Here is a 223,575-nt window from a genome sequence, read left to right as displayed (position 1 = left end):
CGGGCCATTCCGAATAGCGCAGGTTTTCGACCGTGCGGACGAAACAGGTCCAGTCCTCGCCGGTGCGCGCCGGCCCCGGCAGCCGGCCGAGCGCGGCAAGCGGGTCGGTGCTCTCCGCCATCTGTTCGAGCACGCGCTGTGCAGTCGCAGGCCCGATGCCCGGCAGCAGGTGCAGGATGCGAAAGCCGGCGACGCGGTCGCGCGGATTTTCGGCGAAGCGCAACAGGGCCAGCACGTCCTTGACATGCGCGGCATCGAGGAATTTCAGCCCGCCGAACTTGACGAAGGGGATGTTGCGGCGGGTCAGCTCGATCTCCAGCGGACCCGAATGCGAGGAGGTGCGGAACAGCACCGCCTGGTGCTTGAGCAGCGCGCCTTGCTCGCGGTTCGCCAGCACCGCCTCGACGATGTAGCGCGCCTGGTCGGCCTCGTCGTGCACGGTGACGAGCTGCGGCTTCTGACCTGAGGTGCGGTCGGTCCAGAGGTTCTTGGTGAAGCGCTCGCGGGCGAGGCCGATCACGCCGTTCGCCGCCGACAGCACCGCCTGCGTCGAGCGGTAATTGCGGTCGAGCGTGATCATCTCCGCGCGCGGCGAGAAGCTCTGCGGAAAGTCCAGGATGTTGCGCACGGTGGCGGCGCGAAACGAATAGATCGACTGCGCGTCGTCGCCGACCACGGTGAGGCCGCGGCCGTCGGGCTTGAGCGCCAAGAGGATCGAGGATTGCAGACGGTTGGTGTCCTGATATTCGTCGACCAGCACGTGGTCGAAGCGGCCGCCGATTTCTTCGGCGATCAGCGCATCGCTCATCATCTGCGACCAGTACAGCAGCAGATCGTCGTAATCGAGCACGTGCTGGGCCTGCTTGGCCTCGACATAGGCGGCGAACAGACCCTTCAGCTCGGCGGCCCAGCCCGCGCACCAGGGAAAATGCTGGGCGAGCACCTTCTCGATCTCCATCTCGGCATTGACGCAGCGGGAATAGATCGACAGGCAGGTGCCCTTGGCCGGAAAGCGGCTCTCGGTCTTCGACAGGCCGCGCTCGTGCCGGACCAGGTTCATCAGGTCGGCAGAATCCTCGCGGTCATGGATGGTGAAGGCGGGATCGACCCCGATCCGCTCGGCATATTCGCGCAACAGCCGCGCGCCGATGCCGTGGAAGGTGCCGGCCCAGGTCAGCGCATCGCGCATGATCGCGGCGTTGTTCTCGCCGAGCACCTTGCGCGCGATGCGCTCGACCCTTCCGGCCATCTCCGCCGCCGCGCGTCGGGAGAACGTCATCAGCAGGATGCGGCGGGGATCGGCGCCTGCGACGATCAGATGCGCGACGCGGTGGGCGAGCGTGTTGGTCTTGCCGGAGCCGGCACCGGCGATGACGAGCAGGGGACCGCCCACGATGGCCCCTTCGGCCACGCCATGCTCGACGGCGCGGCGCTGCTCCGCATTGAGCGTGTCCAGATATGTCGCCACGAATCGCCCCGGTGAAAGGATGAGACTCGGCGATCCCGGCGCGAATCGCAATGCGGCTGGACGGAACTGGAATTAGGATTTAGGGGAAGATGGCCCTTTGGTTCCAGCATCCCCATGGCGAGATGACCGAGCTCAAGCCCGAACAATTCGAGATGCGGCGGCTGGAATCGCTCAGCAACACCATTTTCGGCGTCGCCATGACGCTGCTGGCTTACGATCTGCCGAAGGCGGCAGTGTTCAGTGGCGCGCCCGACTGGAACGATCTCGCCCGGGTGTATTCCGGCAAGCTTGCCGGCTTCGCGCTCAGCTTCATCATCGCCGGGGTGTTCTGGATCAGCCATCACCGCCGGCTGGCACGTCAGCCCGTCGGCAGCCGTGGCATGGTGGTCCTCAACCTTTTCTTCCTGCTCTCGATCGTGCTGCTGCCGGTCACCAACGGGCTCTACACCAACTACGCCATGAGCAGCGCGGTGGCGGTGCTCTACGGCCTGCACCTGACCACGATCGGCGGCCTCAATGCCTTGCTGTGGTGGACCATCCTGCGCGGCTGGAGCCGCGAGATCATGGCTTCGCTGTTTCCGGTCGCCGTGTTCATCCCGGGCACCATCGTTGCGGCGTTTGCGCCGCATATCGCGCCCTACATCTGGTGTTTTGCCTTTGGCGGCCTACTGATCCAGCGCTTCTATGTCGCGCCGAACCCATCGGCGGGCACGTAAAGCTTGACCGGGCGGATCTCGTACACCGCCGTCGGATTGACCGCGCGCAGCTTCCGCGCCGCTTCGATCGCCTCCTCCTCGGTGGCGCATTGCATCAAGTGGAAGCCGAGAAGCTGCTCCTTGGTCTCGGCAAACGGCCCGTCCAGCACCATTCCCGCGCCGGGGCCGCGCAAGGTCCGGGCCTTGCGGGTCTCATCCAGCCGGGCCGCCGGACCAAACTGCCCGCTGGCCCGCAGCGGCGCCTGAACCTCGATGACCTTGGCGACGACCGCGGCGTCCTGCTCCGCCGTCCAGGACAGGACCTCGTCTTCCACGTGATAGGCCAGGATGGCGTACAGCATCGTCACCTCGTTCTTTTCTGCTTTTGTTTCTGCGCAAGTCCTGAGGACGTGGCACGGCGGCCCGTGCCGACACTTCCGAAGCAAAATATTGCGTGGCCCGCAAGCGGCGAAACCGTCCTGAAACCCGATTGCGTCCTCGCCCATGTGAACGCCGCCGGAACTGGTCGCGACTGATGGACCATAAACAACAAGTTCTTTGCTGGAGGCGGCAATGTCGGGTCATACCATCAAGATCATCTGCGACGCGCGGCGGGCAGGGCAGTCGGAGCCGGCCGATCTGCACGACCAGGCCGGCCATCACCGCTATTACGGCAGCTCGGCTGAGAACGGCGGTGAGCGGATCGTCGAGAGCCGGCGCGGCAAACTGCGGCGCGCGTTCAACTTCTTCGGCTTCTGAAGCCTTGCGGCGAGGCGGGCGTTCGAGATGGACGTTCCGCAGATATCGATCGCGGCGATGCCGTTCCTGCTCGCGCTGATGATCCGGACCTCCAAGGCCATCGTCCCGTGCCTTCTGACCAGAGGTTATGTTTGAGCATGATCTTTTCGGAAAACCGCTACACACTTTTCCGGATCATGCTCTGGTCACGGTGCTGCTCGGCGAGGAACCGCACCGCGCGGTCGTGGCCTGGTGCGTCGGCATGCTGATCGCCGCCGTCGCGCTGCGCGAGCGGCTTCGCGCCGGCTGACGCCGCATTCGTCATTGCCCGCTCAAGACCTGCTTGACCAGCGCCTCGCGCAGCGAGGCCAGCTCGCCGCTCGCCTGCATCTGGGCGATGACCTTGCCGACCTCAGGCACCAGATCGCGATGACGTTCATGCAGGTAGTGGTTGCAGGCGATGCGCGCCAGCCGGATCGTGTCCTGCGCCAACGCAGGGTCAGTGGCGAGCAGCGACAGGCAGGCGACGGCTAGCCGCCACATCAGGCGTCTCCCGTGATCTACCGCAAGTTGGCGCCTGCACACCCGGTCGCAACGATCATTGCGCGCTCGTCCCGCGAGCCATACCGGACTTTCACCGATGACATTTTAGCACGAGCAGTGATAATTTGCCCAGCAGTGCCGCTGCGGGGGCGGAAGACGTGACTTGCCGACTTCGAGCTCGCGGGCCGACGGGACGTCGCTTGCATCGGGTGACGAGACGGGCGCGTCTCAGCCCATGGATTGCTCGAGACTGCAACCGCTCGACCGCAGCAGCGAGCCGCCATTTCGGGAACATGGTGCATGGCCAACGCAGCTGACGAGGACGCCAAGCGCAGCCACGCCATCGCGCCGACGGCGGCGAAGCCTGGTCTGACCGACATCGAGACGCTTGCGGCCATCGCCGAGTACGTCAGCAAATACAGCCTGACCCGGCCCCCACCGCCGTTACGCCTGGAGCGCCGGCCGCCCTCCGATGCCGACGAGCTGGACAAGGTGATCGAGGCTTTCAACGCGATGTGCGCGAACCTCCAGCAGGCCTATGGCGAGCTGCGCGAGGCCAATGCCAATCTCGAGCGCGATTTGACCATCCGCCGGCGCGCCGAAGCGGAGGCGCGGGCGAGCGAAGAGCGTTTCCGCGACTATGCCGAAACCGCGTCCGACTGGTTCTGGGAAACCGGGCCGGACCACTGCTTCACCTATCTCTCTGACCGGGTGATTGCCTTCGGCATGGATCCCAAAGTGCGGATCGGCACGCGTCGCATCGATACTGCGCTCGATCGGGATACCGAGGCCGAGAAATGGCGCGCGCATCTGGCGACGCTGGACCGTCACGAGCCGTTCCGCAAATTCGAGTATCGCGGACGCGACACGCGCGGGCGGATGCATCATTTCAGCGTCAACGGCAAGCCGGTTTTCGACGACGATGGACGCTTCCTCGGCTACCGCGGCTCCGCGACCGACCTCACCGCGCAGCACGAGATCGAGGAGCGGCTGCGTCAGTCCCAGAAGATGGACGCGATCGGCCAGCTCACAGGCGGCGTGGCGCACGATTTCAACAACGTGCTCACGGTTATCACCGGTACGATCGAGATCATCCAGGAGGGGCTTGCGGACAAGCCCGAGCTGGCCGCGATCGCGCAATTGATCGATGATGCGGGCGCGCGCGGAGCGGAGATCACCTCGCAACTCCTGACCTTCGCGCGCCGCCAGCCGCTGGAGCCGCGCGAGATCGACGTCAACGCGCTCGTGGTCGAGACCGCGAAGCTGCTGAGGCCGATGCTCGGCGAGCAAATCGAGATCGAGACGCGGCTCGCCGACGAGGCCTGGTCCGCGATGGTGGATCCGTCGCAGCTGTCCTCCGCGATCGTCAACCTCGCCGTCAATGCGCGCGACGCGATGCCGGGCGGCGGCAAGCTCACCCTCGAAACCGCGAACCGCGAGCTCGACGGCACGGGGACCGCTGGTGAGGGCGTGCGCGGCGCCTTCGTGATGGTTGCAGTCGGCGACACCGGTCACGGCATTCCGGCCGATATCCGCGAGCGTGTTTTCGAGCCGTTCTTCACGACCAAGGGGGTCGGCCGCGGCACCGGTCTGGGGCTGAGCATGGTCTACGGCTTTGCCCGCCAGAGCGGCGGCACTGTTGCGATCGAAAGCGAGGAGGGGCGCGGCACCGTGATGCGGCTGTTCCTGCCGCGGGCAAAGGGCGAGGCGGTGGCCAGGACGGCGCCGGTTCAAGCGCCCGCCACGGCGCGCGGGCGGGAGACGATACTCGTGGTGGAGGACGATCCGCTGGTCCAGGGCTATGTCATCGCGCAACTCGGCGGCCTCGGCTACCGCACGCTCGCTGCGAGCGACGGCGCGTCCGCGCTGACGCTGGTCGACCAGGGTGCCCGATTCGATCTGCTGTTCACGGACATCATCATGCCCGGCGGCATGAACGGGCATGAATTGGCCGAAGCCGTCAGGCTCCGCCGGCCGGGCGTGAGGGTGCTCTACACCTCCGGCTATACCGACAACACCATCGTCCACGACGGACATCTCGATCCCGGCGTGGCGCTGCTGTTCAAGCCATACCGCAAGGCGGAGCTGTCGCAGAAGATTCGCGAGGTGCTTGCCGGCGAGCCGCCCGCCTGAGCCGCGGCGACAGACGAAAAAGGCGCGGCGGGGAAGCCCCGTCGCGCCCGATTTCTTGCTCGCTGGTCCAGGGCTGAGAGCGCCCCGATGCCAAGCCCTACTCGAAGCTTAGCGGGCGATCCCAGCGAGGTGACAGCGCTTGAGATAAGACACTGGATCACCTCCTTTCGTTGGTTTCGGAAGTCTTCAATATAGGCGGCGATCCCGCCGCTGTTAAGGGGCGGCGGGTCCGCAGGAACCCGGGTGGTTCGCAAGGCCGCCGAAGACGCCGGAAAGCGACCTCCTGGGCAGTTGAGACCGCAGCCCGGCCGTGTTAGGGAGCCCGTAACGCGGGTGTAGCTCAATGGTAGAGCAGCAGCCTTCCAAGCTGAATACGAGGGTTCGATTCCCTTCACCCGCTCCAGAACCTGTTGGACGCGATATCCCAGCAGGGCGTTTCCTCGATAGCCGCCCGTGGCTTGACGGCCGATCAGCTATTCCTCGTCCCGTCGCTCGCGTTCCTTCCGTGCGCGATCGACCGCGCCGCCTCGAGGTTGTCCGCTGACCTTCACGCCGGGGAGATGATCGACCTTGTCGGCCTCGTCGCCGCGCTGAAGTTCGCAATCAATGATGTCGCGTGATCCTTCGGCCGGTTCCTTGTCGAATGGGCTCTTGCTCTCGATGCTCAGTGACCGCGTTGATTGCTAAGGCAAACCCAGCTCGGCGCTATCGTTCCTGTCCAAAGCAGCCGCTTCGTGCAGGCTCTATCCCCTGTGGTTATCGATTTCGGCGGCGACCTGTCCGTAGTTCAGCAGCGCAACCAGGGTCGTTCCGCCGATAATATTGCCGAGTAGCGTGGGTATGAAGAAGTCGGAGGCATATTGGCTGAACGAGGCCAGGCCGCTCTGCACCAGAAAGGCGCACTCGATCGAACCCGCGACGATGTGCAAGAACTGGCCGAGTGCGACCACATAGGTCATCACTACGATGATGTGTGCGCGCGAGCCTTTGGCAGCCGGAAGAAGCCAGGCCATCGAGGCGATCAGCCAGCCGGCGAAGATGGCCCTGACGAAGGTGCTCGAGAACGTCCCCTCGATCGTCGGCCGGCTGAGATCGATGAAGGCGTCCACGATGCGAGGTTCGAAGATGCTGGTGCGAGCGAGCACGGAGGCGGCCGCCCAGGTCCCTGCGATATTCGAGGCGAGAACCAGGATCCAGAGCTTGAGCACGCTTGCCAAGGTGCCGAGATCCCTGTTGTGCAACAGCGGCAGGATCGGTGTCAGCGTGTTCTCGGTAAAGAGCTGTTGTCGTCCCAGCACGACGACCAGGAAGCCGACAGTGTAGCCGAGCGGAGCAACCAGGCGGCGGGTCGCCTCATCCGAGATCAGCGCATGCAACTCGCCCTGAACGATTAGCGACAGGCTTATCGAAAGGCCGGCAGCAAAACCGGACAGCACGATGGCCCACCATCGCCGCTCCAGCTCCTGCTCGCCTTCGGCGCGGATCGTCTCATGGATCAGCGCGGCGCTTGGCCTGCTCTGGGATTCGATCTGCCTGGTCTGGCGCCGCGACACGCCGTCGAGCTTGGATGCTGGGTTGAATGAGGCGCCGTCGCCAGACTGATCCACGCTGCGGTCTCCGAAAGGCTGATCCAGTCAAGACTTCCGGATGTCCCATTCAGTTCCCCTTGCGCGGTGCAGCCTCGCTCCAGGCGCGGTGCAGCACGCGGAGGAACCTTCGTCATGAGCAGGAGTTCGCCGCAGGGGCAGGCTGAAAGTCACGAGGTCAACCGTGCGAGACGACGAGCGCGTGCGCTCCACCGCGCAGATCGCGGGTCATCCGATTCATCCGATGCTGGTGCCGATCCCGATCACGTGTTTCGTCGGGGCGCTGCTGACCGACATCGCCTATGTCGCCAGTGCCGAGATCATGTGGGCGAATTTTTCGGCCTGGCTGCTGCTCGCCGGAATCGTCTTCGGCGTGCTGGCGGCGATCGTGGGCCTGATCGACTTCCTCGGCAATCGGCTGGTGCGGGCGCAGGCGCCGGCCTGGCCGCATCTGATCGGCAATGTCGTGGTGCTGATCCTTTCGATGGTCAATCTGATGATCCACATGCGCGATGGCTGGACTTCGGTGTGGCCGAGCGGGCTCGCCTTGTCCGCGCTCACAGTGCTGATCCTGCCGATCACGGGGTGGCTCGGCTGGGCTCTTGTCTATCGCCACGGCGTGGGAGTTGCACGATGATATCTGCGATGATCCGCGCGCTGTTGTGCGCGTCGGTGCTGGGTCTGGCCGGCTGCAATGACGGCAGCGGCGATCCCAACGCGCAGGTCGGCGCCAATCCGGCACTTCCTGAAATCCAGCAATATCTGCTGCCGCCGGTCCACATTGCCCGCATCGTCGGCTGGAAGAAGGACGAGACGCCGACGGTCGCGCAGGGCCTGCAGGCCAAGGCCTTCGCCACGGGCCTGCAGCACCCGCGCTCGCTCTACGTTCTCCCCAATGGCGACGTGCTGGTGGTGGAATCCAAGGCGCCGAAAGGCGCCCCGATCAAGCGGCCCAAGGAGATCGTGATGGGCTTCATCGAGTCCTGGGCGACCTCCGGCGGCGACAGCGGCGCGAGCAACCGCATCACGCTGCTGCGCGACAGCAATGGGGATGGCGTGCCGGAGACGCAAAGCGTCTTCCTCGACCATCTCAACTCGCCGTTCGGCGTCGCGCTGGTCGGCAACGATCTCTATGTCGCCAACACCGACGCCATCGTCAGATATCCCTACACCGAAGGGGACACGAAGATCACCGCGCCGGGCACGGTGCTGACGCCGCTGCCGGGCGGTCCGATCAACCATCACTGGACCAAGAGCCTGGTCGCCAGCCCCGACGGCTCGAAGCTTTACGCCGGCGTCGGCTCCAACAGCAACGCCGCCGAGAGGGGCATGGAGGCCGAGCACAATCGCGCCGCCATCCTCGAGGTCGATCGCGCCAGCGGCCGCTGGCGCGTGTTCGCAAGCGGCCTGCGCAATCCCAACGGCCTCAGCTTCGAGCCGCAGACCGGTGCACTCTGGGCGGTGGTCAACGAGCGCGACGAGCTCGGTCCTGATCTCGTGCCCGATTACATGACCTCGGTGAAGGACGGCGGCTTCTACGGCTGGCCCTACAGCTATTTCGGCCAGCACGTCGATCCCCGCGTCAAGCCGGAGCGGCCGGATCTCGTCGCCAGGGCGATCGTGCCTGACTACGCGCTGAGCTCGCATGTTGCCCCGCTCGGGCTCGCCTTCAACACCGGCACCAGCCTGCCGGCCGCCTATCGCGGCGGCGCCTTCGTTGGCGAGCACGGCAGTTGGAACAGGCAGGTGCTGAGCGGCTACAAGGTCGTGTTCGTGCCGTTCACGGACGGCAAGCCGAGCGGCCCGCCGCAGGACGTCGTCACCGGGTTCCTCAACAGCGACAATAAGGCGCGCGGCCGCCCCGTTGGTGTTGCCATCGACAAGACCGGCGCGCTTCTGGTTGCGGACGACAGCGGCAACACGGTCTGGCGAGTGAGCGCGACCCATCCGCAGCTGACGCAACGTTAAGCGCGCAGGCGCGTTGTCGTGCAGACCTTTTTTCTGAAATCTAGAGCCAGGAGTTTGGACAATGGGCCTTGCGCAATATGCCATCGTGCCGGTGCGGGACGAATGGGGCGTGCTGCACGACGGCGACGTCAAGAACACCTACGCCACCAAGGAAGCCGCGTTCGAGTCCGCAGTCGCCGCCGCATCCCTCGCGCTGCGTGAGGGACATGAAGTTCAGGTCAGCGTGCCCGGCCGCGAGGCGGGAGGCAACGCGCTCGGCGTCCGGGACAACGCTTGAGAAGGAAGACGCGATGACCAAGCCCCGTGAGCCCAACGGCGTCGAGCCATCCCGCTCCGAGGACGACATCCAGCGCGACCAGCTCGGCCCGCGCGGCGTGCCGGGCGCGCCCGATCCGGCCAAGATGACGCCGCAGCGCGAGAAGAAGACGCCGAAGCACGTGGATCCCGGCCACACCGCGTGAGGGGGCTCCGCTGCGGCCAACCGACCAGGCGATCAATCGCACGCGGCGGGCGGCACTCCTCCGTCATTTCCGTAGCGGCCTTTGAATCGAGGTAGTCGCCTCATCGAGGTAGTCGCCTCGAGGTCATCGCGCGCGCCGCCGCCAGCCGCACGGCTCCAGCAGGCCGGGCGACCGCACTTCCGACCTGATTTCGGACGAAAAGGCCCTGTCGCTGCGATCGACGAATGTTGCGGCGACAGGGTTTCACTTGTAGCAAGACTGGCCGAACGTTATGCGCGCGAGCGCAAAGATCATGAGGTCGCTGGATGAACCCCGCTGTCATTGCCGTCGCCATCACCGGCTCCGTTCCGCGCAAGAAGGACAATCCGGCGGTGCCGATCCTGCCCTCGGAGCAGATCGAATCGACGCACCAGGCCTTCGAGGCGGGCGCCACGCTTGCGCATATCCACGTCCGCAACGACGACGAGACGCCGTCCTCCGATCCCGAGCGTTTTGCCCAGGTGCAGGAGGGGATCAAAAAGCATTGTCCTGATATGATCGTCCAGTTCTCGACCGGCGGGCGTGGCCGTGATCCCTCGGCCCGCGGATCGGCGCTCTACCTCAAGCCCGACATGGCCTCGCTCTCCACGGGATCGGTGAACTTTCCGACCATCGTCTACGAGAACAGCGCCGCGCTGGTCGAGACGCTCGCCACTAGCATGAAGACGAACGGCATCCGGCCGGAAATCGAGATCTTCGATCTGTCGCATCTGCATGGCGCCCGCCGCCTGATCGATGCGGGCCTCATCGACGCGCGTCCGCACGTGCAGTTCGTCATGGGCGTCAAGAACGCGATGCCGGCGGACGAGCATGTGCTCGACATTCTCCTGGGCGAGCTCAGGCGGCTGATCCCGAAGGCAACCTGGACCGCAGCCGGAATCGGCCGCCATCAGGCCGAGGTCATGGGGTGGGCGCTCGCCCGAGGGGCGGACGCGGTCCGCACCGGGCTCGAGGACAATATCCGCATCGACAAGACGCGCCTTGCTGCCAGCAACGCCGAGCTCGTGACCTTGGCCTGCGAGGCGGTCGCGCGCCACGGCCGGCGCGTTGCGACCGCGGCTGAGGCGCGATCGCTGCTCGCCATGGCAGGGTAGGGCGACTTCCTCGTCCTCACATGCTCCCGGCTGCCGCCTGCCATTCGGCGGCCGGCGTTCCCGTGCGCCGTTTCTCCGAGTAGACAGGTGCTACAGGCGCAATCTGCGCCTGCCGGGCAGGCGACGTTTGGAATGCAGTTCTTGAAATATGACGGCAGGCTCATCGGGGTCCTGCTGATGCTCGCCACCACGCAGCTGGTCGGATGGGGCACGATCGGGCTTCCCGCCATCGTCGGGCGCGATCTCGCCGCCGATCTCGGCATGAGCCTGCCGGCGGTGTTCGCCGGCACGTCCGTTCTCTACGTCTCGATGGGGCTGTGCGGTCCGTTGCTCGCCAAGTCGTTTGCGCGGCATGGCGCGCGGACGGTAATGATGGTCGGCACGATCGTCACGGCGCCAGGCTTCGTGCTGCTGTCGCTCGCGCGCGAGCCAATGCTCTATTTCGCCGCGTGGATCGTCCTCGGCATCGCCGGCAGCGCCACGCTGTCGACCGGCGCCTATATCATGCTGAACGAGATCGCGGGGCGGCAGGCCAAGAACGCGATCGGCGCGCTGATGCTGGTGACGGGCCTGTCCAGCAGCATCTTCTGGCCGACGACCTCGTTCCTGAGCGGTCACCTCGGCTGGCGGGGGACGTGCCTGGTCTACGCCGCGATGATGCTCCTCGTCAGCCTCCCGCTCTATGCGTTCGGCGCGCCGCGCCGAAAGATCGCACAGGACGAGGGCACCGCGCCGGCGAAGCGGTCGCCGCCGCCCGCGATTGCACGGAGCACGTTCGGCCTCGTCGTCGCCGCGATCACGCTGAACGCCTTCGTCAATTTCGGCGTCAGTGCGATCCTGATCGAGCTGTTGCGGGCGGAGGGGCTGGCGCCGGCTCAGGCGCTGGTGTTCGGCTCGATGCTGGGCGTGATCCAGGTCAGCGCCCGCGGGCTGGATTTTCTCGGCGGCGGACGCTGGGACGGCATCACGACCGGGCTCGTCGCGGGCAGCGCATTGCCGGTCGCCATGCTGCTGCTGATGTCGAGCGAGGGCGCCACCTGGGCGGTCGCGGTCTTCATCCTGCTCTATGGCGCCGGCAGCGGCGCAATGGCGGTGGCGCGGGCGACCATCCCGCTGGTGTTCTACGACCAGGCCGAGTTCGCCAAGGCGATGTCGATGATCTCGCTGCCGCTCAACCTCGCCTCCGCGATCTCACCGCCGCTGCTCGCGGGCCTGCTGACGGAGTTCGGCAGCCGTGCTGCGCTCGGTCTCACGCTGGTGTTCTCCTGCGCGACGGTGCTGATCCTCGTTCTGCTCGCTCGCCGCCGGCCGCGACAGCCGGCGGTCGTGACCTGAGCCGATCACGCAATATTCGCGGCGCGGAAAGTTTGCGGACGGCGATCACCTCCGGCCCGGCAGGAGATAGCCGTATGCCGCCAGTGCAGTGCTCAGCGTGCGAAAATGGTGGTATCGGCAGGGAGCGCAGCCTCGCGATCCCGCCGCCGCGCCAAGGTTAGTTCCCCGGAGGAAATCGACATGTCGGCCCTGCCGCTCTCAGGCATCAAGATCCTTGACCTCACCCGCGTGCTGGCCGGGCCGCTGTCGGCCCAGATGCTGGGCGATCTCGGCGCGGAGGTGATCAAGATCGAGCGGCCGGGCACCGGCGACGACGCGCGCGCTTTCGGTCCGCCTTACCTCACCGACCCCGAGGGCAAGGCCAACAACAACAATTCGTTCTATCTCTGTGCCAACCGCAACAAGAAGTCGGTCACCGTCAACATCGCCAAGCCCGAAGGGCAGGCGATCGTCCGCGAGCTCGCCAAGGACGCCGACGTCTTCATGGAGAACTACAAGGTCGGCGATCTCAAGCGCTACGGTCTCGACTACGAGACCATCAAGGCGATCAATCCCCGCATCATCTATTGCTCGGTGACCGGCTTCGGCCAGACCGGACCTTACGCGCCGCGCGCCGGCTACGACGCCATCCTGCAGGCGATGGGCGGCCTGATGAGCGTCACCGGCCATATCGACGGCGAGCCCGGCGAGGGCCCGATGAAGGTCGGCCCCTCGATCGTCGACTACATGACCGGCATGAACGCCTCGATCGGCATTCTCTCGGCGCTCTACCATCGCGATGCCAATGGCGGGCGAGGACAGCACATCGACGTCTGTCTGTTCGATACCGTGATCGCATCGCTGTCGCACTGGCTCCAAATTTACCTTGTCAACGGCAAGACGCCGCCGCGCCGCGGCACCTGGGGCAATGGCGGCATGCCCGCCGGCGTGTTCCGCTGCGCCGACGGCGAGCTGATGCTGGTGGTCGGCAATGACGGCCAGTTTCAGCGCACCTGCGCCGTGCTCGGCGAGCCCGAGCTCGCGAACGATCCGCGCTTCGTCAAGAACAACGACCGCGTCGTGCACGGCAAGGAGATCATGGCGATCTTCGCCGGCCTGTTCCTGAAGCAAAAGGTAGCCTACTGGCTGGAGAAGCTGGAGGAGGCCGGTGTGCCCTCGGGGCCGATCAACAATTTCGAGCAGGTGTTCTCCGACCCGCACGTCCAGTCGCGCGGCATGCGCGTGAAGGTCAACCATCCCTTCGAGCCCGATCTGTCGCTGGTCCGCAACGCGCTCACCTTGTCGGAGACGCCGATCAAGGACTACCGCGCCCCGCCGCTGCTCGGGGAGCACACCCAGGAGGTGCTCGGCGGCAAGCTCGGCTATGATGCCGGCAAGATCGAGCAGCTGAAGGCGCAGGGCATCATCTAGATTCGACGAAGCGGCGCCGGCTTTCCCTCTCCCCTTGTGGGAGAGGGTGGCTCGCCGCAAAGCGGCGAGACGGGTGAGGGGTTCTCTCCGCGTGCAAAGCTGCAGTCGAGTTCGTCGAGAGAGCCCCTCATCCGGCGCTTCGCGCCACCTTCTCCCACAAGGGGAGAAGGGAAGAGGGCCGCGCTTGTGGAAACGGCGAGAAAAATCGGGGCGCCATGCCGGGGCTTGCGTGAAGCTTGCCCGCAATCCCCAAGTAATCCCGGTCCGTAGTCGCACAGGCTTCCGCTTTGCCTCCGACTCTGATTCGATCTCTCCACTTGAGTCCGGGGAGGGAAGTGAATGTCCTACACGATCGGGTTCCAGGCCAAGGACCAGAAAGCCATTCTGGCGACCGAGGCGGCCACCGCCAATCAGGCCGTCGCCATCATTGCCGCGCTGCGGCAGAGCGCCGACGAGATCAAGTTCATCCGCTCGCCGCAGGAAGGCGAAATGGGCATCGAGATGCTGCTGCTGCTCGCCAAGGAAGAGGCCGAGGAGATGCCGCAGCGGGCGTGATCCCCGCATCCACACTTCGGGCTTAAGCGAAGCGTGCTGGCTACGGAATGATGTAGTCAGCAGACAGTCTCGCTTGAACCGAAGGTGGCCGCCATGAAACGCGAAGCGCTCCGCGTCGAACCGATCTCGACCTTTCTCGACCGACGCAACGCACCGGTCTCGCCGGCGACGCGCGCCGGCAATATGATCTTCGTCTCCGGCCTGCCGCCGTTCGACCCCGCGACGGGCGAGATCGCCTCCGCCGCGATCGAGCGGCGGAGCGAGCTCATTATGGAGCAGATGAAGCTGTGCCTCGAGGCGGCCGGCGCCTCCCTCGACAACGTCATGAAGTGCAACGTCTACTGCACCCCGACCGCGCACTTCGCCGCATTCAACGCGGTCTATGCGCGTTATTTCCCGCATGATCCGCCGGCGCGGATCTTCGTCTGCACGCCGGAATGGTTCGGCTCCTTCGACGTCGAGATCGACTGCATCGCGATGACCTGCAATCTCGGCACGAGCTGATCTGAACCCGCCTTCCTATTTCAGCGCACGGAAGGTCCCATAGACTAATGCACCAAGAATAGGGATGACAACGTGCGGGTTAGGAAAATTCGCCCCCAATATTGTCGCGAGTATGAAGCCGCCGATCAAGAACGCGTATCGAAATATTGTATTGAGAGCCTTATTCGGTTTCTGCTCATTCCACGTAAATTTCTCCGAAAACACTGGACCTTCTTCTGCCGAGTTTACTAGCGGGACGGAGCCAAGGGACGCTCTCGGAAGCAACATGCCACGAAACATTTCGGTGAACAAAATGAAAAGGCCCATTAGGAAGCCGCAAAAGAAGTACCTTGAATCGGTCTCAGAGTCCTGGAGCGCCTTCCATTGGATGAAGGCCACCAGGGAGGCCAATCCGATATAGACGCGCCACCCAACTGCACGTCTCAATACTTGGAAATTGTTCTGTACCTCCGCGATGCGACGCCTCAGTGAGGGATGAAAATAGGATAGTCGACTTCGCTCGTGCTCGGATGCCTTAGCCAAGAGTCCAACATATTCGTCGACGTTGCGAGTAACGCTTAATGCTGTTGCGTCAGCATAGAATTCGCGATTTCGAGAGATCAGCGAGACAAGGCCGCCGAGAATTAGCACCTTGTACAATACCACCAGAAGAACTGACGGCGGAGTAACGTCGTTGGGGTGCGAAAGCGAGAGCAAAGATAGCTGGAAAGCCGTGCCCAGTATCTCGAATATCGCTAGGCCAACGAATCCCGGCAGGAAGAGATCAAAGTGCTTAATGTGGGCTAGTTCATGAGCGAGGATCGAATAAGCCTTTTGGTCCTTCCTGATCAGGCCGATTAGCAATCCAGCGCTCAGCGCAATTGAGGGGTGAAAAATACCTCGTACATGAGCGCCCATAATTAGATCCGTCTTGTTAACTCTGAAGCTGGAGACGCTCAGCAGTTGACGGATCGCGTGGTTCGAAGCCAGAGCGGCGCTGAGTTTCCATAACTGAAGTCGAGGAATTGTATCAGCCTTTACGCCAGACAACCTGGCTCTGAAAAGGTTTACCATTAAAGAAACGACAGTCGCGAGGGCGAAGTAGAGAGCAAGTAACGCAGCCAATTGCGCACCCATACTAATAAGTACCGGAATAAACAGGCCGGGTCTTTGAAATAGAACAACGAATGGTAGAATGATTTGGACCGGAAAGTTGAAGCAAATCGTTTGAAACCATTCTAAGCGCGCCAACCTTGAATAGTCGTCCATGGCTACCTCCTATGCTTCTTTAAGGAGGTAAGTATTGCTACAGTTGCTTTCTCGATGGCGTCGCTCGGAACGCCGCTTTCCTTCAGAGATTCGATGATGCTTACGCGTGCCGCGTCCTCTCCTTCCGATCCGCCAACGAACCAATTTGCTGCCGCCGCGTATGTGGATTTGCCGAGTTCGCTCGCTATTGTCTCGCCGAATTTTTTAAAGAAGTCGAAGATGAAAGGGAGCAAAATAACGATCGCATCCCCAGCGCCGAAGCCTTGCGGTCCCTTGGATGTGCTGCCGCCGCTTCCCTTCGAAGAATCTGGGTCATAGCTCTGGACTAAAAATGTTTCGTCCGGTGAAATCTCTTCGAGAACTTCGGTAGTCAATTCGCGGATTGGCAATGACGCCATGTAACCCTCCCTTGAAAAAATGCAACTTAAGAGAGAGTTGGGCAGAGCTGCAAGCTAATTATCGGCGAGGGTGCTCGTAGACATCGCCATTTTCAGGACATCAGCCCGCGCCACGGACTCGGGCACATCGTCAACCTCGCTGTTCTTGGCGAGCCGATAGTGCCGACGTTGAACGAAGCTTATTTCTTGAAGCGTAAGACTGAAGGGCGTCGGCCTTGGGGAACTGGAGCGCTAACGCGCCGCCACCTTCGACGGCGCCTTGCTCTCCATCCGTCCCGCCGTCAGCGCCATCGTCGCCACGCTGACGACGCGCGTGACCACATCCTCGACGTCGTCGAGGTCGCATTTGCCCTCCGAAAGCTTGGTCAGCCGCTCGCTCTCACGGATGGTGTGATGCGCCATGGCGAGCGCGAAGTTGAGGCCCCAATAGATATCGACGTCACTGCGGTCGGGCAGGGACCGCCGCATCGCGCCGACGAATTTGCGCAAATGGTCGATCTCGCGGTTCTTGATGCGCCGGATCGGCGGCACGGATTCGATCGAGGCGCGGATCATGAAGCGCGCGGCGGTCGAGCGCTGGTTCTCCGGCCCCAGGCAGCCGCGCAAGGTCGGCCCGACCAACGCGCGCAGGATGACCTCGATCGGCGCGCGGCCGCCGCCTTGCTCCTCCGCCGCCTTCAACTCGTGCAGGCGCTCGCGGTTGGTGGCGATCGACCGCGTGACAAACAGTTCCGCGATCAGCTCGTCCTTTGAGCCGAAATGATAGTTCACCGCGGCGAGGTTGACGCCCGCCTCCGCGACGATGTCGCGCAGCGTCACGTCGCCGAAGCCGCGATCGGCATAGAGCCGCTCGGCGGCGGCGAGAATGGCAGACCTCGTATGATCGCTGGCCATGGATGCCCTCGGGGAGGGGAGTTGCAATTCAAACAGTTGTATGAAACTATCGTTTGAAGGTCGGGAAAAGTCAATCCGCAATCGGGACTCGTTCGCAACTGCAGCCGGGTTTCGACAGGTCCGCAAGGACGCGCATTCGCGCTTGCGGGCCGCGCAAAGCGGGAGGACAGTCCGGCGCAAAAGGACCAGTGAGAGAGAGGAGCGTCGCATGGACTTCGATATGTCGCCCAAGCAAAAGGAATGGCTCGACCGCGTGCGGTCCTTCATGGCCAAGCACGTGCGCCCGGCGGTGCCGATCTACGATCAGCAGGACAAGAGCGGCGACCGCTGGAAGGTGATCCCTGTTCTCGAGGACCTCAAGAAGAAGGCGAAGGCCGAAGGCCTCTGGAACATGTTCATGCCGCCGTCCGAGCATGAGGACGATGAATTCCGCGGCGCGGGACTGACCAATCTCGAATACGCGCTTTTGTCGGAAGAAATGGGCCGCATCACCTGGGCCTCGGAAGTGTTCAATTGTTCCGCGCCCGACACCGGCAACATGGAAGTGTTCATCCGCTACGGCACCAAGGAGCAGAAGCGGAAATGGCTGCGGCCGCTGATGGACGGTGAGATCCGCTCCGCCTTCCTGATGACGGAGCCGGCGGTGGCCTCGTCCGACGCCACCAACATCGAGACCCGCATCGAGCGCGACGGCGACCATTACGTCATCAACGGCCGCAAATGGTGGTCGTCCGGCGTCGGCGATCCCCGCTGCAAGATCGCGATCCTGATGGGCAAGACCGATTTCAAGGCGGCCAAGCACCAGCAGCAGTCGCAGATCCTGGTTCCGCTCGACACGCCCGGCATCAAGGTCGAGAAGATGCTGCCGGTGTTCGGCTTCGACGACGCCCCGCACGGCCATGCCCAGGTGCTGCTCGAGAACGTGCGCGTGCCGAAGGAGAACATCCTGCTCGGCGAAGGCCGCGGCTTCGAGATCGCGCAGGGCCGCCTCGGCCCGGGCCGTATCCATCACTGCATGCGAACCATCGGCAAGGCTGAGGAGGCGCTGGAGAAAATGGTGAAGCGGCTTGCCTCGCGCACCGCGTTCGGCAAGAAAATCGTCGAGCACAGCGTGTGGGAGCAGCGCATCGGCGAGGCCCGCACCAACATCGAGATGACGCGTCTTCTGTGTCTCAAGGCGGCCGACATGATGGATAAGGTCGGCAACAAGACCGCGCAGGCCGAGATCGCCATGATCAAGGTCGCCGCGCCCAACATGGCGCTGAAGATCATCGACGAGGCGATCCAGGCCTTCGGCGGTGCGGGCGTCTCGGACGAAGCCGGCCTTGCCAAGGACTATGCGCACATCCGCACGCTCCGCCTCGCCGACGGCCCGGACGAGGTGCACAACCGCGCCATTGCCAGGCTCGAACTTCGGAAGTATGCAAACTCTCCCAATCACTAAGCGGGGGAGCCCTGCGGCGCTCCCGACTTGAAGAAACGACGGGACATGATCCAATTGCGGTAACCGCTTGACGCAAGTGCGTTAGCGGTTACCGATTAGGATCATGTTCGGACTGAAGAGGGAGCGTGACCGTGGCTGACGGCGTCAGGAAAGACGAGGAGTTTTCGGGCACCAAGCCGGTCGAGGAGCGGCATCGCTTCGACGAGATGCGGCTCGAGGCCTGGATGCGCGAGCACGTCGAAGGCTTCGAAGGCCCGCTTGTGGTGCTGCAGTTCAAGGGCGGGCAGTCCAACCCGACCTATCGCCTCAACACACCGAACCGCTCCTACGTGATGCGCCGCAAGCCATTCGGCAAGCTGCTGCCCTCGGCGCATGCAGTCGACCGCGAGTATCGCGTCATCGCCGCGCTTGGAAAGCAGGGCTTTCCGGTCGCACGCGCCTATGCGCTGTGCCAGGACGACGGCGTCATCGGAGCTGCCTTCTACATCATGTCGATGGAGGAGGGGCGCGTGTTCTGGGATCCGACGCTGCCGAGCCAGGACAACGATGCGCGCCGAAAGATCTTCACCAGCAAGATCGAGACGCTGGCCAAGCTGCATATGTTCGACCCTGTTACCATCGGGCTCAGCGACTTCGGCAAGCCTGGCAACTACTTTGCCCGCCAGATCGACCGCTGGACCAAGCAATATCGCGCCTCCGAGACCCAGCACATCCCCGAATTCGAGAAAGTCGCCGAATGGCTGCCGAAGACGGTGCCGGAGCAGGCGCGCGTCTCCATCGTCCATGGCGACTATCGCCTCGACAACATGATTTTCCACGCGACGGAACCGCGCGTGCAGGCGGTGCTGGACTGGGAGCTGTCGACGCTCGGCGATCCCATGGCCGATTTCACCTATCTCTTGATGCAATGGATCATGCCGGGCCTCGACGGTGCCGACCTCAAGGCGCTCAATATCCCGAGCCTCGAAGAGGCCGCGCAGATCTATTGCAACGTCACAGAGATGACGGTGCCCGATCTCAACTGGTACTTCGCCTACAATTTGTTCCGTCTCGCCGGCATCACCCAGGGCATCGCCGGCCGCGTTCGCGACGGCACCGCCGCCAACGCCAAGGCGCTCGAATCTGCCAAGCGCACCGTGCCGCTGTCGAAGGCGTCGTGGGAATACGCGCAGAAGGCAGGCGCGGCGTAGGAAGAACAAAGGCGCGGCTGATGGCCGCGCCCTTTTTTGTTTTGGTAAGGCGCTGCTCCACACGCGCCGTCATTGCGAGCGCAGCGAAGCAATCCAGATTCTTTCCGCGGTGGCCCCCTGGATTGCTTCGCTGCGCTCGCAATGACGAGGAGGCGGAATCCAAGACTCGCAATTCACACCGCGCAAGTGCCTTTCGCAGCGACCGAGTCCTTGTATCCCTTTGCCCAATCCGCCCCGGGAGACCCGCGCATGATCGACCACACTACCCTCATCACCTACGTCCTCATCGTGCTCGGTTTCGTCTTCATCCCGGGACCAGCGACGCTGCTCACGATGGCGCGGGCGGCAAGCTCGGGAACGAAGGTCGGCATCGCCACGGGTGCGGGAATCGCCGCTGGAGACCTGGTACATACGGGGATGGCGATTGTCGGACTCTCGGCGATCATCGCCACCTCGGCGCTGCTGTTCAGCATCGTCAAATATGCCGGCGCTGGCTTCCTGATCTATCTCGGCATTCGGGCCATGCTGGACAAGGCGCCGATCGCGCTGAACGGCGGTGCCCCTCCGATCGGCGCGGGCCGTGCCTTTCGCGAGGCCGTGCTGACCGAGGTGCTCAATCCCAAGACCGCACTGTTCTTCCTGGCGTTCCTGCCGCAATTCGTGAAGCGGGAGCACGGCGCGCCTGCACTTCAGCTTGCCATTCTCGGTGTTGTCTTCGTGCTGCTCGGTCTCGTCAGCACTGTCGTGTTCGCCGTCGGCGCCGGTCGTCTCGGCAACCTACTGCGCCGCCATCCGGCGGTGGTGAAGTGGCAGGGCAAAGTGGTCGGGACCATCTACTGTGCCGTCGGTTTGCGGCTGGCGCTGCAGGAACGCTGACGCGCGCGATGAGCCCGTAGCCACAATGAGTGCGACGATATCCGGATAGGTGATTCCCAGACGCTCGTCATTGCGAGCGAAGCGAAGCAATCCAGAAATCCTTCCGCGGTCGCAGTCTGGATTGCTTCGTCGCTTTGCTCCTCGCAATGACGAGCTACCCCTTCGCACAATGCGCGATCAGCCGCTCCACGAACCCCGCGCATTTCTCCAGCTCCGCCATCTCCACGAACTCATCCGGCGTATGCGCCTGCGCGATCGCGCCGGGGCCGATCACCACTGAGGGGATGTCGGCGATGCTGGTGAACAGGCTCGCTTCGGTGCCGAAGGCGACCTTGGCGTGGTCGTTGCGTCCTGCGAGGCTCTTGGCCAGCGTGACGATGGCGGCGTCGGCGGCGGTGTCGAGCGCGGGATAGTCGAGGATCTCCTCGAAATCGATGCCGCAATCGGGATGTCTCGCCTTCATCGCCGGCTCAATCTCGGCCTTGGCCCAGGCGACGATCGCATCGGTCACCTCCTTGGACTCGGTGATCCCGATGCCGCGGCATTCGAAATCCACGGTGCAGGTATCAGGCACGATGTTCAGCGCTGCGCCGCCGTGCACGATGCTGGTGAGCAGCGTCGAATGCGGGACGTCGTAGAGGCTGTCCGTCAACCGCACGGCCGCCAGCGCCACTGCGCGGCGGCGGATCTCGACGATCAGCTCGGCGGCATATTCGATCGCATTGACGCCGTCGGGCGCGATCGAGGAATGACGTGCAAGCCCGTGGAATGTGGCGCGCACGCCGTGCTTGCCCTTGTGGCCGATGATGACCTGCATCTGGGTGGGCTCGCCGATGAATGCGCCGAGCGGCCGGACCCTCTTCTTCGCGACCTCGTGCAGCATCGGCCGCACGCCGACGCAGCCGATCTCCTCGTCATAGGAGATCGCCAGATGAATCGGCGTCTTGAGTCTCGCCTCCACCATCTCCGGCACCATGGCGAGGCACACCGCCACATAGCCCTTCATGTCCGTGGTGCCGCGGCCGTACAGCTTGCCGTCACGCTCCACCAGCTTGAACGGATCATGGCTCCAGTCCTGGCCCACGACAGGCACCACATCGGTATGGCCCGACAGCACGAAGCCCGGCCGATCCTCCGGTCCGATCGTGACCCAGAGCGAAGCCTTCTCGCCGGTCTCGTCGACGATGCGCTCGCCCTTGATCCCGAACGCGGCGAGATAGCTCTCGATATGGGCAATCAGGGGCAGGTTAGTGCGGTCGCTGACGGTGTCGAACGAGACGAGGTCGGCGAGGAGTTTTCGGATACGGTCGGGTCTTGAGCTTGGCATTGTCTCGGTCTTGTCAGGGAATGGAGGCTGAGTTGCCTGCAGGAACCATACCAACGTGAGCCCCGGTCGAGCAAATCAACACAGCCCCGCAGCCCGGATGCTGCCCACCACACGACCGTCATTGCGAGCGCAGCGAAGCAATCCATAGTCTTTCCGCGGAGGGATTCTGGATTGCTTCGCTGCGCTCGCAATGACGGGTTGAGGCAGCTGTGTACCTGAAACTCACGTCTCGTGGCCCGGACGCTGCGCAGCGTCTCCCCGGCGATGCGAAGCATCGTCCGGTTCGACGATGCGCTGCAGAGCCGGGGCCCGTGCAGCAGCGAGCGACGTAGCCTGCTGGGTCCCGGCTCTGCGCCGCACCGCTTGCGCGCTGCGTCGCGTCCGGGACACGACCTGCGAACTAAACCGGCTTGCCCGTATACGGCATTGATGCCGTCAAGCCGCCGTCGACCGGGAACGCCTGGCCGTTCACATACGAAGCCTCGTCGCTCGCCAGGAACAGTCCCATCGCCGCGAGCTCGTGCGGCTGTCCCGGCCGCTTGAGCGGGTTGAGCTGGCCGATCTTGTCTTGGGTGCCGCGCTCCTTGGCGCGGTCGAAGATCGGCTTGGTCATGCCTGTTTCGATCAGGCCGGGGCAGACCGCATTGATGCGCACGCCGGTGCCGGTGAGCGAATACGCCGTGGTCTGCACCAGGCTGATCACGCCGGCCTTGCTCGCGGCATAGGGATGCCCGCTCGCGCCGGCCTTGAGGCCGGCGACAGAGGCGGTCAGCACGATCGCGCCGGACTGCTGCTTGACCATGTGCGGCATTGCGTACTTCACCGCGAGGAACGGCCCGATCAGGTTGACGCGCAGGATTTCCTGCCAATGCTCGACGGTCTGCTCGGCGAGCGGAACGAGTCCGCCGGAGACGCCGGCATTGGCCCAGATCACGTCGAGCCGGCCGTGCGTTTTCACCGCCTTGTCGATCACAGCGATGACGTCTTGTTCGGAGCCGGCATCCGCAACCATCGCTTCCGCGACGCCGCCGGCCTTCTTGATCTCCTCGACCGTCTCCTTCACCGCCTCGGTGCGATCGACCGCGATCAGTTTGCCGCCCTCCTTGGTGAACAGCAGCGCAGCCGCGCGACCGATGCCGCTGCCGGCGCCGGTGATGATGACGGATTTGCCTTGCAGGCGGCCCATGCGTTTTCTCCCTTTTGTTCGCGCACGACGCTTGCCGCGCGACGGAATTTCAAACAAGATTTCAAACGGCAAAGTGTCTTGAGACGCGTTCACTACTCACGTACAGCGACAATAGACGGGATGGAAGGGTTTCGATGGCAGGTGCAGACAAGCCGAACGTGGTCATCACGCGGTGGTGGTGGGTCCGTCACGCGCCGGTGCGCAACGACGGCGGCAACATCTACGGGCAGAGCGACATCGCCTGCGATACCAGCGATACCTACGTGTTCAACGCTGTTGCCAAGGTGCTGCCACGCCAGGCGGTCTGGTATTCGAGCAATCTGATGCGCACCCATCAAACTGCCGAGGCGATCTGGGCTGCGGGTTTTCCAAGGCCGGCAGCGCTGAAATGGGAGGCGGATCTCGCCGAGCAGAACCTCGGCCGCTGGCAGGGCATGAACCGCGCCCAGTTCATTGCCAGCCGCCCCGTCGGTGCGAGCTGGTTCGCCGACATCAACGAGCCCGCGCCCGGCGGTGAAAGCTTCATGGACCTGTACAACCGCACGCGCCGCACCATCGAGCGGATCAACGCCGAGGCGGCCGGGAAGGACATCATCGCAGTCGCGCATGGCGGCACTATCAGGGCGGCAGTGGGGTTCGCGCTCGGCGGGCAGCCGGAACGCGGGCTGTCGTTCGACATCGACAATTGCTCGGTGACGCGGCTGGATTATTTTGCGAGTCCCGATCGCACGGTCTGGCGGCTGCCGATGGTCAATCAGCAGCCTTGGATCGCCGATCCAGCGCACGCGGCGATGCATCAGCCGGCGGGACCGGAAGTCAAGAAGCTGGCCTGATACTGAATACGAAAATCAAATCTGGGAGAGAAACATGACCTTGTTCGACATGAAGGGGAAAGTCGCCGTCATCACGGGCTCGACGCGCGGCATCGGGCTCGCGATCGCCGAGCGCATGGCCGAGCACGGCGCCAAGGTGGTGATCTCCTCGCGCAAGGCCGACGTGTGCGAGCAGGTGGCGAAAGGCATCAACGACAGGTTCGGCAAGGGCACCGCGGTCGCGGTCGCCGCCAACATCTCCTCGAAAGAGAATCTGCAGAACCTCGTCGACGAGAGCAACCGCGCCTTCGGCAAGATCGACGTGCTGGTCTGCAACGCCGCATCGAATCCATATTACGGCCCGCTCGCCGGCATCTCCGACGATCAGTTCAGGAAGATCCTCGACAACAACATCGTCGCCAACAATTGGCTGATCTCGATGGTGGTGCCGCAGATGATCGAGCGCAAGGACGGATCGATCATCATCGTCTCCTCGATCGGCGGCCTCAAGGGCTCGACCATCCTCGGCGCTTACGCCATCTCGAAAGCCGCCGACATGCAGCTCGCGCGCAACCTCGCCTGCGAATACGGCCAGCACAACATTCGCGTGAACTGCATCGCGCCGGGCCTGATCAAGACCGATTTTGCCAAGGCGCTGTGGGACAATCCGGAGAACCTGAAAGCCTCGACCTCGCGCTCGCCGCTCTTGCGCATCGGCATCCCCGACGAGATCGCCGGCGCGGCGGTGTTCCTGGGCTCGAAGGCCGGCGACTTCATGACCGGCCAGACCATGGTGATCGACGGCGGCGCGACGATCAGTTGATGCGTTTGTCGGAAGGGAAAGGGCACGTAGTCCACCCATACACAGCGGTCATCGCCCGCGAAGGCGGACGATCCAGTACCCCGCAGCCGCAGTTGTGTGAACGAATGACCGCCGCGGCGTACTGGATGCCCCGCCTTCGCGGGGCATGACAGTGCGGATGATGATACGGCGTCGCGCGTAAGCGCAGGGCCTCACTCCACCGCCGCGTAAACCAGATCTCGCACCAGGGTCCGCGTGTGGTCGCGCTGTCCCGGCCCCTGGCTCATGAACACTGCGAACAGATCCTCCTTCGGATCGATCCAGAAGAACGTGCCGGCAATGCCGCTCCAGAAATACTGGCCGACGCTGCCTGGGAAGGGCGCGATGCCGGCCTCGCGGCGCACGGCAAAGCCGAGGCCGAAGCCATGACCCGGCGATAGCAGCGTGCCGTTGGTCGGCACGCCTGGCCCGAGGTGATCGGAGGCCATCAGCTCCAGGGTCTTGCGGCCGATGATCCTGTTGCCGTCGAGCGTGCCGCCATTGCGCAGCATCAGGCAGAAGCGGGCGTAGTCCATCGTGGTCGAGACCAGGCCGCCGCCGCCGGACTCCATCACGGGCTGCTCGAGCATGTTGAACAGCGCGACCTTGTCGCCGGTCCACGGGTCGGCCGCGAACGGCTCGGCAAGGCGGCCGGCATTGGCTTGGCTTGTCGAGAAGCCGGTTTCGGCCATCTGGAGCGGCGCAAGCACGCGCTCGGTGAGGAACGCGCCGAGCGATTTGCCGCTGACGACTTCGATGATGCGGCCCAAAATATCTGTGGAGCGGCTGTAGTTGAACTCCGCGCCGGGCTGGCAGACCAGCGGGAAGCTCGCCACCAGCGCGGCATGTTCGGCGTTGGTGATCTTGCGGCTGCGGACGCGGGACTCCTGGTAGAGCTTGTGCACGGGGCCGTCGCCCTGGTGCTCGTAAGTGAGGCCGGAGGTGTGGCGGAGCAGGTCCTGCACGGTCATGGGCCGCGCCGGCGGTACCAGCTCCAACCGGCCGTCGTTGACGACGCCGACCTGCTGGCTCGCGAACTCCGGGATGAACTTTGCGACGGCATCGCTGAGCAGGAGCTGTCCGTCCTCGACCAGCATCATGATGCCGACCGAGACGATCGGCTTGGTCATCGAGAAGATGCGGAAGATCGAATCGCGCGCCATGGGCGCCGCGCCTGCCGGGCTCTGCTTGCCGAGCGCCTCGAACCAGCCGATTTGGCCGCGCCTCGCCACCAGCACGGTGACCCCGGGAACGGTTCCCTTGTCGATTTCGCGCTTGAAGGCGTCCGACATGGCCTGGAGCCGCGGCCGCGACAGCCCGAGCGTCTCTGGGCGCGCTTCCGGCAAAGCTGGGGTGTGGGGCGCGTTTGCGGCCTGCGGGGCGGCAGTGGCGGTCGCTGTAGCGGTCATGGGCACTCCCGATTGTTTTTCGTTATGGCCGATGGACTGTGGCCCAGAACCCCCGGCACAAACAAGCGAAGCCGGCGCGGTTCACCCTTGCAAACCGGCCGCTCTCTGTGCTTGAAAGCGCCCCTGATCCGCGGCGACGCGGGTTCGTAGGAGTGTAGCTCAATTGGTAGAGCACCGGTCTCCAAAACCGGGGGTCGCAGGTTCGAGCCCTGCCACTCCTGCCAGCCAAATCAATCACTTAGACTAGATTGCGGCGGGAGGGCGTCCCGCGCGCGCCCGTGCTCTCGCAGCCGCTGTGCTGGAGGTGCCGTGTCGTGATCCGGCGAGGCCTAGCGCGCCGGGGTCCGTTCCGCGTCGGCGGGAATCTGCCTGAGGTTGACGTTCCGGATGGGAACGCGGCGCAGCAGGGAAAGGATGGTCCCGCCGAGCTCGAGATAGGTGCGCAGCCGCAGCGCGCGCGACGAGCCCTTCAGCTCCGCGTTCAGGCTCACCGGAACCTGGACGTAGGTGAGGCCGAGCTGGAGCAGGGAGATCAGCGCACAGATCTGGTAGCCGTAGCCGTCGGCCTTGACCGCGATCTGGCGCAGCCATTTCACGGGATAGACGATCATGCTGTGATAGTCGGACAGCCAGAAGCCGAACAGGCAGTTCAGGATGAACCGCAGCGAATGCGACTGCAACGAGCGGTTGACCGAGCGGTCCGACTGGTTGTCGCGATAGGTGATGACGAGGTCGGCGGCGCCCGCCGCTTTGAACATCCGGGCAACACCCTCGTTCTGGAAGGCGTGATCGCCGGGGATGAGCGTGATGGCATCGAATTTCGCGCGCGACAGCGCATATTCGAAGCCGGCACCGACACCTCGCGGTTCGGCATTGTGATGCACAATGATGCGCGGCTCGCCGGCTGCGAACTCTTCCATGATCGCGCCGGTGGCATCGGTGCTGCCGTCGTCGATCAGGAAGATCTCGAAATCGTCGAGCAGGTCGCGGGCGAGCGGCAGCACGCCGTCGATCGTGTCGGCGATCTTGTCCTGCTCGTTCAGTGCAGGAATGACGATCGTAAGCCTTTTTGCCGCCCTGGAAGGTGTCATTGTATGCGCCCGTTGGCGGGGCCACTCTGTCCCGGTGACCCCATGCAAGTTTAGGTCATCTGACCCGGGCGAACAATGCGGCTCGCCGGTATGCCCACAAGACCGGCGCGAAACCTATGATGTGTGTGTTCCGCGCAACTAATCGGAAAAATCATAGAGGCTGGTGTCGCCAATGCCGAAGGCGCGGCGCAGCCGTCCGACGTGGCCTGCCATATTCCGGCCCGCCGCCGTCGCCGCGAAGTGCGAATCGGACCGTTCCACCAGGCCGCCATCGACCAAGTTCCCAATTCGTCCGCGGAACAGATCTGGAACCTGCCCGTCAGCGATCTCCGATAGCGGTGCCCTGCGATCGGGGCGATCGACGAGGCTGAGCAGGATGCCCAGCGAAACCGATTTATACACGGCGCCAAAGGCGAACACGTAAGCCATGACGCAAAATCCGAAAATCGATGCGGCGTCCCAGTACTGAAGCTGCGGGACGAAGAGAATTCCGAGCATCACCCCGAGACCGTGCGAGACAACCGTGGCAATCGCCAGCAGGGTCACGGGTCCGAGCGGCCAAGCGCGTGCGCGGGCCATGAATTGCAGGGCAGGCGCCAGCAGGGCGAACACGGCGACGGCGGCAAGTCCGACAGCAAAGGACATCGACTCACCCAAGGCCTGTCGACAGACGAACGAGCTTGACGAGATGCGCTACCGCAACCCCCTTGGAGGTGGGGGCAAGCCGGCCGTCCGCCGTGATGACCATCCCGGCCCCGATCAGGAGCTTCAGGCGGTTGTGCGTGAAGGTGCCGAGATCTCCACCTTGCATGTAGGCTGTCGCCCATTGCTCCAGGGTGAGAGGATGTCCAGCCTGAACGAGTGCGGTGAGCAGCGTCAGCGTGAAGCCCCAGGCCAGCAGGCTGAACAGGATGTAGCAGAGCATCATTGCGGTCCCGAGCAGGAAGAGACCGCCAAGCACATCGCCGACGTGGCGCTGACCTGGAAGGGCGATACAGGCGACGGCGTAAAGGATGACGACGCTGATGCAGCCCAGCCGGAAGCGACGGCCGGCTCCGCCGGTGGCGGCGATGCGCGCGTAAAGCAGCAACAACAGTGGAAAGGCGAGGCTGACACCAATCGCAGCAGCTTGCGCCGGGCCCGGTAGCAGGTTCATTGCGGAAAATCGTCCCGGACGCCTCTCAGGCCAGTCAGAGCGAAAGTCTATAGGGGGTCGTATTTTTCAGGTCAAGGCAGCCCGGCGCCTTTGACTGGCGATTGTCACGCGGACTCGCGTGTGTCGCGATGGAAACGGCTGGCTGCGCAAACTTCCGCATCATGCGATGCCGTCAGCCCGCCGCTTGTAGACCATCTCCGCCAGTGAGATGTCGGTCACCGAGTCCGCGCCGGAGGCCAGGGGGGGGCGTCCCTCGGCGATATCGGAAACGAAGGCGTCGGCCTGGCGCCGAAATGCCCAGCTCTTTTCACCCGTCAGATGCGTGCTTTGACCATCGTGCTCGACGATGACCTCCGCCTCTTGCTCGGCAAAGGGCGGGGGCAGTTTCAAGGTCACCGCGCCGCGCTCGAAATCGATCGTCAGACCCTCGCGCCAGGCTCCCTCGGACCCGTTCACGAGATCCAGCGTACAAGCGATGCCGTCGAAGTCGAGGGTGATGCGCGCGGCTCCCGAAGTTTCGACGGAGCTGTCGGCGAGCGTTGGCGATGATCCAAGCAGGTAGCGCGTCAGATTGATGATATGGCTGAAGACGTTCAGAAAGCTGTCGTAGCCGGCCCGCATCGTGCTCGGCATCCAGTCGGGACCGTCCTTCCAGAGTTCGATCCCGTCCGGCCGTGTTTCGCCGGTCATCACGAAATTGTCGCGCGACCGGCCGGTGTCGCCGCCGAAGCACCAGCCCTTGGCGCGGACCACGCGTCCGAGCGATCGGTCGTTGCGCAAGCGCGTCAGCACCTCGAACGCGCGCGCCACACCGGCATCGTGACGCTTCATGTAGCCGATGCTGTAGACGAGGTTTTCCTGCCGCGCCGCTTCGACCAGCAAATTCGCCTGAGCCGTCGTATAGGCCATCGGTTTTTCCGACAGCACGTGGCGGCCGCTGTTCAGCGCGTCAAGGACGATTGGCCCGGTCGCGCGCCGCTTCGTCACGACGACCACGGCGGAGACCTCGCTGTCCGCAAGCAGCTCCCGATGCGTGCCATAGACCCGCGAGACACCGAACTTCTGCGCTGCAGCGGCAGCGAGATCCGGCCGGAGATCGGCGATGGCGACGACGCGGCAGGCGGGATTGGCGACGAAATTGGCGAGGTGGCACATCTGGCCGACCATCCCGGTTCCGATGATGCCAATGCCTGGCCTCACTGGCTATGATCCCTTGAACCGCTTCCGGATGACGAGGAAATGCGCCGGCTGTCCCCAGGTGCTGATGAACGCCGGATCTGTCTGGGTCAGGGCCGTGACCGCGGGCGCATCGCGTCGCCCGATTGCGCCAAAGATGCGGTGGAAACTGTCGAGCGTCGCAACGATGGTTTCGATGTCGGAAGCATCGTCCGCGAGAATGTCCGTCGTTCGGATCGCCTCGCGTAAGGACGCAAGGCTCGCGATCACGCGCGGCAGGCTCTCGCCGAAGGGGGCGTCGATCATCGCGTCGACGTCGAGAACCAGCGTTTCGATCGATGCCGAAATCGCCGCCACGGCATCGGCCTTGCCGACCAGGTAGAGCTTGCGTCCGCCGAGGAAGCTGAGGCGGCTGCGGTCGAGATGGCGCGCCGCACGCCGCAGCTTCTCGTCGGCGGAGAGAACCTTCTTGTGCCAGTAAACGTCCAGGCTGTCGCGATAGGCTGGCCACGCCGAATGGATGTCGAATCCCTGCTCATGCGCTGCCGTGCACAAGGCGGCTGCGTCGAGGAAGTACCGATGCCGGACGAACGGGTTCTCGAGCACGTCCATCAGCCAGGATTCGAAGCTGCGGGTGTGCGGAATGCTGTTCCATTTCGCGTCGAAAAGCGTCTTCGCGGTTGCGAGTGCAGGACGGCCCGACAAAGCCTTGCCGGCGGCATGGATTGCCTTGAGCGCGAGCTCGAAGAAGCCGCCATAGCGCTCGTAATAGGATACGACGGCGAAACCGTCCGGATGGAGCAGCCGGTCGAAGACGCCGAGCCAATTTTCGGTCGGCTGCACGGTGTAAATGAAACCTTCGGCATCGATGATGTCGTAGCGGCGCTCGCTGCGAAATCCCTCGACATCGGCCAACGCGAGTTCGCGCAGGCGCTCGGTCAGGCCAAAATGCGCGAAATAGGCCTCAATTTTCGGATGCGCATGCCGGTTCGGTTCGGCGAGCGTCATGTTTGCGCCCCAGCCGGCAAACACCAGCGCGTTCTCACCGGAATCAGGACCGAATTCGAGCACCTCCGCATCGCGGAACAGCCGCGGCGGCAGCACGAGCTTGTCTGAAAACAGCTCGCGCCGCTGGCTGGCATATGCATCGAGTTCGGCGGCCGATTTGAAATTCCCGAACGTCGGTAGGACGTCCTGACGTTCGTAGTAATTGAAGAGCTTCTCGTCAGCCATGCCGCGTCCCTAACCCAAGGCCGCCTCGAGCCGGTCGAGCTCGCTCCAGATGTCGGAGGGCGCGAAAATCGAAACGATGTGCAGCGGCCGCTTCACGTTCTCGCGCAGCCGGCTGCTGACCTTGGCTTCGTTTTCCTGGTTCACGGCGAGAAGGCAGACGAGCGGCTCCGACTTGCCTGCGAGCTCGTCCGGCGAACGGATCGGTATGCCGGTGCCGGGCAGGAACAGGCCCTGACGCTCCCTCTGGTCGTCGACCGACAGGTCGACGAGATCCGCCAGCTCATGCGCGTTGGTGAAGGTGCAGGCGCGGCAGCCCGCGCCGTAGATCGCGATCTCGGCGCCGTTCGCACGGGCCTTGGCGAGGATCGGCCGCAGGCGCGCGCCGTACTCCCTTGCGCGCTGGCCGAATTTCTCACCGACGCCGGAGGGCGCAGGCGGCGGCGTCACGTCACGGGTTGCACGACGAGCGGCGACCGCGAGGCTGCCGCCGCTGAAGTTGTATTTCTTCACCGAAACCGTCTCGAAGCCGTGCCGAGCCAAGAGCGCGAGCAGGGTCGGCTCGGTGAAGTAGCTGACGTGCTCCTCCCACAGGACGGAGAGGTCGCCCGCCGTTGAACCGGGATCAAAGTCGGGCACGTCGATGAACAGCAGCCCGTCGTCGCTGAGCGCGATCTTCACGCAGTCGAAGAAGTTCTCGAAATCGACGATGTGCTCCAGCACCTGACGCGAGACGACGAGGTCGAACTTGCCGGCCTGGGCGACCGCGTCGTGACACAGCGCCGGGCTGATCATGTCGGAATAGACCTTGATGCCGCGCTCGCGGGCGATCTTGCCCGACACCGGGTTGGGCTCCACGCCCACCAAGACCTTCGCGCCGCGTTCGCGCAACTTATCCATGAACAGGCCGTCGTTGCATCCAATCTCGAACACGGATTGGTGCTTCGAGAATTTCGCGATGGTGTCGAGCTCGTCGACCTGGTGCGGCTCCGGCTTCCAGCTGCTGAAATTGTAGTTGAACTGGCGATAGAGGATGTCTGGATCAATCGGCTTGACGATCTGCGGCAGGCCGCAGTCGCCGCAGGCGAGGACCTCGAACGGATACCGCTCCTCCTGCTCGTTCCGGCTGCGCCGAAGTCGATGCGCGATTGGCATTTGCCCGAGGTCGATGACCGGTCGCAGGTTGGTCGAATGGCAGAGGCGGCAATGATCGGTCACTGATTATTCTCGCATTTGAGCAGGTCTGACGAGGCGACCTTCAATGGAAACCGGCGTGGCCGGCAACGAGACGCTCCCGGATACATCATAACCGGGTTACGCGGGGCATTCCTCCGGCCTGTGCGTTCTCGGCCAAAGCAGGTAGCAGCCGTGGATAGGTCTTGCAAGACGTGCCGCCGTCCCTCAATTGGAGGTGGATGCGGCCGGCCATGTACGCGCGCGACGGCTGCGAGCACGGTCGACGTCAAGGCCGCCGCCGCTCGTAGAGTGTCAAATTACCCCGGGTCTCCACGGCCACGAAATCCCGCTTGATCCGCTTCATGACCTCTTGAACATGGTGGTACTCCGGCCTGCGCTCAACCATGCTGTCGTAGAACAGCCGGTCCGCCGGGTTCATCGAGCGATCCAGGAACCGCGCGTCAAAGGACACCAGGAACGGCATGAAATAGGCCATCGGCGCCCGATGGGCCTGGGCCAGATAGGCCCAATCCCTGAGGGCGATGACCAGAACCCTCTCGTCTGGCCTGGTTTTATCCTGGATGAACTTCGCATCGGCCTCTGTGATCTGATCCAGGTCCTCCTGCCACGTGACCGCCGGGCTCGAGACGAACGGCCACCGCAGAAGGCTGGGATAAGTTGCATACGATCTCAGGCCGTAGAGGTGGGGATTGTTCTTGTCCTGGACGAACAGCAGCGCAAGAACGGTCGCAGCGGCCGTTATGGCGCCGGCGGTTCTTCGGAACGACGGTTGCCACCCCGTTGAAAACTGGCGGATCCACCAGGCCGAGACCATCACCAGCGGCAACGCGTTCTGGTGCCAGACAGCGTCCAGCGTCCGGTTGACCCATTTGATCATCAGCGCCATGCCAATCATCGACAGCGTCAGCAGAATCCCGGTCACGAACCGGTCATGCCAAGAATCGGAGGGCCGTGACAGCCGGATCGCGGCCCAGCCGACGGTGATGCATCCGACGATCTGGAGCGGCAGATTGTAGATGATGCCCCAGCCCAAGTCCCATTTGATGGGCGTGCTTCCCCACCCGGTCCCGTAGAGTACGAGCGGGCGAAAGCATTCGATCAGAAACTCCAGGGAGAAGGCTCTCGTGCCGAACAGCACCAGGCACATCAGGATTGCGGCACCTATCGATGTGACTGCGAACACGAGGGCATTGCGATAGTTCGGAAACCCTCCGGCGATCGCCGCGACGAAGGTACCCGTCACAAGGAAGAACAGCCCGATCTCGGTCTGCCAGAGCAGCGAGACGGCGCACATGATGGCCGATAGGATTAGCCATGTCAGGCGCCCGGGAGCGGTGCAGTGCAGGCTGATCGCGAGCGCAAAGACGATCAAGAGCGGAAATCGCGTCGGGTAGGCAGATGGCGAGTAGAACTGGCCGGTCGTAGAGAAAGCCAGCACGGCGAGCGCCGTGATGACGGCGATCGCGGCAAGCTTCGAGCGGATCAAGTAATACAGAAGAAAGTAGGCCTGGACGTAGGTCGCGAGCGTGACCGCGATGTTCAATCCGACCGCTCGCATCGCCGCCGATTTCCAGCCATCTCCCATGATGAGATGAAAGAACCAGCCGAGCGCAGGGCCGTAATGCGAATGGAAGTCCAATCCGGGAACGAGCCCGGGGGCGTAGCCATAAAGCGCGGGACCGATGAAGTAACTTACCTTGTGCGCTTCGTCCCTCACGGCCGCGGTCAGGCCTTCGAGGTCGGAGGGGATCAGCAGCAGAGCGAGGAATATGATCGCGAGCAGATCGCCGGCCCCCACGCTGAACCGGGTGTCGGTCGAGGGTTTTGCAGCAGGAAGGTAATTGTTGGCGTCTCGATTGAGCGCGACGGTGATAGCGGCGACCGCCAGCAGGGCGATCGCGATCCCGGGGCTCCTCCAATCGTTGGCAGCGCCGAGGGCAAGATAGACGAAGCTCGCCGTGATGGCGCTCAGTGCGAGCGAGCCCGATGATCGATACGTCGCGTACAATGCCGCTGCTGCCGCAATCGGCCCGGACAGGAAGAACGAGCCGTAGAACGCCTTCTTGCAGAAATCGCAATTCCTGTCTGCCAAGGCCATGTCGAAGCCTTCGACGAAATTTGATTGAAATGACGGAAGGTGATTTTTCACCAGCAGCAGCACCACGTAGGCGACGGCGCATCCCAGCAGGGCGGCCACAACAGCTCTGGCGGCGATCGAGAATTCCCTTGTGTACTCCACTAGGAGGTCTCGAGGCTAGCTACGATCGAAGTCGGGGAGGAGGCTGCGTCGAACACAGCGGAAAATCTAACTTTCTCTGAAATCACGTCCAGTCCCCAATTGCCTGAACTTCCCGTTGCGAGGCGCTTCTACCACCACAGCGTTCCCTGAACAATCCCGCGAAGCCCGTGGTTGCCTCCGGCATGGCAATGTTTGTGTCTGGATGACGGGCGCTGGAACCCTCCATGGATGACGCATGCTCTAGCGAACTCCAGAGGCAGCACCTTCACATGCCGGGGCCGGCAGCGCCAGCAACCAGGCTGCGCCTCGGACGCCAGGCCGATTGCAAGGCGGCCGATACTCGGCTCTCGCCACAGGGGCCGGCTCTCCATCCTTCAACTGCATCAGTTCACCGCGGCCCTCCGTGGCCGAGGAGTTATTTCCGAGGGTCGCCGTCAGAAGCTCGATGAATCCAATGTCGTCGGGTCGTGGAATTCCCGGGGCGGCGCGATAGCGCCAGGTCTCGCGACGGGGTGGGCACGGAAAGGTCTCGAGGTAGGAAACCGGGCAGTTGCCGTTCACAACGAAATGAGGATCAGTAAAATCCCCGCAGTAGTCCGTGTAGATAAACGACCGCTCGCGATTTTCATCCCGCAGGATCGTCTGTGCCACGTTCATGTCATTGCCACCGAGGCATCGTGAGCGGAACGAGAAGACGTGCGAGTTCTCGAATTGGAGCTTAACGACCTTTGGCTCGGGGTCCGCGAGCAAGGCTGCTCGGACTTGCCGCAGCATGTCGCTGCTGAGCAACCCGTCGTAGAGCAGCCATTTGGAATCGTGAGCCGACGACAAGGCGAAGATCGCGACCAAGCCCCCCGCGACGGCTGCGCGGACGCGCGATCCCGGAATCGCCTGCACAACGGTCGCCATCAGGATCAAGACGCCGAACTGCGAGGGAAAGAGTAGCCTGGACTCGCCCCGCGTCACGTCGCCATAAATTCCGGTAAGAGCGTAGGGCAGCGCGCCGATGAGGGCAATCGCGGCTCCCAGCACCAGCAGCAGAAGCATCGCATTCGTGGTCGAGCGGCCGTTCAGCAGCCAGGGCGTCCACAATGCTGTCGATGAGAACCGGGCAAAGACGGCGATCGTGGCCAATGTCACTGCCGCGGAAACAGGAAGCCCCAGCAGCGCAACCCCGTGAGAATATGCGTAGCTCAGGCCGCTCGGGAAGGCCATGAGGTGCGCATAGAGCGCATTGGCTATGATCGAGAAATCGTTCGCGAAACTGTATTGTCCGGCGTAGTGGCCGCTCTTCCCCAGAATTGTCAGTCGCAGAACGATCATGGCTGCAACGGCCAGCCAGAACGGTACAAGACGCGCGAGTTTCTGCCTCCACCGCTCGGGACCAGACCAGGTGAGCACGACGCGAACCGGTTCGAGGGCGATCAGAGTCTCGAGCGACAACGCGAATAACAGACAAAAAGGTGCGCTCCATCGAAGCGCCCGCACCTTCGAATAGGACAGCTCGTAGGACAGCAGATAGAAGAGCAGGAAGAAGTCGTAGACCGCGTTGAGTGTCAGGCGAATTGCATAGAACGGGCTGAGCAGGAACAGAGCCGTGACAAGACCGGCGATCCGTCTCGTATAGGATGATCGCGACAGGACGGAGTGAAGCAACACGCCGTTGACCAGATGGCAGGCTAGTCCCGCGAGCCGCGCAGAGACATCGGGAGTATCGTTCAAAAGCGCCACAAACAGCGTCATCGGGATTGCGAAGCCGGCGTGTGCCGACTCCCACAGCACGCGAGCGACGCCAGCGGCACCTTGAGTCCAATAGATGTAGTACACAGTCCAATCGTCGCCGAAGACCTCACGCGCGAACAGCGCGGGCACGGCCGTAACAAAGGCGAGAACCAGAGCGACGTAGACGTATCCAATGCCCGCCCGCTCCCGTTGTCGGAGAGCCGCAGCTTTCGGATCTACATTCGTGCGAGCATCGTCGAAACCGACGGGGGTGACCATGGTCCTAGGCTTTGCCTCGTTTGTTCAGATGCTCCGCGGCGAGCCTACCAATTCTTGTGACGTAGTCCTGCACCGCGGCAGCGTCGCTGCCATCAGGCGCCCAGTCGGGAAATGCCGTGCGCGAAGGATCGAACGGGCCGGCGGTGGTTTCGTGAAATACCAGCCATTCCGAGGTGATCAGGATCGAGTGGAAGACCTGTTCCGGCATGCGATAATAGCAGCGTTTGCCCTGACCGTAGGGCGCCATCTCGAGCACCTCGCGAATGCCGCCGTCGTCCTCGAAGATCACGACCTGCGCGGTCCCCTCGATCACGTGGAACGATTCAGGTTTGCCAAGGTGCTTGTGCGGCCGCACATAGGCTTCGCGATGGTGCACGATCAGCATCTCGTGCAGTCCGGACGAAGGATCGGGATGCGTGCACAGCCGGCTGCGCAGGCGCGGGTTGCCGGCGGCGATGCGCTTCAGCTCCGCGATCGTGGCGTCATCCGCGGTGACGATGGCATCGTCCGAATAGTACACTTCCGGATTTTGCGCGCGCAACGAGGTCGGCCGGTGCAGGCCTGCCTCATTCGAAGAAGATGAACCCATGGTCGCCCCGATACCCGCATTTGTCGTAGATCCAGGCCCATGTGTGCGGGCCGTGGAAGCTCAGGCAGGTGAGCTGCCAGTAAAGCAGATTGGCCTTCTCGCGCTCGTTGCGGAAGGATTCGACCATCAGATATTTCGAGGTGCCGCGTCCGACGCGCTCGATCTCGGGCACCGCGCGGAACACGTCCTCGAGCGGAAGGTTGTGCAGCACGCCGAGCGAGACGACGAGGTCGAAGCTGTGGTCGGGGTAGGGGAGCTCGACGGCGCTGCCGACCTTCAAATGCGGCCGCACCTCCTCCTTGGCGTTGGCGATGCCATACTCGGAGATGTCGATGCCGGCGATCCTGAGATCGGGGACGAGCTGGGTGAACTCATAGAGCAGGTAGCCCTTGCCGCAGCCGACGTCGAGTACGCTCATGCCCGGTTTGATGCCGTAGCGATCGATCAGGGTCTGGGCGAGCGGGCGCCACCGTCCGTCATAGCGATAGCCGCCGTAGCCGTAGCGCCGGTCGCCGTCCCAATAGTCGCGTCCCCATTGCCGCGCCACAGTGGCGGATTCCGCCTTGTCGTGCTCGACCACGCGCTGGACGTAGTCCCGCCTCGTCGATGCGTGCATCGGCTGGAGCAGGTTGATCTCGGTCATGGGGGCCAACCGGTCCGCGGCATCATCACAGGATAGTCGCGAACCTGTTGACGAGCAGGATGTCCTCGATGGCCTGGATGTCCTTCTGAGACGCCAGCGTGATCTCCTCGACCGCTGCATGGAGATCGCAGCCCTCGCGCAGCACGCGGTCGTAGATCTGCCGCCGCCGACCCTCGTCGGGCGGCAGCATAAAAATGCTGTAGAGGATCAGCCCACGCAGCTGCGGCAGCTCGTCCAGAATGTCTTCCAGCACCATGTAGCTGCCGGGCATGGTGTGCTCGGCGGCGCTCAACAGATAGTGCAGGTTCTTGCGCCGCGCATAGTCGCGGATCACGATGTTCTGGACGTGCTGCGGGGTGCGGCTGCCGTTCAGCGGCCTGGCGCCGATATAGCCGCGGTGGCCGGCTCGCTCAGCCATGGAAGCCTCCCGGCAGCTTGTACTGCATCCCGACACGGGTTGCGGGGCGCAGCAGGATCGGCTCGAAGAACTCGCCGAAGCGCTTGTCCGCGTAGGGCGACATGATGCTCTTGAAGCGGCAGTTCATGCTCCAGCGCGTGCCGGCTTCCTCGTTGACGCGATTGCCGTGCATCAGGGTCTGGTTGAACAGCATGACGTGACCGTAGGGAATCTCGATGAAGGTCGCGTGCGGCTTGATGGTCTTGTAGAGCTCTTCGGCGCTGCGCAAGGCCGCCATCCGGTCCTGCATCTCGCCGTTCAGGGACGGCGGCAGCAGATACATCGACTTGGTGCGGTGGACATCGACCAGCGGCACCCACACCACGACCTCGAACGGCGAGTCGCCCGACCAGACGTCGGAATGGGTGGCGAGCAGCGAGGAGCTGTCGCCGGGAAGCTGGATGCTGAGATTGACGCGGCGCTGCATGCAGAGCTCGTTGCCGACGATGGTCTCGATCGTCGAGCGCGCCAGGCGGAAATAGGTCGGCCGGAACCAGGGCTCGGCGTTGAGGCCGTTGAAGACGTGCAGCCGCAGGCCGTTGAGATCATCCACGCTCACCCGCGTGTGGATGGTGTCGAGCATCGCGTAGGGATCGTTGCTGTGCGGCAGCTTCAGATAGTCCGCCGCGAGCTCGGCAGCACGGCGCTGGATCCGGTCGAGCCCGGCGCGATCGTCGGCCGGGGTGGTGACGAAGCCATCGTCGATGAAACGCTGCGCCAGCGCCTGCTCGTCGGCGTGCAGGAAGTCCGTGTCCGTCATGCAAAATACTCCCGGGCGGTCGCGCAAATATAGCTGATGTCGGCGGCCGACAGGAACTGGTTGATGGGAAGCGTGAGGATCTGGTCCGCCTGCCGTTCCGTCACCGGGAACGCGCCGCGGCCATGGCCGAGATGCGCTGCTGCCGGCTGCAGGTGGATCGGGACCGGATAATGGATCGCGGTCTCGATGCCTTTGTCGGCAAGATATTTCTGGAAGTCGTTGCGACGCTCGGTCTGCACCACGAAAGTGTGGAAGGTGTTGAACTCGATGTTCCGGCAGGGCGGAATGAACAGGGGCAGGCCGGCGAGCTCGGCGCGGTATTGCGCGGCGTTGCGCCGCCGGCGTTCGATCACGGAAGGAAGGTGGCGCAGGCGGATGCGCAGCACCTCGGCCTGGAGCGTGTCGAGCCGCGACACGATCCCCCATTCCTGGACGTCGCTGCGGTTGATCAGGCCGTGATTGCGCAGCCGTCGGATTCTTGCGGCAAGCTCGGCGTTGGCAGTGACGAGGAAGCCGGCATCTCCGGCGGCATTGAGATTCTTCAAGGGGTGGGCGGAGAAGCAGCCGAAGGTGCCGATCGTGCCGCTCATCCGGCCGTCATAGGTCGAGCCGACCGCCTGGGCGCTGTCCTCGATCACGGCGAGCGCGTGCTTCGCAGCGATCGCCATCAGCGGAGCCATGTCGGCCATGCGTCCGGTCAGATGCACCGGCATGATCGCCTTGGTCCGCGGCGTGACGGCGGCCTCGACCGCGGCCGGATCGATGTTCTGGTCCGGCAGCACGTCCGCAAACACCGGCGTGGCGCCGACCGCGATGATCGCGGCGGTCGATGCCACGAACGAATTCGGCGGCGTGATCACCTCGTCGCCGGGACCGATGTCGAGCGCCCGCATGGCGAGGATCAGCGCGTCGGTGCCCGAATTCAGCGTCACCACATGCGGCGAGCCGAGATAGGCGGATAATTCCTCCTCGAGCCTTCCGACCGCCGCCCCGCCGATGAAGTCGCCGCGCTGGAACACGCCCTCGACCGCCTGCATGATCTCGGCGCGCTCTTCCTCGAACTGCGCGGGAAGATTGACGTAGCCGATGCGCCGGCGGCCGGTGTCAGCGTCCATGGCAGAACTTCCTGACGGTCTCAATGACGCGGTCCTGCTGGGCGCGCGTCAGGTGCTGGTCGACCGGGAAGCTGATGACTTCCTTGGCATGGCGGTCGGTGACCGGGAACGTGCCCGGCGCGTAGCCGAGATGCTTCAGGCCTTCCTGCTGATACAGCGGGATGGGATAGTGGATCTTGGCCTCGATGCCGTTATCCAGGCAATATTTGTAGAGCTCGTCGCGACGTTCGGCGAACACCATGTAGAGATGGTAGACGTGCTTCACGTTGGGACGGCGCGGCGGGACGCGCAGGCCGGGCAGGCCGGCGAGACCCGCATCGTAATAGGCCGCATTTTCGATTCTGCGGCGCGTGATCTCGCTGGTCTGGCCGATCAGCCAGTTGCCGACCACGGCCTGCAGGGAATCGAGCCGCGAGTTGCAGCCGAGGATCGCGATCTCGTCGCGGGTCTTCATGCCGTGGTTGCGGATCAGGCGGAGCTTTTCGTTCATGCCGTCGTCATTGGTGACGACGACGCCGGCATCGCCCCAGACGTTGAGGTTCTTGAGCGGATGCAGCGAGAAGCCGGCCGCGATGCCGTGGGTGCCGGAGCGTTTTCCCGCGAACTCCGACAGGATGCCCTGGCAGGCGTCCTCGACCACAGGCAGGTTGTGGCGCTGCGCGATCGGCATCAGCTTGCCCATGTCGGTGACCTCGCCGGTCAACTGGACCGGCATGATCGCCTTGGTCTTCCCGGTGATGGCAGCCTCGACCTGGTCCACGTTCATGCAAAAGGAATCGTCGCAATCGACAAGAACCGGCGTCGCGCCGGTTTCCGCGATCGCGCCGACCGTGGCGATGAAGGTGTTCGCGGCGGTGATGACCTCGTCGCCATGACCGATGCCGAGCGCCTTGAGCGGCAGCTTGAGCGCGTCGGTGCCGGATCCGACGCCGATGGCGTGCCGGACGCCGATCAATTCGGCGAAGCGCTTCTCGAACTCGGCGACGGGCTTGCCAAGGGTGAAGTCACCGGTCGCAACCAGCCGGCCGATCTCGGCGAGGATCGGTGCGGGATCCGCGAATTGCTCGAGCAGATAGGAATATCGAACGTCGTACATGTGACCCGTCAGGTGGAATGAAGTTGAGGTGAGGGGGTGTGCGACGCCGCGAGCGCATGCTCGATCGAGGTCGCAATGGCGCCGGCGGAGAGCCCGTGCTTCTTCAGCAGCGAGTCCTGAGAGCCGTAATTGTGCATGAAGCGGTCGGGCAGCGACAGCCGCAGCATCGCAGGGAAACCGGAGCCGAGCTTGTCGATCAGCGCCTCCGCGACCGCGCTGCCGAGGCCGCCGGAGGGCACGTGCTCCTCCAGCGTTGCCACGAGCCGGGTGCCGCGGATCGCCTGCAGCAGCGCTGCGGTATCGAGCGGCTTCACGGTATGCATGTGCAGGATGCCGGCGCGAATGCCTTGCGCGGCCAGCAGGTCGGCTGCGGCGAGGGCGCGCTGGAGCATGATGCCGGTGGTCACCATGAGGACGTCGCCGGGCGGCCGCATCAGGATGGCTTTGCCGATCTCGAAGCCGTGCTCGGCCTTGGACACGATGGCATCGCCGCCCTTGCCGAGCCGGATGTAGATCGGGCCCTTCCAATCCAGCGTCTGCTCCATCATGCGCGCAGCCTCGTCGGCGTCGCACGGGCAGATCACCGTCATGTTGGGCAGCGCCCGCATGATGGCGATGTCCTCGATCGCCTGGTGCGTGGGACCGAGCGGCGCATAGACGAGGCCGCCGCCATTGGCGATCAGCCGTACCGGCAGATTGTGCAGGCAGAGATCGACCGCGACCTGCTCGTAGCAGCGGCGGGTGAGGAAGGTCGCGATGGTGTTGACGTAAGGCACGAAGCCCTCCATCGCGAGACCGGCCGACATGCCGATGATATGCGCTTCCGAGATGCCCTCGATCAGGTGGCGCTTGGGAAACTCCTTGCTCATCGCGCGCAGCGTGCCGGCACCCGGATCGGAGCCGATGTAAAGCACACGCTCGTCGCGCGCGGCGAGCTTGTGGACCATGTTCATCGCGGTGTTGCGCATGGGGAGCCGATCAAAAATCGCCGACGGCGACGCGAATGGCGTCGAGCTCGCTGTCGGTCAGCTTGTTCTTGTGATGCCAATCGGCATTGGATTCCGCAGCCGGAAGACCCTTGCCCTTGACGGTATGGCAGACGATGGCGGTGGGCTTGCCGGCAACGGCCGGGAGCTGCTTCAGGACCATGCGCAGTGCGCCGACGTCGTGGCCGTTGACCTCCTGCACCGCGAAGCCGAAGCTGCGCCACTTGTCCGCGAGCGGCTCCAGCGGCAGCACGTAGTCGGTGGGGCCGTAGCTCTGCAGCTTGTTGTAGTCGATCAGCGCGACGAGGTTGTCGAGGCCGTGCTTGGTCGCGCCCATCGCCGCTTCCCACACCGATCCCTCGTTGATCTCGCCGTCGCCGAGCAGCACGAAGGTGCGGTAGCTGCGCTCGCGCATGCGGGCGGCGAGCGCAAGGCCGACGCCGATCGAGAGGCCATGTCCGAGCGCGCCGGTCGAGGCCTCGACGCCGGGCACCATGCCGTATTCGGGATGTCCGCCCAGAATGCTGTCGGGACCGCAAAAGCCGTCCAGCTCCGACAGCGGGAAGAAGCCGCGATCGGCCAAAAGCGCATAGAGCGCCAGACATCCGTGTCCCTTGCTGAGGATGGCGCGGTCGCGATCGGGATCGCCCGGGTTCTTCGGGTCGATCCGCAGCACGTCGTCGTAAAGCACGCGGACCATCTCGATCAGCGACAGGGCAGGCCCGACATGGCCGCGTCCCGCGGAGCGGACAGAACCGAGGACCAGGCGGCGCAAATAGAGGCTCCGCTCGTCCAGCGTGCAGGTGAGAGCAGCTTCAGCGTGGGGTGAGATCTGGATCACGTTGGCAAATCGTTTGGTGGAGCCGACGGGCTTTGTCGAGCTGGCCGGCAAGGCGGACCGTCAGATCGCCACCTTGCGCAGCCAGGGCACGCCGGGAGCGGCTTTCCGGCAAATAGGCATTCAGGACAATCAGGCACCAAATCGCCCCGAACACAGGATACAGTACGTCAAGGCGGACCGCAAACGCGTCATCCCCAGCCGCGAAAGCGCGCGAGAGCCGCTCGATCAATCGGTTCGCATCCGCCACGGGCAGACCGCTGCCGGGGTGAATCGCGGTGTCGGACACGAGCTTGACCGGGTCGTCCCAGCCGAAATACTCGAAGTCGATGAAGCGCAATTTGCCGTCGTCGGTGCGCAGTGCGTTGTGTAGTCCGCAATCCGACGGGCTCAATGCACGTTGGGCGGGCGCAAGGTCCGCGGCGGGATCCAGGCCCCGTTCCGCATAGCGCCGACGGAGTTGCCGGATCGCGACGGCAGCGGTGGGAACCAGGCTGCCGTCCATGAACGCGCGCAGATCCGGATGATCATCCGAAGTCCGCCTCAGGTCGTCGAGGCGTTGCTCGTACTGGGCGATGGCCGCCTCGGCCGAGAAGATGCTGGCCGACGCATTCCGCAGAGTCTGCGCGCCTTCAGCGTCGTGCAGCTTTTGCAGCTCGATCAGGAAATCGGCCAACTGGTCGGCGTCGTCGGGCTGCGGATGCAGGACCGCGGGTTCACCGTCTAACCATTGATACAGCGCACAGAACGCGGCCGGATCCTTCGCGATCGGCCGCGGCGTCGCATTGATACCGTGGCGCGAGAGAAACGAGAGCGCGTCATATTCCTGTCCCAGCCGATCGCGCCCGTCGGACGGATAGTGCTTGAGGGCGAGCGGCGGGCCTTCCGCCATCTCCAGCCGAAACACCCGGTTGTTGCCGCCGGCCCGCGCCGGTTGCGCCGCCGCGACCCGCGCCCCGGAGAGGCGGCTGCCGATCGAGACCGCATCCTGTGCGCTGAGGTCCGACTGGCTCATGCTCCGAACACTCCGCGGTGGATATCGGCCCAGGTCGCGAGCGGCTCGCAATGCGCGGGATGCGGCGGCCGCGACTGCGTGAACAGGATCGATCGCGTCGCCTTCGGAAAATGCGGCTGCTCGAAGACGTCGACGAGATCGTCAATGAAGATGTCGAGCTGCAGGCTTGCCAACCGCTCGACCTTGGCCGCCAGCGTGTCCTCGAAATAGACATTGCCCGCCGAGATCGCCGCGTCGGCGGTGTCGATGAGACCCGCGCTCTTCAGCCAGCCACGCGCAGCCTCGCGCAAGTCGACCCGATCGGGATCCTGATGGCCGAACTGCGTCTTGTGGCTGACGATATGGACACTCGCGCCGGCCTTGCGGCACGCGGCAAGGAACTCGCGGACGCCAGGGTTGATCTCGGCGCCGCCGATTCCCTTGCCGTAGACGAAGCCCTGCAGCCCCTGCCAGGCAAGCTCGCCGCCGGCGCGGGATCGCAAGAAATCCCGCACGTCGGTCTTCAGCCCGTCCCAGCCCTCCGGCACCAGCCCGCGCTGGCGCGCGGCCGCGGCAAAGACCTTGTCGTAGCAGATGATCGTGTTGTCGAAATCGATGCCGATCCGCACGCCGCTCACTTCAGGCTGATGTTCTGCATCATCTTGATGTTGAAATACCTGGGATCGTTGAGTGAGTTCGGCAGGCGGCCCGCCCTGAAGGCGTCCACGAGCCCTGACACGGCCTGCTCGATCGTGTGCGTCGGCGCAAAGCCGAGCTCGCGGCGGATCTTCTCCGACGACACGTGGTAGGAACGGAGATCGTCGGTCGGCTCGACGGCCACGTCGACATTGTTGCCGACCACCGATTTGACGATGTCGGCGATCTTCATCAGCGAGTGGTTTTCGTAGCCGATGTTGTAGGTCTTGCCGTCGATCTTCGCATCATCCTGCCGCAGCAGGAACAGATAGGCCGCCGTCATGTCCTGGATGTGCAGATTGGGCCGCTTCTGCGTTCCGCCGAACACGCGGATGCGGCCGGTGTTGACGGCCAGATTGGTCAGGATGTTGACGACGACGTCGAGCCGCTGCCGCGGAGCGTAGCCGCAGACGGTGGCAGGGCGAACCGTGCAGGTGACGAAGCCGGACGCGGCCTCGTCGGCAAGATCGGTCTCGCACATCGCCTTGAACTTGGAGTAGTCGGTGAGCGGCTCGCAGGACAGCTCCTCGGTCACCTCGGCCTCGTCCTTGATGCCGTAGACGCTCGAGGAGGAGGCGTAGATGAAGCGCTTGATACCCGCCTTCTTCGCGGCGCGTACCATCGGACGGAAGCAGTCGTAGTTGATGGACTTGCCGAGTGCCGGGTCTAGCTCGAACGAGGGATCGTTGGAGATGCAGGCGAGGTGGATCACCGCGTTGTTGCCGCGCAGGGCCTCGTTGACCGCGGCCTCATCGCGGATGTCGCCCTTGATCAGGCGGAGGTTCGGATTGTCACGAACGGCGTCGAAGACGTCCTCGCCATACATGAACAAGTCGAGCACGGTGACCTTGTGGCCCGCGGCAAGCAATTGCGGAACCAGCACGCTGCCGACGTAGCCGGCGCCACCGGTGACCATCACATTCCATTTCCGATCAATCACTGTCGTTCTCCGGATTCTTCGATCGCGCTACTTCAACAACGCGGTGACGAACTTGACCAGCGGCGCCTTCTCGACCGAGTTGCGGTGACCGACGATGCCGACCTTGATCGCGCCCGCCGCATTGCCGATGAAGGCGACGTCCTCGATGTTGCCGCCGGCCGCCACCAGCGGCGCCGTGATTGTCAGGAAGGCATCGCCCGCACCGACGGTGTCGACGACGGTCTTGGTGAAAGCAGGGACGCGCGCAACGCCGGTCTTTGACGAGAAGGGGTAGCAGCCGAAGGAGCCGTGCGTGATGATCATGTTGTCACAATCGATCTTGCGATGCAGGCCGCCCTCGATCACCGATGCGATGTCGTTGAACTTGTCGGTGGCGGCCAGGCGCGCTTCCGGTGCGTCGATGCAGATGTAGTCGGCCCGCGGATACTTCGTGATCAGGTTGTAGCCGTGGTTGCCGCTGTTGCTCTGGGCGTTGACGGCCAGGAACTTGGAATTCGCGATCAAGGCGTCGATCGTGCTGGATGCGATCATGCCGTGACCGAAATCGGTGACGATGACGACGTCGGCCCCGCGGACGCGCTCGGCGGTGACGCGGTCGATCTCCGTGCGCGCGGCCTCATCGAGCGGCGTATCGTCCATCGTGTAGACTTCGAACAGCTTGTGCAGATAGCCCATCTCGACGTACCGCAGCTTGCGGGTGGTCGGGCGGCCCTGAACGCGGATCGGCGTGAGCTTTACGTTCGGGCGGACATGCGCCCGAATGAACTCTTCGGGGTAGTCGTTGCCACCCAGCGTCGTGACGATCTCGACCGACTTGCAGAAGCTCGCGACGTGATTGGCCGCGGCAATGACGCCGCCGGCAAACTGCTCGCCGTTCTTGAGCAGGGTCGCGACGATGTTCTCCTTGGAGGCCTTCCCGAGCGCCGTGACGTATTGGTATTCGTCGATGATGGTGTCGCCGACCAGCACGACGTGCATGTCCTGAATCTTGTCGATCAGCTTCAGCAGGCGTTCGGCGCCGCCGCCATCGCGCACCTTCTGGAGGTAGTCGCGCAGCGGCGGATCGTAGATGTCGAAATAACGGTTCAGCAGCGACGACGAGCTGAACGTCACGTCCCGCGTGAAGACGATGCGCCCGCCGTGACGCTCGACCGCCTCGCGCTCCACTGCGATCTTGCCGGTCACGTCATCCTCGGGATTCTCGTAGTCCGAGCCCTTCACGTAGATGTCGGGGCGCACGGTATCGAGGACCGGCTCGGCGCTGGAGGTCTGATTGATGCCGACCCAGTCGACCGTGCCGAGCGCGGCCAGCATCTCGGCGCGCATGTTCTCCGGAAAGATCGGCCGTCCCGGGCCCTTGTTGACGTAACGGTCCGCGGTGATGGTCACCACGACGACGTCGGCCTCGTTGCGGGCTGCCAGGATGTGCCGGACGTGACCGAGATGCACCAGATCGAACACGCCGTGGCAGAGCGCAACGGTCAGGCCCTCAGCCTGCGCGGCGCGCGCAATCTCGCCGAGCTCCTCGATCGTCTTGATCTTCTCGTGCGGTGCCGGATGGCCGGCCGGCCTGTCTGTCGCAGCATTACCCATGTGAATGACCCAAGGCGCCGGTCGGTCTCAGTTGGCCGGCCCGGACGTGATCGGCTGGCGGCAAAATTGGGGGGTGAACGAATCTGCTCAACGGCTTGCCTTCTGCGGGGTGACCTTGTCGTCACCGAGATATTTGAACCAGTCCTTGGTGGCGTCGGCGATCTTGTCCACCGTCCAGAGCGGAGCGTCCTTGTACTGGTCCATCGACCTCAACATCGTCGCAACGCCGTCCTCGAACTTCACCTTCGGCGCCCATTTCAGGACCCGCTTGATCTTGCTGATGTCGGCGTAGGTGCAGTCGGGCTCGCCCGGGCGCTTGGGAATGTGGACCTTGTCGCCGCCGAGGAGCTCGACCAGGCGGTTCACGCTGTAGGTGTTGTCCGAGCCGACATTGAAGATCTCGTGCGAGACGTCGGAGCGCGCGGCGGTCACGAAGGCATCGGCGACGTCGCTGACGAAGGTGAAGTCGCGCGTCTGCTCGCCGTCGCCGACCACCGTGAAGGGCTTGCCCGCCAGCTTCTGTGCCATGAACACGCCGAACACGGCGCCGTAGGTGCCGGTGGTGCGATGGCGCGGTCCGAACACGTTGAACAGGCGCAGCGCCACGGCGGGCAGCTTGTAGACCTGGCACCAGTGCATGACGCATTGCTCACCGAGATTCTTGGTGAGCGCGTAGGGATACATCGGCCGGATCTCGGAACTCTCCGGCGTGGGATAGACATCCGGAATGCCGTAGCAGGAGGAGGAAGCCGCATAGATGAAGCGGCTGGCGCCCGCGTGCCGCGCCGCTTCGAGAACGTTGACCGTGCCGTCGACATTGGCGCGATGATAGGGGATCGGCGATTCGATCGAGGGTACGATGTCCGCCAGCGCGGCGAGATGGAAGACCCAATCCACCCCGTGGAAATACGGTTTGATCGCGTCCAGATCGGTGACGTCCGCCCGCACGACCTTCAACTGGCTCGAACCGGCGCGTGCGGCGAGGTTTTCAGCGCGTCCGATCACGAAATTATCGAGCGCAATGACCTCATGGCCGTCATCGAGCAGGCGATCGACGAGGTGACTTCCAATGAACCCGGCGCCGCCAGTAACAATGCATTTCATAGGGAACATCCGTGACGCGAATGCCCAGCGAAATAGGCTCGCCAATGTTGAGTGAAACCCGAAAAGCCGACTATCAGCCGCCCGCAAACTTTGCAAGTATTATACCTTTGCAATCCTTGGTAATAGCCGGTATCACCCGGTAATGTTGCAATCGAGCCGTCAGCCCATGCCTGCCGAATCCGTCGATCCCGACCACAAGGCTTTCCTCGACGATTACGTGGGGCGCCTGCATCGCGCGACGGCGGTCGACGACGGTATTTTTGCGAGGATCTCCGCGACGCGCGCGTCCTGGTTACGCACGCGCGAGCAGGGCGGTCGCGTCATCTTCATCGGCAACGGCGGGTCGGCCGGCATCGCTTCGCATTTGGCGATCGATCTGGCGAAGAATGCGTCAGTGCCCGCTCTCTGCTTCAGCGATGCGAGCATGATGTCGTGCCTTGCCAACGATTACGGGTTCGAGGACTGGATCGCGCACGCCGTGCGGCTGAATGCGCGCGCCGGCGATTGCCTCGTCGCGATCAGCTCGTCGGGGCGTTCGAAGAACATCCTCAACGCGGTCACGCAGGCGCGCAAGATGAAGCTCGACGTGATCACGTTGTCGGGCATGAACGCGGACAATCCGCTGCGCAATCTCGGCGACGTCAATTTCTGGGTCGACAGCCGCAGCTACAACATTGTCGAGACCACGCACCAGTTCTGGATGATGGCCGCAATCGACCTCGTCATCGGTCGTGCGGAATATCCGGCGTCCTGAGGCGGCATCCGATGCAGTCGCGATTCAAGCATGCGGCCCTGTTTTCGGTGAAGCTGCTGCTGTCGATCGCCGTGCTGGTCTACATCGCGCGCGGTCTCGACCTGCGCCAGCTGCGCGACCATCTCGTCTCGGTCGATCCGGTCCTGTTCGTCGTCGCGCTTGCGCTGATCTTCGTCCAGACCTTCGTGCTCAACGGCCGGTGGGAGCTGATCATGCGCGCGTTCGGCGTGTCGCTGGATTGGCTCGCCGGCTGGCGGATACTGATGACCAGCCTCTGGTTCAATCAGGTGTTGCCGTCATCGGTCGGCGGTGACGCGGTGCGGATCTGGCTGCTGCGTCAACGCAGCGTGCAGTGGCCGGAGGCGGTCAAGGGCGTTGCAGCCGACCGCTTCACGGCATTGATCGGACTGGTCGTGCTGATGGTGGCCGGATTGCCGTTTCTGTTGTCGCGCGTGTCGAATCACGCTGCGATCCTGGCGATCGGCGGACTGACGGTGGCCGGCGTCGCCGGCACGCTGGTCCTGTTGACGCTCGACCGTCTGCCGAAACGCTTCACTGCGCTTCCCGCGATCGCGAGCTTCGTGCGGTTCGGAACGCTGGTCAGGTTTTTGCTCCTGCAGTCCGAGCGCCGTGCGCTGCTGTTCGGATCGGCGCTCCTCATCCATCTCGTCACCGCCGCGGCCTGCTACACCTTGGCGCGCGGCGTCGGAGCGCATCTCTCTGTCCTCGACGCCGGCATTCTGATTCCGCCGGTGGTGCTGTTGACGGCGGTCCCCATCTCGATCAGCGGCTGGGGCGTTCGCGAGGGAGCGATGGTCGCCTGCCTGGGTCTGGCGGGTGTGTCGTCCGAGCAGGCGCTGTCGGTATCGCTCCTGCTGGGCGCCATTAGCGTGATCATCGGGCTCGTCGGTGGCGTAATCTGGCTGGCAAGTCCGGAGCGCGGCTCGTATTCGGCCGACAAGGTGGCCAAGGCAGCGGAGGACGCGCCCGGCTACGGGCTGGGCAACGAGGCCTCGAGCCACCCATGACCCGCTTGAGCCCGTTGCCGATCTGGTCTTCACAGGGTGGGACTATCCCACTCGCGCGCGTATCTCATTCTTCGGTTGCACGATGAAAAACCTGTTCTACGTCCGCAATACTTGCCGCCTCTGTCATTCCGACAAGCAAGAGCTGGTCGTCCCGATGGCAGGCATGCCGATCGGCACGCCGAACTTCCAGGTGCCGAACGCCAGCGTCGACGATCCCGTGTTCCGCGCTGCGGTGCCGATGGCGCTGCATCTGTGCCGGGACTGCGGCCACCTCCAGATCCTCCATGTCGGCAATCCGGAGATCCAGTACCGAAACTATGTCTATACCACCTCGCTCTCACTCGGCCTGCGCGAGCATTTCGCTACCTATGCCGACGACGTCGTCAGCCGTTTCGGCATTGCGTCGGGTTCGCTGGTGGTCGAGCTCGGCAGCAATGACGGATCGCTGCTCGGCTTCTTCAAGGAGCGGGGGATGCGGGTGCTGGGTGTTGATCCCGCCGTCGACATCGCGCGGCGCGCCACGGAGGCGGGCATCGAGACCATCGGCGATTTCTTCACCGATGCCGTCGGTCGCCGCATCCTGCAGAGCCATGGCGCGGCGAGCGTCGTGATCGCCAACAACATGATCGCCAATGTCGACAATCTGGATCCGCTGGTGATCGGGGTTCGCGACGTGCTCGCGCCGGACGGATTGTTCGTCTTCGAAACGCAATACGGCGTCGACGTCACCGAGAAGAACCTGCTCGATACCGTCTATCACGAGCATCTGTCGTATTTTAACATCAAGCCGCTGATCCGTTTCTTCGCCCGGCTGGGCATGGAGCTGATCGACGTCCAGCACATCTGGACCAAGGGCGGTTCGATCCGCGTGACCGTGCAGCGCGCCGGCGGCGCCAAGAAACCGTCGGCCGAGGTCGCGCGTTTCGTTGCCGAGGAAGACCGGCTCGGCGTCGATCAGCCGGCCTATTATGTGCCGTACGTGAAGAGGATCGCCGCCATCCGTGACGAATTGGTCGCGATGGCAGATGCCGCCCATGCGCGCGGTGAGCTGGTCGCCGGCTATGGCGTCTCGGTGGGCACCACGACGCTGCTGCCGCAGTTCGGCCTGGAGAACAAGATCGACTTCCTGGTGGACGACGATCCCAACAAGGGGAAGGTGATGGCGGGCCCCGGCTATGACATCCCGATCCTGCCGCCTGCCGCTCTCTACGAGCGCAAACCCGCGTTCGTCGTGGTCTTCGCCTGGCGCTATGTCGACCCGATCCGGGCCAAGCACGCCCGCTATTTCGCCGAAGGCGGGAAGTTCGTGGTGCCGCTGCCGGGGATTTCCATGGTCGACCGGGCCGACTGACGGCTCCCGATAGCCTTGCCGGGGATGGGATGGCGCGTTCCGGGCGGTCGACAAGTCCTTGATCCACATGGCCTCTGCACGACCCTCGGGGGGAGGGCGGCCTGCCCGGGCGAACTCTCTCTACCTTGACCTTTGGCCGCATCCGCAGTAGATACCCGGCACTCGCAGCCGGCCCGTTAGACGCGGATTTCCGGCGCGGCCTTGAAATCCCCGAACAATCGAGCCCGGTTTCCGGCTCATCCTTCGAGACAGAGGGCTGGGCCAACGGCGGCTGTTCGGATCCCTGAAATTCATTTGCGTCTGTCGACGGACGCTGGACCTCAAGCGATGGCAGTCAGCCCGTTCAAGTTCTTGCAGGAAGTGCGCTCGGAGACTGCCAAGGTCACCTGGCCGACCCGCCGTGAGACCACGATCACCACCATCATGGTGTTCGTCATGGTCGCGGTGGCTTCGATCTTCTTCTTCGCCGCCGACCTGATCATTCGCTACCTCGTCACCTTCCTCCTGGGCATTCAATGATGGCAACAGCAACCGCTCAAGTGTCCGACAAGCGCTGGTACATCGTCCACGCCTATTCGAACTTCGAGAAGAAGGTCGCCGAATCGATCCGCGAGCAGGCCAAGCAGCGCGGGCTCGAGGAGCTGTTCGAGCTGGTGCTGGTTCCGACCGAGAAGGTCACGGAAGTGCGCCGCGGCCGCAAGATCGACGCCGAGCGCAAGTTCTTCCCCGGCTACGTGCTGGTGAAGATGAAGCTGACCGACGAGGCGTTCCATCTGATCAAGAACACGCCGAAGGTCACGGGCTTCCTCGGCGCCGAGAACAAGCCGATGCCGATCTCGGAAGCCGAGGCCATGCGCATCCTGCACCAGGTGCAGGAGGGCGTGGAACGACCGAAGGCGTCGGTGTCGTTCGAGATCGGCGAGAACGTGCGCGTGGCCGACGGCCCGTTCGCCTCGTTCTCGGGTGTGGTCGAGGAGATCGATGAGGCGCGCTCGCGCGTGAAGGTCGCCGTGTCGATCTTCGGCCGCGCGACGCCGGTCGAGCTGGAATTCGGTCAGGTCGAGAAGGTCTGATCGGGTAACGCGGGAGGCTTCGGTCTCGCGCAACAAGAGGCCGTGGGAGGGAGGGGCGGTTGCCAGCCGCATCCGACCCAGACCACGAACCTGAAACCGCCGGTCCTGCCGGCACAACAGGAGTGATACATGGCAAAGAAAGTGACCGGATACCTGAAGCTTCAGGTCCCGGCCGGCGCGGCGAATCCCTCGCCCCCGATCGGTCCCGCGCTCGGTCAGCGCGGTCTCAACATCATGGAGTTCTGCAAGGCGTTCAACGCCCAGACCCAGAAGGAAGAGAAGAACACCCCGATCCCGGTGATCATCACCATCTATGCGGACCGTTCCTTCACCTTCGAGATGAAGACGCCGCCGATGTCCTACTTCCTCAAGCAGGCTGCAAAAATCCAGTCCGGCTCGAAGGCGCCGGGCCGCGACAAGGCCGGCAAGGTGACCAAGGCGCAGGTGCGCGAGATCGCCGAGAAGAAGATGAAGGACTTGAATTGCGACACCATCGAATCGGCCATGAAGATGGTCGAGGGCTCGGCCCGTTCGATGGGTCTGGAAGTTGCGGGGTAAGCGGCCATGGCAATCGGAAAGCGTTTGAACAAAGCCCGCGAAGGCATTGACCGCGAAAAGCTTTACCCGCTCGCGGACGCCATCAAGATGGTCAAGGAACGCGCGAAAGCGAAGTTCGACGAGACCATCGAGGTCGCGATCAATCTCGGCGTCGATCCGCGCCACGCCGACCAGATGGTCCGCGGTGTCGTGACCCTGCCAAACGGCACCGGCCGTACGCTCCGCGTCGGCGTGTTCGCCCGCGGCGCCAAGGCCGATGAAGCCAAGGCCGCCGGTGCGGACGTCGTCGGCGCCGAGGACCTGGTCGAGAAGGTGCAGAACGGCACGATCGATTTCGACCGCTGTATCGCCACCCCCGACATGATGCCGCTGGTCGGCCGCCTCGGTAAGGTGCTCGGCCCGCGCGGCCTGATGCCGAACCCGAAGATCGGTACCGTGACCATGGACGTCACCGGTGCGGTGAAGGGCGCCAAGGGCGGCTCGGTCGAGTTCCGCGTCGAGAAGGCCGGCATCCTGCAGGCCGGCGTCGGCAAGGCCTCGTTCTCCGAGGAGAAGCTGGTCGAGAACATCAAGGCTCTGGCTGACGCGGTCTCCAAGGCGAAGCCGGCCGGTTCCAAGGGCACCTACATCCAGCGCGTTGCGGTGTCCTCGACGATGGGCCCCGGCGTGAAGGTCGAGCCGGGCACCATTCTCGGCTGAGGTTTGGAAATTGCATGAGGCGAGGGGCGGGATCGGGCGACCGATTCCGCCCCTCGTCGTTTGTGGCGGCGCTCTTCGGAAACAACAACAATGGCTGACAAGGTCCTGATCTACTCGCGCTTTCCCAAGTCGATGATGGCGCGCTTCGCCGAGCGGTTCGAGCTGCTCGACACCGGCGGCAAGCCCGTGCGGGAGGTGTTTCCGGCGGAGGAGCTGGGCGGCATCCGCGCACTGCTGACTGCTGGCGGCTCGCCACTCGGTGCGGAGGCGATGGACCTGTTTCCGAAGCTGGGCGCCATCGTCTGCTATGGGACTGGCTATGATGGCGTCGACTTGAAGGCGGCGGCCAGCCGGAACATCGCGGTCGGTCACAGCCCAGGTGCCAATGCGGCTTCTGTCGCCGACATCGCGATGACCTTGATGCTGGCGACGACGCGGCGGATTTTGGTGGCCGACCAATATGTCCGCAGCGGCGATTGGGCGGCCTCGAAACAGTCGCCGATGATGCGTCCCCAGGCCGGCATGCCCGGCCGCCGCATCGGCATCTACGGCATGGGTGAGATCGGCCGCAAAATCGCCGCGCGCTGTGCTGCTTTCGAGAGCGAGGTCGGCTATTTCAGCCGCACCCGGTATGATCTGCCCTATCAGTACTTTCAGACCCTGGAGGCGCTCGCCGATTGGTGCAGCGTCCTGATGATCGCGGTGCGGGCAGGGGCCGAGACCCAACATGCCGTCAACGCCGATATCCTCAGGCGCCTCGGGGCGGAGGGCTACGTCGTCAACATCTCCCGCGGCTCCGTCATCGACGAGAAGGCGCTGGTCGCGGCGCTCACCGACAAGACGATCGCGGGGGCGGGCCTCGACGTCTTCGAGAAGGAACCGCACGCGCCTGACGCCCTGACCGAACTCCCCAACGTGGTGTTCGCCCCGCATATCGGCGGCCACACCCTGGATTCGCACGTCGCGATGCAGAACTGCGTGCTGGCCAACCTGACCGCGTTCTTCGAGGGCAAACCGCTGCCGTATCGGGTCAAATCGGCCTGAATCGGCCCTTGTTGGGCCATCTCAAGCCCAACCGCCAATCGATTGGAACTGGTGTGAATTTTGCTCTTGGCAAGCAGGCTCCGAGCGGTTAAAGAACCGCCTCCGGACGTGCCGGCCTCGGCTGGCGCGTTCGTGCACGCATTCCGAAAACCCGACACGACAGGAGATCATTCCTTTTCAGGACGTCCGTGAGGATTTGCCCGAAAAGGAAGGAAGATCCGTCTTTTGGCAGGGATGCGGGCAGAGGTCGGGCGGTTCGCCGGCTGACCTCGTCCTGTCCAAGACTGCAGGCGCCCGCGGGGAATCTCGATTCCTCAACGGCTTAATCGCATGGCCTGCATAGACGGGTGAAGACCGGATTTCACTTCGCATCCAGCTTTAAGGGCTGGTTTTGCGAAACGGGTCTGGTTCGGACCTCGACACGCCGTGGGCCCTTGGGCTCCCGGAGGGCAGGCTTTGAATTGTCGTCTTGCCCGGCGTGTCCGATGGGTTTTTGACCCGGAGGTTCAGGTTTGGGCGGGACGATGGGTGCAACCCGGCGGTCCCGCTTCTCGCGATGACCGCCAACCGGAGAGAGCTTGCTGTGGAACGAGCGGCAAAAAAAGAAGCGGTCGAACAGCTCAACGAGGTCTTCAAGACCACGAGCGTCGCGATCGTTGCTCAATATTCCGGCCTCACCGTCGCCCAGATGCAGAAGCTGCGCCAGCAGATGAAGCAGGCGGGTGCCGCGGTGAAGGTCTCGAAGAACCGTCTCGCCAAAATTGCTCTTGAAGGCACTGACGTCGTTGCCATCGGCCCCATGCTGAAGGGGCCGACCGTGATCGCGACTTCGAACGATCCGGTAGCGGCGCCAAAGGTCGCCATCGAATTCGCCAAGGCGAACGAAAAGTTCGTCATCGTCGGCGGATCGATGGGGAAGACCGTCCTGAATGTCGACGGTGTGAAGGCGCTTGCCTCGCTGCCGTCGCTTGACGAACTGCGCGGCAAGATCGTCGGCCTCATCGTGGCCCCGGCGACCAAGCTGGCCCAGCTCGCCAACGCGCCCGCGGGCAAGCTCGCGCGCGTCATCCAGGCTCATGCCTCAAAGGGCGAAGCGGCCTGACGCCCTTCGCAAAACTCAAACCCGAACCAGACTTACAGTTAAGGAAACTGAACAATGGCTGACCTGCAGAAGATCGTTGACGACCTCTCGAGCCTGACCGTGCTCGAAGCTGCCGAACTCGCGAAGCTCCTCGAAGAGAAGTGGGGCGTTTCGGCTGCCGCGGCTGTCGCCGTGGCCGGCCCGGCCGCTGGCGGCGGCGGTGCTGCCGCTCCGGCGGAAGAGAAGACCGAGTTCACGGTCGTTCTCGCCAGCGCCGGCGACAAGAAGATCGAGGTCATCAAGGAAGTCCGCGCCATCACCGGTCTCGGCCTGAAGGAAGCAAAGGACCTCGTCGAGGGTGCTCCGAAGCCGCTGAAGGAAGGCGTGAACAAGGACGAAGCCGACAAGATCAAGGCCCAGCTCGAGAAGGCTGGCGCCAAGGTCGAGCTCAAGTAAGCACTGCTTACTGGCGGGATCCCGGGCGGGCAACGGCTCTGCCCGGGATCCTGGTCCCCCTTCGAGAGGGTGGACCGGAATGCAAAAGGCGTGCGACGGAACGATCCGACGCAGGCCAAACACGAAAAAGTGTGGGGATTTGAGGGTTTGACCCTCGAATCTGCACTATTGTCGCCCCATATCGGGTCGGCAGCACGAAAGCGCGGTGGGCAGGGATGCCGGATTTCCCTGTAAGCCGTTGGGAGAGCAGGCTATTTCGGGCTTTTGCAGTCCGTGAAGATGATCGTTGTGACGGGCGGGCGCGCATCTGCGCCCCGCGCGTCGTTTTGCGTTTTGAAGGTCTGAAGAACAGATTCAGGACATCGGCGCCTGAAACTGCGTCTCCGGCCCCCCAAGACGGGTTCGAAAATTCAACCCGGAAAGCGGTGGCAGCCGCGGTCCGGACGGTGCGCCCAGGGCGGGCGACGAAAATGAGAGGCCACGATGGCGCAGCAGACATTCACCGGTCGCAAACGCGTTCGCAAGTTCTTCGGACACATCAAGGAAGTCGCCGAGATGCCGAACCTCATCGAGGTTCAGAAGGCGTCCTATGACCAGTTCCTGATGGTGGACGAACCCCAGGGCGGACGTCTCGACGAGGGTCTGCAGGCGGTGTTCCGCTCGGTGTTTCCGATCTCCGACTTCTCCGGCACCTCGATGCTGGAATTCGTCCGCTACGAGTTCGAGCAGCCGAAATACGACGTCGACGAGTGCCGCCAGCGCGGCATGACCTTCGCTGCGCCCCTCAAGGTGACGCTGCGCCTCATCGTGTTCGATATCGACGAGGAAACCGGCGCGAAGTCGGTGAAGGACATCAAGGAGCAGGACGTCTACATGGGCGACATCCCGCTCATGACGATGAACGGCACCTTCATCGTCAACGGCACCGAGCGCGTCATCGTCTCGCAGATGCACCGTTCGCCCGGCGTGTTCTTCGACCACGACAAGGGCAAGACCCATTCCTCGGGCAAGCTGCTGTTCGCCGCCCGCGTCATCCCGTATCGCGGCTCCTGGCTCGACATCGAGTTCGACGCCAAGGACATCGTCTATGCGCGTATCGACCGTCGCCGCAAGATTCCGGTGACGTCGCTGATGTTCGCCCTCGGCCTCGACGGCGAGGCGATCCTCTCAACGTTCTACAAGAAGATTCTCTACAAGCGGACCAAGGAAGGCTGGCGCGTTCCGTTCGACGCCAACCGCTTCCGCGGCTACTCCACGGTCAACGACCTGATCGATGCCGACACCGGCAAGGTTGTGCTCGAGGCCGGCAAGAAGCTCACCGTCCGCGCCGCCCGCCAGCTCCAGGAGAAGGGGCTGAAGGCGCTGCGCATGGCCGACGAGGAGCTGGTCGGCAACTACGTCGCCGAGGATCTCGTCAACCCCAAGACCGGTGAGATCCACGCCGAGGCCGGTGAGGAGATCACCGACAAGCTGATGAAGGCGCTCAACGAGCAGGGCTACAAAGAGCTGCCGCTGCTCGACATCGACCACGTCAATGTCGGCCCCTACATCCGCAACACGCTCTCGGCCGACAAGAACATGACGCGCGAGGACGCGCTGTTCGACATCTACCGCGTGATGCGTCCGGGCGAGCCGCCGACGCTGGAATCGGCGCAGGCCATGTTCCAGTCGCTGTTCTTCGACGCCGAGCGCTACGACCTCTCCGCGGTCGGCCGCGTCAAGATGAACATGCGCCTCGACCTCGATGCGCCCGACACCCAGCGCACGCTGCGCAAGGAGGACATCCTCTCCGTCATCAAGACGCTGGTGGATCTGCGCGACGGCAAGGGCGAGATCGACGACATCGACCATCTCGGCAACCGCCGCGTGCGTTCGGTCGGCGAGCTCATGGAGAACCAGTACCGCATCGGCCTGTTGCGCATGGAGCGCGCGATCAAGGAGCGCATGTCCTCGGTCGACATCGACACGGTCATGCCGCAGGACCTGATCAACGCCAAGCCGGCCGCCGCCGCGGTGCGCGAGTTCTTCGGCTCCTCGCAGCTCTCGCAGTTCATGGACCAGACCAACCCGCTCAGCGAGATCACCCACAAGCGCCGTCTCTCGGCGCTCGGACCGGGCGGTCTCACCCGCGAGCGCGCTGGCTTCGAGGTGCGCGACGTGCACCCGACGCATTACGGCCGCATCTGCCCGATCGAGACGCCGGAAGGTCCGAACATCGGCCTGATCAACTCGCTCGCGACCTTCGCGCGCGTGAACAAGTACGGCTTCGTCGAGACGCCGTATCGCAAGGTCAAGGATGGCCGTGTCACCGACGAGGTCGTGTACCTGTCGGCGATGGAGGAAGGGCGCTATTCCGTGGCCCAGGCCAACGTGCCGGTCGACGCCAAGGGCCGCTTCACCGAAGACCTCGTGGTCTGCCGTTCGAGCGGCACCCGCGACGTCGTGCCGATGACGCCCGACAAGGTCGACTACATGGACGTGTCGCCGAAGCAGCTCGTTTCGGTCGCCGCGGCGCTGATCCCGTTCCTCGAGAACGACGACGCCAACCGCGCGCTGATGGGCTCGAACATGCAGCGCCAGGCGGTGCCGCTGGTTCGCGCCGAGGCGCCGTTCGTCGGCACCGGCATGGAGGGCGTGGTTGCCCGTGACTCGGGCGCTGCGATCGCGGCGCGCCGTTCGGGCGTGATCGACCAGATCGATGCGACCCGCGTCGTCATCCGCGCCACGGAAGATCTCGATCCGACCAAGTCGGGCGTCGATATCTACCGCCTGATGAAGTACCAGCGCTCGAACCAGTCGACCTGCATCAACCAGCGTCCGCTGGTGAAGGTCGGCGACGTCGTCAGGAAGGGCGACATCATCGCCGACGGTCCTTCGACCGATCTCGGCGAGCTCGCGCTCGGCCGCAACGTGCTGGTCGCGTTCATGCCGTGGAACGGCTACAACTTCGAAGACTCGATCCTGCTCTCCGAGCGGATCGTGAAGGAGGACGTCTTCACCTCGATCCACATCGAGGAGTTCGAGGTGATGGCCCGCGACACCAAGCTCGGACCCGAGGAAATCACCCGCGACATTCCGAACGTCTCGGAAGAAGCGCTGAAGAACCTCGACGAAGCCGGTATCGTCTACATCGGCGCGGAAGTGCGCGCCGGCGACATCCTGGTCGGCAAGATCACGCCGAAGGGCGAAAGCCCGATGACGCCGGAAGAGAAGCTGCTGCGCGCCATCTTCGGCGAGAAGGCCTCCGACGTCCGCGACACCTCGCTGCGCGTTCCCCCGGGCGTGCAGGGCACCATCGTCGAAGTGCGCGTGTTCAACCGCCACGGCGTCGACAAGGACGAGCGTGCGCTGGCGATCGAGCGGGAGGAGATCGAGCGCCTCGCCAAGGACCGCGACGACGAGCAGGCGATCCTGGACCGCAACGTCTACAACCGTCTTGCCGAGCTGCTCGAGGGACGGCAGGGCATTGCAGGTCCCAAGGGCTTCAAGAAGGACACCAAGATCACCCGTGCGGTGCTCGAGGAGTATCCGAAGTCGCAATGGTGGCTGTTCGCTTCGCCGAACGACAAGCTGATGGCCGAGATCGAGGCCATGCGGAAGCAGTACGACGAGTCGAAGAAGGGACTGGAACAGCGCTTCCTCGACAAGGTCGAGAAGCTTCAGCGCGGTGACGAATTGCCGCCCGGCGTGATGAAGATGGTCAAGGTCTTCGTCGCGGTGAAGCGCAAGATCCAGCCCGGCGACAAGATGGCCGGCCGCCACGGCAACAAGGGCGTGGTGTCGAAGATCGTGCCGATCGAGGACATGCCGTTCCTCGAAGACGGCACGCATGCCGACATCGTGCTCAATCCGCTCGGCGTGCCTTCGCGCATGAACGTCGGACAGATCCTCGAGACCCATCTCGGCTGGGCCTGCGCCGGCCTCGGCAAGCGTATCGGCCAGACCGTCGATGCGTACCTGTCGAAGCAGGACATCAAGCCGCTGAAGGAGACCTTGAAGAAGGTCTACGGCGAGGACGAGACGATCAAGTCGCTCAACGACAACGAGCTGCTCGAACTCGGCCATAACCTCAGCCGCGGCGTGCCGATCGCAACCCCGGTGTTCGACGGCGCCAAGGAAGCCGATATCGAGGAGATGCTGAAGCTTGCTGGTCTCGACGCTTCGGGTCAGTCGACCGTCTATGACGGCCGCACCGGCGATCCGTTCGATCGCAAGGTGACGGTGGGCTACATCTACATGCTCAAGCTGCACCATCTGGTCGACGACAAGATCCATGCGCGTTCGATCGGTCCGTACTCGCTCGTCACCCAGCAGCCGCTGGGCGGCAAGGCGCAGTTCGGCGGCCAGCGCTTCGGCGAAATGGAGGTGTGGGCGCTCGAGGCTTACGGCGCGGCGTACACGCTCCAGGAGATGCTGACGGTGAAGTCGGACGACGTCGCCGGCCGTACCAAGGTGTACGAGGCGATCGTGCGCGGCGACGACACGTTCGAGGCCGGTATTCCGGAATCGTTCAACGTGCTGGTCAAGGAAATGCGCTCGCTCGGCCTCAACGTCGACCTGCACAACTCCAAGATGGGACCGGCGCCGACGTCGGAAGCGGCCGAGTAATTCGACCTGTCATGCCCGGCCTTCGCGGCCGGGCATCGGCGCCCCGCCCGAGGCCTTGAGGGCAGGGCGCCATGCAGAAGTGATTTTCGAATTTGCGGCCGGAGGCGACCGGCACGCGAGGAGAAGACGATGAACCAAGAAATTATGAATCTCTTCAACCCGACGACGCCGGCTCAGGTCTTCGACCAGATCCGGATCTCGATCGCGTCTCCAGAGAAGATTCTGTCCTGGTCCTACGGCGAGATCAAGAAGCCGGAGACCATCAACTATCGTACCTTCAAGCCCGAGCGCGACGGCCTGTTCTGCGCCCGCATCTTCGGGCCGATCAAGGACTACGAGTGCTTGTGCGGCAAGTACAAGCGCATGAAGTACAAGGGCATCATCTGCGAGAAGTGCTCGGTCGAGGTCACGCTGTCGCGCGTCCGGCGCGAGCGCATGGGTCATATCGAGCTCGCAGCCCCCGTCGCGCACATCTGGTTCCTGAAGTCGCTGCCCTCGCGCATCGGCCTCCTGCTCGACATGACGCTGAAGGATCTCGAGCGGATCCTCTACTTCGAATATTACGTCGTGCTCGAGCCGGGCCTCACCGCGCTGAAGGACCGTCAGCTGCTGTCGGAAGACGAGTATCTGAAGGCGCAGGACGAGTACGGCCAGGACAGCTTCACCGCCATGATCGGCGCCGAGGCGATCCGCGAGCTGCTCAAGGGCATGGACCTCGAGAAGCTCGAGGCCTCGCTGCGTGCCGAGATGCAGGAGACCGACTCCGACATCAAGCACAAGAAGCTCGCCAAGCGTCTGAAGATCGTGGAAGCGTTCCGCCATTCCGGCAACAAGCCGGAATGGATGATCATGACCGTGATCCCGGTGATTCCGCCGGACCTGCGTCCGCTGGTGCCGCTGGACGGCGGCCGTTTCGCGACCTCTGATCTCAACGACCTCTATCGCCGCGTCATCAACCGCAACAACCGCTTGAAGCGGCTGATGGAGCTGCGCGCGCCCGACATCATCATCCGCAACGAGAAGCGCATGCTTCAGGAAGCGGTCGATGCGCTGTTCGACAACGGCCGCCGCGGCCGCGTCATCACCGGCGCCAACAAGCGTCCGCTGAAGTCGCTCGCCGACATGCTCAAGGGCAAGCAGGGCCGCTTCCGCCAGAACCTGCTCGGCAAGCGCGTCGACTATTCGGGCCGTTCGGTGATCGTGGTCGGTCCCGAGCTGCGCCTGCATCAGTGCGGCCTGCCGAAGAAGATGGCGCTCGAGCTGTTCAAGCCGTTCATCTATTCGCGGCTCGACGCCAAGGGCCTGTCCACCACCGTGAAGCAGGCCAAGAAGCTGGTCGAGAAGGAACGGCCCGAGGTCTGGGACATCCTGGACGAGGTGATCCGCGAGCATCCGGTGCTGCTCAACCGCGCCCCGACGCTGCACCGCCTCGGCATTCAGGCATTCGAGCCCGTGCTGATCGAGGGCAAGGCGATCCAGCTTCACCCGCTGGTCTGCTCCGCGTTCAACGCCGACTTCGACGGCGACCAGATGGCCGTGCACGTTCCGCTGTCGCTCGAAGCGCAGCTGGAAGCGCGCGTCCTGATGATGTCGACCAACAACATCCTGCATCCCGCGAACGGCCAGCCGATCATCGTGCCGTCGCAGGACATCGTGCTCGGTCTGTACTACGTCTCGATCATGCGCGAAGGCCTGCCCGGCGAGGGCAAGGTGTTCGGCGACATGGCCGAGCTCGAGCATGCGCTGCACGCGAAGGTCATCCACCTCCACACCAAGATCAAGTACCGGTGGGAAGGCATGGACGAGACCGGCAAGGTCTCCAAGCGCTGGATCGAGACCACCGCCGGCCGCGTCATGCTCGGCAATCTGCTGCCGAAGAACCCGCGCATCTCCTACGAGATCATCAACAAGCTGATGACCAAGCGCGAGATCTCCGGCGTCATCGACCAGGTCTACCGCCACTGCGGCCAGAAGGAGACGGTGATCTTCTGCGACCGCATCATGGCGCTCGGCTTCTACAACGCGTTCAAGGCCGGCATCTCGTTCGGCAAGGACGACATGGTCGTGCCGCACGGCAAGTGGAAGATCGTCGACACCACCCGTACGCTGGCGAAGGATTTCGAGCAGCAGTACAACGACGGCCTGATCACCCATGGCGAGAAGTACAACAAGGTCGTCGACGCCTGGTCGAAGGCCACGGAAGAAATCGCCAAGGCGATGATGAAGGAGATCTCCGCCACCAAGAAGACGGCGAGCGGAGCCGACGCCGACATCAACTCGATCTACATGATGGCTCACTCCGGTGCCCGCGGTTCGCCGGCCCAGATGCGCCAGCTCGCCGGCATGCGCGGCCTGATGGCCAAGCCGTCGGGCGAGATCATCGAGACGCCGATCATCTCGAACTTCAAGGAAGGCCTCTCGGTGCTCGAGTACTTCAACTCGACCCACGGCGCCCGCAAGGGCCTCGCGGACACCGCTTTGAAGACCGCGAACTCCGGCTACCTGACCCGTCGTCTCGTCGACGTGGCGCAGGACTGCATCATCACGCAGAGCGACTGCGGCACCAAGCTCGGCATCAAGATGCGCGCCATCGTCGACGCCGGTACCGTGGTCGCCTCGCTCGGCTCGCGCATCCTCGGACGCACGGCCTGCGAAGACGTGCGTGACAGCTCGGGCCAGGTGATCGTCAAGCGCGATACGCTGATGGAAGAGAGCCACGTGGATGCCATCCATCAGGCCGGCATCCAGGAGGTGAAGATCCGCTCGGCGCTGACCTGCGAGCTCGTCAACGGCATCTGCGGCAAGTGCTACGGCCGCGACCTCGCCCGCGGCACGCCGGTCAACCATGGCGAAGCGGTTGGCGTGATCGCGGCGCAGTCGATCGGCGAGCCGGGCACCCAGCTCACCATGCGCACCTTCCACATCGGCGGTGCGGCGCAGCTCAACGAGCAGTCCTTCGTCGAAGCCAACTTCGACGGCAAGATCGTGATCAGGAACAAGGCCATCGCCCGCAACAGCGAAGGTCACCTTATCGCGATGGTGCGCAACATGGTTGTCGCGATCGTCGATGCCGATGGCACCGAGCGTGCGACGCACCGTATCCAGTACGGTTCGCGTCTGCACGTCGACGAGGGCGACATGGTCAAGCGCGGCCAGCGCATCGTCGAATGGGATCCCTACACCCGTCCGCTGCTCACCGAGGTCGAAGGAACCATCGGCTTCGAGGATCTGGTCGAGGGGCAGTCGATCTCGGAAACGCTCGACGAGGCCACCGGTATCGCCAAGCGCGTGGTCATCGACTGGCGTTCGACGCGCGGCGGCTCGGACCTGCGTCCGGCCATCGTGGTGAAGGGCAAGGACGGCAAGGTGCTCAAGCTCGCCCGTGGCGGCGATGCCCGCTACATGCTGTCGGTCGACGCCATTCTCTCGGTCGACATCGGAGCCAAGGTCCAGCCGGGCGACATCCTCGCCCGTGTGTCGACCGAAAGCGCCAAGACGCGTGACATCACCGGCGGTCTGCCGCGGGTGGCGGAACTGTTCGAGGCTCGGCGCCCGAAGGATGCGGCGATCATCGCCGAAATCGCGGGCACCATCCGGTTCGGGCGCGACTACAAGAACAAGCGTCGCATCTCGATCGAGCCGATGGACAAGACCGACGAGCCGCGCGAGTACCTGATCCCGAAGGGCAAGCACATCCACCTTCAGGACGGCGACGTCGTCGAAAAGGGCGACTTCATCGTGGAAGGCAACCCGGCGCCGCACGACATCCTCGCGGTCAAGGGCATCGAGGAGCTCGCTGCCTATCTGGTCAACGAGATCCAGGAGGTCTACCGGCTGCAGGGCGTGCTCATCAACGACAAGCACATCGAGGTGATTGTCCGTCAGATGCTCCAGAAGGTGGAAATCACCGACCAGGGCGACACGGACATGATCTCCGGCGAGCAGGTCGACAAGATCGAGTTCGACGCGCTGAACGTGAAGGCCAAGGAAGAGGGCAAGAAGCCCGCCACGGGAACGCCGGTTCTGCTCGGCATCACCAAGGCGAGCCTCCAGACCCGCTCCTTCTTCTCGGCGGCATCGTTCCAGGAGACCACCCGCGTCCTCACCGAGGCGGCGGTCAACGGCAAGATCGATCCGCTCGAAGGCCTCAAGGAGAACGTCATCGTCGGCCGGCTGATCCCGGCGGGCACCGGCGCCTCCATGGCCAAGATCCGCGAAGTCGCCATGAAGCGCGACAAGCTGATCCTGGACGAGCGCGAGAAGCAGGCCGCCGTCGTGTCGCCGGCGCCGGAAGCCGAGCTTCCTGCGCTGCCGCCCGCGGAATGATCGTTCATCCGTAGGAATACCGAGGACAATGAAAAGGCCGGCTTTTGCCGGCCTTTTTGCTGCTTTGTTGCGATGCGGGATCAACCTTTGTTCATCTTTCCTTCAGCCGCAAAAGCGCTTGTGCTATGGCGCCTTAGACCGGTGGTCCCGCCAAGGGGGCAGGGCCGGAAGACCACGGAACTCTCATGCTTGATCTCGCAATCGTAGGCGGCGGCCCCGGCGGGCTGATGAGCGCCTGGTACCTGAAGCGCAAGCTCGGCGACCTCTGCCGCGTCACCATCTACGAGGCCTCCGACAGGCTCGGCGGCAAGATCGTCACCCGCAAGTTCGATTCGGCGCCCGCGATGTACGAGGCCGGCGTTGCCGAGATCTACGACTACTCCATGACAGGCCCGGATCCTCTGCGCGAGCTGATCCAGCATTTCGGCCTTCAGACCATTCCGATGGATGCCGAGCAGGTGCAGTTCGGCGGTGAGCTGCTCAACGACGTTCCCGGCATGCGCCGCAAATACGGCGCCAGGACTGCCGCCGCGATCGAAGCCTTCCGCAAGCGCTGCGCCGAGGTGATGTCGCCGGTGGAATATTACGAGGGCGTCGGCGCGCACGACAACGAACATCCCTGGGCCTACAAGACCGCCGAGCAGGTGCTCGACGAGGAGGTCGAGGACGTCACCGCAAAGCGCTTCTTCAAGGTGATGGCGCGTTCCGACATCGCGACCGAGAGCCACAACACCAACGGGCTCAACGCGCTCAAGAACTATCTGATGGACGTCGACGGCTATATCGGCCTCTATTCCATCCAGAACGGCAACGAGCAGCTGATCGAATGCCTGCAGTCGGAGGTCAATGCCGACATCCAGCTCAATCACCGCGTGCTCACCGTCGGCAAGGCGCCGACCGGCCGGTATCAGCTCAAGATGATGAACGGCAAGGGGCCGGAGACCCGTGACTTCGATCTCGTGCTGGTCTGCCTGCCGCATTCCTGGCTCGCCACTCTCGGCTGGGAGGGCGAGCAGCTGCGCAGGTCGATGGTCAAGCACGTGGCCTATTTCGACCGTCCCGCGCACTATCTGCGCGTCTCGATCCTGTTCGACGAGCCGTTCTGGGGCGACAAGATTCCGGGTGCCTGGTTCATGTCGGAAGCCTTCGGCGGCTGCTGCGTCTACAACGAGGGCGCACGTCACGACGTCGGCAAGCATGGTGTTCTGAATTGGCTCATTCCCGGCTCCGATGCGCTGGCTTTTGCCAATCTGTCGGACCAGGAGCTGATCGAGGCCGCCCTGAAATCGCTGCCGGCTTCTCTCGGCGATGCGCGTCTGCACTTTATGGAAGGCAAGATCCACCGCTGGCTGTCCTCGGTGAACGCGCTGCCTGGTGGTTTGCCCGCGCGCGACGTCATGACCAATCACCGGCCCGAGCCGAAGGAGCACCCCGGCATCGTGGTGGTCGGCGACTATCTGTTCGATTCGACGCTGAACGGCCTACTGGATTCCTCGGACGCGGCGACCGACATCATCCTGACCGAGATGATGCGCCTGCGCCGCCAGCGCGCGCAGGACGACAAGCCGCTCTCGGACAAGATCGATCGCAAATATTTCGAGAATTATCGCGGTCTCGGCCCCTATCATCAGGCATGGCGGCACTTCACCGATCCCGACTACCTGACGAAGCTGATCGGCATCGTCTGGGGCGGGGCGGCGGGCGCCAAGCTGCTGGTCGCGGGCTCCGCCAGCGGCGAACTGGTCGGCGCCCTGCGCGATCGCGGCATCGATGCATGGGGAATCGAGAACAACCGCGCGATCCACGCCAGGACGCCGAAATCGCTGAAGAAGTACAACAAGCTCGGCACGATCACCGACATGCCGTTCAAGGACGGCACGTTCGACTTCGTGTTCGAGACCAGCCTCTGCCACGTTTCCCCCAAGCAAGTGGTCCGCGCGATCCGCGAGCTCAACCGCGTGGTCAAGACCGGGCTCGTGTTCGGCTCCATCACCTCGGACATGGCGCCGGCATTGATCGACCGCTACGACCTCCTGCGCGGAGTCAAGAAGCTCGGCACCTGGTGGGAATGGTCCGAACTGTTCTTCGGCAACGGCTTCGACCTATCGATGCACCGCAAGGATTGCACCGATGCGCTGTGGGAGGCGACGCTCGCCGCCAACAAGGGGCCGGGGCAGTGGTACGCCGACGCGGACAGCTTGCGCTATTCCTTCTTCGACAAGGTCGAGGACGAGGACTAGCCTGGGGGACGCCAACCGAATTCGCCAATTGTTTTGCCGAATTCATCTTGATCGCATAGAATCGGTGCAATAGCGGTTGCCGCTATTTCCTGCGTTCTCTGCGGTCATGCCGGCCGTCAGCATCGGTTGGTTTCATGGCATCCAAGCCTTTCTTGCCTGGCGACAAGCCTCGATCTCCCGATCAACAGAAGCTCGCCGCGGAGGAGGCGGCCGGGCTCGATGGCAAGCTCGCCGACGCTGCCAAGCCGGATCTCGAGGACGACGAGGACGCCGAAGACGAGGGGGATGACGAGCTGGAGCTCGACGAGGACGATGAGGACGAGGACCTCGTCGTCTTTACCGCGCGCGAAGCCGCCGGGGCCCTTGCGACCATTGTCGGGTTCGTCAAGCCCTATCTCTCCAACTACAAGCGGATGCTGTCATTCGTGGCATTCGGCGTCGTGGTCGAGACGTTGTTCAACGTCATCATGCCGCTCAGCCTCAAGTTCCTGATCGACGATGCGCTCGGCGAGGAGGATTTTCAGGCGCTCTACAAGATCCTCGGCGTGCTCGCCGTCGCCGGCATTTTCACCTCGATCGTTGCAGTCTGGTACGAACGCTGGGACGCGCGACTTGCCGCTTGCATCATCTCCGATGTCCGCACACGCCTGTTCGAGCACGTCCAGGACCTGCCCGCCGCCTATTTCGGCCGCACCAGGCGCGGCGAGATCCTGTCGCGCTTCTCGGTCGATCTCTCGGCCTTCGAAGGCTCGGTCAAGACGTTCGCCAACAGTGCCGCGCTGCCGTTCCTGGAGCTGATCGCCGGCATCATCCTGATGCTGTTCCTCAACTGGCAGCTCGCCGTCGTCGCGCTGCTGGTGTTCCCGATCACGCTGATCGGCCCGCGGATCCTGACGCCGAAGGCGGTGCAGGCCAATTACGAACAGAAGCTCAATGAATCGGCGTTGCTGGGCCAAGTCCAGGAGAACGTGGCCGCCCAGGCGGTCATCAAGGCGTTCAGCCTGCAACGCAAGATGTTCGGCTTCTTCCGGTTGCGCAACGACGAGACCCGCAACAAGATGGCCTCGGCCACATTCCTCTCGACCATGGTGGAGCGGACAGTCACCATCTCGGTGCTCCTCCTGCACCTTGTGGTGCTCGCGATCGGCGCGTATCTGGCGACCAAGGGCCATATCACCATCGGCACCTTCGTCACTTTCGAGAGCGCGTTCTGGGAGGTCTCCTACAACATCGCCCATGTGATGCATTTCATCCCGGTGTCGATCTCCTCGGCCGCCGCGATCCGCCACATTCAGGAATTGCTCGACGAGCCGACCCGCAGCGCCGATCGCCCGGGCGCACCCGATCTGCCGCGCATCACCCACGACATTACATTCGATCACGTCACCTTCCAGTACGAGGGTGGTCAGACGCCGGTGCTGGACAATCTCAGCCTCAAGCTCGACGCCGGCAAGCGCATCGCGATCGTCGGTCCGAGCGGCTCCGGCAAGAGCACGCTGCTCAATCTGATCCTGCGGCTCTACGTGCCCGACGAAGGCCGCGTCACCATCGACGGCGTCGACGTCCGCAAGGTGACGCTGGACTCGCTGCGCCGGAGCATGGCGGTGGTGTTCCAGGAGAACATGCTGTTCAACATGTCGATCCGCGAGAACATCCGGCTCGGCAAGGAGGGCGCAACCGACGAGGAGGTGGAGGAGGCGGCCAAGAAGGCCGAGATCCACCGCTACATCATGAGCCTGCCGCAGCGCTACGACACGCCGGTCGGCGAGCGCGGCGACACGCTGTCGGGCGGCCAACGCCAGCGCATTGCGATCGCGCGCGCGATCATCCGCAACCCCTCCGTGCTGCTGCTGGACGAAGCCACCTCAGCGCTGGACCAGACCACCGAGGCCGCGATCAACCGCACGCTGCTCAGGGTCGCCAAGGGCCGCACCATGATCTGGTCGACCCACCGCCTGACCTCGGTGGTCGAGATGGACGAGATCATCGTGATTTCAGGGGGCAGGGCGATCGAGCGCGGTTCCCATGCCGAGTTGCTCGCCAAGAATGGCACCTATCGCAAGCTGTGGAACGACCAGATCCACCAGCCCCATGGCGCGGCAGCTCATGCCGACGCCGACCGCAATGATGACGACGAGGACGAAGACCTCGATGACGATGAGGACGACGAGGAGGAGTAACCGCGGGCGGTGAGCTTCGAGCGGCCGCGTCTGATCGTCTCGTCTCACGGCAATGCGCGGTTCAGCGTCGACTCGTCGATTCTCTGATGCAAGGCGTTCGGCCGCCGCGCGCCGCGTTTTTTCGCACGGATGGTTTGGGGCAAGAGCCATTCGCGGATCGACCAGTCCGGGCTGAAGCCGCGTCACACCGGGCATCGCGGCGGGCCGGGAAAAGCTGGTAGACCGGCCACCAGCCAACAAACTGAGCGCAGGCAGGAAAAAAGCCCCTCAGTTTGGTAATAAAACTACATTAAGCCCGGGTAAAATTGTTCTCAGATCTGGCAAGTCAGTCGCCTCGGTCCTATATCAGGCAGGCGCGGGGAGGCGGCGAAGAGGCGATTTTTTGCAGGCGCATGAAGCGCTTTGTGACTGTCGTTTCACCTTGACTTGACCGATTCTCACTTATAGAAAGCGCCTCACTTAACGACAGGCGGTGAGCATCGCCAGCGTCGGAACGGGCCACCCGTTGATCCCCAAAGACTAGATCTGCCAGGGGTCGCAAAGACGGGCACCAACCTCGACGAATGCCGCTCAAACGCTGTCGATCATAGCTAGGCAATGCCAGTGCGACTTTAGTTCTCTCGAGCACGTTCTCTTGAGATCGAATTCGGATGCATGACCTCAGTGCGCGGGCCGCGGCGTTACGCTGAACGGCTTCGAGACTGCGGTCCTCTGTGGCGTCGAAGCGCTTTCCGCTCGTTGATGGAGCGGTTGGCGCAATTTCGCTTTGCGCGGATCATTCGCGCCAGGCGGCCCGTTCGGGCGGGTAGCTCGAGCAGAATTTGCGGACCCGGTGACGGGCCGCGGCAAGACAGCGGACCCGAGAGGGGCCGCGGCAGAAAAAGGGTGAAGGCCAGTATGCCGACGATCAACCAGCTGATCGCTCAACCGCGGGAAGTGCAGAAGTCGCGCAAGAAGGTGCCGGCGCTGCAGCAGTCGCCGCAGAAGCGTGGTGTTTGCACGCGCGTCTACACCACGACCCCGAAGAAGCCGAACTCGGCGCTTCGTAAGGTTGCCAAGGTGCGCCTGACCAACGGCTTCGAGGTGATCGGCTACATCCCCGGCGAGGGCCATAACCTCCAGGAGCACTCGGTGGTCATGATCCGCGGCGGCCGCGTCAAGGACTTGCCGGGCGTGCGCTATCACATCCTCCGCGGCGTTCTGGACACCCAGGGCGTCAAGAACCGTAAGCAGCGTCGTTCGAAGTACGGCGCCAAGCGTCCGAAGTAAGCGGGAACCAAGCCTATGTCTCGTCGCCACTCTGCGGAAAAGCGCGAAGTTCTTCCGGATCCGAAGTTCGGGAACATCATCGTCACGAAGTTCATGAACTCGGTGATGTACGCCGGCAAGAAGTCGGTTGCGGAAGGCATCGTCTATGGTGCGTTCGGCATCATCGAATCCAAGACCAAGCAGAACCCGCTCGGCGTGTTCGAGCAGGCGCTCGAGAACGTCATGCCGACCATCGAGGTCCGCTCCCGCCGCGTCGGCGGCGCGACCTACCAGGTTCCGGTCGAGGTCCGCTCGACCCGCCGGCAGGCGCTCGGCATTCGCTGGCTGATCGCGGCTGCGCGCGAGCGCAACGAGAAGACCATGACCGAGCGGCTCTCGGCGGAGCTCTTGGACGCATCGAACAACCGGGGGAACGCCGTCAAGAAGCGCGAAGACGTGCACCGCATGGCGGAAGCCAACCGCGCCTTCTCGCACTACCGCTGGTAACGGCGACACACTCGGACTCGCAAGGAACGACCCATGCCCCGCCAACATGCCATCGAGGACTACCGTAACTTCGGTATCATGGCGCATATCGACGCCGGCAAGACCACGACGACCGAGCGCATCCTCTATTACACCGGCAAGAGCCACAAGATCGGCGAAGTGCACGAAGGTGCCGCGACGATGGACTGGATGGAGCAGGAGCAGGAGCGTGGCATCACGATCACCTCGGCTGCGACCACCGCGTTCTGGAACGGCAAGCGCCTGAACATCATCGACACGCCCGGTCACGTCGACTTCACCATCGAAGTCGAGCGTTCGCTCCGCGTGCTCGACGGCGCCGTCTGCGTGCTCGACTCCAACCAGGGCGTCGAGCCGCAGACCGAGACCGTCTGGCGCCAGGGCGACAAGTACAAGGTTCCGCGCATCGTCTTCGCCAACAAGATGGACAAGATCGGTGCCGACTTCTTCAAGTGTCTGGCGGACATTGTCGACCGTCTGGGCGCCAAGCCCGTCGCGATCCAGCTTCCGATCGGTGCCGAGAACAACTTCAAGGGTCTTGTCGACCTCGTGAAGATGAAGGGCGTCGTCTGGAACGACGAGTCGCTCGGTGCCAAGTTCGACTATGTCGACATTCCGGACGACCTCGTCGACCAGGCCAAGGAATACCGCGAGAAGATGGTGGAAGCCGCCGTCGAGCTCGACGACGATGCCATGGCCGCCTATCTCGATGGCAAGGAGCCGGACGAGGCGACCCTGAAGCGCCTGATCCGCAAGGCGGTGCTGACCGGCGCGTTTTATCCCGTGCTGTGCGGCTCGGCCTTCAAGAACAAGGGCGTGCAGCCGCTGCTCGACGCCGTGGTCGACTATCTGCCGTCGCCGCTCGACGTGCCCGCGATCAAGGGCACCGACGACAAGGGCAACGAGGTCGTGCGCAAGGCGGACGACAAGGAGCCGCTGGCGCTGCTCGCGTTCAAGATCATGGACGACCCGTTCGTCGGCACCATCACCTTCTGCCGCATCTATTCCGGCATCCTGCAGAGCGGCACCGGCGTCGTGAACTCGACCCGCGAGAAGAAGGAGCGGATCGGGCGCATGCTGTTGATGCATGCGAACAACCGCGAGGACATCAAGGAAGCCTATGCCGGCGACATCGTCGCGCTGGCCGGTCTGAAGGAAGCGCGCACCGGTGACACGCTGTGCGATCCCGACAAGCAGGTCATCCTTGAGAAGATGGAATTCCCCGAGCCGGTCATCGAGATCGCGATCGAGCCGAAGTCCAAGGCCGACCAGGAGAAGCTGGGCGTGGCGCTGGCCAAGCTCGCCGCGGAGGATCCGTCCTTCCGCGTGTCGACCGACCACGAGTCCGGCCAGACCATCCTCAAGGGCATGGGCGAACTCCACCTCGACATCAAGGTCGACATCCTCAAGCGCACCTACAAGGTCGACGCCAACATCGGCGCGCCGCAGGTGGCGTTCCGTGAGCGCATCACCAAGCGGGTGGAGCACAGCTACACCCACAAGAAGCAGACCGGCGGTACCGGCCAGTTCGCGGCCGTGTCGTTCATCGTCGAGCCGAACGAGCCCGGCAAGGGCTTCGAGTTCGAATCGAAGATCGTCGGTGGCGCGGTGCCGAAGGAATACATCCCGGGCGTCGAGAAGGGCCTGGAGAGCGTGCTGTCGTCCGGCGTGGTCGCGGGCTTCCCCGTGGTCGACGTCAAGGTGCAGCTGGTCGACGGCAAGTATCACGACGTCGACTCGTCGGCGCTCGCCTTCGAAATCGCCTCGCGCGCCTGCTTCCGCGAAGCGCTGCAGATGGGCAAGTCGGTCCTGCTCGAGCCGATCATGAAGGTCGAGGTGGTGACCCCGGAAGACTACACCGGCTCGGTCATCGGCGACCTGAATTCCCGGCGCGGTCAGATCCAGGGGCAGGACATGCGCGGCAACGCCAACGTCATCAACGCGATGGTGCCGCTCATGAACATGTTCGGTTACGTGAACAATCTGCGCTCGATGAGCCAGGGTCGCGCGACCTTCACCATGCAGTTCGATCACTACGCAGAAGCGCCGGCCAACGTGTCGGCAGAAGTCCAGAAGAAGTTTGCCTGATTGTCGTCGGTTGAAAGCTGACGATTGAACGGAGAGTCAAATGGCCAAAGCAAAGTTTGAACGTACCAAGCCGCACTGCAACATCGGCACCATCGGTCACGTCGACCATGGCAAGACGTCGCTGACCGCGGCGATCACCAAGGTTCTCGCCGAAGCCGGCGGTGCGACGTTCACCGCGTACGACCAGATCGACAAGGCGCCGGAAGAGAAGGCCCGCGGCATCACCATCTCGACCGCGCACGTCGAGTACGAGACGCCGAACCGCCACTACGCCCACGTCGACTGCCCCGGCCACGCCGACTACGTCAAGAACATGATCACCGGCGCTGCCCAGATGGACGGCGCGATCCTGGTTGTGTCGGCCGCTGACGGCCCGATGCCGCAGACCCGCGAGCACATCCTGCTCGCCCGCCAGGTCGGTGTGCCCGCGCTCGTCGTGTTCCTCAACAAGTGCGACATGGTCGACGATCCGGAGCTGCTCGAGCTCGTCGAGCTCGAAGTCCGCGAGCTGCTCTCCAAGTACGAATTCCCCGGCGACAAGATCCCGATTATCAAGGGTTCGGCGCTCGCCGCTCTCGAAGACTCCGACAAGAAGCTCGGCCATGACGCCATCCTCGAGCTGATGAAGAACGTCGACGAGTACATCCCGCAGCCGGAGCGTCCGATCGACCAGCCGTTCCTGATGCCGGTTGAAGACGTGTTCTCGATCTCGGGCCGCGGCACCGTCGTGACCGGCCGTGTCGAGCGCGGCGTCGTCAAGGTCGGCGAGGAGATCGAGATCGTCGGTCTCCGCGCCACCCAGAAGACCACCGTCACCGGCGTCGAAATGTTCCGCAAGCTGCTCGATCAGGGCCAGGCCGGCGACAACATCGGCGCGCTGCTCCGCGGCACCAAGCGCGAAGACGTCGAGCGCGGCCAGGTTCTGGCCAAGCCGGGTTCGGTCAAGCCGCACACCAAGTTCAAGGCCGAGGCCTACATCCTCACCAAGGAAGAGGGCGGTCGCCACACCCCGTTCTTCACCAACTACCGTCCGCAGTTCTACTTCCGCACCACCGACGTGACCGGTGTCGTGCACCTGCCGGAAGGCACCGAGATGGTGATGCCGGGCGACAACATCGCGATGGAAGTGCACCTGATCGTGCCGATCGCGATGGAAGAAAAGCTCCGCTTCGCGATCCGCGAAGGCGGCCGCACTGTCGGCGCCGGCGTCGTCGCCTCGATCATCGAGTAACAACGCGAATAGGGAATGGCGAGTGGCGAATAGTTTCTATTCGCTATTCGCTACTCGCCACTCACTAAGAAAGATTCGGCAATGAACGGCCAAAACATTCGTATCCGTCTCAAGGCGTTCGACCATCGTATCCTCGATACGTCGACCCGTGAGATCGTGAACACGGCGAAGCGCACCGGCGCGCAGGTCCGCGGACCCATTCCGCTGCCCACCCGCATCGAGAAGTTCACCGTCAACCGTTCGCCCCACGTCGACAAGAAGAGCCGCGAACAGTTCGAGATGCGCACTCACAAGCGCCTGCTCGACATCGTCGATCCGACCCCGCAGACCGTCGATGCTTTGATGAAGCTCGACCTGGCCGCCGGTGTCGACGTCGAGATCAAGCTCTAAGATTTTGGATCCCGTTCGCCAAAAGCGGACAAAGAGAACAGGAAGCAAGCCGATGCGCTCCGGAGTGATCGCACAAAAGGTCGGGATGACGCGGGTCTTCACGGAGGCCGGCGAACATATCCCCGTGACCGTGCTGAAGCTCGGCAATTGCCAGGTCGTAGGCCACCGCACCGAAGAGAAGAACGGTTACGTGGCGCTCCAGCTCGGTTCGGGCAGCCGCAAGACCGTCTACATGCCGAAGGCCGAGCGCGGCCAGTTCGCGGTCGCCAAGGTCGAGCCGAAGCGCCGGGTCGAGGAATTCCGCGTCACCGCGGACGCCATGATCCCGGTCGGCGCCGAGATCCAGGCCGACCACTTCGTCGTCGGCCAGTTCGTCGACGTCACCGGCACCTCGGTCGGTAAGGGCTTCGCCGGCGGCATGAAGCGCTGGAACTTCGGCGGTCTGCGCGCCACGCACGGTGTGTCGATCTCGCACCGCTCGATCGGTTCGACCGGTGGCCGTCAGGACCCCGGCAAGACCTGGAAGAACAAGAAGATGCCCGGCCACATGGGTGTCGACCGCATCACCACGCTCAACCTTCGCGTCGTCCAGACCGATGTCGAGCGCGGCCTGATCCTCGTCGAAGGCGCCGTTCCCGGCTCCAAGGGCGGCTGGATCCGCGTGCGCGACGCCGTCAAGAAGCCGCTGCCGAAGGAAGCCCCGAAGCCCGGCAAGTTCAAGGTTGCTGGCGACGCGGAAGCCGCTCCGGCTGCGCAGGAGGCGTGAGATGGAATTGAAGGTCACCACCCTCGAAGGTAAGGAAGCCGGCTCCGTCCAGCTGTCCGACGCCATTTTCGGCCTCGAGCCGCGCGAGGACATCATCGCGCGCTGCGTGCAGTGGCAGCTCAACAAGCGCCAGGCCGGCACGCACAAGGCCAAGGGCCGCGCCGAGATCTGGCGCACCGGCAAGAAGATGTACAAGCAGAAGGGCACCGGCGGTGCTCGTCACGGCTCGGCCCGCGTGCCGCAGTTCCGCGGCGGCGGTCGTGCCTTCGGTCCGGTGGTGCGTTCGCACGCCACCGACCTGCCGAAGAAGGTCCGTGCGCTCGCTCTGAAGCATGCGCTCTCGGCCAAGGCCAAGGACGGCGATCTCGTCGTGATCGAGAAGGCCGCGCTGGAAGCCGCCAAGACCAAGGCGCTGCTCGGCCACTTCTCGGGCCTCGGCCTCACCAACGCGCTGATCATCGACGGTGCCGAGCTCAACAACGGCTTCGCGGCTGCGGCTCGCAACATCCCGAACATGGACGTGCTGCCGATCCAGGGCATCAACGTCTATGACATCCTGCGCCGTCAGAAGCTCGTTCTGACCAAGGCCGCCATCGATGCGCTGGAGGCGCGCTTCAAATGAGCAAGAACATCGAGCCTCGCCACTACGACGTGATCCTGTCGCCGGTCGTGACCGAAAAGGCGACGATCGCCTCGGAGCACAACAAGGTGCTGTTCAAGGTGGCCGCCAAGGCGACCAAGCCGCAGATCAAGGAAGCGATCGAGAAGCTGTTCGACGTCAAGGTCAAGAGCGTCAACACGCTGGTCCGCAAGGGCAAGGTCAAGGCCTTCCGCGGCACCATCGGCTCGCAGTCGAACAGCAAACGCGCGATCGTGACCCTCGAAGAGGGTCACCGGATCGACGTCACCACCGGTCTGTAAGGTCGTACGACGATGGCACTGAAGACATTCAATCCCACGACGCCGGGCCAGCGCCAGCTGGTCATGGTCGATCGTTCGGCCCTCTACAAGGGCAAGCCGGTCAAGGCGCTCACCGAAGGCAAGAAGTCCTCGGGCGGCCGCAACAACACCGGCCGCATCACCGTGCGCTTCCGCGGCGGTGGTCACAAGCAGACGCTGCGTACCGTCGACTTCAAGCGTGAGAAGATCGACGTGCCCGCGACCGTCGAGCGTCTCGAGTATGATCCCAATCGCACCGGTTTCATCGCCCTGATCAAGTATCAGGACGGCGAGCAGGCCTACATCCTGGCGCCGCAGCGCCTGGCGGTGGGTGACACGATCATCGCCGGCAATTACGTCGACGTGAAGCCGGGCAACGTCATGCCGCTCGGCAACATGCCGGTCGGCACGATCATCCACAACATCGAGGTCAAGATCGGCAAGGGCGGCCAGCTGGCGCGTTCCGCCGGCACCTACGCCCAGCTCGTCGGCCGTGACCAGGATTACGTCATCATCCGCCTGAACTCGGGCGAGCAGCGCCTGGTGCACGGTCGTTGCCGCGGCACGATCGGCGCGGTGTCGAACCCGGATCACATGAACACCTCGATCGGCAAGGCCGGTCGCAAGCGTTGGATGGGCCGCAGGCCGCACAACCGCGGTGTCGCGATGAACCCGATCGACCATCCGCACGGCGGTGGTGAAGGTCGTACCTCGGGCGGCCGCCACCCGGTCACCCCGTGGGGCAAGCCGACCAAGGGCAAGAAGACCCGCACCAACAAGTCGACCAACAAATTCATTCTCCTAAGCCGCCACAAGCGGAAGAAGTAAGGAACGCCGGACATGGTTCGTTCAGTCTGGAAAGGCCCGTTCGTCGAGGGTTCTCTGCTCAAGAAGGCAGATGCCGCGCGCGCGTCCGGCCGTCACGACGTCATCAAGATCTGGAGCCGTCGCTCGACGATCCTGCCGCAATTCGTCGGCCTGACCTTCGGCGTCTACAACGGTCAGAAGCACGTGCCGGTGGCCGTGAACGAGGAAATGGTCGGTCACAAGTTCGGCGAGTTCTCGCCGACCCGGACCTTCCATGGCCACTCCGGCGACAAGAAAGCCAAGAAGGCTTGAGGATTAAACGATGAGCAAACCTAAGCGCGAACGGAGCCTCGCCGACAACGAGGCCAAGGCGGTCGCCCGGATGCTGCGGGTGAGCCCGCAGAAGCTCAACCTGGTCGCCCAGCTCATTCGCGGCCGGAAGGCGTCTGCCGCGCTCGCCGACCTGCAGTTTTCGCGCAAGCGGATCGCGGTCGACGTGAAGAAGTGCCTGGAATCGGCGATCGCCAACGCCGAGAACAACCACGACCTCGACGTCGACGATCTCGTCGTGGCGCAGGCCTTCGTCGGCAATGGCCTCGTGATGAAGCGCTTCGCCGCCCGCGGCCGCGGCCGCTCGGGCCGTGTCTACAAACCGTTTTCGCAGCTGACGATCATCGTTCGTCAGGTCGAAGCTGAAGCCGCCGCTTAAGGGCGCAGGAGAACACGATGGGTCAAAAGATCAATCCGATCGGTCTGCGTCTCGGCATCAACCGGACCTGGGATTCCCGCTGGTTCGCCGGCAAGCAGGAATACGGCAAGCTGCTGCACGAGGACGTCAAGATCCGCGAGATCCTGCACAAGGAGCTCAAGCAGGCGGCCGTCGCCCGCATCGTGATCGAGCGTCCGCACAAGAAGTGCCGCGTCACCATCCACTCGGCCCGTCCGGGCGTGGTGATCGGCAAGAAGGGCGCCGACATCGACAAGCTGCGCAAGAGGGTCGCGGACATCACCTCGTCCGACGTCGTCATCAACATCGTCGAGATCCGCAAGCCGGAGCTCGATGCGACGCTGGTGGCCGAATCGATCGCGCAGCAGCTCGAGCGCCGCGTGGCGTTCCGCCGTGCCATGAAGCGCGCCGTGCAGTCGGCAATGCGTCTCGGCGCGGAGGGCATCCGCATCAACTGCTCGGGACGTCTGGGTGGTGCGGAAATCGCGCGCATGGAGTGGTACCGCGAAGGCCGCGTGCCGCTGCACACGCTGCGTGCCGACATCGACTACGGCGTTGCGACCGCGTTCACGACCTTCGGCACCTGCGGCGTCAAGGTCTGGATCTTCAAGGGCGAGATCCTCGAGCACGATCCGATGGCCCAGGACAAGAGAATGGCCGAAGGCGAGACCGGCGGCAGTGGCGATCGCGGTGGCCGTCAGCGCCGCGAGACGGCCGCTGCCTAAGGCCAGACAGAAATTTGAGGGCTTAAAGCCATGATGCAACCTAAGAAAACGAAGTTCCGGAAGGCGCATAAGGGCCGCATCCACGGCGTTGCGTCTTCGGGCGCGACGTTGGCGTTCGGCCAGTTCGGCCTGAAGGCGACCGAGCCTGAGCGCGTCACCGCGCGCCAGATCGAAGCCGCCCGCCGCGCGCTGACCCGCCACATGAAGCGCGCCGGCCGCGTCTGGATCCGCGTGTTCCCCGACGTTCCGGTGTCGAAGAAGCCGGCCGAAGTCCGCATGGGCTCCGGCAAGGGTTCGCCGGAATTGTGGGTCGCGCGCGTCAAGCCGGGCCGGGTGCTGTTCGAGATCGATGGCGTCAACACCCAGACGGCGCGTGAGGCGCTGACCCTGGCGGCCGCCAAGCTGCCGATCAAGACGCGCTTCGTCGAGCGCATTGCGGAGTAATGGCCATGGCACAGATGAAGATCGAAGACATCCGCGCGATGAGCCCCGACCAGCAGGATGAGGCCATCCTGAACCTGAAGAAGGAGCGCTTCAACCTGCGCTTCCAGCGCGCCACCGGGCAGCTCGAGAACACCTCGCGCCTGCGCGAGGCCCGCCGCGACATCGCCCGGATCAAGACCATCGCCGCGCAGACGCGCGCGAAGAAGAAGTAAGAGGCTTACGAAGATGCCGAAACGTACTTTGCAGGGCGTGGTCGTCAGCGACAAGCAAGCCAAGACCATCGTGGTGCGCGTCGACCGCCGCTTCACGCACCCGATCTACAAGAAGACGATCCGTCGTTCGAAGAACTACCACGCGCACGACGAGAGCAACCAGTTCAAGCCGGGCGACATGGTGTGGATCGAGGAAACGAAGCCGATTTCGAAGTTGAAGCGCTGGGTCGTGATCCGGGGCGAACACAAGAAAAGCGCCTGATCTGTTGGCTTTAGCCGACTGACTTCAGGGAAATGTTGAGCGCCGGCTGGGCTGGCGCAAAGAGAAAGAGGACGAGGTGCATCAATGATTCAGATGCAGACCAACCTCGACGTGGCCGACAATTCTGGCGCACGCCGTGTCATGTGTATCAAGGTGCTCGGAGGCTCCAAGCGCCGCTACGCCACGATCGGCGACATCATCGTCGTGTCGATCAAGGAAGCCATTCCGCGTGGCAAGGTGAAGAAGGGCGACGTGATGAAGGCCGTCGTGGTGCGCGTCCGCAAGGACATCCGCCGCGCCGACGGCTCGGTCATCCGTTTCGACCGCAACGCCGCCGTGCTGATCAACAACCAGTCCGAGCCGGTCGGCACCCGTATCTTCGGGCCCGTGCCGCGCGAGCTGCGCGCCAAGAACCACATGAAGATCATCTCGCTCGCGCCGGAGGTGCTGTGATGGCTGCGAAGATCCGCAAGGGCGACAAGGTCGTCGTGCTGACCGGCCGCGACAAGGGCCGCACCGGCGAAGTGTTCGAGGTTCGCCCCGACGCCGGCACCGCGCTGGTGCGCGGCATCAACATGGTCAAGCGTCACCAGAAGCAGACGCAGGCCCAGGAGGGCGGCATCATCTCGAAAGAGGCGCCGATCCAACTGTCCAACATCGCGTATGTCGGCAAGGACGGAAAGCCGACCCGCGTCGGATTCAAGATTCTGGCGGACGGCAAGAAGGTCCGCATCGCCAAGAGCTCGGGAGCTGAGATCGATGGCTGAGGCCGCTTACACGCCGCGCCTGCGCGCGGAATATGACGCGAAGATCCGCACGGCTCTGACCGAGAAGTTCGGTTACGAGAACGTCATGCAGGTTCCGCGCCTGGACAAGGTTGTGCTGAACATGGGCGTTGGCGATTCCGTCAACGACCGCAAGAAGGCCGAGACCGCCGCTGCCGAATTGACCCAGATCGCCGGCCAGAAGGCGATCGTCACCTATTCGCGCATCGCGATCGCGACCTTCAAGCTGCGTGAGAACCAGCCGATCGGCTGCAAGGTCACGCTGCGCAAGGCCCGCATGTACGAGTTCATCGATCGCCTGGTGAACGTCGCGCTGCCGCGCGTGCGCGACTTCCGCGGCCTGAACCCGAAGAGCTTCGACGGCCGCGGCAACTACTCGCTCGGCATCAAGGAGCACATCATTTTCCCCGAGATCGACTTCGACAAGGTCACGGAAGCCCGCGGTATGGACATTACCGTCTGCACCACGGCCAAGACCGACGAAGAGGCGAGGGCCTTGTTGACCGCTTTCAATTTCCCGTTCCGGCAGTGAGACGCTGACTTAGAGCCTCTCAAACGCGGATACCCAGGAGCCAAGCATGGCAAAGAAGAGTTCAGTCGAGAAGAACAACCGGCGCAAGCGGATGGTGAAGAACGCCGCCGCCAAGCGCGAGCGGTTGAAGGCGATCATCGCCGACAAGACGCTGCCGATGGAGGAGCGGTTCGCCGCGACCCTGAAGCTGGCGGAAATGCCGCGCAACTCGTCGGCGACCCGCATCCGCCTGCGTTGCGAGCTGTCGGGCCGTCCGCGCTCGAACTATCGCAAGAACAAGCTGTCCCGTATCGCGCTGCGCGAACTTGGCTCCAAGGGCATGGTCCCGGGCCTCGTGAAGTCCAGCTGGTAAGGAGGGTCGTTTAGATGTCTACGCACGATCCAATCAGCGATCTGATCACCCGTATCCGCAACGCGCAGATGCGTTCGAAGACCAAGGTCTCCACGCCCGGCTCGAAGATGCGCGAGAACGTGCTCGAGGTTCTGAAGGCCGAGGGCTACATCCGCGGTTACGCCACGCTCGAGCACTCCTCGGGCCGCAGCGAGATCGAGATCGAGCTGAAGTATTTCGACGGCGAGCCCGTCATTCGCGAGATTGAGCGCGTTTCCAAGCCCGGGCGCAGAGTCTACGCCTCGGTGAAGAACCTGCCGCGGGTGAACAACGGTCTCGGCATTTCGGTGTTGTCGACGCCGAAGGGGATCATGGCCGACCACAGCGCGCGCGACGCGAATGTGGGCGGTGAAGTCCTCTTCACGGTGTTCTGAGAAGGATTTTTCATCCATGTCACGAGTTGGCAAAAGGCCTGTGGCGGTTCCGTCGGGTGTGACCGCGACCGTCGATGGGCAAACCGTCAAGATGAAGGGGCCGAAGGGCCAGCTTCAGTTCGTCGTCCACGACGACGTCGAGGTGAAGCTCGAGAACGGCCAGGTCAAGGTCAAGCCGCGGACCGAGACCAACCGCGCGCGGGCCCTCTACGGCACCGCTCGCGCCCAGGTCGCGAATCTGGTCGAAGGCGTCACCAAGGGTTTCGAGAAGAAGCTCGAGATCACCGGCGTCGGCTATCGCGCCGCGATGCAGGGCAAGAACCTGCAGCTCGCGCTCGGCTACAGCCATGACGTGATCTACCCGATCCCCGAGGGGATCACGATCACCGTGCCGAAGCCGACCGAGATCACGGTGGCGGGCAGCGACGTCCAGCGCGTCGGCCAGGTCGCCGCCGAGATCCGCTCCTATCGTCCGCCGGAGCCCTACAAGGGCAAGGGCGTGAAGTATGTGGGCGAATTCATCTTCCGCAAGGAAGGCAAGAAGAAGTAACGGAGCCGGTCATGTCGAAAGCCAAGGTTACGAATGCCCGGCGCAAGCGGAGTGTGCGGCTGAAGCTGCGCCGTTGCGCCGGCGGCCGTCCGCGCCTGTCGGTGTTCCGCTCGTCCAAGCACATCTACGCCCAGGTCATCGACGACCTGAAGGGCGAGACGCTGGCCTCTGCTTCGTCGCTCGAGAAGTCGATGCGCGACGGCGGCAAGACCGGCGCCGACATCGATGCGGCGAAGGCGGTCGGCAAGCTGCTGGCCGAGCGCGCTGCAGAGAAGGGTGTCAAGGAAGTCGTGTTCGATCGCGGCAGCTATCTCTATCACGGGCGCGTCAAGGCTCTTGCCGATGCAGCGCGTGAGAGTGGGCTGAGCTTCTAACAGAATTTGAGGATTGAGGCGTAAGTCTCTGAAGGATTAGAAAAATGGCAGAACGCGAACAACGTGGTGGACGCGATCAACGCGGCGGCGGACGTGAACGCAGGGAGCGCGAGGAGCGCGACAGCGAGTTCGTCGACAAGCTCGTCCACATCAACCGCGTGGCCAAGGTCGTCAAGGGCGGCAAGCGCTTCGGTTTCGCAGCGCTGGTCGTGATCGGCGACCAGAAGGGCCGCGCCGGCTTCGGTCACGGCAAGGCGCGCGAAGTGCCCGAGGCGATCCGCAAGGCGACCGAGTCCGCCAAGCGCAACCTGACGCGGGTGTCGCTGCGCGAGGGCCGCACGCTCCATCACGACATCGCCGGCCGTCATGGCGCGGGCCGTGTCTATCTGCGTGCAGCTCCGGCCGGTACCGGCATCATCGCCGGTGGCCCGATGCGCGCCGTGTTCGAGACGCTCGGCGTCCAGGACGTGGTGGCGAAGTCGATCGGCTCGTCGAACCCGTACAACATGGTGCGCGCGACCTTCGACGCGCTGAAGCACCAGGATTCGCCGCGTTCGGTCGCAGCCCGCCGCAACATCAAGGTGTCCACCCTCCAGTCCCGTCGTATCGGCGGCGATGCCGAGGCGGCCGCCGACTAACGGAAGCTTTTCGGAGTAGACTCCCATGGCCAAGGCCGCAAAGACGATCAAGGTCGAGCAGACCGGCAGCGCGATCCGCCGCCACCACTCGCAGCGTTCGACCCTGATCGGGCTCAAGCTCAACAAGATCGGCCGCACCAGCGAACTGCCGGATACCCCGGCGGTCCGCGGCATGATCGAGAAGGTTCACCATCTCGTCCGCATCATCGACGAGAAGTAAGCAAAGGCGCACGGTCCCGGAGAGCGGGAAGCGGTTTTCGGTGAAGATCGTGCGCAAGACACAAGGAGAAGGGCGATGAAGCTCAGCGATATCGCCGACAACGCCGGCTCGCGCAAGAAGCGTATGCGCGTCGGCCGCGGCATCGGTTCCGGCAAGGGCAAGCAGTCCGGCCGCGGCGGCAAGGGCCAGACCGCGCGTTCGGGCGTGCGCATCAAGGGTTTTGAAGGCGGCCAGATGCCGATGCATCGCCGTCTGCCCAAGCGCGGCTTCAACAACATCTTCCGCGTCGAGTTCGCCGAGATCAATCTCGACCGGCTCCAGGAAGCGGTCGACGCCAAGAAGATCGACGCCGGCAGCGTCGTCAACGTCGAGGCCCTGGTGAAAGGCGGCGTGCTGCGCCGCGCCAAGGGCGGCCTGCGGCTGCTCGGCCGAGGCGAGCTCAAGTCCACGCTCAACATCGAAGTGCACGGCGCCAGCAAGACCGCGATCGCCGCGGTCGAGAAGGCCGGCGGTTCGGTGAAGATCCTCGCCCAGCCCAAGGAAGAAGGCGAGGCGGCGTAACAACTGCGTCATTGGCCCGCGGCGCGCGGGCCTTTACGCATGCGGGACGTGGACTTATCGAAGCCGAGCCCCAGATAATGTCCGGCGTCCGCTAATTCAGCCCGGCCGCGGGCATCAACGGCGCAATAGGCGGCGGGAGAAAGTCCAAGATGGTCTCTGCAGCGGAACAACTGGCAGCCAATCTCAATTTCGGCGCGTTTGCCAAGGCCGACGAACTGAAGAAGCGCATCTGGTTCACCCTGGGTGCGCTGCTCGTTTATCGGCTCGGGACCTACATTCCGCTGCCCGGCATCGACCCGAGCGCCTGGGAACAGGTGTTCCGCTCGCAGGCTGGCGGCATCCTCGGCATGTTCAACATGTTCGCCGGCGGCGGCATCAACCGCATGGCGATCTTCGCGCTGAACATCATGCCGTATATCTCGGCCTCGATCATCATCCAGCTGTTGACTACGGTGTCGCCGCAGCTCGAAGCGCTGAAAAAGGAAGGCGAAGCCGGCCGCAAGACGCTGAATCAGTATACCCGCTATCTCACGGTGATCCTGGCCGCGTTCCAGTCCTACGGCATCGCGGTGGGACTTCAGGGCGCCGGCAATGTCGTCAGCGAACCTGGACTGTTTTTCCTGCTCTCGACCTCTATCACGCTGACCGGCGGCACCATGTTCCTGATGTGGCTCGGCGAGCAGATCACCTCGCGCGGCATCGGCAACGGCATTTCGCTGATCATTCTGGCCGGCATCGTCGCCGAGTTGCCCGCGGCACTCGCCGGCATGCTCGAGCTCGGCCGTCAGGGCGCGATGTCGACCGGCCTGATCCTGGTCGTCATCATCATGGCCGTCGTCGTGATCGCCTTCATCGTCTTCATGGAGCGCGCCCAGCGCCGCCTCTTGATCCAGTATCCGAAGCGCCAGGTCGGCAACAAGATGTTCGAGGGCCAGTCCTCGCATCTGCCGCTCAAGCTCAACACCTCCGGCGTGATCCCGCCGATCTTCGCATCCTCGCTGCTCCTCTTGCCGACGACGGTTGCGAACTTCAACACGGGCAGCGGGCCGGAATGGTTCCAGTGGATCACCACACAGCTCGGCCATGGCCGTCCGCTGTTCCTGATCATGTATCTGGCGCTGATCGTGTTCTTCGCCTTCTTTTACACCGCGATCGTGTTCAACCCGACCGAGACCGCGGACAATCTGAAGAAGCACGGCGGTTTCATTCCCGGCATTCGCCCGGGCGAACGCACCGCGGAATACATCGACTATGTGCTGTCGCGCATCACCGTGCTGGGTGCGATTTATCTCGCCATCGTCTGCTTGATCCCGGAAATCCTGATCTCCTACGCTTCGGTGCCGTTCTATTTCGGCGGCACCTCGCTGCTGATCGTCGTCAGCGTCACCATGGACACGGTGGCGCAGGTCCAGGGCTATCTGCTGGCGCACCAGTATGAAGGTCTGATCCGCAAGTCCAAGCTGCGGGGCCGCCGTAGATGAGCAGGGAGCTCGCGCGCCGAATCGCTTTCACGATCGGCGCGCTGCTCCTTTTCAGGCTCGGCACGCAGATCCCGATTGCGGGGCTGAATCTCTCCGACGTCTCGCCGGCGCTGGATCTCGTCTCCCGGCTTTCGATCTTTGCGCTCGGCCTCATTCCCTATCTGACTGCGGCAATCTTGATCCGGCTGCTGTCCATGGTGTGGCGCGGCCTGAGTTCGCTCGAACGATCCGGCGAGGGCGGACGGCGTAAGATCGCACGTGCCACGCTCGGGCTCACACTCGGAATTGCGGCCTTTCAGGCCTACGGCATCGCCTCGGCACTGACGTCGATCCCGGGCCTCGTCAAAAATCCCGACGGCTGGTTCGTGACGACGGCTACGGCCTCGATGGTCGGCGGCGTCGTCGTGCTGGTGTGGCTCAGCGAACAGATGACCCGCTACGGCATCGGCAATGGCTTGGCGCTGATCTTGAGTGCCGGCTTCATCGTCGCCGTTCCGCAAAACATTGCCGGTATCGCGGATCTCGTGCGGAGCGGGACGATCTCGGGCAATCTTGTGCTCGGCCATGTCGTGTTTTGGATCGCGATCGTCGTCGTGATCGTGCTTGTCGAAGGTGCGCGGCGAAATATCCGGGTCCAGTTCGCAGCACAAAGCGTCGGTACGCGGCAACTGCCTGTGCGCGATGCAATACTGCCGATTAAGCTCAACAGCGCCGGGTTCGTGATTCCCGTCACCGTGGCGCCGTGGATATTCTATCTGCCGCTTGCCTTTGCGGGCTTCATCCTGGGAGGCGATCATCCCCTGGTTGCCGCAACCTACCGGCATCTCCAGCTGGGGCAGCCGGCGCACCTCATTCTCGTGTCGATCGCCGTGTTCGTGCTCGCCTTCGTCTACACTGCTTATGTGATCGATCCCGAATACACCGCCAAATCCCTGACCCGCCATGAGGGCGCAATTCCCGGTGTCGGTCCCGGCGAGGCCACCGCGGACTATCTCGATCGCGTCGTGTCATTGACGACAGTCGTCGGAGCCGTCTACCTGACGGCGTTGCAGTTGATTCCGGAGGTGTTCGAGCTTTACGGGATCGGGCTGCCTTATAGTATGGTCGTCAATGGTGGTGCAGTGCTGGTTGTGGTTTGCACCGTCCTTGATATCAAAACGCAGGTGCGCGAGGTGTCGCTCACCAATCCGGGGGGCGTACGCCGATGAGAATTATACTTCTGGGACCGCCGGGGTCGGGCAAGGGGACCCAGGCCCAGCTCCTGGTGCAGCGCTATGGCATCGTCCAGCTCTCGACTGGCGAGATGCTGCGTGCCGCGGTTGCGGCCGGCACCCCGGTCGGGTTGAAGGCCAAGGAGATCATGGCGAGCGGCGGCCTCGTGCCCGATGACGTCGTGGTGGGAATCATTTCCGACCGCATCGAGCAGCCGGACGCCAAGAGCGGTTTCATCCTCGACGGTTTCCCCCGCACCGTGCCGCAGGCCGAGGCGCTGGACGAGCTGCTCAAGCGCAAGCACCTCAAGCTGGACGCGGTGATCGAGCTCCGGGTCAATGAGAGTGCGCTTCTGAGCCGCGTCGAGACCCGCGTCGCCCAAATGCGGGAGCGCGGCGAGGAGGTCCGGCTCGACGATACCCCGGAGGTCCTGACCAAGCGGCTGGCCAGCTATCGCAGCCAGACGGAACCGCTGATTCACTACTATTCCGAGCGGCGGAAACTCTCGACCATCGACGGCATGATGACCATCGACGAGGTCACCCGCGCCATCCATCGCCAGCTGCTGGCTCTGGGGGCGGTCGAGCCCAAGACGCATGCCCGGAGCGCCGCCAAGGCGGCGCCGGCTAAAAAGGCCCAGGCGGGGAAGAAGGCGGCGGCAAGGCCGGCAAAAACGGTCAAAAAGGGCGTCAAATCGGCTAAAAAGGCCGCCAAATCGGCGGTGAAAGGCCCAAAGAAGGCGGCCAAGAAAGCCTCCAAGAAAGCCGTCAAGAAAGCAGCCAAGAAGTCGGTCAAAAAGGGTGCCAAAAAGGCCGCAAAAAAGGTCACGAAAAAGCGAGCCAAGCGCTAGCAGCGGTTGACGAAAGCCCCCGGAATCCCTTAATAAGCCCCGCATCCAAGTCGGATAGTTTCAGACGATGCCGGGCCCCAGGAAGACCGGGGGTGGGCGTCGTGTTCGCGTTTGTGAACACCTGCCCGAGAAAGCAAGCACTTAAAGCCCGATCCCTGACGAGGGATCGGCAACAGGAGAGAAGGCCGTGGCCCGTATTGCCGGCGTGAACATTCCCACCAACAAGCGCGTGCTGATCGCGCTCCAGTACATCCATGGCATCGGCCAGAAGATCGCTGGTGAGATCCTCGAGAAGGTGAAGATCCCCGTGGATCGTCGCGTCAATCAGCTCAGCGACGCCGAAGTGCTCCAGATCCGCGAAGTGATCGACCGCGACTATCTCGTCGAGGGCGACCTGCGTCGTGAGGTCGGCATCAACATCAAGCGTCTGATGGACCTCGGCTGCTATCGCGGCCTGCGTCATCGTCGCGGTCTGCCGGTGCGCGGTCAGCGGACCCACACCAATGCGCGCACGCGCAAGGGCCCGGCCAAGGCCATCGCCGGCAAGAAGAAGTAAACTGGCGAATCGGACGTGGCGAGTGGCGAGTAGGGGGCTTCCCTATTCGCCACTCGCTACTCGCTATTCGCTTCCATAGGTGTAGCCGCTGGCATTACGGCGGCGTTTGAGATCTTCAGGAAAGGGACTCAATGGGCAAGGAAGCCACCCGCGTTCGTCGTCGTGAGCGCAAGAACATCGCCTCCGGCGTCGCGCATGTGAACTCGTCGTTCAACAACACGACCATCACCATCACCGACGCGCAGGGCAATACGATCGCCTGGTCCTCGGCCGGCACGATGGGCTTCAAGGGCTCGCGCAAGTCGACCCCGTATGCCGCGCAGGTTGCCGCCGAGGACGTGTCCAAGAAGGCGCAGGAGCACGGCATGCGCACGCTGGAAGTCGAGGTCGCCGGTCCCGGTTCGGGCCGCGAATCGGCGCTCCGCGCGCTCCAGGCTGCCGGCTTCACCGTCACCTCGATCCGCGACGTGACCACGATCCCGCACAACGGCTGCCGTCCCCGCAAGCGTCGGCGCGTTTGATTTTGACGAGCTGCGGGCGCGTCGGCGCCCGCGGCGACTTTGCAAGAAGCCGCGGGAATGATCTGCGGCCTTTCTCCAACGCCAGTATTTGCACCGTCAAATTGACTGGCCTGTATGGGTGAAACAGTGACGATCCAGAAAAATTGGCAAGAACTGATTCGGCCGAACAAGCTCCAGGTCACGCCCGGCAGCGATTCCTCGCGTTTCGCGACCATCGTCGCCGAGCCGCTCGAGCGTGGCTTCGGCCAGACCCTCGGCAATGCGCTGCGCCGCATCCTGCTCTCCTCGCTCCAGGGCGCGGCGGTGCAGTCGGTGCACATCGACGGCGTGCTGCACGAGTTCTCCTCGATCGCGGGCGTCCGTGAGGACGTCACCGACATCGTGCTCAACATCAAGGACATCTCGATCAAGATGCAGGGCGAGGGCCCCAAGCGCATGGTCGTGAAGAAGCAGGGCCCGGGTGTCGTCACCGCGGGCGACATTCAGACCGTCGGCGATGTGGTCGTGCTCAACCCCGATCTGCAGATCTGCACGCTCGACGAGGGCGCCGAGATCCGCATGGAGTTCACGGTCTCGACCGGCAAGGGCTACGTGCCCGCCGAGCGCAACCGTCCCGAGGATGCGCCGATCGGCCTGATCCCGGTCGACAGCCTGTACTCGCCGGTCCGCAAGGTCTCCTACAAGGTCGAGAACACCCGCGAGGGCCAGATCCTCGACTACGACAAGCTGACCATGACGATCGAGACCAACGGCGCGATCACGCCGGATGACTCGGTGGCCTACGCCGCCCGCATCCTGCAGGATCAGCTCAACGTGTTCGTCAACTTCGAAGAGCCGCGCAAGGAAGTCGCCCAGGAGATCATCCCGGACCTCGCCTTCAACCCGGCCTTCCTCAAGAAGGTGGACGAGCTCGAGCTGTCGGTGCGTTCGGCCAACTGCCTGAAGAACGACAACATCGTCTACATCGGCGACCTCGTGCAGAAGAGCGAGGCGGAAATGCTCCGCACCCCGAACTTCGGCCGCAAGTCGCTGAACGAGATCAAGGAAGTGCTGGCCCAGATGGGTCTGCACCTCGGCATGGAAGTGCCGGGCTGGCCGCCGGAGAACATCGACGAGCTCGCCAAGCGCTTCGAGGATCATTACTGAGCGAATGGCGAGTAGGGAGTGGCGAGTAGGGGAAGAAGATCTATTCGCTACTCACCATTCGCCACTCGCAGCCTAGGGCGAACGCAGGAAGCCCACCTGAAAACCAGTCGCTGAACCACCGCGACACAATCGAAGAAGGACTACACACATGCGTCACGGCAAGGTTCATCGGAAGCTCAACCGCACGGCCGAGCACCGCAAGGCGATGTTCGCCAACATGGCGGCCGCGCTGATCAAGCACGAGCAGATCGTCACCACGCTGCCCAAGGCCAAGGAGCTTCGCCCGATCGTCGAGAAGCTCGTCACCCTCGGCAAGAAGGGCGGCCTGTCGCTGCGCCGTCAGGCCATCTCCGAGCTGCGCGACGTCGACATGGTCAAGAAGCTCTTCGACACGCTGGCGACCCGCTACAAGGACCGTCAGGGCGGCTACACCCGCATCATCAAGGCCGGCTTCCGCTACGGCGACAACGCCGCGATGGCCGTGATCGAGTTCGTCGATCGCGACGTCGATGCCAAGGGCCAGGATTCCGGCCCGGTGCAGGAGAAGGAAGCCGAGGCGGCGTAAAGCCCGATCGGCATGACGTTTCAAGAGCGGCGCCTTTGGCGCCGCTTTTTTGTTGGAACGGTCGGGTGGACAAAGGCGCTCTCTTGGCGCCCCGTGCCCCCATTCACGCTCCTCACGCGTCGGTGAGCCCCGATTGCAGCTAAGGGAGCCGCTTCCGATATCTCCATCCGCATCCATGGAGATATCGCATGAAGATCGACCTTTCCGGAAAAACCGCCCTCGTCACCGGCTCGACCGCCGGCATCGGCCACGCCATCGCCAGGGGGCTCGCCGGCTCCGGCGCCAGCGTCGTGATCAACGGCCGCGGCCAGGACAAGGTCGATGCGGCGGTGCGCAGGTTGGAAGGGACGGGCGCCAAGGTCCGCGGCATCGCGGCCGACGTCTCGACCGCGGCAGGCTGCAAGGCACTCGTTGCGGCGCTGCCCGAGGTCGACATCCTCATCAACAATGCCGGCATCTTCGAGCCCAAGGATTTCTTCGACATCTCCGACGAGGACTGGAGCCGTTTCTTCGAGGTCAACGTGATGAGCGGCGTGCGGTTGTCGCGCGCCTACATGAAGGGCATGCTGAAGCGCAATTGGGGCCGCATCGTCTTCATCTCCTCGGAATCCGGGCTCAACATTCCCGTCGAGATGATCCACTACGGCATGACCAAGACGGCCCAGCTTTCGGTGGCGCGCGGCCTGGCGCAGCTCACCAGCGGCACCGGCGTCACCGTCAATTCCGTGCTGCCGGGCCCGACCATGTCGGAGGGCGTCGAGACGTTCGTCAAGGATCTCGCGAAGCAGAACGGCCAGTCCGTGGACGAGGCCGCCGCCAACTTCGTCAAGCAGCATCGCCCGAGCTCGCTGCTGCAGCGTTTCGCCAGCGTCGACGAGATCGCCAACATGGTGGTCTATGTCGCCTCGAAGGAGGCATCCGCCACCAACGGCGCAGCGCTGCGCGCAGAAGGTGGCATCGTCAACACGATCGCCTGAGGAGATGCGCATGGCGGCCTATGTGATCTCGGAGGTCGAGGTGCGCGATCCCGAGGACTTCAAAACCTATCGCGCACTTGCCGCCAGGACGGTCGCGCAGTACGGCGGGCGCTATCTCGTCCGCGGCGGCAAGGCCGAGCTTGCCGAAGGCAATTTGCCGCCAAAGGCCATTATCATCGTCGAATTCGCGTCGATGGGGCGGCTGAAGGAATGGTACGCCTCGCCGGAATATGCCGAAGCGCTCAAGTTGCGGCAGACGGCGCTGGAGCGGCGGCTGTTGTTCGTTGAAGGGACACCGGTGCCGTAGGGTGGGCAAACCGAAGCGTGCCACCATTGTCGCGACTAGAGAGAGATGGTGGGCACTGCGCAAGTGCGCCTTGCCCACCTGACGAAGCCTTAGCCTACCACCCCTCCAGCACGATCTTGCCGCGCGACTTGCCGCTTTCAAGCAGCGTGTGCGCGCGCTTCAGGTTGGCTGCGTTGATTGTGCCGAAGGTCTGGTCGAGTGTGGTGCGCAACACGCCCTTGTCGATGAGGTCGGCCACGTCATTGAGCAGATGATGCTGCGCGATCATGTCAGGCGTCTGGAACGAGGAGCGCGTGAACATCGATTCCCAGTGCACCGAGATTGCCTTGCCCTTGAATGCGGCAATCGTGAACTCCGGAGGATCATCGATCAGGCCGAACTTGCCCTGCGGTGCCATGAATTCCGCAATCGCCTTGTAGTGCTGGTCGGTAAAGGTGAGGCTGGCCACGAGTGCGACCGGCGGCAGGTTCAGTTTCTCGATCTGCTCCTTCATCGGCTTGCCATGGTCGATCACCGCATGCGCGCCGAGATCGAGGCACCATTTCTGCGACTCCGGCCGTGTCGCGGTGGCGAGCACCGTCAGCCCGGTGAGGCGGCGGGCGAGCTGGATCAGGATCGAGCCGACGCCGCCGGCGCCGCCCGTGATCAACAGCGTGCGCGGATCGACGCTCTTGCCCGGCACCGCACCGAGCCGGTCGAACAGCAGCTCCCAGGCGGTGATCGAGGTGAGGGGAAGAGCGGCGGCTTGGGCGAACGACAGGCTCTTCGGTTTGGCGCCGACGATGCGCTCGTCGACCAGATGGAATTCGGCGTTGGTGCCCTGGCGCAGGATCGAGCCCGCGTAGAACACTTCGTCCCCTGGCTTGAACAGCGTGACCTCAGACCCGACCGCATCGACCACGCCGGCCGCGTCATAGCCGAGGATCTTGGTCTCGCCCTCGGGCGGGGCGGCGCGCTTGCGCACTTTGTAGTCGACCGGATTGGCCGAGATCGCTTTCACCGCGACGCGGATGTCGCGCCCTTTGGGGTCGGGTTTAGCGGTCTCGAAATCGAACAGTGATTCCGCGTCCTCGATCGGAAGCGATTTCTTGTAGCCGACGGCTTTCATGGCGTGTCTCCATCAGATGGCTTTGTTCGCCCGCTGCCCTAACTGTCGCTCTGGCTCCGATTTGGCAAGTACTGTAAATTTGGGGATATAGTCCCTGTTTGGATACTATTGGGAAAAGGCCGCATGAAACGCCGTAATTTCGCCCGCCGTCCAGGCTGCTCGGTCGAGGCGACGCTGGACCTGATCGACGGCAAGTGGAAGGGCGTGATCCTCTACCATCTGCAGAGCGGCACCCAGCGCTTCGGCGAATTGCGCCGCCGGATGCCTGGCATCACCCAGCGCATGCTGACGAAGCAGCTGCGCGCGCTGGAGGAAGACCGGCTCGTCATCCGCAAGGTCTATGCCGAGGTGCCGCCGCGGGTGGAGTATTGCCTGTCCGAACTGGGCGAGAGCCTGAGGCCCGTGATCGACATCCTGAAGGCCTGGGGCGAGAGCCACCAGGAGCGGTTGTCCTGCGCGCCGCCGCCCGTGGTCGTGAAGAAGAAGCGCGCGGCGTGATCGTTCGGGAGCGGACGCTGCCGCTCCCGAACGAGCGCGTTCTAAAGCGCGATCGCGCTTTAGGTTTTGTTTGAGCATGATCTTTTCGGAAAACCGCTTCACACTTTTCCGGATCATGCTCTAGAACGCGAACTGCGTGCGCATCGCGACCGCGTCGAACTTCGAGCCGACGTCGGCGGTCGAGATCGGCGAGGCCTGTCGCGACACCGTGCCGTGCAGATAATCGAGCATGAAGCGCACGTTGCCGTTGACGTACCAGTTGAGCGCGAGCGTATAGACGGTCTGCCGGCCGCCTGCGACGCCGCTCGCGGTCGCGAGCTGATCGTTGAGGTCGATCGTCGAGAACCGTCCTGCGATCTCCCACGCGCCCCAGCCGCCGCCGTCGAGCGAGAACGGATGTGCCGGCTTGACGCCGCTATAGGCCGCGTTCGCCGCATTGTAGGAGCGGCCTTCGCCGGTCAGCACATAGCCGGCCTGCGCGTAGCCGCCTTGGAATTTCAGGCTCGGTGCACCCGTCAGCGGCACGGCCGTGTTGGCGGTGCGATCGACATTGTACCAGAAATACTCGCCCTGGACGATGAACGGACCGTAGGTCGCCGCCGCCTCGACGCTGTAGACCTGCGCGCCCGAGGCATTGGCGATAGCGCCGGTCGAGATCAGCGTGGTCGGGTCGAGCCGCAATTCCGGACGATCGCTGAGCGTGACCGTCTGGGTGTTGGCGATGAGATTGCGCGGCGGCTGGATCAGCCATTGCGCATTGGCGCCGATATGCACCGAGTAGTCCTTGGTGCTGATCGGATTGCCGGCGACGCGCGCCACGGCACCATATTGCTCGCTGGTGCCGGGCGGCGCCGCGCTCGAGGCGGAATGGATCGCACCGGTCGTCGGTCCCGTGACATAGCCGCCGATCCAGAGCTGGTCGTTGAACCAGCGCGCACCGGCTGCGGAACGGAAGTCACCGGCGGCGATGTTGGTCGCGATCACGCCGGGCGAGGCGCGCTCCATGAACATGATGTCGTTCGAGCTCGTGGCTTCATCCATGGTGTAGGGCAGGTCCATGATGCCGGCCTCGATCGCCATCTTGCCGCCGAACGGCTTCAGGCCGGTATAGCTGATATAGGCGTTCTCGACGCCGGAGACGCCGCCGCCGGGCAGCGATCCCGGCGCGGCGCCGCCAAATCCGTCGGACGAGCCGCCGAAATCGTAGACCAGTGCGAAATTCCAATCGTGGAAGAACTTGCCGGTGACACCGATGCGCGCGCGGCGGACGTTCTGGCCGCTATCGAGCTTTTGCGGCACGGTGGCCGCGGTGTTGGGACGATAGTCATAGCCGCCGACATCCCAATGCAGGCGGCTGGTGATGGCGACGCAGTTGGCCTGGTCGGCGGTGCAGATCGTCGGCCGGTTGTTCGGCATCGTCACGACGACGCCGGACGCCGGCGCCGGCCCCTTGACGGGGATTGCCGCGTTGGCATTGGCCACCGCGGCCTTTGCCTCCGCGCGCGCCTCGGCCTTTGCCTCTGCCTTGGCTTCGACTTTCGCCTTTGCTGCGGCTGCCGTGTTCGCCGCGGTCTGGCTCTGCAGCTTGTCGAGCTTCTGCTCGAGCATCTTCAACTGCTGCTTCAACAGCGCGATCTCCTGCTCGCTGCTGCTTGCCGACTGGGCCTGGGCCTGCGAGGCCGCCAGCGCGCCGGCGAGACCAATCGCGGTGGCCGCAATTCTTGTTCTGCTCACGTTACGCTCCATCATCTGACTGTTTTCCCCAAGTCGCGAACGGAGAGCCTAGGTGTGATCGATGACTGCCCCGCGACGCTGCGAGCGGTTGCGTCGGTTCCTACTGATGCAAATTCGCCGCAACCGAATCCGCCTCACACCACCATGCAAGATGACGCACATCATGCCAATCCGCCGCCGGGCAAATGGCCGATTCGCACGGCACCCTTGCATCCCGGACACGGCTTCGAGGCGGCCGAATATTGCCCTCCGGCGCTCTTCTATTGGGGGGCGAACGCGCCTATATTCCGGCGTCATTTCCAAGAGGTAGGAATGTTTCGAGCGACCTGGACTGCCGCCCTTACGGCGCTGTGCATAGCCTTTTCGGCCACCTTCAATCCGACTGCAGCGCAGGACCGTCGGGTCCCGTCGTCGCCGGCCGAGCTGCGGATGTCCTATGCGCCGATCGTGCAGCGGGTGCAGCCGGCGGTCGTCAACGTCTATGCCGCAAAGGTGGTGCAGAACCGCAATCCGCTACTGGACGATCCGATCTTCCGCCGCTTCTTCGGCGTGCCGGGCCAGCAGCCCGAGCAGATGCAGCGCTCGCTCGGCTCCGGCGTCATCGTCGATGCCTCCGGCCTCGTCGTCACCAACGTCCACGTCATCGAGGGCGCCGACCAGGTGAAGGTGTCGCTGTCGGACAAGCGCGAGTTCGAGGCCGAGATCCTGCTCAAGGATTCCCGGACCGATCTCGCCGTGCTGCGCCTGAAGGACAGCAAGGAGAAGTTCCCGACGCTGGACTTCACCAATTCCGATGAGCTCTTGGTCGGCGACGTCGTGCTCGCGATCGGCAATCCGTTCGGCGTCGGCCAGACCGTGACCCAGGGTATCATTTCGGCGCTGGCGCGCACGCAAGTGGGCATCACCGACTATCAGTTCTTCATTCAGACGGATGCGGCGATCAACCCGGGCAATTCCGGCGGCGCGCTGGTCGACATGGGTGGCAAGCTCGCCGGCATCAATACCGCGATCTATTCGCGCTCCGGCGGCTCGCAAGGCATCGGCTTTGCGATTCCCGCCAACATGGTGCGCGTCGTCGTCGCCTCCGCCAAGAGCGGCGGCAAGGCGGTGAAGCGGCCCTGGCTCGGTGCGAAATTGCAGGCGGTGACGCCCGACATCGCCGAGAGCCTCGGCTTGCGCTCGCCGACCGGTGCGCTGGTCGCGAGCGTGGTGTCGAACGGTCCGGCGGCGAAAGCCGGCCTGAAATCCTCCGACCTCATCACCGGGATCGACGGCCAGATCGTGGATGATCCCAACGCCTTCGACTATCGCTTCGCAACCCGTCCGCTCGGCGGCACCGCGCAGCTCGACGTGCAGCGCGGCGGCAAGTCGGTGAAGCTCACGGTAGCGCTGGAGACCGCGCCCGACACCGGGCGCAACGAGCTCGTCGTCACCGCGCGTTCGCCGTTCCAGGGCGCGAAGGTTTCGACCATCACGCCGGCCGTCGCCGATGAGCTGCGTCTGGATGCCGACACCGAAGGCGTTGTGATCACCGATATCGGCGGCGATACCGCGGCTGCGAGTGTGGGCTTCCAGAAGGGCGACATCATCCTGGCCGTCAACAATCAGAAGATCAGCAAGACCGGCGACCTCGAGAAGGCTGCAGGTGAACGGGCACGGATCTGGCGCATCACGCTGGTGCGTGGTGGCCAGCAGATCAACGTCACGCTGGGCGGATGAGTCCGAAGCGACCAACGGAGACACCGACTCTCTTTGCTGCGGCGGGGCTCGAACACGATGCTCCGCATCCGCTGCCGGACCGGCTGCGCCCGCGCACGCTGTCGGAGGTCGTCGGCCAGGATCACATCCTCGGCCCCGATGGTGCGCTGACGCGCATGCTGGAGACGCGCACGCTCGGCTCGCTGGTGTTCTGGGGCCCGCCCGGCACCGGCAAGACCACGGTGGCACGGCTCCTGGCTGACGCGACGGATCTGCATTTCGAACAGATCTCGGCGGTGTTCTCCGGCGTCGCCGACCTCAAGAAAGCGTTCGATGCCGCGCGCGCCCGCCGCGAGATGGGCAAGGGCACGCTGCTCTTCGTCGATGAGGTGCACAGATTCAACCGCGCCCAGCAGGACTCCTTTCTGCCGGTGATGGAAGACGGCACTGTCGTCATGGTCGGCGCCACCACCGAGAACCCGTCCTTCGAGCTCAATGCGGCGCTGCTCTCGCGTGCGCGCGTGCTGGTGTTTCGCTCGCTCGATGCCGCCGCGATCGAAAAGCTGTTCGTGCATGCCGAAGCCGTCGAGGGCAGGAAGCTGCCACTCGATGCGGAGGCGCGCGCGGTGCTGGTGCGCATGGCCGACGGCGATGGCCGTGCGTCGTTGACGCTCGCCGAAGAAGTCTGGCGTTCGGCGCGGGCGGACGAGATTTTCAATGCCGCGCAGCTGCAGGAGATTCTGCAGCGCCGCGCGCCGATCTACGACAAATCGGCCGACGGCCACTACAATCTCATCTCGGCGCTGCATAAATCGGTGCGCGGCTCCGATCCCGATGCCGCGCTGTATTACCTCGCGCGCATGCTGGACGCTGGCGAGGACCCGCTGTTCCTGGCCCGCCGCGTCGTGCGCATGGCGGTCGAGGACATCGGGCTGGCCGATCCGCAGGCGCTCGTCATCGCCAATGCCGCCAAGGACGCCTTCGACTTCCTCGGCCATCCCGAGGGCGAGCTCGCCATCGCCCAGGCCGTGGTCTATCTCGCCACCGCGCCGAAGTCGAACGCGGTCTACACCGCCTTTGGCAGCGCGATGCAGGTCGCCAAGCAGGCCGGCTCGCTGCTGCCGCCAAAGCACATCCTCAATTCCCCGACCAAGCTGATGAAGTCGGAAGGCTACGGCTCCGGCTACGCATACGACCACGACGCGCCGGACGCCTTCTCCGGCCAGGACTACTTCCCGGAGGCCCTGGGACGTCAGACCTTCTACGACCCGCCCGAGCGCGGCTTTGAACGCGAGATCAGGAAGCGGCTGGATTACTGGGCCAAGCTGCGCAAGGAGCGGGGCGGCTCGCCCTAGAAGCGGCCATTTCGTCGTGACGGAAGGCCGCTTTTAGGGTACGCAGGCAACCATGAGCCGCCGCATCAAGAGAATGAACCCAAAGCCGCGTTCGCGTGACGAGCGCGACGACTCGCGGGCGCATCAGGCGCGTAGCGCGAAGAAGGCCAGGCCGCGTCCGGGCGGCAAGCCCGGCGGGAAGCCGCCGCGCTTTGTCGGCGATCGCGCCGAGCGGCGTCCGCCAAAAGCAGTCCAGGAGAGGCCTGCGCCTGCAAAGTCCATCGAGGCGCTGCTGCCGACCAAGGTGCAAACCGTCACGGTCACGGCCGACGAGAACAACATGCGCGTTGACCGTTTCCTGGAAGCGCGCTTTCCCGGCCTGTCGTTCTCCCACATCCAGCGCGTCGTGCGCAAAGGCGAGCTGCGCGTCGACGGCAAGCGCGTCGACAGCAAAGACCGGCTGGAGGAGGGACAGAGCGTCCGTATCCCGCCGCTCAAGCTCGATGCGCCGAAGGTCGTCGGCGAGCTCTCGGAGCCCGCGCAGAAGACGCTGAAGGCGCTGAAGGAGATGACGATCTGGGAGGACGACGACGTCCTCGTCCTGAACAAGCCGGCCGGCCTTGCCGTGCAGGGTGGCTCGGGCATGACGCGGCACATCGACCAGATGCTTGAGGTGATGCGCGATGCCAAAGGCCAGAAGCCGCGTCTCGTCCACCGTATCGATCGCGAGACCTCGGGCTGTCTCCTGATCGCCAAGACGCGCTTCGCTGCCTCACACCTGACCGGCGCGTTCCGCTCGCGCTCGGCGCGAAAGGTCTATTGGGCCTTGGTGCCGGGCCTGCCGAAGCCGAAGCAGGGCCGCATCTCGACCTTCCTTGCAAAGGAGGAGGGCGAGGACGACACCATCATGCGCATCGCCCAGCATGGCGATGAGGGCGCCAGTCACGCGGTGACGTACTACGCCGTGGTCGAGACCGCCGGCAACAAGCTGACCTGGGTGTCACTGAAGCCGGTGACGGGCCGCACCCACCAGCTGCGCGCCCACATGGCCCATATCGGCCATCCCATCGTCGGCGATCCCAAATATTTCAACATCGAGAACTGGCAGCTGCCGGGCGGCTTGCAGAACCGGCTGCATCTGCTCGCACGCCGGATCGTCATCCCGCATCCGCGCGGCGGCGTGATCGACGCCACCGCGCCGTTGCCGCCGCACATGCAGCAGTCGTGGAACCTGCTGGGTCTGGACGCAACCAGATTTGATCCGATCGAGAACGCGCCTGAAGAATAGTGAGGTTGAATAGGGGCGGCTGGCGCACGACATGTTCCCCCATGAGACGATTGTCGATCTGCTTTGCGCTCTTGGCTACTCTGTTGGTAGAGCCGGCCGCCCGCGCGCAATATGTCTCGCCGGACGCGCGTGGCTCGCTCCACCGCTGCCTGCGCCGCCACCGCCGCCGAAGATCGAGGTGCCCAAGGTTCCGCAGTTTGACGCGCCGCCGCGCTACAATTACCAGCCGCTCCCGCGCAATTCGTTCAGCGATCGCGTGACGAAATGTCTTCACGACGGCGCAGCCGCAGGACTGGGGCCGGCCGATCGCGGCACGTACGCGCGCATGTGTGCGAACTAGCAGCACTCCTGGTCCTACTGGCAAGGTCGTGACGACACTGGTAATTCGACTGACGACAGGAACAAAAAAACGACATGCGCGAATTGTTCGAAGAAGCTGCGGGGCAGCTCCCGCCTGATCCCCGGGAATCGGCGCGCGCGTCCGCGCGCACGCCGCTGCGCAAGCGCTTCTACAAGGAGGCCGTCGTCGTCGACGCCGAGGGCGGCTTCGCCATCACTCTCGACGGCAAGCCGATCCGTACGCCCTCCGGCCGCCAATTGGTGATCCCGACGCGCGCGCTCGCAGATAGTGTCGCCGCAGAATGGTCCGCCCAAGGCGAGGCGATCGATCCCGTGACCATGCCGTTGACGCGCATCGCCAACAGCGTGGTCGAGGGCGTTATCGATCGCGTCGAGCTCGTCAGCGACGACCTCGCCAAATATTTCGAGTCTGACCTGCTGTTCTATCGTGCCGGCCATCCTGAGGGACTGGTCGCCCGGGAGGCCGCGCATTGGGATCCTGTGCTGTCCTGGGCGGCGCAGACGCTGGGTGCGCATTTCATCCTGTCCGAAGGCGTCATGCACGTGAAGCAGCCGGACGAGGCGGTGAAGGCCGCACGGGCCGCGCTGCCCGGCGACCCCTGGTCGGTCGCCGCGCTCCACATGGTGACCACCCTGACCGGATCGGCGCTGCTCGCGCTGGCGCTGGACCAGGACGTGCGCGATGCCGACCAGGTCTGGGCCGCCGCCCATGTCGACGAGGACTGGAACGTGGAGCGATGGGGCGTGGACGAGGAGGCGGCCGCCCGCCGCGCCGCCCGCCTGAAGGATTTCCAGGCCGCCGTAACGGTTCTGGCGGCCGTGAAGCCGCCGGCCGTCCCAGGTTAACGAGAGGTTTACGAGGCAGCGGTTACGGTAGCCGGCATTCCCCTAGGGCTGCCGAGATGCCGACGCCGGTCACCTCCATTGCTCCCGTCAACGCCGCCAGCCGCCCGGCTGATGCGGCGACGCCGGATCTCGTGCTTCAGGCCGGCAGTGTGGTCGATGCCAGGGTGGTCGGCGTGCTCGCCGATAATCTGGTGCGGATCGCGATCGCCAACCTGTCGATGGACGTGATGTCCGAGGTAGCGCTGACGCCGGGGCAGAATCTCCAGCTCGCGGTCTCCCAGAGCAACGGCACCATTCGCCTCGCGGTCATGAACGGGGCAGGCGAGGCGGCGGGAGATCAGGTCACGCTGACCCCGCGCGCGGCCTCGCTGGTGGACAGCCCGCCGCTGGCGCCGTCGGTGGCGACGGCACGGAACACCCTCACTCCGTCCGAGCAGGTCGCCGTCCAAACGGCCTCTGCCGGGGCCGTGACCAAACAGGGCAGCCAGGCGCCGCTGTTTGCCAACCTGGCCTCCGTCGTGACGAGCAGCAATCTGCCCGCCGGGCTGAAGCAGGCGGTGCTCGACGTGCTGGCGCAGCAGACGCCGCTCAACACCGCCCTCGACGGCGGTGATATCGAATCCGCCTTCCAGAAATCCGGATTGTTTCTCGAGTCGTCATTGGCCGCAGGCACGACACCGTCCTCCGGCGCGATCCCGGACTTGAAGGCCGCACTGCTGGTGTTGCGCCAGACCCTGGCATCGACCTCCGGCGCGGCGCAGGCAACTGCGTCAGCTGTGCCGTTGCCGGCGAGTGCTGCGGCCACGACGCAGACCGCAGCCTCCGCGCTGGCGGGCGAAACGGCCCAAGCGGCGTCGCCGGAACTCGCTCAACCGGCGCAAGCGTCGCGCGGCGCGCTCGCTGTCGCCGTGCTGGCCCATGCGGCGGGGAACAATCCGCAAGCCTTGGTGTCGTGCACCATGTCCGGGGGCCTTGCCGCGAGCTTGCTGCAGGAGGTCACCGAAAACCTGCCGCGCCTGACCGGCAACGTGCCGGGCTCCAACAAGTCCGTGCCGGACGCCCATATCTTCGAGGCGGCCGCACACTCGACACCTCCACCGGTCCGCGGTGCGCTGCCGGCGCCTCAGTCCATCGCCGCGCCGTCGCTCGCACCGGATACGCCGCTGGCTGCGACCGTGCATCGTCTGCTCGATGACACCGATGCCGCGATCGCGCGGCAGACGCTGTTGCAAATTGCCTCGCTTCCCGATCGCACCGACGCCAGCGGCCACCGCATCGATCCGGCCGTGCCGCAGTGGAATTTCGAGATTCCGTTCGCGACCCCGCAAGGTACCGCGATGGCGCAGTTCGAGATCTCGCGCGACGGCGGCAATGAGTCGGACGATCCCGCCAAGCGCGCCTGGCGCGCGCGCTTCTCGCTCGATGTCGAGCCGGCCGGACCCGTGCATGCGCTGATCACGCTGAACGGCGACAAGACCTTCGTTCGGATGTGGGCGGAGCGGCCGGTCACGGCGCAGCAGCTCCGCGCCGGCATCGGTGAGCTCAGCCAGGCATTGACGAAGGCCGAGCTCAAGCCCGGCGATATCGTGGTCCGCGACGGCACGCCGCCGGCTCCGGCGCCCGCTCGCGCCGGCCACTTCCTGGATCGCGCCACATGAGCAATCCCTCCAAGCTCGCGATCGCGCTGCATTACGAGAAGGGATCTGGCGCGCCCGTCGTCGTCGCCAAGGGCAAGGGCACGATCGGCGAGAAGATCGTCGAGATCGCCAAGGCCCACGACATTCCGATCGAGGAGAACGAGGTTCTGGCCGGCGCGCTGTCGAAGGTCGAGCTCGGCGACGAGATCCCGCCAGATCTCTACAAGGCCGTCGCCGAGGTGCTGGTGTTCGTGCTGCGGCTGTCGGGCCGGGGGCGGTAAACACAACCTGTCATCGTTTCAACACTTAGCGGCTGCATGGTCGCGCTGGTTTTCGCTGCTCACGGATATCGCTTTTGCTGACCCGCCGTTCCACCCTCGGCCTCCTCGCCGCAACCGCGATCCTGCCTCGACGCGCGCGCGCCCATGTCGCGCCGCCGCGCAATGAAATCCGCGACGCTCTTGCAAAGCGCTTCACCGACCTCGGCACGTCGGGCACCTTCGTCGGCTACAAGGTCGAGGACTATCTGATCGTCGCCAGCGACAAGGAGCGCTCGGGCGAGGGCAAGTTGCCGGCCTCGACCTTCAAGATTCCCAACTCGCTGATTGCGCTCGAGGCCGGTGTCGTCACTGACCCCGACAAGGACGTGTTTGCCTGGGACGGCGTCAAGCGCCCGATCGAGGCCTGGAACAAGGATCACACGCTGCGCAGCGCGATCGCGGTGAGCGCGGTGCCGGTCTATCAGGAGATCGCGCGCCGCATCGGCGAGGCGCGCATGCAGCAATATGTCGACGCGTTCGACTACGGCAATCGCGACATCGGCGGCGGCATCGACCAGTTCTGGCTCACCGGGGCCTTGCGCATCGATCCGGTCGAGCAGGTCGATTTCGTCGACCGGCTGCGCCGCCGCGCGCTGCCGATCTCAAAGCGCAGCCAGGATCTCGTTGCCGATATCCTGCCGGCGACGAAGGTCGGCGACGCCGTCATCCGCGCCAAATCCGGTCTCCTGGGCGCCGAGCGCGGCGAGCCGTCGCTCGGCTGGATGGTCGGCTGGGCCGAGAAGGGCGAGGCACATACCGTGTTCGCGCTCAACATGGATTGCAAAGAGCCACGGCACATCGAGGCTCGCATGACGCTGACGCAAGCCTGCCTTGCCGAGATCGGCGCGATCTAGCGCGACCGTGTGGTTGATGGAGAAGCAACCCGATCCCACACGGTCAGCTTAAGCGCGCGGTTGCAGATCAGCCGGCACCTGAACCTCGGTCGTCGCAATCAGGCGCCAATCGGCGAGCGCGGCCAAACGGTGGGGCTCGGCCTCACGCCGGTAATCGGAGCTCAAGACGATCGCTCGAAAGGTCGCGAAGTCAGGGTAACGGACGATTGCGGCGTCGTGCCAGGCTTCGCCTTGCGCGGCCACCAGCAGAGCTCCGACAGATCCAAGCCAAGTTGGCCTGACCCCTTGCGGAGTCGCGATCTTGCGAAATGCGGGGACATAGCGCGTGAAATAGGCTTCGCGGCCGCTACAGGCCGGTAGCTCGGATTTGTCCGGGTACAAGGCCTCATCCCGATAGCGCAGAAGATTGAGCATGAAGATGGGTTGATATCCGGGCAGGCTCGAGGCTGCCATGTCGAGTGATGCATGATCGATATCGACGAACATTGTTCTCTCCGGTCGCGGGGTCTTGCTGCGCTGATATCGCCTTCGAACGCCCGGCCTTGTAGTGGTTTCGGTGTCACCGCTATGATGACGTCATGGCAACACCAAGCGGCCATCAGCAACTCCTCGGCAATTCTGAGCGCCAACCCGGCGGTCCAGCTCGAGCTGAAAGTCGACGATTTCGGGGACGGAGTTCAGGCGTTGTCGGGTTTTGCCGTGAGCGCCCGGTCAATCGCAAAGCCGCCGATCTCGCTCATGGCCTGCGAGATCGGATCACCGCGCCGGGCAAAGCCGCTGGAGAGATAATCGAACTGCGTCCGCGCCAGCCGCAGCACTTCGATCGGCACCGAGACCGCGGTCTCGTTGAGGCTGTCGACGGAGGCGCGCAAGCTGTCGAGCTCCGTCGTGAGCTTGCCGATATGTCTCTCGGCATGCTGCATCAGCTCGAGCAGCTTGCCGCGCTCGGCATCGAATGCGGCGCGCTCGGCTGCGGTCGCGGCGGTGAGCTCGGCGAGCTGTGCCCGCAGCGCCGCGATCTGGCCGACCATGGCGTCGGAGGCGAGTTCGGCGGACTCGCGCAGCTCGGCGTTGCGCGTGCTCTGTTCCTGCGCCTGATGATAGAGCCGCTCGGCCGACATCGCCCGCTGGCTCAGCGTCTCGATCATGCTGGCTGCGCGCAGCAGCATCTCGCCGTTCCGCCCCGACACCATGCCGGCCATGCGGCGCAGGAAGTCGATCGTTTCGGACGCTGGGTTCGGCGGCAAGGGGACGACCGTCGCGGACATCTCGGTGATGCCAGTAGGTAGACGCTGGAGCCAGGGCATGATGATCACCGCCGTACCGACTGGGCTCACGCAACATTCGGCGCCTGATCTGACTCGGAGCAAGCCTGAATCGGTCGGCCCGGTCAACCTGCCGGGCTGCCAAATGTGAGGTCAGGAATCCTTCTGCCGCCCAATCCGCCCCAGGTGGGTGAAGCCGAACCCGGCGGAATATTTCAGGCCGTAGCCGAGCGCCCGGTCGATGCCGATATGGGCAAGCCAGATCAAGGCGATGGAGAGGGTGAGGGGCGAGGCGAGGGCGAAGCCCAGCGTCAGCAGCGCCACCGGCACCAAGTAGCTGTGGGCGGCGTTGTAGACCATCGCGCCGAACCTGGCGTCGGACAGGTAGGCCAGGAAGCTCAGATCGGGTACGAAGAACAGCAGCGCAAACACCAGCCACGACCCGTCCCAGGCCGCATAGAGCGTCACCATCCCTGCAAACAGGGTGAGGCCCTCCAGCCGCAGCAGGATGTTGACGCCGCCTGTTGCAGCGCCCGTCTCGGCCGTTCCTTCGCTCACGCTCGCCTCCTGGGCAAAACTTTGTAATTCCTTGCGCTTTCCCGCTGCGGCAGGGCAGCCCTGCGACGGCGAAAGCGGCTTTCCGGGCCGCAAAATGCCGTGTTAGAACCCGCCCATCACTTAAGAACTGGCGGGAGCAAATGAAACACATCCTGGACGCCCTTGAAGATCGTCGTGCCGGCGCAAAGCTCGGCGGCGGGGAGAAGCGCATCGAGGCGCAGCACGCCCGCGGCAAGCTGACGGCCCGCGAGCGCATCGAGCTTCTGCTCGACAAGGGATCGTTCGAGGAGTTCGACATGTTCGTCGAGCACCGCTCCACCGAGTTCGGCATGGAGAAGAGCAAGGTGCCGGGCGACGGCGTCGTCACCGGCTGGGGCACCGTCAACGGCCGCAAGACTTTTGTGTTTGCCAAAGACTTCACGGTGTTCGGCGGCTCACTCTCGGAAACGCATGCGCTGAAGATCACGAAGCTCCAGGACATGGCGATGAAGGCGAGGGCGCCCATCATCGGCCTCTATGACGCCGGCGGCGCCCGCATCCAGGAAGGCGTCGCCGCGCTCGCCGGCTATTCCTACGTCTTCCGCCGCAACGTGCTTGCCTCGGGCGTGATCCCGCAGATCTCCGTCATCATGGGCCCCTGCGCCGGCGGCGACGTCTATTCGCCTGCGATGACCGACTTCATCTTCATGGTGAAGAACACCAGCTACATGTTCGTCACCGGCCCGGACGTCGTGAAGACCGTGACCAACGAGGTCGTCACCGCCGAGGAGCTCGGCGGCGCCTCGGTGCATGCGACGCGTTCCTCGATCGCCGACGGCGCCTTCGAGAACGACGTCGAGACGCTCTTGCAGATGCGCCGCCTGATCGACTTCCTGCCCTCCAACAACACCGACGGCGTGCCGGAATGGCCGAGCTTCGATGACATCGAGCGGGTCGACATGTCGCTCGACACGCTGATCCCCGACAATCCGAACAAGCCCTATGACATGAAGGAGCTGATCCTGAAGGTCGTGGACGAGGGCGACTTCTTCGAGATCGCGGAAGCCTTCGCCAAGAACATCGTCACCGGCTTTGGACGCATCGCCGGGCGCACCGTCGGCTTCGTCGCCAACCAGCCGATGGTGCTGGCCGGCGTGCTCGACAGCGACGCATCGCGCAAGGCGGCACGCTTTGTTCGTTTTTGTGATGCCTTCAACATTCCGATCGTCACCTTCGTCGACGTCCCCGGCTTCCTGCCCGGCACCGCGCAGGAATATGGCGGCCTGATCAAGCACGGCGCCAAGCTCCTGTTCGCCTACTCGCAATGCACCGTGCCGCTCGTCACCATCATCACCCGCAAGGCCTATGGCGGCGCCTTCGACGTCATGGCCTCCAAGGAGATCGGCGCCGACATGAACTACGCCTGGCCGACCGCCCAGATCGCGGTGATGGGCGCCAAGGGCGCGGTCGAGATCATCTTCCGCTCAGACATCGGCGACCCCGACAAGATCGCCGCCCGCACCAAGGAATACGAAGACCGCTTCCTGTCGCCCTTCATCGCCGCCGAGCGCGGCTATATCGACGACGTCATCATGCCGCACTCGACCCGCAAGCGCATCGCGCGGGCGCTGGCGATGCTGAAGGACAAAAAGACGGAAATGCCGGCGAAGAAGCACGACAATTTGCCGTTGTAATAGGAGGTAGCCCGGATGAGCGAAAGCGACATCCGGGTCTTTGCCGAGGTCCCGCATGTCCCTTTGCTCATGCGGGCGACAGCTCCTTCTGATTTGGCGCGCTCGATCCAATGACCGAAGACGATCCGACCGATGAAATCTCCGATATCGAAGATCGGATCGAAGAGCTCGCCGAGATCGCTGAGCGGTGCCGCAAGTACATCCTCGCGTCCAAGATCGCGATCGGTGGCGGGGCGGCGCTGCTGCTGGTGACGATCCTCGGTGTGTTCGGCTTCGGTCAGACCGCAGCGCTTGGATCGATCGCGCTGGTGCTCGGCGGGATCGTCTCGCTCGGCTCGAACATCAGCACGCTGCGGCAGACGGAGGAGGCCATCAGTGCTGCAGAGGCGCGGCGTGCGGCGTTGATCGGCAGCATTGACCTCAGGGTCGTTGCCGATGCGCCGCTGAAGCTGGTGTGAGGTGTAGGGTGGATTAGCGAAGCGTAATCCACCAAGGTGTGCGTCATCGGATGGAGAAGTGGCGGATTACGCTATCGCTAATCCGCCCTACGCATCAGACGCCTCCAGCGCCAGCAAGCCTCACGCGGCCTGCTTGACTGTCAGCTCCGACAATTCGGCGCGGCATTCGGCGGCGTAGGCCTGGAGCCGGTCGGCGGTCTGCCGGTCCAGGATGGCCTTGGCCAACCGCTCGGCGCGGGCGATCTGTCGCTTGAGATATTCGATGCGGACCATGGGTCACCTGTCGAATTGAATCGTTCCGATGCCGGCGACACTATGCCAAGCACAGCATCGATTATGTGAGGTGCATCACGCCCCACGCGCCTTATCCGCCGCGGCGAAATGCGCCAGCTGGTCGGCGTGGGCCTTGGCGAACGCCGGACGTCCGGTGGCGCGCGCGACGTAAGCGCGGCAGGCAGGACTGTCCGTCAGCCCGTTGAATCCATCGATGACGCGCAGCACGTCCGCCATCAGGATGTCGGCGACGGAGAAGGAGCCCGCCAGCCATTCGCGGCTGGCCAGCACCGGCTCGAGATGCTTGAGCCGAAGCTTGAGGAAGTCATCCACGAACTTCCATGCTGCCGTGTCGGTCGGATGTCCCATGAATTTGGACATGCCCCAGGGCAGGCTGGCCATCTCCACCGAATTGAGCGCCGCGAACACCCACTCCGCCGCTTCAGTGCGGCCGCGCGGGTCCTTTGGCATCAGCCTCTCGCTGAGGCCGCCGAGATGCAGCAGGATCGCGCCGGTCTCGAAGATCGAGAGGTCGCCGTCGGTCAGCCACGGAACCTGGCCGAACGGCTGGTGGGCGAAGTGCGCGGGCCCGCGGTCGTCGAATGGCACGCTGGCGACGCGATAGGGCAAGGCGGCTTCTTCGAGGGCCCAGCGCACGCGGAAGTCGCGCACGAAGCCTCGCGGCGCTGCGGGAACCCAATCGAAGGTGGTCAGGGTGAGGTCGGCCATTTGCTGTCTCCGTGTGCCGGTTCAACGCAAAGGACGAACGAAGGGCGCCCATTCCGACACCGGCGGCGACTCCTTTTGTCGCCGGCGGCTTAACCGGCTAGGCTCGCCCCAAACAACAGGAGGAAATCCGATGCCAGCAGCCTTCTTCGTCATTCGCGCCGTCGTGTCCGACGCCGCCAAGCGCGCTGCTTTCGACCGTTGGTACGAGACGGAACATTTGCCCGACGCGGTGCAGGCCTTCGGCGTGAGCAAGGCGTGGCGATTCTGGAGCCTCGACGATCCCTCGCTGCACCAGGCGATGTATCAGTTCGATGACGAGGCCAAGCTGAACGCGATGCTGAAAGGTGATGCGCTGAAAAAGCTCGTCACCGACTTCAACCGCGACTGGCCCGACGTGAAGCGCTCGCGCGAGACGCTGGTGCTGGCGCAGGAGTTCGCGACGTAGCGAGGTTCTGTAACCCGGACGGAGTTACGAATTCTTCATCTCGGCTCGCATGAATCTGAACGCCGGCTTCAGCTTCGGTTCATGGCGTTGCAGCGACATTCCTTCTGCATCACGTGCACGATGATCCAAGAAGGAAGAAACGATGGAGCGCCGGAACTTTTTGAAACTTGCCTTGGGATTGACGGCGGGCGCCGCTGCCTTCGCCGCAACCGCGGCACAGGCCGCGCCGCTGTCACCGCAGCCGCTCGCTGATCCCACTCACGCGCCGCAAGGCAATCCCGACGCGCATCCCGCTGTCACGACCAGTGAGGAAGCTGCGCAACTCGCTCCTGAGCAGGTTCACTGGCGTGGGCGTGGCCGCCACTGGGGCTGGCACCGCCGTCATTGGCGCCGGCACCGTCGGCGCTGGCGCCGCCGCCATTATTGGTAAGCTCGCGACCATTCGCGGACTCAACGGGGATCGCCGCTGGCGGTCCCCGTTTCTTTTCTGGAGACGCCCGGCTCCGTGGGCGAAAGTCAGAGCGCCAAAAGAAAATGGCCGCAGCGGATGCCGCGCGGCCATTCTGGAGTGCGAAGAAGATCAGTAAGGACGGCAGCGGCCGGCGTACCAGCGGAAGCCGTAGGGGCAGACGCGCGCGCGGGGCACCACGACGACCGGCGGGGCGACCACCACGGGGGCGGGGCGCACGACGACTGCGCCACGCATCGGGCGGCACTGACCATAGGGGCCGCGATAAAACCCTCGGCCGCAGCCCTCGGCGGCGCTGGCCGCCTCGCTGAAACCGACGACGGCCGCGCTGGCGAGCATGACGGCGGCTAACAGGTATTTCATTTTTGATCTTCCTTCTCGTCCTGGGGGCAGGCTTAGGGGGATGGCGCTTGTGGCGCACAATGAATCAACAGACACGATTCGACACGTTAAAATTGGAGAAACGTGCCGGCACGTCGCGATCCAAACCTGCCAATCATGACCTGAATGCGGCATGAACGTTCCCCGCATCTGGTCCCGGACGACACGCTGGTGTCGCTAGCGGCCGAGAAAGCCCAGCACCAGTTCCTTGTACGTCTCCGGCGCCTCCAGGAACACGAGATGGCCGGTGCCGGGGATCACCTCGGCCCGCGCGTTCGGCATCTTCGCGGCGAGCTGCTTCGCAAGCTCTGCGTTCTGCCCCATCTTGGCCCGCAGCGCCTCCGGCGCGAGCGGCCGGCCCGGCGCGTTGTGGTCGTCCGCGCCCATGATGAACAGAGTCGGTGTCGCGATCAGCGGGATCTCGTGCGCCACCGGTTCACGATAGATCATCTGGCCGGAAGAGACGAAGGCGCGCAGCCAGCGCGGATAGTCCGGGCTGCCCTTGATATTGAAGCGGGCCTCGATGAACGGCGTGATCGCCTCGGCCGGCAGCTTGATTGCGTAATTGGTCTGGAGCTGCTTGCGATAGCCGTCGGCGGTGAGCTTGTCCTCGGTCTCGATCATCTTCTCGGTCGGCGTCGGCGGCACGTAGAGGCGGTAGTCCTCGAGCCCGATCGGCGCGGTCAGCACCAGATGGACGAGGCGGTCGGGATAGGCCCGGGCGATGCGCACGCCGAGCATGCCGCCGAGCGAATGCGCGACGATCTCGGCCTTGTCGATTTTGAGGTGATCGAGCAGCGCAATGGTGTTGCGCGCCAGATTGTCGAAATGCAGCTCGCCCGCCGGCTTGGAAGACTTGCCGAAACCGACCTGGTCCGGCACCACGACACGAAAGCCGGCCTCGCTCAGCATCTTGATCACGGGCGCCCAATAGCTCGACGGAAAATTGCGCCCGTGCAGCAGCACGACGGTGCGGCCGTTCGGCCGTGCCGCGGCGACATCCATATAGGCCATGCTGAGCTGCTCGCCGTCGTTGACGACGGGGAGCAAGTGCACGGGGTAAGGATAGGCAAAGCCTTCGAGCGCGATGCCATAGGGCTCGCGGGGCGTGGCATCGGCGGCGTAGGTCGATGTGAGTTGGAAAGTAAGAAGGGCGGCGGCGAGCGCGGCCAGGAAGATGCGGTTCATCACAGTCTCCGTCATGCCCCGGGCTTGTCCCGCCTGCGCGGCCGAAGCCGCTTCGGCGAGGCGAAGGCCCGGGCATCCACGTGCCAGCCGCAATAAAGACGTGGATGGCCGGGTCAAGGCCGGCCATGACGAGAGTGCACATTCACACGCAAACGTGCGATCTCACAGAGCTTGTGTGATCAGTCCTTCCCATTCGCGAACAGCGCAGCGAACTGCTTCTCGCCGGTACGGGTGAAATTCACAATACGGCTGCCGGGCGTGGGATCGCGCGCGGCCCATTTCAACTCGGCGAACCGTTGCATCATGGCCGCGCCCAACGTGCCGGCGAGATGGTGCCGCCGCTCGCTCCAGTCGAGGCAGGCCTTGCAGACCGGGCGGCGCGGATGGCTGAGCATGTCGGGCGAGATCTGCAGGTGCTTCACAAGAAAGCGCTCGCCCTCGGCGGTCAGCTCGATCTCCTGCTTCTTCTGCCTGACCAGATGCCGCTCGCGCAAGGAGTCCAGCATCTGCACGCCGAGGTCGCCGGCGAGATGGTCGTAGCAGATCCGCGCGCGCCGCAGCGCAGGGTCCTTCGGCCCGGTGCGCACGCGCATATGGCCGGTCCGCGCGGCAAGGCCGGCGAGCCCCTCGAGCACGCCGGCGACGTCGTCGTCGGTGAGGCGGTAATAGCGGTGGCGGCCCTGTTTCTCCGGCTCGATCAGGCCGCCGGCCTCGAGCTTCGACAGATGCGAGCTTGCGGTCTGCGGCGTGATGCCGGCCTCCTGAGCCAGCTCGCTCGCCGTGAGCGCACGGCCGTTCATCAGCGCCGTGAGCATGTTGGCGCGGGCGGGATCGCCGACCAGCGAGGCGACCATGGCGATGTCGGGTCCTGATTTCATGCTTCGATGGTAACCGAAGCGTTGGTGTCGGGCAAGGGCGTAGCGTGTTGTCACGAACACGTCATTGCGAGCGAAGCGAAGCAATCCAGACTGCGTCCGCGGAGGGACTCCTGGATTGCTTCGCTACGCTCGCAATGACGGCGAAAACAAAGGAGCCCATCATGTCCGTCACCGTCTTCATCCGCTACCAGCTCGATCCGTTCAAGCGCGCGCAGTTCGAGGAATATTCGAAGCGCTGGCTCACCATCATCCCGAGATGTGGCGGCGAGTTGATTGGCTACTTCATGCCACATGAGGGCACCAACAACATTGCGTCGGCCCTGATCTCGTTCGAGAGCTTGGCCGCCTATGAAGCCTATCGCAAACGGCTGCGCGCCGATCTCGACGGTATGGCAAACTTCAACTTTGCCGAGGCGGAGAAATTCATCCTCGCCGAAGAACGCACCTTCCTGCGCAAGGTGGTATTGTAGGCCGACCAACAGCAGGAGACGCCCATGATCGCCGTGATCTTCGAGGTCTGGCCCAAGCCGGAACACCGCCAGACCTATTTCGACCTTGCAGCCGATCTGAAGCCGTTGCTGCAGACCATCGACGGCTTCATCTCGGTCGAGCGCTTCGAGAGCCTGACGGAGAAGGGCAAGATCCTGTCGGTATCGTTCTGGCGGGACGAAGCGGCCGTCCAGGCCTGGCGCAACACGATGGAGCACCGCCGCACCCAGGCCAGGGGCAGGGCGCAGATCTTCGCCGATTATCACTTACGCATCGCCAGCGTCATCCGCGACTACGGCATGAACGATCGCGACGAGGCGCCGAAGGACAGCCGCGTCGTGCATGACCAGGCCGCGCGGTAGCGGCCACGAAAGCCTCATAGCCGCGGATCGACCGGCTCGCTCTCAAGTGCCAGCACGGCGAATACGCACTCGTGAATCCGCCGGAGCGGCTCGCGGGCGACAAAGCGCTTCAACGCCTCATGGCCGAGAGCGAATTCGCGCAGGGCGAGGTTGCGCTTGCCGCCGAGATTGCGCTGGCGCAGCCGGATAATGTGTTCGGGCGCATCGTATTCGGGACCGTAGATCAGGCGAAGATACTCGCGCCCGCGCACCTTCAGCGCAGGCTGAATGAGGCCCTTCTTGCCGCGAGCAATGAAGTCGCGTGGCTTGACCACCATCCCTTCACCGCCCTGGTTCGTCATGGCTTCCCACCAGGCAATGGTATCGCCGATGGCGGTCTCGTCGTCGAGAGCAACCGTGCGCCACTGCGTTTTCCTGATGACCGCGTCGGAGGCGGCGGCCAGCCGGTCGGCGAGCTTCATGTGCCAGACGTGATCATGGTCGAACCAGACGCGTCCCTCGCTTGCGAGCAGATGGAACGGCGCAACCCTGAGATCGGCAACGCCGCTCACCGGCCAGATATAGGGCGCCCAAACCTTGCCATAGCGCTCCGCGCGCAGAAGGCGGTCGGCGAAGCGATCGCGAAGGCCGGCGATGTCGAGACCGCGCTTGGTGGCACGCGTCAGTGCGTCCGCCGCCGCGGACAGTCCCGCCGCGGACGAGGCGGCAACCGGTGCGTACTGGCTTTCGATCAGGCTACCGGCCTTGGCCGACCAGGGCATGATCTCGGCGTCGAGCAGCAGCCAGTTACTGCCAAGCTCCTCCCACAGGCGCGCGCCGTCCACCGCGTGCCGTAATTGTGCCAAAAGCGCCTCGGTCGTCGCGGCGTCATTGAAGAAGCCGCGCCCGGTCCGGGTCCAGATCGCGCCAGTCTCGCCGATGGGCACGCCGAACCGGGCAGCGGCCGCGCTCGCCGTCCGGCACAGCGCGATGATCGCGCGGGAGCCCATGTGCTTCTCCTCGCACACCACCTCGCTGACGCCGCGTTCGCGAAAATGCGCAAAAGCCTCTTCGGGCCGCTCCAGCCAACCCTCGCGCGCGCTGGTTTCCGAAGGCGACATCGTCGGTGGCAAATAAGCGAGCCATTGCGGTGCGAGCGCGAACCGGCTCATCACCTCCAGTGCCGCAGTCGCATTCTCCTCCGCGACCACGATTCGGCCGCGCAGCTCGGTCTCGATCCAGCGCCGTCCGACGACGTCTTCGATGTCAAGCACCTGATCGGCGTCGGCTTGGGCCGAAGCTGGGTCGGCAGGGCTTGCCAGCGGCCGCACCGGTTCGGACCAAACGCGTTCCGCCACAACCTCGACGATCTCCTTCTCGGGCCAGCGCAAGGCCGTCAGCTTGCCGCCGAAGACGCAGGCTGTGTCGATGCAGAGCGTATTGTTGACCCAGTCGGCCCGGACCACCGGCGTGTGACCGTAGACGACGGTCGTCGATCCCCGGTACTTGGCCGCCCAGTCGGCGCGGACCGGCAGGCCGTAGGAGTCGATCTCGCCAGTGGTCTCGCCGAACAGCGCAAATTCCCGGACCGCGCCCGAGCCGCGGCCGATCATGTCTTCTTTCAGCCCGGCATGCGCAACTGCAAGCCGTCCGCCGTCGAGCCAGACATGGCTGCGGAGCCCGTCGAGGAAGGTGGCGACGCCGTCGCGGAAGCCGCGGTCCTCATGGGCGAGTTGATCGATCGATTGTTGCAAGCCATGCGCAACCGTGACCTTGCGGCCGGCAAGCCAGCGCTGGAGCTTGCGGTCGTGATTGCCCTGGACGACATACGCGGTGCCGGCCGCCGTCATGCTCATCGCGATGCGCAGCACATCCGGCGTGTTGGGGCCGCGATCGACGAGATCGCCGACGAAGACTAGCTTCCGTCCCTCGGGTGGCGTCACGGTGACGCTACGGTCAGCCGACCATTGCACACCGTAGCCGAGCAGCGCGAGCAGCGCCTGCAATTCGTCTGCGCAGCCGTGAACGTCTCCGATGATGTCGAACGGGCCGTGATCTCCGCGTTTATCGGTCCAGAGCGGCTGGCGCGCGATGGTGGCGGCGTCGATGGCCTCGACATCCGAGAGCTTCCACACCTGACGAAAGCCTTCGCGCTGGAGGCCGCCGAAGCCGCGCCGGATCTCCGAGACCATGCGTTGCACGACCTGTCCGCCGAACGCGCGGTCGGGACGCTCCTTGTTGCGCGCGATGCAGACGTCGATGCCTGGATCGAACACGATGGCGATCGGTAGGGCGTGCCATTTGCGCGCCAGCTCGACCCAGCCCTTGCGCTCGGCAGGGCGGACGTTGGTTGCGTCGATGACCGCAAGCCGGCGATGCTTCAGGCGCTTGCCGGCGATTTCGCGCACGAGGTCGAAGGCGTCCGCACTGATGCTCTGGTTGGTCTCGTCGTCCGCCACCAGGCCGCGGCAATAATCCGACGAGATCACCTCGGTCGGCAGAAAATGCTTTGCCGCGAAGGTGGATTTGCCGGATCCGGTCGAGCCGATCAGCACGACCAGCGAGAAGTCGGGAATCTCGAGTTTCATCGTTTGAAGCTATCGCGTGAAGACGGCCATTTGGGTGGGTGATCCGAGCGCCGGGTCGCTCGCGCCGATGTCGCTGAATTCGGCGCGGTAGCCGTACGCCGTGCCGATCCTGTCCGCCCAGTCGCGAAACTCGGTGCGGGTCCATTCGAACCGATGGTCGCGATGGCGGAAGCTGCCCGCCGCGAGCGTCGGAAACAGCACGTTGTATTCGGCGTTGGGCGTGGTGACGACGACCGCGCGCGGCCGCGCCGCGCCGAACAGGACACGTTCGACGAGCGGAAGGCGGTCGGGATCGAGGTGCTCGATGACCTCGACCAGCGCTGCGGCATCCGCCTCGGCCCAGCGCTTGTCGTAGTAGGTCAGGGAGCCGTGCAGCAGCGACACGCGGCCTTCCGGCGGGCCGCCGGGCAGGTTCAGCTTGAGGCGCCGTACGGCCCGCTGCAATTCGTTCACGGCAGGGTCGAGGCCGATCAGCCGGTCGGCCCAGCGTTCGCGGAGGAGGTGCTGCAAGAGCTTGCCTTCGCCGCAGCCGAGGTCGGCCACGGTCTTGGCGCCGGTCGCACGCAGCGCCTCGACGACCGCGGCCATCCGCTGGTCGTTGAGCCGGATCGGCGTCTCGAGCGTGTCCTCGTCGCCGCTGCGCTCGTCGGGCTCGGTAGGATCGTCCTTGGTCTCGGGGGCAAGGCGTTCCAGCGCAACGCGTGCCAGCGTGCCGCGATGACGGAGATAGCGACGGACGATCAGCTCCTTGGCTGGATGCTGTTCAAGCCAGCCTTCGCCGCGCTTGAGCAGCTTGTCGATCTCATCGTCGCCCACCCAATAATGCTTGGCGTCGTCCATGACCGGGATGAGCACGTAGAGATGATTGAGGAGGGCGCTGAGCCGGGCCGTCCCGCTCAGGCGCAGGCGTGCATAGGCCTTGCCGGCCGTGTCGACGTTCGGGCTCGGGACCGGCTCGAGGTCGACGAGCCAGCCGAGCGGTTCGAACAGCTGCCGCACCACGCGCTCGCCGCCGCGCATCGGCAGCGGGGTGACCACGGCCTCCAGCGGAAGATCGCTGTCGGCGAGCTCCTGCCGCGCGCTGCTCACGCCATTCATGGCGGTCCGGAACGTCTTGTTCAGCGCTACCGAGAGAAACGAGGAGGCCGCGTACGGACGGTCGTTGACGTATTGATCGAGCAACCCTTCGCCCTGTCCCTTGCCCCTGACGAGGCCGACTGGATCGACGTCGAGCACCAGCGCCGCCTCGCAGCGCGACTCGCGGGCTTCGGGATAGAATACAAGGACCTTGCCATAGGTCAGCTCGAGCTCATGCATCCGCTCGGGATGCTTGTTGAGCAGGTAGCCGAGGTCGGTGGCCGGTTGATGGGTGGTCGCAATCGATAGGAACATGCCGTCAGATAGCCGATGGCAGCATTTACTTCCAGTGGTCTTGATTGCTCCGCTCGCCTTTGAGGGCGGAGACACTGGCGCGGCCGGGCACGCAGCCTTATCTCTGCGCGGCTAACAAGGGAGAGAAACATGCACGTGACGACCGCTGACAAGCGCGCGACGTTCAGGAAGATGCACGAGAGCGGCTGCTTCATCCTGCCCAATCCGGTCGATGTCGGCAGCGCGAAAGCCTTGCAGCATCTCGGTTTCAAGGCGATCGCGTCATCGAGCGCCGGCTTTGCCTGGACCATTGGCAAGGCCGACAATCACGTTACCGTCGAGGACGTCTGTCAGCATCTGGCAGCATTGAGCTCGGCTGTCGACATCCCCGTGAACGCCGATTTCGAGGGTGGCTTTGCGGTCGAGCCCGATAAGGTCGCGGACAATGTCGAGCGCGGTGTGCGCACCGGCGTTGCGGGCCTCTCGATCGAGGATTCCACCGGCGACAAGGACAAGCCGCTCTACGATCGCGCGCTGGCCGTCGAGCGCATCAAGGCCTCGCGCAAGGCGATCGGCGACAGCGGCACGCTGCTGGTCGGCCGCTGCGAGGCCTATCTGTGGGGCGTGACCGATCTCAAGCTCGTCATCGACCGGCTCACCGCCTATGCCGATGCCGGCGCCGACTGCCTCTATGCGCCGGGTCTGAAGAGCCGCGAGGACATCGCCGCGGTGGTCAAGGCGGTCGCACCGAAGCCGTTCAATCTTCTGATCGGCGGCTCCGGCCTGTCGCTGCAGGAAGCCCAGGATCTCGGCGTGCGCCGCATCAGCGTCGGCGGCTCGCTCGCCCGCGCCGCTTGGGGCGGCTTCATGCGCGCGGCCAAGGAGATGGCGGAGAAGGGGACCTTCAACGAGCTCGGCGGCGGCTATCCCGGCGGCGAGCTCAACAAGATGTTCGGCTAGAGCATGATCCGGAAAAGTGTGAAGCGGTTTTCCGAAACGATCATGCTCAAACAAAGACCTAAAGCGCGATGACGATTCGTCCAAATCTCATCGTGCTTTAGGCAAACGAAAAGCGGCGGGATGTTGCATCCCGCCGCTCTCGCGCTCATTGCGCAATGTTACTTCGCGCCGTCAGACGGAGCTGGCGTATTCGGGGCCGGCCTGTTCGGCGCTGCACCCGTGGTCACGCCCGGCTCGGTGTTGCTGCGCGGCGTCACGTCACGCATGCCGGGAGGTGCGGCCGGATTGGTCGGCTGCGTCTGCGCAGTCTGCGAGGCCGGTGTGTTGCTGGCCTCGTTGGTGGTGCTGGAATTGTTCAAGCCGTAGAACACTGCGCCCAGCACCAGGGCGACAGCGACCGCAAACAGCGCGATCTTGCCGCTGGAGGCGGGGCCTTCCCCGAGCTCGGGATCGGCCTGCAGGTCGGCATCCCGGCGCGCCGCGCGAGAGTACTCATCGTCGGCGAGGTTCGGGCGGTACGGATCGTTGGGAAAACGGTCGTCTGCCATCGATTGGTCTCCTCGGTTATGACCCTCGGACAACCCTCAGGTGCGAGATTCTGTTCCGCGCCACCTGATGCTTTCGTCGCATATTGCCCCGTTGCGGGGAATCGGGAACCTGTTCTGTCGAATCCCCGGCCTAAAGTTCCATTGTCGGGAGGAGGAACACGGCGATGTGGAGCCTGCCGCCTACCGATAGCGTGCTGCATTTCCTGTCCCTGGCCGCGGTGGCCGCGCAGGGCATGACGGCTGCGCTCGCTGCCGGACGCCGCAGCATGGATTGGCTGGGCGTCTGCTTCCTCGGCTGCATCACCGCGCTAGGCGGCGGCACGTTGCGCGATCTCTTCCTCGGACATTATCCGCTGGCCTGGGTGCAGAACCCGATCTATCTCGCGCTCGCCGGCGGCGCCGCCTTCCTCACCATCCTGTTTGCGCGCCTCGTGCACCGGCTGAAGGTCGCCTTCATCGTGCTCGATGCCATCGGTCTCGTCGTCTTCACCATGGCCGGCTGCGACGTTGCCTGGCAGATGGATGCCTCGCTGCCAATCGTCATCGTCTCGGGCATGGTGACGGGCTGCGCCGGCGGCGTGCTGCGCGACGTGCTCTGCAACGACGTGCCGCTGCTGTTTCGCTCCGAGCTCTATGCCAGCGTCTCGGTGGTGACGGGACTGTTCTATGCGACCGCGTTCGGTCTCAAGCTCAACGCGGAGCTCTGGACCATTTTGACATTTGTCCTCGGCATCAGCTTCCGCCTGCTTGCGGTGCGCTACAAATGGGAGATGCCGAAATTCGTGTTCACGGGGGATGAAGAGCGGTGAGCGCTGTCGCGCGCGAATGGCGAATGGCGAATGGTTCTGGGCCATTCGCCACTCGCTATTCCCCATTCGCCTCTCACTTCCTTGCTTTTGCCACCTGTGCCGGTGTCACCAGCGGGCCTGCATTGCCCCAGGAATTGCGGATGTAGTTCGTCACCGCGGCGATCTCGGCGTCGGACAGCTGCTTGGCGTAAGCCGGCATCTCGCCGGTGTTCGGCGCGCGCGGCGTCGTCACGGTGTGGGCACCGTCGAGGATGATGCGCAAGGTCGAGGACGGATTGATCGATTGCAGCAGCGCATTGCCCGGCAGCGGCGGGTAGATGCGCGGGCTGCCTGTGCCGTCGGCCTCGTGGCAGGCGATACAGAGCTTTGCGTAGACCGCCTGGCCGGCCTTCATCTCGGCAGCGTCCGGCGGCGTCACGATGGTCTCGCGCCGGGCCGGCGGCAGGCTCTTCAGATAGATCGCGATCGCGCGCACGTCGGCATCGCTCATCTTCGAGGTCGAGTTGACGACGACCTCCGCCATCGGCCCGCCGGCGTGGCTTTTGGCATTGCGCCCGCTTTGCAGGTACTCCGTGATATCGGCCTCGCTCCAGGATTTCAGCCCGGTGCGCGGGGCGCCGTCGAGCCGCGGTGCGAACCAGCCGCCGACCGCGTTGCCGGACAGCGCCTGCGCATCCCGGTCGGCGCCGAAATAATTCTTGGGCGTGTGGCAGGCGCCGCAATGGCCGAGCCCGGTGACCAGGTAGCCGCCTCTGTTCCAGGCCGCGCTCTTGGTCTGGTCCGGCTCGAACAGGCCGGGCTTGAAATACATCGTGTTCCAAAGCCGCATCAGGCCGCGATAGCCGAATGGCCAGCGCAGCTCCGGCGGCTTGTTGCGGCTGGTGACGGGCGCCAGCGTGGCGAGATAGGCGCGGATCGCCAGCGTGTCGTCCTTCGTCATCTTCGTGAAGTAGGGGTAGGGAAACGCCGGGTAATAATTCGAGCCGTCAGGCGCGATGCCGGTGCGCAAGGCGCGGGTGAAATCGGCATCCGTCCAGCCGCCGATGCCGGTGTCGCGGTCCGGCGTCAGGTTCGGCGCATAGATCGCGCCAAAGGGCGTGTCGATGCGCTTGCCGCCCGCGAACGGTTTTGCCGGATCGGCAGTGTGGCAGCCCGCGCAGTCGCCGGCCTCGGCCAGCGCCTTGCCATAGGCGATCAGCTCGGAAGATGGTCCGGCGGCGCCGGCCGCGCTTGTGACCGTACTTGCAACCGCACTGCACAATGCCAGGCCCACAAGCGTCAAGCCCGTCAGAATCGTCCGCATCGACAGCCTCTCCTGCGACCCATCGACCCTACCCGCGTGAAGGGAAGCGTCGATTCATTTCGCAACGATGGGGGTATGGTGACACAAACTGACAATCGCCAACGTGTTTCAGGCCACGAAATTGCGATTTTTACCCAAGGCCTCCTTTGGTCCAGAATTGTGATGCGGATCATGAAATATCCGACATAGAGTGGCGGAGGTGGTCGGCGCGCCCTAGCTAAAAACAACGGGCAGGCAACGACTTAAGTCAGCAAGACCTGAACAGGGCGCGAAGCGAGGACAGCATGGGCATCAACCAGGGTCCGATCAGTCTCGATCAAAAGTACACCCAGCAGACCGGTCACGTCTTCACCACGGGCATCCAGGCCCTGGTCCGCTTGCCGATGGCCCAGATCCGGCGCGACCGCGCCAACGGCCTCAACACCGCGGGCTTCATCTCCGGTTATCGCGGCTCGCCGCTCGGCGGCTACGACCAGCAGCTCTTCGCCGCGCGCAAGCATCTCGAGCAGTACAACATCAAGTTCCAACCCGGCGTGAACGAGGACCTCGCCGCGACCGCGGTGTGGGGCTCGCAGCAGCTCAACCTCTCGCCCGGCGCCAAATACGACGGCGTGGTCGGCATCTGGTACGGCAAGGGCCCGGGCGTCGACCGCTGCGGCGACGTGTTCCGTCACGGCAATGCCGCGGGCTCGGCCAAGAACGGCGGCGTGCTGTGCCTTGCCGGCGACGACCACGGCGCAAAATCCTCCACCGTCCCGCATCAGTCCGACCATGCCTTCATGTCGGCGCTGATGCCGTATCTCTATCCCTCGAGCATCCACGAGATGATCGAGATGGGCCTGCTCGGCATCGCGATGTCGCGCTATTCCGGCTGCTGGGTCGGCATGAAGGTGATCACGGAGACGGTCGAGACCACCGCCGAGATCGACCTCACCGACGAGATGAAGCCGTTCATCATTCCCACCGATTTCGAGCTGCCACCCGGCGGCCTCAACCTGCGCTGGCCCGACGACCGCTTCGAGCAGGACCGGCGCCTGCAGGACTACAAGGGCTTTGCCGCCATCGCCTTTGCCCGCGCCAATAAGGTCAACCGCGTCACCATGGATTCGCCGACCGCCCGTTTCGGCATCATGGCCTCTGGCAAGAGCTACGAGGACGTTCGTCAGGCGCTGCGCGAGCTCGGCATCACCGAGGAGGTCGCCGCCAAAATCGGCCTTCGTCTCTACAAGATCGGCATGCCCTGGCCGCTCGAGCCCGAAGGCGTGCACGAATTCGCCGTCGGCCTGGAGGAGATATTCATCGTCGAGGAGCGGCGCGAGATCGTCGAGAACCAGGTCAAGCAGGTGTTGTTCAACTGGCGCGACGATGTGCGCCCGCGCATCGTCGGCAAGATGGACGAGCACGACAAGCGCTTCCTGACCTTCGCCGCCGAGCTCAGCGTCGCCTCGCTCGCGACCTCGCTGACCGAACGCCTGCTTCGACTTGATCTCAACCCTGAAATTGCGGAGATGCTCCGCGCCAAGGCCGACTGGTTCAATGGCCGCCAGGCGACCCAGATGCAGGCGGTCGCGCCTGTCTCCCGAACCCCGTATTTCTGCTCCGGCTGCCCCCACAACACGTCGACGAAAGTCCCCGAAGGCAGCCGCGCGCTTGCCGGCATCGGCTGCCACTTCATGGCGCTGTGGATGGACCGCTCGACCGAGACGTTCACGCATATGGGCGGCGAGGGCGTGCCCTGGGTCGGCATCGCGCCCTTCACCAACGAGAACCACATCTTCGCAAATCTCGGCGACGGCACCTACTTCCACTCCGGCATTCTCGCCATCCGCCAGGCGATCGCCTCCAAGGCCAACATCACCTACAAGATCCTCTACAACGATGCGGTAGCCATGACCGGCGGCCAGCGTCATGACGGCGATCTCTCGCCGCAGCAGATCACCCAGCAGCTTTACGCCGAAGGCATCCGCGAGCTCTATCTGGTCTCGGAAAACCCAGACGCTTACCCGGCCGATACCATCGCGCCCGGCGTGAAGAAGTATCACCGCGACGAGCTCGACAACGTCATGAAGATGTGCCGCGAGTTCAAGGGCACCTCGGCGATCGTGTTCGTGCAGACCTGCGCCGCCGAGAAGCGCCGTCGCCGCAAGCGCGGCCTGATGGAGGACCCGGCGCGCCGCGTCATGATCAATCCGGCCGTCTGCGAAGGCTGCGGCGATTGCTCGGTGCAGTCGAACTGCATCTCGGTCGAGCCGCTGGAGACCGAGTTCGGCCGCAAGCGCGCTATCAACCAGTCATCCTGCAACAAGGACTATTCCTGCCTGAAAGGATTCTGTCCGTCCTTCGTCACCATCGACGGCGGCGCGCCGCGCCACCGCGCGCCAGCCGAGCTCGCTGAGATCGGCGCGCTGCCCGAGCCGGCCTCGCGCCCGACGCTCGACAAGCCCTATAACATCGCCGTCGGCGGCGTCGGCGGCACCGGCGTGCTCACCATCGGCGCGCTGCTCGGCATGGCCGCCCACATCGAGGGCAAGGCCTCGATGATCCTGGATATGTCGGGCCTCGCGCAAAAGGGCGGGGCGGTGCTCAGCCACGTCCGCCTGTCCGATCATCCGGCCGAGGTGACCTGCTCGCGCATCGTCACCGGCACGGCCGATCTCGTGCTCGCCGCCGACGAAGTCGTCGCAGTCGCCAAGGACACGATCACCCTTTGTGACACCAGCCGCACCCACGGCATCATCAACAGCCACGTCATTCCCACCGCCGATTTCATCCTCAACCGCGATTTCAATTTCCAGACCCGCAAGCTGAACGGGCTCCTGGAAACGGCGCTGCACAAGGATTCGGTGTTCTTCGACTTCACCAAGCCTGCCGAGCAGCTGCTCGGCGATGCCATCGCCACCAACATGATGATGATGGGCTATGCCTATCAGAAGGGTCTGTTGCCGCTCTCCGCGGAAGCGATCGAGCAGGCGATCGAGGTCAATGGCGTCTCGATCAAGATGAACAAGGAAGCTTTCCGCCTTGGCCGTCTCGCGGTCGCCGATCCCAAGCGCCTTGCGGATATGCTGAAGGGCGGGGACGAAGTGGCCGCGCCGAAGGCGCTCGATGCCATGACGCTCGACGAGGTCATCGAGCACCGTGCCAAGCATCTGACCGCCTACCAGAACGCTCGTCTCGCCAAGCGCTATCGCAAGCTGGTCGACCAGGTCCGCGATGCCGCCGCGAAGGGCGGCTATGGCGATGCGCTGCCGCGCGCGGTTGCCGTGAATTATGCAAAGCTCCTCGCCTACAAGGACGAGTACGAAGTGGCGCGCCTCTACACCGACGGCGCCTTCGAGCAGCAGCTCCGCGACCAGTTCGAGGGCGACTTCAAGTTCAACTTCAATCTCGCGCCGCCGATCCTCAGCAGCGGTGTCGATGCGCTGGGGCGCCCGAAGAAGCGCGCCTTCGGCCCGTGGATGCTGAAGGTCTTCCGCGTGCTGGCCAAGTTCAAGTTCCTGCGCGGCACGCCGTTCGACATCTTCGGCCGCAGCGCCGACCGCAAGCTCGAGCGCGACCTGATCGCCGGCTACGAGAAGGACGTCGCAAGGGTGCTCGGCCTGTTGTCGCCGCTCACGATCGACACCGCGGTCGAGCTGCTCTCACTGCCCGACCGCATCCGCGGCTACGGCCCCGTGAAGGAGAAGGCCGTACACGACGCCAAGGCCCGCTACGCCCAGCTCGCCGCGGATTTGGCCAACCCGCCGCCGGCGCCCCGGCAGATCGCGGCGGAGTAGCTGTAGTAGCCCGGATGGAGCGCAGCGTAATCCGGGACGAGTGCCTCCGCGGGTGACGGCCCCGGATTGCGCTGCGCTCCATCCGGGCTACGACACCATCCGTTGCGTTGCCCGTCGGGCAAAACACCCACGCTATAGGTCAATCCGGGCGCGCAAAAACATTCCGCTTTACCGAAATTCGGAATTGTCGTATCCCTCCGCCACCTCATCCCTCTCAGAGGGGCGTATCGCGATCGTCACGAAACGCGGGGTGAGCGGCGGTGGACGCGGGCTGCGTCGCGCGAGTCTTTCGCGCGCACGACGGGCGCGGTCTCGCGTACGGCAAAATCGTGTGGTCCTGACGCCCGGGGTCTGTGCGTCAAGTCGTGCGGGTCTCTCTCGCAAGGCGACGGGGGCAATAGTGCATCGCTCCCCGGGGAGAGCGCGACATAAGCCGTAGAGCCACTGCGCAGGGAAGGCCGGATGTTGGGCTTCACCTGTATGCCGCTGTGCATCTGTTTTTCGCGCAGTTCGCGCACAGCGGACCGTGGGTGCCCAGCCGGCACCCGGTCTTCCCTGCGCCCTCTGTCTTCGGAGGGAGCAAGACGGGAGCAAAACTCGGGCGAGATGTGCCGCGAGGATGCGAGCGTGTGTCTGCGAGCGAGTCTTGAGTTGAAGCAGCGCCATCAGTGGCAACAAACTCCGTCATTGCGAGCGTAGCGAAGCAATCCAGAATTCCTCAATGGAGGGGGCTCTGGATTGCTTCGTCGCAAGGGCTCCTCGCAATGACGACGCGGCGGGCAGGTTCGCTTGCTATCTGGGGCGGATTTTCGGATGTGCTCCCCTTGCGCCAATCCGCTACCCTCTCGCGGGGCGGAATATTTCCGCGCTTGCCAATCAGCCCGGTGCGGTTCAGAAAAAAGAGCCAAAAAAAGAGCCACGAACGAGACGCGAGCGGAGACTGAAGTTTTGACCATCAAGGGCAAGGCCTACATTGCCGGGATCTACGAACACCCGACCCGGCATGCGCCGGACAAATCCACCGCCCAGCTCCACGCCGAGGTCGCCAAGGGCGCGATCGAGGATGCCGGGATCAGCAAGGATGATATCGACGGCTATTTCTGTGCGGGCGACGCGCCCGGCGGCGCCTGGCCGATGGTCGATTATCTCGGCCTGAACACCAAGAAGCTTCGCCACATTGATTCCACCGAGACCGGTGGCTGCTCCTACATCATCCATCTCGGCCATGCCGCCGAGGCGATCGCCGCGGGCAAATGCTCGATCGCGCTCGTGACGCTCGCCGGCAAGCCGCGCACCGGCGCGATGCCGCCGCGCGCTTCCGGCGCCGAGGTCGATTTCGAAACCGCTTACGGGGCGACCACGCACAATGCCTATGGCATGTGTGCCATGCGCCACATGCACGACTATGGCACCACCTCCGAGCAGCTCGCCTGGATCAAGGTCGCGGCCTCGCATCACGCGCAGTACAATCCACATGCGATGCTCAAGGACGTCGTCACTGTCGAGGACGTCCTGAACTCGCCGATGATCTCCGATCCCCTGCATCGCATGGATTGCTGCGTCGTCTCCGACGGCGGCGGCGCGCTGATCGTGACGACGCCGGAGATTGCCAAGAGCCTGAAGAAGCCGCTGGTGCGCCTGATCGGCCATGGCGAGGCGATGAAGGGCCCGCGCGGCGGCAAGGATCTCGACCTCACTTACTCCGCCGGCGTCTGGTCCGGTCCGCGTGCGTTCGAGGAAGCCGGCATCACGCCGAAGGACATCAAATACGCCTCGATCTATGACAGCTTCACCATCACCGTGCTGATGCAGCTCGAAGACCTCGGTTTCTGCAAGAAGGGCGAGGGCGGCAAGTTCGTCGCCGACGGCAACCTGATCTCGGGCGTCGGCAAGCTGCCGTTCAACACCGATGGTGGCGGCCTCTGCAGCAACCACCCCGTCAACCGCGGCGGCATGACCAAGATCCTCGAGGCCGTCAGGCAGCTGCGCGGCGAGGCGCATCCGAAGGTGCAGGTCAAGAATTGCGATCTCGCCATCGCCCACGGCACCGGCGGCCTCCTCGGCGTCCGCCACGCCGCCTCGACCGCCATTCTGGAGCGCGTGTGATGAGCGAAGTGAAAAAGTATCCGGCCCCGGTGACGAATCCCGAGACATCAGCGTTCTGGGACGCCGCGAAAGAGGGCAAGTTCATGATCAAGCGCTGCACCGCCTGCGGCGAAGCGCATTACTTCCCGCGCTCGATCTGCCCGTTCTGCTACTCCGACAAGACGGTGTGGGAGCAGGCCTCGGGCGAGGGCACGATCTACACCTACAGCTTGATGCGGAAATCGCCGACCGGTCCTTACGCCATCGGCTACGTCACGCTGAAGGAGGGGCCATCGGTGCAGACCAATTTCGTCGACTGCGATCTGGAGAAGCTCAAGATCGGTCAGAAGGTGAAGGTGGTGTTCAAGCCGACCGACGGCGCCCCGCTGCCGTTCTTCACGGTGGCTTGATTGCTTTCTTCCTTCCCCCCTTGCGGGGGAAGGTGGCGCGAAGCGCCGGATGAGGGGTTCTCTCCACGGAGAGAATCTTCAACGTGGAAGCAACCCCTCACCCAAACGCGTATGTGGCCGGCACCTCGGAGCCCTCTCCCGCAAGGGGAGAGGGCGCATCAGTAAGCGCCGGTGAAATCCCGGGAGAAACCAGAAGAATGTCCGCCAGATACGAAGAGCTCAAAGGCCTGAAAAATCTCGGCCAGAAATACGCCTACACCGATCGCGAGGTGATGCTCTACGCCTACGGCATCGGCCTCGGCGCAGATCCCATGGACGAGAACGAGCTCGCCTTCGTCAACGAGGGCACGTTCACGCCGCGGCCGCTGAAGGTGGTGCCGACCTTTGCTTCAGTCGCGGCCTGGGGCTCGGGCCCGGGCGAGATGAATCTCAACCGCGTCATGGTGGTCGACGGCGAACGGGACATCACCTTCCACCAGCCGCTGCCGGTCGCCGCCAACATCACCGCCGACTCCTCGGTGCTCGAAGTCTACGACAAGGGCAAGGACAAGGGCGTGGTCATCGTTCACCAGACCGTGCTGAAGAACGAGAAGGGCGAGAAGCTGGCAACGCTGGTCGCCTCGCGCTTTGCCCGCGGCGATGGCGGCTTCGGCGGGCCGAACCTGACCCAGCCCGATCCGCACAAGATCCCATCGCGCGAGCCGGACAAGACCATCGACATCACCACGCGCCCCGACCAGGCGCTGGTCTATCGCCTCTGCGGCGACCGCAACCCGCTGCACTCCGATCCCGAGTTCGCCAAGAAAGCCGGCTTCCCGCGTCCGATCCTGCACGGCATGTGCACCTACGGCATCACCTGCCGCGGCGTGCTCCAGACCTATGCCGACTACGATGCGAGCGCCTTCCGTCAGCACGTCGCGCGGTTCTCCTCGCCGGTCTATCCCGGCGAGACCGTGACCATGGACCTCTGGAAGGACGGCAACGTCATTTCGTTCGAAGCCAAGGTGAAGTCGCGCGGGGTGACGGTGATCAAGAACGGCAAGACGGTGCTGGGTTAGGCGGGCACCGGCGTCTCACTCCCTCGCCCCGCTTGCGGGGAGAGGGCGGGGTGAGGGGCTCTCACCACGAGTCGGGACGGTGTTGAGACCTGTACCCCCTCACCCGGATCGCAAGAGCGATCCGACCTCTCCCCGCAGGCGGGGAGAGGTTAGAAAGAAAACAAAACAGGGAGACGCCACCATGGGACTACTCGACGGCAAGGTCGCGCTGATCACCGGCGCGGGCGGCGGGCTCGGTGAGGCCTACGCAAAACTGTTTGCGCGGGAAGGGGCCTCGGTCGTCGTCAACGACCTCGGCGGTCCCCGCGACGGCTCCGGCGCCGACGTGTCCATGGCGCAGCAGGTGGTGGATGCGATCAAGGCCGAGGGCGGCAAGGCGGTCGCCAACGGCGCCGACATCTCCACCATGGAGGGCGGCCAATCGGTGTTCGACGACGCCATCAAGCACTTTGGCCGCGCCGACATCCTGGTCAACAATGCCGGCATTTTGCGCGACCAGACCTTTCACAAGGCCAGCGAGGCCGACTGGGACAAGGTCATCAAGGTCCATCTGAAGGGCACCTTTTGTTGCACCATGCCGGTGTTTCGCTGGATGCGGGAAAACGGCGGCGGCGTCATCGTCAACACCTCCTCGACATCAGGGCTGATCGGCAATTTCGGCCAGACCAATTACGGCGCGGCCAAGGGCGGCATCTGGGGCCTGTCCAACGTGCTCGCGATCGAGGGCCGCAAGTACAACATCCGGATCTGGACGCTGGCCCCGGGCGCCCTGACCCGCATGACCGCAGACCTGCCCCGCTATAAGGAGAACCCCGGCGCCGCGCTCGGGCCGGACGGCATCGCGCCGGCCGTGCTATACATGGTCAGCGATTTGTCGGGCGACCAGACCGGCAAGGTGCTGGGCGTGTCCGGGCCCCGCGGCGTGCGCGAAATGCGGATGATGGAAATGGAAGGCTGGAAGCCGCCGCACTCGGGCTGGAACGCCCAGGACATTGTCGATCATGCCAAGGAGATCTTCTTCTCCGAGGAGCAGATCAAGATGGGGGCACGGCGGTTTTAGAAGGCCGTCATCTCGGGGCACGCGAAGCGTGAGCCCCGGGATCCATACTCCGGATCGTGGTTATGGATCCCGGGCTCGCGATTGCGTCGCGCCCCGGAATGACAGATTAGAGAAAGACGAGGACCGATGAAACTCACCGCCGACGCCAAGGGCACCTTCGCAATCGCGCCGACGCCGTTCCACGACGACGGCCGGATCGACGAGCGCTCGATCGACCGCCTGACCGATTTCTACGAGGAGGTCGGCTGCGACGGCGTCACGGTGCTGGGCATTCTTGGTGAAGCCCCCAAGCTTGATGCCGTCGAGGCCGAGCAGGTCGCGGTGCGCTACGTCAAGCGCGCCAAGAAGATGCAGGTGATCGTCGGCGTCTCCGCGCCGGGCTTTGCCACCATGCGTTCGCTGGCCAAGGCTTCGATGGATGCGGGCGCGGCCGGCGTCATGATCGCGCCGCCGCCCTCGCTTCGCACCGACGACCAGATCATCGGCTATTTCAAGCAGGCGGCGGAAGCCATCGGCCCTGATGTGCCCTGGGTGCTGCAGGACTATCCGCTGACCTTGCAGGTGGTGTTCACCCCCGCCGTGATCCGCAAGATCGTCATGGACAATCCGAACTGCGTGATGCTCAAGCACGAGGACTGGCCGGGCCTGGAGAAGATCTCGACACTACGCGGCTTCCAGAAGGACGGCTCGCTCCGTCCGCTCTCGATCCTCTGCGGCAATGGCGGCACCTTCCTGGACTTCGAGATGGAGCGCGGCGCCGACGGCGCCATGACCGGCTATGCCTTCCCGGAGCTCCTGATCGACGTCGTGAACCTCTCCAAGGCCGGCAAGCGCGACGCGGCACATGACATCTTCGACGCGCATCTGCCGCTGATCCGCTACGAGCAACAGCCCGGCGTCGGCCTCACCGTGCGCAAATACGTGCTGCAGAAGCGTGGTATCATCGCTTCCAGCGCGCAGCGCAAGCCCGGTGCGACGATGACGGCGACGGCGAAGGCCGAGGTCGACTATCTCTTGTCGCGGGTCGCCCGTTTCGACAAGCGCGCCAATCTCGGCCCGCAATCCAGCGCCGCAGGCTAGTTGCATGGCCGAGACATCAGCATCACGCCCGGCCTCGACGATCCTCCTGCTGCGCGACGGCACTAAGGAAATCGAAGTCTTCATGATGGTCCGCCATCATCAGATCGAGTTCAACTCGGGCGCGCTGGTGTTTCCCGGCGGCAGCGTCGATGCCGGCGACAAGGAGATCGTCGCCCGCGCTGATCTGTATTCGGGCGGAGAGGGCCTGAGCGAATCGGACCGCGGTTTTCGGATCGCCGCAATCCGCGAGACTTTTGAGGAAAGCGGCATCCTGCTGGCGCGGTCGAAGGAGACTGGCCAGCCGGTCGATGCCAACCGCGCTGGCGAGATCGCCGACGCGCACCGCGTCGCCCTCAACGAGCACAAGATCAGCTTCCTGAAGATCCTCGACGACAACGGCCTCCAGCTCGCGCTCGACACGCTGGTGCCCTACGCGCACTGGATCACGCCGGAGGGCATGCCGAAGCGCTTCGACACCTGGTTCTTCCTCGCCGCCGCACCGCCCGACCAGCTCGGCGCCCATGACGGTCGAGAATCCACTGATTCGATCTGGATCACGCCGCGCGAGGCGGTGGAGGGCGGAGAGAGCGGCCGCTTCAAGCTGCCGTTCCCGACCACGCGCAACCTGATCCGGCTCGCCAAGCAGGGAAGCGTGAGCGCGGCGCTGGAGCACGCCCGCGGCCTCTCGATCGTTACGGTGATGCCGGTGATGACCAAAACCGAAACCGGCCGTCAGCTCCGCATCCCCCGCGAGGCCGGCTATGACGGCGAGGTGTTCGAGGTCGGCCCCGTCGGCTAGCACACTTCGACAGGCGGCGAAGTATCGATGAATCCCGGCGCGCGGGGCAGCCAGCGTCAAACTGTCGTAAAGCTGAAGCGGGCGGCAAGTCCTGATATTAACGATATTCCGCGTCCCGAGGCATGTTCCCCCCGGGCAGGAATACGTCGTATATTGGACCTCCAGCAGTCCGGTCCTCAAACCACCAATGTCCGCCGAATTGACGCCGCCCCCTGAGAAAAGGCGAACCTTCTCGCTCTCCATCGGCCAGCTCACCTTCGGTAGCTTCCTGTTGGTGCTGGCGGTGATCATTGTCACCTCGACTGCGAGCGTGATTGCGATCCGGCACATCGATTCGACCTTCGCCGAGCTGCAGCGGCTGCAGAGCGTCGGTGACCTCGCCGAGGACATCGATCGCCGCATGAACGAACTGCGTCTTGCCGCGCGCGACTTCGTCACAGATCCCGGTGCCGGCATCCAGTTCCAGCAGGTCGGCGAGGCGGCCTCGACGCTCAGCGACATCCTGAAGAAGACCCGCATCGAGCTCGCGCCCGAGCAGCAGGACATGCTCGACGGGGTCACCGAGCGGCTCGCAACCTATCGCTCCGGCCTCGAGCGGATCTCCACGCTGATCGACCGCCGCGCCCAGCTGCTCGCCGGACTGCCGCCGCTGCGCGAACAATTCGACGCAGCGGTTGAAGGCACCGCGGACCGCGAGCTGGCGTCCCGCCTGTCCGAGGCACAGGGCCGGATCGCGATCGGGCTGCTCGCGCGCAACCCGTCCGCAGCCGAGCAGGCTGCACAGGGAATGCGGGGGCTCGATATTGCCGATGCCAAGCTGAAGTCGGCGGTGAACGACTATGCCGAGGCGATCATGGCCGTCGCCGTCCGCGAGCGGCAGATCGCCGACATCGATCGCGAGGTGCTGGGAACGGAAGGACGGCTGATCGGCCGCGTCACCGAATTGCTACGCGAGGTCAGCTCCCGACGCGGTCACGTGCTGTCGCGCGACTTCGCCCGGACACTGACCGAGGCGCGATGGCAGAGCATCGTGCTCGGCACGGTCGGCGTGCTGATCGGCATCGGCGCTGCCTGGTTCGTGGTTCGCAGGACGGTGCGTCCGCTCGCCCAGATCGCGCGATCCATTCGCGCGCTTGCCGCCGGCCGGAAAGATGTCTCAATTCCGTCCGCCGACCTTGGCAACGAGATCGGCGACATTGCGCGGGCGGCCGAAGTGTTTCGCCGCGCGCTGGAGGAGGCCGACACCGCGCGCGAGGCGGCGGTGCGCGCGCTCACCGAGCAGCGGCTCGCCGAGGAGAGCTATCGAAAACTGTTCGAAGGCTCCATCGACGGCATCTACGTGACGACCCCGGCCGGTGACCTCCTCAACGCCAATCCCGCGCTGGCGCGCATGATGGGCTACGACAGCCCGCAGCAGCTGATCGACAGCATCAGCGACATCGCCCACACGATCTACGTCCACCCCGAGGCGCGCGCCGAATACCAGCGGCTGATGGCGCGCGACGGCATGGTGCGCGAGTTCGAGTATCAGGTGCGCCAGCGCAGCGGCGACATCCTCTGGCTCTCCGACAGCGCCACGGGCGTGCGAGACGAAGCGGGCAACATCATCCGCTACGAGGGCACGCTGCGCGACATCACCGACCAGAAGCGGGCGGAGGAAGCCATCGCCGAAGGCCGGCGCCTGCTCCAGCAGGTCATCGACACCGTGCCGGCGGTGATCAACGTCAAGGATCGCAATCTGCGCTACGTGCTGATGAACCGCTACATGGCCGGCATCTTCGGCATCGAGCCCGGCGAGGCGCTCGGCCGCACCACGGCCGACCTGATGTCGCGCTACGGCGCATCCAAGTCGGACGAGAGCGACAAGCGGGTGCTCAAGCTTCGAAAAGGTCTCGGTTTCTACGAGGAGGAGTATCAGGACGCCTCCGGCAACATGCGGCAATGGCTGGTCAACAAGTTGCCGCTGCTCGACGCCGAGGGCGAGATCGAGCGGATCGTGACCGTTGCGCTCGATATCGGCGAGCGCAAGCGCGGCGAGCAGGAGATGCGCAAGGCCAAGGAAGCCGCCGAAACCGCGCTGCGCAATCTCCGCGAGACCCAGGCCTCCCTGATCGAGGCCGAGAAGCTGGCCGCGCTCGGGCGCCTCGTCGCCGGCGTCGCCCACGAGGTCAACAATCCCGTCGGCATCAGTCTCACCGTCGCCTCCGCGCTGGAGCGCAAGACCGCCATGTTCACCGCCGAAGTCGAGCGCGGCGAGCTGCGCCGCTCCACGCTCAACGACTTCCTCAGCACCAGCCGCGATGCTTCCTCGCAGCTCGTCTCCAATCTCAACCGCGCCGCCGAGCTGATCCAGTCGTTCAAGCAGGTCGCCGCCGACCGCAACTATTCGGATCAGCGTACTTTCGATCTCGGCGACCTCACCGAGCAGGTGGTGATGAGCCTGCGGCCGGGCCTGCGTAAGCACAATCTGACGCTCAACGTCGAGTGTCAGCCGGACCTGACCATGAACAGCTATCCCGGCCCGTACGGCCAGGTGCTGACCAATCTGTTTCTGAACTCGGTGGCGCACGCCTTCCCGGACGGCCGGCCCGGGACGATCGAGATCCAGGTGCGCGAGTCCGGCAAGGACAACGTCGAGATCATCTTCTCCGACAATGGCTGCGGGATGTCGCTCGACGTCCGTCGCCGCGCCTTCGATCCGTTTTTCACCACGCGGCGCGACCAAGGCGGCACCGGCCTCGGGCTGCACATCGTCTACAGCATCGTCACCAACCGGCTCGGTGGCCGGCTCGATCTCGATTCCGAACCGGGTGGCGGTACGCGCATCCAGATGATCCTGCCGCGTGTGGCGCCGCTCGAACAGGCCGCGGAATAGCTAATCGACGTCTGCAAGCTTGTGCAGCGTCGCGCCGAAGATCTGGCTGGCCTTGCCGACCAGCGCGGTGCCGGTCATCTGTCCGCGCGTGTCCGTGAACGTGCCGGTGACGCCGATGCCGACAGGGGCAGGGCCGCCGAACAGCGGATTGTCATCGCCTCGAGGCGAGGTGTGCCGTTGCACCAGCACCTCGCCCTTGAAGCTGTTGTTGTCCTTCACCGTGTAGCTGCCGGTGTAATACAGGTAGGCATCGCCGCCGAGAATCTTGCCGTCGCGGAAGAGAATCACGCCGCTGCCCTTGCCGACTCGACCATCGAGCAGGGTGACGTGAATTGAATAGAGGCCGTTTTTCATAACGTCCCGTAGGCCGGCCGCCATCGCCCAATGGCGCAACCGGTCCCGCTTTTATGCCAAAGCCCATCCCTGCGCGCAACGAGGCAGTTTGCCGGCCGGTCGCGGCGGCTGCGAGCCGTCGTTGTTCCGGTTTGTCCATGACACCGTCGTGACGCTCTGATGGTGAGGCGAGGCCCGACGTTGCGAATCAGAGTTGGCCCGCGAAATGCATAACCATTGTTGCACTGGCCGCGGGGTGCTGGAGCAAGACGAACGTGACCAACTGGATCGATTCCGGCGGCGATGAGCCGCGTCTGTACGGTGCGCGTCCCACGAATTGCAAAAGCGAACAACGGCGGATTGGCGATGCGATACGCCGGGCAAACCTCACGAGGCTGGCGCCCGCGTTGGCTTTGATCGCGCTCGCAGCCCCCTCGGGGCACGCGCGCGACCGCGGGCAGTTCGCCAACACCAATCCCGAATTGAAGGCTTGGTTCGACAGTCTGCGCAGCGGCGAGGGGCCCTGCTGTTCCGATGCCGACGGTTCGGCGCTCTCGGACTCCGACTGGGACAGCAAGGACGGGCATTATCGCGTCCGCGTCCCGCGCTATGGCTATGCGCTCGATGGCCAGCAGCAGGAGCTCGTCTGGGTCGACGTGCCCGCGGAGGCCGTGATCTCGGAGCCGAACCGGGTGGGACGCACCATGGTCTGGCCGATCTACGGCTACATGGGTGTCACCATCCGCTGCTTTATGCCCGGTAGCATGACTTAGCCTTCGGGCGTGACGTCGTCGCCGGCTCGGTGCCTGGACGGCGGGGCGCCCCGTCGCGTCAGGTATATTTCTTGTCGCGCTCGAGCAGCTCGATCGAGATGCCTTCGGGCCCGCGGATGAAGCAGATGCGTACGCCGGGACGAATGGTCGTCGGCTCGCGCGTGAACGTGACACCCTTGGCCTTGATCTCGGCGGCGACCGCGTCGATGTCCTTCACCGTCAAGCCGAAATGGTCGAGGCCCTGATGCGGGTGCGGAGGTGGCGGGCTGACGGCGCTGTCGCCCTCGAGTGGCGCGATGAAGATCCTGGCTCCGCCGAGGTTCACGTCGATTCGTCCCGGCGCGCGCACGATCTCGCCACCAAGGATGTCCTGCAGCCAGGCCGCGGTGGCCTCCGGATCGGGGCTGCGCAGATGGACGTGATCCCAAGCGACGGCGAACGGCATTTCATAATCTCCCAACGGGTCTTTTCGATGCTATGGCGCATGCTAGCAGTATCGCCGGTGGCCACCACCGCCGTTGCCGACTCGCATGACGTTGGGGGAACCTTAGTTCGTCGCCCGAATTAAGGTAAGCTGTGACTAAATCCATCTTCGATGGTGCTGCGGTCGCGATCGGTGTGCAACCATGAATGCGAGGCTCGACCGACTCGGATTGGGGCGCTTGGCCGGCACCGGCGAACGACTGGCGCGGGCGGTGACGATTGCGAGCGTCTCATTTGGCCGAAGCCTTCTATGGCTGCTGGCGGCAATCATCGTCGGTTGCGGCATTTGGATGCTGCTACCTCTCTCCAAGGGCAACAGTGCTGAGCCGGTGAGGCCTGAGCTGGCGGCTGTTGAAGCGCCTCCCTCCGGCGATGCGTCCAAAGTAGCCTCGCCAGTGTCCGAAGCTCAGGTGCCGGCGACAGCAGAACTTGGTCGTCTCAGGATTTCATCACAGACCTGGCGTCGCGGCGGCCTCGGCTCCAAAGCCCTGGTGACGTTCACGCTGCGAAACGACAACGACTATGCCGTAAAGGATGTCGAGATCGTCTGCGCCTTCACGCGGCGCGATGGAAGTCATCTGACCGACCGCAGCCGCGTGCTGGCGGATCCGGTCAGCATGAAGAGCCGCAAGACCTTTGTGCGTATCCCGATCGGCTTCGTTAACGTGAATGCCGATCAGGCAAAATGTTCCCCGGTTGCAGCACGCCGTGCTTGAAGGCGACTTGTCCCGGTAGCTGAAAAGTTACCTTCTGCGGTCCTTGGCCGAAAACTATGCATCACCATTTGAACCGAACGGCTGGGCCAGGAACCAATTGGAAGATCGCCTGTTGAGGCGAGCAGAGCCCACGCGGGGATGCGGGGGGCGGAGCGCGGCCAATGCCCATCTTTAGGTATTTCATCTTTGTCGGTGGAGCTTTGCTCACACTGCTGTTCGCGGCGGATTTCGTTTTCCCGGCGACGCCCGTAGCGCAGGCCGTCGCGACCGCAAGCAACGACCAGCCGCTGATCCGAATCCGGTCCGACCGCCATCTGCCTGAGCGCGTCGTCCTCGACACCAGCCAGCCGACGATTGTCGCACCCGCGGTTCAGACTGCCGCAGTTGCGGCTCCCCAGCCACCGGTACAGGAGAGCCTGTCGCCGGCTTTGGCCGAGATGTCTGCCAAGACGCGGGTGCGCGAGACCTTCGCCCAGTTCACGCCAGAGCCGAGGGCCGGGACCGCCGCAGCGAGGAAGTCCGACGCGGGCCAGCCCCAGACGTTCCAGGCCCAAGCGTCTCCTGTCCAGGCTCAGCCCAAGCGTAAGATCGTCAGGACGCAACCGGCGCATCAGCCGGGCCGCCCCATGATGCTGGTCGCTCAGCAGCCGCATTTCGGCCTCTTCAACACGACCTGGTAACAGCGCCTTCGGCTGCCTCGATCGAGGTGGGAAGGGCTTTTTATTGGCCGGCCTCTCTGCTAATTCGAACCAATCCGACCGCCGTCGGGTGTACTGGCTCCTCGCCAGTGCCGGCCGGCGGATCTCGGTGGCCCGCTACTCGGGCCAGGGCGCTCGTAGCTCAGCTGGATAGAGCATCGGATTTCGATTCCGAGGGTCGGAGGTTCGAATCCTTCCGAGCGCGCCAACTATCATCCTGAAGATTAAGCACTTTTGGCGACTTCGCTGTTTTCATTCTGAACGCGATCAGGCGCTCCATTCTGAACAGATGTAGCTATTTCGTTCGCCAAGCGGTGGGCATACCGCTTTCGGGTGGCGGAGAGCATGCGCTTGCTGGTCCGCTTTGCATACCCCTCGTATGACTGTTGGGTCTTGTGCGTGGAGAGAGCGCGGCCTTGACCGTCGGTGAGCTCGGCTTCCTCGAGCTCGGTCAACCCGCCATGGCGGCAGGCGTCCAGGGTGAAATGAGCCGGCACTCCCTCAATCTTCTTCCGCAGCCGCGTCACGACATGGTTAAGGGAGCTGTAACGCCAAGGCTTCGCTTTGCCGTCCCCGAGATCCCTCAGGATCATGGGTAGCCCGAGCCGGGGCAGTTTCGCCAATACCTGCTCAGCCTCAGCATAAAACACGGTCGTTACGCCTTGGTCGTCAGTCTCTTCTAGAGGGTGGGGCGCTACGGTGTTCGTCTTGTGATGGGCAACGCGAATGATCGACGGCGCAGACGGTGCCCGGTAGTCCGCCCAGGTGATGTATCCTGCCACCACATTCTCGGGGCGCTGGAGCCATTCGAAGCAGATGACGGCGGTGGCGGCAGTCTCGGGGTATCCAGCGTCGATCGCGCCCCAGGCGAACGCATAAACCTGTTCCCGGGTGACTGCGGGCTTCTTCTCCTTTGCCCGTTTCTTGACCGTCACGCCATCCCACGGGTTCGGCACGTCCCCCGGAAACTCGTCCGGATAGAGGCGATGCACGACCCGCCAGGCCTTGCGGCAGAGGCCTACAAGCTTTTCGCCCGTCCGCAGCCGCTGCTTGCCGGCAGGAAGCTTCTTTCCCTTCGACGCGATGAATTTGTCATAGAGCTTGTCGGCCGCTCTCGGGCTGATCGTCTTGACCGGGCGACCTCCGACTCGATCCCCGCTCTTGGTTAGGACGTTGCAGATCTCGTCCATCGCCCATTCGTAATCAGAGCGGGACCGCTCAGCGACTTTTTCTAGATAGGCCTTGCTGGCTTTGTATTCGCGAAATAGCCAATCGACGGTCCCATACTTCGGAACGTTTACGCCGCTCACGGGAAGTCCTTTGCGGGCCTGGTCCCATTCGTCAAAATGTTCGTTGAGGATCTTCGCCCGAGCCTTCATCAAGGCGAAGTCGGTCCCGAGCGGTTCATTCGATATAGGACAACCAAGCTTCCGATATCGCGTCGGCACATTGTAGTAATAGCCGATGCGTCCCTTGGCGAGCGGCTTCGGAATGACGTGACGCGGCAGCTCCACGCTCACAAATCCTCTGCGAGATCGCCTGCGAGGCTCGGCGCTATCGCCCTGTCCAGATCGTCTCTCAGCCATAACCTTCTACGCCCTTCCGCGACCCGCGGCTGAGGATACTCACTTCCGACCCGTCGTAGGAAGTCCTCAGCAGTCTTTTCGCCGCAGTAGCCGGCCGCGAGCTCGGCCGGCATCCGGCGAGGCCAAGATCCATTCGGGATTGCTGCCGGCTTGCTCATGCGAGCCTCAGTTGACCTTGACCCGGCCGTCGCCAAGTAGCGCCGCTGCTGCCGCGGCCTGTTCTGCGTTGTCGCAGGGCACTGCACTAATCGAGAATTGTTCGGATCGGCCCGTCACGACCACGACGCCCAACTCGCGGGCGCCCTTTATGATCTTGTAGCCCACACCACAGGACGAGAGCGGGTCTTGATAGACGCCGAAGACGATCTGACCGGCGTCAATAATCGAGTTGACGTGCTTAAGCGCCGCCTTCTCACTCATTCCCTTCATGTCGGCCGCATGTTGGTTGGCGATATCGACCAGCCTGCGCACGAAGCTGTCGAGCTGGCGATTATTGGACTCTAAGTGCATGCCTTCATCTCCGGTGCTATCGTCGGTGCGGCATCGGCCGCGGTGGAGAGCCTGTAAATCTTCGCGACGCCATCCGACGCCAGGCGCTCAAGCGTTGCATGCGTGAACCCTTCACGTTCCATGAAGCGGCGCATCGCCAGCGGATCACCGCCCGGAATCTCCATGAACAGGATGGAGAAGCCAGCGCGGCGATCGGCCGGCGATGCCTCCCGTCCTTCGAGCACGCCGAAGGGGGTAGCAAAGCCTCGATCAAGCGGCGGTGCGGTGATCGTCATCGGAGCCGTGTTCTTCGGCGGCGCTGCCGAAATGCCCGTAGTATTTGGCTTTCAGCGCATCGAACATTTCGGACACATGCGTCACCGCGAAGAACACGTCGTCCGGATAGGTGCCCTTGTCGCTCTCAACCATGAGATTGGCCGCAATTCTCGCCATGTTGGCGCAGTCGCAGATTGAGCTTTCGAGATCGCGGAACGCGTTGGCGTGCTCGCGGTCGCGCGATGGCGGCAGTGGCGAGACCGTGGCGCCGGTCTCGGAAGCGGGCAGATGCAGCATGGCAGTTCCTTTCACGCCCCGCAGGCGATGGCAGACCAAACGAACACGACGAACAGGAAGGAGGAGAGGGCGGCGAACGCCGCCAGCTCTTCAAGCAGAGCGCGCAGCAAGGCGGGCCTCCAGGGCCTGCTCGGACAGCGCGGTCAGATAGCCGGCGACCTCGCCGGAGAAGATCCGCATGAATGGCCGCTCGTCCGGCTCGAGTTCTTCGCCGCTCCGGAAGCCATAGAGCGCCTGTGCAACGGCGGCCTTGGCCGCGAGCTCGTCCGCCGTCAACGGCGGCGCTCCCGTGACCATGTGGGGGCTCAGCCCGACGAGCTTGGGCAGGATGCGCGCGGCCTTGCGACAGTGGTCGCCGGCCGCGGCAAAACGTCGATCGCCAGTCGGATCGACCTCAAAGCCCACGTCCATGGCCGCCAATAGCTGGCAATACTGAACGCAAAGGCTGATGATTTTGCTTTGACGATCGGTCGCGGCCGACTTCGGTTCGGGCTTCGACGTTGCCGGAGCCGGATTGGCCCGGCGCTCGTCAAGTTGGATGACAGGCGGGTTGCTCATGTGCCGCCCTCAGTTCATGCCGTGCAGGGCGATGGCAGCGGCGGCGTTCCGCATGATCGTCTTAAGGTCGTCCTCGCCGGGCATGAAGAAGACACGCTTGCCGTCCATCCCGGCATACGCCAGCAGCTCGTAAGCCTCGGTCAGGGTCTTGGGCTCATAGTCCACGATGGCGGCTTCGGCAGCGCTCCAGGCGCGGTGCGCCTTCTGAACCATGCGCTTGGCCTGGGTGAGGCCGCGGGGCTTCTTGCTGTTGTAGGCGGCTTCCTGCACATCCCAATCGGCCAGAAGCGCTGCATAGCGCTGTTCGATCGCGGCGCAATCTTCTGCGGCGTTGGCTTCGCTAAGGGCCTTGGCGCGGCTCTCCTCGATGCTCTCGCGGGTGTGGAAAAACCAGTCGGTGGCCGGAAGGTCCAGAACGGGCTCGCCGTCGCTGATCAGCTTCTGAGCCTTTGTGACCCCGCCCTTCACCTTCGGCTTGGGGCCGGCGTTCGTGGTGAACTCGAGTGAAAGACGGTCTTCGACCGGTGCCCACTTCTCGACCTCAGCCACGGCGGCGGAGAGCCGGGCGATAAGGGCAGTCAGGCCGTTTTCGGCGGTGGGGCAGGCAAAGTTGATGGCCGGGACCTGCTTCCGGGCCGGCGTCGCGTTCGTGCGCATTCGTTGCTCCCGTCGTTAATGACAGGCGCATCGTGCATCAATTCACGATAGATTGCAAGCCTTGCAATGCATAAATTCACGGTTTCGGTCGAACCGTCGCCAAATAATTCAATGCCTCGATATCGTTCCTCAGAACAAACTCGCAGCGGCCGACGACTCGATATTCCTCCGTGCCGGGCATCTGGGGCAGCTCGACGGGCGCGAACAATCGTCTCTTCGCCGGCTGGCCTGGTGGAGCTGCCTCCGGGTAATCCTCGCTTCTCGCGCTCAGCAGCTCCCAGCCATGGGCGCCGCGCTGACGACGCAGGTAGCGGAGCGTAATCTCCACCTTGAAAGCATCCTTGGAGCGCCGCTCAACAATCACGGGGCCGTCTATGGCGTTTCGCCACGGGTTCGGCATGTCCCGATGCGGCTCTTCCCGCTGCACGGTAGCCAGATCATTGGCGCCGATTCGCGTGCAGAACAGGATATCGTTCGGCGCCGCCAGCATATTGGCGCTCTCGTCCCGCATGATGTAGGCGAAGCAGTCCTTCGGCTCGCGCACGACGCTGGTAAGGTGCAGGGGGCCAACATCCATGTAAGGGAAGCCCGCGGGCTCTTTCCACACGTTCGCCTGGACCTCGCCCACGATCAGGGTCCACTTGAATGGATTTTCTGGCGCCCTTGCTGGCTCCAAGTCAGGACGGTGGACCTCGTTCAGGGTTAGGGCCGCAGCGTCCTCCGCCTCCAGGAACGGACCTGGATTGATCCCGCTGGCCTCGGCGATCTTCTCTAGGGTCGTCATGGACAGCTTGAATTTATGTCCAGGATCGTTGAGGGCGCGGGTGAGGGTGGAGGGCGAGAGCCCGGCCTTGATCGCAAGGGCGCCCGGCTTCATCTGCCGGGTCTCAAGTACGTGGCGTAGGTAGGCTAGAGCCTTGGTCTCAAAATTCATGCCCCACCTATAGCCCCTGCTTTAAATCACAGCTTGGTGTATAAATTCACGATGGGGCTTGAACAAGCCGCGGAAGCGTGTATTTATGCACGGAATGGCTCTTACCGCGCAAATCACCGAAATTGAAGCCCGCCTTAATGGGGCGCGCGTTCCGCTTGGGCGCCTGTTCGACCGCTCCGGCGTCGATCGGTCAACGTGGAGCCGGTGGCGCGCTGGAAAGGTTAGCCCGACCTTGCGCAAGCTTGATGCCGTGATGCAAGCGGTAGATGAGCTGGCGCCGCCGTCTAATGCACAGAATAGCCCAGCTTCCGATAGTACAGCGTCCCGTGATGCTTCTGCATCACCTGATCCCAAGCGCGAAACAGCTCAATCGCTCTGCGACGTTCGGAGCTCGGGTGGTGGGGGCGCATAGTGAGGGGCTTGGGGCGCATCGTCATTTCCAAATCTGTCCCGTGGGGGCGGACTGGCGCGCGGGGTGTTACGCCAGTCCGCCGCAGCCAGCCGAGCCACGGGGCATCGCTCGGCTTCATCGCGACGACAGCAGCACGCGGGGGCAAGTTTGATCCGCCGAAGTCGCGACTAATGCGAATTTTATTTTCGGACACTACGATCCGCCTCGGTCGCCAAACTTCGCCGGGTCGTCTGTCCTCGAATGCGTCGCCGTTAAGCGCTCGCTCTCTTCAGAAACAGGAGAGCACAAGCGATGTCGGAAAACTCCGAAAAGTCGGCGGAAAAAATCATGACCAGTGAAGTAGCGTTGCGTGAAGCGTCTAACCTGATCCGACAGCTCGCGGGGGATGGCTGTCCAGGGGAGTCGGTGAAATCCATCTTCTGGCGCCTGGGGCGTCAGTTGAAAAATTGGAAGCCGTCTCGGATCAAAGATGTCTGGTATGCCGATCCCCGAATAGCAATTCGCGGGGAGGAGCTGGAACAGTTGCGGGCCTTGGTAGGTCCCCGCAACGGAGGGGCTACTCTTGATGAGCTTAACGACCTTCGGTCTACGGTCGCGCGTCTTGCAAGGTATGAAAGCCTGCTTGAGCGGATCGACGCGGAGTTTTTTGGCCCGGAAGTTTCTGCGGCGAGCGATCACGTTGGGCAAGCGCGCGGCCTTCTGGGAAAAAGCAGCGTTTGACTACGACCCAGATCTAGAGCGCGAGATTAAGAGCGCAGACAAGCGGGGCAGCGACTAAATGTCGAAGTCCCGCAACGCGGCTCACCGCCGCCTCAACGAGCTTTCGGCTGCGAATGATCGCATGTCGCAAGCCGACAAAAAATTTTTTGAAAGGTTTCCCGATCGGCGCCATCGCGTTCGCCTCGCCCATAAGGCAGAGGTTGAAGCGGGCGCCGTCGTCAACGGTGTGAATCCTACACGCCTGCCGGCCGAGTTCAAGCACTTTGTTGCGGTGAAATTTCTCTCGCCCGATTGCCGAATGCGTCTCGGCTTCATCGGCCTTGAAGGCGCGGAGACAGACGTTAGCGAGGCTGTTGCTGCGGCGATCTTCAACGCTGCAAAGTCTGACCAGCCAAAAGCGGCGGCGATCGAAGAGCAGTTTACGCAGGCCTTAGCAAATATTGGGGGCGCCAAGTGAACGCGCCCATGACGATACACGGCAACATGCTGCTTCGTGCCGCGCTCGATTATGCTGAGCGAGGCTTTCCGGTCTTTCCGTGCAGGCCAACAGACAAGAGCCCGCTTATTCCGAGGGATATGGACCCGCACACGGGTAAACCTATTGAGAAGAGTGGAGGCCTCTACAAGGCGACGACGGACGCGCAACAAATCACAACGTGGTGGACCATGTGGCCCAACGCGATGATTGGCGTTCCCATGGGGCCAAAGGCTGGGATTTGGGCGATCGATCCCGATGCGCCGGAGGAGATTGGAGAGCCTGACGGGCGCGAAAATCTCGCGAAGCTCCAGCTCCAGCATGGCAGCTTGCCCAACACGCACACGCATCTCACGCCAGGCGGGGGGAAGCATATGCTTTTCCGTTGGCGCTCTGACAAGCCGATCACGAACAGAGAGGGCGCCCTGAAAAGGAAGGGCATCAACGTTCGCGGCGAGGGCGGCTATCTGATCTTCCCGCCGTCGCAGTATTTCACGGGCAAGAGCTATGAGTTTGAGGAGCCGCTGGACAGCTTCCATTTCGCGGATGCGCCGGAATGGCTCTATGATCTGATCCTCGCTCAACCGGAGCCGAAGATCTCCGAGCGTGCCCTTGCAACTGTGCATAGACCGGAGCGGGTCTCTGTCTCCTCCGAGCACTCCGCCTATGCTGAGGCCGCTCTTGAGGGCGAGATTGATCGGCTCTCCACGACTTACAAGGGCGGGCGCAATACGCAGCTCAACAATTCGGCCGTAAGTCTCGGGACGCTGGTTGCGGCTGGCGAGCTGAGCGAGTCCCGCGTCATTGAAGGGCTGATGTCCGGCTGCGGCGCCAATGGCCTGTTGCACGAAGACGGAGCCAGTCGCTGCATGGCAACGATCAAGAGCGGCTTGAACTATGGGCGCCAGCATCCCCGCTCAATTCCGCAGCGCGACTATCGTTCCGGCGTTGATCGTCATTTGCTGGGACCGATTGCCGACTACAGCAAGGCAGCTATTGCGCCAGGCAATGAGGGCGCAGAGCCGGCACCAAAGCCAGCGCTGGTTGCGACGCCTTACAAGCGCGTTGATCCCAAGACGATCCCGCTTCGCGATTGGGTCTATGGCAGCCTTCTAATTCGCAAGTTCGTAACGGCTACGGTGTCGCCCGGCGGCATCGGCAAGTCGTCGCTTGTGACCGTTGAAGCACTCGCAATGACCTCGGGGCGTGGGCTCCTCGGCATCGCTCCGAAGCGCCGCATGAAGGTGTGGCTCTGGAATCTGGAAGATCCCCAGGAAGAGACGGCGCGCAAGATCGAAGCGGCGGCGCTCCACTACGGGCTCAGCGAGGACGAAACGGACGGCTATCTGTTCGTCAACAGCGGGCGCGATACCCCGCTTGTGATGGCGAAGACGACCAGGGGTGGCGCTGCGATCGTGGCGCCCGTGGTTGACGCCCTGGTGGAGCAGTGCAAGGCCAACGAAATCGACGTGATCGTAATCGACCCGTTCGTTTCCTCGCACGAAGTCGCGGAGAACGACAACACATTCCAGGACATGATTATCAAGGAATGGGGCCGCGTTGCGGACCGTGCCAACATCGCCGTTCATCTTGTGGACCACACGCGCAAGATGGGCGGCATGGAGGCGGAGGTAACGACCGAGAGCGCCCGCGGTGCGAAGGCGAAGACGGACGGTTGCCGCGTTGTCCGAGCGGTCAACCGGATGACCGAGGAGGAGGCGCTACGGGCTGGCGTCGAAAATCACAGGCTCTATTTCCGGACCTTCAACGACAAGGCCAATCTAGCGCCGCCGGCAGACAAATCGGATTGGTTCAAGCTCGAAAGCGTGGACCTCGGCAACGCCCCGAGCCATCTGCAATTCGGCGACAGCGTCGGCGTCGTGGCGACTTGGGAATGGCCCGATGCATTGGAGGGCGTGGACGGCGCGTTGGTCGATCGCGTCTTTGAGAAGATCAAGGGCGGACGCTGGCGAGACAGTATCCAGGCAGCCGATTGGGTCGGTTTTGCCGTTGCACAAGTCATGGAATTGGACCTCGGCAAGAAGGCCCATAAGGCTCGAGTTGCGAACCTTATCCGGACTTGGAAGGCGTGCGGCTCGCTTGTGGTTGTCGAGGCAAAGGACGGCAAGGGCAACGTGAGGCCCTTTGTCGAGGTATCGGAGACCGCTCAGTGAGGCCCTTCGCAGACTTCCCCACCACTCCGCAAGGTGAGGAAACTCAGGTGAGGAGTGAGGAGATCGATCCTCCCCACCTCGGGCTCCAAGGTGAGGAACAGGTGGGGAAATATCACCGAAAGCACACTCCTCACCCCACCCTCTATGGGGTGTGGGGTGTGGTGAGGAAGGGAAGCGCCGAGACTGCAGGTGGGGAGCAGGTGGGGAATAGGTGGGGGAGTGAGACGTGGCAGGGGTGCCGACGACGATTGCGTGAGTTGCTTTCCGAGTTGAACGAGCCACAGCCACAAAGGACGACATGAGCACCAACCCGACCCCTGAAACGACCAAGGAAATCAAAGTTGAAGCCAAGCAGAACCATGCCGCTCCCGAGCCCAAGCCTCGGATGCCGGCCGGCGTCGTGGTGTCGCTGCCATCGCACAGCGACGAAGAGCGATTTGAATGGACCGTCAACAATGAGGACGTGCTTTTGGCGGAACAGAGGACGACAGCAGTTTACGTCAACCGTTGGGGCCAGGCAGTCATCCGGCAAGAGCGGAATTGGGACGAGGAGTCCGACCCGTTCATGACGATCGACCACGCGCATTTGCCGGTGGTGATTGCTCGGCTCCAGGAGATCGCAAACGCTCCGCTTGACCGTGACGAGCCCGAGCCGGGCCAGGCCGCGGGAGGGCTGCGCTAATGCAGACGAGCGATTATCCCGAGAGCCCGGGCTTTAAGGCTGCCGGCACGTCCCAGGAGGCCGCTCAGGCTGTCGCGGGCCACGCCAAGAACCTCCGCGCTCGCGTGCTCGGTGCCATCGCGTCCGAGCCGGCCGGCCTCTCTGCCGACGCTGTAGCCGATCGATTGGGCGCGTCGATCCTGTCCGTTCGTCCCCGCGTGTCCGAGCTCCATCGGTCTGGGGAGATCCGCCGCAGCCAGGAGCGCGTAAAGAACAGCTCGGGCATGCCCGCGGCTGTGTGGGTGGTTTCTCCGCCGTTGCAGAACGGTGGGGGTGCACGATGACGGTTTATGGTGCTCGCACGATAAACCCCGCAGCGCGACTGCACGGGGCGCTAAAGGCCGCCGTCAAGCGCTCGATCGTCGTCTTAGCCGGGGTGCTCGATCCAAAGCGGCGCTTCCTTCGCGCAGCTGGCGGTTGTCTCTTCTGCCGAGGTCAGCATGCAATCCGCTGAGGAGATCACATGGAGAGTGCTCACACCGTACGATCCTCGGGAGGGTATTAGCCTGGCGACGGCAGCCAAGAGGGCCGGTAAGTCCGATACGACGATCCGGAATTGGTGCCAGCAGCATGGTCTCGGCCGGCGCGTGGGAGGAGGCGTTTGGATTGTGAGCCAGGTCGCTCTCGCGATGTTCTTGGATGGCGATATGGCGGCGCTCGCTGCGTACCATGCGGGCGACCACTCGAGGTCGGAAGTTGCTCGGTACTTCGAGCGCTTCGGCCTGCCTAAACCGAAATCTTCCGCTTTCGGGAGGTGACCGGACGCGCAGACCGTCTGCGAAGGCAGCTTTTGGGCCCTTCGCAGACCTCCCTCCCGGCCATTGCTGGCATCCGATAACCGCCTCGAGGTCTCTGCTGCCCGCGAGGGAGTGGACGGGCGGGCTAGACTCACTCTTTTGAGGCGTTCTAAAATGTTCGCGGGAACGGCGGCGCAGACCGGAGCGCAGGTGCAAGAATACAGAGCCTATATCTTCGATCAGAAGGGCCACATCACCAGCCGGATCGATCTCCTATGCGAGAATGTTGAAGAGGCGCGCCAACGTGTGAAGCAGCTCGTGGATGGCGACGCGATCGAGCTATGGCAGGGCAACCAGAAGATCGAGCGGCTCGAACCGCCGCCACGTGCCCAGCCCTGAAGGGGCGTGAGGATTGCGCTAAATCAAGCCGGGCGGCGCTGACCGCCCTATGTTGAGCAGCATGTCTCAGATCCTGTTCACCTGCCCGGCAACAGCCATGAAGGTCCAGTGCGAGCTGGACTAAAGCAGTGCGACCTCTGAGGTCGAATATACGCAGATTGCCTGCCCGGCCTGCGCCCGCCTGCACCTGGTCAACCGTAAGACGGGAAAGCTGCTAGCTTCGAAGCCTTGACGAATCCCTGGGGGGAGTGGGCGCCGGTTCCGGTTCGGAACTTTTGTTCAATTTTGCACTTATCTGTTCTGCCGCGGTGTCGCGCAATAAGGATGGGGCCGGTGCAAAGCGAAATGCTGTTGGTCCTCATTCTGGAAGACGAGGTTCTTGTCCAGGATATGGTTCGAGATGCCCTGTCCGACGGTGGATTTGCAACGCAGGTTGTCTCGTCAGGAGAGGAAGCGATTCAGCTCCTCGAAGCAGATAGCACCAAACACCGCGCTCTATTGACCGATATCAACGTTCGCGGTTCGCTATCAGGCTGGGACGTTGCCAAACGCGCCAGAGAGCTTAATCCAGACGTACCGGTGATTTACATGACCGGGGCCGCAGCAGACGAGTGGCCTTCTCACGGCGTGCCGAACAGCGTCCTTTTGCACAAGCCATTCGCGCCCGCCCAGGTCGTGACAGCCGTGTCTCAGCTACTCAACCAGACGCCGTGCCCGCACGCGTAACGTTCTTGCAAACCCTCTCGCTCCAGCGAGCGGTTGACAGGGAGCGGACTCGCGGCCCGAGGGGGTGCACTGGCATCGAGCCTACAGTTTAGAGAGTACACGTAGGGTAGACTCAAACTTTGGACCCGCTTGCTAGCGGCCGTCCCCATTGCCCCGGCTGCCGCGAGTGCGGGCCGCCGTCTGGGATTGTCTTGGTTCGAGGCGGCCCGCCTGCCGTTCTCCCGGACAAAAATGAGCGAGCGACACGGAACTTAACAAGTTTTATTTTATTTAATTTATATATAATCTGATTTAATAGATTAATTATAGGAGGTCCACGCCATGCCCGGCCAGGATGACGATCGCCGCGAATTTCTCAAGACGTGCGGCAGGTTTGCCGCTGTGACTCCTCCCGCCATGACGCTCCTGCTCTCGACGTCTCTCACGACGGCCCATTGCAAAATCCGGCGCCGGACCTGCCGGCCCTCGCGGCAACAACGGCAAAGGCAATGGCGGCGGTGACGGCAGCCCCAATGGGAAGCCCGACAAGGACCGCTGAGTCACCGACACTCGCTCCCCGGGGGAGATGCAATGCAAGCCAGACGCCGCGACGTAGATTGGCACTTCGCCTCTTTCGTGGTGATGCTGCTCTGGCTAGCGTTGATTTGCGCCACACTCCTCGCGGTGCTTTTTGGTAGGCACACCTAAGACGAGTGGACGGACCGGGTTTGCCGGGACACATGGACTTTGATCTAAATCAAACAGCCTCCCGACCCACGTAATTGCCTACGTTGAGCTGCACCGGGAGGAGCAGGGAATGTTCAGTAATCGCCCTACGTGGATGATGCATCTATTGGCTTGTGCAATAGCCGCCATCGGTCTCCTCGCGATTCTTTCGATGGCGCTGGGGCCCTCTTGAGGAGAGCGAACCGGCACCCTGAGGGAGAGGACGGTTCCGTTATCCCAGCTAAATGCACCGATCGAGCTTGCTCGTTACATTCGCGAGAATGACCGAGCAATCGCGACGACTCGAGCGACTTGCGCGGACCCAAGCTACTTTAACAGGCGAGCCCCGCGCAAAGCAGGTTCTGCTTGAGATGGCGGACGAGTATCGCCGTCGAGCCGAAAGCCGACAGCACGCGCAAACCGAGCTGGAGCCATTTCCTGAAGAGTGGTGGGCGTCCCCCTGAGAGTGGACTCTGTCTCTGGCGGTGGAACCAAATTGATCTGTGTTAGTTTTCTTGGATCACTGGCTTAGGCTCTGCCCGTAGGCGCCGGTGGCTGAGAGATGTTCGCGCTCCCGCTGCTGCTAAAGGGAGCCGCGCTGTGTTGAGCACGCTCAAGATCATGAGCGACTACGTCGAACGTCGACGGCTTATCGCATCATACGAAGCAGAGATGATCGCACGATCGCGCGAACAGTTGGCCCGCTCAGAGGCGCTGTTGCGCGCGCCCATCCCGTCGTTGTTCTTGGCAATCACACCTTCATCCCCTGTCCGAAATTGCAGGAGCCCACTTCTCCGTCCTGCGGGAGCGAAGGGGACGCAGACCGGGAACCCATAGGTCGGTTGCCACGTTTTCCCGAGCGCGGAAATCACCGCGTTCCAGGCGAGTGACCGGCTCGCATCCCCCATTGCCCGCGACCTGGTGCCTCTCCTACCTCAGGCGGAGCAGCTCGATGAAGTACCTTCTGGTGATCGTCAGCTTTGGACTGCTCACATCGCCCTCTTTTGCCGATCCCTGGAAGGATGAAAGCGGCAAGGGTCGCTGGGGCTACGATCGTGGACCTTACCGGGCCTACAACTACGATCGCGAATACACGCAAGAGTACCGCCGGGGCCCCTGCAAGATCGAGCGCAAATGGGGCAAGCACGGCGAGTACAAGGAAGAGACCAAGTGCAAGGGCTATCGCGACTGACCTGAGAGGAGCGAGCGCGGAACTTGTGATCCGGTTCACACGCCACGTCTCATTGCGAGCTAGTCTCCGCCGATGGTGACGCCTGACCAGACCCTTGTTCGATGCCCGAGGTGCAAGAACTGGCCGATGCCTCTGCACACGATCTCTTAACCGCGACGAGGCAATTGGCCGACCCAATTCGTATGCATTCACTGCGGACATAGAAAGGAGGGCCCTTTGATCCATCCCGGAGAACGGGATCGCGAGCCAATGTTCTGAGAGGAGTGGCCGGGAGCGGCGGCCAGCCCTGAGGGAGTGCATTGTCGGTCCGCTCGGGGTTGCCAATGTCCCTTACCTGCTAAAATCAATGCTCCGCAGCACGATGCCGGGCGGGATGCCTTCGAACTCGCAGGCACGGTATTTGCTCGCGGCGCAGGCTTCGATGCGGTCTCGCAGGCGGGCGAACTGGGCTTCGCGGTGCTCGGGAGCGACCTTCGGACCGCGTTCAAGATCGTCCATTGCGGTCGTCGAGATTGCGCAACCGATCTCACGCGGGCCGTCCTGCATGGAGAACAGCACGATCATCCGGTCATATTCAAGGCCGATATAGCGGCTGCTGGTGAGGGGCATTTACGAACTCCTGTGCGGTCGGTTCGATCCCTTGTCCCACCTTCGCCATGCCTTCGGCGAGGCAGGTCTCAACCGATACAGGCAGTCCGCCCCCGGCATCACTTCCGCATCTTGCGCGCGTAAGGCGCCCCGAGCGGCCGGAAATTGCCTCAGCTCTCCTCAGACAACCGGGCGAAATCATCGAACAGCGCGGAGACCAGCGCGCGGTGGCGCGTGTCCTCCACCGGCAGGCTTGCGACATAGAGGTTCAGCAAATAGCGCGCCTTGACTGCGGCTTCGGACCAGGACGCGGCGGGCACCGTCATCAGGCGGTGTTCGAGATCGGCCTCGCGCTCCCGCAGCTGCCGGACATTGTTCTCGACCTCGGCCAGCGCGCGGCGCAGGTCGGTGACCTTCTGCGCGGCCATGCCGCGATGCTTATCGAGATCGACCGGGTGGTCAGTCATTGGCGGCGCTCGCGTCCGCCGCTTGCGCGTTCGCAAGATCGACCGAGCCGATCGACAACATCTCCGTGACGCCGCACGCACCTTCGGCGGGCAAGGTGATCATCGTGGCAACGCGGCGATATGCCGAGAAGGTTAGGCCCTCGATCGTCTCCTCGTCCGTGACGATCTCGTAGGCGCCGGCCGGCAACAGGCGCTCGATGGCGCGGATACGGAACGGGCGCTTGAAGTGGACGGTTTCTCGCCGCGAGCGGATGGTCATGCACGCCTGCCTTTCGCAAGTGAAGCCCCAACCGATGCTGGCGGTCGCGACCATGCGCCCTTCGCGCCGCAATAGCCAGCACTATCGGGCCCCGCCGGCAAACAAAGATGTCACAGCGGAGCCATCGCCCGCGCGGCATTTAACGCTCGCTATTGACTCGGCACGGGCTTAGGCTCGCTGCCATCACCGCACATCTCAACGGCTTCGACCGGTGACTGAGGGTCACGTGTGCTCCCGCCGAAGGCCCCGCAGGAGCATTTGATGTCGCGTCTTCGTATCTCCGAATGGATCGTGCCGCCGGTGATCGTTCCGTTGTTTCTACTGCTTCTCGTGTGCGGAGCCGCCATCCTCAATGGCTAGGACAACCCGGGTGCCGTATCTGGTCAGTGGGACCAACGAATACGGAAGCTCCAATCTCGGCCGCGGCAGTGCGGCAGTCGCGCTGCGGTTCGCACGGAAGCTGCTGCGCGAAGGCTACATGGACGTCAGGGTCTGCACCCCGCGTGGACGGGTTCTGCAGCCGGACGAACTCGACGAACTCAAACCGGAAAAGTAGAGCGACATGGCGAAGGGCCAGCAACGTGGCAATCGCGAAGCCAAGAAGCCGAAGAGGGAAAAGACCAAGGTGATCGCGGCGGCGCCGAGCCGCAAGGAAGCCGTTTGGCAGCCGGATTTCAGGCCTGCAAAGAAGAAGTAGCAGGGACCTGACACCCGGCAATGGAGTGTAGTGGTCCTAGCCCCCTTTCGGAACATCGCCCGGCAAATCCTCTCGAGGAGGAATCAAATAGGAAGGACGTTCAGCATGACAATGGCTAGAACAGGTACGTGGAAGGCCGCGCTTTTCCTTGCATCAGTGTTCGGTGCAGCAGCGTCGGCTTTCGCGGCGGAGCCGAACTGCCGTTCAATCGAAAGCACCAGCGCGCGCCTCTCCTGTTACGACGCAGCCTTTCCTCCAAAAGCGAGGAAGCCCTCCGGGACCAGTGCCGACTCATCGTCGGTCGAAAAGGACCCTTTCCTTGCGGAAGAAGCTCGCACCTCAGCGAAGTTAAAAAATATTTGCCGTGGTTGCTGAGTTTCATGGTTGCCGGTGCATTCCAAATAGCTCCAACTTCAGAGGGCCAGTAGGATGACGAAAGAGGACGCCAAAGGTCGTCGAGTGGGCCGCCAGCGAAAGCGTGCTCTTCACCTGGCTGGCACGGTGATAGATGAAAGAGCAGACGCCTCCGCGAGCTCCAAGGTTCAATCGACGAGAAAGCAGCGTCTGCTTGAAGGGCCTGCGGAATTTCGAGCGGACCGCGTTGATCGTTCTAGCCAGAGATCGGGGGGCGACGAGTGATCTAGCCAGCTGCGAAACCCCGGGGCCAGTTTGCAACGGGATGCCCCCTGGCATTCACCGCATCGGGAACAGTCATTGCCGAATGGTGGCAAGGCCGCTCGGCGGCGGCGAACTCTCTCGGCTTGCAGCTTGCAGATAGTTCCCGCCAGAATCGAAACAAAGCGCTCGCTATTGGGCAAATAAAGGCGCACTGTCTCACTACCATCGAGCGGCCCTCAGCATCTATCGGTGGCGTGAACGCAAATTGCGCTCCCGCTCAACCCCAAGCGGAGCGTCAAACATGCCGACTCAACGGTCCCCAGGACAATCCTTGACATTCGAATACCGCCTCGCGCAGGAGGCGATCAACCTCCGCTTACAGGCGAAGGGGATGCCCGCTGGCGTCCGCCGCACGGAGCTTCTGCGAAAGGCCAGGCAGATCGATGCTGCCGGAGAGGTCAACAAGTGGCTGACCTCGCCGGGACTACAGCCGCCATCTTGAATTTGGGCCTCGCTTTTGTCCGACCTGATGAACTTCAGCATGCCACGAGAAGACCAACCTTTATCGGGATTTTACTCTCACCCTCCCGAGGCTGTTAATCCGCCGCCTGCGCTTTTATTTAAGCGGGCGGCGTTTTTCTTTGCGCGCACCGTCAAGGGGCTGATCCCGATTCCTTTGGCTTTCTAGGAACGCCGCTGTGAGAATAGCTTTAAGCTTAATCACCTTTTCGGATCCCTAGGCTACTATCGGCTGAGAGCTGGTTGCTCCCGCCCGCAAGCCGCTGGATGCATATGTGCAAAAAGTGCGACCAGATAAACAACGAGATTGAACAGTTCCGCAGGTTGATAGCACCGGAAATGGACGCGCTTAGCTTGGCGATGATCCGATGCGCAATCGAATTGCTAGAAGATGATAAGGCGGCCTTTAAGTGCCGCGGGAGCGCGCGCAACTAGGTGCGCCCTCCGTTCGCAATCTTAGTCGATGTCGCCTCTTGGCCCGTGGCGGCCAAGGCCGCCCGCCGCCTAGACGTCGGCTGTGAGGGGTAGACCGGGACGCAACCGAGATCAGGCCCAAGACTCGTCTCTCGGCCTGTGCTATCGAAGCCAATGAGAGCAATTTCAGTCACATGTTTGGTCCTGATCTGGGCCACCTCGGCAGCGGCCCAAACGGCGGCGCGACAGCAGCCTCAGCACGGCATTGTTTCGCGGCAGGCTATTGCAGGAATGACAATGAGCTTCTCGTTTCTAAGCTCAAGGCCCTGCGTTAGCCTCTTCGATAATCCAGAAATCCGACTTAAGGACGTTCCGCAGGGAGCGGCTTCAATCCTTGTGCAGCTTACCCAAGCTGATCACGAATACGGCGGCCAGGAAGTGCCCCTGCCAAAGAACGGCATCCTTGCGGCTGGCGCTCTTCGGACGTTCGGACCTTGCAACCCCGGTGTCTACCAATATGAGGTGACCGTTAAGTCGGCTGCTGGGGAAGTACTGGGACGGGCGCGGCAATCGCGTTCGTTCCCCGATGATATCGAATCCAAAGCGCCGTCGAACTAGCTACCCTGCAGGGGAGAACGATTGGCCAGCTATCAAGCCATAGCGGACCTCGCGATTCTAAGGGTTCACTGTCGCTTGCACCCCAGGAGCAAACCCTTTGCTTATAGTTTCGCGACCAATACGCGCGCGAGGACGGCACAGAAGCGGCAAAGTCCGCAAGATCAGCAGCATTGACATGGTAGAGATCGGTCAACCCTCGTACTGACAATCTCATGCAATCTGCATGAGGACGATCAATGGACGACCCCGCCACATTCGAGCAACTGATCCAATTTCGTGCCCCTGCGAACCTGTCAAAGGCGATCGACAGGGCCGCGAGCCAGCGTTGCCAATCAAAATCGGACTACATCAGACAAGCGTTGGTCGACCGCCTCCAGGCGGACGGCGGCTCTCCTCTCGGCGAGCAGCAGTATTGCTTGGTCCGGGGCGGCGAGCTGATCACCACCAGCTTTAAGACCTCCAAGGCCGACATTGACCGCGTTGGCGGCGATGCAGCTTGGCTTCCGATCGAGAACGAGGACACCGAGCCCTTCGACCCCGCCAAGCACTGGCGGTTGAAGCCGCTGCCCCTTCGCCTGGATTCCACGCGCGGCATCGTGGTGCGGACCTATCCCGTCATTGCCAAGTGTCAGGAGCACGCATGACCGGCGTTGCATGGTGGTCCCAGACGGCGGCGAACAACGCGACCTATGACCCCAGTCTGTCGTGGGCTGAGGGCATGGCGCCCAGCAGCGTGAACGACAGCGCACGGGCCATGATGGCCTCCACGAAGAAGTGGGCCGATGACATCGCAGGCGCGACCGTCACGGGGGGCAGTAGCACGGCCTACACGTTATCGACCTTCCAGAGCTTCGACACGTTGGCCCGCCTCAACGGGCAGGTGGTTGGCTTCACGCCGCATGCCACAAATGGCGCGACCGTGACACTCAACGTTGACGGTCTCGGAGCGAAGCCGCTTCGCTCGGCTCCATCCGTCGAACTCCCGGCTGGTGTTATTGTGCAGGGCACTCCCTACGTTGCGGTCTACAACAGCAGCGATGCGGCTTTCTACCTGCAAAACTTCTACGGCAATCCGTACAATGTGCCCATTGGCGGCATCATGCCCTATGCGGGAGCGACCGCGCCCAATTCGAATTTCGTGTTGCCCCATGGGCAGGCGATCAGCCGCACGACCTATCCGGCTGCCTTCTCGCTGATGGGCACGACCTATGGGAGCGGGGATGGCTCGACCACGTTTAACGTGCCCGATCTTCGCGGGCGCGTCGTGGCGGGTGTCGATACGATGGGCGGCTCGGCTGCCGGTCGGCTGACCGATATAACATCTGGATTTGGCGATGTCCTTGGAGAGACCGGAGGCGCTCAAAGCGTTACACTGACCGCGTCACAAATTCCCTCTATTACATCGACCGTTTCGACCAGCGGCACGCTGACCGGCCAGACCAACAGCTTTCTAGTTGTGCAAAATACCAGCACCACTGGCGGCGGCGGGTTCACCCTAGCAGGCAGCGTCGCGAACCAGAACATTGGTGTCTCTGTCAGCGGCTCGATGAGCGGTTCTGCGACCTCCAACAACACCAGCGGAGGAGCGCACAGCAACGTGCAGCCCACGATCGTCCTGAACTATCTTCTGAGGATCATCTGATCGTGGCACGTAAGGTCAAGAAAATCGCTGCCCCTGCTAAGCAGGTATCAGCGACATCGGCACCAGAGACCAAGGCAAACGTTGCCTATTGCCCTCCTCCGGATGAGTTCGACACCAGCGTACCTGAACTGAAGCATCTGGGTGGGTCCAAGTCAGACCAGTGGAATCTGATGCTCTGCAATCAGGTCATCAGTACCGCCTGGTACGGACGCAATCCGCAGCCCGGCAAGGATCTGGACGACAAGAGGACGGCCATTCTCGCCTTCATGGCGGGAGTGAACCCGAAGGATACGATCGAGGGCATGATGGCAGCCCAGCTCTTCGCGTCTCACGCAGCTGCCATGGAGTGCTATCGGCGAGCGATGCTCCCTGACCAGAGTGTCGAGGGCAAGCAGATGAACCTCACTCTGGCAGCCAAGCTGACGAAGGCCAATGCCGAGCAGGCCGCAGCGCTGTCGAAATACCGCGGCAAGGGTCAGCAAAAGGTCGTCGTCGAGCATGTGCACGTCTACCAGGGCGGCCAAGCGATCGTCGGACAGGTCACCCCAGGGGGGTCTATGAAGAATTTGGAGGCTCAACCCCATGCTATTGGATATGCAGAACGCTCCCCGATGCGGTGCGAGGACGAAGCGCAGGAACGGAAAGCCCTGCCAGTCGCCGGCAATGCCTAATGGGCGCTGTCGGATGCATGGAGGTCTTTCGCCGGGTGCTCCGAAGGGCAACCAAAATGCCTTCAAACACGGCCGGTATTCGGCGAAGTACATAGCCGAGAGGCGGCGGCTCACGGCCTTGATGCGGGAGATGCGGTGTGCCGCGGCGGAGCTTGCGTCGTGAACCGGTTGTCAATGACTGGAAAATATGATTCGAGGCTCTCCTTTGAGGGTCAGAAATGAAGCTGTTTACTGCTGGATACGAGGGCAGTTCGCCTAGCGAACTATTCGAATGCCTGCGACAGAGCGGCGTAAAACTGCTGATCGACGTTCGGGATGTTCCGATTTCACGGAAACGCGGCTTCTCGAAGACGTCACTGGCCGCAGGTTTGGCATCCGTCGGGATCGATTATCTGCACCTAAAGGGGTTAGGCGATCCGAAGCCCGGCCGGGTCGCCGCTCGCGAAGGCCGTTACGCGGAATTTCGCAAGATCTTCGGCGCTCACATGCGTACGAGTGCGGCGCAGCAAGCACTAGCTACAGCTGTATCGAAGGCTTCGCTCAATCATGCCTGTTTACTTTGCTTCGAGCGTGATCATACAAATTGCCATCGGAGCATTGTGGCCGAATCAATGATTGGCCTTAAACCTTTTTCAGTAGTGCATTTGACGCCCAACGCTCCATCCAGATCTATCATAGCGAAGGAGCGCGTTTTCCCTCGTGCCGGAGCAGTTGCCCACATCGGGTGAGGCGGAAGCAGTCGTCATCGTAAAGGCGGCGCCACAGGTTGGCCGCAGACACGGGGAGACCGTCTGCTGTGCTGGGATCGATATCTACGGCAATTGGCTCAGGCTGTACCCTGTAGCTTTTAGGACCCTGGATCACTCGCGCAAATTTGGCAGGTGGGACCTTATCCGTTTCAAGTGGCGGCTTCCGAAAGATGATCGTCGGTCGGAGAGCCGCCGCATCGATCAAGATTCAATCGAGATTATCGGAGATCTTAAGCCGTCAGAGCGCAGCCGGTTTCTTGCCAAAGCCGTAGTGACCAGCCTCAATCGCGAACGCCAGGCCGGGAAGAGTTTTGCCTTGCTCAAGCCGCTCGAGGTGATGTCATTCCGCTTTGAAAAAAAGAGCCAGAAGGACGTCGACGACGAGAAGGAGACGTTCGACGCAATACGCACCCAAAGCGATCTTTTCTCGAAGCAGGTCGTTCGCAGCTACATTCCCTGCCCATATCTATTTAAATACCGGTATCGAACGGATGACGGTCTTCGCGAGGGTACCTGCCAGGACTGGGAGATTGAAGCAACATTCCATAAGTGGTCGCGGCTCTATGGTGAAAGCAAAGCTCTAAGTGAAATGCAGCGGGTATTCGGTGAAGAGTTGCCGAAGAAGGGAATGCTACTCGCGATGGGCACTCACTCGCTGCATCCAGATACATGGCTGATCAATGGGGTGGTGCGGCAGGATGACATCCGGCAGCAATCAATGTTCTAAGAGTCCTAAGGAGCGGGAAAAATCTTAGGCCACCCCTCAACTCGCGCTAATTGCAAGTTGTCGTGCTCATGATGCCGGTACGCATGGTGTTACACACCACAGGATCGGCTCTTGTCGCCGCGACTGGCGGGACGTAGGGCGCATTGCTCCCTCCACCACCCCTCAAGCTTGCCACCTCGACCCGCTGCCTGTCCGCCTCCATTGCGAGCCTCTGAGCCTCGCAGCCCGTGGCTCCTGAGCGAGCCAGGCAGTCCTTATAGGCAGCTACTGAGGCGTCGTACGAATTGTTGGCCTGAACGTTTCGGACCACGCCGCAGCCTGACAGGACCATTGCGGCAAGCAGAGCGGAAACAGGCAGTACAGGGCAATAGACTGGATATAATCGGTTCATGGCAAAGCTCCCCCTAGAGGGGATTCAACCGGAACGGGCGAGCGAAAGCAACAGCCGCGTCCTCGCAAAAGAGGGCTGTTCGTCCATGAGGGGTTAAATTCGCTTTCGTAAGCAAATTCAAAGGCATGTTTTCGGCTCAATGCGGAGGTCTGGCAAGTAGATTGCCCAGGTCATAAGCTGCATCTGGGACCCGGAAGAGGGAGACGCTTCGTGGAAAGCGGCGAGGATGACAACGAGGAGGATAGGACTCCCAAGTTGAGGCTCGTCAGAGGCAACCCGAATGCTCGTGCCGATCGACAGATTGAACTGGCCAAGAGCGAAGTCCAGAACGCACTTTCTCAATTCGCCGCCGCACTGCTTCGTACGATGGCGGGCAACGATACGGAAGCGGTCTATCTCATCCGTCGTCTGGCTCTCGTCGTGGAGGCGATCAACAAGTTTGAGAAACATGCGGATCGGGGGATGTCGGCTGCGGAGTTGCAGGAGGCGCTGTGCTTGCCGCAAGCCGAGATGGATTGTGCGGCGGACGATGATTGGCGCTATCGTCGCTGGCGCCGCGAGGACGGCTTCGACGATATTGTGAAGGGCGCACTCCGCCTGGCGGCACATAAGCTCCTTGGCGAGGATCCGGCCTTCGGCGGGATGCATTCCGAGAGAGTAATCGAGCGGGGCATAAAGACGCTCGAGGAGCTAAGGCGCCCTCCGCCCCCAGCCCGACCACGATCGAGGCATACAAAGGACTTGGCCGGCAGTTGGGAAGATCTTGTCCTCAGTCGAACTACAGAGAAACCCAAGCGCAGGTTTGGGGAGCGGCTGGGGTCAGCGCCCAAGGCCTCCGTCCGAAGGTCGACGCGCCGACGGGCCGGGTTCGACGAAGACGATCTGAAGGAGCTTCGAAGGGCGATCAAGGCGAAGGACAACAAGCGGATTGCCGAGCTGACGGCGAAGATTGGCCGTCCCAGTTTCGAGGACCCCAAATAGCGGCGGCCCGATCAGGGGCGATCGTTGGCCTCGTCAGAGCACGCAGCCGGTCTGCCGCCCGCCTTCATGCAAGTGCGGTATTGCCACGGCTCGGCGAAGCTTCCAACCCAGATCCCGAGGTTGGTCTTCTCTGCACTGCGCTGCGCGTCCTCATACTTGCCCTTGGAGTACTTCGGCCAATCGAGCGCGTGACCGTTCGCGACAAGCCAGTGTCCGATGTCGGCGCCGGGCGTTCCGAGTGAGCATGTCGCCACCGTGCGCCCGTACTGGTCTCGATCAACCGGAGAACAGGTGACGGGTCGCTTGATAGCCCAGAACAGTCTTGCGAGCGCCGTCGCGGCAGCGCGTCCGCACTGGTACAGCTTGCTGTCATCGTTCCGACAGAGCTGATCACTCTCCGGAGCGTCGATACCCCAGAGCCTGATGCGCTGGCCATGGATCTCGATCGTATCGCCGTCGATCACGCTGGCCTGCCCGATTATGTCGTCCGCGAGGGCCGCAGGAGCGGATAGAACCGACATGGCCAGCGCGAGCCCGAAAATTCGATTTATGGCGAATTTCTGAGGAATTTTTTGTCCTTTGAAATCAGGCCTCTGCGGCAATTCTGATGTCAAAAAATCTTCCTTTTATGGCGTGGGTAAGTTCGGGGGATTTTTCGAAACAGCCCGCACGGCAAAAGGCTCTTTTGGAGCTCGCAAGTAGGGGGCCTGGGGCCCCAAAAGGGGTGGGGTACTTCTGAATAAAAAAATCAACGCTTCCGCTTCCTCATCCTCACACCGGCGCCGCCGCCATTCTCTGGGATGAACTCGACGCCGGCTTTCTCGAGCGCAGCCACGAGTGCGTCACCGGTCTCGGCCCTGCCGCCAACCTCACCATCCGCAGCTTCCAATCTCTTGACGGTCGGAACCGATACGCCCGACTGAGTGGCCAAATCGTCCTGCGACCAACCGAGCAAAGCTCTAGCCGCTTTAATCTGGCGAATTGATACTTTTAGTATTGACATGGACTCCTTCCTTGTGAGATACTTTTCGTATCAGATAGCAAGTCAACGAGCAACCCAGATGAGCAAAGACGCCTCTCCGGTGAACGGCGGAGCTATGCCTTCAGCCATCCTCGCAATCTCCAACCTCACCGACGAGCAGACGGGCAGGCTCAAGCGCGATGTCTATCAGGCACTCGTCCGCCGCGAAGCCATGCGGACCTTTGGCTCGACCGCTCCCCGCTATCTGCGCCAGGCGGCGAAGCTCTACCGCGACCACGTCGCCCAGCAGCTAACGGCTTGGCGCCAGCGCCATGGTCTCGCTGTCTCGACCTCTCTAGTTTCGGCTTACGGCCGCCCGCAAGAGGGTGTGCGCCGTTCAACCTTTTGAGGAGAATATGCTGGTTGGCGCCGCGCTCGCCGGAGAAGCTATCCCACAGGTTAGCTTCTCAAGAGAAGCGCCTGAGGTTGATCCGATCTTCGCAGTGATCGAAGCACACAAGGCAGCTCGCGCCACTTGGATTGGCTGGGTGGACAGGCATTGCGCCCTCGAGCTGGAGTTACCCCAGGACAAGCGACAGTCCCGCGTTAACGTGTGGGACGATGAGATTATTAAAACGGATGATCCGCGATGGATCGAGGCCGAGCGCGAAGTGCACCGGACTTCGGACGCTGAGACGGATGCCGCCTGCGAGCTCGTGAACGTAAGGCCAACAACCAGGGCCGGCCTACTTGCCCTACTCAATCACGCGATGCTCTACGACACTGATGGCGAGGGCTGGCCCCGTGACCTGATCAGCGACGACGGCAAGCGTACGCGCTCTTGGCAGACCTTTCTGATCGAGAACGTCACGGTAGCCCTGACCATGGGCCTGGGCGAGAGTACCTAACGCAGATGCTTGTCGACCGCCTTTGAACAAGCTGGCTGGGCGAAAAGAACGACCCCAGGCCTGGATCAATGACCCAGGGCTGGGGCCGCTCGGGCTACGGAGATAGCCTGGCGCGCCTAAGCGCACATAGATCCAATTCGGAACTCAGAGGGGCGTTCCTATCTCGCTGCTGTGCTAAATCTTGCCGCAGAGGGTGATAACCCAGTGGCGGCGGACGACGAGCAGCGACCTCGCGAGGCCCAGGACCTAGGGCCGGAAAAAGCCCCAGCCGCTGTCTGGACGGCCGGGGCGTCAGCAGAAGGTATCACCTGTTCTTCGGCAGATGTGCCGGATTCAATCGTCGCGAGAGATTCACGTTCCTGGGTGTGGCGGGTATCGGTATTAAGACGGCGAGCGCTGCGGCGCGAGTAAGCGCGTGGATAGCAACCAAGCATGCCTCAGGCTGTTCACATGCATGGAAGCGCATCTTCTGCAGGTCACCACTGACGATGGCGAGTGCCAGTTCTGGTTAGCGGCCGGTACGGAAGAACAGGCCGTTCAGCTGGTCTTGGATGCCATCCCAGAGGGATGGACCGCTAAACTGATGCATAATGGGCTCACCGCCCGCGAGGAAGCCGCAGCACTCGGCCTCATTGTTGGGCTCGCGCCAGGAGAAGCCCGCGAGGTAAGCAGAGGAATTGGGCTTGGCTGATATGTGGCCGCGCGCCGCGATCTCGGAGCCGGAAAACGCAAGCACGGTTCGGGGACGAGCCAGCTTTTGAAGCTTCCTCCCGACAAGGAGCGTCAGATGAGCGAACGACGTGAGCTATATCGCAGCGCCAACGGCGACGCTTGGTTTCTGGGACGCGAGCCGGCCAATGGCCATGCTTTCGTCATTCATCAGCCAAACGCGCCTTCCGGCGGCCGACTGACACACATTGAGCTGGGCGATTTCTTGCGAAGTGAGCCGAAAGGACCCGAGCACCAGGCCCTTCTGCGCCTGATAGGTACGCTAGTGAACGTGCCACCGTACGCCTAGGGCGCATCAGCAGGGTGTAGAGCGGCCTAGCGCTCGTTTCGCATATACGGGCTGTTCTCTGAGACAAGAAGAAGAGAGGGGTCGGATTTCAACACGGCTCTAGTGTCAACGGCGCCTCTCGGCAGGACCGTCGTACAGACACTCGCGAACAGAGCGAGTGAAGACAAAGCGCCGATTAAAATCCAACGCTCCCTCTGCATGTTAGCCTTCCTGGCAGAGTACTGATGGCAAAGCCAACACGGGTCCTCGACGAACCGTTCCTATTCTAAGGTGCGGTCGATCGTCGGCCGGCGCCCCGCATGATGGCATTTCAGGGGAAGCCTCCAGCTCCGACGTGTCTTTAGGATTGGCGTCAAGCGGCAGGTTTGCGGTCTTGCAGCGGGCGCACTCGACCTCGAGCCACACGCTGCCCATGTCACCCCCAGCCGCTTGGTCATCTCCTCTTTTGCGTCTTGCTTGTAAGCCATCACAGCTCCCGCTCCATCGCGGGATGGCTCCGGTTCTTTACCTTGATCCAATGCTTTTGCCTGCCGCCGCCGTACGGCCGATCGCGATGTTTGGAGACCAGGCCCTCCAAGCCCATTCGGCACGCCGCTGTGAAGAGGTCCGGCCCGATCTCGCCGCGCTCGAATGGCGCCACCGCGATCCCGTCCGGCCGGCGCGCCAGCAGTCGCTCGAGGTTGGTCTTTCGGAGGTGCAGAGGCAGAGCGCGCAAGTCGTCGCCGCCCAGCGCAAGAATGTCGAAGGCGTAAAGTTGGACTTCGTGATCGTGTTTGCGGGAGTGCAGCGCGTTGAAGTCGCTGATGCCGTCCACCCCAAGGATCACGGCCTCGCCATCGATCACAAAGCGCTTCTGCCGGTTTTTCAGCGCCGCCTGGGCAATCCAGGGATAGCGCTTCGTCCAGTCGGTGCCGTTACGGGAGAGCAGGCGCACGCGTTCGTCCTCCCGAATGACTAGCATCCGGTAGCCGTCGTGCTTTACCTCATGGATCCAGTCCTGCCCGGTCGGGACCTGCTTACTGGCGGTAGCCAGACAAAGCTCGTAGGCCATACGCATGGGCCGAACATAAGATTTGCCGCTTACTTTACGAGTCGGGAACAAGTGGCAACTTGGACTATTTTGAGCGTCGGAGTTGGGGGGGAAGCCAAACTCCTCCATTAAGGCCCGCCGGGGCGCCCTTGCCTCTTCTAACTTGAGTTAGCGATCGTCCGATTCCCATGAGGGAACTGTTCACTTTGTAACACAAGTGATGGTCCCGGGCGGCATTTGACAGATGCTCGAGCGATGCATCCTCGGTCCGAATCATACCGCTCGCTTGAAGCACTGTGTCGCCACCAGGCGGCCATTACTGCGACGCCGGCCACCAAGCTTGAACTGCTGCAAATGGCTCGCGAATACAAGGCTTTGGCGGAAGGACTGGATCAGCAATCTACTGCACCTACCAACTTCAGTTTGGAACCAAAGTAGCTTGTGGTAGTTATGACGGCATCACCGGCCGAGGCTCTGCCCGTAGGCGTCGGTGGCTGAGAGACCGATAGCGCTCCCGCCTGCACAGCCAAGGGGAGCGGCCTATGTCGGGCTTGTTCAAGTCGTTGGAATTGCTCAATCGCCATTCGCGCCTCGCCGCGCACGAAGCCGAGATGATCGCGCGAGCGAGAGATGCGCTTGCGCGATCCGAAGCCTTGCTCCAGGAGAGCCCGCCCTCGACGTTCCTCGGGAGGCCGCAGAACCCGCCGCTGAAAGAGTGAGGCTGCTTCAGTTGCCGCTCCCCTTTGATGTAGCTCAAAAAGTATCAGCGTTTGACGGGTGCCATTCAGGCCATGCCCGACCCCGACAAACAGACTGAGGGTAAGGAAGCCAAGCCGTCGCGGCTGGAGGAGGCGCGGCGGATCATAGAGGTGTACGCCGCCGACCTACGGGAGATCATCCAGAAGCTACGGCGCAAGATGAACTAAGCCCCCGTCAGTTCGCAACCCGGCCCCTACGATGGCAAGCCGGGGATTGCCTCGCTCGAAGTCGGGCCTGACATCGGCGCCGCGGGCGCCGCAGCCCTGACACACGAAGCGGGGCTCAATATCAGAAAGCCGCACCTCGTCCGGCCACCGATCCGCGTCCAAGGCAATGTGGTGGCCGCAATGGCAGTAGACGAGGATGCCGCGCAAACCCATCTGGCGCATCTGGCCGAAAGTGATCTTCATCGGCCGGCCGTCGGGGTGCGTGGGCGTATGGCGTACATTGCGTGGCATCGCGCCATCGAAGCGCGACGCCCGCGAGAGTCAAATTATCAATCCCTGGGCATCGGAACGCGCGAGAACTACTGCGCCTCGTGGGTGTGGAAAGCTAATCGCAAGGCGCGACCGCTAGAGCCTGATGACGCATCGCCAAAGGCTTAGCGGTAAAGACGAGGCTGGCGAATCGGAGGCAATTTTTTGAAATCCCGAAATTTTGGTTGCTCCGTCGGGCAAAACAGTGGTTCATAGGGCGCTGGCTCTAACATCAAGGACCAGCACGATGGCCGATGAAGTTGATGTGTCTTCCGAACTGTCAAAGATCGCAAAGCTCAACGGAGACTTCAGGAGGAACTACGGCCCGCTCTTAGGCGCGTTCCTATATCTACGCTCGATCAGTGCCGCGCGAGGCCGCTCGTGGATTCTGGCTGCCGTTTTCTCGCTTCTCTGCTCTTCGGCGTGGGCTTGGCTCGGGAAGGCACTCTCTTGGCTAACCGCCTTATGATCGCTCTCACCAGGGCATCAGCTGTTTCAAAACAAGCGATGTCGTGGCGCTTGCGAGCCGAATCCGTGAACCTTATGGTTCTCTTCACCCTACCATCGGTAGGCAATAACACGTAATCGAGAATGCCTTTGTTGTGTTCCGTAAGTCGTATGGCAGCGATCCACCCCGCGGGCACATGAGCGTCGCATTGAACGGTCCAATGCGGAGCATGCGCTTCCTCCTGCGGAGGAGTCCAGCGTGCCGCCCTAACCGAAACGCATGTGGTACCGTTTACGCGCAACGAGTCGGTCCATCCGCCGGTGCTCGTGCGGTAGCCAGCGCGCTTGGCGGCGCTTCGAATACGAGAGGCGAGCCTCGTCTTTTGCTCGGCCCAAAGCGGACGTGATTCCAGAAATTCGTAGTTTCGTTTCGGGGTGTAACCAAGCAGCCGGTAAAGATTTCGAATGCTACCAAAGTGGGTCTGACATGTTGCAACACAGGGCAGGCCCGGCGTGCGATCGATGATGCTTATGCTCAGGCGGCCATGTTCCAGCAGAGCTCGACGCAAGCGAAAGATCATCTCCTCTTCGGACAGATCAACACGCCGTTCGCTGATGAATTTGTTCGCTTGCAAGAAGAGGTCGCGATCGACGATCGGCTCTAGGCAACTCTGAGCGCGGATCCACTCCTCAGGCGGATTATACTTGCGGATTTGACGCAACTTCCACGAACGCCGATTAAAGACCAGATTGCCTATGTAAGTCTCATCCCTGAGAATGGCTCCGACCATGACACGTGTCCAAGGTTTTCCTGTCCTGGTCGGCACCGCATTTTTATTAAGCTCCCAGGCCACCACCGTTTCACATTTCACCTCTAAGAACCGAGTGAAGATCCATCTCACGATCGCGACTTCGCGCGGATCGCCGGGGCGAACCCGAATGTGATCGGTGGTGAGATACTTGCGGTCCCCATTCTTCAGGATGCCTTTTGATTGGTCCTTCTCGTCAACGAGCTCTCGCACCAGACCATAACCAACTTTGCCGCAAGGTTTGTAACCCAGTCGAGCAAATCGGCATTGGCCAGCATAGACCTTGGCCGAAAGTTCTCGGCTGTACTCGGCCGCCATGACTCTTTTGATGTTCTTGACGATGCTGGCGAGCATACTTCCGTCGTTGTCGAATTGCTCCGCGCAATAGGCCACTCTGATGCCAGCTCGTTTGCAAATGAACTCGTAGTGCGCACTTTCGTCCGCATCTTGAAAGCGGCCCCAACGGCTCACGTCATAGACCAAGATATGAGCGAAATCGGTGTCTCCCGCTTGTACGTCCTCCAGGAGCTGAATGAGACCGGCTCGATTTTTGATCGAAAGACCGCTTTCGCCTTCGTCTCTGTAAGTTCGAACAATCGTCAGTTTCTTCGAATGCGCGTATGCAGCGATCGCTGCAGCCTGGTTCTGAATTGAGTACTGTTGGCGTTCGGTCGACATACGAACATACTGGGCAGCTCGATGGATCCTTTGAGAAGCTGGAAGGCTGGACTTCCGAACGACGAGTTCGTTACCCATGGACGCCTCCTGGCGTTGCGCCCCCGAGCACCAGAGCCCGGCCGACAGGACCTGCAGTTCTGGACAAGCAACCCCAAGCCAGGGAGGTTTACAGGCCTGCGTCAAATGAAGCGTTACCATCCACATGAGCCGTACTCGTGGAAGGATGGTCTCCTACTGCCTCCATTCCCGCGGCAACCCACGGTCGAAGATATGTCGGCTCTCAGGGGCAGACCGGACTTAAACCGGCCCAAACCGTCGCGATTGACCCTTCAGCGACCTCTGGAGCCGTCCGCATTCCCGCCGCTGTTAAGGTTGGGACCGCAGGCAGTCAGCTGCTTAATGAGCACAGAGGGACAGCACCGGCGCGGCAGGTCCGCCGCTCCGTTGCCATTATGCCGCGGGCCGCGGTGGAAACCAGCTCGGTGATTACGCGGTTGATTTGGCATCGAAACCTCCAATGGAGGGTGCCATGCAGAATTGGGAAGGGAATTGGACGAACGCAAGTTTTGTGACGTTGCGAACCTGATCCTCGGCGCGGTACTGTTCGTTTCGCCCTGGATATTCGGTTTCGATGCGGGGACGGTCTCTCAAAACGCCGTTATCACCGGTATCGCCATCGCGATCCTTGCGGTCGCGGCGCTGGCGGCGTTCGCGGTGTGGGAGGAGTGGCTGAACCTCGTCGTCGGCTTGTGGGCACTGGTATCGCCCTGGGTATTGGGCTTCCAGGGAACCACCGCGATGACGGTGCATGTGATCATCGGCGCGGCGGTCGCAATCCTGGCAGCGATCGAGCTCTGGATTATGTCCCGCAACCCGCCGCGGCTGACCACCGGTAGCTGAGAAGCTGGATCGTTTGGCTCGTGGCATAGCTTCGCCGTCATCGGAAATTGTCCAGCCGACGCGGACGAAATTCGGTGCGGACCTGGGGCCGGCAGCTACTCAGCGCAGTCGGCCTTGGGTCAGCCGTAAGTGCCGCAGCTTGAGCTAGCCTTGCTGGACGGCTTACTTCCGGCGCCAAATTCCGAAAGTGCCGATGGAAACGCCTTGCTCCGGGGCTAGGTTCATCGGGCATTCCGTTTGCGTCGGATTCACAAATTGAATGCCACGGGGCATGATTCTTGGGACCAAGCTGCGTTTGCCATCCAACGGCAGACCTCTCGGTCCCAGCTCGTTTTTCGATCCGGAAAAACCTCCAGGCTGGGGCCGATGTGGTCTACTCCGGGCGTAAGCCGCCCCATCAGTACCAGCCCATCTTGAAACAGAGACCAAGCCAACCAGCGAGCGCGACTAGAGCGGCAATGTTGATGTACTTCTGAGCGTCTTGCATCATTGCACCGTAATCAAAGGCGCCCCGCAATTCGGAGCAACGGTGATTTGTCACTACCCGTTCCGCCTCTCTGCCCTTGACCAGATCAACAAGGTTCCGGTTTCTGGCGCTCGGTTCATCGCGGGAGCTCGGGGTTCTCCACCTTATGTGCTTTGGCGTGTTCTTCTCGACCTGCGGGACCATGCGGGCGGGATCGGGACCGCCCGGAACGCCCCTGGGGCCGAGCAGCTCACGCGTAATGTCATCCTCGGTTCTTTCCGGCTCGACGCCGTTGATGGGCCGCTGTCGCACGGGAGCGACCTCCTGATGCCCACGGCAAGCTCAGGTCACCTCAGGCTTGAAGGTCTGCGGCTGCTGCTCTGGCGGCGGCATTTTAAAAGAAATGGGGAACGGCGTGCGCGCGAGGCTTACCAGCGCCGCCCGTTCCTCGGAGAGACGGCTTTCGATGTACTCGCGCTCCAGATCGGAAAGGCGGGTCTTGAGCAGCCGGTGGTAGCGGTGAATGCTATTGCGGTGGGTGCGCAAGCGGGCGAGCTTTTCTTCCAGTGTCATCATCGTCGTCCTCGACGGTTACAAGCAATCCTTTCCAAAAGAGGTCGGAGGAGCCCTCCGGCGTGAGACTTAGAGAGGCTTGATCTTGTTTCAAGATGGATGAGAAGATTGGACCAATTGCCTCAACCTCAAGCCAGCGTTCTGTACGCTCCGTGCTCCCCAGCGCGGGGCCGGATCGTGGCAACCGAAAATCCGCCATGTGCTCTTGCATCGTCCCGTTGATGTCCGCATGTGGCCGATTCTGTTGAAAAAGACGGCTGTTGCGACGCAGTGATATCAGTGATTCAATCTGTCTAGTTGGCAGGACTGAAGATCATGATGGGGCATCAGCAAGTCGAACAGGCTACTTTGTTCTATGAGTTCTCGCTCGAAAGACATATCCCGACTGATCACTTGCTGCGGTTGATTGACCGGTTTGTCGATCTCGAACAGGTCCGGCGGGACCCGGGGCCATTCTACAGCAGCATCGGTCGGCCTTCGATCGATCCCGAGCTGATGATCCGGATGCTCCTGATCGGTTACTGCTTCGGCATCCGATCGGAACGGCGCCTGTGCGATGCGGTTCACCTCAATTTGGCCTACCGGTGGTTTTGCCGGCTCGGTCTGGATGGGGCAGTGCCGGATCATTCGACATTCTCCAAGAACAGGCATGGCCGCTTCCGGCAGAGCGACCTCTTCCGTCGCGTGTTCGAGAGCGTGCTGCGCCGCAGCATCGAGGAACGACTGGTCGGCGGCGAAGGATTTGCAGTCGATGCGAGCCTAATCAAGGCCGATGCCAATCGGCAGAAGGGGATCGAAGGCGATAAGGGACTTCCGCCGGAGGCTGCCGGCCGAGCAATCGATGAGTATCTGTGACTGTCCTCGATGATGCTGCTTTCGGAGCTGCGACCGAGGTTACCCCGAAGTTCGTTTCGCCCTCCGACCCGGCGGCGCGCTGGACGGGGGCGCACGGTGGCCAAGCGTTTTTCGCCTATTCGACGAACTACCTGATCGACATCGAGAACGCGATCATCGTCGATGTTGAGGCAACGACGGCAATCCGGCAGGCGGAGGTATTGGCCGCTAAGCGCATGATCGAGCGCTCGCTGGAGCGGTTTGATCTCTATCCGAGCCGGCTCCTCGGTGACAGCGGCTATGGCTCGGCCGAGATGCTCGCCTGGCTGGTCTATGAGCACGGCATCGAGCCACACGTTACAGTCTTCGATAAGTCGGCCCGCACAGACGGGATCTTCTCGCGCGACGACTTCACCTATGACCATGCTGGGGACATCTATCGTTGCCCTGGTAGCAAAGTTCTCACCACGACCGGAACGTTGGTGAATGATGGTACCACCATGCTTTACCTCGCCAGCAAGCGCGATTGTGATCGATGCGCATTGAAGGCTCGGTGTTGCCCCAAGCAGGCTTCACGGAGAGTGCCGCGCTCGATCTACGAGGGCGCTCGCGACATGGCGCGCCAGATCGCGAGATCGTGGGAGGGAGGCACCTCGCGCCGGCTCCGCAAGAAAATCGAGATGTTGTTCGCGCACCTCAAGCGCATTCTCAAGCTCGACCGTTTGCGTTTACGAGGTCCAAACGGCGCGCGCGACGAGTTCATCCTCGCAGCCACCGCCCAGAACCTTCGAAAGATGGCCAAGCTGATCCCGATGCCCAGGCCGAGGCTCGCATAGGGGCGGTAGAGCAGTTCGGCCACGTCGCGACGGAGCTATTACAACGAAATACTGCCGGCCTTTTTCAACGGAATCGGCCCTTAGGTGACCTCGCGGTCGGGACAAATGTCTGGTTCGCTCGGGGAGCGGCCATGAGACTTCGCGCGAAACGGCCCAGATCGAGGGAAATAGCGCCCTGTCTTACCTACTTCGTACACCGAATTGACAATTCTAAGCACCCTAGCCGAATTAGGTCGACTCCCTGCCGAATAGGGTGTCTAGTCGCTTCATCACCGCTCGGCCCACGGCTTCTATCGGTGACTGAGAGTATTGTGCTCCCGCCCAACCGGACAGGGAGCAGCGCTATGCAATCTCGGATTTTAACACTTTCAGATCGGCTTACCCAGTTTGCGCGCCGCGGGCGCGATCAGGCCGAAAGACTGCAGCCTGGCAAGGACCGGGACGACTTGCTGCAGAAGGTTCGTCAGGCCGAAGTGGCTATTCACATCAACCAGTGGGTTTCCTCGCCGGGACTGCGGGCTCCGACATGATGGGACGCCTTCAATCCCGTGCACGCAATCGCGTGAAGAGAATAATCGACTTTCGCACGAGAGTCGCGAACAAGAGCGACTGGGCCATCAACGCCGTCCTAAATCACTTCTGGAGCAAGCTAAATCCAAGCACGCCTCCCATTCAGAAGAACAAGGACAGGTCCCGTCACTAGCCAGGCATGAAAGCGGGAGCGTCTCGGCTCTCGGTCACCAATTGAGGCCACGGACCTACGGAAGGGGAGACGGCGATGGAAAGCGGGGCTGGACCTTCTTCGAAGCCTGAGCTGACGATCGTGGAGCGCTATAAGCGTGCCGCGCGTGAGAATATGGACGGTCCCGAACTCCTCAAGCTGCTCAAAGAGGTCGAGGACGAGATGAAAAGACGTGGACTCTGGGATCATTAAGGTCCCGCCAAGACACCACCGAAGCATTGCCGCGGCTCGCCGGCGACTGGATGAAGCTCGCTGATTGCGCGGAGAGACACCAAGGTCAATTTGATAGAGATGATCCCGGGCAATCCCCGAGCCAAGACCTAGTTTTGAGCAAACGGCTCATTTTGAGCAAGTAAATGGCGCGCTGGGCGGCGCTTGCTCGGATAGGATCGCACAGGGCCAAGACAATGTTGGCCCTCATGCGTTTCTACTTCGACTATCAGGACTCGCCGGCACCATCGTGAGGTTACGACGGGAGAAGACCGTATTCCAAGTCGACCCCTGGCGCGCATTGGTTCGCGGTCCATCTTCGGCGGCCATGCATTACCTTCTATGGCCGAAGCCCAACAGGGGCGCAATCTTTTCAAGCAGATTGGAAATCCAGCTCTCCTTGCGAGAAGACTCAGCCCAATCAGCCTCGATCCGGTCCCACTGCTCCTGGACCAGGAATCTAGGGACCCGTTCTTTTTCCGGAACGCTCATAGACAATTGTGATTTGGCTTTAATACAACTTCAAGCCCGCAACACTACGGTAGCGAACGAGGGACCGGGTAAATGGCCCAATGACCGATTGCGATCGACTGCACCAGAAACAAGAGTAGTCTCGGCTCGACTGCCTACCACAGCGTCATTTGGTCGTTGCACTACCGAGCTTCAGCCGCGGCAAGCCGCGCACGCCGGTAGCCAGGCTCTCGAAGCTGATGAAGCGATCCGAGGGCTCGTTGAGGCAAAAGGCACGTAGCCTTGGAGTTGGCTTAGGGCATCAGCGCTAACTCTGCACACAATGAGCAGGGTCCGCCGGTTCACGCTGGTGGGCCCTGCTCCAGTTTCACTTTTTCAGGCAAAGACCAATTGTCGGCGGAGTGCTGCACTTTCCGCCATCCGCGCTGGCACCACTGGGGCAGAACACCGACACAAGCATTTCGCTGCTGTCGCAATTGACGGCGCCGTCGGCTTGTACAGCGCGGATATTGACCGTCCCGGGCTCGCCCTTGTCTCCCTTCTCACCTTTCGGCCCCTGCGGTCCTTGTGGACCTTGCGCGCCGGCCGCACCTTGTGGACCGGGAACGCCCTGAACACCTTGGGCGCCTTGCGGACCTGCCGGGCCCTGCGGTCCTGGATCTCCCTTCGGTCCAGGCTCTCTGCCACATGCTGCGAGTACAAGCGTGGCAGTTATCACGGCCACCGTAATCACCTTTTGCATTGCGATCCTCCCAATGATCGAGTCCATTAAACTGATCGCCAAAGTGAGCCGCAAGAGAGAAGCCCGCCGACGGTCAGGCGGCGGGCCCTGAACTGGGCTACGACCAAAGCCCGACGCTGATCCTTTCGATCAACGGCGTGCTACTGTCGTGGAAAGTCGGGGCATCAAGCGAGACGGGGCCGTACTTCGTTGGGAACATCCGGTTAGCGATCCGTGAAAACTCACGCCAACGCCGCGGCGCATCCTCGATTGTCAGTGAGCCTTCAAGGATCGCAAGCATCATGTCGCTCATGACGTCCTTGCGCGTGTGATAGTCCAGATAGCGCGGTACGGCACCGTCAACCGCCGTGAACACTTCATGCGGCGGTCCCGCAATAATGCCGGTCAACGTCGGACCTCGAATCACTTGCTTGCGCGTGATCAGCCTGCGCGGGTTGCGCAAACTGTTCTCGGTAAAGAGCGGTTTGAGGACAGCCTCCACTTGTGGGTTGTCCCGCATAGCGTTCTTTAGCGCTCCGAGCGCCATAACGCGCTCACTGCTATGGTAGCTCGTGAGCTTGTACATCGAAGCCCCGGCTTTCGCCCGCTCTATGACGTTGGCAATGTCGTCGGCCTTGTAGCTTCTAGTATGCTCATATCCTCTTTCGCAGATCAGACAGCGGCGGACCTGCCATTGCCCCTGCTTAAGTGTGCGAACGACCGACGTTTCCGCAGTGAGCAGATGCCCGTTTCGACAGTGCGTCTTTGCCATCATCTTCTCGCGGCATGTCCTTACCTTGCGAGCGGTGGTGTTCGCGTGAGACTTGCGGATTGTGTCAGCCCACCATTCAGGCCGCTCTGTTTTCAGTATGTCGCGGAAGTGCGCGCTGACCGGGCAATCTCGCAGTGTGCCGCCCCCATCTAGGTGAGCTGCGATCTTGGCGGCATTGCCATCGTTGTCCGGGATAGACGCTATTCGCCCGACCTTTCGCTTTGTCGGCGCCGAAGCCTTTGCTTCACGCGGTACGCTTGCCCGTTGGTCGATATTCATAGCCAAGCCTTTCTCGTGGTTTGACGTCGGCCAATCACCGACGTCTCGATGGAGAGCCTGAGTCGCGGCTTGCCGGTGGCGACCCACGCCATCAGAGTGGCGCAGTCGCAGAAGACAGATTGCTGAGTCGCGAGCGTCGGCAGCCCCGCAGCTCTCCGCAGCGAGCGCTAGAGCCCTTCTTTAAGCTGCCTCACCCCATCACCGTGTTTGTCCAATCCCGCATGCCGACCTGCTCCAGAATGCCTTCCCAGTCGGCAATGCCGGACTCGGTGGGGTCTTCTTCCAGGTCGTGCCAGCCTCCAGCCGCCCATATCTCTTGGCTGTGGTAGTGGTCGAGGCTGCCAAGGCTGCCCGACAAGCATTTCCGGGCGCTTACGTTCATTTTCAAGAAAAGACCGGGCCTCAAAGACCGAATGGTCGAGGGCTCAATTCTCGAGGTGATCAAGGATACTGCCGCGATTATTGGAGCAAACCTTCGTGAGTTTACTGAATATCGATCCGGCAAATTCTATCAAAAGGCCGAATATCCATTCGACGCTTGGTACGAAGTTCTGGTGAATGCTTGCGTCCATCGATCCTATCACGCACGGACTCGTCCGATCTTTGTAAAGATGTTCGACGATCACCTCGTTGTAGAAAGCCCAGGGGGCTTCATGCCATCGATAACGCCAGACAACCTTTTCCACAAACCGCGCAATCCATTTTTGATGTTCGTTTTGCGGGAGTTTGGAGAGGTGCGGTGCATCAGCGAAGGAACGAAGCGCATCAAGCGGGAGCTTCAGGAGGCGAAGCTTCCGACCATACGGTATTCAGCTGATCCAAACACCGTGACAGCTACGCTCTTTAACGACGTGGCCAACCGAACCAACTCACTGGATAGCGAGGCATATAGGGCCTTGGGCGATGCGCTTGCATTCTCGCTCGATGCTGACGAACGACGAATCGTGAATTATGTGATTGAACACGGAAAGATCAATGCCAGCGGCGCTCTGCGCATTCTCAGCACGACTTATTGGCACACGGCAAATGGGAAACTGAAACGCCTCGTTCAGCGCGGAGTACTGGACTTTATTTCAAAACAACATCGAGATCCGAAATCGCACTATGTGCTGCACAAAGTCGAGTCAGCAAAACCCACTCGCAAGCGAGCTCCGAGACGGCCGAAGCCAGTCAAATCGAGGTAGCCCGCGGCAGCAACGCTGGAGGCGGCGAGAAGCAATCACTCGCCGGGCTCGTTCATATCGTCAGCAGTCTCTTCCGCCTTCGCTCGGGAGAGATTTATGAGCCGCTGTATGCCGCCGAGGATTGCGGGTTCGTCTGTTTCTCGGTCCCATACGCACCACTCACCTTCAAAAATCCTCGCAAGAAATCTCATGGGCTAACCTCGTCCTCGAGTGTTGATCTACGAGTGCACAAGCCGCAAAGAAGCCTCCCTCGTCCTCTTCCATTCCTGCCACGCGCCAGAACCCGGCTGCGGGTTCAATGCAAACTGAATGTCTTGGATAAGGTTGAGAGCTTCCTGGACTGAGTGGGCGCGCCCGGACGCAGTGATAATCGCGGATGCGAGGGTGATGTGACTTAACCTTGCGATCTCAGCCGTGATTCTCTCGACAGCGAACGCAGGTATTGCGGGGGGACTCCGGCGGCATCAAAGCTCTCGACGTGTCTGGTAGGATGGTGAGTCGCGCTTTGAGGATAGCACGCAAGGCATGTCCTGAACTCCGTGCTAAACCGGTGTGGATAACGCCTCATCGCAACCAGGACGGCGTGTCCGCGATGGCCGGCGGCAGATACTGCCCCCGCTCGTAAACCAGATCCCAAAGCTCCCGCGCCAAAATGTCATCGACGCTCGCGATCTTCGCTGACACAGCTTTCGTGAATGCGCTGTCGAACGGTGGCGAACTGCGGATGATGCGGAGCCGCTCAGGGGAGGGTTCGTCGGTGTAGCCATTGGGAGCGCTGAGCCGGATGCAGATATGGGCCGCGATCTCATTTGCCTTGCGGGCCGGAGCCCTGCGTCATCCCGCAAAGTCTGGGGAATGATGCGCTCAGTACGAGCACTGTCCAATCGGATTTCAGGCACGGTCATCTCCACTTTGCATTCTGAACGTCAGAAATTCCCCAATCCCGTCAATGCGTGAACGGATCGGGAAAGTTCAGAATGTTTGTTGGAGATGCTCGGGGACTGGGCGGATTTCGATTCCGAGGGTCGGAGGTTCGAATCCTTCCGAGCGCGCCAGTCCTCTTTGTTCCATATATGTTCTAAAGCGGCGAGGATGCCGGGTCACCGCCGCGAGGGCCTGCGGCGTCCATCAGCCTGCCGGGACACCGCTTTGCCGGCCGCGTGCCAGCGTGTCGGAGGGCGCCTCGTGGAAGATCGCGCGGTAGGCTGCGGCAAATTCGCCGAGATGATGGAAGCCTTGGGCACGTGCGCAGGTGGCCACGGTGACGCCACCCTTGAGGAGGCGGGCGCGGGTCGCCCACAGCCTCTTCAGGCGAATGTACTGGTGCAGGCTCATGCCCCGCACCTTGCTGACGGCGCCGCCGAGCGTACGGATCGAGACGTCGAACTCGCGGGCGAGATCGGCTGTATAGATCGGCGCGGTCGGATAGGTAGCGACGTAGTCGTCGATGCGCTGCACGAGCTTGATCGCCCGCTCGCTGTGGACCGAGGTGCTCCGATCCGACGTCGAATCGATTCGAAACAAATCGTCGAGCGCGAGCAGCAGGCCTTCCTGCAGATGGGCCGCAATCTCGGTCGTCTCGAACAGGTCTGGCTGCACTGACGCGGTGCGCAGGATATCGAGCAGGAGCTGTCGGGTGTGGAGCAGGGCGGGCCGGTTCGCGACATGGGCGCGCAAATGGTCGGCGCGGTCGAACCAGCCCCGGTCTCTCAGCTCGGGGGAGAAGATGATCATGGCGTGATGATTGGTCCGGGGCTCAACGAAATGGCACTCATCGTTGCCGTGGAGGGTAGCGAAGAAGCGGGCGTCGAGATCCACACCTTTGAAGTTGACCTGAAGATCGTCGCTCATCGACAGGATCACCATCCCGCTCGGCATGCGATAAGCGGTATCTAGGATCCGCGCGAACGATCTCATCACGATGATGCGGCACGCCGGCAGGGAGACGATGGCTCGGGCCGCCGCGAAGTTCGGGATGTCGAGCGGAATGCTCCTCGCATCCTCCATCGTCTCAATCGGCCGAAACGCATCGACATCGGAGAAGCCGATCAGTTGAAGCGCAGAGGAGGGAGCGAGGTCGTCGAACAACATGATTCTGGCCGGCCGCTGAAATGAGACAATCAAAGGAACATCGCTGCATCATCAATGGCGAAGCATCGAGTTTCAGTAAACCGAATTTCAGGGCCGTAGTATTGCGGACATCATGCCATGAGGTACGTTGGATCATCGCCGTTTCTCAACGCTCTGCACCTTCATGTTGACAGCACCGAAACACGATCGGTTAAATCGTCATAAGTGACCTTTTCGGCTGATCTCATCTTTGATCTAGATCAAACATGAACGGCTTGGGGCCAGTGATCCACTGCGCAAGACATGATCTCGCAAAAGCGAAGGGGCCCGAAGGCCCCTTCAAACGTCACCAGCGGCGATAGCCGTAGTACCCATAATGGCGCGGCCCGTAATAGCGCGGCGGCCCATAGTACCGCGGGCCGTAATAATATGGCCGCGGCCTGTAGTAGTAGCCATAATAGTTCGGCCGCCACCAGCACCGTCCCCAGGCGTCGCAGACCATGCGGACCTGCTCGACGCCGGAGACCTGCGGTGTCGCAGGTGCAGGCGCGATGGGCATGGCGGATGCCGTCGACGATGCAACGAGGGCGCCGAACAGGAACGCGGCCAATCGGCCAGTCGTGAGGTTCATGATGTCTTCCTTCGCTTACGCGATGCAGGATATCGAGGTTGTTCTGATCAAATTGTGGCCGAACCGAAATGTAATACAGATGAACAGGCGAGCTGACCCTTACGTCACGGCTCGGCAGCGGGCCGTAGGCCGGGCAGGCCGTGTCGTGACTTGAGCTTGATCCTGCGCAATTCGCAAGTTTGCCTTGGCTCTTACTGTCGCCGTCATGGCAGCGGCGTGGTGCCTGCTGCCGGGCAAGGTGAGCTGAATGCGAGTCATTCCAGATCTGTCGATCTCGCCGGAGAAGGTGTTCTTCGTCATCTCGAAATCGCGCCGGTCCGACAGCGAAGCGGGCGGGGGTGGCGTCATCCTGGACTTCGGCGACGACGACATGAGCTACGGCCGCGGTGGGCGCGGCGAAACAACCGACCGTGCCGAGCTCGCGGGCTTCATCCGCGCTCTCAATGTTGACGAGCAGATCGATCTCGTGGCGCTGACCTGGCTTGGCCGCGGCGACGGTGATCTCTCCGATTGGCGTCAACTGCGCGCCCAGGCCGCCCAGGCGCACAACCAGCGTACCGCCTCATACCTGATCGGTACGCCAATGCTCGCCGACTATCTGGAGGAGGCGATGACGCAATTCGGCAAGTCCTCCGAGGAATTCGAAGAACAGCTCTGATGCCGGATGCGGCGTCTGCAAGTGTCAAGGAGAAGTTGCGATGGACAAGATGAGAATGGACAAGGGTGACTGGCTGGTCGTGTGCGACGGGCGCAAGGCGCTCATTCTGGAAAACCTCGGCGACGAGATGTTTCCGAACCTCCACACCAGGGAGGTGCACGAGCAGCCCAATCCCGCGACCGCCGCTCAGGGGGCCGACGCGCCGGGCCGATTGCATGGCGCGGTCGGCGGCGCACGCAGCTCGGTCGAGCAGACCGATTGGCACGACGAGGCCGAGCGCGCCTTTTTGCGGAGCCTGGCCGGCCGGCTCGATGCCGCCGTCAGCTCCGGTGAGACGACGGCCCTGACCATGGTGGCCTCGCCACGTGCGCTCGGCATGATCCGCGCCGACTATTCGGACGGGCTGCGCAAGGCGCTTCAGGGGGAGGTCGGCAAGGACCTCGTCAAGCTGCCGGTCTACGAGATCGAGAAGCAATTGCTACGGTTGGGCGCCGCCAAATAGAGGAGCCGCAGCGGCCGCGGCGCCTCAGTAGCAGGGATGCCGCCGGCCGTCCTGACCAATATAAGCGGCCGCGCTGCGGTAGCAGTGGTTGGTCGCCGGGCCGTCATAGTAGGCGAAGGTGCCGGGGGTGATACCCGGGCCGTAATTGTGCAGGTAGCTGATCGGGTAGGGCAGCGGGTTCGCGTAGGAGCGGTGGTACCGGTGGCGGCCGTTCGCCTCCGCGAGGGCGGGAGCCAGGACCGCAGCCGTCAGGGCCGCAACCGCGGCGACACGAGTCAACTTGCTCATCTCGATTCTCCGGAACCTGCTCGAACGGGTCAGCCTGTTATAGCAATTTCGAGCGGCCAAGCATCGCTCCGGAGGCCCGAAATCAATGCCAATCCCGCAGATTTCCGGGTGGGTGTGACAGAATTGCCGGAGATGCGGCCAAAGCTGCCCATTTTTGGCCTTTTCGGGATGCTTAACGAATTCCCCACACAAGTATGACCAAAGACTATTCGGTTCAGAATTCTTCCGCCGGCCCGGGGGCATTTGCCGGCCCCTCGAGTCCGGTACATTCCTGAAGGCCTTCGCCGTCATCTCGCCATGCGCATCACGCTTCCGAGTCTGCTGTTGCTCTGCCTCGCCGCCGCCACGCCGGCGCGCGCCGAGCTGCACATCACGCGCGACCACGGCGGCTATGTCGAGGAGTACAAGGCCAAGTACAAGCGGGTGCGCGAAAAGGGCGAGCGGGTCATCATCGACGGCATCTGCAATTCGGCCTGCACGCTCGTGCTCGGCATCGTGCCGATGAACAAGATCTGCGTGACGCCGCGCGCGAGCCTCGGCTTCCACCAGGCCTATTACGACAAGGCGTTCACCTTCGGCATCAAGGTCACCAGCGCTGAGGGTACCTCCGATCTCATGTCCTACTACCCCGACACGGTGAAGGACTGGATTCGCCGCAATGGCGGGCTCACCACGGACATGAAGAAGATCAAGAACGGGGTCGAGCTCTGGAAGATCGTCAATCCCTGCCCGGACGAATGGTGAGCGGCTGAGACGGACCGCGATCCTCCGTCGCAGCGCAGCATATCGTCACCACGAAATTCGCATTGCCGCATGGCCGAGGGTCGGGCAATGAGGGCGGCAATGAACCATAATCAAGAAACCCTGGCCGCCCGCGCCGCGCCGATCCTGTTCGTGCTGCTCTGGAGCACCGGATTCATCGGGACCAAATACGTCGTCAACAATGCCGATCCCTTGACCTATCTCGCCATCCGCATGGCGATCGTGGTCGGGCTGATGGCAATCATCGCAGGAATCGCCCGGCCGAAATGGCCTGATAGCGCCGGCATCGCGCACAGCGCGGTCGCCGGCATCCTCGTCCACGGCTTCTATCTCGGCGGCACCGCGATCGCGATCGCGCATTCGATTCCGGCCGGCCTTTCCGCGCTGATTCCGGGCCTGCAGCCGATCCTGACCTCGACCATCGCCAACCGTTGGCTCGGTGAGAAGGTGACGCCGCTACAATGGGCCGGGCTCGTGCTCGGCCTCGGTGGGGTGGTGCTGATCCTGCACAACCGCCCGATGACCGGCGAAGCCGGGCTCGGCTGGCTCGCCTCGGTGGTCTCGCTGGTCAGCATCACGCTCGGCACGCTCTATCAGCGCCGCTATTGCAATCACATCGACTGGCGCGCCGGCAATCTCGTGCAGTACGTGGCGGTCACCATCTTCTTCGCGGTCGGCGCCTTCCTGTTCGAGGATCGCGTGGTGCACTGGACGCGGGAGTTTGTGCTTGCGCTCGCCTGGCTCGCGGTCGCGCTCTCGATCGGATCGATCGGGCTGTTGTACTGGCTGATCCGCCACGCCGCGGCGACCTCGGTCGCGAGCCTGTTCTATTTGGTTCCGGCCGTCACGGCCCTGATGGCCTATCTGCTGTTCGGAGAAAAGTTGGATGCGATTGCCATTGCTGGCATGGCGCTCTGCGCCGCGGCGGTCTTCGTCGTCAATCGGCGGTCCTGACGGCGTGCACAGCCCAGACCCGTGGGCGGGCATCAACCGGGCCGGCGCAGCCAAGCGGCGAGGGCAGGTGTGAGCTGTCTCCGGGCGCGCCCGCACCCGGAGACGTCCGCCGGTGCGATCAGCGCTTGGCCTTCTTGGCCTTCTTCTTCGACTTGCCGGCCTTCTTTGCCGCCTTTTTGGGAGCCTTTTTCGCGGCCTTCTTGGACGACTTCTTTGCGGTCTTCTTCGTCGTCTTCTTCGCAGCCTTCTTGGCTTTCTTCTTGGCCGCCTTCTTCGGCGCTACTTTCTTCGCGACCTTCTTGGCGGCTTTCTTCACCTGCTTGACTGCGGTGACTGCCGCGTCCTTGGTCGTTTCCACGGCAGTGGTGATCGTCTCCATCGCCTGTTCGGTGATCGGCTTCTCGTCGTCCATATCGTCCCCCACGGTTTGTATGGAGCGATGACGATAGCGGGTTTCGAAATTGTGTCAAAGCGACGCTCAACCTTTGCGGATCTTTGCGTAGGCGGCGAGCGCGCGTTCGCGTGCCCCGGCATGATCGACGATCGGTTGCGGATAGGTCTTGCCGATCGTGATGCCCGCGCTCGCAAGCTCGATCGGCGTTGCCTGCCAGGGCCGGTGGATCAGCTTGGCGGGCAGGGCCTTCAGCTCCGGAACCCAGCATCGAACATAGGCTCCATCAGGATCGAACTTCTCGCCCTGGAGCTGCGGATTGAATATGCGGAAATAGGGCGCAGCGTCGGCACCGCAGCCGGCGACCCATTGCCAGTTGGCGGGATTGCTGCCGGCGTCCGCGTCGACCAGCGTGTCCCAGAACCAGGCCTCGCCCTCGCGCCAGTCGATCAGGAGGTGCTTGACCAGGAAGGAGGCCACCACCATCCGCACCCGGTTGTGCATCACGCCGGTGTGCCAGAGCTCGCGCAGGCCGGCATCGACGATGGGGTATCCGGTGCGCCCGCGCTGCCAGGCGGCGAGCGCTTCTTTGTCGGGCTGCCAAGGGAAGGCATCGAAGTTCGTCTGCAGGTTTTCGGCGGCAAGGTTGGGGTGATCGTGAAGGAGGTGGCGGCAGAATTCGCGCCAGCCGAGCTCGCTCAGGAATTTTTCGACGCCTTGCCCCCGTGCCGGATCTTCCGCCGCGGCAAACCGGGCGGCGTGCCAGACCTGACGCGGGCTGAGCTCGCCGAAGCGCAGATGCGGCGACAGAAGTGAGGTGCCCTCTCGGTCCGGACGGTCGCGGTGGCCGGCATACATGCGAACTTTGTGCTTGAGGAAGTCGCGCAGGCGCAGCCGGGCGGACGCGGCGCCGGGGGTCCATGCCTCGCGCAGGCCACCCGCCCAATCGGGCGTGGTCGGCTCGAGCTTCCAGCTCTCCAGTCGATCGCTTGCGATGCTCGGTGCAGCGCGAAGCTCCTTCGGCGCGGGCAGGGGCTTTGGCGGGTCGCCGAGTGCCAGTACGCGGCGCAAGAACGGGGTGAACACGCGCAGGCCCCGGCCGTCCTTGGTGCGGATCGCCGCGGGCGTGACCAGCAGGTCGCCCGGAAAGCTTTGCGCGTGCAAGCCCAGCTTTGTCAGGGCCGCTTCGAGCTGCCGTTCAACCGCCTGATGAGGCGCCTGCGCGATCTCGTTCCAGTAGACGGCGCGGGCACCGCTCTGTCGCACCACTTCAGGGATCACCTTGGCCGCCGGTCCTCTGCGCAGGACGAGCGAGCCGCCGCGCGCGGCGATCTCGTCGCCGAGCGCCCGCAGCGACTGCGCCAGCCACCAGCGTGCCGCACCGCCCGGCGCTCGCCCCGCCGCCTCGTCCAGGACGTAGAGGCAAAGCACCGGGGTGCCGGACTTGGCGGCGGCGTGGAGGGCGGGGTGGTCGGACAGGCGGAGATCGTCGCGAAACCAGACGATGATGGACGGCTGACTGGGCGGGGTCAGGGAAGGCCTCGTTTACCAATTGGAAACCGTACGGCGTGCGGCGGTGGGAACCCGTCGTTAATGCGGCTGTAAGTCAATTGCACCAATATGCAGGAATTACGGGGGTCATTCCATCCATGTCCAATCTTCTAACGGCGAAGTTCCTGCCGCGGTTCAAGCTCGGCACCAAAGCGGTCCTGTGCGCGGTGCTGCTGATCGCAATGAACACGGCGCTCGTGGTCGGCGCCGGCTATTGGTCACTGACATCCGCCTTCAATGACCGCGCCCTGCGCGACATCGAGGTCAATCTGCGCACGCTGGGGCTGGCCTTTGCGGAGACCGTTCCCGAGGCCAAGATCACGATCCGGGACGGCGCGGTGGTCCGCGCCGAGATCCCCAAAATGCCCGACTTCAGGGATCACGCCATCGTCGACCGGGCGGTGTCCTATGTCGGCGGCAACGCGACCCTGTTCGTGTTCGACGCGGCGAGCGGACAGTTCATCCGCCGCTCGACCAACGTGAAAAAGGAAAACGGCGACCGCGCCGTCGGGACCCAGCTGGCCGCCGATCATCCGGGGCAGGCCCCGCTGCGCCGTGGCGAGGCCTATAAGGGGCCGGCCACGCTGTTCGGCAAGACGTTCATGACCGCCTATTTCCCGATCGCCGATGGCACCGGCAAGGTCGCCGGCATTCTCTATGTCGGCATCCCCATGGTGCAGTTCGAGGGCATGCTGTCCCAGGCGATGGAGAGCATGGCGGCCGCTGCCGGGCTTGCCGCGCTTCTGGTGCTGGTCCTGACCCTGCTGGTCGTCCGGCGCATCACCCGGCCCCTGACCTCGGTGACGCATTCGCTCACCGCGCTTGCCAACGGTCAGAGCGACGTCGCGATCGAATGCGAGGACCGGGCCGACGAGATCGGCGAGATCGCCCGCACGGTCGCGGTGTTCAGGAGCAACTCGCAGGAGCGGGCGCGCCTGCGCACCGAGCAGGCAGCGGCAAGCGCTGCCGCAGCCGAGCAGCGCAAGGCCGAGCTGCGCAACTTCGTCGAGGGGTTCCGCGGCAGCGTCGGCGGCATTCTCGACAAGGTGCTGGCATCGTCCGGCGAGTTCGAGCGCGCCGCGCGACAACTCACCGACGCCGCGCGCTCCACGGCCGATCTGTCAGCGCAGTCGGCAGGAGCATCCGAAAGCGCCTCCGAGCATGTGCGTTCGGCGGCGTCCGCTTCCGACGAGCTGTCTCAATCCATCTCCGAGATCACCCGCCGGGTGCAGGAATCGAACGAGATCTCCGCCGAGGCGGTGCGGCAGGCCGAAGCGACGGACCAGCGCATCGCGCAGCTCTCGGAGGCCGGCTCGCGCATCGGCGACGTCGTCAAGCTGATCACCTCGATCGCCGAGCAGACCAATCTGCTGGCGCTGAATGCGACCATCGAGGCTGCACGCGCGGGCGATGCCGGCCGCGGCTTCGCGGTGGTGGCTCAGGAGGTCAAGACGCTCGCCGGCCAGACCGCGAAGGCGACCGACGAGATCTCGAACCAGATCGAGAGCATGCAGCTTGCGACCGAGGAATCGGTCGCAGCCATCAAGGCGATCAGCCAGACCATCGAGCGCATCAGCGGCATCGCAGGCTCGATCTCGGCGGCGGTCGAGCAACAGAAAAGCGCGACGCACAACATCGTGGCCAGCGTGCGCGCCGCGGTGTCAGGCACGGCCGATGTCGCGGTCAATGTCCGTCACGCCGCCAAGGGAGCCAGCGAGACGGGCGAAACGTCGAGCCGGATGTTTGCTTCCGCCCAGGCGCTGTCGGGCGAGAGCCTGCATCTGAAGGCCGAGGTCGAGAGCTTCCTCGACCGCGTGCACGCGGCGTGATTCTGGGTCATCATCCCGGGATGGTCCGAAGGACCAGCCCCGGGATCTCGAGATCCCGGGTTCGATGCTGACGCATCGCCCCGGGATGACTTTTTGGGGCCGCTATCCGCGACCGCCAAAAGTCATCTGGGCTGCGGGACGATGCGGATGTAGGGCTTCGGCTCCTTCCAGCCCTGCGGATAGATCGTCTTGGCCTCGTCGTTGGAGACCGAGCCCGCGATGATGACGTCGTCGCCCTGCGACCAGTCGGCCGGGGTGGCGACGCGATGCTTGGCGGTGAGCTGGAGCGAGTCGATGACGCGCAGGATCTCCTGGAAGTTCCGGCCCGTCGTCATCGGATAGACCAGCACCAGCTTGATCTTCTTGTCCGGGCCGATGATGAAGACGTTGCGGACGGTTTGGTTGTCGGCCGGCGTGCGGGTGAGGGGATCACCAGAGGTCGAGGCTGGCAGCATGCCGTAGAGCTTGGAGACGTTGAAATCGGTGTCGCCGATCATCGGGTAGTTCGGCGCGGCGCCTTGGGTCTCCATGATGTCTTCCGACCATTTGGCATGACGGTCGACCGGATCGACCGAGAGGCCCATCAGCTTGACCCCGCGCTTGTCGAATTCCGGCTTCAGCTTGGCGAGGGCGCCGAGCTCGGTGGTGCAAACCGGCGTGAAGTCTTTCGGGTGTGAGAACAAGAGGGCCCAGCTGTTGCCGATCCAGTCGTGGAATTTGATCTTCCCTTCGGTGGTTTCGGCTTCGAAGTCAGGGGCGGTGGCGCCGATCGGAAGTGTCATGATCTTACCTCATCTCATTGAATTTAATCGAGAATTCGTCTCCGGCCGTCACATCCATTATAAGGGCTTCGCCGGCCTAAGTGAACGCCAACTGAACCGGCTCAAGTAAAATGTGAATTCCTTCTTTGAAGGGCCGATTTTCTAGCAACTTATTGTTACAGCAGCAGCTGCGGCGAAACAGCTCCACCCGGGGTCACACGGTCTCGCTCGCCCCGATAATGCCTTTTATGACTTCCATCACGCTCGCCCGGCGCGTTCTAGAACCAGATTGGTCCTGATAGCGACCAATTGGCAACCATCTAGAAAAGTCGCGATCCCCGTATCGAATCGTTAACCACCCCTTTACGCCGGCATGGAAATGCTGGTCGATCAGAAGAAGTCTGGAAGTGAACTATGTCCGCCGCTGCGCCTAAGCCCACCGAGCCGTCGTCCCTCGTGCCGTCCTGCCGCGATACTGCAGCTTATGCCCTTTCCGTCGTGCGCGACGGCGTGATCACGGGCGAAGGCCCGACCACCAAGGGACGGGTGCATTTCTCCCGCTCGCTCGACGCCGATGACACCGCCTGGTGCGTGCGCATCCTCACCGCCACCGCCGTCAACGACCAGCCGGTCAGCCGCGCCGAAGCCGAAGTTCTGTTCGAGATCAACGAGGCCGCGACCGAGCGCACCGATGGCGGCCGGTTCGACGACCTGCTTGCCAAGGCGGTCGCCCATTATGCCGCGAGCGCCTCGGGCCTGAAGGTGCCGCCGCGCAGCGTCGCGCTGTCGGCCGACACCGAGATCGAGAGCTGGGCGCCGTCCTATGCCTCCAAGGTCAACAGCGAGATGCTGGAGTGGATCGCCGGCCAGATGCGCGGCAAGCGCCAGAACAACCGTCGCCTGATGGCGATGGTGGCGACCTTCCTCGGCGCCACCGCACTGCCTCTGGCGGGCCAATTGCCGAACGTGTTCGACATCGGGATGTAAGGCAAATGGGCCGCGGTCGCGGCTCACAGCTCGTGTCACGCTCGTGTCCGGGGCACGAGACTACCGCATTGTGACACCGCTGTCTCAACAGCGTCATTGCGAGCGCAGCGAAGCAATCCAGAATCTTTCCGCGGATGACATTTCTGGATTGCTTCGCTGCGCTCGCAATGACGGGGCAAGTTGCGACACCGCGTCTCTCCAATTCGCGTGACTCGCAGGCACGCTGCCGCATCCTCGCGGCGCATTTCGCCCGAGCTTTGCCTTGTCGTCCCACCCTCAATTGAAAGAGGGCGCAGGGAAGACCGGGTGCCGGCCGGGCACCCACGGTCCACTTTGCGAAAGGTGGCAACGAAGAATTTGCACAGCGGCATACAGGTGAAGCCAAACATCCGGCCTTCCCTGCGCAGTGGCTTTACGGCTTATGTCGTGCTCTCCTCGGGGAGCGATGCACTATTGCCCCCGTCGCCCCGCGGATGGCTGATGCGCTTGCCCGGTCGGGCAACCACATCACCGCAAGACTTGGCGCACAGACCCCGGGCGCCAGGACCACACGATTTTGCCGTACGCCGATGACACCGGTCGTATGCGCGAGGTCTTTGCTCACGGCTCTCCGCCCTGCAAACCCTTTCGCGCCAACGCCATCAGCGTCCACCGCCCCCCGGCCCGCGTTCGTGACGATCGCGATACGCCCCTCTTCCTTGGGCCGGGTTGCGCGAGACATACGCGATTTCCGAATTTCGGTAAAGCGGAATATTTTCAATCGCGTGCGTTGACCTAGCACTCGCGTGTTTTGCCCGTCGGGCAACGCAAGGGATGGTAGCTGCAACCATTCAATCCGGCGCGGTCTGCGCCGCCGGTGGATTCGGTGCAAGCGCCTGCGCCGGCTTCGTGGCGGCTGGATAGAGTTCGGTCTCCAGATCGGCGACACGAACACACGGGAGCGGTGTGCTCGACTTGTTGCGCAAGCTGCAGGGCCGCTGACGCACGAAGCCATTGAAATGATCGGCGAATTCCGGGCGTTCTGCCGCACTTTGTTCCCGGTTATTCGCGTGCCTTAACCAATAATTAATTATACGTTTGCGGGTGGGCGACAGCCCGGCCTAGCCTCCTTTCGGGGAGCCGCTATCGCGAAGCCAAACGAGTGTGGTGCGTATCATGATTGCCAGATCATATGGGGCGTTGTTCGCCTCGCTCAGCGCAGCTGCGCTGCTGTTCAGCTCCAGTGACAGTCTTGCCGGACCCGCCGGCGCCACTGCGTCAGGCGTCGCAACTGCCGCCGCGCCGCCGGCTGCGGCACGTCCGCCGATCGGGCCGGGCGCCAGGTTCCACCGCCGCAGCGCTCCCTGGGTCTATTGGCCGGGCGGCGGCAGCTACTTCTACGACGGCGCCGGCTACAGCCAGCCCTTCGCCGATGTGAACCAGTCGCTCTCCGCCGATGTGCGCTACACCTACACCTATGATGTGCCCTGGGACTGGACGCATCGCTATCCGCCGAACGTCGTGCCGTCCAATCGGCCCTACGTGCCGAGCTGCCCGACGGAGCAGGTGACGGTGCCCGGCCGTGGCGGCAGCGAGCACACCGTCAACATCATGCGCTGCTATTGAGCTAGCCGAGTTCGAAGCTGGTGACGCCGAAGACGCGGTCGATGCGCAGCGGCGCGATCGGCCCCGTATACATCCGCGCCGTTTCGAACACCGGCGCAAGGCCGAGCGCTTCGGCGAGCGCGATGGCGGCGGGATTGACGGCGGGGACATCGAGGAACACCTCGCCGGCGCCCGTGCTTGCGAGCAGGGCCTGCACGACGTCATCTGCGGCGGTGCGATCGTCGGCGACGAGCGGGCCGATCTTGTAGCCCGTCCGGCAGGTCCGGATCACACCCCATGCAGCGAGCCTGCCCTCGCGCAGCAACGCGCGGCCGACATGACCTCGCGTGTTGATCCAGGCGCGCAGGAAGGCGCTGCGCGCGGCGGGGAATACACGGGCGTCATCGGCGTCCACCAGCGCAAACGGGACCTTGTCGAGCGCAACGACATCGGCAGACGGCTTGACGGATCCCGCAACGGTGCCGCCATAGCGGATATTGGCGTAAGCGAGCTGGAAACCCGACTTCTTGTAATTCTCCTGCTGCGCCACCACGCCGTCGAGGCCGATCACGCGCGCGCCTGCATGCGCAATCGCGGCATTCCAGATGCGTAGGCCATGGCCCGCGCCGCGAAAGCGCTCGCGCACGATGTAGAAGCCAAGGAAGGCGAAGCGGTCGTCGTAATTGACGCAGGAGACGGTCGCGACCGGCTCGCCGTCGATCTCGCCGACGAAGAAGCCTCGGGCATCGGGGATCGCGAAGCAGGCGGCATCCGCCAGCCCCGGATTCCAGCCCTCCGCCGCGGCCCAGTCGACGGCGAGGGCGATTTCGTCGGGGCGCAAATTGCGGATCTGCAGATCACTCATTTCAAGCGCCTCATGATGGATGTCTTCGGCCATGGACCTGCCGACGGGTCTGGCTGTAGAAGGCCTCATGATAGGCCGAGGCTGCGGCTCGCCTCAACTAAAGGGATCATCGGATCATGGCAGTAGAGAAGGTTGCGCTCGTCACCGCCGGCGGCAGCGGCATGGGGGCGGGGGCTGCGCGGCGGCTGGCGGCGGACGGGTTTCGGGTCGCGATCCTGTCGTCCTCGGGCAAGGGCGAGGCGCTGGCCGCCGAGCTCGGCGGGCTCGGCGTTACCGGCTCGAACCAGTCGAACGACGACCTGAAGCGCCTCGTCGAGGCTGCGATGGCGAAGTGGGGACGGATCGACGTGCTCGTCAACAGCGCCGGGCACGGGCCGCGTGCCCCCATCACCGAGATCACCGACGAGCAATGGCACACCGGCCTCGACACTTATCTCTTGAACGTGATCCGTCCGACCCGGCTGGTGACGCCGCTGATGCAGGCGCAGAAGGGCGGCGCCATCATCAACATCTCGACCGCCTGGGCGTTCGAGCCCAGCGCGATGTTCCCGACCTCGGCGGTGTTCCGCGCAGGGCTCGCCGCCTTCACCAAGATCTTCACCGACGCTTACGCGGCCCACAATGTCCGCATGAACAACGTACTGCCGGGCTGGATCGACAGCCTGCCGCAGCAGGACGCGCGACGCGACAGCGTGCCGATGAAGCGCTACGGCAAGGTTGAGGAGATCGCGGCGACGATCTCGTTCCTGGCCTCCGACGGCGCCGCCTACATCACCGGCCAGAACATCCGCGTCGACGGCGGGCTGACGCGCTCGGTCTGAGCGGCGGCCTCAATGTGAGGCGATGAGCCGCGCCAGCTCCGGCAGGATCTTGTAGCGGGCGATCTCGTGCGGATACTCGCCGCGATTGGCCAGTAGGACGATGCCGATCCGCCGCGCCGGCACCAGGCCGATATAGCCGGAGGCGTTGTTGAGTCCGCCGGGCTTGTCGACGATGGTGACGCCTGGAACGCGCACGGTCTCCCAGGCCAGGCCCTGTCCGAATCTTTCGTCGACGCGGAAGGCCTCGCGCTGCGTCAGCCGCAACGCCTCGCGCAAATGCGGGTCGAGGCGATCGTGATGCGGCTGTGCGCGGGCGAGGCGTCGGTCGGCGAGCTCGCCGGTCCCTTCGACATGGCGCTGCCGAGCTTCATGAAGCACATCCATGTGCTGGAGACGAGCGGGCTCGTTCAGTCCGAGAAATCGGGACGCGTGCGCACCTGCCGCCTCAGCGCGGATGCGCTGGTCGGCGCCGAGGATTGGTTCCAGCAGCAGCGCGCGGTCTGGGAAGCGCGGCTCGACCGGTTCGAGGCCTATGTGATGAAGCTCAAGAAAGAGAAGGAAAGGGCGGCCGCCAAGCGGCCGTCCCGAACAACCGAACGGAAAGGTTCCTGACAATGACGAGTTCTGCCAACCCCGCTCTGTCGCAATGGTCGCTCGACCGCGAGATCGTGATGTCGCGCGTGATCGACGCGCCGCGCGATCTGGTGTTCGAGGCATGGTCCGACCCGAAGCATCTGCCGCAATGGTTCGGCCCGAAGGGCTTCAAGGTCGAGACCTTCGAGATCGACGTGCGCGTCGGCGGCGTCTGGCGCTTCAACATGATCGGGCCCGACGGTACGGTCTATCCGAACCGGATGCGCTTCCGCCGCATCGAGCGGCCGTCGCTGATGGAGATGGATCACGGTACCGACCAGGATGACGATCCCCGCATGTTCCGCTTCACCGTCACCTTTGCCGAGCAGAGCAACGGCAAGACCGTGCTGATGATGCGGCAGCTGGCCTCGAGCACCGAGCAGCGCGATGGCATGATCGGTTTCGGCGCCGTCGAATACGGCTACCAGACGCTCGACAAGCTCGCGGCCTATGTGGCGGGCATGAAGCGGTGAAGGCAGTCCCGCCATTCCCGGGCCCTGAGATGGCGAGCCGGGAATGACGGCGCGCGCGAACGCATTCTGATCAAGCCGCCGTCGAAATGGCGGCTTGCCTTGTACAGGTCAGGTCAGCGCGTTGGTGACCGGCGGCTCCTGCATCTGCTCCACTTGCGCGGCGCTGTCGGGACGTGCGGGTCCAAGCACGGGCTCGTCGCCGAGCGGCTCGAAGGCGGGGCGGAAGCTGAATTCGCCGCGGCCGTCGAGCGACGGACCTTGGTTGTAGCGGCCTGGCTCGAGCGGCGCTCCGCTGCGCTCGGTACCCATGAACATGTAGCTGAACTCGGTCGCTTCCTTGCTCCGGTCGAAGCTGTTCGGAATCGGCAGCGCGGCATCTCCGCCCAGCTCCTCGATCACGGCGAGCCATTGCTGTTGATGCATGGTGTCGCGCGCGATCAGGTAGCTGAGCATGTCCTGCATGCCCGGATCGCTCGTGGAGTTGAAGAGGCGCACCGCCAGCGTTCGGCCGGTGGCTTCGGCGGCCACGTTGCAATACATATCGGCGGCGAGATTGCCGCTGGCGTAGATGTGCGAACAATCGAACGGGACGCCGTCGGCGTTGGCCGGGAAGGCCGCCATGCCCGTCGACAGGATATGCCGATGCAGCATGCCCTCGATCACGTGTCGCGGCCGCTCGCCGCCGGACATCACCGCGCCGACGATCGGATTGCCCTGCATGCTGCTCTCCTGCATCGTCGCCGGTGCATTTTCCAGGTTCAGGGCGACCGCGGTCGAAAGCATCTCGATGTGGCTGATCTCCTCGGTTGCGGTGTTGAGCAACACGTCGCGATATTTGGCCGGACCGCGCGCGCCCCAGGCCTGGAAGAAATATTGCAGGCAGACGCGGATCTCGCCCTCCACGCCGCCGATCGCCTGCTGCAGCTGGCGGGCGAAGATCGGATCGGGCTTCTCGACCCTGACAGGGTATTGCAGTCGCTTGTCGAAATAGTACATGCGCAACTCCTTTTGTTCTGTCGTATTGGCGCAATGAAGCCCGTGGGGTTGCGTTCCTAATCATCTGCAATCGCAGTTCAGATCGCTTCCAAACTCGCCGACCGCAGAGCCGAAACGGACGCGGCCCCCGCGACCGTTCCTATGCGCGTCGATGGGAAGGCTCGGCGACCTCGTCGAACGATCCGGCGATGCCCGCGTCGACCAGCACCGCGACATCAGATGGTCATTGTCGTTTGGGTGAGGGCGCAACTTCGCGCTGTGACCACGCGCTGCTGTGAACGGCGGGGCGCAGCCGGCGTTCCCGCGGTCGAAGACCACGTTTGCGTTTGGCTATCGCAGGTTAGCGCTGGGTCCTTCGGCCGGAACAGGCAACGAAGACATGGTCTCTCCTGCGGCAATCAGCGCGGCCGTGTTAGGAACAGTCGCCCGTGCTTCCCGGTTGCGAGAACGACGCCAGTCAAATGGAGAACAGGAAAATGGCCAATGCAGCCCGCGATACGTTCGTGGTGGGACTACGCAATGCGCATGCGATGGAAGTGCAGGCGCGAGAGTTGATGGAGCGCCAGTCGGAGCGGCTGGACGAATATCCCGAGGTCAAGGCGAAGATCACGGCGCACCTTCAGGAGACCAATGAGCAGCTGCGTCGCCTCGAAAAGTGCCTGGAAGCCTGTGGCGAGAGCACGTCGAGCCTGAAGGATACGGCGCAGTCGGTGATGGCCAACATGATGGCCATGGCGCATTCGGTTGCCGGCGACGAGATTCTGAAGAACACTTTCGCGAACAACGCCTTCGAGAATTTCGAGATCGCCGCCTACAAGTCGCTGCTCGCGCTGTGCGGCGCGGCCGGCATGCCGGAGGCGAAGGAGCCGCTCGAGACGTCATTGAAGGAGGAGCAGCGCATGGCGGCCTGGATCGATTCCAATGTCGAGAAGGTCACCATGGAGTACCTCACGCATCAGCGCCAGGCCGCGTAGTTCTTCGTTCCTCGCTGACAGCGAACCACCGGCGCGCCCCGCGGCCGGTGGTTTTTCGCGCCGCCGGGTTCCCTGCCATCTGCGCGTGAGCCTAGGAACGATCGCTGCGATCAGGCTTTGGCAGTGATGACGCACATCATCTTCAGCGATTACCGCAATCCGGCGGCGGAGCAGGCCTACGAGATCGCCTGGGACTTTCTTACGCGAACGGGCGCCATCAGCGACGAATTCGACGCCTGCGTGTTCCTGGCGCAGCGCATCACCGTGATGGTCGAGGAGGGACACACGAATCGGATCCGCATGGCCAACCGCGCGATCTCCGAATACCAGCGCCATGCCGAGGAACGCGACGACCTCATCCGCGGCGGCGGCCGTTACGCCGAAAGGCGTTGAGCGCCGGCGAAGCGGGTTTACTCCCTGGCTTCGTCCGTGACGATGTCGCCGAGCTTCTGCCAGCGCTGGCCGTCGAACTGCACCATCTGGAACTGCTTGTTGACGCGATAGTCCGTCGGCGTGGTCGTGACCGAGATCCCCGGGAGCGTCAGGTCGAGCTCGACGTTCTTGAGGTTGGCCGCCTGTCGCATCACGTTCTCGCGGGTCAGATCGTCGCCGCATTGCTTCAGCACTTGCACCAGGAGCTGCGCGGTGATGTAGCCGTAGACGTTCAGGTTCGAATCCTTGTCGCCCTCGGGATAGTACTTGGCCATGAAGGCGAGGTAGCGCTTCATGCCCGGGTCGTCCTTCCATTCGGGATCCGCGGCATCCTTGACGTATCCGACGCTGATGATGCCCTTGGAATTGTCGAGCCCGGCGGGCTTGAGCACGGCGCTGAGCGAGGAGGCGTTGATGTCGATGATGTGCAGCGCCTTCCAGCCGATCTCGGCGACCTTCTTGATGGCCTGCGCGGCCTGCTTCGGCGTGGTCGCGCTGAACAGCACGTCGGCGCCCGCATCCTTCAACCGCAGGATCTGCGAGTCGATCGTCGGCTCGTTGATCTCGTAGGAGGTCTCGGCGACGACCATGCTCGTCTTGTTGCCGAGGCCCGCCTTGAGGCCGGCGAGATAATCCTTGCCGAGATCGTCGTTCTGGTAGAGCACGCCGATTTTGGCGTTCGGATGGTTCTTCAGGAGGTATTGCGCATAGATCCGGCCCTCGACGAGGTAAGAGGGGTTGAAGCCCATGGTCCAGGGGAAGTTCTTTGGATCGGTGAAGCGTGCGGCGCCGGTGGCGGCGAAGAGCTGCGGGATCTTCTTGGCGTTGAGATATTTCTGAACGGCGACGTTCGGCGCGGTGCCGATGATCTGGAAGGTCAAAAGCACTTCGTCGCTTTCGACGAGCTTGCGGACCTGCTCCACCGTCTTCGGCGGCGAATAGGCATCGTCATACTGGATCAGCTCGACCTTGCGGCCGTTCACGCCGCCCTGGTCGTTGATCATCCTCAGATAGGCGGCCTGGGTCTTGCCGATCACCGCGTAGGCCGAGGCCGGGCCGCTGAGCGGCACGGTCTGGCCCACCTTGATCGCGGTGTCGGACGCGCCGGGATCGTATTTCTTTTGTGCCTGCGCTGCCGCGACCGAGAGGAGAAGGGCGGAGGCTGCGATGAATTTGGTGACGACGTTTTTCATGTCGGTTTCCTCCAGCAATCCTCATTCGCCCTTGAGGCCGGCGTCGCGGATCAGCTTGGTCCATTTCTGCGTTTCGGCGTCGATGAACTTGCTGAACTCGGCGGCGGTGCCTGGGCGCACTTCGAGGCCCTGCGCGGTCAGCTTGTCCTTGATCGCAGGCTCGGCGAGCGCCCGCAGAACCTCGGCCTGGAATTTGTCCACGATGGCGCGCGGCGTCGTGGACGGCACCATGAAGCCGTACCAGCCGGCCGCAGCCACATTGGGAAAGCCCTGCTCGCGCAGCGTCGGTGCCTGCGGATACAGCGCGCTGCGCTCGGCCGAGGCGACGCCGAGCACGGTGAACTTGCCGCTCTGGATGTAGGGCAAAGCCGTCGGCAGCGCGGTCAGTGTGGCGTCGACGCGTCCGGCGAGCAGCTCGGTGTAGGAGGCCGCATCGCCCCGGAACGGGATGTTCAAACCCTTGACGCCGGCGTCGCGGAACAGGAGCTCTCCGGCAAGATGCGGCTGCGAGCCGACGCCTGGGGAGGCGAAGGTGAGGCCGTCGGGCTTGGATTTGCCGTAGGCGATCAGGTCGGGAAGCGTCTTGAACGGCGCGTCGGCGCTGACGATGAGGAACAGCGGCGCGATCACCACCATCGCCACCGGCGCCAGATCCTTGCGCTCATAGGTCAGCTTGCCGAACAGCGCCTCGGCGGTGGCGTAGGGCGCCGCGACATAGAGGATGGTGTAGCCGTCGCCCGGCGCATGGGCGACCATGTCGTTGGCGATGCGCGTGCCGGCGCCCGGCTTGTTCTCGACAATAAACTGCTGACGCAGGCTGCGGCCGAACTCTTCGGCGAGCAGACGCAGCGAGATGTCGTTGGACCCGCCGGGCCCGTAAGGCGAGATCAGACGGACCATGCGCGAGGGCCAGGCGTCCTCGGCATGTGCCCTCATGCCTGAGCCGGCCGCGAGCCCGCCCGCGATCGTGCCCAGCAGGGCTCGCCGCGTCACCTTGAACGATGCCACTGTTGTCTTCCTCCCTGTATTTGTTTCTCTTTTATCTGCCGCTCTTGCGACCTCAGATCACCTTTCGTTGGGTGAGCTGCTCGATCCTGGCGTCCGAGAGCCCGAGCCAATCCCGGTAGACCTCGTCATTGTCCTGGCCGACGTCGCCCGCGGCATGACGCAGGCGCGCGGGATCGACGGTGAAACGCGGCACGACATTGGTCATGGCGACCGTGCCGAAATCCCGGTCGGCAACGCGCGTGATCACCTCGCGCGCCTTCACCTGCGGGTCGTCGGCGATCTGGTCGATCGAATAGATCGGGGCGAGCGTTCCCTGCGCGGCATTGAATCTCGCGAGGACCTCGTCGAGGGGATGCGCGGCGCACCAGGCCGCGAAGATGTCGTTGAGTTCGACGGCGTGCTTGACGCGCTGCTCATTGCCGGCAAAGCGCGGATCCGCGATCAGATCGGGGCGGCCGATCGCCCGGCAGTTCGCTGCAAAGAGCGCGTTGGTCGAACCTGCGAGCGTGACCCAGTGACCGTCGCGGGTGCGAAACACCGCGGCCGGTGCTGAATAACCATTGGCGTTGCCGATGCGGCTGCGAACGGTGCCGAGCTGGTCGTGCTCGATGGCGAGGACGTCGAGCAGGCGGAAGGTGGCTTCGGTCAGCGCGAGATCGATCTCCTCGCCCGGCGCATCCGTGTCGCGCGCCCGCTTCCACAGCGCTGCCAGCACGCCGACGGCGCCGAACAGGCCGCCGATCGAATCCCCGATCGGGTATCCGGGATGGGTCGGTTCGCCGCCGCTCTCGCCGGTGATGTAAGTCAGTCCGCCCATGGCCTCGAAGATGCGGGCGAAGCCGGGGCGCTCGCGATAGGGACCATCCTGCCCGAAGGCGGTGGCGCGCAGAATCACGAGACGCGGCTGGATCGACCACAGCACCTCCTTGGGAAGCCCCCAGCGATCCAGCGTTCCCGGACGAAAATTCTCGATCAGCACGTCGAAGCGTGGAAGCAGCTGCTTGAACAGCGCAAGCCCTTCCGGCGTGCGCAGATCGAGCGTGGCAAACTTCTTGTTGCGGTTGGCGGCCTTCCACCACAGCGGCTTGCCGTTCTTGAACGGCGGAAACGACCGCACGCCGTCGCCGTGCCCGGGCATCTCGATCTTGAGCACGTCCGCGCCGTAGTCGGCCAGCAGCGTGGCGGCGAACGGCGCGGCGATGATCGTCGCGATGTCGAGAACCTTCAATCCTTCGAGCGGTCCAGCCATATCATGTTCCGGCGCTTGTGATTTTCTTGGTTTTGCGCGGCGGCGGCTTGAGCTCGGCCTGCCCGACCATGGCCCGGATGCTATCGGCGAGCGCCGCGATGCGCGGACCGATTTCGCCCTCGAGCTGCCCGGGCTGCAGCCGGAAGGCGGGGATGCCGCAATTGATCGAGAATGATTGTTTCGCTTCGCCGATATGAAACAGCGGCGCGGCGACGGCATGGATCGAGGCCATGTACTCGCCCCAGCAGGTGCAGAAGCCGCGGCTTTTGCATTGCGCGATGCCGGCGCGGTATTTGTCGCGGAGCGCCGACCACAATCCGGCATCCTCGGCGGCGAGATTGCGTTCCAGCCGGTCTGCATCGGCCGGCGGCAAGGTCGCCGCCGCGGCGCGGCCCATGGCGGTCATCACGACGGGAATGGGCATGCCGATGTCGGGCACGTGCGGGCCGACATCGCCGGAGCGCGCGGTCTCGACATAGATCATCGACGTCGCATCGAGCAGGCCGATCGACACCGTGCCGCGGACGCTGTGCGCCAGCTCCTGCATCATGGGCCGCGCCACCTGGCGGAATTGCATTCCGGCGAGCAGGGGATGCGCCATCCGCAGCGCCCGTGCACCGACGCGGTACTTCGACCGCTCGGCGTCGTAGCGGAGATAGCCGAGCTCGGCCAAGGTATGGGTCAGCCTCGCCACCGTCGGGCGCGGGATGCCGGTCAGCGTCGACAGCTCCATGTTGCCCAGCAGCGTGCTCCCGGCCTTGAACGCCTCGAGCACGACGAGCCCCTTGGCCAGAGTGGTGGCGAAAGCGGCGTCATCGGCGCTCTCGGCCAGCACGGCTGCGGCAGAGGAGAGCGGGCGCTGCGGCTTGGGTGAGTCGGTCGGAGCCATCCCGGAATATCAGACGGACGGATTTCGAATGTCCAATAGATTCGCCAGCCATGAGAAAATTGTCCGATATGTGGACACCCGGCTCGCAGCGCTTCTTGCGCCTTCCGAGCACCGCTGGAACGACCGGGCACACAGATTTTTGTCGTGATTGCCTGTCGTTCTGTGACAGGATTATTACGACGACGTGTCAGATCGATCATTTTTTTGCGGAGCGGTTTATGTTGCAGTGGCAGGCGCGGTCAAATCCCCTGGCGTGGTGGTGGGGATCCCTCACGCTTGTGAGCAGCGCCAATATCCTCGTCTGGTGCATGCTCTATCGTGAGTTCTATCCGACGCCTTCGGCCAGCCTCGGTGGCGGCTCGGACATCGGGCTGATGTTCCTGCTGTGCGCCGGATATGTGTTCGGCTGCGCCTTCCGTTCGGTGCTGCCGCGCGCCGACGTGCAGCGCATCTGCCTGTTCGACACCTGGCTCTCCAGCGTCGCCGTCGGCCGGACGGTGGCGACGGTGGCCGAGCTCTGCTTCGCCGCGCAATGGGCCATCATCCTGCATCAGCTCGGCAAGATGACGGGCGCGGAGACCGCGGTGAACATCGCGCTCGTGATCGTGCCGATCATCATCATCGCGGAATGCTTCTCCTGGTACGCGGTGGTGACGACCAACTTCCTCTACAACGCGATCGAGAATTCGCTGTGGGCTGTGACCTTCTTCCTGGCCGGCATCGCGCTGTGCCGCCTGATGCCGGAATTCCAGGGCGTGGTGCGCTGGGCGCTGATGTCAGGCATCGTCGGCATCGCCTGCTTCCTCGCCTTCCTCATCACAGTCGACGTGCCGATGTATCTCAGCCGCTGGCGGGCAGGGCATGAAGAGGGCAACACATTCCTCGGCTTCCTCGAAGGGCTGCATGACGTCTCGACGCGCTGGGTGGTGACCCACGACATCGCGCACTGGAAGGGCGAGCTGACCTGGATGTTCCTGTATTTCAGCGCCGCGGTGTGGTCGAGCCTCGCGCTCTGCGCGCTCTACGCGATGGAAGGCTATCTGACGCGCTATCTCGCCTGACGGTCAGATTCCAACTTGACGCGTTCTCTGAAGCGAAGCGGTATCCACTTCGCTTCAGAGGCTTTATTTGCCGACCAGGCTGCATTTGCTGCGATCGAGCGGGCGGAAGGCCTGGTCGGGCGGGATCGTCGCGACCAGCTTGACGAAGTCCCACGGACCCTTGGATTCCTCCGGTGTCTTGACCTGCACCAGATAGAGATCGTGCACCATGCGTTGGTCCTCGCGGATGCGGCCGTTGGGGGTGTAGGCGTCCGACACCGGCGTCGCCTTCATTTTGGCCATCACGACGGCGCCCTCATCGGAACCGGTGTCCTTCACGGCCTGCAGATAGTGGCGCACGGCGGAATAGACGCCGGCCTGAATCTGCGAGGGCATCGCCTTGCGGCGAGCATAGAAGGCATCGGAGAATTTCCGGGCTGCCGGCGAGACATCCTCGAAGAAGGAGGTGACGATGAGATCACCGCGCGTCGCTTTGAGCCCAACCGCCTCGATGTCGACGTTCTGGAACGACATCGGCACGATCTTCATGCCTTGGCTGGCGAGGCCGAACTCCTCGGCCTGCTTGATCGCGGTCGCGTTGTCGCCGGCAACGTTGATGGCCAGGATCTTGGCGCCCGACGACTGCGCCTGGAGCAGGAATGAGCTGTAATCGGGCGTGCCGAGCTGCGCCTTGACGCTGCCGGCGACCTTGCCGCCGAGTGCGGCGATGCGCTCGCGTGCGGTCACCTCGATCGAATGGCCGAAGGCGTAGTCGCCGGTGATGAAGAACCAGGGCTCCTTGCTGGTCTGCATGATGCCGGAGACCACGGCGGTCGCGGTGGAATAGGCGTCCTGGGTCCATTGCACGCTGGTCGGCGCGCACGCTTCATCGGTCAGCTGGTTCGCGCCGGCGCCGGAGATGAGGAATATCTTGCCGTTGCCGCGCACCAGCTCCTGCACCGCCAGCGCTGCACCGGAGCTGCCGCCATCGGCGACGGCCTGGACCCCGTCGCTGAACCATTTTCGCGCCAGCGATGCGGCGAGATCCGGCTTGTTCTGGTGATCGGCCTGCAAGATCTCGATCGGCTTGCCGTTGATCTTGCCGCCGAACTCCTCGGCGGCCATTCGCGCCGCTTCGACTGAGCCCGGACCCATGGCGGTCGCGAACACGCCGTTCATGTCGGTGAGGACGCCGATGCGGATGGCCTCGCCTTTGATCTCGGCCCGCGCGGGGAGGGGCGCGAGCGCAAGTGCGATCAGGAGGGTGGCGACGGAGGTGGTGCGGGTCGTGCCCATGGCGTTTCCTTGATGTTATCGTTGATTGATCGATGTTGACGGTCAGGCCAGTTCGGCGATCACCGTGTTGCGCAGGGTGCCGATGCTGGAGATCTCGACCTCAACGGTGTCGCCGGGGCGCATCCACAGCGGCGGCGTGCGCTTGGCGCCGACACCGCCTGGCGTGCCCGTGACGATGACGTCGCCGGGCAGGAGCGGGCAGATGGTGGAGATGTAGGCGATCAGCTCGGGGATGGCGGTGATCAGGAGATCCGTCGTGGTGTCCTGCACGACGTTGCCGTTGAGCCTTGTCTGCAAGGTGAGTTTTGACGGATCCGGAATCTCGTCGGTCGTCACCAGCCACGGACCGAAACTGCCGCTCTCGGCAAAGGTCTTCCCGGCGAGGAATTGGCTGGTGTGGCGCTGCCAGTCGCGGATGCTGCCTTCGTTGTAGCAGGAATAGCCGGCGACGTGATCGAGCGCGCGGCCAGGGGGGATGTGACGTCCCGCCTTGCCGATGATGAGCGCGAGCTCGCCTTCATAGTCGAAATCGTCGCTCACCCCAGGTTTGACGATGGGCTGGAGATGGCCAACCTGGCTACAGGCGAAGCGCGCAAACAGCGCCGGCTTTTCGGTGACGGTGCGGCCGGTCTCGGCGACGTGATCGCGATAGTTGAGGCCGACGCAGATGATCTTGCCGGGATCGGGAATCACGGGCGCGAAGTTGATCTTGTCGAGCGGATGATCAGGGGCCGCGGAGGCGGCCAGCCTTGCCGCCTCGGCGAGCTGACCGGCTTCGAGCAGCTCCCGCAGCGTGGTGCACGCCGCCATCCGCGCGCCGAGATCGACGACACCGTTGTCCTTGACGGCGCCGAAGGTGGGGCGTCCGTCGGCGAGGAAAGAAAGCAGCTTCATGAAATGTCCTTGACAGGGTTCGGTCAGGCCGCGGAGGGCGCTTGGGCTGAAGGAATTTGGGTTGGAGGCGCGATGGCGGCGCTGAGGCGGTCGAGCTCGGCCTCGTTGCGGGCGGAGCCGCGGATGTAACGGTCGGGACGAACCAGTGCGGCGATGATGCCGTGCTCGCGCAGCCAGGGCCCAAGATCGTTGGCATCGTCGCTGGTCAGGATCTTGATCCCCGTCTGCGACAGCGCGAGACGCGATGAGAGTGCCGCCGCCGTCTCGACGAGCAGCACGTGGTTGTAGCCGGTCCGGTCATCGCTGCGGCTGGCGTCGGTCAACGTGAACTGCGGCGCGAGATGTCCGGCGAGCGGCAGGTCGCCGAACACTAGTCCGGGGCCGAGCAGGGGCTTCTTCACGTCCAGCTTGACCGGCGCGTTCTCGCGCGATTCGCCGGCGGCAAGGCCGGCCTCGATCGCCTTAGTGTTGATGACACCGCCGAGGCGAATGGCGAGCTCGATGAACGCGCGCACATGCGGCAGGCGTTCGCTCTGATAGGTGTCGAGCAGATCGGGCGCGGCGCCTTCGCGGATCACGCTCGCCAGCTTCCAGGCGAGGTTGGCGGCATCGCGAATGCCGGCGCACATGCCCTGGCCGAGGAACGGCGGGGTCTGGTGCGCAGAATCGCCCGCGAGCAGCAATCGCCCGTTCCGCCATTGCTGCGCGATGACCGAATGGAACGTGTAGACCGCGGCGCGCTCGATCTCGGCATCGGCGGGCGTGATCCAGCGCGACAGCAGCTCCCAGACCTTCGCGGGTTGCGCGACGTCCTGCGAATCCTCGTCCGGGAGAACCGTGATCTCCCAGCGGCGCCGCGTGCCGGTGCCGCGCACGTAAGTCGCGGGCCGGCTGGGATCGCAGTGCTGGAGGCTGTAGTCACCGAGGTCGTCGCGCGCGCGATTGAGCAGGACGTCGATCACGAGCCAGCGCTCGTGGAAGCCGAGGTCGTCCATGCCAGAACCGATGAAGCGGCGCACCAGCGAGCGGGCGCCGTCGCAGCCGATCACGTAACCGGCGCGGACCTCGCTGAGCCTCCCGTTGGAGAGGTCTTCGCAGCGGACGCGCACGCCGTGCTCGTCCTGATCGAGCGCGAACACCTCGCAGCGGTTGCGCAAGGTGACGTGTGGCCAGCGGGCGAGGCCACCGATCAACGCGTCCTCCAGATCCGGCTGGTGGAAGCGGTAGCTGAGATGCCAGCCCATCGGCGTCAGCGTTTGCGGACGGGACCAGTCCAGCAGCATGCGGCCGGCTGCATCGAGAAACAGCATGCCGGGACTGAGAATGACGTGCGGCAGGATCGCCTCGGCAAGCCCGATGGTCTGGAACACGCGCATGCATTCATCGTCGAAATGCACCGCGCGCGGCAGATGATAGGTCCGCGCCTCGCGCTCCAGCACCAGAGTCCGCACGCCGCACAGGCCGAGCAGGTTGGCGAGCGTGGCGCCCACCGGCCCGCGGCCGACGATCACGACGTCAAACTCTTCCGGGGTGGATTTATCTTGCATGGGGTATCTCTTCCCCAAGCAGGGCCGGCGCATCAACGCCGGCGCGGCAAGTGTCCGCCCAGCGGACGGCTTCTATTCCGCAACAGGAATGGCCGACGCCGTTTCCAGCAGCTGGCTCGCAAACTGCGCGACCGCTTCCTCGATCCCCAGCGCCGAGCGGATCCAGATGATCGAGATGCAGCCGAATACGGCGCCGTCCCGCACGATGGCAACGGCGATCGAAGCCGTCTTGGGATTGTATTCGCCCTCGGTTCGGATCGCGTAACCTCGCGCCGCGGTCTCGGCGATCATGCGGTCGAGCCGGCCCTGGTCGAGGAAGGGGCGGTCGTCGGCCTCATCGATGCGGCGGAGATGATTGATGATGAGATCGCGTTCGCGCGCAGGGCAGGCGGCGAGATAGGCGCGGCCCGCAGACGTGCGCAGCATCGGCAGGCGCTTGCCGATCATGCCGCGGTCGATCGAGAGCGGGCTGCGAGAGTGGGTGGTCTCCTGCACCACCATCGCCGCGTTCTCGTAAGTCGAGAGATCGACCGGCCAGACCAGCTTCTTGCTGAGATCGGCGAGATAAGGCGCCGCCGCCTGGCAGATCACCACGCCGGGATCGTAGCCGTCGCCGAGGCTTAGGGCACGCCGGGTGACCCGAAATCGGTCGTCGCTGGCGCTGCGGGCGATATAGCCGAGCTCCTCCAGGGTTTCGAGGAGGCGGTAAACGGTGGGTCGGGGCAGGTCGAGCGCGCGGGCGACGTCGCCGGCGCGGATGCCGCCGGAGCGGTTGACCTCGTGCAGCACGTCGAGCCCGCGCTTGAAGGCACGGACGCCCTCAGACTGCCGAGGCTGGCCGTTCCGCGTCCGCTCCTTGGACACTTCCTATTTCCTCCCTTGTGGCACATCGCGGCGTGCTTATTGTCGCCTGCGAACGCGAGGCGATTGCGGAACGCCACCGTAGGATCGCGCGCGGCCGGTATCAAGCTCGCCGCAGTACGGCGACCGCGATGCCTCCGGGAGGAATTCGATGGAAATCGCAGCGCTCGGCTATATCGGAATCAGTTCATCCCAGCTCGATCAGTGGAGCCGGATGGCGACCGGGCTGCTCGGCATGCAGCAGGTCGATCGCGGCGGCAAGATGCGGGCCTTCCGCATGGACGACCGCAAGCAGCGGCTGATCGTCGACGGCGGCAGCGATGCCGGCCTTGCAGTGATGGGATGGGAAGTTCCGTCGATGGTCGCGCTGGACAGGTTGGCAGGACGGCTCGAAAGCCATGGCATCAAGGTGGCGAGGGGCTCGCGCGCACTCGCTGACGAGCGGCATGTCGCCGAGCTGATCGCGTTCACGGACCCCGCCGGCAACCGGCTGGAGGCTTTTTGCAAGCCGGAGCTTGCGAGCGAGCCGTTCAGGCCGGGTCGCCCGATCTCGGGCTTCCGCACCGGCGCGCTCGGCATGGGGCATGTCGTGCTCAATGTGGAGGACGTGGAGCCGCTGTTGCCGTTCTATCGCGACGTGCTCGGCTTTCACGTCTCCGATTTCGGGCTGAAGCCTTACGGGCTTTATTTCTTCCACGTCAACGGCCGCCACCACTCCTTTGCGATGGTCGGCTCGGGGCGAAAGGCGATGCATCACTTCATGGTCGAGCTCGGCTGCCTCGATGATGTCGGGCAGGGCTACGACCTCGCGCAGATGGACGAGGGACGCATCGCCTACACGCTGGGCCGGCACACCAATGATCACATGACCTCGTTCTACGTGAATACGCCGTCCGGCTTCTTCATCGAATATGGCTGGGGCGGACGCGTCATCGATCCCGAGACCTGGCAGCCGCACGAGACCTTTGATGGGCCCTCCCTGTGGGGCCACGAGCGGCTGCATATGCCGGAAGAGCAGCGCACGCGATTGCGCGACATGCGGCTCGACGCGGCTGCCCGCGGCGTGCGCGTCGCCGATCCGCGCGTGCCGCCGCTCAATTGCGCGTGGCTGGACTCGGTGGTCGCGCGTGAGTGACCTGCGGCGACGTCGCGATCAGGCTTCGCCGAGATCGACCTCGGTCAAGATGCCCTGGCGCAGCGCCAGCCGGACCAGCTCGATGTCGGAGCCGACGCCGAGCTTGTCCTTGATCAGCGAGTGCAGGTTCGCCACCGTCTTCGGGCTGACATGCAGCGTCTCGGCGATCTCCTCCGTCGTGTTCTCGGCGAGCAGCAGCCGCAGCACCTCGAATTCGCGTGGCGTCAGCACGTCGGCGGCGGAGGTTTCGCCGCTGATGCGGCTGAGCGCAAGCTCGTGGTCGATGTCGGGGCTGATGGCAATCTTGCCGGCGAGCACGTCCTTGACCGCGCGCACCAAGGTCTCGGGCGGGCTGGTCTTGGTGACGTAACCCCGTGCACCGGCGCGGATCGCCTGCACGGCAAATCCGGCGTTCTCGTGCATGGTGAAAACGAGAATCCGTGCCGCCTTGTCCCACTGCCTGATCCGTCTGACGGCCTCGATGCCGCCTATGCCGGGCATGCTGAGGTCCATGATGACGAGGTCGGGCGTCTCGGATTTGTAGAGGCGATAGGCTTCCGCTCCGTCGGCTGCCTCGGCGACGACGCGCAGGCCCGGCTGCTTCTGCAGCACCGAGCGATAGCCCTCACGGACGACGGAATGGTCGTCGACCAGCAGGATGGTCGCTTCCGCCGTGCTCATGCAGCGTGTTCCAGGGCCTCAGAGGCGGCAGCCGGGAGCGGAATGAATACGCGCAGCGAGGAGCCCTGAAGGCCGGTCTCGAAGCTGATCCGGCCGCGAAGCGCGGCGACGCGCTCGCGCATGCCCAGCAGGCCCATGCCCGATTTTGCGGAAGCCTCGTTCGGGCGGCCGTCGTCCTCGACCACGAGAGCAATCTCGCTGTCGGCCATGGTCAAATGCAGGCTAACCTTCGTTGCACCGGCATGCTTGGCCGCGTTGGTGAGTGCCTCCTGCACGATGCGGTACAGGTTGGCACTGACGGAGGCGGGCACGCTGTCGAAGGCGCCGTCGAACCGGATCTCGAAGCGCGGCTGGCCGCGGCTGCGGCCGTTCCACCCCGAGATCAGGCCTTCGAGACTGGCGACCAGGCCGAGCTCCTCGACATCGGGCGGCCGCAGCCGGAACAACGCGCCGCGCAGCGTCTCCATCATGCCTGTCGCGGTGCGGGCGATGCTGTCGCATTCGCCGAGCAGGTCGGGACAGTCCTGTGCCGCAGTCTGGCGGGCGGATGCGGCCAGCGCGCGGATCGCGGCGAGGGACTGGCCGAATTCGTCGTGCAGTTCGCGGGCGAGATGGCGGCGCTCCTCGTCCTGGAGCGCGATCAGCTTCCGCGTCAGCTCGTTGCGCTCGGCAAGCGCAGTGTCGAGGCTTTCGGCGAGGTGGTTGAAGACGTCGCGGATGGCGGAGAGCTCGGCGAGATCGAACGGCGGCAGCCGCGTGGTGAGGTCGCCGGCGGCGATGCGTTCGAGGCCGCTGCCGATCATGCGGGTGGGGCGCAGGGCACGGGCCAGTGCGGCATAGACCAGCGCACAGAGCAGCGGCAGCGCGATCGCAAGCGCGATCATCAGGCGGCCGGCCTCATGCCAGGCCTCTGCCGTCTGCACCGCCGGGTCGATCGAGACCACGGTCTCGCCGAGTTTGGTTCCGCGCACGATCACGGGCCGCGCCGCCTCGCGGCCGGGGTCGAACAGGCTGCGATAGAAGGCGGAGAAGGCTTGCGGCGGCGGGCTCGCCGGGGCAGGCGCGCCGCTACAAAAGCGCTGCAGCATGTCGCCGCTCGCGCTGCGGAAGCCGAGGCAGAGGCCGGGCGTCATCACATGGGCCGACACCGGGTCGAGGTCCGGAAAGTCCGAGCGAGGGCTCGCCGCCCACTGCACCTTGCCTTGCTGCAGCTCCAGCGTCTTGGCCACGATGGCGGCGATCCCGTCGATGCGCGCATGCGCGGCGCTATCGGCGGTGACGAGGAAATAGGTCGATATCACGGCGAAGCAGGCAGCCGATATCGCCGCCACGCGCAGCGTCAGACGGACCTTGAGATCGAATCTCGGGCGATTCCACATCGGCTTGCACCTGGTGCGAACGGGCTTGTCGCGCCTCATTAAAGGGCAGAACGCCGGCGGCGGGAAGCGTTCCCGACTTGCCGCACCGCAATGTCGTGAAAATTTCCCGGCATTGGTCGGGATAGTGGCAGCTGCGGGGCCTGAGGCGGCCCGTCCAGATTTTCGTCCCATCCACGAGGTTCGTTCATGCACCGCTGCCGCCTTGTTCTCTCCGCCTGTCTCCTCCTCGTCCTCTCTTGCTCGCCCCTCGCTGCGCAGGCCGCCATCGGCGTCGCCATGGACGATTTCAGCTACACCGACACTTCGGGCGAGCCGACCGACCAGACCGCGGCCCACGAGCGGCGGCTGGCGGCGTTCATGGCCGCGCTTCGAAGGGACATCGAGGCAGACCAGCGCTACCGCTTGGTGCGATCCGTCCAAGACGGAGCGGTGTTCAAGGTGGTCGGCGGCATTCAGAAGACGAGCACGCTGGTGCAATGGGCCAAGGTCGCCGTTATCGACGTCGGCGCCAAGACGCTTGTGCTGGACAAGCTCTACAGCTTCCGCGGCGACAATGACGAGGCATGGGAGCGCGCCCAGATGTTCGTGTCTCGCGAGGTCATGGCCGCGCTCGGCACGCCTGCGCCGGTCGCGCTTGCCGTGTTCGATTTCGAGCTCGAGGACATGACGGCCGCCTCAGCGGGGACGTCCGGTGCGTCGGATGCGTCATATCTCGCGGAGGTCACTGGCGGTGTGCGCGAGGCGCTCGGCCAATCCGGCCGTTACCGCATCGTCGAGGTCGGCGCAGAGGCGGGGAAGGCCGGCGCTTTGCGGGATTGCGGCGGCTGCGAGGTCTCCATTGCGCGCAAGCTCGGCGCGGACCAATCACTGATCGGCGTGGTGCGCCGCGTCAGCCGCACCGAATACACGCTGGGCTTCCAGGTGCGCGATGCCAGGACCGGCGCGGTGCTGGCGCGTGGCGACAGCGGACTACGCATGGGCGCCGACTATTCCTGGAAGCGCGGGGCCGTGCGGCTGGTCACCGACCGGCTGATCGAGGGGCAACAGGCCAACGACGCGCCTAGAAGGTAAGCTGGACCTTCATCGACTGCGCGCGGTCGCTGGCGAGCTCGAAGGCCGCGGCCGCATTCTCGAACGGCATGGTGGCCGTGATCAACGGCTTGACGTCGATCAGGCCGTCGCCCATCAGGCGCACCGCGAGCTCGAATTCGGGATCGAAGCGGAACGTGCCGCGCAGCTGCAATTCCTTAGCGACGATCGTGTTGATCGGCAGCGTCATCTCGCCGCCCAGGCCGAGTTGCACCAGCGTCGCGCCGGGCCTCAGCACGTCGAGCGCGGTGCGAAGCGCGGCCTGGTTGCCGGAGGCCTCGAACAGCGTGTCGAACACGCCCTTGCCGGCGCGCCAGGGATCGAGCGCAGTGGCATTGGTCGCGACGTTGATGGCATGCGTGGCGCCGAGCTTTTTCGCGACCGCGAGCGGGGCGTCGGCCACATCGGTGACAAAAATCTCCGACGCGCCGCCGAAGCGCGAGACCAAAATCATCAGCGCGCCAATCGGACCGCAGCCGGTGATCAGCACGCGCTTGCCGAGCAGGGGACCGGCCTGCTTGCCGGCATGCAGGCACACCGCAAGCGGCTCGGCGACCGCGGCTTCCGCCAGCGACAGCTTGTCCGAGATCGGCACGGCCTGCGTCGCGTCGACCGTGATGAACTCGCGAAAGCCGCCCTGCACATGGGGAAAGCGCATCGCGCTGCCGAGGAAGCGCATGTCGAGGCACTGGTTGCGCATGCCTTCCTGGCAATGCAGGCAAGCCCCGCACGGTTTGCTCGGGTTGACCGCGACGCGCGTGCCCGGCCTGACATTGGCGACGCCGTCACCGACGTCAGCGACGACGCCGGCGATCTCGTGACCCAGGGCCATCGGTTGCTGAATCCGCACGACACCGAAGCCGCCGTGATGATAGTAGTGCAGATCGGAGCCGCAGATCCCGCCATTGGCGATCTTGACGCGGACCTCGCCAGGGCCGGGGGCGGGATCGGCATAATTGTCGATCCGCAGATCCTTCGGGGCGTGAATGACGACGGCGCGCATGGCTTGCTCCTTCGTGGTCTTGGCGATCACATCGCGGCGATCATGCCGCCATCGACATAGATGATCTGGCCGTTGACGTAGGTCGACGCATCCGAGGCGAGGAAGATGGCGGCGCCCACCAGCTCATCCGGCTTGCCCCAGCGCTTGGAGGGAATGCGGCCCATCAGCCAGGTATTGAAATCGGCGTTGTTGACCAGCGCCTCGTTCATGTCCGTGAGCATGTAGCCGGGGCCGATCGCATTGGCCTGGATGCCGTGCTGGGCCCATTCCACCGCCATCGAACGGGTCAGGTTCTTGATGCCGCCCTTGGCCGCGGTGTAGGGCGCAATGGTGGGGCGGGCGAGCTCGCTGCCGAGCGAGCCGATATTGATGATCTTGCCGTGCTTGCGCGGGATCATGCGCTTGGCCGCCTCGCGGCCGATCACGAAGGCGCTGGTGAGGTTGGTCTCGATCACCTTGCGCCATTCGTCGGTGGTGAACTCCACCAGCGGCTTGCGATGCTGGATGCCGGCATTGTTGACGAGGATGTCGACGGCGAGGCCTTGCCTGTCGAACTCGTTGAAGGCGGCGACGATTGCGGGCTCATCAGTGACGTCAAAGGCAGCGCCTTCGGCCTGATGGCCGGCGGCGCGAAACTCGGCGACGGCCTGCTCGACGCGCTTGGGATCGACGCCGTTGATGATGATCTTCGCGCCGGCCTTGGCCATGCCTTCGGCGATGGCGCGACCGAGGCCGCGGGACGAGCCGGTCACGAGCGCCGTGCGGCCGGAGAGATCGAAGAGGGACGTGCTCATCTCAAAATTCCTCAGACGTTGGAGCGGCGCACGGTGAGATCGGTGCGCTCGAAGACGGCAGGCAGGAGGTCGACGCCCAGGCCGGGACCTTCCATCGGGAAGACATAGCCGTCCTTGATGGTGGGCATCGTGGTGACGAGCTCATTGTACCAGCCCTTGTAGAAGGCGCGCACTGATTCCTGGATCAGGGTGTTGGGCTGGCTGAACGACATGTGGATGGCCGCGATGAAGCCGATCGGGCCAATACAGTCATGAGGAGCAAAAGGCCGGTGATAGGTCTCGGCCATTGCCGCGATCTTGCGGCCTTCGGTGAGACCGCCGGTCCAGCACAGATCGGCCATCACCACATGCATGGCGTCGCGGTCGAGCATGTCCTTGTAGGGGAAGCGCGAGCCCAGCGTCTCGCTGGCGCAGACCCAGACGTCGGTCGAGCGGGCATATTCGGCCAGCGCCTGCGGCGAGTTCATCCGGATCGGGTCCTCGTACCAGGTCGGCTTGTAGGGCTCGAGCGCACGGGCGATCTGCTTGGCGGTCGGTAGATTCCAGAGCGAATGGAGCTCGACCATGATCTCCATCTTGTCGCCGACGGCTTTGCGGATCTTCTCGAACGGCTCAATCGCCTGCTTCATCTGTGCGGCGGTGATGTAGAGGCCCTTGTTCTCCTGCGCGGCGGGATCGAACGGCCAGATCTTCATCGCCGAGATGCCGCTTTCGAGCAGGCTTTCGGCGAGCGCATCGGCATGGTTCATGAAGCCGTCGAGATCTTCATAGGGCCCCTTGGAGGCGCCGAGATTCCAATTGGCCACCGGGCTGATATTGGTCGAGCGCACATATTGCGTGCCGGCGCAGGTGTTGTAGATGCGCTGCTTGTCGCGGCAGAGGCCCCCGAGCATCTGGTGCACCGGCTGACCGCAGACCTTGCCGAATAGATCCCACAGCGCGATGTCGATCGCTGATGCCGCGCGGTATTCGACGCCGGTCGAGGACTGCGCCATCGGCAGATTCAGCATGTCGCGATGGATCGCTTCGATGTGCAGGGGATTGCGGCCGAGCAGGCGGCCGGCAAAGGTGTCGTGGATCTGCGCTTCGACCGCGCCGGCGCCATAGAAGGTTTCGCCGAGACCGATCAGACCAGTGTCGGTGTGGATGCGGACCCAGATGACGTTGGAAAATTCCTCGGTGCGCAATGTCTCGATCGACGTGATCTTCACGGCAAGTATCCTCCCATCGAACGGCGCTTCGCACCTGACGTCTCATTTTGCGCTGCAGCATGCTGCAGGTCGTGCCGACGTCTTACGCTTGCTTGTAATATATCACAACATGTTTTAAGGGTGCCACAAACAAGGCGCCACCCACCAACGAGAGCGCGGGCTGACGGGAGAGGACGGCATGGCACGGCGCAAGCGCGCACTCGCGGTGGTGAGACACGGCGACGGGGAGGGCAGGCCCTCCCGGCGCAACCGTCTCAACTTCTTCGAGCTGGCTTATCAGAGGATCGAGGAGCTGCTCGTTCATTGCGAGCTCAAGCCCGGACAATTCATGACGATGCTGGAATTGCAGCAAATCACCGGTTTCGGCCGCACGCCGGTGCATCACGCCGTCAATCGTCTCTCCGCCGACACTCTCATCGTCATCCGGCCGCGTCACGGCCTGCACATCGCGCCGATCGATCTGGCGCGCGAGCGCATGCTGCTGGCCTTACGCCGCGACATGGAACGCTTCGTGATCCGCCTCGCCGCCGATCGCGCCACCCTGTCGCATCGCAATCAGGCGATGCACATCGAGCGTCTGCTGCGCGAGCGCCGCGCCAGCCTCACCCTCGACGAATTCAATCATATCGACCGCCGCATCGACGCGTTGGTGCTGGAGGCCGCCGGCGAGCCGTTCCTGGTGCACACGCTGCGGCCGCTGCACACGCTGTATCGGCGCATCGGTTACATCCACCATCGCTTTATGCCGGGGCAGGCGGATCTGTCAGGCACGATCGATCATCATCTCGCCATTCTTGCAGCCGTCGCCAACCGCCGCGTCGAGGAGGCGGTGAAGGCGAGCGACGCGTTGATCGACTACATGGGCGAGATGTTTACGGGCATGGAGGCGGGGATCGATCCGCGCCTGCTCGATTGCAGCATCGAGCCGCTGCTCGGCGCGTAGAGCATGATCCGGAAAAGTGTGAGGCGGTTCTCCGAAGAGATCATGCGCAAGACAACAAGCTAAAGCGTGATGAGATCCTGATGTCATCGCGCTTTAGAGAGTTCTGAAGAAAGGAAGAAGAATGTCAACGATGGCGATGCCACAGGCGACCGCGAGCGAAGCCGCGGTCCGCTACCTCATCACGAACTACAGTCCCAAAGGCAACAAGGTCGGTTGGCTGATGATGGCCTCGATCCTGGTCGAGGCCTGGGACCTCTATTCGATCGCCTTCGTGCTGATCTTCATCAAGGAGCAGTACAATCCCGATCCGCTGATGCTGGGCCTCGCCGCCGCGGGCACGCAGGGCGGTGCCCTGATCGGCGCGCTGCTCGGCGGCTGGCTGTCCGACAAGATCGGCCGCCGCGTGATGTTCCTGGTGACGATGGTGCTGTTCATCGTGCTGGCGCTGGCGCAGGCCTTCGTGCCCAGCGTCGGCTGGCTCGTCGTGATCCGCTTCCTGCTCGGCATTCCACTCGGCTCCGACATCTCGACCGGCTACACCTACATCATGGAATCCATGGCCAAGGGCGAGCGCGAGGTCATGGGCAACCGCTGGCAGTTCATGTTCGCCGTCGGTGAAGTTCTCACCATCGGCGTCATCGTGATCTTCCTGCTGGTCGACATGAACCACGAGATGCTGTGGCGCGTGACGCTCGGTCTCGGTGCGGTGCCGGCACTGATCATCCTGATCATGCGTCACGACGTGCCGGAGACGGCGGTGTGGCTGGTGCAGAAGGGCCGCTACCGCGAGGCCAAGCAGGTCGCGCGCGAGATGTTCAACGACAACCTCGACATGCTGCCGGATCGGGACGTGCAGGTGCCGAAGACCAGCACCCGCGCATTCCTCGCCGACCTCAGGAAGGATCCGATTCGCTGGCGCGCCACCCTCTATGGTTGGATCGCCTGTTTCGCCCAGGCGAGCGAGTTCTCGACCTTCGCGTTCTATCTGCCCGTGCTGTTCGTGATGGTCGGCGTCTCGAGCGTGCTCGGCATCAATGTGGTGACGATGGCGCTGTTTTCCTTCGCGGCGCTGTCGGGATGGGTCGGGCCGCTGCTGACGCCGAAAATCGGCCATCGCGGCATCTCCATCGCGGGCTTCTCCATCGTGCTGGTATCGCTGCTGGTCGCCGCGTTCGCGCTCTACACCGACAACAAGATGCTGCTGCCGTTCGCCGCGGCCGGCATGCTGTGGGGCCATTATTGGGACGCGTCGAACTGCATGACCATCCCGACCATGGTCGCCCGTCCGCAATATCGCGGAACCGCCAGCGGCTTCGCCTACATGTTCGTGAAGCTGCCGTCGTTCCTGGCGATCTTCCTGTTCCCGACGGTGTTCGCCGCGATCGGGCAGGCGAATGCCACGTTGATGGTCGCGATCTTCCCGCTGATCGGATTGCTCGCGGCAATCTTCATCCTGCCGGAAGTCTACGGCTACGAGAACGACTGAAGATGAGTGCTATCTGATCGCGGCGGCTAACGCCGCGATCAGGGCCGGCGGCGTCACCAGCAGGCCGAGCTTGAGGAACGGCCAGGCGCCGACCTCGATCTTTTCCCGGCGGAGCGCAACCAGCCAGAGGATGGTGGCGAGCGAGCCGGTGACCGACAGATTGGGGCCGAGATCGACGCCGATCAGGATCGCGCTGACGACGGGCACCGGCAGATGATCGCTGGCAGCGACGGAGCCGGCGACGAGGCCGACCGGGAGATTGTTGGCGATGTTGTCGGCGAGCGCGGTGGCAATGCCCACGCTCCAGGCCGCCTGCGGGACCGATTGAGCCACCGCCTGGTGCAGCAACGCGCTGAGCTGCGCGATCACGCCGGTCTTGATCAACGCCTCCACCATGACGAAGAGCCCGCCGACCAGCGGCAACACGCTCCAGGACACCCCGCGCAGCACGGGCAAGGGTGATTGCCGGCTGAGCAGCAGCACGATCGCGGCCGTCACGCCGCCGCAGATAAAGGTCGGCAGGCCGAGCTGCTTGTCGAGCGCTGACGCCGTGACCAGCACGATGCCGATCGCGACGATGCCTATTGCGGTGAGCTTGCCGCCGCGGCCGAGCTTGGGATGCGGCACGCTGCGCGCGATCGTCTCTTCCTTCAGCGCGTGGTGCTGGGTCAGGCGCAGCACGATGTAGGTCAGCAGGATCGACGCCGCCGAGGGCAAGGCGAACAGGCGTAGCCATTCCGTCAGGTGCGGCATGCGCGCGCCGAACACGACGAGGTTGGCGGGGTTGGAGATCGGCAGGACGAAACTCGCGGCATTGGCGATGAAGGCGCAGACGAACAGATAAGGCAGCGGCTTCGCGCCGGCCGCGCGCGTCGCGGCATAGACGGCCGGCGTCAGCACGATCGCGGTAGCATCGTTGGAAAGCAGCACGGTCACGAGCGTGCCGACGAGATAGATCAGCAGGAACAGCCGCTGCGGCGAGCCGCGTGCGTATTCCACCGCGAGCGCGGCCAGATAATCGAACAGGCCTTCGAGCCGCGCCAGCTCGGCGATCAGCATCATGCCGATCAGGAAGAGATAGACGTCGAGGCCTTTCTCGATGCCCGTCAGCGCCTCCTGCCAGGGCAGCAAGCCTGTTAGCACCAGGGCGCTCGCGCCGATCGCGGCCCAGATCGCCTCGGGCAGGCGAAACGGCCGGATGATGACGCAGGCGGTCGCGACGAAGATGATGCTCCAGGCCCAGATGGCGTCAGACGGCACGTTCAGTCCTTGAGGTTCGGTCAGTCATTCGGCATCGATAACCGATGCGGGAAGGGCTGTCTTCCCCTAGAGTCTTGCCGCGGCAACCGGACCGGAATTCGTGGCTGCTTCTCGCGAATGTGACACTCACCTTGCGACTGACAGCTTCTCCATGATCGCCTTGCGCAGGATGCGCGAGAGCGATTCCACCGAATACGGCTTCTGGATCAGCTCGAATCCGCGGTGGGCGTTCTCGGCCAGCACGTTGCTGTAGCCGGAAGTGAGCACCACGGGCAGGCCGGGATAGCGCTCGCGGATGATGCCGGCGAGCTCGACCCCGTTCATGCCGGGCATGATGACGTCGGAGAACACGAGGTCGACGGCAAATTCGTTCTCGCCCAGGATCGCCAGCGCCGCGTTGGCATTGGCGACGCGGCGCACGACATAGCCGAGATCCTCCAGGAGCTCGGTGGAGAAGCGGCCGACCTCGTCGTCGTCCTCGACCACGAGCACGCGATAGCCACGCCCGGTCGTGGCCCCCTCGTGGCTCAGCGCCGCGGCTTCCTTCTCCGTGGTGGGGCTTTGCGCCTGCGGCAGGTAGATGGTGAAGGTGGCGCCTTCACCTTGCACGCTGGTCACCGCAATGTCGCCCTCGGACTGCTTGGCGAAGCCGAAGGCCTGGCTGAGGCCGAGGCCGGTGCCCTTGCCGACCTCCTTGGTGGTGAAGAACGGCTCGAAGATCTGTTCGAGATGTTCCGGCGCGATGCCGCTGCCGGTGTCGGTAACGGAGATCGCGACATAGTCGCCGCGGCGCGCCGATTGTGCGCGCAGGCTCGGTATTCCCGAGACCTTGCGCACGGCGATGGTGAGGCGGCCTTCGCCGTCCATGGCATCGCGGGCGTTGATGGCGAGATTGATCAGCGCGGTCTCGAACTGGGCGATGTCGGCCACCGTGAAGCAACCGGTGTCCCGAACCTCCACGGCGATCTCGATGCGGGCGCCGACCAGCGGCCGCACCAGCTGCGCCACGCCCTCGACCTGGCTGCCGACGTTGAAGATCTGCGGCTTCAGCGGTTGCCGGCGCGCGAAGGCCAGAAGCTGCGCGGTCAGCTTGGAGGCGCGCTCGACCGTGTCTGAGATGGCATCGACGTAGCGTCGGCGGCGCTCCTCCGGCAGCTCGCGGCGGCGCAGGAAATCGGTCGCAGAGCGGATGATGGTGAGAAGATTGTTGAAGTCGTGAGCGACGCCACCGGTGAGCTGGCCGATCGCCTCCATCTTCTGCGACTGCCGCAGCGCTTCCTCGCCGCGGCGCCGCTCGGTGATGTCCACCGCCTCGGGCACGGCGCCGGTGATGTTGCCCTGGCGGTCGAGCACGGGACGCATGCCGAAGTCGAAATCGCGCTCGCCGATCGGAAGGCGCAGGCGCATCTCCAGCCGCACGGGTTCGCCCTTGAGCACGGTGTCGAAGGCCTCGCGCACGGCGGCACTCATGCCCTCCGTGCCGGTGAACCAGGGTGTGTCCCAGAACGGCTTTCCGACCACGTCCGCGGAATTCGCCTTGATGCCGGCGAGCGCGGTCTTGTTGGCGTAGACCAGCTGGCCCTCGAGATTGACCAGGCCCTGATACTGATTGCTCGTCTCCAGGATCGCGCGCAGCCGCGCCTCGTTGGCTTCGAGCTCGGCGGTGCGCTCGGCGATGCGCTCTTCCAGCGTCTCGTTCAGCCGCCGGAGATCGATCTCGGCCTGCTTGGCGACGGTGACGTCGTGGGCGACGCCGATGAAGCCGATATGCTTGCCGGTCGCATCCCAGCGCGGCTGCGATTCCGAGCGGAGCCAGCGCCATTCGCCGCTGGCGTTCTTGTAGCGCGCTTCCAGCACGAAGGGTTTGAGGGACGCTTCACCCTGGACGGATTGCTGCAGCACGTGCGGCAGGTCGTCGGGATGCAGCACCTTGCGCCAGTCGAAGTCGATGGCCTGGTCGTAGGGCAGGCCGACGAAATCGACATAGGCCTGGTTGGCGAAGGACCGCTTGCGGTCGAGCTTGGTGACCCAGATCGGCACCGGCGCGCTGTCGGCGATCAGCCGGAAGCGCTCCTCGCTTTCGCGCAGCGTCTCGCGCGCCAGCGCCTGATCGGTCATGTCGATATGAGCGCCGACGAGCCGGATGGCGCGGCCGTCCTTGTCGCGCTCGATCTTTGCGACGACCCGGATCCAGCGGGTCTCGCTGTCGCTGGGGCGGATGATGCGGTATTCGGCGCTATAGTCCTCGCTCGCTCCGGCGAGCGCTTCGAAGAAATGCTTGACAGTGGCGTCGCGGTCGTCGGGATGGATACGGTTGACCCAATCCTCGTGCGACTCCTCGGCGGCTTCCGGCGGAAGGCCGTGGATCATCAGATATTCGGGCGAACGCCGGTTCTTGAAGCCTTCGCGGAAATCGACCTCGACGCCGCCGACCTTGCCGATGCGCTGGATGCGCGCCAGCTCGGCCTCGCGCTCCTGCAGCGCGCGATAGGCATTGTCGCGCTCGCGCGCGACGTCTTCGAGGTGCTGGCGCAGCCTTTCGGCGGCGATGGTCTCGGGCAAGGGTTCGTTCAAGGCATCGGCCGTTGTCATGCAGGTGCGCACGTGCCGGACCGATATTCACACAGACGGAGCGTGATGGCCATTGTTTAGAGGGCAGGTGGTGCCGGGAAATGGGGGCGCGCGCCTGAACGCAGAGAAGTACGCGGTGGTAACGTCCGGTCTGGCAATTTGTTCCGAATACTGGAACGATCGGCGGATTGAGGCGTCGTCGCGAGGTGCCAGCGCGCTTATAGGCTTTCCTTTCCCACGAGGCTAAATCTTGAAGCTCTTTATCTGCCAGGCCTGCGGCAACGTCCTCTATTTCGAGAACCGCGCCTGCGAACGCTGCGGCCATCGGATCGCCTTCCTGCCAGAGAAGGAGACGATGTCGGCGATCGAGGCCGACGGAGACGCCTGGAGCATCCTCGCCGACAAGAGTGAGAGCCGGATGCTGTGCCGGAATGCCGAGTACGACGCCTGCAACTGGCTGACCGACGCAGGCGATAGCACCGGCTATTGCCGCGCCTGCCGCCACAACGGGACCGTGCCGAACCTTTCGGATCCGGCGCAGCTCGCCGGCTGGCGCGAGCTGGAGGTGGCCAAGCACCGGCTGTTCTATTCCCTGATCCGCTGGAAGCTGCCGCTCCAGACCCGCCAGGACAATCCCGAGCATGGCCTGATCTTCAACTTCCTCGCCGACGATCCGCACAGCGGCGAGAAGGTCATGACCGGCCATGACAACGGCCTGATCACGATCGCGCTGACCGAGGCCGACGACATCGAGCGCGAGCGGCGCCGGCTCGAGATGGGCGAGCCGTACCGGACGCTGCTTGGGCACTTTCGCCACGAGGTCGGACATTACTTCTGGGATGTGCTGGTGCGCGATGGCGGCAAGCTCGACCAGTGCCGCGCCGTCTTCGGCGACGATAGCGCCGATTACGGCCAGGCCCTGCAGCGCCATTATGCCGAGGGCGCGCCGCCGGACTGGCAGCAGAACTACGTCTCGGCCTATGCCACGACCCACCCTTGGGAGGATTTCGCCGAAACCTGGGCGCACTACCTCCACATCGTCGATGCCCTCGAAATGGCCGCCGAGTTCGGCATGGAGGTGCGTCCCAAGGTCGACCGCGACGGGGAGCTGACGGCGCGCATCCGCTTCAACCCGTACGAGGCTAGGGATGTCGAGGTGCTGGTCAACGCATGGCTGCCCTTCACCTTCGCCATGAACAGCGTCAACCGCGCCATGGGCCTGCGCGACCTCTATCCCTTCATCCTGTCGCCCGCGGTGGTCGGCAAGCTGGGCTTCATTCATGACCTGGTCCGGGACGCGGCCAAGGCCGGAAAGTCCTAGGGATGCCGCACGGCAGGCGCGCCGGGCCCATTTCGGTCTTGCGCTGGTACGCCAAAGGCGGCCCGATTTAGACCGTTGCCTCCGGCCCATTTTGATGTACCACGGGAGCCACACGGCCCCTCCCAAAGGCCCCAACGGCCAGGGAAGGGTCCCGCCCAAGGTCGAGACTCAAGAAAAGCATGTTCAAACGCATTCTGATCGCCAATCGCGGCGAAATCGCCTGCCGGGTCATCAAGACTGCCCGCAAGATGGGAATTCAGACGGTCGCGGTCTATTCCGAGGCCGACCGCGATGCCCTCCACGTCGAGATGGCCGATGAGGCGGTGCTGATCGGCCCGCCGGCCGCGGCCGAGAGCTACCTGGTGATCGAGAAGATCGTGGAGGCCTGCCGGAAGACGGGTGCCGAGGCTGTGCATCCCGGCTACGGCTTCCTGTCCGAGCGCGAGGCGTTTCCGCGCGCGCTGGAAGCCGCAGGAATCGTTTTCATCGGCCCGAATCCCGGCGCGATCGCCGCAATGGGCGACAAGATCGAGTCCAAGAAGGCCGCCGCAAAAGCAAAAGTCTCGACCGTGCCGGGCTATCTCGGCGTCATCGAGGACGACAAGCACGCGGTGCGGATCGCCGACGAGATCGGCTACCCCGTCATGATCAAGGCCTCCGCCGGCGGCGGCGGCAAGGGCATGCGCATCGCCCATTCCAAAGCCGAGGTTGCCGAGGGCTTCAACCTCGCCAAGGCGGAGGCAAAGGCCTCGTTCGGCGACGACCGCGTCTTCGTCGAAAAGTTCATCGTCGATCCCCGCCACATCGAGATCCAGGTGCTGGGCGACAAGCACGGCAACGTGATCTATCTCGGCGAGCGCGAATGCTCGATCCAGCGCCGCAACCAGAAGGTCATCGAGGAAGCGCCGTCGCCGCTGCTGGACGAGGCGACCCGCCGCAAGATGGGCGAGCAGGCGGTCGCGCTGGCCAAGGCCGTGAACTACGATTCCGCCGGCACGGTCGAGTTCGTCGCAGGCCAGGACAAGAGCTTCTACTTCCTGGAGATGAATACGCGCCTCCAGGTCGAGCATCCCGTCACCGAGCTCGTCACCGGCATCGATCTCGTCGAGCAGATGATCCGCGTCGCGAGCGGCGAGAAGCTCGCCATCGCGCAGAAGGACGTCACGCTGACCGGCTGGGCGGTGGAATCGCGCCTCTACGCCGAAGATCCGTTCCGCAACTTCCTGCCCTCGATCGGGCGCCTGGTGAAATATCGTCCGCCGGCGGAGGCCAGCAAGGACGGCGTCACCATCCGCAACGATACCGGCGTGCAGGAGGGCGGCGAGATCTCGATCCATTACGATCCGATGATCGCCAAGCTCGTCACCCATGCGCCCTCGCGCGCGGCGGCGATCGAGGCGCAGGCGACTGCACTGGACTCGTTCTATGTCGATGGCATCCGCCACAACATCCCGTTCCTGTCGGCCTTGATGCATCATCCGCGTTGGCGCGAGGGACGGCTCTCGACCGGCTTCATCGCCGAGGAATTCCCCAAGGGTTTTGCGGTGCGCGTGCCCGAAGGCGAGGTCGCGCGTCGCATCGCCGCGGTCGGCGCCGCGATCGATCACGTGCTGGGGGCGCGCAAGCGGCAGATCTCCGGCCAGATGGGCGGCCGCGTCGTGCAGCGCGAGCGGCGTCGCGCGGTTTGGCTCGACCGCCAGGAGATACTGCTCGAGGTCGCGCGCGAAGGCGAAGCGATCGCGATTCGCTTCATCGACGCCGACGGCAAGGCCGGCAACACGCATCTGTTGCAGTCGCCGTGGAAGCCGGGCGATCCGGTCTGGCAGGGCACCATCGACGGTCAGTTCGTCGCCGTGCAGACCCGCCCGATCGCCAACGGCATCCGCCTCGCGCATCAGGGCGTCGAGGTGCCGGTCTATGTCTGGACCGAGGCCGAGGCGGCCTCCGCGCGGCTGATGCCGGTGACCACGGCCTCCGACAGCGGCAAGAAGCTGCTCTGCCCGATGCCGGGCCTCGTCGTCTCGATCGCGGTTAGCGAGGGGCAGGAGGTCAAGGCCGGCGAGACCCTGGCGGTGGTCGAAGCCATGAAGATGCAGAACGTGCTGCGCGCCGAACAGGACGGAACCGTGAAGAAGATCCACGCCAGCGCCGGCGCGACACTCGCGGTGGACGCGCTGATCCTGGAGTTTGCGTAAGATAAAAGATGTGAGTGGGGGTCTTGCCGGGCCCCAAGCTCACCGTCATTGCGAGCGCAGCGAAGCAATCCAGACTGCCTCTGCGGAAAGACACTGGATTGCTTCGCTGCGCTCGCAATGACGGAGTATGTTGCGGCTGCGTCGCAATATTGGGAGGGCAACCATGGCCTTTCGTTCCCGCCGCGAGAAACTGCGATCGATCCTGTCGGGCGGGACGTGCGTCCATCCCGGCTCGGTCTATGACGCGATCTCGATCCGCATTGCCGAGGATCTCGGCTTTCCGCTTGGCATGTTCGGCGGATCGGTGGCTTCGCTCGCCGTACTCGGCGATCCCGATGTCACGCTGATCACGCTCACCGAGCTTGCCGAGCAGATGCGGCGGATGTCGCGGGCCTCGGCGCTGCCTGTGCTCGTCGACGCCGATCACGGCTATGGCAATGCGCTGAACGTGCGCCGCACGGTGCAGGAGCTGGAGACGTCGGGCGCGGCCGGCCTCACCATCGAGGACACGCTGTTGCCGGCCGCATTCGGTGCGACGAAGGCACAGCTGACCTCGCTGGAGGAGGGCGTCGGCAAGATGGAGGCGGCGCTTGGCGGCCGCAGCGATCCCTCGCTGGTCATCATGGGCCGCACAGGCGCAGCCGCGATCACCTCGATCGAGGATGCGGTGCGCCGCGCCCAGGCTTATGAGGCCGCCGGCGTCGATGCGCTGTTTTTCACCGGCATCAAGTCGCGCGCCGAGCTCGAGGCCATCGTCTCCGCCACGCGGCTGCCGATCGTGCTCGGCGGCGCGTCTGAGGAATTGGGCGGGCTCGATTATCTTGCGAGTCAACGCGTGCGCATCGCGCTGCAGGGCCATGCACCGATCGCCGCCGCGACGCAAGCCGTCTACGAGACGCAGAAGGCGTTGCGCGAGGGCATGGCGCCAAAAAGCCTCAAGGGCCTGGCATCGTCGGAGCTGATGGCCCGCATTACGCGCGAGGCCGCGGTCAAGGCGCGCAGCGCTGATTTCCTCGGATCGAAGACATGAGCCGGGCGATTCTCCAAGTCATGGTCCGCGGCCGCGTGCAGGGCGTCGGTTATCGAGCCTGGGTGGAGTCTCAGGCCACCGCGTATGGCCTCGAAGGCTGGGTCCGCAACCGCCGTGACGGCAGCGTGGAAGCGCTGTTCGCCGGCGCGCCGACGCACGTTGCCGACATGGTCGCGCTGTGCCGCCACGGGCCGCCATCCTCGCGCGTCGACAGTGTCACCAGCGAGACGGCAAGCGTGGATGAGCTGAATTTGCGCAGGGCAGGGGAAGCATTTTCGGTGCTGCCGACGGTGTAGATATATCGCGCTCTCCCCGCAAGCGGGGAGAGATGAAGAAGCCGTCACTTCGGCAATTTCGCGATCGCCTCGCTCAGCTCGTGGATCTCGTAGGGCTTGCGCAGGATCGGGAAATCGCCGCGCACGCCGGCGGCGACCTCGCTGTAGCCGGTGGCGAGCAGGATCGGCAGGCCGGGACGGATCTGGCGGAGGCGATGGGCGAGGCTGAGGCCGTCCATCTTGCCGGGCATGACGATGTCCGAGAACACGAAGTCGACGCCGTCGCTCTCGATCTCGCGCAATGCCGCTTCGGCATCGGCGACACGGCGCACCTGATAGCCGAGCTGCTCCAGAAGACCGATGCTGACCAGCGCGACGTCGGGATTGTCCTCGACCAGCAGCACCGTGCCGCTGCCGCGGAACGTCGCTCCCGGCGTCTCCCGCGACGGCACATCTGTGCCGCGCGGCAGGACGATGGTGAATGTCGTGCCCTTGCCGAGCTCGCTCGCGACCTTCACCGTGCCGCCGGCCTGGTGGGCGAAGCCGTGCACCTGCGAAAGGCCGAGGCCGGTGCCTTTTCCGATCGGCTTGGTCGTGAAGAACGGCTCGAAGATCTTGTCGAGGACGTCGGAAGGAATTCCGAGCCCGGTATCGCGGACGTCGATTGCGACGAAATCGCCGACGAGGGGCGTCTCGTTCAGCACGACGTTGCGTGCGCCGATCGTCACCGTGCCGCCGTCCGGCATCGCGTCGCGGGCATTGATGACGAGGTTGAGCAGCGCGGTCTCGAGCTCGGAGACGTCGGCCCTGATCGGCCAGGTGTCGGAGTGGATGTCGAAAGCGAGGCGCACGGAGCTGCCGACGCCCGCGTCGAGCACCTCGCGGATCGCCGCGACACGGTCGGCAAAATCGATCGCCTGCGGGTTGACGCTTTGCCGACGCGCGAAGGTGAGAAGCTGGTTGGTCAGCGCTGCGCCGCGCTTGGTCGCGGTGTCGATCGCCGAGATGGCGCGCTCGAGCTTGGGGTCGTCGGCGGCGCCTTTCTTCAGGATGTGAAGGCTGCCGCTGATGATCATCAGAAGATTGTTGAAGTCGTGGGCGACACCGCCGGTGAGCTGCCCCAGCGCATCGAATTTCTGCGACTCGGCCAACTGCTTCTGCATCGCCTCGAGCTTGAGCTGCGCATTGCGGCGCTCTGTGATGTCGCGTGTGATCTTGGCGAAGCCGATCAGCCTGCCGTCCTCGTAGATCGGGTCGATCACAACGCTCGCCCAGAAGAACGTGCCGTCCTTGCGGACACGCCAGCCTTCCTCCTCGTACCGGCCTTTTTCCCGCGCGATGCCGAGCGCCCGGGCTGGCTTGCCATTGGCGCGGTCGGTCTCGGTGTAGAAACGGGAAAAATGCTGGCCGAGGATCTCCTCTGGGGGGTAGCCCTTGATCCGTTCGCCGCCGATGTTCCAGCTGGTGATGATCCCGTTGGGGTCGAGCATGTACAGCGCGTAGTCGGCAACCCCCTCAACCAACAGCCGGAAACTGCGCTCGCTCTCGAACAGGTCTCTCTGTTGACTGAACTTTTCGACCATTCCCGGACCCCGCCTCGACGGGAACAAACGCGGCATCCGCGAGATGGTTCCCGCCCTGTGGGACATTTCTAGGCAAGCTTTACCGACCCGTATGCAAGGCGCGTCTTGACAAGAAAGCAAGTTCGTCAGATATTTCTGTCATGACAGAAATAACCGGAAAAAAGAAACTGCCCGCCGCTGTCGAGCGCTTCATCCTGCACTGGGGCGACATGGGCGACGAGTGGGGCGTGAACCGCTCGGTAAGCCAGATTCATGGGCTGCTTTATCTCGCCGAGGCGCCGATGACGGCCGAGGACATCGCCGACACGCTTGGCATGGCACGGTCCAACGTCTCCAATTCGCTGAAGGAGCTGCTCGCCTGGAACCTGATCCGGCGGGTCCCGATCCTGGGCGACCGCCGCGACCATTACGAGGCCGAGACCGACATCTGGGAGATCGCCGCGAGAATCGCGGCGCGGCGCAAGGAGCGGGAGATCGACCCGGCGATCGCGGCCCTTCGCGCTTGCGTGTCCGATGCCACGGACGATCCCGGCATCAGTCCCGTCGCAGCCAAGCGCCTGAAGGAGATGCTGGCGTTCACCGAGCTTGCCGACCACTGGTTCATGCAGATGCTGAAAGTGCCGCGGCCGCGGCTGGTCGCCTTGATGCGGCTTGGCGAGAAGATCGCCAACCTGCTGCCGATTGGCAAGGTCAAATAGCATCGAGGAGGTTGCGATGACGTCGGCAAGACTATCGGGCTCCAACGCATCGACCTCCGCTCACGTAAGACTGCTCGACGACCGGCGTTTCCGCGCGCTGCTGTCGGACGAGGATTGGGGCCGCCTGCCGCTCGCGACATGGCGGCGCTTCTCGAAACGCGTCGCCGACGGCGACAGTATCGTCTATGTCGGCGTAGTCGACGAGATCGCCTTCAGCGATTTCGGCTGGTGGTTTGCGCAGGCCGCACGCCTGATCGGCGGACCATTGCCGACCGGCCGCGACATCGGCGTGCCCATGATCGTCACGGTCACCGAGGACGGCGCGACCGGCGGCCAGACCTGGACGCGCATCTGCGCGCGCAAGCGCGGTTTTCCGCAGGTGATCCATTCCGCCAAGCGTTTTGCCGGTCCGACCGGGCTCGAGGAATATGTCGGCTTCGGCGTGTCGATGGCGCTGCGCATCGCGGTCGAGGATCAGGTGCTGACCTTTCGCAGCGCCGGCTACGGCCTCCAGCTTGGACGGCTGTGGCTTCCGCTGCCGGGCTGGCTGACGCCGGGCGAGCTCACCGTGACGCACCGAGATCTCGGCGAGGGCGCTTTCCGCTTCACCCTCGATGTCACTCACCCGCGTCGCGGCGCGCTGATCCATCAGTCCGTCCTGTTCAGGGAGGCCGTATCATGACGCCGCTGTTGTGGACGCTCATCGCCATCCAGATCGCGATGGGTGTGTTCGATACCTTCTATCACCACGAATTCACCGAGCGCCTGGCCTGGCGGCCGTCGCAGCGCTTCGAGCTGAAGCTGCACGGCATCCGCAACATGCTCTATGCGCTGCTGTTCCTGGTGCTCGGCTGGCTCGAGGTTCACGGCGTGCTGGCGCTGTTGATCGTCGTGGTGCTGGTC

Annotated in this window: 229 protein-coding genes, 3 tRNA genes and 6 pseudogenes (2 of these 238 running past the window's edge); 147 read left to right on the top strand and 91 right to left on the bottom strand. The window is 63.6% G+C overall.

Translation table 11 applies throughout. The features are described 5' to 3' along the window. Positions 1-1,468, bottom strand: the 5' portion of a protein-coding gene (locus I6F16_RS19915) for an ATP-dependent helicase (protein WP_225173956.1). The gene continues 590 nt to the left of window position 1, outside the view; the window shows 1,468 of its 2,058 coding nt (coding positions 1-1,468); the start codon lies at positions 1,466-1,468; its stop codon lies off the left edge, out of view. A 122-nt stretch (positions 1,469-1,590) separates the two neighbouring features. Between I6F16_RS19915 and I6F16_RS19910 the strand changes: the two genes are divergently transcribed. Continuing rightward, positions 1,591-2,184, top strand: coding sequence for a TMEM175 family protein (locus tag I6F16_RS19910; RefSeq protein WP_225173972.1), 594 nt, complete (start codon positions 1,591-1,593; stop codon positions 2,182-2,184). Here I6F16_RS19910 and I6F16_RS19905 read toward each other — a convergent pair. Then, positions 2,151-2,525, bottom strand: coding sequence for a YciI family protein (locus tag I6F16_RS19905; protein WP_036010863.1), 375 nt, complete (start codon positions 2,523-2,525; stop codon positions 2,151-2,153). The genes I6F16_RS19910 and I6F16_RS19905 overlap by 34 nt on opposite strands. 211 nt (positions 2,526-2,736) lie before the next feature. Here I6F16_RS19905 and I6F16_RS19900 point away from each other — a divergent pair, with 211 nt between their 5' ends. Both I6F16_RS19900 and I6F16_RS19895 read left to right on the top strand, forming a co-directional pair. Then, on the top strand, positions 2,737-2,922 hold the full coding sequence (locus I6F16_RS19900) for a hypothetical protein (RefSeq protein ID WP_036010865.1): 186 nt from the start codon (positions 2,737-2,739) through the stop codon (positions 2,920-2,922). 27 nt (positions 2,923-2,949) lie between these two features. After that, positions 2,950-3,211: pseudogene (locus I6F16_RS19895) on the top strand (hypothetical protein). An 11-nt stretch (positions 3,212-3,222) separates the two neighbouring features. Here the strand turns inward: I6F16_RS19895 and I6F16_RS19890 are convergent. Continuing rightward, positions 3,223-3,351, bottom strand: a pseudogene (locus tag I6F16_RS19890) (ABC transporter substrate-binding protein); the annotation flags it as partial. A gap of 480 nt (positions 3,352-3,831) precedes the next feature. Between I6F16_RS19890 and I6F16_RS19885 the strand changes: the two are divergent. The 3 genes and pseudogenes from I6F16_RS19885 to I6F16_RS19875 form a co-directional block, all read left to right on the top strand. Beyond that, positions 3,832-5,577 (top strand): annotated as a pseudogene (locus tag I6F16_RS19885) (ATP-binding protein); the annotation flags it as partial. A gap of 329 nt (positions 5,578-5,906) precedes the next feature. Beyond that, a tRNA-Gly gene (locus I6F16_RS19880) sits at positions 5,907-5,980 on the top strand. 7 nt (positions 5,981-5,987) lie between these two features. Beyond that, on the top strand, positions 5,988-6,197 hold the full coding sequence (locus I6F16_RS19875; RefSeq protein ID WP_081492980.1) for a hypothetical protein: 210 nt from the start codon (positions 5,988-5,990) through the stop codon (positions 6,195-6,197). 123 nt (positions 6,198-6,320) lie between these two features. Here the strand turns inward: I6F16_RS19875 and I6F16_RS19870 are convergent, their stop codons facing one another. After that, positions 6,321-7,184 (bottom strand): formate/nitrite transporter family protein, encoded by an 864-nt coding sequence (locus I6F16_RS19870; RefSeq protein ID WP_036010870.1) that lies wholly within the window; start codon positions 7,182-7,184, stop codon positions 6,321-6,323. A gap of 163 nt (positions 7,185-7,347) precedes the next feature. Between I6F16_RS19870 and I6F16_RS19865 the strand changes: the two genes are divergently transcribed. The 9 genes from I6F16_RS19865 to I6F16_RS19825 all read left to right on the top strand — a co-directional run bounded on the left by I6F16_RS19865 (position 7,348) and on the right by I6F16_RS19825 (position 14,529). Beyond that, positions 7,348-7,800 carry a DUF2231 domain-containing protein gene (locus tag I6F16_RS19865; RefSeq protein WP_225142755.1) on the top strand — a complete coding sequence of 151 codons (453 nt, stop codon included), beginning with the start codon at positions 7,348-7,350 and terminating at the stop codon, positions 7,798-7,800. Continuing rightward, positions 7,797-9,131, top strand: a complete 1,335-nt coding sequence (locus I6F16_RS19860) for a sorbosone dehydrogenase family protein (protein ID WP_225173955.1) — start codon at positions 7,797-7,799, stop codon at positions 9,129-9,131. The genes I6F16_RS19865 and I6F16_RS19860 overlap by 4 nt, the downstream gene beginning before the upstream one ends. A 61-nt stretch (positions 9,132-9,192) precedes the next feature. After that, entirely contained in the window at positions 9,193-9,408 is a 216-nt protein-coding gene (locus tag I6F16_RS19855) for a hypothetical protein (RefSeq protein ID WP_036010879.1), read from the top strand. Positions 9,409-9,421: 13 nt separating this feature from the next. Then, on the top strand, positions 9,422-9,592 hold the full coding sequence (locus I6F16_RS19850; RefSeq protein WP_167361681.1) for a hypothetical protein: 171 nt from the start codon (positions 9,422-9,424) through the stop codon (positions 9,590-9,592). 305 nt (positions 9,593-9,897) lie between these two features. After that, a complete protein-coding gene (locus I6F16_RS19845) occupies positions 9,898-10,725 on the top strand; it encodes a 3-keto-5-aminohexanoate cleavage protein (RefSeq protein ID WP_057029603.1) in 828 nt (275 codons plus the stop codon). Between the two features lie 132 nt (positions 10,726-10,857). Beyond that, entirely contained in the window at positions 10,858-12,060 is a 1,203-nt protein-coding gene (locus tag I6F16_RS19840) for an MFS transporter (protein WP_225113251.1), read from the top strand. A gap of 180 nt (positions 12,061-12,240) precedes the next feature. Next, positions 12,241-13,470 (top strand): CaiB/BaiF CoA-transferase family protein, encoded by a 1,230-nt coding sequence (locus I6F16_RS19835; protein ID WP_225113250.1) that lies wholly within the window; start codon positions 12,241-12,243, stop codon positions 13,468-13,470. A 339-nt stretch (positions 13,471-13,809) separates the two neighbouring features. Then, entirely contained in the window at positions 13,810-14,025 is a 216-nt protein-coding gene (locus tag I6F16_RS19830; protein ID WP_036010888.1) for a hypothetical protein, read from the top strand. 93 nt (positions 14,026-14,118) lie between these two features. Then, positions 14,119-14,529, top strand: a complete 411-nt coding sequence (locus I6F16_RS19825; RefSeq protein ID WP_225113249.1) for a Rid family hydrolase — start codon at positions 14,119-14,121, stop codon at positions 14,527-14,529. A gap of 15 nt (positions 14,530-14,544) precedes the next feature. On the opposite strand, the gene I6F16_RS19820 is transcribed toward I6F16_RS19825, so the two are convergent. The 3 genes from I6F16_RS19820 to I6F16_RS19810 form a co-directional block, all read right to left on the bottom strand. After that, on the bottom strand, positions 14,545-15,777 hold the full coding sequence (locus tag I6F16_RS19820; RefSeq protein WP_225173954.1) for a M48 family metalloprotease: 1,233 nt from the start codon (positions 15,775-15,777) through the stop codon (positions 14,545-14,547). A gap of 2 nt (positions 15,778-15,779) precedes the next feature. After that, a complete protein-coding gene (locus tag I6F16_RS19815) occupies positions 15,780-16,175 on the bottom strand; it encodes a hypothetical protein (protein ID WP_225173953.1) in 396 nt (131 codons plus the stop codon). Positions 16,176-16,406: 231 nt separating this feature from the next. Continuing rightward, positions 16,407-17,069 (bottom strand): TetR/AcrR family transcriptional regulator, encoded by a 663-nt coding sequence (locus tag I6F16_RS19810; RefSeq protein ID WP_225113248.1) that lies wholly within the window; start codon positions 17,067-17,069, stop codon positions 16,407-16,409. Positions 17,070-17,277: 208 nt separating this feature from the next. On the opposite strand from I6F16_RS19810, the gene I6F16_RS19805 reads away from it, so the two are divergent. From I6F16_RS19805 to I6F16_RS19795, 3 genes are all read left to right on the top strand, one after another. Continuing rightward, the gene (locus I6F16_RS19805) at positions 17,278-18,513 is read left to right on the top strand and encodes an acyl-CoA dehydrogenase family protein (RefSeq protein ID WP_057029608.1); all 1,236 of its coding nucleotides are present in this window, start codon (positions 17,278-17,280) and stop codon (positions 18,511-18,513) included. Between the two features lie 131 nt (positions 18,514-18,644). Next, entirely contained in the window at positions 18,645-19,703 is a 1,059-nt protein-coding gene (locus I6F16_RS19800; protein WP_225113270.1) for a phosphotransferase family protein, read from the top strand. A gap of 249 nt (positions 19,704-19,952) precedes the next feature. Beyond that, positions 19,953-20,579, top strand: coding sequence for a LysE family translocator (locus tag I6F16_RS19795; protein ID WP_225173952.1), 627 nt, complete (start codon positions 19,953-19,955; stop codon positions 20,577-20,579). A 154-nt stretch (positions 20,580-20,733) separates the two neighbouring features. Here the strand turns inward: I6F16_RS19795 and argE are convergent, their stop codons facing one another. Both argE and I6F16_RS19785 read right to left on the bottom strand, forming a co-directional pair. Continuing rightward, entirely contained in the window at positions 20,734-21,906 is a 1,173-nt protein-coding gene (gene argE / locus I6F16_RS19790) for an acetylornithine deacetylase (RefSeq protein WP_225113246.1), read from the bottom strand. 400 nt (positions 21,907-22,306) lie between these two features. Next, on the bottom strand, positions 22,307-23,092 hold the full coding sequence (locus I6F16_RS19785; RefSeq protein WP_109143341.1) for an SDR family oxidoreductase: 786 nt from the start codon (positions 23,090-23,092) through the stop codon (positions 22,307-22,309). 134 nt (positions 23,093-23,226) lie between these two features. Here I6F16_RS19785 and I6F16_RS19780 point away from each other — a divergent pair, with 134 nt between their 5' ends. Further along, the gene (locus I6F16_RS19780) at positions 23,227-23,925 is read left to right on the top strand and encodes a histidine phosphatase family protein (protein ID WP_057029612.1); all 699 of its coding nucleotides are present in this window, start codon (positions 23,227-23,229) and stop codon (positions 23,923-23,925) included. 34 nt (positions 23,926-23,959) lie between these two features. Continuing rightward, on the top strand, positions 23,960-24,727 hold the full coding sequence (locus tag I6F16_RS19775; protein WP_036010906.1) for an SDR family oxidoreductase: 768 nt from the start codon (positions 23,960-23,962) through the stop codon (positions 24,725-24,727). A 191-nt stretch (positions 24,728-24,918) separates the two neighbouring features. Here the strand turns inward: I6F16_RS19775 and I6F16_RS19770 are convergent, their stop codons facing one another. Further along, the gene (locus I6F16_RS19770; protein WP_225113245.1) at positions 24,919-26,154 is read right to left on the bottom strand and encodes a serine hydrolase domain-containing protein; all 1,236 of its coding nucleotides are present in this window, start codon (positions 26,152-26,154) and stop codon (positions 24,919-24,921) included. A 148-nt stretch (positions 26,155-26,302) separates the two neighbouring features. Between I6F16_RS19770 and I6F16_RS19765 the strand changes: the two genes are divergently transcribed. Continuing rightward, a tRNA-Trp gene (locus I6F16_RS19765) sits at positions 26,303-26,378 on the top strand. A gap of 105 nt (positions 26,379-26,483) precedes the next feature. Here I6F16_RS19765 and I6F16_RS19760 read toward each other — a convergent pair. The 21 genes from I6F16_RS19760 to I6F16_RS19660 all read right to left on the bottom strand — a co-directional run bounded on the left by I6F16_RS19760 (position 26,484) and on the right by I6F16_RS19660 (position 48,055). Then, complete coding sequence (locus I6F16_RS19760) at positions 26,484-27,245, bottom strand: glycosyltransferase family 2 protein (protein ID WP_225113244.1); 762 nt, start codon at positions 27,243-27,245, stop codon at positions 26,484-26,486. A 138-nt stretch (positions 27,246-27,383) separates the two neighbouring features. Next, positions 27,384-27,890, bottom strand: a complete 507-nt coding sequence (locus I6F16_RS19755) for a hypothetical protein (RefSeq protein WP_225113243.1) — start codon at positions 27,888-27,890, stop codon at positions 27,384-27,386. Positions 27,891-27,894: 4 nt separating this feature from the next. After that, the gene (locus I6F16_RS19750; protein WP_225113242.1) at positions 27,895-28,401 is read right to left on the bottom strand and encodes a hypothetical protein; all 507 of its coding nucleotides are present in this window, start codon (positions 28,399-28,401) and stop codon (positions 27,895-27,897) included. Positions 28,402-28,560: 159 nt separating this feature from the next. Then, positions 28,561-29,601: a Gfo/Idh/MocA family oxidoreductase gene (locus tag I6F16_RS19745; RefSeq protein ID WP_225173951.1), complete on the bottom strand. Its 1,041-nt coding sequence runs from the start codon at positions 29,599-29,601 to the stop codon at positions 28,561-28,563. Between the two features lie 3 nt (positions 29,602-29,604). Continuing rightward, a complete protein-coding gene (locus I6F16_RS19740; protein ID WP_225147690.1) occupies positions 29,605-30,810 on the bottom strand; it encodes a class I SAM-dependent methyltransferase in 1,206 nt (401 codons plus the stop codon). A 9-nt stretch (positions 30,811-30,819) separates the two neighbouring features. After that, the gene (locus tag I6F16_RS38210; RefSeq protein WP_225173950.1) at positions 30,820-32,025 is read right to left on the bottom strand and encodes a class I SAM-dependent methyltransferase; all 1,206 of its coding nucleotides are present in this window, start codon (positions 32,023-32,025) and stop codon (positions 30,820-30,822) included. Between the two features lie 244 nt (positions 32,026-32,269). After that, positions 32,270-34,168, bottom strand: coding sequence for a hypothetical protein (locus I6F16_RS19730; protein ID WP_158284385.1), 1,899 nt, complete (start codon positions 34,166-34,168; stop codon positions 32,270-32,272). A gap of 315 nt (positions 34,169-34,483) precedes the next feature. Continuing rightward, complete coding sequence (locus I6F16_RS19725) at positions 34,484-36,244, bottom strand: hypothetical protein (RefSeq protein WP_109143348.1); 1,761 nt, start codon at positions 36,242-36,244, stop codon at positions 34,484-34,486. A gap of 4 nt (positions 36,245-36,248) precedes the next feature. Continuing rightward, positions 36,249-36,833, bottom strand: a complete 585-nt coding sequence (locus I6F16_RS19720) for a WbuC family cupin fold metalloprotein (RefSeq protein WP_050996026.1) — start codon at positions 36,831-36,833, stop codon at positions 36,249-36,251. Further along, on the bottom strand, positions 36,811-37,476 hold the full coding sequence (locus I6F16_RS19715) for a class I SAM-dependent methyltransferase (RefSeq protein ID WP_225113239.1): 666 nt from the start codon (positions 37,474-37,476) through the stop codon (positions 36,811-36,813). The genes I6F16_RS19720 and I6F16_RS19715 overlap by 23 nt, the downstream gene beginning before the upstream one ends. A gap of 25 nt (positions 37,477-37,501) precedes the next feature. Next, complete coding sequence (locus tag I6F16_RS19710; RefSeq protein WP_225113238.1) at positions 37,502-37,894, bottom strand: LIC12192 family sporadic carbohydrate cluster protein; 393 nt, start codon at positions 37,892-37,894, stop codon at positions 37,502-37,504. Then, complete coding sequence (locus I6F16_RS19705) at positions 37,887-38,693, bottom strand: sporadic carbohydrate cluster 2OG-Fe(II) oxygenase (RefSeq protein WP_025037016.1); 807 nt, start codon at positions 38,691-38,693, stop codon at positions 37,887-37,889. The genes I6F16_RS19710 and I6F16_RS19705 overlap by 8 nt, the downstream gene beginning before the upstream one ends. After that, on the bottom strand, positions 38,690-39,808 hold the full coding sequence (locus I6F16_RS19700) for a DegT/DnrJ/EryC1/StrS family aminotransferase (RefSeq protein WP_225113237.1): 1,119 nt from the start codon (positions 39,806-39,808) through the stop codon (positions 38,690-38,692). The genes I6F16_RS19705 and I6F16_RS19700 overlap by 4 nt, the downstream gene beginning before the upstream one ends. Beyond that, positions 39,798-40,904 carry a DegT/DnrJ/EryC1/StrS family aminotransferase gene (locus tag I6F16_RS19695; protein ID WP_225113236.1) on the bottom strand — a complete coding sequence of 369 codons (1,107 nt, stop codon included), beginning with the start codon at positions 40,902-40,904 and terminating at the stop codon, positions 39,798-39,800. The genes I6F16_RS19700 and I6F16_RS19695 overlap by 11 nt, the downstream gene beginning before the upstream one ends. Positions 40,905-40,912: 8 nt before the next feature. Continuing rightward, entirely contained in the window at positions 40,913-41,872 is a 960-nt protein-coding gene (locus I6F16_RS19690; RefSeq protein ID WP_036010951.1) for a transketolase C-terminal domain-containing protein, read from the bottom strand. A gap of 10 nt (positions 41,873-41,882) precedes the next feature. Continuing rightward, on the bottom strand, positions 41,883-42,731 hold the full coding sequence (locus I6F16_RS19685; protein ID WP_225113235.1) for a transketolase: 849 nt from the start codon (positions 42,729-42,731) through the stop codon (positions 41,883-41,885). Beyond that, on the bottom strand, positions 42,706-43,743 hold the full coding sequence (locus I6F16_RS19680) for an aminoglycoside phosphotransferase family protein (protein WP_225113234.1): 1,038 nt from the start codon (positions 43,741-43,743) through the stop codon (positions 42,706-42,708). Before I6F16_RS19680 ends, I6F16_RS19685 begins: the two co-directional genes overlap by 26 nt. Next, positions 43,740-44,351, bottom strand: a complete 612-nt coding sequence (locus I6F16_RS19675; RefSeq protein WP_225113233.1) for a hypothetical protein — start codon at positions 44,349-44,351, stop codon at positions 43,740-43,742. Before I6F16_RS19675 ends, I6F16_RS19680 begins: the two co-directional genes overlap by 4 nt. Before the next feature lie 5 nt (positions 44,352-44,356). After that, positions 44,357-45,358, bottom strand: coding sequence for an SDR family oxidoreductase (locus I6F16_RS19670; RefSeq protein ID WP_225113232.1), 1,002 nt, complete (start codon positions 45,356-45,358; stop codon positions 44,357-44,359). 27 nt (positions 45,359-45,385) lie between these two features. Further along, the gene (locus I6F16_RS19665; RefSeq protein ID WP_050991860.1) at positions 45,386-46,951 is read right to left on the bottom strand and encodes a PfkB family carbohydrate kinase; all 1,566 of its coding nucleotides are present in this window, start codon (positions 46,949-46,951) and stop codon (positions 45,386-45,388) included. 87 nt (positions 46,952-47,038) lie between these two features. Continuing rightward, positions 47,039-48,055, bottom strand: coding sequence for an SDR family oxidoreductase (locus I6F16_RS19660; protein ID WP_036041505.1), 1,017 nt, complete (start codon positions 48,053-48,055; stop codon positions 47,039-47,041). 166 nt (positions 48,056-48,221) lie between these two features. Between I6F16_RS19660 and I6F16_RS19655 the strand changes: the two genes are divergently transcribed. The 48 genes from I6F16_RS19655 (at position 48,222) to I6F16_RS19420 (ending at position 91,857) form a co-directional block, all read left to right on the top strand. Beyond that, a complete protein-coding gene (locus tag I6F16_RS19655; RefSeq protein ID WP_225113231.1) occupies positions 48,222-48,809 on the top strand; it encodes an SIS domain-containing protein in 588 nt (195 codons plus the stop codon). A gap of 11 nt (positions 48,810-48,820) precedes the next feature. Next, positions 48,821-49,837 (top strand): lysylphosphatidylglycerol synthase transmembrane domain-containing protein, encoded by a 1,017-nt coding sequence (locus tag I6F16_RS19650; RefSeq protein ID WP_225173949.1) that lies wholly within the window; start codon positions 48,821-48,823, stop codon positions 49,835-49,837. A gap of 82 nt (positions 49,838-49,919) precedes the next feature. After that, positions 49,920-51,188 carry a class I SAM-dependent methyltransferase gene (locus tag I6F16_RS19645; protein WP_109143353.1) on the top strand — a complete coding sequence of 423 codons (1,269 nt, stop codon included), beginning with the start codon at positions 49,920-49,922 and terminating at the stop codon, positions 51,186-51,188. A 327-nt stretch (positions 51,189-51,515) separates the two neighbouring features. After that, on the top strand, positions 51,516-51,707 hold the full coding sequence (secE, locus tag I6F16_RS19640; protein WP_036010992.1) for a preprotein translocase subunit SecE: 192 nt from the start codon (positions 51,516-51,518) through the stop codon (positions 51,705-51,707). Further along, on the top strand, positions 51,707-52,261 hold the full coding sequence (gene nusG / locus I6F16_RS19635; RefSeq protein ID WP_018647229.1) for a transcription termination/antitermination protein NusG: 555 nt from the start codon (positions 51,707-51,709) through the stop codon (positions 52,259-52,261). The genes secE and nusG overlap by 1 nt, the downstream gene beginning before the upstream one ends. Before the next feature lie 129 nt (positions 52,262-52,390). Then, positions 52,391-52,819 (top strand): 50S ribosomal protein L11, encoded by a 429-nt coding sequence (gene rplK, locus I6F16_RS19630; protein ID WP_011088164.1) that lies wholly within the window; start codon positions 52,391-52,393, stop codon positions 52,817-52,819. 6 nt (positions 52,820-52,825) lie between these two features. Further along, complete coding sequence (rplA, locus tag I6F16_RS19625; protein ID WP_025037003.1) at positions 52,826-53,518, top strand: 50S ribosomal protein L1; 693 nt, start codon at positions 52,826-52,828, stop codon at positions 53,516-53,518. Between the two features lie 90 nt (positions 53,519-53,608). After that, on the top strand, positions 53,609-54,562 hold the full coding sequence (locus I6F16_RS19620) for a 2-hydroxyacid dehydrogenase (protein WP_225113229.1): 954 nt from the start codon (positions 53,609-53,611) through the stop codon (positions 54,560-54,562). 583 nt (positions 54,563-55,145) lie between these two features. Next, positions 55,146-55,664: a 50S ribosomal protein L10 gene (gene rplJ / locus I6F16_RS19615; protein ID WP_036010998.1), complete on the top strand. Its 519-nt coding sequence runs from the start codon at positions 55,146-55,148 to the stop codon at positions 55,662-55,664. A gap of 54 nt (positions 55,665-55,718) precedes the next feature. After that, positions 55,719-56,099: a 50S ribosomal protein L7/L12 gene (gene rplL, locus I6F16_RS19610; RefSeq protein WP_036027614.1), complete on the top strand. Its 381-nt coding sequence runs from the start codon at positions 55,719-55,721 to the stop codon at positions 56,097-56,099. A 483-nt stretch (positions 56,100-56,582) separates the two neighbouring features. Next, positions 56,583-60,707 (top strand): DNA-directed RNA polymerase subunit beta, encoded by a 4,125-nt coding sequence (gene rpoB / locus I6F16_RS19605; protein ID WP_036027612.1) that lies wholly within the window; start codon positions 56,583-56,585, stop codon positions 60,705-60,707. A 129-nt stretch (positions 60,708-60,836) separates the two neighbouring features. Further along, positions 60,837-65,033 carry a DNA-directed RNA polymerase subunit beta' gene (rpoC, locus tag I6F16_RS19600; RefSeq protein ID WP_036011015.1) on the top strand — a complete coding sequence of 1,399 codons (4,197 nt, stop codon included), beginning with the start codon at positions 60,837-60,839 and terminating at the stop codon, positions 65,031-65,033. 185 nt (positions 65,034-65,218) lie between these two features. Continuing rightward, positions 65,219-67,273, top strand: coding sequence for an FAD-dependent oxidoreductase (locus I6F16_RS19595; RefSeq protein WP_225113228.1), 2,055 nt, complete (start codon positions 65,219-65,221; stop codon positions 67,271-67,273). Between the two features lie 134 nt (positions 67,274-67,407). After that, the gene (locus I6F16_RS19590; protein ID WP_225113227.1) at positions 67,408-69,453 is read left to right on the top strand and encodes an ABC transporter ATP-binding protein; all 2,046 of its coding nucleotides are present in this window, start codon (positions 67,408-67,410) and stop codon (positions 69,451-69,453) included. An 897-nt stretch (positions 69,454-70,350) separates the two neighbouring features. Further along, complete coding sequence (rpsL, locus tag I6F16_RS19585) at positions 70,351-70,722, top strand: 30S ribosomal protein S12 (RefSeq protein WP_007603006.1); 372 nt, start codon at positions 70,351-70,353, stop codon at positions 70,720-70,722. Between the two features lie 15 nt (positions 70,723-70,737). Continuing rightward, entirely contained in the window at positions 70,738-71,208 is a 471-nt protein-coding gene (rpsG, locus tag I6F16_RS19580; RefSeq protein ID WP_018647239.1) for a 30S ribosomal protein S7, read from the top strand. Between the two features lie 33 nt (positions 71,209-71,241). Continuing rightward, a complete protein-coding gene (gene fusA, locus I6F16_RS19575) occupies positions 71,242-73,314 on the top strand; it encodes an elongation factor G (protein WP_225173948.1) in 2,073 nt (690 codons plus the stop codon). Positions 73,315-73,354: 40 nt separating this feature from the next. Next, the gene (gene tuf / locus I6F16_RS19570; protein ID WP_025036994.1) at positions 73,355-74,545 is read left to right on the top strand and encodes an elongation factor Tu; all 1,191 of its coding nucleotides are present in this window, start codon (positions 73,355-73,357) and stop codon (positions 74,543-74,545) included. 81 nt (positions 74,546-74,626) lie between these two features. Next, positions 74,627-74,935 carry a 30S ribosomal protein S10 gene (rpsJ, locus tag I6F16_RS19565; RefSeq protein ID WP_002712302.1) on the top strand — a complete coding sequence of 103 codons (309 nt, stop codon included), beginning with the start codon at positions 74,627-74,629 and terminating at the stop codon, positions 74,933-74,935. Positions 74,936-74,987: 52 nt separating this feature from the next. After that, on the top strand, positions 74,988-75,701 hold the full coding sequence (rplC, locus tag I6F16_RS19560) for a 50S ribosomal protein L3 (protein WP_025036993.1): 714 nt from the start codon (positions 74,988-74,990) through the stop codon (positions 75,699-75,701). Between the two features lies 1 nt (position 75,702). After that, positions 75,703-76,323, top strand: coding sequence for a 50S ribosomal protein L4 (gene rplD, locus I6F16_RS19555; RefSeq protein ID WP_018647243.1), 621 nt, complete (start codon positions 75,703-75,705; stop codon positions 76,321-76,323). Then, positions 76,320-76,622, top strand: coding sequence for a 50S ribosomal protein L23 (locus I6F16_RS19550; protein WP_025036992.1), 303 nt, complete (start codon positions 76,320-76,322; stop codon positions 76,620-76,622). Before rplD ends, I6F16_RS19550 begins: the two co-directional genes overlap by 4 nt. Before the next feature lie 12 nt (positions 76,623-76,634). Beyond that, positions 76,635-77,468: a 50S ribosomal protein L2 gene (gene rplB, locus I6F16_RS19545; protein ID WP_024342450.1), complete on the top strand. Its 834-nt coding sequence runs from the start codon at positions 76,635-76,637 to the stop codon at positions 77,466-77,468. A 12-nt stretch (positions 77,469-77,480) separates the two neighbouring features. Further along, positions 77,481-77,759 carry a 30S ribosomal protein S19 gene (rpsS, locus tag I6F16_RS19540; protein ID WP_008136357.1) on the top strand — a complete coding sequence of 93 codons (279 nt, stop codon included), beginning with the start codon at positions 77,481-77,483 and terminating at the stop codon, positions 77,757-77,759. A gap of 10 nt (positions 77,760-77,769) precedes the next feature. Next, a complete protein-coding gene (gene rplV / locus I6F16_RS19535; protein ID WP_008549264.1) occupies positions 77,770-78,156 on the top strand; it encodes a 50S ribosomal protein L22 in 387 nt (128 codons plus the stop codon). Between the two features lie 17 nt (positions 78,157-78,173). Further along, positions 78,174-78,899: a 30S ribosomal protein S3 gene (rpsC, locus tag I6F16_RS19530; protein ID WP_036011029.1), complete on the top strand. Its 726-nt coding sequence runs from the start codon at positions 78,174-78,176 to the stop codon at positions 78,897-78,899. Between the two features lie 30 nt (positions 78,900-78,929). Then, positions 78,930-79,343 carry a 50S ribosomal protein L16 gene (gene rplP, locus I6F16_RS19525; RefSeq protein ID WP_008136349.1) on the top strand — a complete coding sequence of 138 codons (414 nt, stop codon included), beginning with the start codon at positions 78,930-78,932 and terminating at the stop codon, positions 79,341-79,343. 5 nt (positions 79,344-79,348) lie between these two features. Next, positions 79,349-79,555, top strand: coding sequence for a 50S ribosomal protein L29 (rpmC, locus tag I6F16_RS19520; protein WP_025036989.1), 207 nt, complete (start codon positions 79,349-79,351; stop codon positions 79,553-79,555). A gap of 13 nt (positions 79,556-79,568) precedes the next feature. Next, on the top strand, positions 79,569-79,817 hold the full coding sequence (rpsQ, locus tag I6F16_RS19515) for a 30S ribosomal protein S17 (RefSeq protein ID WP_024342452.1): 249 nt from the start codon (positions 79,569-79,571) through the stop codon (positions 79,815-79,817). Positions 79,818-79,901: 84 nt separating this feature from the next. Further along, on the top strand, positions 79,902-80,270 hold the full coding sequence (rplN, locus tag I6F16_RS19510) for a 50S ribosomal protein L14 (RefSeq protein WP_007603030.1): 369 nt from the start codon (positions 79,902-79,904) through the stop codon (positions 80,268-80,270). Then, on the top strand, positions 80,270-80,584 hold the full coding sequence (gene rplX, locus I6F16_RS19505) for a 50S ribosomal protein L24 (protein ID WP_011088142.1): 315 nt from the start codon (positions 80,270-80,272) through the stop codon (positions 80,582-80,584). The genes rplN and rplX overlap by 1 nt, the downstream gene beginning before the upstream one ends. Then, entirely contained in the window at positions 80,577-81,134 is a 558-nt protein-coding gene (gene rplE, locus I6F16_RS19500) for a 50S ribosomal protein L5 (RefSeq protein ID WP_025036988.1), read from the top strand. The genes rplX and rplE overlap by 8 nt, the downstream gene beginning before the upstream one ends. Positions 81,135-81,180: 46 nt before the next feature. After that, positions 81,181-81,486: a 30S ribosomal protein S14 gene (gene rpsN / locus I6F16_RS19495; RefSeq protein WP_028137018.1), complete on the top strand. Its 306-nt coding sequence runs from the start codon at positions 81,181-81,183 to the stop codon at positions 81,484-81,486. Positions 81,487-81,500: 14 nt separating this feature from the next. After that, entirely contained in the window at positions 81,501-81,899 is a 399-nt protein-coding gene (gene rpsH, locus I6F16_RS19490) for a 30S ribosomal protein S8 (RefSeq protein ID WP_024342456.1), read from the top strand. A gap of 16 nt (positions 81,900-81,915) precedes the next feature. Further along, positions 81,916-82,449, top strand: a complete 534-nt coding sequence (gene rplF / locus I6F16_RS19485; protein ID WP_036011036.1) for a 50S ribosomal protein L6 — start codon at positions 81,916-81,918, stop codon at positions 82,447-82,449. A gap of 11 nt (positions 82,450-82,460) precedes the next feature. Then, positions 82,461-82,823, top strand: coding sequence for a 50S ribosomal protein L18 (gene rplR, locus I6F16_RS19480; RefSeq protein ID WP_036011039.1), 363 nt, complete (start codon positions 82,461-82,463; stop codon positions 82,821-82,823). Positions 82,824-82,867: 44 nt separating this feature from the next. After that, positions 82,868-83,461, top strand: a complete 594-nt coding sequence (rpsE, locus tag I6F16_RS19475) for a 30S ribosomal protein S5 (protein ID WP_025036985.1) — start codon at positions 82,868-82,870, stop codon at positions 83,459-83,461. A gap of 25 nt (positions 83,462-83,486) precedes the next feature. Further along, entirely contained in the window at positions 83,487-83,681 is a 195-nt protein-coding gene (rpmD, locus tag I6F16_RS19470; protein ID WP_025036984.1) for a 50S ribosomal protein L30, read from the top strand. 75 nt (positions 83,682-83,756) lie between these two features. Continuing rightward, the gene (gene rplO / locus I6F16_RS19465) at positions 83,757-84,242 is read left to right on the top strand and encodes a 50S ribosomal protein L15 (protein WP_225173947.1); all 486 of its coding nucleotides are present in this window, start codon (positions 83,757-83,759) and stop codon (positions 84,240-84,242) included. 149 nt (positions 84,243-84,391) lie between these two features. Further along, on the top strand, positions 84,392-85,723 hold the full coding sequence (gene secY / locus I6F16_RS19460) for a preprotein translocase subunit SecY (protein WP_036011045.1): 1,332 nt from the start codon (positions 84,392-84,394) through the stop codon (positions 85,721-85,723). Continuing rightward, complete coding sequence (locus I6F16_RS19455) at positions 85,720-86,931, top strand: preprotein translocase subunit SecY (protein WP_225147669.1); 1,212 nt, start codon at positions 85,720-85,722, stop codon at positions 86,929-86,931. The genes secY and I6F16_RS19455 overlap by 4 nt, the downstream gene beginning before the upstream one ends. After that, entirely contained in the window at positions 86,928-87,785 is an 858-nt protein-coding gene (locus I6F16_RS19450; RefSeq protein WP_036011049.1) for an adenylate kinase, read from the top strand. The genes I6F16_RS19455 and I6F16_RS19450 overlap by 4 nt, the downstream gene beginning before the upstream one ends. A 187-nt stretch (positions 87,786-87,972) precedes the next feature. Next, on the top strand, positions 87,973-88,341 hold the full coding sequence (gene rpsM / locus I6F16_RS19445) for a 30S ribosomal protein S13 (RefSeq protein ID WP_008549231.1): 369 nt from the start codon (positions 87,973-87,975) through the stop codon (positions 88,339-88,341). Positions 88,342-88,472: 131 nt separating this feature from the next. Further along, positions 88,473-88,862, top strand: coding sequence for a 30S ribosomal protein S11 (gene rpsK, locus I6F16_RS19440; RefSeq protein WP_007603045.1), 390 nt, complete (start codon positions 88,473-88,475; stop codon positions 88,860-88,862). Positions 88,863-88,976: 114 nt separating this feature from the next. Next, positions 88,977-90,008 carry a DNA-directed RNA polymerase subunit alpha gene (locus tag I6F16_RS19435; RefSeq protein ID WP_036011050.1) on the top strand — a complete coding sequence of 344 codons (1,032 nt, stop codon included), beginning with the start codon at positions 88,977-88,979 and terminating at the stop codon, positions 90,006-90,008. A gap of 148 nt (positions 90,009-90,156) precedes the next feature. Continuing rightward, a complete protein-coding gene (rplQ, locus tag I6F16_RS19430; protein WP_025036979.1) occupies positions 90,157-90,573 on the top strand; it encodes a 50S ribosomal protein L17 in 417 nt (138 codons plus the stop codon). A gap of 188 nt (positions 90,574-90,761) precedes the next feature. Continuing rightward, positions 90,762-91,550 (top strand): SDR family oxidoreductase, encoded by a 789-nt coding sequence (locus I6F16_RS19425; RefSeq protein WP_109143365.1) that lies wholly within the window; start codon positions 90,762-90,764, stop codon positions 91,548-91,550. Positions 91,551-91,560: 10 nt separating this feature from the next. Then, entirely contained in the window at positions 91,561-91,857 is a 297-nt protein-coding gene (locus I6F16_RS19420) for a DUF1330 domain-containing protein (RefSeq protein WP_225147668.1), read from the top strand. A 94-nt stretch (positions 91,858-91,951) separates the two neighbouring features. Here I6F16_RS19420 and I6F16_RS19415 read toward each other — a convergent pair whose 3' ends face one another. Then, entirely contained in the window at positions 91,952-92,965 is a 1,014-nt protein-coding gene (locus I6F16_RS19415; RefSeq protein ID WP_225147667.1) for a zinc-binding alcohol dehydrogenase family protein, read from the bottom strand. 123 nt (positions 92,966-93,088) lie between these two features. On the opposite strand from I6F16_RS19415, the gene I6F16_RS19410 reads away from it, so the two are divergent. Next, entirely contained in the window at positions 93,089-93,463 is a 375-nt protein-coding gene (locus I6F16_RS19410; protein WP_036011060.1) for a helix-turn-helix domain-containing protein, read from the top strand. Positions 93,464-93,583: 120 nt separating this feature from the next. Here I6F16_RS19410 and I6F16_RS19405 read toward each other — a convergent pair whose 3' ends face one another. Next, positions 93,584-95,197 carry an OprO/OprP family phosphate-selective porin gene (locus tag I6F16_RS19405; RefSeq protein ID WP_074448164.1) on the bottom strand — a complete coding sequence of 538 codons (1,614 nt, stop codon included), beginning with the start codon at positions 95,195-95,197 and terminating at the stop codon, positions 93,584-93,586. A 312-nt stretch (positions 95,198-95,509) separates the two neighbouring features. Between I6F16_RS19405 and I6F16_RS19400 the strand changes: the two genes are divergently transcribed. From I6F16_RS19400 to blaOXA, 7 genes are all read left to right on the top strand, one after another. Beyond that, the gene (locus tag I6F16_RS19400) at positions 95,510-96,916 is read left to right on the top strand and encodes a DegQ family serine endoprotease (protein WP_036027581.1); all 1,407 of its coding nucleotides are present in this window, start codon (positions 95,510-95,512) and stop codon (positions 96,914-96,916) included. Next, positions 96,913-98,250 (top strand): replication-associated recombination protein A, encoded by a 1,338-nt coding sequence (locus I6F16_RS19395; protein ID WP_036027579.1) that lies wholly within the window; start codon positions 96,913-96,915, stop codon positions 98,248-98,250. The genes I6F16_RS19400 and I6F16_RS19395 overlap by 4 nt, the downstream gene beginning before the upstream one ends. Before the next feature lie 52 nt (positions 98,251-98,302). Then, a complete protein-coding gene (locus tag I6F16_RS19390; protein WP_225173946.1) occupies positions 98,303-99,517 on the top strand; it encodes an RluA family pseudouridine synthase in 1,215 nt (404 codons plus the stop codon). 414 nt (positions 99,518-99,931) lie between these two features. Beyond that, positions 99,932-100,723: an ATP12 family protein gene (locus I6F16_RS19385; RefSeq protein WP_225113220.1), complete on the top strand. Its 792-nt coding sequence runs from the start codon at positions 99,932-99,934 to the stop codon at positions 100,721-100,723. Positions 100,724-100,779: 56 nt separating this feature from the next. Next, a complete protein-coding gene (locus I6F16_RS19380; RefSeq protein WP_225113219.1) occupies positions 100,780-102,381 on the top strand; it encodes a flagellar hook-length control protein FliK in 1,602 nt (533 codons plus the stop codon). Further along, positions 102,378-102,641: an EscU/YscU/HrcU family type III secretion system export apparatus switch protein gene (locus I6F16_RS19375; protein ID WP_036027569.1), complete on the top strand. Its 264-nt coding sequence runs from the start codon at positions 102,378-102,380 to the stop codon at positions 102,639-102,641. Before I6F16_RS19380 ends, I6F16_RS19375 begins: the two co-directional genes overlap by 4 nt. A gap of 74 nt (positions 102,642-102,715) precedes the next feature. Beyond that, positions 102,716-103,534, top strand: coding sequence for a class D beta-lactamase (gene blaOXA / locus I6F16_RS19370; protein ID WP_225113218.1), 819 nt, complete (start codon positions 102,716-102,718; stop codon positions 103,532-103,534). Between the two features lie 48 nt (positions 103,535-103,582). On the opposite strand, the gene I6F16_RS19365 is transcribed toward blaOXA, so the two are convergent. The 3 genes from I6F16_RS19365 to I6F16_RS19355 all read right to left on the bottom strand — a co-directional run bounded on the left by I6F16_RS19365 (position 103,583) and on the right by I6F16_RS19355 (position 105,357). Continuing rightward, the gene (locus I6F16_RS19365) at positions 103,583-104,020 is read right to left on the bottom strand and encodes a hypothetical protein (protein ID WP_225113217.1); all 438 of its coding nucleotides are present in this window, start codon (positions 104,018-104,020) and stop codon (positions 103,583-103,585) included. A gap of 191 nt (positions 104,021-104,211) precedes the next feature. Continuing rightward, positions 104,212-104,802 (bottom strand): hypothetical protein, encoded by a 591-nt coding sequence (locus I6F16_RS19360; protein ID WP_192893420.1) that lies wholly within the window; start codon positions 104,800-104,802, stop codon positions 104,212-104,214. Between the two features lie 150 nt (positions 104,803-104,952). Further along, a complete protein-coding gene (locus I6F16_RS19355) occupies positions 104,953-105,357 on the bottom strand; it encodes a DUF4260 domain-containing protein (protein WP_109143370.1) in 405 nt (134 codons plus the stop codon). Between the two features lie 140 nt (positions 105,358-105,497). Between I6F16_RS19355 and I6F16_RS19350 the strand changes: the two genes are divergently transcribed. Together I6F16_RS19350 and I6F16_RS19345 are read left to right on the top strand one after the other, a co-directional pair. Beyond that, complete coding sequence (locus I6F16_RS19350; protein WP_128264731.1) at positions 105,498-107,030, top strand: acyl-CoA carboxylase subunit beta; 1,533 nt, start codon at positions 105,498-105,500, stop codon at positions 107,028-107,030. A 110-nt stretch (positions 107,031-107,140) separates the two neighbouring features. Further along, positions 107,141-107,488, top strand: a complete 348-nt coding sequence (locus I6F16_RS19345; protein ID WP_225113216.1) for a hypothetical protein — start codon at positions 107,141-107,143, stop codon at positions 107,486-107,488. Positions 107,489-107,608: 120 nt separating this feature from the next. Here I6F16_RS19345 and I6F16_RS19340 read toward each other — a convergent pair whose 3' ends face one another. After that, positions 107,609-107,761, bottom strand: a complete 153-nt coding sequence (locus tag I6F16_RS19340) for a hypothetical protein (protein ID WP_193374987.1) — start codon at positions 107,759-107,761, stop codon at positions 107,609-107,611. 75 nt (positions 107,762-107,836) lie between these two features. Next, positions 107,837-108,490, bottom strand: coding sequence for a glutathione S-transferase family protein (locus I6F16_RS19335; RefSeq protein ID WP_225113215.1), 654 nt, complete (start codon positions 108,488-108,490; stop codon positions 107,837-107,839). A gap of 130 nt (positions 108,491-108,620) precedes the next feature. On the opposite strand from I6F16_RS19335, the gene I6F16_RS19330 reads away from it, so the two are divergent. Both I6F16_RS19330 and I6F16_RS19325 read left to right on the top strand, forming a co-directional pair. Further along, a complete protein-coding gene (locus tag I6F16_RS19330) occupies positions 108,621-108,935 on the top strand; it encodes a hypothetical protein (protein ID WP_225113214.1) in 315 nt (104 codons plus the stop codon). Between the two features lie 142 nt (positions 108,936-109,077). After that, a complete protein-coding gene (locus I6F16_RS19325; RefSeq protein WP_074448158.1) occupies positions 109,078-109,365 on the top strand; it encodes a twin-arginine translocation signal domain-containing protein in 288 nt (95 codons plus the stop codon). Positions 109,366-109,515: 150 nt separating this feature from the next. On the opposite strand, the gene I6F16_RS19320 is transcribed toward I6F16_RS19325, so the two are convergent. The 3 genes from I6F16_RS19320 to I6F16_RS19310 all read right to left on the bottom strand — a co-directional run bounded on the left by I6F16_RS19320 (position 109,516) and on the right by I6F16_RS19310 (position 111,851). Next, positions 109,516-109,767, bottom strand: coding sequence for a hypothetical protein (locus I6F16_RS19320; RefSeq protein ID WP_036011098.1), 252 nt, complete (start codon positions 109,765-109,767; stop codon positions 109,516-109,518). A gap of 195 nt (positions 109,768-109,962) precedes the next feature. After that, positions 109,963-110,973 carry an alpha/beta hydrolase gene (locus I6F16_RS19315; RefSeq protein WP_225113213.1) on the bottom strand — a complete coding sequence of 337 codons (1,011 nt, stop codon included), beginning with the start codon at positions 110,971-110,973 and terminating at the stop codon, positions 109,963-109,965. A 179-nt stretch (positions 110,974-111,152) separates the two neighbouring features. Further along, positions 111,153-111,851 carry a winged helix-turn-helix domain-containing protein gene (locus I6F16_RS19310; RefSeq protein ID WP_192893176.1) on the bottom strand — a complete coding sequence of 233 codons (699 nt, stop codon included), beginning with the start codon at positions 111,849-111,851 and terminating at the stop codon, positions 111,153-111,155. Positions 111,852-112,012: 161 nt separating this feature from the next. Between I6F16_RS19310 and I6F16_RS19305 the strand changes: the two genes are divergently transcribed. After that, a complete protein-coding gene (locus I6F16_RS19305; RefSeq protein WP_036011128.1) occupies positions 112,013-112,321 on the top strand; it encodes an NIPSNAP family protein in 309 nt (102 codons plus the stop codon). Positions 112,322-112,345: 24 nt separating this feature from the next. Then, positions 112,346-112,702, top strand: coding sequence for an antibiotic biosynthesis monooxygenase (locus I6F16_RS19300; protein ID WP_225113212.1), 357 nt, complete (start codon positions 112,346-112,348; stop codon positions 112,700-112,702). A gap of 14 nt (positions 112,703-112,716) precedes the next feature. Here the strand turns inward: I6F16_RS19300 and I6F16_RS19295 are convergent, their stop codons facing one another. Both I6F16_RS19295 and I6F16_RS19290 read right to left on the bottom strand, forming a co-directional pair. After that, positions 112,717-115,269 carry a polynucleotide kinase-phosphatase gene (locus tag I6F16_RS19295; protein ID WP_225113211.1) on the bottom strand — a complete coding sequence of 851 codons (2,553 nt, stop codon included), beginning with the start codon at positions 115,267-115,269 and terminating at the stop codon, positions 112,717-112,719. A gap of 9 nt (positions 115,270-115,278) precedes the next feature. Further along, on the bottom strand, positions 115,279-116,661 hold the full coding sequence (locus I6F16_RS19290) for a 3' terminal RNA ribose 2'-O-methyltransferase Hen1 (RefSeq protein WP_225113210.1): 1,383 nt from the start codon (positions 116,659-116,661) through the stop codon (positions 115,279-115,281). A gap of 129 nt (positions 116,662-116,790) precedes the next feature. Between I6F16_RS19290 and I6F16_RS19285 the strand changes: the two genes are divergently transcribed. Further along, a complete protein-coding gene (locus tag I6F16_RS19285) occupies positions 116,791-117,600 on the top strand; it encodes an isocitrate lyase/phosphoenolpyruvate mutase family protein (protein WP_036011106.1) in 810 nt (269 codons plus the stop codon). Positions 117,601-117,758: 158 nt separating this feature from the next. Here I6F16_RS19285 and I6F16_RS19280 read toward each other — a convergent pair whose 3' ends face one another. Continuing rightward, a complete protein-coding gene (locus I6F16_RS19280; RefSeq protein WP_036011109.1) occupies positions 117,759-118,148 on the bottom strand; it encodes a hypothetical protein in 390 nt (129 codons plus the stop codon). 164 nt (positions 118,149-118,312) lie between these two features. Between I6F16_RS19280 and I6F16_RS19275 the strand changes: the two genes are divergently transcribed. Beyond that, complete coding sequence (locus I6F16_RS19275; protein WP_036011112.1) at positions 118,313-118,957, top strand: trimeric intracellular cation channel family protein; 645 nt, start codon at positions 118,313-118,315, stop codon at positions 118,955-118,957. A 73-nt stretch (positions 118,958-119,030) separates the two neighbouring features. Here the strand turns inward: I6F16_RS19275 and I6F16_RS19270 are convergent, their stop codons facing one another. Then, positions 119,031-120,260, bottom strand: coding sequence for a c-type cytochrome (locus I6F16_RS19270; protein ID WP_225113209.1), 1,230 nt, complete (start codon positions 120,258-120,260; stop codon positions 119,031-119,033). 284 nt (positions 120,261-120,544) lie between these two features. Here I6F16_RS19270 and I6F16_RS19265 point away from each other — a divergent pair, with 284 nt between their 5' ends. The 8 genes from I6F16_RS19265 (at position 120,545) to I6F16_RS19230 (ending at position 133,403) form a co-directional block, all read left to right on the top strand. Beyond that, a complete protein-coding gene (locus I6F16_RS19265; protein ID WP_036027540.1) occupies positions 120,545-124,036 on the top strand; it encodes an indolepyruvate ferredoxin oxidoreductase family protein in 3,492 nt (1,163 codons plus the stop codon). A gap of 948 nt (positions 124,037-124,984) precedes the next feature. After that, a complete protein-coding gene (locus I6F16_RS19260) occupies positions 124,985-126,142 on the top strand; it encodes a thiolase domain-containing protein (protein ID WP_036011137.1) in 1,158 nt (385 codons plus the stop codon). Next, positions 126,142-126,531 carry an OB-fold domain-containing protein gene (locus I6F16_RS19255; RefSeq protein ID WP_036011139.1) on the top strand — a complete coding sequence of 130 codons (390 nt, stop codon included), beginning with the start codon at positions 126,142-126,144 and terminating at the stop codon, positions 126,529-126,531. Before I6F16_RS19260 ends, I6F16_RS19255 begins: the two co-directional genes overlap by 1 nt. 197 nt (positions 126,532-126,728) lie before the next feature. Continuing rightward, complete coding sequence (locus I6F16_RS19250; protein WP_036011141.1) at positions 126,729-127,589, top strand: MaoC family dehydratase; 861 nt, start codon at positions 126,729-126,731, stop codon at positions 127,587-127,589. Positions 127,590-127,770: 181 nt separating this feature from the next. Further along, a complete protein-coding gene (locus I6F16_RS19245; protein ID WP_036027537.1) occupies positions 127,771-128,649 on the top strand; it encodes an SDR family oxidoreductase in 879 nt (292 codons plus the stop codon). 126 nt (positions 128,650-128,775) lie between these two features. Then, positions 128,776-129,729 carry a dihydrodipicolinate synthase family protein gene (locus I6F16_RS19240; protein ID WP_036027535.1) on the top strand — a complete coding sequence of 318 codons (954 nt, stop codon included), beginning with the start codon at positions 128,776-128,778 and terminating at the stop codon, positions 129,727-129,729. Positions 129,730-129,733: 4 nt separating this feature from the next. After that, positions 129,734-130,528, top strand: coding sequence for an NUDIX domain-containing protein (locus tag I6F16_RS19235; protein ID WP_225113208.1), 795 nt, complete (start codon positions 129,734-129,736; stop codon positions 130,526-130,528). A 187-nt stretch (positions 130,529-130,715) separates the two neighbouring features. Then, positions 130,716-133,403: a PAS domain S-box protein gene (locus tag I6F16_RS19230; protein WP_036027531.1), complete on the top strand. Its 2,688-nt coding sequence runs from the start codon at positions 130,716-130,718 to the stop codon at positions 133,401-133,403. Here the strand turns inward: I6F16_RS19230 and I6F16_RS19225 are convergent, their stop codons facing one another. Next, positions 133,404-133,757 (bottom strand): GrlR family regulatory protein, encoded by a 354-nt coding sequence (locus tag I6F16_RS19225; RefSeq protein WP_036011154.1) that lies wholly within the window; start codon positions 133,755-133,757, stop codon positions 133,404-133,406. A gap of 254 nt (positions 133,758-134,011) precedes the next feature. Here I6F16_RS19225 and I6F16_RS19220 point away from each other — a divergent pair, with 254 nt between their 5' ends. Then, positions 134,012-134,509 carry a hypothetical protein gene (locus I6F16_RS19220; protein ID WP_036011156.1) on the top strand — a complete coding sequence of 166 codons (498 nt, stop codon included), beginning with the start codon at positions 134,012-134,014 and terminating at the stop codon, positions 134,507-134,509. A 58-nt stretch (positions 134,510-134,567) separates the two neighbouring features. Here I6F16_RS19220 and I6F16_RS19215 read toward each other — a convergent pair whose 3' ends face one another. Further along, complete coding sequence (locus I6F16_RS19215; protein ID WP_036011159.1) at positions 134,568-134,954, bottom strand: VOC family protein; 387 nt, start codon at positions 134,952-134,954, stop codon at positions 134,568-134,570. A 181-nt stretch (positions 134,955-135,135) separates the two neighbouring features. On the opposite strand from I6F16_RS19215, the gene I6F16_RS19210 reads away from it, so the two are divergent. From I6F16_RS19210 to I6F16_RS19200, 3 genes are all read left to right on the top strand, one after another. After that, positions 135,136-135,708, top strand: coding sequence for a hypothetical protein (locus tag I6F16_RS19210; RefSeq protein ID WP_036011161.1), 573 nt, complete (start codon positions 135,136-135,138; stop codon positions 135,706-135,708). Between the two features lie 161 nt (positions 135,709-135,869). Then, on the top strand, positions 135,870-136,388 hold the full coding sequence (locus tag I6F16_RS19205) for a hypothetical protein (RefSeq protein ID WP_225113207.1): 519 nt from the start codon (positions 135,870-135,872) through the stop codon (positions 136,386-136,388). Between the two features lie 149 nt (positions 136,389-136,537). Beyond that, positions 136,538-136,614, top strand: a tRNA-Arg gene (locus tag I6F16_RS19200). A gap of 16 nt (positions 136,615-136,630) precedes the next feature. Here I6F16_RS19200 and I6F16_RS19195 read toward each other — a convergent pair. The 7 genes from I6F16_RS19195 to I6F16_RS19165 form a co-directional block, all read right to left on the bottom strand. Beyond that, positions 136,631-137,920 carry a hypothetical protein gene (locus tag I6F16_RS19195; RefSeq protein WP_036027530.1) on the bottom strand — a complete coding sequence of 430 codons (1,290 nt, stop codon included), beginning with the start codon at positions 137,918-137,920 and terminating at the stop codon, positions 136,631-136,633. A gap of 237 nt (positions 137,921-138,157) precedes the next feature. After that, complete coding sequence (locus tag I6F16_RS19190) at positions 138,158-138,502, bottom strand: hypothetical protein (protein ID WP_036027525.1); 345 nt, start codon at positions 138,500-138,502, stop codon at positions 138,158-138,160. Then, positions 138,493-138,777, bottom strand: a complete 285-nt coding sequence (locus I6F16_RS19185) for a hypothetical protein (protein ID WP_036027524.1) — start codon at positions 138,775-138,777, stop codon at positions 138,493-138,495. Before I6F16_RS19185 ends, I6F16_RS19190 begins: the two co-directional genes overlap by 10 nt. Further along, entirely contained in the window at positions 138,752-139,054 is a 303-nt protein-coding gene (locus I6F16_RS19180) for a hypothetical protein (protein ID WP_036027523.1), read from the bottom strand. Before I6F16_RS19180 ends, I6F16_RS19185 begins: the two co-directional genes overlap by 26 nt. A gap of 90 nt (positions 139,055-139,144) precedes the next feature. Continuing rightward, positions 139,145-139,612: a hypothetical protein gene (locus I6F16_RS19175; RefSeq protein WP_225173945.1), complete on the bottom strand. Its 468-nt coding sequence runs from the start codon at positions 139,610-139,612 to the stop codon at positions 139,145-139,147. 9 nt (positions 139,613-139,621) lie between these two features. Beyond that, a complete protein-coding gene (locus I6F16_RS19170; protein WP_050996024.1) occupies positions 139,622-140,269 on the bottom strand; it encodes a hypothetical protein in 648 nt (215 codons plus the stop codon). 76 nt (positions 140,270-140,345) lie between these two features. Then, entirely contained in the window at positions 140,346-141,203 is an 858-nt protein-coding gene (locus I6F16_RS19165) for a helix-turn-helix transcriptional regulator (protein WP_036027521.1), read from the bottom strand. Positions 141,204-141,906: 703 nt separating this feature from the next. Between I6F16_RS19165 and I6F16_RS19160 the strand changes: the two genes are divergently transcribed. From I6F16_RS19160 to I6F16_RS19125, 8 genes and pseudogenes are all read left to right on the top strand, one after another. Then, positions 141,907-142,335, top strand: a complete 429-nt coding sequence (locus I6F16_RS19160) for a hypothetical protein (RefSeq protein ID WP_081492976.1) — start codon at positions 141,907-141,909, stop codon at positions 142,333-142,335. Positions 142,336-142,393: 58 nt separating this feature from the next. Beyond that, positions 142,394-142,792, top strand: a complete 399-nt coding sequence (locus tag I6F16_RS19155) for a hypothetical protein (protein WP_036027517.1) — start codon at positions 142,394-142,396, stop codon at positions 142,790-142,792. Further along, positions 142,789-144,984 carry a bifunctional DNA primase/polymerase gene (locus I6F16_RS19150; protein ID WP_225173944.1) on the top strand — a complete coding sequence of 732 codons (2,196 nt, stop codon included), beginning with the start codon at positions 142,789-142,791 and terminating at the stop codon, positions 144,982-144,984. The genes I6F16_RS19155 and I6F16_RS19150 overlap by 4 nt, the downstream gene beginning before the upstream one ends. Before the next feature lie 298 nt (positions 144,985-145,282). Next, complete coding sequence (locus I6F16_RS19145; protein ID WP_036027515.1) at positions 145,283-145,666, top strand: hypothetical protein; 384 nt, start codon at positions 145,283-145,285, stop codon at positions 145,664-145,666. 950 nt (positions 145,667-146,616) lie between these two features. Then, positions 146,617-146,841, top strand: coding sequence for a hypothetical protein (locus I6F16_RS19140; RefSeq protein WP_050996022.1), 225 nt, complete (start codon positions 146,617-146,619; stop codon positions 146,839-146,841). Between the two features lie 324 nt (positions 146,842-147,165). Further along, positions 147,166-147,567, top strand: coding sequence for a response regulator (locus tag I6F16_RS19135; protein WP_225148449.1), 402 nt, complete (start codon positions 147,166-147,168; stop codon positions 147,565-147,567). A gap of 321 nt (positions 147,568-147,888) precedes the next feature. Further along, a pseudogene (locus tag I6F16_RS19130) lies at positions 147,889-148,105 on the top strand (hypothetical protein). Between the two features lie 1,119 nt (positions 148,106-149,224). Continuing rightward, positions 149,225-149,464 (top strand): hypothetical protein, encoded by a 240-nt coding sequence (locus I6F16_RS19125; protein ID WP_036027512.1) that lies wholly within the window; start codon positions 149,225-149,227, stop codon positions 149,462-149,464. 330 nt (positions 149,465-149,794) lie between these two features. Here the strand turns inward: I6F16_RS19125 and I6F16_RS19120 are convergent, their stop codons facing one another. The 3 genes from I6F16_RS19120 to I6F16_RS19110 form a co-directional block, all read right to left on the bottom strand. After that, the gene (locus tag I6F16_RS19120; protein ID WP_036027511.1) at positions 149,795-150,073 is read right to left on the bottom strand and encodes a DUF1488 family protein; all 279 of its coding nucleotides are present in this window, start codon (positions 150,071-150,073) and stop codon (positions 149,795-149,797) included. A 149-nt stretch (positions 150,074-150,222) separates the two neighbouring features. Continuing rightward, positions 150,223-150,519, bottom strand: coding sequence for a hypothetical protein (locus I6F16_RS19115; protein ID WP_036027509.1), 297 nt, complete (start codon positions 150,517-150,519; stop codon positions 150,223-150,225). Continuing rightward, positions 150,512-150,778 (bottom strand): hypothetical protein, encoded by a 267-nt coding sequence (locus I6F16_RS19110; RefSeq protein ID WP_036027549.1) that lies wholly within the window; start codon positions 150,776-150,778, stop codon positions 150,512-150,514. The genes I6F16_RS19115 and I6F16_RS19110 overlap by 8 nt, the downstream gene beginning before the upstream one ends. A 370-nt stretch (positions 150,779-151,148) precedes the next feature. On the opposite strand from I6F16_RS19110, the gene I6F16_RS19105 reads away from it, so the two are divergent. The 9 genes from I6F16_RS19105 to I6F16_RS19075 all read left to right on the top strand — a co-directional run bounded on the left by I6F16_RS19105 (position 151,149) and on the right by I6F16_RS19075 (position 158,805). Beyond that, positions 151,149-151,334, top strand: a complete 186-nt coding sequence (locus I6F16_RS19105; RefSeq protein ID WP_036027507.1) for a hypothetical protein — start codon at positions 151,149-151,151, stop codon at positions 151,332-151,334. 6 nt (positions 151,335-151,340) lie between these two features. Then, complete coding sequence (locus I6F16_RS38025) at positions 151,341-151,475, top strand: hypothetical protein (protein ID WP_275945346.1); 135 nt, start codon at positions 151,341-151,343, stop codon at positions 151,473-151,475. 2,405 nt (positions 151,476-153,880) lie between these two features. Next, a complete protein-coding gene (locus tag I6F16_RS19100) occupies positions 153,881-154,288 on the top strand; it encodes a hypothetical protein (RefSeq protein WP_036027504.1) in 408 nt (135 codons plus the stop codon). Beyond that, positions 154,285-155,286: a tail fiber protein gene (locus I6F16_RS19095; RefSeq protein WP_036027503.1), complete on the top strand. Its 1,002-nt coding sequence runs from the start codon at positions 154,285-154,287 to the stop codon at positions 155,284-155,286. Before I6F16_RS19100 ends, I6F16_RS19095 begins: the two co-directional genes overlap by 4 nt. 2 nt (positions 155,287-155,288) lie before the next feature. Further along, entirely contained in the window at positions 155,289-155,957 is a 669-nt protein-coding gene (locus tag I6F16_RS19090; RefSeq protein ID WP_225173943.1) for a hypothetical protein, read from the top strand. Beyond that, positions 155,869-156,120 (top strand): HGGxSTG domain-containing protein, encoded by a 252-nt coding sequence (locus I6F16_RS38020; RefSeq protein ID WP_085972289.1) that lies wholly within the window; start codon positions 155,869-155,871, stop codon positions 156,118-156,120. The genes I6F16_RS19090 and I6F16_RS38020 overlap by 89 nt, the downstream gene beginning before the upstream one ends. Before the next feature lie 55 nt (positions 156,121-156,175). Continuing rightward, a complete protein-coding gene (locus I6F16_RS19085) occupies positions 156,176-156,685 on the top strand; it encodes a DUF488 domain-containing protein (RefSeq protein WP_081492973.1) in 510 nt (169 codons plus the stop codon). Continuing rightward, complete coding sequence (locus tag I6F16_RS19080) at positions 156,657-157,433, top strand: hypothetical protein (RefSeq protein ID WP_036027501.1); 777 nt, start codon at positions 156,657-156,659, stop codon at positions 157,431-157,433. Before I6F16_RS19085 ends, I6F16_RS19080 begins: the two co-directional genes overlap by 29 nt. Positions 157,434-158,034: 601 nt before the next feature. After that, positions 158,035-158,805 carry a hypothetical protein gene (locus tag I6F16_RS19075; RefSeq protein WP_157786019.1) on the top strand — a complete coding sequence of 257 codons (771 nt, stop codon included), beginning with the start codon at positions 158,035-158,037 and terminating at the stop codon, positions 158,803-158,805. An 11-nt stretch (positions 158,806-158,816) separates the two neighbouring features. Here I6F16_RS19075 and I6F16_RS19070 read toward each other — a convergent pair whose 3' ends face one another. Together I6F16_RS19070 and I6F16_RS19065 are read right to left on the bottom strand one after the other, a co-directional pair. Beyond that, entirely contained in the window at positions 158,817-159,326 is a 510-nt protein-coding gene (locus tag I6F16_RS19070) for a thermonuclease family protein (protein WP_225173971.1), read from the bottom strand. 227 nt (positions 159,327-159,553) lie between these two features. Further along, positions 159,554-159,808, bottom strand: a complete 255-nt coding sequence (locus tag I6F16_RS19065) for a helix-turn-helix transcriptional regulator (protein WP_036027495.1) — start codon at positions 159,806-159,808, stop codon at positions 159,554-159,556. A gap of 58 nt (positions 159,809-159,866) precedes the next feature. On the opposite strand from I6F16_RS19065, the gene I6F16_RS19060 reads away from it, so the two are divergent. The 3 genes from I6F16_RS19060 (at position 159,867) to I6F16_RS19050 (ending at position 161,365) form a co-directional block, all read left to right on the top strand. Then, positions 159,867-160,175, top strand: a complete 309-nt coding sequence (locus tag I6F16_RS19060) for a hypothetical protein (RefSeq protein WP_157786018.1) — start codon at positions 159,867-159,869, stop codon at positions 160,173-160,175. A 7-nt stretch (positions 160,176-160,182) separates the two neighbouring features. After that, positions 160,183-160,674, top strand: coding sequence for a hypothetical protein (locus tag I6F16_RS19055; protein ID WP_036027491.1), 492 nt, complete (start codon positions 160,183-160,185; stop codon positions 160,672-160,674). Positions 160,675-161,128: 454 nt separating this feature from the next. Then, a complete protein-coding gene (locus I6F16_RS19050; RefSeq protein ID WP_036027490.1) occupies positions 161,129-161,365 on the top strand; it encodes a hypothetical protein in 237 nt (78 codons plus the stop codon). 793 nt (positions 161,366-162,158) lie between these two features. Here the strand turns inward: I6F16_RS19050 and I6F16_RS19045 are convergent. Then, a complete protein-coding gene (locus I6F16_RS19045) occupies positions 162,159-162,749 on the bottom strand; it encodes an RNA ligase family protein (protein ID WP_225173942.1) in 591 nt (196 codons plus the stop codon). 515 nt (positions 162,750-163,264) lie between these two features. Here I6F16_RS19045 and I6F16_RS19040 point away from each other — a divergent pair. Both I6F16_RS19040 and I6F16_RS38015 read left to right on the top strand, forming a co-directional pair. Then, complete coding sequence (locus I6F16_RS19040) at positions 163,265-163,441, top strand: hypothetical protein (protein WP_157786017.1); 177 nt, start codon at positions 163,265-163,267, stop codon at positions 163,439-163,441. 72 nt (positions 163,442-163,513) lie between these two features. Continuing rightward, a complete protein-coding gene (locus I6F16_RS38015; protein WP_276325017.1) occupies positions 163,514-163,648 on the top strand; it encodes a hypothetical protein in 135 nt (44 codons plus the stop codon). On the opposite strand, the gene I6F16_RS19035 is transcribed toward I6F16_RS38015, so the two are convergent. Both I6F16_RS19035 and I6F16_RS19030 read right to left on the bottom strand, forming a co-directional pair. Then, entirely contained in the window at positions 163,628-163,939 is a 312-nt protein-coding gene (locus I6F16_RS19035) for a hypothetical protein (protein ID WP_050996020.1), read from the bottom strand. The genes I6F16_RS38015 and I6F16_RS19035 overlap by 21 nt on opposite strands. Before the next feature lie 377 nt (positions 163,940-164,316). Beyond that, positions 164,317-165,969: a recombinase family protein gene (locus I6F16_RS19030; protein WP_225173941.1), complete on the bottom strand. Its 1,653-nt coding sequence runs from the start codon at positions 165,967-165,969 to the stop codon at positions 164,317-164,319. 471 nt (positions 165,970-166,440) lie between these two features. Between I6F16_RS19030 and I6F16_RS19025 the strand changes: the two genes are divergently transcribed. Next, positions 166,441-166,791, top strand: a complete 351-nt coding sequence (locus I6F16_RS19025; protein WP_225173940.1) for an SPW repeat protein — start codon at positions 166,441-166,443, stop codon at positions 166,789-166,791. 397 nt (positions 166,792-167,188) lie between these two features. On the opposite strand, the gene I6F16_RS19020 is transcribed toward I6F16_RS19025, so the two are convergent. Together I6F16_RS19020 and I6F16_RS19015 are read right to left on the bottom strand one after the other, a co-directional pair. Continuing rightward, complete coding sequence (locus I6F16_RS19020; RefSeq protein WP_225173973.1) at positions 167,189-167,569, bottom strand: hypothetical protein; 381 nt, start codon at positions 167,567-167,569, stop codon at positions 167,189-167,191. A 30-nt stretch (positions 167,570-167,599) separates the two neighbouring features. After that, positions 167,600-167,833, bottom strand: coding sequence for a hypothetical protein (locus I6F16_RS19015; RefSeq protein ID WP_346656583.1), 234 nt, complete (start codon positions 167,831-167,833; stop codon positions 167,600-167,602). A gap of 312 nt (positions 167,834-168,145) precedes the next feature. Here I6F16_RS19015 and I6F16_RS19010 point away from each other — a divergent pair. Then, a pseudogene (locus I6F16_RS19010) lies at positions 168,146-169,500 on the top strand (IS1182 family transposase). Between the two features lie 778 nt (positions 169,501-170,278). Further along, a complete protein-coding gene (locus I6F16_RS19005) occupies positions 170,279-170,434 on the top strand; it encodes a hypothetical protein (RefSeq protein ID WP_157786077.1) in 156 nt (51 codons plus the stop codon). A gap of 1,328 nt (positions 170,435-171,762) precedes the next feature. On the opposite strand, the gene I6F16_RS19000 is transcribed toward I6F16_RS19005, so the two are convergent. Continuing rightward, entirely contained in the window at positions 171,763-172,701 is a 939-nt protein-coding gene (locus I6F16_RS19000; RefSeq protein ID WP_157786075.1) for a hypothetical protein, read from the bottom strand. 184 nt (positions 172,702-172,885) lie between these two features. Then, positions 172,886-173,053 carry a hypothetical protein gene (locus I6F16_RS18995; RefSeq protein WP_157786074.1) on the bottom strand — a complete coding sequence of 56 codons (168 nt, stop codon included), beginning with the start codon at positions 173,051-173,053 and terminating at the stop codon, positions 172,886-172,888. A 55-nt stretch (positions 173,054-173,108) separates the two neighbouring features. Here I6F16_RS18995 and I6F16_RS18990 point away from each other — a divergent pair, with 55 nt between their 5' ends. Continuing rightward, positions 173,109-173,879 carry an ATP-binding protein gene (locus I6F16_RS18990; RefSeq protein ID WP_036031630.1) on the top strand — a complete coding sequence of 257 codons (771 nt, stop codon included), beginning with the start codon at positions 173,109-173,111 and terminating at the stop codon, positions 173,877-173,879. A 1,128-nt stretch (positions 173,880-175,007) separates the two neighbouring features. Here the strand turns inward: I6F16_RS18990 and I6F16_RS18985 are convergent. Together I6F16_RS18985 and I6F16_RS18980 are read right to left on the bottom strand one after the other, a co-directional pair. Next, entirely contained in the window at positions 175,008-175,970 is a 963-nt protein-coding gene (locus I6F16_RS18985) for an AraC family transcriptional regulator (protein ID WP_225173939.1), read from the bottom strand. A 325-nt stretch (positions 175,971-176,295) separates the two neighbouring features. After that, complete coding sequence (locus I6F16_RS18980; protein WP_036031624.1) at positions 176,296-176,580, bottom strand: hypothetical protein; 285 nt, start codon at positions 176,578-176,580, stop codon at positions 176,296-176,298. Positions 176,581-176,827: 247 nt separating this feature from the next. Here I6F16_RS18980 and I6F16_RS18975 point away from each other — a divergent pair, with 247 nt between their 5' ends. Next, positions 176,828-177,238 (top strand): DUF3775 domain-containing protein, encoded by a 411-nt coding sequence (locus tag I6F16_RS18975; protein ID WP_225173938.1) that lies wholly within the window; start codon positions 176,828-176,830, stop codon positions 177,236-177,238. A 40-nt stretch (positions 177,239-177,278) separates the two neighbouring features. Next, complete coding sequence (locus I6F16_RS18970) at positions 177,279-177,740, top strand: host attachment protein (protein ID WP_225173937.1); 462 nt, start codon at positions 177,279-177,281, stop codon at positions 177,738-177,740. A 24-nt stretch (positions 177,741-177,764) separates the two neighbouring features. On the opposite strand, the gene I6F16_RS18965 is transcribed toward I6F16_RS18970, so the two are convergent. Then, complete coding sequence (locus tag I6F16_RS18965) at positions 177,765-178,028, bottom strand: hypothetical protein (protein ID WP_036041425.1); 264 nt, start codon at positions 178,026-178,028, stop codon at positions 177,765-177,767. Between the two features lie 297 nt (positions 178,029-178,325). Between I6F16_RS18965 and I6F16_RS18960 the strand changes: the two genes are divergently transcribed. Then, complete coding sequence (locus I6F16_RS18960; RefSeq protein WP_036011182.1) at positions 178,326-178,772, top strand: hypothetical protein; 447 nt, start codon at positions 178,326-178,328, stop codon at positions 178,770-178,772. Positions 178,773-178,871: 99 nt separating this feature from the next. Then, positions 178,872-179,744 carry a DMT family transporter gene (locus tag I6F16_RS18955; protein WP_225113202.1) on the top strand — a complete coding sequence of 291 codons (873 nt, stop codon included), beginning with the start codon at positions 178,872-178,874 and terminating at the stop codon, positions 179,742-179,744. A gap of 118 nt (positions 179,745-179,862) precedes the next feature. Here I6F16_RS18955 and I6F16_RS18950 read toward each other — a convergent pair whose 3' ends face one another. After that, a complete protein-coding gene (locus I6F16_RS18950) occupies positions 179,863-180,156 on the bottom strand; it encodes a histone (protein ID WP_225173936.1) in 294 nt (97 codons plus the stop codon). 66 nt (positions 180,157-180,222) lie between these two features. Further along, positions 180,223-181,614, bottom strand: a complete 1,392-nt coding sequence (locus I6F16_RS18945; RefSeq protein ID WP_249785560.1) for a deoxyribodipyrimidine photo-lyase — start codon at positions 181,612-181,614, stop codon at positions 180,223-180,225. 170 nt (positions 181,615-181,784) lie between these two features. Between I6F16_RS18945 and I6F16_RS18940 the strand changes: the two genes are divergently transcribed. Beyond that, on the top strand, positions 181,785-183,515 hold the full coding sequence (locus I6F16_RS18940; RefSeq protein WP_225173935.1) for a Cache 3/Cache 2 fusion domain-containing protein: 1,731 nt from the start codon (positions 181,785-181,787) through the stop codon (positions 183,513-183,515). Between the two features lie 122 nt (positions 183,516-183,637). Here I6F16_RS18940 and I6F16_RS18935 read toward each other — a convergent pair whose 3' ends face one another. Then, on the bottom strand, positions 183,638-184,297 hold the full coding sequence (locus I6F16_RS18935; protein ID WP_036011192.1) for a peroxiredoxin: 660 nt from the start codon (positions 184,295-184,297) through the stop codon (positions 183,638-183,640). A 393-nt stretch (positions 184,298-184,690) separates the two neighbouring features. Here I6F16_RS18935 and I6F16_RS18930 point away from each other — a divergent pair, with 393 nt between their 5' ends. Together I6F16_RS18930 and I6F16_RS18925 are read left to right on the top strand one after the other, a co-directional pair. After that, a complete protein-coding gene (locus I6F16_RS18930) occupies positions 184,691-185,263 on the top strand; it encodes a hypothetical protein (RefSeq protein WP_225173934.1) in 573 nt (190 codons plus the stop codon). 1,155 nt (positions 185,264-186,418) lie between these two features. Then, entirely contained in the window at positions 186,419-186,868 is a 450-nt protein-coding gene (locus I6F16_RS18925; RefSeq protein ID WP_225142838.1) for a hypothetical protein, read from the top strand. 1 nt (position 186,869) lies between these two features. Here the strand turns inward: I6F16_RS18925 and I6F16_RS18920 are convergent, their stop codons facing one another. Beyond that, positions 186,870-187,712: a GNAT family N-acetyltransferase gene (locus tag I6F16_RS18920; protein WP_225173933.1), complete on the bottom strand. Its 843-nt coding sequence runs from the start codon at positions 187,710-187,712 to the stop codon at positions 186,870-186,872. 116 nt (positions 187,713-187,828) lie between these two features. Between I6F16_RS18920 and I6F16_RS18915 the strand changes: the two genes are divergently transcribed. Further along, positions 187,829-188,533 carry an SDR family oxidoreductase gene (locus I6F16_RS18915; RefSeq protein ID WP_225173932.1) on the top strand — a complete coding sequence of 235 codons (705 nt, stop codon included), beginning with the start codon at positions 187,829-187,831 and terminating at the stop codon, positions 188,531-188,533. Positions 188,534-188,542: 9 nt separating this feature from the next. Here I6F16_RS18915 and I6F16_RS18910 read toward each other — a convergent pair. Then, positions 188,543-188,821 (bottom strand): annotated as a pseudogene (locus tag I6F16_RS18910) (serine hydrolase); the annotation flags it as partial. Between I6F16_RS18910 and I6F16_RS18905 the strand changes: the two are divergent. Both I6F16_RS18905 and I6F16_RS18900 read left to right on the top strand, forming a co-directional pair. Next, on the top strand, positions 188,810-189,145 hold the full coding sequence (locus tag I6F16_RS18905) for an ArsR family transcriptional regulator (protein WP_225173931.1): 336 nt from the start codon (positions 188,810-188,812) through the stop codon (positions 189,143-189,145). The pseudogene I6F16_RS18910 and the gene I6F16_RS18905 overlap by 12 nt on opposite strands. Before the next feature lie 2 nt (positions 189,146-189,147). Beyond that, the gene (locus I6F16_RS18900) at positions 189,148-189,639 is read left to right on the top strand and encodes an SRPBCC family protein (RefSeq protein WP_128266320.1); all 492 of its coding nucleotides are present in this window, start codon (positions 189,148-189,150) and stop codon (positions 189,637-189,639) included. 108 nt (positions 189,640-189,747) lie between these two features. On the opposite strand, the gene I6F16_RS18895 is transcribed toward I6F16_RS18900, so the two are convergent. Then, complete coding sequence (locus I6F16_RS18895) at positions 189,748-190,635, bottom strand: manganese catalase family protein (protein ID WP_036013489.1); 888 nt, start codon at positions 190,633-190,635, stop codon at positions 189,748-189,750. Positions 190,636-191,111: 476 nt separating this feature from the next. Between I6F16_RS18895 and I6F16_RS18890 the strand changes: the two genes are divergently transcribed. Both I6F16_RS18890 and I6F16_RS18885 read left to right on the top strand, forming a co-directional pair. Then, on the top strand, positions 191,112-191,609 hold the full coding sequence (locus I6F16_RS18890) for a ferritin-like domain-containing protein (protein ID WP_036013491.1): 498 nt from the start codon (positions 191,112-191,114) through the stop codon (positions 191,607-191,609). A gap of 126 nt (positions 191,610-191,735) precedes the next feature. Then, the gene (locus I6F16_RS18885) at positions 191,736-192,002 is read left to right on the top strand and encodes a hypothetical protein (RefSeq protein ID WP_225114981.1); all 267 of its coding nucleotides are present in this window, start codon (positions 191,736-191,738) and stop codon (positions 192,000-192,002) included. Between the two features lie 17 nt (positions 192,003-192,019). Here the strand turns inward: I6F16_RS18885 and I6F16_RS18880 are convergent, their stop codons facing one another. From I6F16_RS18880 to I6F16_RS18865, 4 genes are read right to left on the bottom strand one after another with little or no spacing between them, the layout of a single operon-like run. Further along, positions 192,020-193,234, bottom strand: a complete 1,215-nt coding sequence (locus I6F16_RS18880; protein WP_225114980.1) for an ABC transporter substrate-binding protein — start codon at positions 193,232-193,234, stop codon at positions 192,020-192,022. Between the two features lie 21 nt (positions 193,235-193,255). Beyond that, positions 193,256-194,242, bottom strand: coding sequence for a tripartite tricarboxylate transporter substrate binding protein (locus tag I6F16_RS18875; RefSeq protein WP_225173930.1), 987 nt, complete (start codon positions 194,240-194,242; stop codon positions 193,256-193,258). A 52-nt stretch (positions 194,243-194,294) separates the two neighbouring features. Continuing rightward, entirely contained in the window at positions 194,295-195,491 is a 1,197-nt protein-coding gene (locus tag I6F16_RS18870) for a CaiB/BaiF CoA-transferase family protein (RefSeq protein ID WP_225114978.1), read from the bottom strand. 1 nt (position 195,492) lies between these two features. Further along, complete coding sequence (locus tag I6F16_RS18865) at positions 195,493-196,380, bottom strand: IclR family transcriptional regulator (RefSeq protein ID WP_036029094.1); 888 nt, start codon at positions 196,378-196,380, stop codon at positions 195,493-195,495. 218 nt (positions 196,381-196,598) lie between these two features. On the opposite strand from I6F16_RS18865, the gene I6F16_RS18860 reads away from it, so the two are divergent. Beyond that, positions 196,599-197,441 (top strand): hypothetical protein, encoded by an 843-nt coding sequence (locus I6F16_RS18860; protein ID WP_225114977.1) that lies wholly within the window; start codon positions 196,599-196,601, stop codon positions 197,439-197,441. A gap of 63 nt (positions 197,442-197,504) precedes the next feature. Here the strand turns inward: I6F16_RS18860 and I6F16_RS18855 are convergent, their stop codons facing one another. The 4 genes from I6F16_RS18855 to I6F16_RS18840 all read right to left on the bottom strand — a co-directional run bounded on the left by I6F16_RS18855 (position 197,505) and on the right by I6F16_RS18840 (position 202,021). Then, positions 197,505-198,716 (bottom strand): ABC transporter substrate-binding protein, encoded by a 1,212-nt coding sequence (locus I6F16_RS18855; protein ID WP_036013507.1) that lies wholly within the window; start codon positions 198,714-198,716, stop codon positions 197,505-197,507. Between the two features lie 42 nt (positions 198,717-198,758). Next, positions 198,759-199,610, bottom strand: a complete 852-nt coding sequence (locus I6F16_RS18850) for a fumarylacetoacetate hydrolase family protein (protein ID WP_225114976.1) — start codon at positions 199,608-199,610, stop codon at positions 198,759-198,761. A gap of 23 nt (positions 199,611-199,633) precedes the next feature. Further along, entirely contained in the window at positions 199,634-201,157 is a 1,524-nt protein-coding gene (locus I6F16_RS18845; protein WP_225114975.1) for a bifunctional 3-(3-hydroxy-phenyl)propionate/3-hydroxycinnamic acid hydroxylase, read from the bottom strand. A 72-nt stretch (positions 201,158-201,229) separates the two neighbouring features. Then, the gene (locus I6F16_RS18840) at positions 201,230-202,021 is read right to left on the bottom strand and encodes a DNA-binding transcriptional regulator (protein ID WP_036029106.1); all 792 of its coding nucleotides are present in this window, start codon (positions 202,019-202,021) and stop codon (positions 201,230-201,232) included. A 148-nt stretch (positions 202,022-202,169) separates the two neighbouring features. Here I6F16_RS18840 and I6F16_RS18835 point away from each other — a divergent pair, with 148 nt between their 5' ends. Then, a complete protein-coding gene (locus tag I6F16_RS18835; protein WP_225114974.1) occupies positions 202,170-203,153 on the top strand; it encodes a VOC family protein in 984 nt (327 codons plus the stop codon). A gap of 18 nt (positions 203,154-203,171) precedes the next feature. On the opposite strand, the gene I6F16_RS18830 is transcribed toward I6F16_RS18835, so the two are convergent. Together I6F16_RS18830 and I6F16_RS18825 are read right to left on the bottom strand one after the other, a co-directional pair. Then, positions 203,172-203,834: a response regulator transcription factor gene (locus I6F16_RS18830; protein ID WP_036044745.1), complete on the bottom strand. Its 663-nt coding sequence runs from the start codon at positions 203,832-203,834 to the stop codon at positions 203,172-203,174. Continuing rightward, on the bottom strand, positions 203,831-205,213 hold the full coding sequence (locus I6F16_RS18825; protein ID WP_225114973.1) for a histidine kinase: 1,383 nt from the start codon (positions 205,211-205,213) through the stop codon (positions 203,831-203,833). Before I6F16_RS18825 ends, I6F16_RS18830 begins: the two co-directional genes overlap by 4 nt. Before the next feature lie 186 nt (positions 205,214-205,399). On the opposite strand from I6F16_RS18825, the gene I6F16_RS18820 reads away from it, so the two are divergent. Then, a complete protein-coding gene (locus I6F16_RS18820; protein WP_225114972.1) occupies positions 205,400-206,284 on the top strand; it encodes a DUF3280 domain-containing protein in 885 nt (294 codons plus the stop codon). Here I6F16_RS18820 and I6F16_RS18815 read toward each other — a convergent pair. Genes I6F16_RS18815 through I6F16_RS18805 form a run of 3 tightly spaced genes read right to left on the bottom strand, consistent with a single transcriptional unit; the run spans position 206,274 to position 209,310 of the window. Beyond that, complete coding sequence (locus tag I6F16_RS18815; protein WP_225173929.1) at positions 206,274-207,305, bottom strand: L-idonate 5-dehydrogenase; 1,032 nt, start codon at positions 207,303-207,305, stop codon at positions 206,274-206,276. The two genes, I6F16_RS18820 and I6F16_RS18815, sit on opposite strands and share 11 nt — an antisense overlap. 26 nt (positions 207,306-207,331) lie before the next feature. Further along, positions 207,332-208,099 (bottom strand): glucose 1-dehydrogenase, encoded by a 768-nt coding sequence (locus I6F16_RS18810; RefSeq protein ID WP_225114305.1) that lies wholly within the window; start codon positions 208,097-208,099, stop codon positions 207,332-207,334. 11 nt (positions 208,100-208,110) lie between these two features. Continuing rightward, complete coding sequence (locus tag I6F16_RS18805; protein WP_225114304.1) at positions 208,111-209,310, bottom strand: mandelate racemase/muconate lactonizing enzyme family protein; 1,200 nt, start codon at positions 209,308-209,310, stop codon at positions 208,111-208,113. A 178-nt stretch (positions 209,311-209,488) separates the two neighbouring features. Between I6F16_RS18805 and I6F16_RS18800 the strand changes: the two genes are divergently transcribed. After that, entirely contained in the window at positions 209,489-210,253 is a 765-nt protein-coding gene (locus tag I6F16_RS18800; protein WP_225114303.1) for a GntR family transcriptional regulator, read from the top strand. Between the two features lie 121 nt (positions 210,254-210,374). Further along, the gene (locus I6F16_RS18795) at positions 210,375-211,739 is read left to right on the top strand and encodes an MFS transporter (RefSeq protein WP_345960968.1); all 1,365 of its coding nucleotides are present in this window, start codon (positions 210,375-210,377) and stop codon (positions 211,737-211,739) included. A 9-nt stretch (positions 211,740-211,748) separates the two neighbouring features. Here I6F16_RS18795 and I6F16_RS18790 read toward each other — a convergent pair whose 3' ends face one another. Together I6F16_RS18790 and I6F16_RS18785 are read right to left on the bottom strand one after the other, a co-directional pair. Continuing rightward, positions 211,749-212,999 (bottom strand): arsenic transporter, encoded by a 1,251-nt coding sequence (locus I6F16_RS18790; protein ID WP_225114301.1) that lies wholly within the window; start codon positions 212,997-212,999, stop codon positions 211,749-211,751. 126 nt (positions 213,000-213,125) lie between these two features. Next, the gene (locus tag I6F16_RS18785) at positions 213,126-215,603 is read right to left on the bottom strand and encodes a PAS domain S-box protein (protein WP_225114300.1); all 2,478 of its coding nucleotides are present in this window, start codon (positions 215,601-215,603) and stop codon (positions 213,126-213,128) included. A 217-nt stretch (positions 215,604-215,820) separates the two neighbouring features. On the opposite strand from I6F16_RS18785, the gene I6F16_RS18780 reads away from it, so the two are divergent. The 4 genes from I6F16_RS18780 to I6F16_RS18765 all read left to right on the top strand — a co-directional run bounded on the left by I6F16_RS18780 (position 215,821) and on the right by I6F16_RS18765 (position 220,412). Further along, positions 215,821-216,891, top strand: a complete 1,071-nt coding sequence (locus I6F16_RS18780; RefSeq protein WP_225114299.1) for a putative zinc-binding peptidase — start codon at positions 215,821-215,823, stop codon at positions 216,889-216,891. A 179-nt stretch (positions 216,892-217,070) separates the two neighbouring features. Beyond that, a complete protein-coding gene (locus I6F16_RS18775) occupies positions 217,071-219,086 on the top strand; it encodes an acetyl/propionyl/methylcrotonyl-CoA carboxylase subunit alpha (RefSeq protein ID WP_225114298.1) in 2,016 nt (671 codons plus the stop codon). A gap of 163 nt (positions 219,087-219,249) precedes the next feature. Next, entirely contained in the window at positions 219,250-220,116 is an 867-nt protein-coding gene (locus I6F16_RS18770) for an isocitrate lyase/PEP mutase family protein (RefSeq protein WP_225173928.1), read from the top strand. After that, entirely contained in the window at positions 220,113-220,412 is a 300-nt protein-coding gene (locus tag I6F16_RS18765) for an acylphosphatase (protein ID WP_157280453.1), read from the top strand. Before I6F16_RS18770 ends, I6F16_RS18765 begins: the two co-directional genes overlap by 4 nt. A gap of 44 nt (positions 220,413-220,456) precedes the next feature. On the opposite strand, the gene I6F16_RS18760 is transcribed toward I6F16_RS18765, so the two are convergent. Further along, the gene (locus I6F16_RS18760) at positions 220,457-221,974 is read right to left on the bottom strand and encodes a PAS domain-containing sensor histidine kinase (RefSeq protein WP_225114296.1); all 1,518 of its coding nucleotides are present in this window, start codon (positions 221,972-221,974) and stop codon (positions 220,457-220,459) included. A gap of 140 nt (positions 221,975-222,114) precedes the next feature. Here I6F16_RS18760 and I6F16_RS18755 point away from each other — a divergent pair, with 140 nt between their 5' ends. The 3 genes in view from I6F16_RS18755 to I6F16_RS18745 are tightly spaced (at most 16 nt apart) and all read left to right on the top strand, a layout consistent with a single transcriptional unit that may run on beyond the window. Further along, positions 222,115-222,672: a MarR family transcriptional regulator gene (locus tag I6F16_RS18755; RefSeq protein ID WP_036029135.1), complete on the top strand. Its 558-nt coding sequence runs from the start codon at positions 222,115-222,117 to the stop codon at positions 222,670-222,672. A gap of 16 nt (positions 222,673-222,688) precedes the next feature. Further along, positions 222,689-223,354, top strand: coding sequence for a DUF4166 domain-containing protein (locus tag I6F16_RS18750; RefSeq protein ID WP_036013550.1), 666 nt, complete (start codon positions 222,689-222,691; stop codon positions 223,352-223,354). Beyond that, positions 223,351-223,575 carry the start of a TIGR01777 family oxidoreductase gene (locus tag I6F16_RS18745; protein ID WP_225114295.1) on the top strand. 1,212 nt of this gene lie beyond the right edge of the window, so 225 of the gene's 1,437 nt are visible here — the first part of the coding sequence; it begins with the start codon at positions 223,351-223,353; its stop codon lies off the right edge, out of view. Before I6F16_RS18750 ends, I6F16_RS18745 begins: the two co-directional genes overlap by 4 nt.

This window comes from Bradyrhizobium sp. IC4060 (assembly GCF_020193715.1).
Lineage (GTDB): Bacteria > Pseudomonadota > Alphaproteobacteria > Rhizobiales > Xanthobacteraceae > Bradyrhizobium > Bradyrhizobium yuanmingense.
This window is presented reverse-complemented; position numbering and strand designations above follow the sequence as displayed.

Coding starts and splice junctions, on each gene's coding strand:
- I6F16_RS19400 (WP_036027581.1), top strand. CDS start 95,510: ATGTTTCGAGCGACCTGGACTGCCGCCCTTACGGCGCTGTGCATAGCC.
- I6F16_RS19425 (WP_109143365.1), top strand. CDS start 90,762: ATGAAGATCGACCTTTCCGGAAAAACCGCCCTCGTCACCGGCTCGACC.
- I6F16_RS19835 (WP_225113250.1), top strand. CDS start 12,241: ATGTCGGCCCTGCCGCTCTCAGGCATCAAGATCCTTGACCTCACCCGC.
- I6F16_RS18880 (WP_225114980.1), bottom strand. CDS start 193,234: ATGAAAAACGTCGTCACCAAATTCATCGCAGCCTCCGCCCTTCTCCTC.
- I6F16_RS19450 (WP_036011049.1), top strand. CDS start 86,928: ATGAGAATTATACTTCTGGGACCGCCGGGGTCGGGCAAGGGGACCCAG.
- I6F16_RS19040 (WP_157786017.1), top strand. CDS start 163,265: ATGTCGGGCTTGTTCAAGTCGTTGGAATTGCTCAATCGCCATTCGCGC.
- I6F16_RS19375 (WP_036027569.1), top strand. CDS start 102,378: ATGAGCAATCCCTCCAAGCTCGCGATCGCGCTGCATTACGAGAAGGGA.
- I6F16_RS18775 (WP_225114298.1), top strand. CDS start 217,071: ATGTTCAAACGCATTCTGATCGCCAATCGCGGCGAAATCGCCTGCCGG.
- I6F16_RS19175 (WP_225173945.1), bottom strand. CDS start 139,612: ATGAGCAACCCGCCTGTCATCCAACTTGACGAGCGCCGGGCCAATCCG.
- I6F16_RS19225 (WP_036011154.1), bottom strand. CDS start 133,757: ATGAAAAACGGCCTCTATTCAATTCACGTCACCCTGCTCGATGGTCGA.
- I6F16_RS19100 (WP_036027504.1), top strand. CDS start 153,881: ATGGACGACCCCGCCACATTCGAGCAACTGATCCAATTTCGTGCCCCT.
- tuf (WP_025036994.1), top strand. CDS start 73,355: ATGGCCAAAGCAAAGTTTGAACGTACCAAGCCGCACTGCAACATCGGC.
- I6F16_RS19165 (WP_036027521.1), bottom strand. CDS start 141,203: ATGAATTTTGAGACCAAGGCTCTAGCCTACCTACGCCACGTACTTGAG.
- rplD (WP_018647243.1), top strand. CDS start 75,703: ATGGAATTGAAGGTCACCACCCTCGAAGGTAAGGAAGCCGGCTCCGTC.
- I6F16_RS19300 (WP_225113212.1), top strand. CDS start 112,346: ATGATCGCCGTGATCTTCGAGGTCTGGCCCAAGCCGGAACACCGCCAG.
- I6F16_RS18750 (WP_036013550.1), top strand. CDS start 222,689: ATGACGTCGGCAAGACTATCGGGCTCCAACGCATCGACCTCCGCTCAC.
- rpsK (WP_007603045.1), top strand. CDS start 88,473: ATGGGCAAGGAAGCCACCCGCGTTCGTCGTCGTGAGCGCAAGAACATC.
- I6F16_RS19385 (WP_225113220.1), top strand. CDS start 99,932: ATGCGCGAATTGTTCGAAGAAGCTGCGGGGCAGCTCCCGCCTGATCCC.
- I6F16_RS19595 (WP_225113228.1), top strand. CDS start 65,219: ATGCTTGATCTCGCAATCGTAGGCGGCGGCCCCGGCGGGCTGATGAGC.
- I6F16_RS19845 (WP_057029603.1), top strand. CDS start 9,898: ATGAACCCCGCTGTCATTGCCGTCGCCATCACCGGCTCCGTTCCGCGC.
- I6F16_RS19135 (WP_225148449.1), top strand. CDS start 147,166: ATGGGGCCGGTGCAAAGCGAAATGCTGTTGGTCCTCATTCTGGAAGAC.
- I6F16_RS19250 (WP_036011141.1), top strand. CDS start 126,729: ATGTCCGCCAGATACGAAGAGCTCAAAGGCCTGAAAAATCTCGGCCAG.
- rplN (WP_007603030.1), top strand. CDS start 79,902: ATGATTCAGATGCAGACCAACCTCGACGTGGCCGACAATTCTGGCGCA.
- rpoB (WP_036027612.1), top strand. CDS start 56,583: ATGGCGCAGCAGACATTCACCGGTCGCAAACGCGTTCGCAAGTTCTTC.
- I6F16_RS18920 (WP_225173933.1), bottom strand. CDS start 187,712: ATGAGTGATCTGCAGATCCGCAATTTGCGCCCCGACGAAATCGCCCTC.
- argE (WP_225113246.1), bottom strand. CDS start 21,906: ATGCCAAGCTCAAGACCCGACCGTATCCGAAAACTCCTCGCCGACCTC.
- I6F16_RS19290 (WP_225113210.1), bottom strand. CDS start 116,661: ATGTTCCTATCGATTGCGACCACCCATCAACCGGCCACCGACCTCGGC.
- I6F16_RS19115 (WP_036027509.1), bottom strand. CDS start 150,519: ATGACTGACCACCCGGTCGATCTCGATAAGCATCGCGGCATGGCCGCG.
- I6F16_RS19110 (WP_036027549.1), bottom strand. CDS start 150,778: ATGACCATCCGCTCGCGGCGAGAAACCGTCCACTTCAAGCGCCCGTTC.
- I6F16_RS19395 (WP_036027579.1), top strand. CDS start 96,913: ATGAGTCCGAAGCGACCAACGGAGACACCGACTCTCTTTGCTGCGGCG.
- I6F16_RS19145 (WP_036027515.1), top strand. CDS start 145,283: ATGAGCACCAACCCGACCCCTGAAACGACCAAGGAAATCAAAGTTGAA.
- rpmC (WP_025036989.1), top strand. CDS start 79,349: ATGGCACAGATGAAGATCGAAGACATCCGCGCGATGAGCCCCGACCAG.
- I6F16_RS19900 (WP_036010865.1), top strand. CDS start 2,737: ATGTCGGGTCATACCATCAAGATCATCTGCGACGCGCGGCGGGCAGGG.
- I6F16_RS19180 (WP_036027523.1), bottom strand. CDS start 139,054: ATGCTGCATCTGCCCGCTTCCGAGACCGGCGCCACGGTCTCGCCACTG.
- I6F16_RS38020 (WP_085972289.1), top strand. CDS start 155,869: ATGCTATTGGATATGCAGAACGCTCCCCGATGCGGTGCGAGGACGAAG.
- I6F16_RS19235 (WP_225113208.1), top strand. CDS start 129,734: ATGGCCGAGACATCAGCATCACGCCCGGCCTCGACGATCCTCCTGCTG.
- I6F16_RS19030 (WP_225173941.1), bottom strand. CDS start 165,969: ATGGGTAACGAACTCGTCGTTCGGAAGTCCAGCCTTCCAGCTTCTCAA.
- I6F16_RS18955 (WP_225113202.1), top strand. CDS start 178,872: ATGAACCATAATCAAGAAACCCTGGCCGCCCGCGCCGCGCCGATCCTG.
- I6F16_RS18965 (WP_036041425.1), bottom strand. CDS start 178,028: ATGAGCAAGTTGACTCGTGTCGCCGCGGTTGCGGCCCTGACGGCTGCG.
- I6F16_RS19390 (WP_225173946.1), top strand. CDS start 98,303: ATGAGCCGCCGCATCAAGAGAATGAACCCAAAGCCGCGTTCGCGTGAC.
- nusG (WP_018647229.1), top strand. CDS start 51,707: ATGGCAACAGCAACCGCTCAAGTGTCCGACAAGCGCTGGTACATCGTC.
- I6F16_RS18760 (WP_225114296.1), bottom strand. CDS start 221,974: ATGGTCGAAAAGTTCAGTCAACAGAGAGACCTGTTCGAGAGCGAGCGC.
- I6F16_RS19795 (WP_225173952.1), top strand. CDS start 19,953: ATGATCGACCACACTACCCTCATCACCTACGTCCTCATCGTGCTCGGT.
- I6F16_RS19760 (WP_225113244.1), bottom strand. CDS start 27,245: ATGACACCTTCCAGGGCGGCAAAAAGGCTTACGATCGTCATTCCTGCA.
- I6F16_RS19755 (WP_225113243.1), bottom strand. CDS start 27,890: ATGTCCTTTGCTGTCGGACTTGCCGCCGTCGCCGTGTTCGCCCTGCTG.
- I6F16_RS18800 (WP_225114303.1), top strand. CDS start 209,489: ATGGCACGGCGCAAGCGCGCACTCGCGGTGGTGAGACACGGCGACGGG.
- I6F16_RS18975 (WP_225173938.1), top strand. CDS start 176,828: ATGCGAGTCATTCCAGATCTGTCGATCTCGCCGGAGAAGGTGTTCTTC.
- I6F16_RS19590 (WP_225113227.1), top strand. CDS start 67,408: ATGGCATCCAAGCCTTTCTTGCCTGGCGACAAGCCTCGATCTCCCGAT.
- I6F16_RS18845 (WP_225114975.1), bottom strand. CDS start 201,157: ATGCAAGATAAATCCACCCCGGAAGAGTTTGACGTCGTGATCGTCGGC.
- I6F16_RS19410 (WP_036011060.1), top strand. CDS start 93,089: ATGAAACGCCGTAATTTCGCCCGCCGTCCAGGCTGCTCGGTCGAGGCG.
- I6F16_RS19330 (WP_225113214.1), top strand. CDS start 108,621: ATGCCAGCAGCCTTCTTCGTCATTCGCGCCGTCGTGTCCGACGCCGCC.
- I6F16_RS19255 (WP_036011139.1), top strand. CDS start 126,142: ATGAGCGAAGTGAAAAAGTATCCGGCCCCGGTGACGAATCCCGAGACA.
- I6F16_RS18755 (WP_036029135.1), top strand. CDS start 222,115: ATGACAGAAATAACCGGAAAAAAGAAACTGCCCGCCGCTGTCGAGCGC.
- I6F16_RS18900 (WP_128266320.1), top strand. CDS start 189,148: ATGACGAGTTCTGCCAACCCCGCTCTGTCGCAATGGTCGCTCGACCGC.
- I6F16_RS18950 (WP_225173936.1), bottom strand. CDS start 180,156: ATGGACGACGAGAAGCCGATCACCGAACAGGCGATGGAGACGATCACC.
- I6F16_RS18940 (WP_225173935.1), top strand. CDS start 181,785: ATGTCCAATCTTCTAACGGCGAAGTTCCTGCCGCGGTTCAAGCTCGGC.
- I6F16_RS19740 (WP_225147690.1), bottom strand. CDS start 30,810: ATGGCTGACGAGAAGCTCTTCAATTACTACGAACGTCAGGACGTCCTA.
- I6F16_RS18925 (WP_225142838.1), top strand. CDS start 186,419: ATGATTGCCAGATCATATGGGGCGTTGTTCGCCTCGCTCAGCGCAGCT.
- secE (WP_036010992.1), top strand. CDS start 51,516: ATGGCAGTCAGCCCGTTCAAGTTCTTGCAGGAAGTGCGCTCGGAGACT.
- I6F16_RS18905 (WP_225173931.1), top strand. CDS start 188,810: ATGCGGGTCGAGGCGATCGTGATGCGGCTGTGCGCGGGCGAGGCGTCG.
- rplA (WP_025037003.1), top strand. CDS start 52,826: ATGGCAATCGGAAAGCGTTTGAACAAAGCCCGCGAAGGCATTGACCGC.
- rpsE (WP_025036985.1), top strand. CDS start 82,868: ATGGCAGAACGCGAACAACGTGGTGGACGCGATCAACGCGGCGGCGGA.
- I6F16_RS19190 (WP_036027525.1), bottom strand. CDS start 138,502: ATGCACTTAGAGTCCAATAATCGCCAGCTCGACAGCTTCGTGCGCAGG.
- I6F16_RS18815 (WP_225173929.1), bottom strand. CDS start 207,305: ATGCGCGCCGTCGTCATTCACGCCCCGAAGGATCTGCGGATCGACAAT.
- I6F16_RS19680 (WP_225113234.1), bottom strand. CDS start 43,743: ATGAGCCAGTCGGACCTCAGCGCACAGGATGCGGTCTCGATCGGCAGC.
- I6F16_RS19315 (WP_225113213.1), bottom strand. CDS start 110,973: ATGAACCGCATCTTCCTGGCCGCGCTCGCCGCCGCCCTTCTTACTTTC.
- rplB (WP_024342450.1), top strand. CDS start 76,635: ATGGCACTGAAGACATTCAATCCCACGACGCCGGGCCAGCGCCAGCTG.
- I6F16_RS19365 (WP_225113217.1), bottom strand. CDS start 104,020: ATGTTCGTCGATATCGATCATGCATCACTCGACATGGCAGCCTCGAGC.
- I6F16_RS19825 (WP_225113249.1), top strand. CDS start 14,119: ATGAAACGCGAAGCGCTCCGCGTCGAACCGATCTCGACCTTTCTCGAC.
- I6F16_RS38025 (WP_275945346.1), top strand. CDS start 151,341: ATGGCGAAGGGCCAGCAACGTGGCAATCGCGAAGCCAAGAAGCCGAAG.
- I6F16_RS19820 (WP_225173954.1), bottom strand. CDS start 15,777: ATGGACGACTATTCAAGGTTGGCGCGCTTAGAATGGTTTCAAACGATT.
- I6F16_RS19245 (WP_036027537.1), top strand. CDS start 127,771: ATGGGACTACTCGACGGCAAGGTCGCGCTGATCACCGGCGCGGGCGGC.
- I6F16_RS18860 (WP_225114977.1), top strand. CDS start 196,599: ATGTTGCAGTGGCAGGCGCGGTCAAATCCCCTGGCGTGGTGGTGGGGA.
- I6F16_RS19240 (WP_036027535.1), top strand. CDS start 128,776: ATGAAACTCACCGCCGACGCCAAGGGCACCTTCGCAATCGCGCCGACG.
- rpsQ (WP_024342452.1), top strand. CDS start 79,569: ATGCCGAAACGTACTTTGCAGGGCGTGGTCGTCAGCGACAAGCAAGCC.
- I6F16_RS19815 (WP_225173953.1), bottom strand. CDS start 16,175: ATGGCGTCATTGCCAATCCGCGAATTGACTACCGAAGTTCTCGAAGAG.
- I6F16_RS18765 (WP_157280453.1), top strand. CDS start 220,113: ATGAGCCGGGCGATTCTCCAAGTCATGGTCCGCGGCCGCGTGCAGGGC.
- I6F16_RS19350 (WP_128264731.1), top strand. CDS start 105,498: ATGAAACACATCCTGGACGCCCTTGAAGATCGTCGTGCCGGCGCAAAG.
- I6F16_RS19710 (WP_225113238.1), bottom strand. CDS start 37,894: ATGGCTGAGCGAGCCGGCCACCGCGGCTATATCGGCGCCAGGCCGCTG.
- I6F16_RS19185 (WP_036027524.1), bottom strand. CDS start 138,777: ATGACGATCACCGCACCGCCGCTTGATCGAGGCTTTGCTACCCCCTTC.
- I6F16_RS19910 (WP_225173972.1), top strand. CDS start 1,591: ATGACCGAGCTCAAGCCCGAACAATTCGAGATGCGGCGGCTGGAATCG.
- I6F16_RS18810 (WP_225114305.1), bottom strand. CDS start 208,099: ATGAGCACGTCCCTCTTCGATCTCTCCGGCCGCACGGCGCTCGTGACC.
- I6F16_RS19285 (WP_036011106.1), top strand. CDS start 116,791: ATGCACGTGACGACCGCTGACAAGCGCGCGACGTTCAGGAAGATGCAC.
- rpsN (WP_028137018.1), top strand. CDS start 81,181: ATGGCAAAGAAGAGTTCAGTCGAGAAGAACAACCGGCGCAAGCGGATG.
- I6F16_RS19645 (WP_109143353.1), top strand. CDS start 49,920: ATGAAAAACCTGTTCTACGTCCGCAATACTTGCCGCCTCTGTCATTCC.
- I6F16_RS19065 (WP_036027495.1), bottom strand. CDS start 159,808: ATGTCAATACTAAAAGTATCAATTCGCCAGATTAAAGCGGCTAGAGCT.
- rpsG (WP_018647239.1), top strand. CDS start 70,738: ATGTCTCGTCGCCACTCTGCGGAAAAGCGCGAAGTTCTTCCGGATCCG.
- I6F16_RS19210 (WP_036011161.1), top strand. CDS start 135,136: ATGAATGCGAGGCTCGACCGACTCGGATTGGGGCGCTTGGCCGGCACC.
- I6F16_RS19455 (WP_225147669.1), top strand. CDS start 85,720: ATGAGCAGGGAGCTCGCGCGCCGAATCGCTTTCACGATCGGCGCGCTG.
- rplE (WP_025036988.1), top strand. CDS start 80,577: ATGGCTGAGGCCGCTTACACGCCGCGCCTGCGCGCGGAATATGACGCG.
- I6F16_RS19720 (WP_050996026.1), bottom strand. CDS start 36,833: ATGGGTTCATCTTCTTCGAATGAGGCAGGCCTGCACCGGCCGACCTCG.
- I6F16_RS19295 (WP_225113211.1), bottom strand. CDS start 115,269: ATGAAACTCGAGATTCCCGACTTCTCGCTGGTCGTGCTGATCGGCTCG.
- rpsL (WP_007603006.1), top strand. CDS start 70,351: ATGCCGACGATCAACCAGCTGATCGCTCAACCGCGGGAAGTGCAGAAG.
- rpsS (WP_008136357.1), top strand. CDS start 77,481: ATGGTTCGTTCAGTCTGGAAAGGCCCGTTCGTCGAGGGTTCTCTGCTC.
- I6F16_RS18970 (WP_225173937.1), top strand. CDS start 177,279: ATGGACAAGATGAGAATGGACAAGGGTGACTGGCTGGTCGTGTGCGAC.
- I6F16_RS19335 (WP_225113215.1), bottom strand. CDS start 108,490: ATGGCCGACCTCACCCTGACCACCTTCGATTGGGTTCCCGCAGCGCCG.
- I6F16_RS18960 (WP_036011182.1), top strand. CDS start 178,326: ATGCGCATCACGCTTCCGAGTCTGCTGTTGCTCTGCCTCGCCGCCGCC.
- I6F16_RS18835 (WP_225114974.1), top strand. CDS start 202,170: ATGGAAATCGCAGCGCTCGGCTATATCGGAATCAGTTCATCCCAGCTC.
- rplK (WP_011088164.1), top strand. CDS start 52,391: ATGGCAAAGAAAGTGACCGGATACCTGAAGCTTCAGGTCCCGGCCGGC.
- I6F16_RS18890 (WP_036013491.1), top strand. CDS start 191,112: ATGGCCAATGCAGCCCGCGATACGTTCGTGGTGGGACTACGCAATGCG.
- I6F16_RS18820 (WP_225114972.1), top strand. CDS start 205,400: ATGCACCGCTGCCGCCTTGTTCTCTCCGCCTGTCTCCTCCTCGTCCTC.
- rpoC (WP_036011015.1), top strand. CDS start 60,837: ATGAACCAAGAAATTATGAATCTCTTCAACCCGACGACGCCGGCTCAG.
- I6F16_RS19215 (WP_036011159.1), bottom strand. CDS start 134,954: ATGCCGTTCGCCGTCGCTTGGGATCACGTCCATCTGCGCAGCCCCGAT.
- rplL (WP_036027614.1), top strand. CDS start 55,719: ATGGCTGACCTGCAGAAGATCGTTGACGACCTCTCGAGCCTGACCGTG.
- rplQ (WP_025036979.1), top strand. CDS start 90,157: ATGCGTCACGGCAAGGTTCATCGGAAGCTCAACCGCACGGCCGAGCAC.
- I6F16_RS19850 (WP_167361681.1), top strand. CDS start 9,422: ATGACCAAGCCCCGTGAGCCCAACGGCGTCGAGCCATCCCGCTCCGAG.
- I6F16_RS18865 (WP_036029094.1), bottom strand. CDS start 196,380: ATGGCTCCGACCGACTCACCCAAGCCGCAGCGCCCGCTCTCCTCTGCC.
- I6F16_RS18885 (WP_225114981.1), top strand. CDS start 191,736: ATGACGCACATCATCTTCAGCGATTACCGCAATCCGGCGGCGGAGCAG.
- I6F16_RS19095 (WP_036027503.1), top strand. CDS start 154,285: ATGACCGGCGTTGCATGGTGGTCCCAGACGGCGGCGAACAACGCGACC.
- I6F16_RS19325 (WP_074448158.1), top strand. CDS start 109,078: ATGGAGCGCCGGAACTTTTTGAAACTTGCCTTGGGATTGACGGCGGGC.
- I6F16_RS18850 (WP_225114976.1), bottom strand. CDS start 199,610: ATGAAGCTGCTTTCTTTCCTCGCCGACGGACGCCCCACCTTCGGCGCC.
- I6F16_RS19120 (WP_036027511.1), bottom strand. CDS start 150,073: ATGCCCCTCACCAGCAGCCGCTATATCGGCCTTGAATATGACCGGATG.
- rplO (WP_225173947.1), top strand. CDS start 83,757: ATGAAGCTCAGCGATATCGCCGACAACGCCGGCTCGCGCAAGAAGCGT.
- I6F16_RS19435 (WP_036011050.1), top strand. CDS start 88,977: ATGGGTGAAACAGTGACGATCCAGAAAAATTGGCAAGAACTGATTCGG.
- I6F16_RS19420 (WP_225147668.1), top strand. CDS start 91,561: ATGGCGGCCTATGTGATCTCGGAGGTCGAGGTGCGCGATCCCGAGGAC.
- rplV (WP_008549264.1), top strand. CDS start 77,770: ATGAGCAAACCTAAGCGCGAACGGAGCCTCGCCGACAACGAGGCCAAG.
- I6F16_RS19805 (WP_057029608.1), top strand. CDS start 17,278: ATGGACTTCGATATGTCGCCCAAGCAAAAGGAATGGCTCGACCGCGTG.
- I6F16_RS19070 (WP_225173971.1), bottom strand. CDS start 159,326: ATGTCGGTTCTATCCGCTCCTGCGGCCCTCGCGGACGACATAATCGGG.
- I6F16_RS19050 (WP_036027490.1), top strand. CDS start 161,129: ATGGAAGCGCATCTTCTGCAGGTCACCACTGACGATGGCGAGTGCCAG.
- I6F16_RS18855 (WP_036013507.1), bottom strand. CDS start 198,716: ATGGGCACGACCCGCACCACCTCCGTCGCCACCCTCCTGATCGCACTT.
- rpsH (WP_024342456.1), top strand. CDS start 81,501: ATGTCTACGCACGATCCAATCAGCGATCTGATCACCCGTATCCGCAAC.
- I6F16_RS19770 (WP_225113245.1), bottom strand. CDS start 26,154: ATGACCGCTACAGCGACCGCCACTGCCGCCCCGCAGGCCGCAAACGCG.
- I6F16_RS19695 (WP_225113236.1), bottom strand. CDS start 40,904: ATGTACGACGTTCGATATTCCTATCTGCTCGAGCAATTCGCGGATCCC.
- I6F16_RS19660 (WP_036041505.1), bottom strand. CDS start 48,055: ATGAAATGCATTGTTACTGGCGGCGCCGGGTTCATTGGAAGTCACCTC.
- I6F16_RS19320 (WP_036011098.1), bottom strand. CDS start 109,767: ATGAAATACCTGTTAGCCGCCGTCATGCTCGCCAGCGCGGCCGTCGTC.
- rplF (WP_036011036.1), top strand. CDS start 81,916: ATGTCACGAGTTGGCAAAAGGCCTGTGGCGGTTCCGTCGGGTGTGACC.
- I6F16_RS19665 (WP_050991860.1), bottom strand. CDS start 46,951: ATGGGTAATGCTGCGACAGACAGGCCGGCCGGCCATCCGGCACCGCAC.
- I6F16_RS19380 (WP_225113219.1), top strand. CDS start 100,780: ATGCCGACGCCGGTCACCTCCATTGCTCCCGTCAACGCCGCCAGCCGC.
- I6F16_RS19620 (WP_225113229.1), top strand. CDS start 53,609: ATGGCTGACAAGGTCCTGATCTACTCGCGCTTTCCCAAGTCGATGATG.
- I6F16_RS18825 (WP_225114973.1), bottom strand. CDS start 205,213: ATGTGGAATCGCCCGAGATTCGATCTCAAGGTCCGTCTGACGCTGCGC.
- I6F16_RS19060 (WP_157786018.1), top strand. CDS start 159,867: ATGAGCAAAGACGCCTCTCCGGTGAACGGCGGAGCTATGCCTTCAGCC.
- I6F16_RS19775 (WP_036010906.1), top strand. CDS start 23,960: ATGACCTTGTTCGACATGAAGGGGAAAGTCGCCGTCATCACGGGCTCG.
- I6F16_RS19840 (WP_225113251.1), top strand. CDS start 10,858: ATGCAGTTCTTGAAATATGACGGCAGGCTCATCGGGGTCCTGCTGATG.
- rpmD (WP_025036984.1), top strand. CDS start 83,487: ATGGCCAAGGCCGCAAAGACGATCAAGGTCGAGCAGACCGGCAGCGCG.
- I6F16_RS19415 (WP_225147667.1), bottom strand. CDS start 92,965: ATGAAAGCCGTCGGCTACAAGAAATCGCTTCCGATCGAGGACGCGGAA.
- I6F16_RS19750 (WP_225113242.1), bottom strand. CDS start 28,401: ATGAACCTGCTACCGGGCCCGGCGCAAGCTGCTGCGATTGGTGTCAGC.
- I6F16_RS18980 (WP_036031624.1), bottom strand. CDS start 176,580: ATGAACCTCACGACTGGCCGATTGGCCGCGTTCCTGTTCGGCGCCCTC.
- I6F16_RS19160 (WP_081492976.1), top strand. CDS start 141,907: ATGTCGGAAAACTCCGAAAAGTCGGCGGAAAAAATCATGACCAGTGAA.
- I6F16_RS19785 (WP_109143341.1), bottom strand. CDS start 23,092: ATGGGCCGCCTGCAAGGCAAATCCGTCATCATCACCGGCGCCGGCAGC.
- I6F16_RS19860 (WP_225173955.1), top strand. CDS start 7,797: ATGATATCTGCGATGATCCGCGCGCTGTTGTGCGCGTCGGTGCTGGGT.
- I6F16_RS19305 (WP_036011128.1), top strand. CDS start 112,013: ATGTCCGTCACCGTCTTCATCCGCTACCAGCTCGATCCGTTCAAGCGC.
- I6F16_RS19015 (WP_346656583.1), bottom strand. CDS start 167,833: ATGATGACACTGGAAGAAAAGCTCGCCCGCTTGCGCACCCACCGCAAT.
- I6F16_RS19205 (WP_225113207.1), top strand. CDS start 135,870: ATGCCCATCTTTAGGTATTTCATCTTTGTCGGTGGAGCTTTGCTCACA.
- I6F16_RS19360 (WP_192893420.1), bottom strand. CDS start 104,802: ATGTCCGCGACGGTCGTCCCCTTGCCGCCGAACCCAGCGTCCGAAACG.
- I6F16_RS19715 (WP_225113239.1), bottom strand. CDS start 37,476: ATGACCGAGATCAACCTGCTCCAGCCGATGCACGCATCGACGAGGCGG.
- I6F16_RS19170 (WP_050996024.1), bottom strand. CDS start 140,269: ATGCGCACGAACGCGACGCCGGCCCGGAAGCAGGTCCCGGCCATCAAC.
- I6F16_RS18770 (WP_225173928.1), top strand. CDS start 219,250: ATGGCCTTTCGTTCCCGCCGCGAGAAACTGCGATCGATCCTGTCGGGC.
- I6F16_RS19705 (WP_025037016.1), bottom strand. CDS start 38,693: ATGACGGACACGGACTTCCTGCACGCCGACGAGCAGGCGCTGGCGCAG.
- I6F16_RS19340 (WP_193374987.1), bottom strand. CDS start 107,761: ATGGTCCGCATCGAATATCTCAAGCGACAGATCGCCCGCGCCGAGCGG.
- I6F16_RS19085 (WP_081492973.1), top strand. CDS start 156,176: ATGAAGCTGTTTACTGCTGGATACGAGGGCAGTTCGCCTAGCGAACTA.
- I6F16_RS18870 (WP_225114978.1), bottom strand. CDS start 195,491: ATGGCTGGACCGCTCGAAGGATTGAAGGTTCTCGACATCGCGACGATC.
- I6F16_RS18985 (WP_225173939.1), bottom strand. CDS start 175,970: ATGTTGTTCGACGACCTCGCTCCCTCCTCTGCGCTTCAACTGATCGGC.
- I6F16_RS19005 (WP_157786077.1), top strand. CDS start 170,279: ATGGAAAGCGGGGCTGGACCTTCTTCGAAGCCTGAGCTGACGATCGTG.
- I6F16_RS19155 (WP_036027517.1), top strand. CDS start 142,394: ATGTCGAAGTCCCGCAACGCGGCTCACCGCCGCCTCAACGAGCTTTCG.
- I6F16_RS19045 (WP_225173942.1), bottom strand. CDS start 162,749: ATGCGTATGGCCTACGAGCTTTGTCTGGCTACCGCCAGTAAGCAGGTC.
- I6F16_RS19700 (WP_225113237.1), bottom strand. CDS start 39,808: ATGGACGCTGACACCGGCCGCCGGCGCATCGGCTACGTCAATCTTCCC.
- I6F16_RS38015 (WP_276325017.1), top strand. CDS start 163,514: ATGCCCGACCCCGACAAACAGACTGAGGGTAAGGAAGCCAAGCCGTCG.
- I6F16_RS18895 (WP_036013489.1), bottom strand. CDS start 190,635: ATGTACTATTTCGACAAGCGACTGCAATACCCTGTCAGGGTCGAGAAG.
- I6F16_RS19725 (WP_109143348.1), bottom strand. CDS start 36,244: ATGGTCACCCCCGTCGGTTTCGACGATGCTCGCACGAATGTAGATCCG.
- I6F16_RS19780 (WP_057029612.1), top strand. CDS start 23,227: ATGGCAGGTGCAGACAAGCCGAACGTGGTCATCACGCGGTGGTGGTGG.
- I6F16_RS19275 (WP_036011112.1), top strand. CDS start 118,313: ATGTGGAGCCTGCCGCCTACCGATAGCGTGCTGCATTTCCTGTCCCTG.
- I6F16_RS19140 (WP_050996022.1), top strand. CDS start 146,617: ATGTTCGCGGGAACGGCGGCGCAGACCGGAGCGCAGGTGCAAGAATAC.
- fusA (WP_225173948.1), top strand. CDS start 71,242: ATGCCCCGCCAACATGCCATCGAGGACTACCGTAACTTCGGTATCATG.
- I6F16_RS19125 (WP_036027512.1), top strand. CDS start 149,225: ATGAAGTACCTTCTGGTGATCGTCAGCTTTGGACTGCTCACATCGCCC.
- I6F16_RS18830 (WP_036044745.1), bottom strand. CDS start 203,834: ATGAGCACGGCGGAAGCGACCATCCTGCTGGTCGACGACCATTCCGTC.
- I6F16_RS19550 (WP_025036992.1), top strand. CDS start 76,320: ATGAGCAAGAACATCGAGCCTCGCCACTACGACGTGATCCTGTCGCCG.
- I6F16_RS18915 (WP_225173932.1), top strand. CDS start 187,829: ATGGCAGTAGAGAAGGTTGCGCTCGTCACCGCCGGCGGCAGCGGCATG.
- I6F16_RS18990 (WP_036031630.1), top strand. CDS start 173,109: ATGGTCGAGGGCTCAATTCTCGAGGTGATCAAGGATACTGCCGCGATT.
- rplR (WP_036011039.1), top strand. CDS start 82,461: ATGTCGAAAGCCAAGGTTACGAATGCCCGGCGCAAGCGGAGTGTGCGG.
- I6F16_RS19655 (WP_225113231.1), top strand. CDS start 48,222: ATGCCTGCCGAATCCGTCGATCCCGACCACAAGGCTTTCCTCGACGAT.
- I6F16_RS18795 (WP_345960968.1), top strand. CDS start 210,375: ATGTCAACGATGGCGATGCCACAGGCGACCGCGAGCGAAGCCGCGGTC.
- I6F16_RS19270 (WP_225113209.1), bottom strand. CDS start 120,260: ATGCGGACGATTCTGACGGGCTTGACGCTTGTGGGCCTGGCATTGTGC.
- I6F16_RS19690 (WP_036010951.1), bottom strand. CDS start 41,872: ATGCGCAACACCGCGATGAACATGGTCCACAAGCTCGCCGCGCGCGAC.
- I6F16_RS19650 (WP_225173949.1), top strand. CDS start 48,821: ATGCAGTCGCGATTCAAGCATGCGGCCCTGTTTTCGGTGAAGCTGCTG.
- I6F16_RS19055 (WP_036027491.1), top strand. CDS start 160,183: ATGCTGGTTGGCGCCGCGCTCGCCGGAGAAGCTATCCCACAGGTTAGC.
- I6F16_RS18930 (WP_225173934.1), top strand. CDS start 184,691: ATGTCCGCCGCTGCGCCTAAGCCCACCGAGCCGTCGTCCCTCGTGCCG.
- I6F16_RS19035 (WP_050996020.1), bottom strand. CDS start 163,939: ATGCCACGCAATGTACGCCATACGCCCACGCACCCCGACGGCCGGCCG.
- I6F16_RS19810 (WP_225113248.1), bottom strand. CDS start 17,069: ATGGCCAGCGATCATACGAGGTCTGCCATTCTCGCCGCCGCCGAGCGG.
- secY (WP_036011045.1), top strand. CDS start 84,392: ATGGTCTCTGCAGCGGAACAACTGGCAGCCAATCTCAATTTCGGCGCG.
- rplP (WP_008136349.1), top strand. CDS start 78,930: ATGATGCAACCTAAGAAAACGAAGTTCCGGAAGGCGCATAAGGGCCGC.
- I6F16_RS19855 (WP_036010879.1), top strand. CDS start 9,193: ATGGGCCTTGCGCAATATGCCATCGTGCCGGTGCGGGACGAATGGGGC.
- I6F16_RS19830 (WP_036010888.1), top strand. CDS start 13,810: ATGTCCTACACGATCGGGTTCCAGGCCAAGGACCAGAAAGCCATTCTG.
- rpsJ (WP_002712302.1), top strand. CDS start 74,627: ATGAACGGCCAAAACATTCGTATCCGTCTCAAGGCGTTCGACCATCGT.
- I6F16_RS19265 (WP_036027540.1), top strand. CDS start 120,545: ATGGGCATCAACCAGGGTCCGATCAGTCTCGATCAAAAGTACACCCAG.
- rplX (WP_011088142.1), top strand. CDS start 80,270: ATGGCTGCGAAGATCCGCAAGGGCGACAAGGTCGTCGTGCTGACCGGC.
- I6F16_RS19230 (WP_036027531.1), top strand. CDS start 130,716: ATGTCCGCCGAATTGACGCCGCCCCCTGAGAAAAGGCGAACCTTCTCG.
- I6F16_RS18935 (WP_036011192.1), bottom strand. CDS start 184,297: ATGACACTTCCGATCGGCGCCACCGCCCCTGACTTCGAAGCCGAAACC.
- I6F16_RS19905 (WP_036010863.1), bottom strand. CDS start 2,525: ATGCTGTACGCCATCCTGGCCTATCACGTGGAAGACGAGGTCCTGTCC.
- I6F16_RS19345 (WP_225113216.1), top strand. CDS start 107,141: ATGACCGAAGACGATCCGACCGATGAAATCTCCGATATCGAAGATCGG.
- I6F16_RS19280 (WP_036011109.1), bottom strand. CDS start 118,148: ATGGCAGACGACCGTTTTCCCAACGATCCGTACCGCCCGAACCTCGCC.
- rpsC (WP_036011029.1), top strand. CDS start 78,174: ATGGGTCAAAAGATCAATCCGATCGGTCTGCGTCTCGGCATCAACCGG.
- I6F16_RS19310 (WP_192893176.1), bottom strand. CDS start 111,851: ATGAAATCAGGACCCGACATCGCCATGGTCGCCTCGCTGGTCGGCGAT.
- rplC (WP_025036993.1), top strand. CDS start 74,988: ATGCGCTCCGGAGTGATCGCACAAAAGGTCGGGATGACGCGGGTCTTC.